This is a genomic window from Shewanella sp. GD03713 (assembly GCF_029843705.1).
GTDB lineage: Bacteria > Pseudomonadota > Gammaproteobacteria > Enterobacterales > Shewanellaceae > Shewanella.
In genome coordinates this window covers 1,958,157-2,188,842 of the sequence record NZ_JAOCIW010000001.1, presented here as the reverse complement: position 1 = coordinate 2,188,842, position 230,686 = coordinate 1,958,157, and the positions used below count along the sequence as shown (strand labels likewise).

At 48.0% G+C, this 230,686-nt stretch carries 189 protein-coding genes and 1 tRNA gene (2 of these 190 only partly in view); 91 read left to right on the top strand and 99 right to left on the bottom strand.

Annotated features, from left to right (window positions below; genetic code table 11):
• The 7 genes from N5E87_RS09735 to N5E87_RS09705 all read right to left on the bottom strand — a co-directional run.
• A protein-coding gene (locus tag N5E87_RS09735) for a glucan biosynthesis protein G (protein ID WP_220055417.1) crosses the window boundary here: on the bottom strand, nucleotides 1-727 show its start. The gene continues 911 nt to the left of window position 1, outside the view; 727 of the gene's 1,638 nt are visible here — the first part of the coding sequence; the start codon lies at nucleotides 725-727; the stop codon falls past the left edge of the window.
• Between the two features lie 444 nt (nucleotides 728-1,171).
• Nucleotides 1,172-2,566, bottom strand: coding sequence for an ATP-binding protein (locus tag N5E87_RS09730; RefSeq protein WP_279775289.1), 1,395 nt, complete (start codon nucleotides 2,564-2,566; stop codon nucleotides 1,172-1,174).
• 113 nt (nucleotides 2,567-2,679) lie between these two features.
• Entirely contained in the window at nucleotides 2,680-3,339 is a 660-nt protein-coding gene (locus N5E87_RS09725) for a response regulator transcription factor (protein WP_011716887.1), read from the bottom strand.
• 10 nt (nucleotides 3,340-3,349) lie between these two features.
• Entirely contained in the window at nucleotides 3,350-4,252 is a 903-nt protein-coding gene (locus tag N5E87_RS09720; protein ID WP_279775288.1) for an FAD:protein FMN transferase, read from the bottom strand.
• A 96-nt stretch (nucleotides 4,253-4,348) separates the two neighbouring features.
• Entirely contained in the window at nucleotides 4,349-5,707 is a 1,359-nt protein-coding gene (locus N5E87_RS09715; RefSeq protein WP_279775286.1) for a DUF3570 domain-containing protein, read from the bottom strand.
• Nucleotides 5,708-5,814: 107 nt separating this feature from the next.
• Entirely contained in the window at nucleotides 5,815-6,036 is a 222-nt protein-coding gene (locus N5E87_RS09710) for a DUF4266 domain-containing protein (protein ID WP_086903676.1), read from the bottom strand.
• Nucleotides 6,037-6,039: 3 nt separating this feature from the next.
• Nucleotides 6,040-6,507, bottom strand: a complete 468-nt coding sequence (locus N5E87_RS09705; RefSeq protein ID WP_086903675.1) for a TlpA disulfide reductase family protein — start codon at nucleotides 6,505-6,507, stop codon at nucleotides 6,040-6,042.
• Nucleotides 6,508-6,857: 350 nt separating this feature from the next.
• Between N5E87_RS09705 and hyaA the strand changes: the two genes are divergently transcribed.
• From hyaA to hypF, 6 genes are all read left to right on the top strand, one after another.
• The gene (hyaA, locus tag N5E87_RS09700; RefSeq protein WP_279775284.1) at nucleotides 6,858-7,994 is read left to right on the top strand and encodes a nickel-dependent hydrogenase small subunit; all 1,137 of its coding nucleotides are present in this window, start codon (nucleotides 6,858-6,860) and stop codon (nucleotides 7,992-7,994) included.
• Nucleotides 7,995-7,997: 3 nt separating this feature from the next.
• Nucleotides 7,998-9,701, top strand: a complete 1,704-nt coding sequence (hyaB, locus tag N5E87_RS09695; protein ID WP_279775283.1) for a nickel-dependent hydrogenase large subunit — start codon at nucleotides 7,998-8,000, stop codon at nucleotides 9,699-9,701.
• Nucleotides 9,702-9,722: 21 nt separating this feature from the next.
• On the top strand, nucleotides 9,723-10,397 hold the full coding sequence (cybH, locus tag N5E87_RS09690; RefSeq protein ID WP_011626297.1) for a Ni/Fe-hydrogenase, b-type cytochrome subunit: 675 nt from the start codon (nucleotides 9,723-9,725) through the stop codon (nucleotides 10,395-10,397).
• A gap of 7 nt (nucleotides 10,398-10,404) precedes the next feature.
• Complete coding sequence (locus tag N5E87_RS09685; protein WP_279775282.1) at nucleotides 10,405-10,983, top strand: HyaD/HybD family hydrogenase maturation endopeptidase; 579 nt, start codon at nucleotides 10,405-10,407, stop codon at nucleotides 10,981-10,983.
• Complete coding sequence (locus tag N5E87_RS09680; protein ID WP_279775281.1) at nucleotides 10,964-12,814, top strand: NiFe hydrogenase; 1,851 nt, start codon at nucleotides 10,964-10,966, stop codon at nucleotides 12,812-12,814. Before N5E87_RS09685 ends, N5E87_RS09680 begins: the two co-directional genes overlap by 20 nt.
• Nucleotides 12,815-12,885: 71 nt before the next feature.
• Nucleotides 12,886-15,393, top strand: coding sequence for a carbamoyltransferase HypF (gene hypF / locus N5E87_RS09675; protein WP_279775280.1), 2,508 nt, complete (start codon nucleotides 12,886-12,888; stop codon nucleotides 15,391-15,393).
• A gap of 4 nt (nucleotides 15,394-15,397) precedes the next feature.
• On the opposite strand, the gene N5E87_RS09670 is transcribed toward hypF, so the two are convergent.
• Nucleotides 15,398-16,276: a LysR family transcriptional regulator gene (locus N5E87_RS09670; protein WP_109285904.1), complete on the bottom strand. Its 879-nt coding sequence runs from the start codon at nucleotides 16,274-16,276 to the stop codon at nucleotides 15,398-15,400.
• A 171-nt stretch (nucleotides 16,277-16,447) separates the two neighbouring features.
• On the opposite strand from N5E87_RS09670, the gene fdhD reads away from it, so the two are divergent.
• The 7 genes from fdhD (at nucleotide 16,448) to hypA (ending at nucleotide 23,398) form a co-directional block, all read left to right on the top strand.
• Nucleotides 16,448-17,308 (top strand): formate dehydrogenase accessory sulfurtransferase FdhD, encoded by an 861-nt coding sequence (gene fdhD / locus N5E87_RS09665; protein ID WP_279775279.1) that lies wholly within the window; start codon nucleotides 16,448-16,450, stop codon nucleotides 17,306-17,308.
• A complete protein-coding gene (locus N5E87_RS09660; RefSeq protein ID WP_279775278.1) occupies nucleotides 17,292-19,613 on the top strand; it encodes an FdhF/YdeP family oxidoreductase in 2,322 nt (773 codons plus the stop codon). The genes fdhD and N5E87_RS09660 overlap by 17 nt, the downstream gene beginning before the upstream one ends.
• A gap of 212 nt (nucleotides 19,614-19,825) precedes the next feature.
• Nucleotides 19,826-20,587, top strand: coding sequence for a hydrogenase nickel incorporation protein HypB (gene hypB / locus N5E87_RS09655; RefSeq protein WP_248968569.1), 762 nt, complete (start codon nucleotides 19,826-19,828; stop codon nucleotides 20,585-20,587).
• Nucleotides 20,587-20,832, top strand: a complete 246-nt coding sequence (locus N5E87_RS09650) for a HypC/HybG/HupF family hydrogenase formation chaperone (RefSeq protein WP_126513047.1) — start codon at nucleotides 20,587-20,589, stop codon at nucleotides 20,830-20,832. Before hypB ends, N5E87_RS09650 begins: the two co-directional genes overlap by 1 nt.
• A 58-nt stretch (nucleotides 20,833-20,890) precedes the next feature.
• Complete coding sequence (gene hypD / locus N5E87_RS09645) at nucleotides 20,891-22,030, top strand: hydrogenase formation protein HypD (protein WP_126513046.1); 1,140 nt, start codon at nucleotides 20,891-20,893, stop codon at nucleotides 22,028-22,030.
• On the top strand, nucleotides 22,023-23,042 hold the full coding sequence (gene hypE, locus N5E87_RS09640) for a hydrogenase expression/formation protein HypE (RefSeq protein ID WP_089067915.1): 1,020 nt from the start codon (nucleotides 22,023-22,025) through the stop codon (nucleotides 23,040-23,042). Before hypD ends, hypE begins: the two co-directional genes overlap by 8 nt.
• Nucleotides 23,042-23,398, top strand: a complete 357-nt coding sequence (hypA, locus tag N5E87_RS09635) for a hydrogenase/urease nickel incorporation protein HypA (RefSeq protein ID WP_126513045.1) — start codon at nucleotides 23,042-23,044, stop codon at nucleotides 23,396-23,398. Before hypE ends, hypA begins: the two co-directional genes overlap by 1 nt.
• A gap of 117 nt (nucleotides 23,399-23,515) precedes the next feature.
• Here the strand turns inward: hypA and lpxM are convergent, their stop codons facing one another.
• From lpxM to pheS, 4 genes are all read right to left on the bottom strand, one after another.
• Nucleotides 23,516-24,454: a lauroyl-Kdo(2)-lipid IV(A) myristoyltransferase gene (gene lpxM, locus N5E87_RS09630; protein ID WP_126513044.1), complete on the bottom strand. Its 939-nt coding sequence runs from the start codon at nucleotides 24,452-24,454 to the stop codon at nucleotides 23,516-23,518.
• Nucleotides 24,455-24,550: 96 nt separating this feature from the next.
• Nucleotides 24,551-24,847 (bottom strand): integration host factor subunit alpha, encoded by a 297-nt coding sequence (gene ihfA / locus N5E87_RS09625; protein ID WP_011716870.1) that lies wholly within the window; start codon nucleotides 24,845-24,847, stop codon nucleotides 24,551-24,553.
• Between the two features lie 3 nt (nucleotides 24,848-24,850).
• Nucleotides 24,851-27,238 carry a phenylalanine--tRNA ligase subunit beta gene (pheT, locus tag N5E87_RS09620; protein WP_086903663.1) on the bottom strand — a complete coding sequence of 796 codons (2,388 nt, stop codon included), beginning with the start codon at nucleotides 27,236-27,238 and terminating at the stop codon, nucleotides 24,851-24,853.
• A gap of 14 nt (nucleotides 27,239-27,252) precedes the next feature.
• Nucleotides 27,253-28,236: a phenylalanine--tRNA ligase subunit alpha gene (pheS, locus tag N5E87_RS09615; protein ID WP_041413005.1), complete on the bottom strand. Its 984-nt coding sequence runs from the start codon at nucleotides 28,234-28,236 to the stop codon at nucleotides 27,253-27,255.
• A gap of 470 nt (nucleotides 28,237-28,706) precedes the next feature.
• Here pheS and N5E87_RS09610 point away from each other — a divergent pair, with 470 nt between their 5' ends.
• Together N5E87_RS09610 and N5E87_RS09605 are read left to right on the top strand one after the other, a co-directional pair.
• Nucleotides 28,707-30,224 carry a methyl-accepting chemotaxis protein gene (locus N5E87_RS09610; protein ID WP_086903662.1) on the top strand — a complete coding sequence of 506 codons (1,518 nt, stop codon included), beginning with the start codon at nucleotides 28,707-28,709 and terminating at the stop codon, nucleotides 30,222-30,224.
• 356 nt (nucleotides 30,225-30,580) lie between these two features.
• The gene (locus N5E87_RS09605; protein WP_086903660.1) at nucleotides 30,581-32,530 is read left to right on the top strand and encodes a TonB-dependent receptor; all 1,950 of its coding nucleotides are present in this window, start codon (nucleotides 30,581-30,583) and stop codon (nucleotides 32,528-32,530) included.
• Nucleotides 32,531-32,604: 74 nt separating this feature from the next.
• Here N5E87_RS09605 and N5E87_RS09600 read toward each other — a convergent pair whose 3' ends face one another.
• On the bottom strand, nucleotides 32,605-34,584 hold the full coding sequence (locus N5E87_RS09600) for an ATP-dependent DNA helicase (RefSeq protein ID WP_164718008.1): 1,980 nt from the start codon (nucleotides 34,582-34,584) through the stop codon (nucleotides 32,605-32,607).
• A 302-nt stretch (nucleotides 34,585-34,886) separates the two neighbouring features.
• Here N5E87_RS09600 and N5E87_RS09595 point away from each other — a divergent pair, with 302 nt between their 5' ends.
• The 17 genes from N5E87_RS09595 to N5E87_RS09515 all read left to right on the top strand — a co-directional run bounded on the left by N5E87_RS09595 (nucleotide 34,887) and on the right by N5E87_RS09515 (nucleotide 53,145).
• Nucleotides 34,887-35,228, top strand: a complete 342-nt coding sequence (locus N5E87_RS09595) for a hypothetical protein (protein WP_086903659.1) — start codon at nucleotides 34,887-34,889, stop codon at nucleotides 35,226-35,228.
• Between the two features lie 85 nt (nucleotides 35,229-35,313).
• Nucleotides 35,314-35,766: an acyltransferase gene (locus tag N5E87_RS09590; RefSeq protein WP_086903658.1), complete on the top strand. Its 453-nt coding sequence runs from the start codon at nucleotides 35,314-35,316 to the stop codon at nucleotides 35,764-35,766.
• Nucleotides 35,767-35,820: 54 nt separating this feature from the next.
• A complete protein-coding gene (locus tag N5E87_RS09585; protein WP_086903657.1) occupies nucleotides 35,821-36,147 on the top strand; it encodes a hypothetical protein in 327 nt (108 codons plus the stop codon).
• 66 nt (nucleotides 36,148-36,213) lie between these two features.
• Nucleotides 36,214-37,041, top strand: coding sequence for a hypothetical protein (locus N5E87_RS09580; RefSeq protein WP_086903656.1), 828 nt, complete (start codon nucleotides 36,214-36,216; stop codon nucleotides 37,039-37,041).
• 350 nt (nucleotides 37,042-37,391) lie between these two features.
• On the top strand, nucleotides 37,392-39,002 hold the full coding sequence (locus N5E87_RS09575; RefSeq protein WP_011787758.1) for an IS1634-like element ISSpu7 family transposase: 1,611 nt from the start codon (nucleotides 37,392-37,394) through the stop codon (nucleotides 39,000-39,002).
• 470 nt (nucleotides 39,003-39,472) lie between these two features.
• Nucleotides 39,473-40,372: an ATP phosphoribosyltransferase gene (gene hisG, locus N5E87_RS09570; RefSeq protein ID WP_144345455.1), complete on the top strand. Its 900-nt coding sequence runs from the start codon at nucleotides 39,473-39,475 to the stop codon at nucleotides 40,370-40,372.
• 3 nt (nucleotides 40,373-40,375) lie between these two features.
• On the top strand, nucleotides 40,376-41,677 hold the full coding sequence (gene hisD / locus N5E87_RS09565; protein WP_055648612.1) for a histidinol dehydrogenase: 1,302 nt from the start codon (nucleotides 40,376-40,378) through the stop codon (nucleotides 41,675-41,677).
• Nucleotides 41,678-41,743: 66 nt separating this feature from the next.
• A complete protein-coding gene (gene hisC, locus N5E87_RS09560; RefSeq protein WP_279775277.1) occupies nucleotides 41,744-42,934 on the top strand; it encodes a histidinol-phosphate transaminase in 1,191 nt (396 codons plus the stop codon).
• Between the two features lie 82 nt (nucleotides 42,935-43,016).
• Nucleotides 43,017-44,108 (top strand): bifunctional histidinol-phosphatase/imidazoleglycerol-phosphate dehydratase HisB, encoded by a 1,092-nt coding sequence (gene hisB / locus N5E87_RS09555; protein ID WP_086903653.1) that lies wholly within the window; start codon nucleotides 43,017-43,019, stop codon nucleotides 44,106-44,108.
• 145 nt (nucleotides 44,109-44,253) lie between these two features.
• Nucleotides 44,254-44,904, top strand: a complete 651-nt coding sequence (gene hisH, locus N5E87_RS09550) for an imidazole glycerol phosphate synthase subunit HisH (protein ID WP_086903652.1) — start codon at nucleotides 44,254-44,256, stop codon at nucleotides 44,902-44,904.
• Between the two features lie 147 nt (nucleotides 44,905-45,051).
• Entirely contained in the window at nucleotides 45,052-45,789 is a 738-nt protein-coding gene (gene hisA / locus N5E87_RS09545; protein ID WP_086903651.1) for a 1-(5-phosphoribosyl)-5-[(5-phosphoribosylamino)methylideneamino]imidazole-4-carboxamide isomerase, read from the top strand.
• On the top strand, nucleotides 45,771-46,544 hold the full coding sequence (hisF, locus tag N5E87_RS09540) for an imidazole glycerol phosphate synthase subunit HisF (protein ID WP_086903650.1): 774 nt from the start codon (nucleotides 45,771-45,773) through the stop codon (nucleotides 46,542-46,544). Before hisA ends, hisF begins: the two co-directional genes overlap by 19 nt.
• Nucleotides 46,545-46,588: 44 nt before the next feature.
• Nucleotides 46,589-47,248, top strand: a complete 660-nt coding sequence (gene hisIE / locus N5E87_RS09535) for a bifunctional phosphoribosyl-AMP cyclohydrolase/phosphoribosyl-ATP diphosphatase HisIE (RefSeq protein ID WP_256657300.1) — start codon at nucleotides 46,589-46,591, stop codon at nucleotides 47,246-47,248.
• Nucleotides 47,249-47,913: 665 nt separating this feature from the next.
• A complete protein-coding gene (locus N5E87_RS09530) occupies nucleotides 47,914-49,101 on the top strand; it encodes an aromatic amino acid transport family protein (RefSeq protein ID WP_086903649.1) in 1,188 nt (395 codons plus the stop codon).
• 257 nt (nucleotides 49,102-49,358) lie between these two features.
• Nucleotides 49,359-52,556 (top strand): YdbH domain-containing protein, encoded by a 3,198-nt coding sequence (locus tag N5E87_RS09525; RefSeq protein WP_086903648.1) that lies wholly within the window; start codon nucleotides 49,359-49,361, stop codon nucleotides 52,554-52,556.
• A 13-nt stretch (nucleotides 52,557-52,569) separates the two neighbouring features.
• Nucleotides 52,570-52,770, top strand: coding sequence for a YnbE family lipoprotein (locus tag N5E87_RS09520; protein ID WP_011622561.1), 201 nt, complete (start codon nucleotides 52,570-52,572; stop codon nucleotides 52,768-52,770).
• Nucleotides 52,771-52,794: 24 nt separating this feature from the next.
• A complete protein-coding gene (locus N5E87_RS09515; protein ID WP_011626323.1) occupies nucleotides 52,795-53,145 on the top strand; it encodes a YdbL family protein in 351 nt (116 codons plus the stop codon).
• 152 nt (nucleotides 53,146-53,297) lie between these two features.
• On the opposite strand, the gene N5E87_RS09510 is transcribed toward N5E87_RS09515, so the two are convergent.
• From N5E87_RS09510 to N5E87_RS09495, 4 genes are all read right to left on the bottom strand, one after another.
• Nucleotides 53,298-53,639 (bottom strand): hypothetical protein, encoded by a 342-nt coding sequence (locus tag N5E87_RS09510; protein ID WP_086903647.1) that lies wholly within the window; start codon nucleotides 53,637-53,639, stop codon nucleotides 53,298-53,300.
• A 55-nt stretch (nucleotides 53,640-53,694) separates the two neighbouring features.
• Nucleotides 53,695-54,480 carry a trypsin-like serine protease gene (locus N5E87_RS09505; protein WP_086903646.1) on the bottom strand — a complete coding sequence of 262 codons (786 nt, stop codon included), beginning with the start codon at nucleotides 54,478-54,480 and terminating at the stop codon, nucleotides 53,695-53,697.
• 289 nt (nucleotides 54,481-54,769) lie between these two features.
• A complete protein-coding gene (gene fghA, locus N5E87_RS09500; RefSeq protein ID WP_011622558.1) occupies nucleotides 54,770-55,609 on the bottom strand; it encodes an S-formylglutathione hydrolase in 840 nt (279 codons plus the stop codon).
• A gap of 127 nt (nucleotides 55,610-55,736) precedes the next feature.
• Nucleotides 55,737-56,876, bottom strand: coding sequence for an S-(hydroxymethyl)glutathione dehydrogenase/class III alcohol dehydrogenase (locus tag N5E87_RS09495; protein ID WP_011622557.1), 1,140 nt, complete (start codon nucleotides 56,874-56,876; stop codon nucleotides 55,737-55,739).
• Between the two features lie 197 nt (nucleotides 56,877-57,073).
• Between N5E87_RS09495 and N5E87_RS09490 the strand changes: the two genes are divergently transcribed.
• On the top strand, nucleotides 57,074-57,955 hold the full coding sequence (locus N5E87_RS09490) for a LysR substrate-binding domain-containing protein (RefSeq protein WP_279775276.1): 882 nt from the start codon (nucleotides 57,074-57,076) through the stop codon (nucleotides 57,953-57,955).
• 86 nt (nucleotides 57,956-58,041) lie between these two features.
• Here N5E87_RS09490 and N5E87_RS09485 read toward each other — a convergent pair whose 3' ends face one another.
• Nucleotides 58,042-59,331: an FAD-binding oxidoreductase gene (locus tag N5E87_RS09485; protein ID WP_279775275.1), complete on the bottom strand. Its 1,290-nt coding sequence runs from the start codon at nucleotides 59,329-59,331 to the stop codon at nucleotides 58,042-58,044.
• Nucleotides 59,332-59,611: 280 nt separating this feature from the next.
• Between N5E87_RS09485 and N5E87_RS09480 the strand changes: the two genes are divergently transcribed.
• A complete protein-coding gene (locus tag N5E87_RS09480; protein ID WP_279775274.1) occupies nucleotides 59,612-60,253 on the top strand; it encodes a DUF938 domain-containing protein in 642 nt (213 codons plus the stop codon).
• A gap of 183 nt (nucleotides 60,254-60,436) precedes the next feature.
• Here the strand turns inward: N5E87_RS09480 and N5E87_RS09475 are convergent, their stop codons facing one another.
• A complete protein-coding gene (locus tag N5E87_RS09475; RefSeq protein ID WP_256657299.1) occupies nucleotides 60,437-61,675 on the bottom strand; it encodes an HNH endonuclease domain-containing protein in 1,239 nt (412 codons plus the stop codon).
• Between the two features lie 179 nt (nucleotides 61,676-61,854).
• On the opposite strand from N5E87_RS09475, the gene N5E87_RS09470 reads away from it, so the two are divergent.
• A protein-coding gene (locus tag N5E87_RS09470; protein WP_126512564.1) for an IS3 family transposase occupies nucleotides 61,855-62,966 on the top strand; the annotation gives its coding sequence in 2 pieces (ribosomal slippage) (nucleotides 61,855-62,107 and nucleotides 62,107-62,966; 1,113 coding nt in all).
• On the opposite strand, the gene N5E87_RS09465 is transcribed toward N5E87_RS09470, so the two are convergent.
• From N5E87_RS09465 to N5E87_RS09450, 4 genes are all read right to left on the bottom strand, one after another.
• Nucleotides 62,947-64,356: a DUF6538 domain-containing protein gene (locus N5E87_RS09465; RefSeq protein ID WP_232015283.1), complete on the bottom strand. Its 1,410-nt coding sequence runs from the start codon at nucleotides 64,354-64,356 to the stop codon at nucleotides 62,947-62,949. The genes N5E87_RS09470 and N5E87_RS09465 overlap by 20 nt on opposite strands.
• Before the next feature lie 130 nt (nucleotides 64,357-64,486).
• Nucleotides 64,487-64,574: transfer RNA gene (locus N5E87_RS09460), tRNA-Ser, on the bottom strand.
• 202 nt (nucleotides 64,575-64,776) lie between these two features.
• Nucleotides 64,777-66,771 (bottom strand): methyl-accepting chemotaxis protein, encoded by a 1,995-nt coding sequence (locus tag N5E87_RS09455; RefSeq protein WP_086904676.1) that lies wholly within the window; start codon nucleotides 66,769-66,771, stop codon nucleotides 64,777-64,779.
• A 255-nt stretch (nucleotides 66,772-67,026) separates the two neighbouring features.
• Entirely contained in the window at nucleotides 67,027-67,659 is a 633-nt protein-coding gene (locus tag N5E87_RS09450) for a YchE family NAAT transporter (protein ID WP_011622460.1), read from the bottom strand.
• 317 nt (nucleotides 67,660-67,976) lie between these two features.
• Between N5E87_RS09450 and adhE the strand changes: the two genes are divergently transcribed.
• Nucleotides 67,977-70,577 (top strand): bifunctional acetaldehyde-CoA/alcohol dehydrogenase, encoded by a 2,601-nt coding sequence (adhE, locus tag N5E87_RS09445; protein WP_086904675.1) that lies wholly within the window; start codon nucleotides 67,977-67,979, stop codon nucleotides 70,575-70,577.
• Nucleotides 70,578-71,070: 493 nt separating this feature from the next.
• Here adhE and N5E87_RS09440 read toward each other — a convergent pair whose 3' ends face one another.
• The 13 genes from N5E87_RS09440 to N5E87_RS09380 all read right to left on the bottom strand — a co-directional run bounded on the left by N5E87_RS09440 (nucleotide 71,071) and on the right by N5E87_RS09380 (nucleotide 92,099).
• Entirely contained in the window at nucleotides 71,071-71,604 is a 534-nt protein-coding gene (locus tag N5E87_RS09440) for a cell division protein ZapC (protein ID WP_011622458.1), read from the bottom strand.
• 200 nt (nucleotides 71,605-71,804) lie between these two features.
• The gene (gene pyrD / locus N5E87_RS09435) at nucleotides 71,805-72,824 is read right to left on the bottom strand and encodes a quinone-dependent dihydroorotate dehydrogenase (RefSeq protein ID WP_011622457.1); all 1,020 of its coding nucleotides are present in this window, start codon (nucleotides 72,822-72,824) and stop codon (nucleotides 71,805-71,807) included.
• Between the two features lie 62 nt (nucleotides 72,825-72,886).
• On the bottom strand, nucleotides 72,887-77,731 hold the full coding sequence (locus N5E87_RS09430) for an NAD-glutamate dehydrogenase (RefSeq protein ID WP_089067964.1): 4,845 nt from the start codon (nucleotides 77,729-77,731) through the stop codon (nucleotides 72,887-72,889).
• Nucleotides 77,732-77,996: 265 nt separating this feature from the next.
• The gene (locus N5E87_RS09425; RefSeq protein WP_086904710.1) at nucleotides 77,997-80,312 is read right to left on the bottom strand and encodes an MMPL family transporter; all 2,316 of its coding nucleotides are present in this window, start codon (nucleotides 80,310-80,312) and stop codon (nucleotides 77,997-77,999) included.
• A 31-nt stretch (nucleotides 80,313-80,343) separates the two neighbouring features.
• Entirely contained in the window at nucleotides 80,344-81,354 is a 1,011-nt protein-coding gene (locus N5E87_RS09420) for a YCF48-related protein (protein ID WP_279775273.1), read from the bottom strand.
• Nucleotides 81,355-81,408: 54 nt separating this feature from the next.
• Nucleotides 81,409-82,773, bottom strand: a complete 1,365-nt coding sequence (locus N5E87_RS09415) for a DUF1329 domain-containing protein (protein ID WP_086904712.1) — start codon at nucleotides 82,771-82,773, stop codon at nucleotides 81,409-81,411.
• 12 nt (nucleotides 82,774-82,785) lie between these two features.
• Nucleotides 82,786-84,831, bottom strand: a complete 2,046-nt coding sequence (locus N5E87_RS09410; RefSeq protein ID WP_086904713.1) for a DUF1302 domain-containing protein — start codon at nucleotides 84,829-84,831, stop codon at nucleotides 82,786-82,788.
• A gap of 335 nt (nucleotides 84,832-85,166) precedes the next feature.
• A complete protein-coding gene (locus tag N5E87_RS09405) occupies nucleotides 85,167-85,385 on the bottom strand; it encodes a DUF2835 domain-containing protein (protein ID WP_011622451.1) in 219 nt (72 codons plus the stop codon).
• A 307-nt stretch (nucleotides 85,386-85,692) separates the two neighbouring features.
• On the bottom strand, nucleotides 85,693-88,242 hold the full coding sequence (pepN, locus tag N5E87_RS09400; protein ID WP_279775272.1) for an aminopeptidase N: 2,550 nt from the start codon (nucleotides 88,240-88,242) through the stop codon (nucleotides 85,693-85,695).
• Between the two features lie 83 nt (nucleotides 88,243-88,325).
• Nucleotides 88,326-90,377, bottom strand: a complete 2,052-nt coding sequence (gene prc / locus N5E87_RS09395) for a carboxy terminal-processing peptidase (protein ID WP_279775271.1) — start codon at nucleotides 90,375-90,377, stop codon at nucleotides 88,326-88,328.
• Nucleotides 90,378-90,405: 28 nt separating this feature from the next.
• The gene (gene proQ / locus N5E87_RS09390; RefSeq protein ID WP_086903598.1) at nucleotides 90,406-91,047 is read right to left on the bottom strand and encodes an RNA chaperone ProQ; all 642 of its coding nucleotides are present in this window, start codon (nucleotides 91,045-91,047) and stop codon (nucleotides 90,406-90,408) included.
• 278 nt (nucleotides 91,048-91,325) lie between these two features.
• Complete coding sequence (locus N5E87_RS09385) at nucleotides 91,326-91,784, bottom strand: GAF domain-containing protein (RefSeq protein WP_011625985.1); 459 nt, start codon at nucleotides 91,782-91,784, stop codon at nucleotides 91,326-91,328.
• A gap of 15 nt (nucleotides 91,785-91,799) precedes the next feature.
• Nucleotides 91,800-92,099 carry a YebG family protein gene (locus N5E87_RS09380; RefSeq protein WP_086903597.1) on the bottom strand — a complete coding sequence of 100 codons (300 nt, stop codon included), beginning with the start codon at nucleotides 92,097-92,099 and terminating at the stop codon, nucleotides 91,800-91,802.
• Between the two features lie 205 nt (nucleotides 92,100-92,304).
• Here N5E87_RS09380 and N5E87_RS09375 point away from each other — a divergent pair, with 205 nt between their 5' ends.
• The 3 genes from N5E87_RS09375 to N5E87_RS09365 are packed head-to-tail and all read left to right on the top strand — an operon-like array spanning nucleotide 92,305 to nucleotide 96,182.
• Complete coding sequence (locus N5E87_RS09375; RefSeq protein WP_086903596.1) at nucleotides 92,305-92,940, top strand: paraquat-inducible protein A; 636 nt, start codon at nucleotides 92,305-92,307, stop codon at nucleotides 92,938-92,940.
• A 1-nt stretch (nucleotide 92,941) separates the two neighbouring features.
• Nucleotides 92,942-93,559: a paraquat-inducible protein A gene (locus tag N5E87_RS09370; RefSeq protein WP_011622444.1), complete on the top strand. Its 618-nt coding sequence runs from the start codon at nucleotides 92,942-92,944 to the stop codon at nucleotides 93,557-93,559.
• Nucleotides 93,546-96,182: an MlaD family protein gene (locus N5E87_RS09365; RefSeq protein WP_086903595.1), complete on the top strand. Its 2,637-nt coding sequence runs from the start codon at nucleotides 93,546-93,548 to the stop codon at nucleotides 96,180-96,182. The genes N5E87_RS09370 and N5E87_RS09365 overlap by 14 nt, the downstream gene beginning before the upstream one ends.
• Nucleotides 96,183-96,360: 178 nt before the next feature.
• On the opposite strand, the gene N5E87_RS09360 is transcribed toward N5E87_RS09365, so the two are convergent.
• Nucleotides 96,361-97,587, bottom strand: coding sequence for a spore maturation protein (locus N5E87_RS09360; RefSeq protein ID WP_086903594.1), 1,227 nt, complete (start codon nucleotides 97,585-97,587; stop codon nucleotides 96,361-96,363).
• A gap of 146 nt (nucleotides 97,588-97,733) precedes the next feature.
• On the opposite strand from N5E87_RS09360, the gene rsmF reads away from it, so the two are divergent.
• A complete protein-coding gene (rsmF, locus tag N5E87_RS09355) occupies nucleotides 97,734-99,179 on the top strand; it encodes a 16S rRNA (cytosine(1407)-C(5))-methyltransferase RsmF (protein WP_279775846.1) in 1,446 nt (481 codons plus the stop codon).
• Nucleotides 99,180-99,495: 316 nt separating this feature from the next.
• Here the strand turns inward: rsmF and N5E87_RS09350 are convergent, their stop codons facing one another.
• The 9 genes from N5E87_RS09350 to apbC all read right to left on the bottom strand — a co-directional run bounded on the left by N5E87_RS09350 (nucleotide 99,496) and on the right by apbC (nucleotide 106,753).
• The gene (locus N5E87_RS09350; RefSeq protein WP_086903593.1) at nucleotides 99,496-100,284 is read right to left on the bottom strand and encodes a YchF/TatD family DNA exonuclease; all 789 of its coding nucleotides are present in this window, start codon (nucleotides 100,282-100,284) and stop codon (nucleotides 99,496-99,498) included.
• A 361-nt stretch (nucleotides 100,285-100,645) separates the two neighbouring features.
• Entirely contained in the window at nucleotides 100,646-100,972 is a 327-nt protein-coding gene (locus tag N5E87_RS09345; RefSeq protein WP_011622439.1) for a PilZ domain-containing protein, read from the bottom strand.
• Nucleotides 100,973-100,978: 6 nt separating this feature from the next.
• The gene (gene holB / locus N5E87_RS09340; protein WP_086903592.1) at nucleotides 100,979-101,935 is read right to left on the bottom strand and encodes a DNA polymerase III subunit delta'; all 957 of its coding nucleotides are present in this window, start codon (nucleotides 101,933-101,935) and stop codon (nucleotides 100,979-100,981) included.
• Entirely contained in the window at nucleotides 101,929-102,558 is a 630-nt protein-coding gene (gene tmk, locus N5E87_RS09335) for a dTMP kinase (protein WP_086903591.1), read from the bottom strand. Before tmk ends, holB begins: the two co-directional genes overlap by 7 nt.
• Entirely contained in the window at nucleotides 102,555-103,565 is a 1,011-nt protein-coding gene (mltG, locus tag N5E87_RS09330; RefSeq protein ID WP_011622436.1) for an endolytic transglycosylase MltG, read from the bottom strand. The genes tmk and mltG overlap by 4 nt, the downstream gene beginning before the upstream one ends.
• Nucleotides 103,562-104,371, bottom strand: a complete 810-nt coding sequence (gene pabC, locus N5E87_RS09325) for an aminodeoxychorismate lyase (RefSeq protein WP_055648413.1) — start codon at nucleotides 104,369-104,371, stop codon at nucleotides 103,562-103,564. Before pabC ends, mltG begins: the two co-directional genes overlap by 4 nt.
• 5 nt (nucleotides 104,372-104,376) lie before the next feature.
• Nucleotides 104,377-104,958, bottom strand: a complete 582-nt coding sequence (gene dcd, locus N5E87_RS09320; protein WP_055648412.1) for a dCTP deaminase — start codon at nucleotides 104,956-104,958, stop codon at nucleotides 104,377-104,379.
• Nucleotides 104,959-104,987: 29 nt separating this feature from the next.
• Complete coding sequence (gene udk, locus N5E87_RS09315) at nucleotides 104,988-105,626, bottom strand: uridine kinase (RefSeq protein ID WP_011072566.1); 639 nt, start codon at nucleotides 105,624-105,626, stop codon at nucleotides 104,988-104,990.
• A gap of 11 nt (nucleotides 105,627-105,637) precedes the next feature.
• Nucleotides 105,638-106,753 (bottom strand): iron-sulfur cluster carrier protein ApbC, encoded by a 1,116-nt coding sequence (gene apbC / locus N5E87_RS09310; protein ID WP_011625975.1) that lies wholly within the window; start codon nucleotides 106,751-106,753, stop codon nucleotides 105,638-105,640.
• A gap of 160 nt (nucleotides 106,754-106,913) precedes the next feature.
• On the opposite strand from apbC, the gene metG reads away from it, so the two are divergent.
• Both metG and N5E87_RS09300 read left to right on the top strand, forming a co-directional pair.
• On the top strand, nucleotides 106,914-108,944 hold the full coding sequence (gene metG / locus N5E87_RS09305; RefSeq protein ID WP_086903590.1) for a methionine--tRNA ligase: 2,031 nt from the start codon (nucleotides 106,914-106,916) through the stop codon (nucleotides 108,942-108,944).
• A 290-nt stretch (nucleotides 108,945-109,234) separates the two neighbouring features.
• Nucleotides 109,235-110,191, top strand: coding sequence for an AEC family transporter (locus N5E87_RS09300; protein ID WP_023267346.1), 957 nt, complete (start codon nucleotides 109,235-109,237; stop codon nucleotides 110,189-110,191).
• A 109-nt stretch (nucleotides 110,192-110,300) separates the two neighbouring features.
• Here N5E87_RS09300 and N5E87_RS09295 read toward each other — a convergent pair whose 3' ends face one another.
• Nucleotides 110,301-111,053 carry a Nif3-like dinuclear metal center hexameric protein gene (locus N5E87_RS09295; RefSeq protein ID WP_086903589.1) on the bottom strand — a complete coding sequence of 251 codons (753 nt, stop codon included), beginning with the start codon at nucleotides 111,051-111,053 and terminating at the stop codon, nucleotides 110,301-110,303.
• 60 nt (nucleotides 111,054-111,113) lie between these two features.
• Nucleotides 111,114-111,584, bottom strand: coding sequence for a glycine zipper 2TM domain-containing protein (locus N5E87_RS09290; protein ID WP_086903588.1), 471 nt, complete (start codon nucleotides 111,582-111,584; stop codon nucleotides 111,114-111,116).
• A gap of 54 nt (nucleotides 111,585-111,638) precedes the next feature.
• Between N5E87_RS09290 and aat the strand changes: the two genes are divergently transcribed.
• From aat to infA, 3 genes are all read left to right on the top strand, one after another.
• Nucleotides 111,639-112,349: a leucyl/phenylalanyl-tRNA--protein transferase gene (aat, locus tag N5E87_RS09285; protein ID WP_279775269.1), complete on the top strand. Its 711-nt coding sequence runs from the start codon at nucleotides 111,639-111,641 to the stop codon at nucleotides 112,347-112,349.
• A complete protein-coding gene (locus N5E87_RS09280; RefSeq protein ID WP_086903586.1) occupies nucleotides 112,339-113,055 on the top strand; it encodes an arginyltransferase in 717 nt (238 codons plus the stop codon). Before aat ends, N5E87_RS09280 begins: the two co-directional genes overlap by 11 nt.
• Before the next feature lie 82 nt (nucleotides 113,056-113,137).
• The gene (gene infA, locus N5E87_RS09275; protein ID WP_006081934.1) at nucleotides 113,138-113,356 is read left to right on the top strand and encodes a translation initiation factor IF-1; all 219 of its coding nucleotides are present in this window, start codon (nucleotides 113,138-113,140) and stop codon (nucleotides 113,354-113,356) included.
• Between the two features lie 104 nt (nucleotides 113,357-113,460).
• Here the strand turns inward: infA and clpA are convergent, their stop codons facing one another.
• Together clpA and clpS are read right to left on the bottom strand one after the other, a co-directional pair.
• The gene (gene clpA / locus N5E87_RS09270; RefSeq protein WP_086903585.1) at nucleotides 113,461-115,728 is read right to left on the bottom strand and encodes an ATP-dependent Clp protease ATP-binding subunit ClpA; all 2,268 of its coding nucleotides are present in this window, start codon (nucleotides 115,726-115,728) and stop codon (nucleotides 113,461-113,463) included.
• A 42-nt stretch (nucleotides 115,729-115,770) separates the two neighbouring features.
• A complete protein-coding gene (clpS, locus tag N5E87_RS09265; RefSeq protein ID WP_011622425.1) occupies nucleotides 115,771-116,079 on the bottom strand; it encodes an ATP-dependent Clp protease adapter ClpS in 309 nt (102 codons plus the stop codon).
• A 193-nt stretch (nucleotides 116,080-116,272) separates the two neighbouring features.
• Here clpS and cspD point away from each other — a divergent pair, with 193 nt between their 5' ends.
• A complete protein-coding gene (cspD, locus tag N5E87_RS09260) occupies nucleotides 116,273-116,479 on the top strand; it encodes a cold shock domain-containing protein CspD (RefSeq protein WP_011072576.1) in 207 nt (68 codons plus the stop codon).
• A gap of 147 nt (nucleotides 116,480-116,626) precedes the next feature.
• On the opposite strand, the gene N5E87_RS09255 is transcribed toward cspD, so the two are convergent.
• A complete protein-coding gene (locus N5E87_RS09255; RefSeq protein ID WP_037426509.1) occupies nucleotides 116,627-118,852 on the bottom strand; it encodes an NADP-dependent isocitrate dehydrogenase in 2,226 nt (741 codons plus the stop codon).
• Nucleotides 118,853-118,886: 34 nt separating this feature from the next.
• Nucleotides 118,887-119,024, bottom strand: a complete 138-nt coding sequence (locus N5E87_RS09250) for a hypothetical protein (RefSeq protein ID WP_164717942.1) — start codon at nucleotides 119,022-119,024, stop codon at nucleotides 118,887-118,889.
• Nucleotides 119,025-119,202: 178 nt separating this feature from the next.
• Here N5E87_RS09250 and N5E87_RS09245 point away from each other — a divergent pair, with 178 nt between their 5' ends.
• The 6 genes from N5E87_RS09245 to N5E87_RS09220 all read left to right on the top strand — a co-directional run bounded on the left by N5E87_RS09245 (nucleotide 119,203) and on the right by N5E87_RS09220 (nucleotide 125,185).
• Complete coding sequence (locus N5E87_RS09245) at nucleotides 119,203-120,000, top strand: rRNA large subunit pseudouridine synthase E (RefSeq protein ID WP_164717941.1); 798 nt, start codon at nucleotides 119,203-119,205, stop codon at nucleotides 119,998-120,000.
• A 70-nt stretch (nucleotides 120,001-120,070) separates the two neighbouring features.
• Nucleotides 120,071-120,562, top strand: coding sequence for an NUDIX hydrolase (locus N5E87_RS09240; protein WP_086903583.1), 492 nt, complete (start codon nucleotides 120,071-120,073; stop codon nucleotides 120,560-120,562).
• 221 nt (nucleotides 120,563-120,783) lie between these two features.
• Nucleotides 120,784-121,902, top strand: a complete 1,119-nt coding sequence (gene mnmA / locus N5E87_RS09235) for a tRNA 2-thiouridine(34) synthase MnmA (protein WP_055648406.1) — start codon at nucleotides 120,784-120,786, stop codon at nucleotides 121,900-121,902.
• 3 nt (nucleotides 121,903-121,905) lie between these two features.
• Complete coding sequence (gene hflD / locus N5E87_RS09230) at nucleotides 121,906-122,523, top strand: high frequency lysogenization protein HflD (protein ID WP_055648405.1); 618 nt, start codon at nucleotides 121,906-121,908, stop codon at nucleotides 122,521-122,523.
• A gap of 29 nt (nucleotides 122,524-122,552) precedes the next feature.
• Entirely contained in the window at nucleotides 122,553-123,923 is a 1,371-nt protein-coding gene (gene purB, locus N5E87_RS09225; RefSeq protein ID WP_055648404.1) for an adenylosuccinate lyase, read from the top strand.
• A gap of 122 nt (nucleotides 123,924-124,045) precedes the next feature.
• Nucleotides 124,046-125,185, top strand: coding sequence for a cupin domain-containing protein (locus tag N5E87_RS09220; RefSeq protein ID WP_086903582.1), 1,140 nt, complete (start codon nucleotides 124,046-124,048; stop codon nucleotides 125,183-125,185).
• 98 nt (nucleotides 125,186-125,283) lie between these two features.
• On the opposite strand, the gene N5E87_RS09215 is transcribed toward N5E87_RS09220, so the two are convergent.
• Nucleotides 125,284-125,742 carry a DUF4826 family protein gene (locus N5E87_RS09215; RefSeq protein ID WP_023265484.1) on the bottom strand — a complete coding sequence of 153 codons (459 nt, stop codon included), beginning with the start codon at nucleotides 125,740-125,742 and terminating at the stop codon, nucleotides 125,284-125,286.
• 279 nt (nucleotides 125,743-126,021) lie between these two features.
• Between N5E87_RS09215 and N5E87_RS09210 the strand changes: the two genes are divergently transcribed.
• A complete protein-coding gene (locus tag N5E87_RS09210; RefSeq protein ID WP_011716761.1) occupies nucleotides 126,022-127,056 on the top strand; it encodes a Glu/Leu/Phe/Val dehydrogenase dimerization domain-containing protein in 1,035 nt (344 codons plus the stop codon).
• A 194-nt stretch (nucleotides 127,057-127,250) separates the two neighbouring features.
• Nucleotides 127,251-127,598, top strand: coding sequence for a hypothetical protein (locus tag N5E87_RS09205; protein ID WP_011622377.1), 348 nt, complete (start codon nucleotides 127,251-127,253; stop codon nucleotides 127,596-127,598).
• Between the two features lie 62 nt (nucleotides 127,599-127,660).
• Here the strand turns inward: N5E87_RS09205 and N5E87_RS09200 are convergent, their stop codons facing one another.
• The 5 genes from N5E87_RS09200 to ppsA form a co-directional block, all read right to left on the bottom strand.
• Complete coding sequence (locus N5E87_RS09200; protein ID WP_279775268.1) at nucleotides 127,661-131,449, bottom strand: S8 family serine peptidase; 3,789 nt, start codon at nucleotides 131,447-131,449, stop codon at nucleotides 127,661-127,663.
• 271 nt (nucleotides 131,450-131,720) lie between these two features.
• Nucleotides 131,721-132,152, bottom strand: coding sequence for a MarR family transcriptional regulator (locus N5E87_RS09195; protein ID WP_086903580.1), 432 nt, complete (start codon nucleotides 132,150-132,152; stop codon nucleotides 131,721-131,723).
• Between the two features lie 138 nt (nucleotides 132,153-132,290).
• Nucleotides 132,291-132,779, bottom strand: a complete 489-nt coding sequence (locus N5E87_RS09190) for a DUF1285 domain-containing protein (RefSeq protein WP_011716757.1) — start codon at nucleotides 132,777-132,779, stop codon at nucleotides 132,291-132,293.
• An 88-nt stretch (nucleotides 132,780-132,867) separates the two neighbouring features.
• On the bottom strand, nucleotides 132,868-135,909 hold the full coding sequence (locus N5E87_RS09185; protein ID WP_086903579.1) for an FAD-binding and (Fe-S)-binding domain-containing protein: 3,042 nt from the start codon (nucleotides 135,907-135,909) through the stop codon (nucleotides 132,868-132,870).
• Between the two features lie 99 nt (nucleotides 135,910-136,008).
• Entirely contained in the window at nucleotides 136,009-138,378 is a 2,370-nt protein-coding gene (gene ppsA / locus N5E87_RS09180; RefSeq protein WP_011716755.1) for a phosphoenolpyruvate synthase, read from the bottom strand.
• Nucleotides 138,379-138,502: 124 nt separating this feature from the next.
• Between ppsA and N5E87_RS09175 the strand changes: the two genes are divergently transcribed.
• From N5E87_RS09175 to N5E87_RS09160, 4 genes are all read left to right on the top strand, one after another.
• On the top strand, nucleotides 138,503-139,315 hold the full coding sequence (locus tag N5E87_RS09175; RefSeq protein ID WP_011622371.1) for a pyruvate, water dikinase regulatory protein: 813 nt from the start codon (nucleotides 138,503-138,505) through the stop codon (nucleotides 139,313-139,315).
• A 181-nt stretch (nucleotides 139,316-139,496) separates the two neighbouring features.
• On the top strand, nucleotides 139,497-140,561 hold the full coding sequence (locus tag N5E87_RS09170) for a 3-deoxy-7-phosphoheptulonate synthase (RefSeq protein ID WP_086903578.1): 1,065 nt from the start codon (nucleotides 139,497-139,499) through the stop codon (nucleotides 140,559-140,561).
• A 150-nt stretch (nucleotides 140,562-140,711) separates the two neighbouring features.
• Nucleotides 140,712-141,143 carry an acyl-CoA thioesterase gene (locus N5E87_RS09165; RefSeq protein ID WP_011622369.1) on the top strand — a complete coding sequence of 144 codons (432 nt, stop codon included), beginning with the start codon at nucleotides 140,712-140,714 and terminating at the stop codon, nucleotides 141,141-141,143.
• Nucleotides 141,144-141,364: 221 nt separating this feature from the next.
• A complete protein-coding gene (locus N5E87_RS09160; protein WP_086903577.1) occupies nucleotides 141,365-142,027 on the top strand; it encodes a response regulator transcription factor in 663 nt (220 codons plus the stop codon).
• Between the two features lie 81 nt (nucleotides 142,028-142,108).
• Here N5E87_RS09160 and cysB read toward each other — a convergent pair whose 3' ends face one another.
• Nucleotides 142,109-143,083 (bottom strand): HTH-type transcriptional regulator CysB, encoded by a 975-nt coding sequence (gene cysB / locus N5E87_RS09155; protein WP_011622367.1) that lies wholly within the window; start codon nucleotides 143,081-143,083, stop codon nucleotides 142,109-142,111.
• A 227-nt stretch (nucleotides 143,084-143,310) separates the two neighbouring features.
• On the opposite strand from cysB, the gene zomB reads away from it, so the two are divergent.
• Nucleotides 143,311-144,090, top strand: a complete 780-nt coding sequence (gene zomB / locus N5E87_RS09150) for a flagellar motor control protein ZomB (RefSeq protein WP_011716752.1) — start codon at nucleotides 143,311-143,313, stop codon at nucleotides 144,088-144,090.
• A gap of 112 nt (nucleotides 144,091-144,202) precedes the next feature.
• A protein-coding gene (locus N5E87_RS09145) for an IS3-like element ISShes2 family transposase (RefSeq protein WP_086937298.1) occupies nucleotides 144,203-145,431 on the top strand; the annotation gives its coding sequence in 2 pieces (ribosomal slippage) (nucleotides 144,203-144,554 and nucleotides 144,554-145,431; 1,230 coding nt in all).
• Nucleotides 145,432-145,607: 176 nt separating this feature from the next.
• Here N5E87_RS09145 and topA read toward each other — a convergent pair.
• Nucleotides 145,608-148,244, bottom strand: a complete 2,637-nt coding sequence (gene topA / locus N5E87_RS09140) for a type I DNA topoisomerase (RefSeq protein WP_279775267.1) — start codon at nucleotides 148,242-148,244, stop codon at nucleotides 145,608-145,610.
• A gap of 331 nt (nucleotides 148,245-148,575) precedes the next feature.
• On the opposite strand from topA, the gene astB reads away from it, so the two are divergent.
• Nucleotides 148,576-149,910 carry an N-succinylarginine dihydrolase gene (gene astB / locus N5E87_RS09135; RefSeq protein ID WP_086903576.1) on the top strand — a complete coding sequence of 445 codons (1,335 nt, stop codon included), beginning with the start codon at nucleotides 148,576-148,578 and terminating at the stop codon, nucleotides 149,908-149,910.
• Nucleotides 149,911-149,955: 45 nt separating this feature from the next.
• Here the strand turns inward: astB and N5E87_RS09130 are convergent.
• Nucleotides 149,956-151,172, bottom strand: a protein-coding gene (locus tag N5E87_RS09130; RefSeq protein WP_279775266.1) for an IS3 family transposase whose coding sequence is annotated in 2 segments (ribosomal slippage) — nucleotides 149,956-150,824 and nucleotides 150,824-151,172 — 1,218 coding nt in all. Because the reading frame shifts where the segments join, the coding sequence is not laid out codon by codon here.
• Nucleotides 151,173-151,270: 98 nt separating this feature from the next.
• Nucleotides 151,271-155,725 carry an Ig-like domain-containing protein gene (locus tag N5E87_RS09125; protein ID WP_126512997.1) on the bottom strand — a complete coding sequence of 1,485 codons (4,455 nt, stop codon included), beginning with the start codon at nucleotides 155,723-155,725 and terminating at the stop codon, nucleotides 151,271-151,273.
• A 220-nt stretch (nucleotides 155,726-155,945) separates the two neighbouring features.
• On the opposite strand from N5E87_RS09125, the gene N5E87_RS09120 reads away from it, so the two are divergent.
• From N5E87_RS09120 to N5E87_RS09105, 4 genes are all read left to right on the top strand, one after another.
• Entirely contained in the window at nucleotides 155,946-157,259 is a 1,314-nt protein-coding gene (locus tag N5E87_RS09120) for a dicarboxylate/amino acid:cation symporter (protein ID WP_086904056.1), read from the top strand.
• Nucleotides 157,260-157,408: 149 nt separating this feature from the next.
• Nucleotides 157,409-157,741, top strand: coding sequence for a hypothetical protein (locus tag N5E87_RS09115; protein ID WP_086904055.1), 333 nt, complete (start codon nucleotides 157,409-157,411; stop codon nucleotides 157,739-157,741).
• A 208-nt stretch (nucleotides 157,742-157,949) separates the two neighbouring features.
• Nucleotides 157,950-158,624 carry a response regulator gene (locus N5E87_RS09110; protein ID WP_041408752.1) on the top strand — a complete coding sequence of 225 codons (675 nt, stop codon included), beginning with the start codon at nucleotides 157,950-157,952 and terminating at the stop codon, nucleotides 158,622-158,624.
• Nucleotides 158,615-159,964 carry a sensor histidine kinase gene (locus tag N5E87_RS09105; protein WP_086904054.1) on the top strand — a complete coding sequence of 450 codons (1,350 nt, stop codon included), beginning with the start codon at nucleotides 158,615-158,617 and terminating at the stop codon, nucleotides 159,962-159,964. Before N5E87_RS09110 ends, N5E87_RS09105 begins: the two co-directional genes overlap by 10 nt.
• Nucleotides 159,965-159,990: 26 nt before the next feature.
• Here the strand turns inward: N5E87_RS09105 and N5E87_RS09100 are convergent, their stop codons facing one another.
• Complete coding sequence (locus tag N5E87_RS09100) at nucleotides 159,991-160,686, bottom strand: 2OG-Fe(II) oxygenase (RefSeq protein WP_086904053.1); 696 nt, start codon at nucleotides 160,684-160,686, stop codon at nucleotides 159,991-159,993.
• Nucleotides 160,687-160,802: 116 nt separating this feature from the next.
• On the opposite strand from N5E87_RS09100, the gene N5E87_RS09095 reads away from it, so the two are divergent.
• Nucleotides 160,803-162,065 carry a DUF3391 domain-containing protein gene (locus N5E87_RS09095; protein WP_086904052.1) on the top strand — a complete coding sequence of 421 codons (1,263 nt, stop codon included), beginning with the start codon at nucleotides 160,803-160,805 and terminating at the stop codon, nucleotides 162,063-162,065.
• 73 nt (nucleotides 162,066-162,138) lie between these two features.
• On the opposite strand, the gene corA is transcribed toward N5E87_RS09095, so the two are convergent.
• From corA to cobB, 4 genes are all read right to left on the bottom strand, one after another.
• Nucleotides 162,139-163,086 carry a magnesium/cobalt transporter CorA gene (gene corA / locus N5E87_RS09090; protein ID WP_086904051.1) on the bottom strand — a complete coding sequence of 316 codons (948 nt, stop codon included), beginning with the start codon at nucleotides 163,084-163,086 and terminating at the stop codon, nucleotides 162,139-162,141.
• A gap of 125 nt (nucleotides 163,087-163,211) precedes the next feature.
• Nucleotides 163,212-163,574, bottom strand: a complete 363-nt coding sequence (locus N5E87_RS09085; protein WP_279775264.1) for a hypothetical protein — start codon at nucleotides 163,572-163,574, stop codon at nucleotides 163,212-163,214.
• A 237-nt stretch (nucleotides 163,575-163,811) separates the two neighbouring features.
• The gene (locus N5E87_RS09080; RefSeq protein ID WP_086904049.1) at nucleotides 163,812-164,261 is read right to left on the bottom strand and encodes an ATP-binding protein; all 450 of its coding nucleotides are present in this window, start codon (nucleotides 164,259-164,261) and stop codon (nucleotides 163,812-163,814) included.
• Between the two features lie 17 nt (nucleotides 164,262-164,278).
• Complete coding sequence (gene cobB / locus N5E87_RS09075; RefSeq protein WP_086904048.1) at nucleotides 164,279-165,019, bottom strand: Sir2 family NAD+-dependent deacetylase; 741 nt, start codon at nucleotides 165,017-165,019, stop codon at nucleotides 164,279-164,281.
• A 256-nt stretch (nucleotides 165,020-165,275) separates the two neighbouring features.
• Here cobB and fur point away from each other — a divergent pair, with 256 nt between their 5' ends.
• Nucleotides 165,276-165,707, top strand: coding sequence for a ferric iron uptake transcriptional regulator (gene fur, locus N5E87_RS09070; RefSeq protein WP_011716738.1), 432 nt, complete (start codon nucleotides 165,276-165,278; stop codon nucleotides 165,705-165,707).
• 91 nt (nucleotides 165,708-165,798) lie between these two features.
• Here the strand turns inward: fur and N5E87_RS09065 are convergent, their stop codons facing one another.
• The 10 genes from N5E87_RS09065 to sdhC form a co-directional block, all read right to left on the bottom strand.
• Entirely contained in the window at nucleotides 165,799-166,296 is a 498-nt protein-coding gene (locus tag N5E87_RS09065; protein WP_086904047.1) for a GNAT family N-acetyltransferase, read from the bottom strand.
• A 46-nt stretch (nucleotides 166,297-166,342) separates the two neighbouring features.
• Nucleotides 166,343-166,750, bottom strand: coding sequence for a nucleoside diphosphate kinase regulator (gene rnk / locus N5E87_RS09060; protein ID WP_279775263.1), 408 nt, complete (start codon nucleotides 166,748-166,750; stop codon nucleotides 166,343-166,345).
• Nucleotides 166,751-167,129: 379 nt separating this feature from the next.
• Nucleotides 167,130-168,002, bottom strand: coding sequence for a succinate--CoA ligase subunit alpha (gene sucD, locus N5E87_RS09055; protein ID WP_011622417.1), 873 nt, complete (start codon nucleotides 168,000-168,002; stop codon nucleotides 167,130-167,132).
• Nucleotides 168,002-169,168 (bottom strand): ADP-forming succinate--CoA ligase subunit beta, encoded by a 1,167-nt coding sequence (sucC, locus tag N5E87_RS09050; RefSeq protein WP_011622416.1) that lies wholly within the window; start codon nucleotides 169,166-169,168, stop codon nucleotides 168,002-168,004. Before sucC ends, sucD begins: the two co-directional genes overlap by 1 nt.
• Before the next feature lie 118 nt (nucleotides 169,169-169,286).
• On the bottom strand, nucleotides 169,287-170,480 hold the full coding sequence (odhB, locus tag N5E87_RS09045; RefSeq protein ID WP_086904045.1) for a 2-oxoglutarate dehydrogenase complex dihydrolipoyllysine-residue succinyltransferase: 1,194 nt from the start codon (nucleotides 170,478-170,480) through the stop codon (nucleotides 169,287-169,289).
• A gap of 48 nt (nucleotides 170,481-170,528) precedes the next feature.
• The gene (gene sucA / locus N5E87_RS09040; protein WP_279775262.1) at nucleotides 170,529-173,348 is read right to left on the bottom strand and encodes a 2-oxoglutarate dehydrogenase E1 component; all 2,820 of its coding nucleotides are present in this window, start codon (nucleotides 173,346-173,348) and stop codon (nucleotides 170,529-170,531) included.
• A 214-nt stretch (nucleotides 173,349-173,562) separates the two neighbouring features.
• Nucleotides 173,563-174,270 carry a succinate dehydrogenase iron-sulfur subunit gene (locus N5E87_RS09035; RefSeq protein ID WP_011622413.1) on the bottom strand — a complete coding sequence of 236 codons (708 nt, stop codon included), beginning with the start codon at nucleotides 174,268-174,270 and terminating at the stop codon, nucleotides 173,563-173,565.
• A gap of 11 nt (nucleotides 174,271-174,281) precedes the next feature.
• On the bottom strand, nucleotides 174,282-176,048 hold the full coding sequence (gene sdhA, locus N5E87_RS09030; protein ID WP_086904043.1) for a succinate dehydrogenase flavoprotein subunit: 1,767 nt from the start codon (nucleotides 176,046-176,048) through the stop codon (nucleotides 174,282-174,284).
• Entirely contained in the window at nucleotides 176,049-176,396 is a 348-nt protein-coding gene (gene sdhD, locus N5E87_RS09025) for a succinate dehydrogenase, hydrophobic membrane anchor protein (RefSeq protein ID WP_086904060.1), read from the bottom strand.
• Complete coding sequence (gene sdhC, locus N5E87_RS09020) at nucleotides 176,390-176,785, bottom strand: succinate dehydrogenase cytochrome b556 subunit (RefSeq protein ID WP_011622410.1); 396 nt, start codon at nucleotides 176,783-176,785, stop codon at nucleotides 176,390-176,392. The genes sdhD and sdhC overlap by 7 nt, the downstream gene beginning before the upstream one ends.
• Nucleotides 176,786-177,201: 416 nt before the next feature.
• On the opposite strand from sdhC, the gene N5E87_RS09015 reads away from it, so the two are divergent.
• From N5E87_RS09015 to N5E87_RS09000, 4 genes are all read left to right on the top strand, one after another.
• Complete coding sequence (locus tag N5E87_RS09015) at nucleotides 177,202-178,488, top strand: citrate synthase (RefSeq protein WP_011716732.1); 1,287 nt, start codon at nucleotides 177,202-177,204, stop codon at nucleotides 178,486-178,488.
• A 286-nt stretch (nucleotides 178,489-178,774) separates the two neighbouring features.
• Nucleotides 178,775-179,839, top strand: coding sequence for an efflux RND transporter periplasmic adaptor subunit (locus N5E87_RS09010; protein WP_011716731.1), 1,065 nt, complete (start codon nucleotides 178,775-178,777; stop codon nucleotides 179,837-179,839).
• A gap of 12 nt (nucleotides 179,840-179,851) precedes the next feature.
• The gene (locus tag N5E87_RS09005) at nucleotides 179,852-183,115 is read left to right on the top strand and encodes an efflux RND transporter permease subunit (protein WP_086904042.1); all 3,264 of its coding nucleotides are present in this window, start codon (nucleotides 179,852-179,854) and stop codon (nucleotides 183,113-183,115) included.
• A complete protein-coding gene (locus tag N5E87_RS09000; RefSeq protein WP_086904041.1) occupies nucleotides 183,112-186,168 on the top strand; it encodes an efflux RND transporter permease subunit in 3,057 nt (1,018 codons plus the stop codon). The genes N5E87_RS09005 and N5E87_RS09000 overlap by 4 nt, the downstream gene beginning before the upstream one ends.
• A 48-nt stretch (nucleotides 186,169-186,216) precedes the next feature.
• On the opposite strand, the gene N5E87_RS08995 is transcribed toward N5E87_RS09000, so the two are convergent.
• Both N5E87_RS08995 and yqfB read right to left on the bottom strand, forming a co-directional pair.
• Nucleotides 186,217-187,281 carry a hypothetical protein gene (locus tag N5E87_RS08995; RefSeq protein WP_279775260.1) on the bottom strand — a complete coding sequence of 355 codons (1,065 nt, stop codon included), beginning with the start codon at nucleotides 187,279-187,281 and terminating at the stop codon, nucleotides 186,217-186,219.
• Between the two features lie 58 nt (nucleotides 187,282-187,339).
• Nucleotides 187,340-187,651: a N(4)-acetylcytidine aminohydrolase gene (gene yqfB, locus N5E87_RS08990; RefSeq protein ID WP_086904039.1), complete on the bottom strand. Its 312-nt coding sequence runs from the start codon at nucleotides 187,649-187,651 to the stop codon at nucleotides 187,340-187,342.
• 307 nt (nucleotides 187,652-187,958) lie between these two features.
• On the opposite strand from yqfB, the gene N5E87_RS08985 reads away from it, so the two are divergent.
• On the top strand, nucleotides 187,959-188,177 hold the full coding sequence (locus tag N5E87_RS08985) for a DUF2986 domain-containing protein (protein WP_086904038.1): 219 nt from the start codon (nucleotides 187,959-187,961) through the stop codon (nucleotides 188,175-188,177).
• 156 nt (nucleotides 188,178-188,333) lie between these two features.
• Here N5E87_RS08985 and N5E87_RS08980 read toward each other — a convergent pair whose 3' ends face one another.
• Complete coding sequence (locus N5E87_RS08980; protein ID WP_086904037.1) at nucleotides 188,334-189,896, bottom strand: MATE family efflux transporter; 1,563 nt, start codon at nucleotides 189,894-189,896, stop codon at nucleotides 188,334-188,336.
• A 330-nt stretch (nucleotides 189,897-190,226) separates the two neighbouring features.
• Entirely contained in the window at nucleotides 190,227-191,138 is a 912-nt protein-coding gene (locus tag N5E87_RS08975; protein WP_256657202.1) for an AraC family transcriptional regulator, read from the bottom strand.
• A 199-nt stretch (nucleotides 191,139-191,337) separates the two neighbouring features.
• Between N5E87_RS08975 and N5E87_RS08970 the strand changes: the two genes are divergently transcribed.
• Complete coding sequence (locus N5E87_RS08970) at nucleotides 191,338-191,865, top strand: cupin domain-containing protein (protein ID WP_217895403.1); 528 nt, start codon at nucleotides 191,338-191,340, stop codon at nucleotides 191,863-191,865.
• Nucleotides 191,866-191,961: 96 nt separating this feature from the next.
• Complete coding sequence (locus tag N5E87_RS08965; RefSeq protein ID WP_176370347.1) at nucleotides 191,962-192,348, top strand: cyclophilin-like fold protein; 387 nt, start codon at nucleotides 191,962-191,964, stop codon at nucleotides 192,346-192,348.
• Nucleotides 192,349-192,438: 90 nt separating this feature from the next.
• Here N5E87_RS08965 and N5E87_RS08960 read toward each other — a convergent pair whose 3' ends face one another.
• The 4 genes from N5E87_RS08960 to N5E87_RS08945 all read right to left on the bottom strand — a co-directional run bounded on the left by N5E87_RS08960 (nucleotide 192,439) and on the right by N5E87_RS08945 (nucleotide 196,788).
• Entirely contained in the window at nucleotides 192,439-192,876 is a 438-nt protein-coding gene (locus N5E87_RS08960) for a cupin domain-containing protein (RefSeq protein ID WP_279775259.1), read from the bottom strand.
• A gap of 106 nt (nucleotides 192,877-192,982) precedes the next feature.
• Entirely contained in the window at nucleotides 192,983-194,029 is a 1,047-nt protein-coding gene (locus N5E87_RS08955) for an NAD(P)-dependent alcohol dehydrogenase (protein WP_086904035.1), read from the bottom strand.
• 93 nt (nucleotides 194,030-194,122) lie between these two features.
• Complete coding sequence (locus N5E87_RS08950; protein WP_140374509.1) at nucleotides 194,123-195,193, bottom strand: alpha/beta hydrolase; 1,071 nt, start codon at nucleotides 195,191-195,193, stop codon at nucleotides 194,123-194,125.
• Nucleotides 195,194-195,537: 344 nt separating this feature from the next.
• Entirely contained in the window at nucleotides 195,538-196,788 is a 1,251-nt protein-coding gene (locus N5E87_RS08945) for an MFS transporter (protein WP_041412602.1), read from the bottom strand.
• 274 nt (nucleotides 196,789-197,062) lie between these two features.
• Here N5E87_RS08945 and N5E87_RS08940 point away from each other — a divergent pair, with 274 nt between their 5' ends.
• Nucleotides 197,063-197,944 (top strand): LysR family transcriptional regulator, encoded by an 882-nt coding sequence (locus tag N5E87_RS08940; protein ID WP_011622400.1) that lies wholly within the window; start codon nucleotides 197,063-197,065, stop codon nucleotides 197,942-197,944.
• A 67-nt stretch (nucleotides 197,945-198,011) separates the two neighbouring features.
• Here N5E87_RS08940 and tnpA read toward each other — a convergent pair whose 3' ends face one another.
• From tnpA to N5E87_RS08920, 4 genes are all read right to left on the bottom strand, one after another.
• Nucleotides 198,012-198,446: an IS200/IS605-like element ISShes8 family transposase gene (gene tnpA, locus N5E87_RS08935; RefSeq protein ID WP_039978090.1), complete on the bottom strand. Its 435-nt coding sequence runs from the start codon at nucleotides 198,444-198,446 to the stop codon at nucleotides 198,012-198,014.
• A 193-nt stretch (nucleotides 198,447-198,639) separates the two neighbouring features.
• Nucleotides 198,640-199,044 carry a YbaY family lipoprotein gene (locus N5E87_RS08930; RefSeq protein WP_011716717.1) on the bottom strand — a complete coding sequence of 135 codons (405 nt, stop codon included), beginning with the start codon at nucleotides 199,042-199,044 and terminating at the stop codon, nucleotides 198,640-198,642.
• A gap of 1 nt (nucleotide 199,045) precedes the next feature.
• On the bottom strand, nucleotides 199,046-199,912 hold the full coding sequence (gene tesB, locus N5E87_RS08925; RefSeq protein ID WP_011622398.1) for an acyl-CoA thioesterase II: 867 nt from the start codon (nucleotides 199,910-199,912) through the stop codon (nucleotides 199,046-199,048).
• A 114-nt stretch (nucleotides 199,913-200,026) separates the two neighbouring features.
• A complete protein-coding gene (locus N5E87_RS08920; protein ID WP_086904433.1) occupies nucleotides 200,027-200,980 on the bottom strand; it encodes an SDR family NAD(P)-dependent oxidoreductase in 954 nt (317 codons plus the stop codon).
• A 324-nt stretch (nucleotides 200,981-201,304) separates the two neighbouring features.
• On the opposite strand from N5E87_RS08920, the gene N5E87_RS08915 reads away from it, so the two are divergent.
• A complete protein-coding gene (locus N5E87_RS08915) occupies nucleotides 201,305-202,180 on the top strand; it encodes a 1,4-dihydroxy-2-naphthoate polyprenyltransferase (protein ID WP_086904432.1) in 876 nt (291 codons plus the stop codon).
• A gap of 154 nt (nucleotides 202,181-202,334) precedes the next feature.
• Here the strand turns inward: N5E87_RS08915 and N5E87_RS08910 are convergent, their stop codons facing one another.
• Together N5E87_RS08910 and N5E87_RS08905 are read right to left on the bottom strand one after the other, a co-directional pair.
• Nucleotides 202,335-203,144, bottom strand: a complete 810-nt coding sequence (locus tag N5E87_RS08910) for a class III extradiol ring-cleavage dioxygenase (protein ID WP_086904431.1) — start codon at nucleotides 203,142-203,144, stop codon at nucleotides 202,335-202,337.
• Nucleotides 203,145-203,214: 70 nt separating this feature from the next.
• Nucleotides 203,215-203,694, bottom strand: coding sequence for a DoxX family protein (locus tag N5E87_RS08905; RefSeq protein ID WP_086904430.1), 480 nt, complete (start codon nucleotides 203,692-203,694; stop codon nucleotides 203,215-203,217).
• A gap of 198 nt (nucleotides 203,695-203,892) precedes the next feature.
• Between N5E87_RS08905 and N5E87_RS08900 the strand changes: the two genes are divergently transcribed.
• Nucleotides 203,893-204,792, top strand: coding sequence for a LysR family transcriptional regulator (locus tag N5E87_RS08900; RefSeq protein ID WP_086904429.1), 900 nt, complete (start codon nucleotides 203,893-203,895; stop codon nucleotides 204,790-204,792).
• A gap of 77 nt (nucleotides 204,793-204,869) precedes the next feature.
• Here N5E87_RS08900 and N5E87_RS08895 read toward each other — a convergent pair whose 3' ends face one another.
• The 7 genes from N5E87_RS08895 to N5E87_RS08865 all read right to left on the bottom strand — a co-directional run bounded on the left by N5E87_RS08895 (nucleotide 204,870) and on the right by N5E87_RS08865 (nucleotide 213,804).
• A complete protein-coding gene (locus N5E87_RS08895; RefSeq protein WP_167373632.1) occupies nucleotides 204,870-205,169 on the bottom strand; it encodes a hypothetical protein in 300 nt (99 codons plus the stop codon).
• A gap of 156 nt (nucleotides 205,170-205,325) precedes the next feature.
• On the bottom strand, nucleotides 205,326-206,036 hold the full coding sequence (locus N5E87_RS08890; protein ID WP_086904427.1) for a hypothetical protein: 711 nt from the start codon (nucleotides 206,034-206,036) through the stop codon (nucleotides 205,326-205,328).
• A gap of 305 nt (nucleotides 206,037-206,341) precedes the next feature.
• The gene (locus tag N5E87_RS08885; protein WP_086904426.1) at nucleotides 206,342-206,806 is read right to left on the bottom strand and encodes a hypothetical protein; all 465 of its coding nucleotides are present in this window, start codon (nucleotides 206,804-206,806) and stop codon (nucleotides 206,342-206,344) included.
• Nucleotides 206,807-206,816: 10 nt separating this feature from the next.
• The gene (locus tag N5E87_RS08880; RefSeq protein ID WP_086904425.1) at nucleotides 206,817-208,934 is read right to left on the bottom strand and encodes a S8 family serine peptidase; all 2,118 of its coding nucleotides are present in this window, start codon (nucleotides 208,932-208,934) and stop codon (nucleotides 206,817-206,819) included.
• Nucleotides 208,935-209,471: 537 nt separating this feature from the next.
• Entirely contained in the window at nucleotides 209,472-210,998 is a 1,527-nt protein-coding gene (gndA, locus tag N5E87_RS08875) for an NADP-dependent phosphogluconate dehydrogenase (protein WP_086904424.1), read from the bottom strand.
• Between the two features lie 228 nt (nucleotides 210,999-211,226).
• Nucleotides 211,227-211,541 carry a quaternary ammonium compound efflux SMR transporter SugE gene (sugE, locus tag N5E87_RS08870; protein ID WP_011625939.1) on the bottom strand — a complete coding sequence of 105 codons (315 nt, stop codon included), beginning with the start codon at nucleotides 211,539-211,541 and terminating at the stop codon, nucleotides 211,227-211,229.
• Between the two features lie 355 nt (nucleotides 211,542-211,896).
• Nucleotides 211,897-213,804 carry a propionyl-CoA synthetase gene (locus tag N5E87_RS08865; protein WP_086904423.1) on the bottom strand — a complete coding sequence of 636 codons (1,908 nt, stop codon included), beginning with the start codon at nucleotides 213,802-213,804 and terminating at the stop codon, nucleotides 211,897-211,899.
• Nucleotides 213,805-214,030: 226 nt separating this feature from the next.
• Here N5E87_RS08865 and N5E87_RS08860 point away from each other — a divergent pair, with 226 nt between their 5' ends.
• From N5E87_RS08860 to N5E87_RS08795, 14 genes are all read left to right on the top strand, one after another.
• On the top strand, nucleotides 214,031-214,828 hold the full coding sequence (locus N5E87_RS08860; protein WP_256657203.1) for a hypothetical protein: 798 nt from the start codon (nucleotides 214,031-214,033) through the stop codon (nucleotides 214,826-214,828).
• 51 nt (nucleotides 214,829-214,879) lie between these two features.
• Complete coding sequence (locus tag N5E87_RS08855) at nucleotides 214,880-215,713, top strand: L,D-transpeptidase family protein (protein ID WP_279775258.1); 834 nt, start codon at nucleotides 214,880-214,882, stop codon at nucleotides 215,711-215,713.
• A 273-nt stretch (nucleotides 215,714-215,986) separates the two neighbouring features.
• Nucleotides 215,987-216,391, top strand: a complete 405-nt coding sequence (locus N5E87_RS08850) for a MerR family DNA-binding transcriptional regulator (protein WP_011623082.1) — start codon at nucleotides 215,987-215,989, stop codon at nucleotides 216,389-216,391.
• 153 nt (nucleotides 216,392-216,544) lie between these two features.
• Entirely contained in the window at nucleotides 216,545-217,714 is a 1,170-nt protein-coding gene (locus tag N5E87_RS08845; RefSeq protein WP_011716702.1) for an isovaleryl-CoA dehydrogenase, read from the top strand.
• Nucleotides 217,715-217,814: 100 nt separating this feature from the next.
• Complete coding sequence (locus tag N5E87_RS08840; RefSeq protein ID WP_126512973.1) at nucleotides 217,815-219,422, top strand: carboxyl transferase domain-containing protein; 1,608 nt, start codon at nucleotides 217,815-217,817, stop codon at nucleotides 219,420-219,422.
• 59 nt (nucleotides 219,423-219,481) lie between these two features.
• On the top strand, nucleotides 219,482-220,327 hold the full coding sequence (locus N5E87_RS08835; protein ID WP_041416887.1) for an enoyl-CoA hydratase-related protein: 846 nt from the start codon (nucleotides 219,482-219,484) through the stop codon (nucleotides 220,325-220,327).
• The gene (locus tag N5E87_RS08830) at nucleotides 220,327-222,366 is read left to right on the top strand and encodes an acetyl/propionyl/methylcrotonyl-CoA carboxylase subunit alpha (RefSeq protein WP_086904420.1); all 2,040 of its coding nucleotides are present in this window, start codon (nucleotides 220,327-220,329) and stop codon (nucleotides 222,364-222,366) included. Before N5E87_RS08835 ends, N5E87_RS08830 begins: the two co-directional genes overlap by 1 nt.
• Nucleotides 222,367-223,314 (top strand): hydroxymethylglutaryl-CoA lyase, encoded by a 948-nt coding sequence (locus tag N5E87_RS08825; protein ID WP_086904419.1) that lies wholly within the window; start codon nucleotides 222,367-222,369, stop codon nucleotides 223,312-223,314.
• Nucleotides 223,315-223,382: 68 nt separating this feature from the next.
• A complete protein-coding gene (locus tag N5E87_RS08820) occupies nucleotides 223,383-224,087 on the top strand; it encodes a CoA transferase subunit A (protein ID WP_011623088.1) in 705 nt (234 codons plus the stop codon).
• A gap of 121 nt (nucleotides 224,088-224,208) precedes the next feature.
• Nucleotides 224,209-224,865, top strand: a complete 657-nt coding sequence (locus N5E87_RS08815) for a 3-oxoacid CoA-transferase subunit B (RefSeq protein WP_011623089.1) — start codon at nucleotides 224,209-224,211, stop codon at nucleotides 224,863-224,865.
• Between the two features lie 708 nt (nucleotides 224,866-225,573).
• Nucleotides 225,574-227,184 (top strand): IS1634-like element ISSpu7 family transposase, encoded by a 1,611-nt coding sequence (locus N5E87_RS08810; protein ID WP_011787758.1) that lies wholly within the window; start codon nucleotides 225,574-225,576, stop codon nucleotides 227,182-227,184.
• A gap of 340 nt (nucleotides 227,185-227,524) precedes the next feature.
• Nucleotides 227,525-227,779 (top strand): hypothetical protein, encoded by a 255-nt coding sequence (locus N5E87_RS08805; RefSeq protein ID WP_176370361.1) that lies wholly within the window; start codon nucleotides 227,525-227,527, stop codon nucleotides 227,777-227,779.
• Nucleotides 227,776-229,647 carry an Ig-like domain-containing protein gene (locus N5E87_RS08800; RefSeq protein ID WP_279775257.1) on the top strand — a complete coding sequence of 624 codons (1,872 nt, stop codon included), beginning with the start codon at nucleotides 227,776-227,778 and terminating at the stop codon, nucleotides 229,645-229,647. The genes N5E87_RS08805 and N5E87_RS08800 overlap by 4 nt, the downstream gene beginning before the upstream one ends.
• A complete protein-coding gene (locus N5E87_RS08795) occupies nucleotides 229,648-229,728 on the top strand; it encodes a hypothetical protein (protein ID WP_164718004.1) in 81 nt (26 codons plus the stop codon).
• 526 nt (nucleotides 229,729-230,254) lie between these two features.
• Here N5E87_RS08795 and N5E87_RS08790 read toward each other — a convergent pair.
• Nucleotides 230,255-230,686, bottom strand: a protein-coding gene (locus N5E87_RS08790) for an IS3 family transposase (RefSeq protein ID WP_088213182.1) (it continues 1,124 nt past the right edge of the window). Within the gene, nucleotides 230,255-230,686 belong to an annotated coding region that runs on past the window's edge; the region does not span the whole gene.

Below are 230,686 nucleotides of genomic sequence, written 5' to 3'. Positions count from 1 at the left end.
CAACCCAAAATGCGCGGAAAATCGGGAACTCTTCCCCTTCTGGATCGGCAGTTTTTAATGCCAAACCACGGGCAGATAAGCCATAGGAATTACCTTTACCTAAGGCACGGAAATAACTCGCGCCTTGGAACACCATCAACTCGTCATACACACCGTTGGTGTTTAACTGGTTATGAATGCGAAAGCCTGAGTAACCAATGTCATCATTTGGCAATGCTTGGCTGATAACTTCACCGGCAGTGAAATACTTAGGCTCGTAGGCTAAGTGAGTCGATTGGTTCGCTTCAACGATGGCAATTTCGATCAAATCTTGGAAATAGAAGCCACGGTGAAACATTTGCATTTGAAATGGTAAACCTTGATCGCGCCAAATGGACGAAATCGGGTTAAAGCGAATGTCGCGGTATTCATCGTAGGTTAACTTGGCGAGGCCTGCTGGCAGCGGATCCTTTAACGCCACATAGGGCTTAGAAGCCAGCTTACGTGCCAGTTTCATTACAGAATCGCCATCAAAGGTGCCCGTTTTTGTAAATCTCACTTGATTTTTGTTCGCCGGCTGAGCCGTCGCCTTAGGTGGACTCACCACAGGTGTGGCGGGTTTGTTTTCAGCAGGCTTTGTCTCTTCAGCAAATGCCGTGCTCGACAGCGCAAATGCTGCGCTAAGCGCCAGTGAGCAAATGAGTGAAGAAGAAGGTTTAAACGATTGGCAACGCAACAAGCTAACCATAGGATAGGTAACCTAAAAATAAACTAAGAAATCAACGTTTTTTGTGTGCACAGTGAAATTTTTTTACCGCTGTTTGAACGAAAAAAAACACAGGCTGTTACATATCGCGAAAGATATCAGAAGGAGTAAAAAACTCATAAATAAAGATGCAGTTAACTCCTTTTGCACGATACTATTTAGCAATATACTTATACCAATAAAGAATATCAAATTCGAATTAACATACCAATTTGATCTTTAAAAGTTACAAGTGCTAATAAAGTGCTGCCAAGTTCGCATAATAGAAACAAAATCAATCTGTTTTGCAAATTTGCGGTATCACTCATCTTAGCGATTTGCCCTAACTACAAATCTTAGATGATGCCTGCCAATACGCGAGCCAGCGGGCATAAAATAATTATGTTAAGGCTGCGAATCGCGTTGAAATACCATTTGAAATGTGGGTCACTGGGGGAGCGCAAGCGTGACCACTAAACCGCCATTTTCACGGGGCGTGATCGTCAATTCTCCTTGGTGTAAATCAATGATGTGGTGGCAGATGGACAGCCCCAATCCCGCGCCTATTCCTTCATTTTCATTGACGCGGTAAAAACGCTCCGTCGCACTGGCGATTTGCTCCAGAGTCATGCCCTGCCCGCGGTCGGCGATCTTTATCTCGACATGGGTGTGGGTGACTGCGGCACTGATACTAATCTCAGTTTCGACAGGACTGTATTTACAGGCATTTTCGATGATGTTTTTTAGCACGATCAGCAGGTAAAACCGATCGCAGTTGAGCGTTAATGCGGCGTCGACCTCGATTTGCCATTCATAGTCGGTGATCAGTGGCATTAGCTGATTCAGCGCATCTTCCACCATTGGCAGTAACAGATGAGGTTGCACATTGAGTTCGGCAATCGAATCGACCCGCGCAAGCAACAAAAGTTGCTCAACGGTGTGACTCATATGCTTCACACCGGCATCGATAGCGGCGAGGTGAATGCGCTCCGCATCACCCTCGCCCACTAAACCTTCTAAACCTTGTTGATGTAATTTAATCACGGATAAGGGGGTTTTTAACTCATGGGCCGCATCGGCACTAAAGCGGCGCTCCCTCGCAATAAAGTGCGCAATGCTGCTGATATATTGGTTTAGCGCGCGGCGCACGGGCACGAGTTCCTTAGGCAGTGACATAGTGAGCGGCGTGAGATCGTTAGGCGAGCGTGCCATTAACTCGCGCTCGAAGGACTTCAACGGCCGGAACAAGATGTAAAACAGCAAACTGACGATAAGTAAGGTTAAGGGCACAACGATCAGCGGCACGATTACGGCATTGTGCATAATTTGCGAGACCAGCTCTTGGCGCACTTCATCTTGCTGGGCTGTGATGATCCAGACTTTGTGTTTAACCGAAAAAAAGCTGAACACATGCCACAGCTCCCCTTCGAACACTTTTTTGCTATAGCCTTGAACAAACTTAGTTATGGGTTGTCGGCCGATATTGTCTGAAAACACCAGCGCTTGCCCCGCCTCGCTCCAGATCTGAAATGCGAGTTTGTGCTCATAGGCCAGCTTTAGCGCATCGGCCTTTTGTGCAAAGGTACTGATCTGGCTATCGGGGACATGGAGAATTTGCGGCAGCTCTTGTGGCGTTTTAAATTCCGCCTCATCGTGATAAAAAAGCTCAAGCATTTTCGCGCTTTGCAGCATTTGCGCATCAAATAACTCTTCGATTTGATGCTTAGAATCCCGGGTGCTGAACCAGCTTGAAATGCCCACGGAAACCGAAATCCCCGAGAGCATCAGCAAGGTTAATAACAAACGTAATGAGTACACATCCAGCACCTTGAGTCGATTCACCCCGTAGTCCCCGTCGTTTATGGTGAGAGTAAACATGCCTAAAAGGCTGTTACTAAATACCGATAAACGCCGAGTTTGTCACTTAAATCCTGACTCTCGCGTTAATTTTCAGGTTAATTGACTTCGGTTAGGGTATAGCCAATGCCGCGTACGGTCTTAATCAAGTCATTGGCTAACTTTTTACGTAAATGGTGGATATGGACCTCAATCGAGTTGCTGCCAACCTCATCCCAGCCATAGGTTAACTGCTCTAGCTGATTACGAGTTAACACTCGGCCAGCGGATTGCGCCAGTTCGAGTAGTAGCTGAAACTCCCGACGTGATAGCGGCACATTTTGATCGCGAAAACTCACCTCACGGGTGTTGAGGTCAATACTTAATGCACCGATATTCAAGCTGTTATTATCCAGACCATATTGCCGGCGAACGATCGCCCGAATGCGCGCGGCTAACTCACGCACATCGAAGGGTTTACCTAAATAATCGTCGGCGCCGATATCGAGGCACTCAAGTTTGGTATCAAAATCCGTGTTGGCCGTGAGCACAATGGTCGGAATCGACACGCCCTCTGCCCGCCACGCTTTAAGTAGCTCCTTACCATTGCCGTCGGGTAAGCCTAAATCGAGCACTATGGCGCTAAAGGTTTCATTCTTAATGCCCACTAATGCTTGCTGATAACTACTTAGGTGATCGACCTGCATCCCCATTTTGGCAAGGCTCAAGCAGATCCCTTGGGCTAATAACTCGTTGTCTTCCACTAACATGATACGCATTGATAATGCCCTATCGAAAAATACTAGATTGCACCGATTGCTCGGCTAAAAAGGCTTCGGCCTGCTCACCCTGTAACATGGCCATGGTGGCCAACATGCCTGCGGTGACGCAGTTTGGCCCAAGAACTGTCACCGAGCGCGGCGCCCCACTTACCGGATAGCCAGTGCGCGGATCGACAATATGCCCATAACGCTTGCCATCAACTTCAATAAATCGCCGTGTATCACCACTGGTAGCTAAAGCGCCTTGGGTTATTGCCAGCACTTTCGCGGCATGGTCGAGCTGATGCGGATTTTCAATCCCCACCTGCCAAGGCACGGCATTTGCCACTGGACAAGCGATATCGCCGCCAAAATTGACCAATACCGAAATCCCCGCATAGGACTCGGCAAGCTCATAGGCGACCCTATCGACCGCATATTCTTTGGCGATACCGCCAAAATCGAGCTGCATGCCTTGGGGCATCAACAACTCATGGGAATTAAATTCGATGCGCTCAAAGCCAACTAAGGCTCGTGCAGCCTCGATATCCGCTTTGTCGGGCATCTTGGCATCGGCCGTAAAACGCCACAGCTGCATCAATGGGCACGCCGAAATATCGAAGAGCCCATCGCTCAACTCAAAGCATTGTTTCGCAAAAGCCAACAGTTGCCAGGTTTCTTCATCAATAGCGCTGCGTTGCCCCTGAGCATGATTAAGCCGCCATAGCGGGTTACCCTCGATAAAGCGGCTGTATTTCTGCTCGATTCTTTGCGCCTCGCGCGCCGCCATATCGAGCATATCGTAGGCAATAGCCTCATCATGGCTTGCGATTAATGGCTCGCATGGGCTGGCCATGGCCCTAAATTCGCCTAAATACCCCCAATCTCGACGCACGAGTCGATATGGCGGATTAGGGGAAACTGCTGGCATCTTCGTATCCTTAGTCTGTGACTTCGCGTAACGCTCAATATGGGCAACACCCCATATTGATGCGCTTTGTTTGCGGCTCAGTAACAGAGTATACCTTTAAAAAGAATAACTAAACTGCGCCGTTATCGCCTTTTGGGTCGGGAATAAGTCGTAGTTTTGCAGCTCACCAGGGATCGTTGTGCCATTATTTTTCGGATCCTGTTGGTAATATTCCAAGCGATATGTCATTTCATGGCCGCCCGACAGACGGTGACCAAACTTAACGCCAATGGTATAGGCACTCATATCACCAATCCGGTAGTCTGCACTGGCAAACTCGGGTAACGGCGTATCGGCAAGCAGGAACGGTTGATAGAAATTCACCGCCGACTGTTGGTAATAGCGTAAGTGCAATTGCCCGTAGAAACTGCCGCTAAAGTAATAGCGATAGTGGGTTTCTAAGGTGTGCGAAGTTAAATCCCAATCATCCGTGTTATAGCGGTAGGAGAAGTCCACAACGCCGGAATCGAGTGCTCCTTTGGTCATCACATAAAAACTGTGTTTCAGGCGCGAATCGGGGCGATTCTCATAAACTATGTCCTCGGTCGTGCCGTTATTGTCCACCACGCTCAACACTTTATAGGGATCGGTTAAGTAGCCGCTGACACTGGATAATCCATAGTTTGCCTGTAATAACCAACGTTGATTCAGTACTTGGGTGATCCCTAGCATCAAATCGACGGTTTGTTTATCGTCGCTGCCCGTTTGGCGGGTAGCATCGAATGCAGTGCGGTAAGCTTCATCACTGGTAAAATTGTCGCGAATAGCCATAGAGGATAATGCCACGGGTCTGCCTCCGACGGGGTCAACCACATCGAAGCTGTAGGCCGTGCCCAAAAACAGCGTGGTATTGTCCTTGTTAAAACCACGTTCGACCCCGGCATTAATACCCATCGACATATAGTCGAATTCTTTAGAGCCATACACGCCGCCATTGACTTTCCAATCGGAATTGAGCGCCTGCGACCAGTTGGCACTGCCCTGCACTCGGGTATCGTGGAAGGTATCATCGAGCGGAGTCTCACCGGCTGCCACTTTATATTGGCCATTACCAGAAGGACGGGTGAAGGTTTGGCTGTCGCCTTGGGCGACTGCACCGGAGGCCGAGGCACCCGTTAAGCTGTCGACCACCAGCTTTAAATCCAGCACACTGTCGTCGCCAAAGTTTTTCTGCGCCGTACCTATGGCTTCAACCGCCTGTACCCTGTCTTGCTCGCCGTAGTACATCAGCGCGGCATCGACTTTCCAATCATCAGCATTTTTTGCAAGCTCAGTGGCATGGCCGCTTGAGACAAACAAGCCACAACTAGCTAAGGCTAAGGCGCTGGCAATATGTTTAGTCTGGGGTTTTACCTGTGCTGTGACTTGCAGCGATTGTGGGGCGATTGAGTCTAACTTATTGTTATTATTTGTCATGGCAGACAACACCTTTATGTCATTAACGCGTTTTTAGACTAAAAACCTATTTTATGTTAAACCTCAGTAGGCTAAACCTCAGGTACCACTTGTTGAATGTACAAGACTTAGTTACAACCGCAGCCGCCGCCCGCAAACGCGCGACCACCGCTACTGCCTTCCTTACTGAAGTAGATATGATCGTCTAACGCCTGATCTAACTTTTCACTGTCAAGGGCCATATCCGCCCGCGCGAGTTGTCCTTTCTCCCAAGGCTGCACCCCAAGGCTCGAACACCCACTCACCCCTAACATCACTAACGACATGGTAACTAACGCGATGTTACGCATAACTTACTCCTTCAACAGATTCACGAGTTCTTGTTCATAATCGGCGGCATTATCTTGGTAAAAGCCCACATGGCTTTTGACTAGCTCGCCTTGGCGATTGAACATAAAGCTGCTGGGCATGCCCAGTAAATCAAAGCTTCGTGCCACATCACCCTCAGGGTTAAAACGCACAGTAAAAGTAGCTGGCACCTGCTTTAAAAATTCATCGGCGAGCGCCTTATCGGTATCGAGGTTAATCGCCACCACGGCTAAACCTTGCTCGCGATACTTTTGCGCCATCGCATTCATCCAAGGGAAAGACTTACGGCACGGACCACACCAAGACGCCCAAAAATCGACGTAGACCACTTTGCCCTTAAACTCAGTCAAGGAAACACTTTGGTTATTTGCATCAAACACCTGATGCTCCAGCGACGGTGCAGCCTGGGCGCCAAGACTTAACAAACTGAGTAACAACAAGAGTTTTTTCATACTAGGTCCATCCATCACAATTGCGTTTGAATTTATTAACTGAATCTTAAGGTTTGCTTAAACTGTAGAAGAATAAATTTAAGCTCGCGTTGGCGGTTATTGTTTGCCGTATCAATTGATTACAAAGTGAGCTGCAACAGAAAAAAGGTTAAAAGTGCGACATTTTGTCCCATTAGCAAAATCGAAATTAGATCTGCATCATGTTAATTAAATGTCAAAATCAGTTTCATCACATCTCTTGAAAATTCTTGATATGCATCAAGAATTCTGTATCGCCTAAGGCCTAAACTGGCAGTGTCAATTATGTAAACCCTTACCAATTTACATTCAAATAACAAAAAGGTTGACCCATGGACACACATGCAGCCCTCTATGAACAGGGAAAGGCGCGCTTAGACGCACTGCGCCAACTCGCTCCCCGTCAACAGCAAACATTAATCGAAAAATTACAACAACACGGCATCACCCGTCGTGACTTTATGAAGTGGAGCGCCATGGTGACGGGCATGCTCGCCCTACCACTGCCCTTTAGTAACTTAGTTGCCGAAGCCGCCGAACTCGCCGACCGTGTACCCTTAATCTGGTTACACATGGCCGAATGTACTGGCTGCTCTGAATCCTTAGTGCGCGCCGATACGCCTAATTTAGATTCGCTGATCTTCGACCATATCTCGTTGGAATATCACGAAACCTTAATGGCCGCTGCCGGCTGGCAAGCAGAGGAAAACCTCGAGCACGCTCTTGAAACCTACAAGGGCCGTTATCTACTCGCCGTTGAAGGTGCCGTACCGACCGCTAATAACGGCAGCTTTTTAACCGTGGGCTGTAAAGGCCATACCGGCTTAGAAATTATCAAGCATGCCGCCGAAGGCGCCGCGGCGATTATTTCTGTCGGCACCTGCGCCTCCTTCGGTGGTGTGCAAGCCGCCTACCCTAACCCCACAGGGGCGAAAGGGGTACACGAAATCGTGAGCAAGCCTGTGATCAACTTAGGCGGCTGTCCACCGAGTGAGAAAAACATCGTCGGCACCCTGATGTATTTCATCATGTTCGGCAAATTACCTGCGCTGGATATGTTTAATCGTCCTAAATGGGCTTATGGCGCACGGGTGCACGATAACTGTGAACGCCGCGGCCGTTTCGATGCCGGTGAGTTCGTTGAAGAGTTTGGCGATCACGGTGCGAAGGAAGGTTACTGCCTCTACAAAGTGGGCTGTAAAGGACCTTATACCTATAACAACTGCCCTACAGAGCGCTTTAACCACCATACCAGCTGGCCAGTGTTAGCGGGCCACGGTTGTATGGGCTGTTCAGAACCTAACTTCTGGGATGATATGGCCGACTTTGAAAAACCCCTTGGCCGTCAACTACTCCATGGATTGGATGCTACCGCAGACACAGTCGGTGCGGTGATTTTAGGCGCGACCGTCGTCGGCATTGGAGCCCACGCCGTTGCCAGTATTTTTGCCAAGCCGCTGGAGGAATAACCCATGAGCAAGCGCGTTGTTATCGACCCTATCACCCGTATTGAGGGTCATTTACGTATCGAAGTCGAAGTTGATGAGAATAATGTCATCAACAAAGCATGGTCATCCTCTACCCTGTGGCGTGGTATTGAAGTTATCCTCAAGGGCCGCACGCCAATGGACGTGGGGCTGATCGTGCAACGGATCTGCGGTGTTTGTACTTATTCGCACTATCGCTGTGGTACCGAAGCGGTGGAAAATGCCTTAGGCATTCAAATCCCGTTAAACGCGAAATACCTGCGCTCTTTGATGCAAACCTCGCTCTATATGCATGACCATATAGTGCACTTCTATCATCTACACGGTTTAGACTGGGTGGATGTCGTGTCAGCTTTAAGCGCCGATCCCGCCAAGGCTGCACAGGTTGCCCTTAAATATACCGACAAGCCGATTGCTGCGGGCGAAGGCGAATTAAGAGCGGTGCAGGAGCGGGTTAAAGGCTTTGTCGAAACCGGCAAACTCGGCCCCTTCGCTAACGCTTACTGGGGCAATGGCACCTATAAATTTACCCCAGAGCAAAACCTGATTGCCCTATCACATTACCTAAAAGCCCTAGAGATTCAAAGGGTTGCCGCAGAAATGCTGGCGATTTTCGGGGGTAAACAGCCGCATCCACAATCATTGGTTGTGGGCGGTGTGACCTCAGTGCGTGATATGTTAAGCCCTGCACGCCTGCAGGAATGGAAACAAAAACACGCGATTGTGACCGACTTTATTCTGCGTGCCTATCAGGCGGATATCGTCATGGCAGCGGAAGCCTTTGGTGGTGAAGCCAGCGTACTTGGCGGCGTGAACGTTAAAAACTTCATGGCGACCAATGACTTTGTGCTTGCCAATGGCGAATACCTGTTCGACCAAGGCGTGATCATGAAGGGCGACTTAGCGGGCGTGAGCGACATCAACCCAGAGCTTATCGCCGAAGACGTCAGCCATGCTTGGTATAGCGCCGATGCGCCGCAGCATCCCTACGATGGCACGACTATCCCCAACTACACCGGCTTTGTTGAGCGCGATACGGTTTACGGCAAACTGCCCACCTTAGATGGCGATGGCAAATACTCTTGGGTGAAATCGCCCCGCTATCAAGGCGAACCCGTCGAAGTGGGTCCATTGTCCTGCCTGTTAGTGAGTTATGCCCGTGGCAACAAAGTGGTGGTCGATGCCGTCAATGCGCTGCTGGCTCGCACGGGTCTGCCGGTTGAAGCTCTGTTCACCACCTTAGGCCGCACCGCGGCGCGGATGCTGCAAACGGTTATCGTGGCGCAGGAAGGTCTGAAAACCTTCGATGCCCTGTTAACCAATATTCAATCCGATGAAACCACCTATGTGAAACCCCATATCGACCCAAGTCGTGAATATGTGGGTCACGCCATGATTGAAGCGCCACGCGGCATGTTAAGCCACTGGATCCGCATCAAAAACGGTGTCATTGAGAACTATCAAGCCGTGGTGCCCACCACTTGGAACGCAGGCCCTGTGGATGCCAATGGCAAGATTGGTCCCTACGAAGCCTCACTCATTGGTTTGAAACTGGAAGATCCCACTAAGCCCCTTGAGGTGATACGCATTATTCACTCATTCGACCCTTGCATGGCGTGTTCAGTACACGTGATGGATTTCAAAGGTCAAGCACTGAGCGAGTTCCGTGTCAGCCCCAATGGTCAATAACAACGAGGGAGGGAACGCAACATGAACCATTCTGAAACCCGCATTCGGACACTGGTTTTTAGTCCCGCGATACGGATTTTCCACTGGCTACGGGCACTGTCGATTTTAGTGCTAGTGATCACCGGATTCTATATCGCTTGGCCGTTTCTTGTGGCGCCCGACAGCACGGATGTATTGGTACAAGGTTGGGTGCGATTTGCCCATCTGATCTGCGGTTTTGTGTTGACCGCAGTCACCTTGGTCCGCTTCTACCTGTATTTTTTCAGTCGAAGCGATATCGAGCGACGCTCATTCCGTGACGTGATGAGCGTTAAGAGCTGGATCACCCAACTGAAATCCTACATTTGGATGGGACACTTGCATAAAGCCGGTGTTTATGGACCGCTGCAATTTGTGACCTACGTAGCAATCTCCTTCGTGGCACTTGTGATATGTATTACTGGACTCGTGCTGTATGCCAACGTCTATCATGAAGGTTTAGGTGGTATGCTTTGGAGCAGCGCAGCTTGGATCACGGCGCAAATGGGTGGACTGGCACAGGTGAGAATTTGGCACCATTACCTCACTTGGGCTTTCGTTATCTTTGTGGTTATCCACGTCTATATGGCGGTTTGGTCAGGGATACGCTTCAAACATAACTCTGTCGACTCAATTGTCTCTGGTTACGACTACCCGAAACCAGACTCACACCACTAGGAGTCCAATGAAGATATTGCTACTGGGTATTGGCAATGTCCTGTACGCCGATGAAGGCATCGGCGTACATTTTGTCAATTACATCGCTGAGAATTATCAGTTCACACACGAGTCCCACCAGCTGGAGATGCTCGATGGCGGCACCTTGGCCCAGGGACTCATTCCAATTATTTGCCAATACGATTATTTGATCGTAGTCGATACCGTCAATGCCAACGGCGTCGAGGCTGGCGAAGTGTATTTCTTCGATTTTGATAAAGCCCCGCAGGAAATCGACTGGCAAGGCAGCGCCCATGAAGTCGAAATGTTGCAAACCCTCAATATGATGGAAATGGTGGGCGACAGACCCAAAACCTTTGTGTTAGGTGTCACCCCTACCGTGTTAGAACCGATGACACTGGGACTGACCACTAAGGTAGCCGCCGCAGTCCCCTTGATGGAACAAACCCTGTTTACCCACTTAGCCTCCCTCGGGTTCACCGCGACACGCATTGCCGAGCATAGTATCGATTCGCTGATCCCCAATTCTTACAAACGTGGCGTCACTACTGGTGAAAATATAGAAGATGAAACACATCAGATTTGAGTTTACCTGCTCGCGTCAGGTGCCTTTGTATGCGCATTTATGTAATCAATACCTAAATTATGATGCGCTCAATATCAGCATTGGCTGCGACAGTCAGCAGGATTTTGGTTCGCACACTTATTTTATTGAGGCCCAAGGCGAACAAGCGCAGCTAGAACAGTTAGCCGAGGCGATCGCCGCCGACTTTTTAATTTCAGTCTGGCTGGTCGACTCAGGCATTCATGCGATTGAGGCGCCACAGGGCCAGCGGACATTATTGACCGTCCCATCCACTGAGGGTGCGCTTAACGTGCAATCGGTCGCGGCTTTTTGCCAGCAGTGTTATCCCAGATTTGGTGATAATCAGGCGGCGCAATTTGGTCAGATCGATTTAGCCTGCACTTGCTGCCACGGAGAAAAGCGCTTAACCAGCGCCCAAAAGGCGTTAACGCTGTCCGATCTCAAGGCGATGGCCGCGCAGCTTATCAGCCAAGGCTCACTAGATTTAGCCAGCGAAGGCGTACAATTAAGCCTAACACCCTTTGTCCATACAACAGCATCCAGACCGCAACTGCTTATTTGTAATCCCAATACCCTCAACGCGCATTTTTGCCTGAAGGATAATCAAGTCCTCGCCCTATCCAGTATCGAAAAACCGCTGATGTGTGTCAGACCAACCCAAGATAATCAAAAGCTGCCCGCACCGCTCTACGATATCTGCTTTGGTTACAGCCGAGTGCTGTTAGTGCTGAGTGAAATCCTGCGGCAAAAAGGTATCGATTGGGTGTATCTTGAGGGTGCGCACCAGAGGCCGGCGCTCGCCTGGGTCGATGGCGCTTGGGCTCAGTTAGGCAGCCACACAACCGAAAGCACAGCGCCGCAAACCATTAAGCAATTCAGTGCGCCGGAGCCTCTGCGGGAAGACATCCACTTTTTAGGCTTTAAGGCCAAATGGCAAGCCAATAAGAAAACCCGTTCACACCAAGGTTTATTGACTGTGCAGGCCATACCAAATAAGGCCGATACAGCTGAATATGCAGCAAATGAGGAAGACCATACCATAGCGGATGCAGCCCTGTTTGCAGCGCTGCTTAATGGTAAATTTACGACCCATAAGCAGGCTAAAAATGCGGCGGTGATTTACTTAAGCCATCACCACACTGGCCAAATCGTCACCTGCGACAATAAGGGAGACACCTCACTGTTTTTCGCCCTGCCTGAACTACCGGACAATGGTTACGAGATTTTCCATTGCCTCGACAGCAGTCCACAAAAAGCCGTCGCGCAAAAATTTAAGAGCTTGTTTCCAGAAGATTACTTAAAATTGCTGAGCTTAAAATTTAGCGGCAGACGCGATAATCTTCAGAGTCTGTGGGCGATTGCCGCAGTATTGATTGGCCTAAATCCGCAGGAAGAAACCCAATCTCAAACCTATTTGAGCGATGCACTGCTCGCCGCCGCCATGCGTTACCATGGTGCGAATGCGCCGCGCATCGATTTTCCCCTCACCAAAGGTGAGGCCCACCGCAGCCTGAATTGGTGTAAAACCCTAGGCACGCTGCTGAGTTTTCGCGTCGCCGGGCACAGCGATCCGAGTCAACTGGCCTTTGCAATGCAGGACTCCCTCGCAGACTACCTCGCGAATTGGCTTGAACACATTGACTTAAATATCGGTGTACACAACATTGCGTTAGCGGGCAATGAGTTAGCCAACGAAACCCTTTGCAAGCGTATTAGCCTACGACTCGGGAAAAACTTCCCGCTATTGGTCAATCGCAGTCTGGATTTAGAGGGCGACAACCTGGCCGTAGGCGCGCTCTATGTGAAGCAGCGGCAGTTAAATAACCTTTAACAACACCCGCTCACCGCTAACCTTACATTCAGATAGCGCTAACGCATGGAGGATAAAATGTTTTATCTTCCATGCAGATGCAGCCAGATAAGCGAAGAATACCGAGATTGAAAAAAGCCACCTCACCCACCAATCAAACCGAGCAACTCGAGCGCCGCCAGCTGCATATCACGGGCATTGTGCAAGGTGTGGGCTTTCGCCCCTTTGTTTACCGCTGGGCGAGTGAGCTTAAATTAACTGGCACTGTGCTAAATAATGCCAATGGCGTGATGATTGAGCTGCAAGGCCCCACCGCAAACTTAGATAACTTTGTGCGTGAGTTAACCACCAATCCGCCGCCACTGGCGCGCATCGATCAGATGACCCAGAGTCCGTTAGCGGTAAAGCTTGAAGAGACTAGCTTCAATATTATTCAAAGTGATAGCCAAAGTGATGAATCTGGTGAGCATAACTTTGCAGCGCTGGTTGCCGTATCGGCCGACAAGAGTACCTGTCAGGATTGCTTAAGCGATATGCATAACCCGCAGGACCGCCACTTTGGCTATGCCTTTACCAATTGCACTAACTGCGGCCCAAGATACACGATTATCAATGCCTTACCCTACGATCGCCATCATACGGCCATGGCGGATTTCGCCATGTGTCCCGACTGCGCTAAAGCCTATCAAGATCCGCTAAATCGCAGATACCACGCTCAGCCTGTGAGTTGCCCTAAGTGTGGTCCTCAATTGAGTTTAAAATCGCCTCAGGGCGAGTTACTTGCACCTAATTCCTTGTCCGCTTTGCAAGATAACAGCCTTGCAGTATTGTCGGCGGCGGCCGAGAAACTGGCTCAAGGGCAGATTCTTGCGATAAAGGGTTTAGGTGGCTTCCACTTAATGTGCGATGCAACCAACACTTTAGCCGTCAATCAATTAAGGCAACGCAAGCAACGAAAAGCCAAGCCGCTAGCGGTGATGATGCCGAGCATCGAAGTGGCAAAACGCTATGTAACGGGTACACAGGCAGAGTGGCAAACCTTAAGTTCGCAGGAGCGGCCCATCGTACTGATGCAGGCGCTGGATAAACACAATCTGAGCCATCAGATTGCTCCTAATATCCCAAAACTCGGGATATTTTTGCCCTACACACCGCTGCATCATTTACTGCTCGGGCAATTTAATGGCCCACTGGTTGCGACCAGTGCGAATGTCTCTGGCGAGCCGATTATCACCGATTGTGATGAGCTTATCAGTCAACTAGGCCATGTGGTGGATGCCATAGTCGATCACAACCGCCCCATCCTCAACGGCTGTGATGACAGCGTGGTGCAACTTATCCAACCGCCAAATGGCTGTGCACCACAGGTGCAAGTGCTGCGTTTAGCGCGGGGATATGCGCCATTAAGCTTCCCGTTACCCAAACCGCTGAGTCACTCCATTCTTGCCGTGGGCGCCCAACAAAAAAATGCCATTGCGTTAGGTTTTGGCTCGAATGTGTTTTTAAGCCCGCATATCGGCGATCTCTTTAGTGTCAGCGCCGAGCAGTACTTCGAGCGCACCTTGGCAACCTTCGCCCGTCTGTATCATTTCAGCCCCGAGCTAATTGTCCACGATAAGCACCCAGACTACGCACCATCGCGCTGGGCTGAGACGCAGCAACAGCAACGTCTTGATACGCAAAGCCAAGACACGCACCCAATCCGAACCTTAAGTGTGCAGCATCACCACGCCCATGTATTAAGCGTAATGGCCATCAATCAATATCAAGATCCAGTATTAGGCTTTAGTTTCGATGGCACAGGGCTTGGTGATGATGGCAGCCTCTGGGGCGGCGAAGTCTTACTGACCACCCTTAACGGCGCCGAGCGGCTTGCCCATTTCGAGGCAATTCCCTTGCTCGGTGGAGAACAGGCAATTAAGCAGCCTGTGCGTTTGCTGCTGGCATTACTGTTTCAGCAGATGAGTCTCGAGGAAGTGCAAGCCCTTAAGTTGCCGATTCTGACAACCTTAAGCCCCATCACCTTAAGCAATCTGCATCGGATCTGGCAAAACGGCCATGGGATTAATAGCTCCTCGGTGGGACGCTTGTTCGATGCCCTCGCCTGCGCCTTAGGCTTTATCGACACCACCCAATTTGAAGGCCAAGCGGGTATGTTAATTGAAGCAGCGGCAAGACGGGCCGACGCCAAACAACTGCCGACGCTGATGCTCGACTTGCCCTTGGAAATCTCAGATATGCCCAGTGATAGCTCGATGCACGAACCGCATATCTGGCGCAGTAGCCAACTCTTTAAACAGATAATCACGCTGATCATCGAAGCACCGCTCACTCGCGATCGGCAAGCGCAGATTGCCCGCGCCTTTTTGCATAGTGTGGGGGATGCCGTTTGTGGTTATGCCGCGCGCTACCCAACTCTGCCCGTAGTGCTGTGCGGCGGCGTGTTTCAAAACCAATATTTGCTCGAATATTGCCTCAGTAAACTGCACCAACAGGGTAATACCGTGCTGCCCAACAAACATATTCCCGTCAACGATGGCGGTATCGCCCTCGGGCAGCTTTGGTATGGTATCCATCAAAACGTGAGCAATAACCAGTGATGGTTTAAGACTCAAGCTGGTTCATAAAGGCTTTCATTGCGGGCGTAATGCTGTGCTTACGGGTCATAAAGACCGTTTGCCCTGAACTGACTCCGTCTAACAGCTGATACGGGATCCCAAAGAGTTGCGCCACCGATTCGGCAATACCGCGGCTGACGATAGCACTGCCTAAACCATGCTTTACCGCGCCGATTAAGTGGAATAATGAGTCGGTTTCTAGTACCAGATTAAAATCGATCCCCGCCTGCGCCATCGCATTATCTATGTATTTTCTAAACTGCATATTTTGGCTGAGCAGCACTAAGGGACGCGTACCTATGTCCGCTAAAGACAAGGATTTACTTGCACTGCCATCAACCGAATCACAGGACAACAGCGCCATTTGATTGGCCCGCTGCGGATAAAATACGAAGCTACGCCGATTAGCCTCGGTGAGTTGTTCGTCAAACCCAAGGCCGATATCGGTTTTATGCAGACTAAGGTTTTCAATCAATTGTCCATTGGTCATCACAGATAACTTGATGCTGATATTGGGATAAGCCTGATTAAACAGCTTAATCAACGGCATTATGTCGATACTCGATTGCGGCACTATGCCAATCCGTAACGAACCCGTGAGCTGGCCACGAAACAGACTCAACTCCTGCTTCAACGCTGCCTGTTCCTGCAACATTCTCTCGGCGTATTGCAGCATGATCTGTCCCGCATCAGTGAGCGCCACAAACTGGCTCCCCCGCACCACAAGCTCTGTGCCTACGCTTTTTTCAAGGGCGCTTATCCCCGCGGAGAGTGTCGGTTGCGTCACATGGCAGGCATTCGCCGCTTTGGCAAAATGCTGTAATTGTGCGAGTTGTTGGAAGTAATGCAGGTGGCGAATATTCATAGTGTTTTCGACATAGTTAGATACAGTGCTTTAGACAAATCTGAAAAATCAAACCCTATTGGTATCCATAGTTTAATAGAAATCTTCTATCAATCCATAAAATAGTTTGATTGGCCTAGCGCGTAAACCTTCCCTAGAATGTGATCAACATCCAATTTCAGGTTGAAATGCGTGCTAACTCACCCACTCGATTCGGCGAATGATCCAAGGCTCAGCCCTGAATCTCAACACAGCCCAAACGCGACTCAACAGCCTAACACCCGTTACTCGCATCTGGTTGAAGAGGTCGCAGCCGCCATCAACCTCAATGGCATCAGCTATGCGGTGATGATGATAACGCCCGATCACTTTGAGGATTTTGTGATTGGCTTCTTATTCGTCGAAGGCATTATCAGCCAAGACCAAGATGTGCATGAGATTGATATCACTCCCGTCCAAGACGGCGTAATGCTCGATGTCACTTTAGCCAATCGTTGTTTCATCGCCCTTAAACAACGCAAAAGACGGCTCGTTGGCGCAACTGGCTGTGGGATCTGCGGTGTGGAAGCCCTAGGTCATGCCCTACCAGATTTACCGCCATTACCCGCATGCGCTCCTTTAGTGCTTAAGCATGTCGACAGCCTCAAACAGCAAATACATACACATCAACTTAAGGCGCAGCGCAGTGGCGCTATCCATGCGGCTTTTGCCTTAGATGAGGCAGGCAATATCCTTGAGTGTCGTGAAGATATCGGTCGTCATAATGCGTTAGATAAGCTCATTGGCGCGCTGCTGCGGCAAAAGCGCAGCGTCAAGGCGCTGCTGATGACCAGTCGCTGCAGCAGCGAGTTAATCCAAAAGGCGGTGCGTTATGGTGCCAACCATCTGATTAGCCTCGCGTCACCGAGCCAGCTCGCAGTAAAACTGGCGCTGAAATACCAGCTTAATCTTGTCCATATTCCTAAGTTTGATCCGCCAATCCACTACTCCATATTTGATGAAAGCCTTGCATTCCAATGCAATCGCGGAGAATTTTATGCCTGTTCATATTGAAAAACCGACCAAAGCCGGCGGCTTCCCTTCACTGCAATCGACCTTAAAGCATGTGCTGCGGAGCCAAAAGACCCAGCAAAATATCAAAAATCTGCTCAGGGTAAACCAAACCGATGGCTTTGACTGCCCGGGTTGTGCCTGGGGCGATAACAAGGCCGGTGCCTTTCAGTTTTGCGAAAATGGCGCCAAAGCCGTGGCGTGGGAATCGACGGGCAAGATTGTTGACCGCGACTTTTTCGCCGAGTATTCGGTGCGCCAGTTAGCTCAGCAGACCGACTATTGGCTCGAATATCAGGGCCGCTTGGCCGAACCTATGCGCTATAACGCCACGACCGATCACTATGAACCCATCAGCTGGGATGATGCCTTTCAGCTGATTGCTGATACGCTCAATGGCCTTAGCGATCCCAATCAGGTGGAGTTTTACACCTCGGGCCGCGCCAGTAACGAGGCATCCTATCTCTATCAATTGTTTGGCCGACTGTATGGCACCAATAACTTCCCCGATTGCTCGAATATGTGCCACGAGGCCAGCGGTGTGGCACTCAACCAAGCCATTGGTGTCGGTAAAGGCACAGTCGTATTAAACGATTTCGATGCGGCCGAGGCGATTTTTGTCTTCGGACAAAATCCCGGCACCAACCATCCACGGATGATGAATGCCCTACGTAAAGCCGCCAGACAGGGTTGTAAAATTGTCACCTTCAATAACTTAAAAGAAGTGGCGCTGGAGCGATTCGCCAGCCCACAAAGTCCAACTGAGTTATTAACTCCCGCTGCGACCACCATTAGCCATCAATACCTGACGCCGCTGCTGGGCGGCGATATGGCGGCCATTCGCGGCATGGCAAAGCATATCCTTGAGTCGAACTCAAAGTGTATCGACCGGGAGTTTATCGCCACCCACACTGCGTTTTTCGCAGACTATGAACAGAGTGTCCGTCATACCGACTGGCAACAGATTGAAGTCCAATCGGGCTTATCCAAGGCCGATATTATTCAAGCCGCCACTGTCTTTAGCCAAAGCAAGACGGTGATCAGCTGCTGGGCCATGGGCATCACTCAGCATAAACATTCCGTCGATACCATCCGTGAAATCATCAACCTGCATCTGCTCTGCGGCCAAATTGGCAAAGCTGGCGCAGGCCTTTGCCCTGTGCGCGGTCACAGCAATGTGCAGGGTAACCGCACTATGGGAATTAACGAGAAACCCAAAGCCGAATTTATTGACCGTTTAGAGCAGTATTTGGGCTGCCAATTACCCCGCGCTGCAGGTCATAACGTGGTTGAAGCCTTAAAGGCCTTAGAGTGTGAGCAAAGCAAAGTACTTATCTGCCTCGGCGGAAACCTCGCCGCCGCAGCGCCCGACAGCGCTTTTACCTATAGCGCCATGGGAAAAGCGCGCTTAAATGTGCAAATCAGCACTAAGCTCAATCGCAGTCATTTACAGGTCGGCAAAGATGCGCTGATCTTACCTTGCCTTGGCCGCACCGAACTCGATAAGCAAAAACACGGCATTCAAAAAATCACCGTCGAAGATACCTTTAGCATGGTGCACGCCTCAACTGGGATGAACGATGCGGTATCGCCACTCTGCCTGTCGGAAATTGATATTGTGGCGCGCATGGCACATGCCACCTTGGCTGTGAAACCATCCTCAATGAATGCAACCAGTGCCAAGTCAATTGACTGGTTAGCCCTAAGGGATGATTACAACCTGATCCGCGATTTGATTGAGCAAACCATTGCAGGTTTTGAAGACTACAATCAAAAAATTAACGTCCCTGCGGGATTCCATTTAACCAATAATGCCGCGCAGCTCGACTGGCATACCCAAAGCCACAAGGCTGAATTTAACGCCTGTGCTTTACCCGACTCCATCATCGCCGATTGTTCGAGTCAGGCCTTGACCAGTACGCTGCCAGTGTTACTGCTGCAGAGTCTGCGCTCACACGATCAATACAACACCACCATCTACGGCATGGATGACAGATACCGCGGCATTAAGGGCAAGCGCAATGTGCTGTTTATGAACAGTGATGATGCCAAAGCGCAGGGGTTTAGCGACGGCCAGTTAGTCGATATCCAATCGCTCACTAACGATGGAAAATTACGCAAAGTATATGACTTTATGGTGATTTATTACGAGATCCCCAAGGGCAATATCGCCGCCTATTACCCCGAGACTAATCCCTTAGTCGCCATCGACAGTGTGGGCGTGGGCTCCTACACCCCGACCTCAAAATCGGTTCCTGTTATCTTAACCCCCGCGAGCAGCAACAAAATCAGCATCCTTCAACGCTAAGCCACGTAAGCGCATTATCCCCACTGGCCAAAGAAATTTTCTTTGGCCTTTGTTTATCCAAATAAACCTGACGAACATCAAAGAATCCACAACCGATTTGTATCACACTTAACATTAGCGTAATCAAATTAACCCTATTTAATAGCATCAGCATATTGTCAGGCTAATACCGCCCAAAGAGGCATTTTGCCTAGGACAAGGAGAAATATAAGATGTGTAAAGACTGCGGCTGCTCCTTACCCCGCCATTCCCATGATCACGGCCACCTGCATCACCATCAGGAATTGCACACAAATCCTCAGCTTAACGATAAAAAAACCTTGTCGGTGATCCATAAAATTCTCGATAAAAACGATGTTGAAGCCGCCCATAACCGCGCGCATTTTGAGGCGCACAATATCACCGCCTTCAATTTAATGAGTAGCCCAGGCAGTGGCAAAACCACCTTGCTCGAACACTTAAAAGAGTACACCGCCCTCAACTACGCCGTCATTGAAGGGGATTTAGAGACCTCCCGCGATGCCGACCGCTTAATCGCCAAAGGCATTCAGGCTCATCAAATTCAAACTGGCAGCGCCTGCCACCTCGACGCCTTTATGGTGCATGGTGCTTTACATCACTTGCCACTCGAAGGCTTAGATATTTGTTTTGTCGAAAACGTGGGAAACCTCGTCTGCCCCGCTAGTTACGATGTCGGCACCCATAAAAATATCGTGCTGCTTTCGGTTCCCGAAGGCGATGATAAGATTGAGAAATATCCCGTCATGTTCCGCCGCGCCGATCTGGTGCTCATCACCAAATGTGATCTCTTGCCCTACTTCGATTTCAGTGTTGACGAGGCCAAAGCCCAACTTAAGAAGCTCAACCCCGACACACAGATTTTGGAAGTCTCGATTAAGGATGGCGATTCCATGCGAGCCGTCGTTGCATGGCTGAACAACAACCTTCACCACGCTTCGGGAGAGCCACAATAATGTGCCTGTCTATTCCCTCCCAGGTCGTGGCCGTCGATAACGAGCGCCAATCAGTCACCGTCGATACGCTAGGTGTCAGGCGTGATGTGAGCAGTCATTTAATGACTGAGCCTTTAGTCATTGGTGACTATGTGCTTATCCATATTGGTTTTGTGATGAATAAAATTGATCGCAATGATGCACTACAAAGCCTTGAATTATATAAAGAGATAGTTTCAAAACTTGAAGCTGAGACCACGCATTAAGTAATCACCGCAGTAAAAGTGATAACAAATAACAGCCAAAACTGCGCAAGGACTGAAGATGCTTGACCTAAAACAACTTTATCAAGGCTTTCGCGACCCCGATACCATAGCCTCGTTTGCGGAGGATATCGCTAAATGCGCCCGCACACTCAAAGAGCCTATTAATATCATGGAGGTCTGTGGCGGCCATACCCACACCATCATGAAATACGGCTTACTGGATTTATTGCCGGAAAATATTGAATTTATCCACGGTCCCGGCTGCCCAGTGTGCGTCATGCCCAAGGAGCGAATTGACCAAGCCGCAGTGCTCGCCCAACAAGAGAATGTGATTTTAGTGACCCTAGGGGATATGATCCGCGTCCCCGGCTCCCAAGGGTCACTTGCCAGTTTCAGGGCCAAGGGCTGTGATATTCGCCCTATCTATGACCCTTTAGACACGCTCAAAATCGCCCGCGACAATCCCGATAAAACCGTGGTGTTTTTCGCCATTGGCTTTGAAACCTCGACCCCAATGACCGCGGTGCTGCTGCAACTGGCCGAGCAGGAAAAGCTGGCGAATTTGTTGTTTCATATCAATCACGTCTTAGTTCCACCCGCGATAGATGCCGTGATGCACGACCCTAAAGCCAGAGTAAACGCCTTCATTGGCCCAGCCCATGTCAGTGTGATCAGTGGTGCCAAAATCTATCGCCCCGCCGTCGAGCAATACGGTACGCCTGTGGTGGTATCGGGGTTCGAACCCGTCGATGTAATGGAATCCATTCTGCGCATCGTGCGGCAAAAGGTAGCAGGAACGGCGCTATTAGATATCCAATACAGCCGCGCCGTATCAGAGGAAGGCAATCTTGCCGCTCAGGCCAAGGTGGATCAATTTTTCCAGACTCGGCCGCAATTTCGTTGGCGCGGGCTTGGGCCCATTCCCAACTCGGCGCTTGAGTTAAAACCCGAATACGCCCACAGGGACGCCGAGAAGTACTTTAAGGACAGATTACCCGTCAAAGAGATAGACGATCATAAGGCTTGCCAATGCGGCGATATTCTTCGCGGGCTCGCCAAACCTAAGGACTGTAAAGTCTTTGGCCGCGGCTGCAATCCCGAAACCCCTCTCGGTAGCTGTATGGTTAGCTCCGAAGGCGCGTGTAATGCGTATTACCGCTATCAAGGCATAGATAGCAAGGAGCCACACCATGGCTGATTTCCAACCCAAAGATAAAGCGATTCAACTCAGCCACGGTGGTGGCGGCAAAGAGATGAATAAACTCATTCGTGAACTGTTTTTTGCCGAGTTCGATAACCCGATCCTGCGTAGCGAAGAAGACGCGGCCAAGCTTGAATTGCAGGGCGCGACCGCCTTTACCACAGATTCCTTTACCGTATCACCGCTGTTTTTTGCCGGCGGAGATATTGGCAAGTTGGCGATCGCCGGCACTGTGAATGATCTCGCCATGATGGGCGCCGAGCCACAGTATTTAAGTTGCAGCGTGATCATCGAAGAAGGCTTTTCGCTCAATCAGTTAACCACTATTGTGCGCAGCATGGCGAAGGAGCTTAAACAGAGCGGCGCCAGAATCGTCTGTGGCGATACTAAAGTCGTGCCTAAGGGCTGTGCCGATGGCTTGTTTATCAATACCTCAGGCGTTGGGCGCATTTTACGTCCGAATATTTCGGCGGCGAATGTCGCACCGGGGGATGCAATCATTGTCTCCCGCGATGTGGGCTGCCATGGCGCCGCGATTCTGATGGCGCGCGAAGGTCTGACCCTCGAATCAGCTTTGCAAAGCGATTGTGCCACTCTTTGGCCCGTGGTTGAGCAGCTTATTGCGGCGAATATTCCTATTCATGCGATGCGTGATGCGACCCGTGGCGGGCTTTCAGCCGTGTTAAACGAATGGGCAGTGGCCGCCAATGTCGGGATTACCGTCAATGAAGCCAGTATTCCGGTTTGCGATGAAGTCAAAGGCTTGTGCGAACTCTATGGCTTTGAGGCCATGGATTTAGCCAATGAAGGCACCTTTATCTTGGCGGTCCCTAACGATATCGCCCTAGGCGCCCTAGAAATCATGCAACGTTTTGGTCATTGCGAGCAGGCGGCCATCATCGGCACCGTCAGCGACGAACTTCCTGGAAAAGTGATCTTAAGAACGCCATGGAATACCAAACGTTACTTAGACCTGCCCCAGGGTGAACTGCTGCCAAGGATTTGTTAATGCACGAATATTCCATCGTTAGCGCCTTGATTGAGCAATGCGAGCAACACGCTAAGGCCAATCGTGCCAATAAAATCACCCGCGTCGATATCAAACTCGGGGTGATGAGCGGAGTCGAACCCGCCTTGCTTGAGACCGCTTTTGAGACCTTTAAACTCGATGGGATCTGCCGTGATGCTGAACTGCGGATGACACTGCAACCCTTAGTGATTGCCTGTTTGGATTGCCACCAAGAGTCTGAGATTGCTGAGCGCTCTATCGTCTGTCCTGCTTGTCACAGCTACCATACGCAGGTATTAGATGGCGAAGATATGCTGCTGATGCAGCTCGAAATGGAGCAAGAGGACGAGCGCTGAGTGGCTGTAAGCCTCTTACTTAAGCATCTGCACTTGATAAAAAAATGGGCTTTAAGTATTTCACTTAAAGCCCATTTTATTGGTCTGCGAACCGCGACTTTCACTATGGACAAGTCGCTATTGATAAATCGAAGCTTGCCCTGCGGGGCGGGTCTTAAGCAATCTTAAGAACCACATATATTGCTCAGGGTAAGCGAGGATCACTTGCTCAACCGCTTTATTCAGTGCCAACGCTTCGTTTTCTTTACCGACCATGTCTTCGGCGGCAATAGCGGGCATCACAGTTAAATCAAACTGGCGTGAAGCTTGGTTATAACCAATTTTTACCGGTAGCACTTGGGCATTTCCCGCCTGAGCTAAGCGGCCAACCACGGGTAATGTCGCTTTAACTGTGCCTAAAAACGGGGTAAACACGCTCTGATCTGGGCCTAAATCTTCATCGGGCAGGTAAAAAAAGCTATTGTTCTGCTTTAATTCGGCCAACAAGGCGCGGATCCCCGCCTCTCGCATATAAACATGGCCACCGCCACTGCTACGTACCCTATTGTTAAACCAGTTAAATAGCGCGTTTTTATGGGCCTTTGCCATAGTCACCATGGGTAAGTCGAGGTTTAACCTCAGTCCCGCATAATCGATAGGCCACACATGGGGCATGATAAATATCACAGGTTGCCCTTCCGCTTGTGCCGCTTGAACATGCTCAAAGCCCATGAGATTCACACGGCGGCGTAAATGCGCCTTTGAGCGTACCAACAGCTCACCTTGAGATAACAGCACTAAGACGAAGTTCTGCACGTTCTCATCGATTAAGGCTTCAATCTCTGCGGCGGATTTTTCAGGGAAACACGCCTTTAAGTTCGCTCTGGCAATACCTATCGGCTTTTTCGCAATAGGCGCCACCAGTTTGGCCAAGGTTCTGGCGATAGGATCACGCAGCCACGCGGGCATGATCCCAAAAATCACTAATAGGCCGATCGCCAACCAAGTGACCCAATATTTAGGGTGCAATAAGGCCAGTTGAAAACGTCGGTCAAAATGTTTGGGCTGTCTTGACAAAGAAATCACCTCAGACAGTAAAAGACTGAATTCACATAGGAAGAAAATAGGAAAGCCACTCGCGATGGAGTGGCTTTCCTATCAAACTTTAAGAAATTACTTGCCCGCGTTAGCAGCTTCTACGCGAGTTTTCAGTTTCTGGCCGGGACGGAAGGTCACGACACGGCGAGCGGAAATCGGGATATCCTCGCCTGTTTTTGGGTTCCTTCCCGGTCTTTGATTCTTATCCCTAAGGTCAAAGTTGCCAAAGCCAGATAACTTGACCTGCTCACCACTTTCAAGTGCGCCTCGAATTTCTTCAAAGAACGACTCAACCATCTCTTTGGCGACACGCTTGTTAATTCCTAGTGTTTCAAAAAGATGTTCTGCCATTTCGGCTTTGGTAAGTGCCATACTTTAATCCCTCAACGATGCGTTGAACTCGGTCTTCAGGGCAGAAACAACTGAATCTACTGTCTCAGCGATCTCTTTTTCCTCAAGTGTACGAGTAGTGTCTTGTAATGTAAGTGCTATCGCCAAGCTCTTCTTGCCGGGCTCAACACCTTTACCTAAGTATACATCGAACAAGTTTATGCCAACCAACTGATTTTCGCCAACTTTTCTTATCAATTTCATTACATCGCCTGCAGATACACTTTCATCTACGACTACTGCGATGTCACGACGATTAGCCGGGAACTTAGATACAGCTTGGGCTAGCGGTAAACTGGTATGCAATAAAGCATCCAATTCCAACTCAAAAACGATGGTTTTACCATTGAGTCCAAAAGGCTTCTCCAAACTAGGATGGATAGCACCTATATGACCGATCACTCGATCATTTCTCAATATTTCAGCACATTGCCCTGGATGAAGAGCAGAATGCGTCGCTACTCTAAAGCTAAATTCTGATGCGGAAACTGTCAAGCCGATAATTGCTTCTAAATCGCCTTTAAGGTCGAAAAAATCAACAGTTTTCGATTCCATAGCCCAATGTTCGTCATTTTGGAGGCCAGTTATGACGCAACCGAGCATAGCTTGCTGTCTTACACCTGATTCTGCATTAATATCAGGAACAAAGCGCAGGCCAGTTTCAAAAAGTCTCACACGACCCTGTTGACGACTTTGGTTGTAGCCAACCGCAGTCAATAATCCTGTGAACATCGACAAACGCATGGCCGACATTTCGCTAGAAATCGGGTTCGGTAATACCATGGCTTGCTCACCTGGGTGAACCAGATTTTGCAGCTTAGGATCGACGAAACTGTAAGTCACGGCTTCTTGGAAACCACGGGCCACTAACAGCGAACGTACGCGCTTAAGGCTTAAGTCGGTTTCTTTATGGTCAGACATCCGCAGTGACGCCACAGGCGCAACGTTTGGAATGTTGTTGTAACCGTAGATACGCGCGACTTCTTCGATTAAGTCTTCTTCAATCGCCATATCGAAGCGGTAAGTGGCGGTCGTGACCTGCCAGCTACCCTCACCTACAACGACGCCAAAACCTAAACGTTCGAGGATTTCAACCACGTCGCTATCGGGAACATGGTGGCCCAGAGTTTTATCTAACTTACTGCGACGCAATAAGATTTGCGCAGGCTTTGGTAAATCAGCGTCAGACTTGGCTTCAACCACAGGGCCCGCTTCACCGCCGCAAATATCCAACACTAAGCGAGTCGCACGGTCCATAACCTTATGCTGCATCTCAGGGTCAACACCACGCTCGAAACGGTGTGATGAATCAGTATGCAGACCTAAACGGCGTGATTTACCCATAATCGCTAACGGTGCGAAGAAGGCACATTCCAGCAGAATGTCTTGCGTGGTGTCACTCACACCCGAATATTCGCCACCAAATACGCCAGCAAGCGCTAATGGGCGAGCATCGTCGGCAATCACTAAAGTGTCGCTTGGAATGGTCACTTCGCTGCCATCGAGCAGGGTGATTTTCTCTTCGCCATTACCTAAACGCACTTGGATATCGCCAGTGAGTTTGGCAAGATCGAACGCATGCATAGGTTGACCGAATTCAACTAACACGAAGTTAGTGATATCGACGATAGGATCGATAGAACGGATACCGCTGCGACGCAGTTTTTCCTGCATCCATAATGGCGTAGCCGCTTTCACGTTCACATTCTTCACCACACGACCTAAGTAGCGTGGGCAAGCTGCGGTTTCCTTCACATTGATAGCCACTTTGGCATCAATCGTTGGCGTAACAGCTTGCCATTGTGGCTCAGTCACAGCAGCACGGTTTAACACGCCGACTTCACGGGCCAGACCCACCATGCCTAAACAGTCGGCACGGTTAGCGGTTAAATCCACTTCAATCACAGCGTCATCAAGCTGGAGATACTCACGTAAATCCGTGCCTAATGGCGCATCTAATGGCAGTTCGATAATGCCATCGCTGTCGATGTCGATGCCTAGCTCGCTGTATGAACACAGCATGCCTTCTGAAGGCATACCACGCAGCTTAGCCTTTTTAATTTTAAAATCGCCTGGCAATACAGCGCCAACCATGGCAACGGCAACGCGTAGACCTTGGCGGCAGTTTGGTGCGCCACAAACGATATCGATAAGTTCACCACTGCCGACACTGACTTTAGTCACACGCAGTTTGTCTGCATCTGGATGCTGGCCACATTCGACCACTTCACCAATCACAACGCCGTTGAACTCGGCAGCCACGGCATCAACGCCATCGACTTCAAGGCCTGCCATAGTGATCTGGTGGGATAATGCTTCACGGCTAACGGCAGGATTGACCCACTCACGAAGCCAAGATTCGCTAAATTTCATGCTATACAGCTCCGTTATTTAAATTGCTTCAGGAAACGCAGGTCGTTTTCGAAAAACGCACGTAGATCGTTTACGCCGTAACGCAGCATAGTTAAACGCTCAACGCCCATACCAAAAGCAAAACCAGAGTATTTTTCTGGATCGATGCCCACGCTACGTAGCACGTTCGGGTGCACCATACCGCAGCCTAACACTTCTAACCATTTGCCGTTTTTACCCATCACGTCCACTTCGGCTGAAGGTTCAGTGAATGGGAAATAAGAAGGACGGAAACGCACCTGCAAATCTTCCTCGAAGAAGTTACGCAGGAAGTCGTGTAACACGCCTTTTAATTCGGCGAAGTTAACGTTTTCATCCACCAGCAAACCTTCCACTTGGTGGAACATTGGCGTGTGAGTTTGGTCGTAGTCGTTACGATACACACGACCCGGTGAAATAATCCGCAATGGCGGCTTTTCAGTTTCCATAGTACGGATCTGCACGCCCGACGTTTGGGTACGCAGCATCAGCTTAGGATTAAAATAAAACGTATCGTGGTCGGCACGCGCTGGGTGATGCTCAGAGATATTCAAGGCGTCGAAGTTATGGAAGTCATCTTCGATTTCTGGCCCTTGTTTTACCGTAAACCCTAATTCCCCAAAAAAGGTTTCGATACGTTCAATGGTGCGCGTCACTGGGTGTAAGCCACCGATGTCGATAGTGCGGCCAGGTAGCGTCACATCAATCTTTTCGGCGATTAACTTGGCTTCCAGTTCGGCACTTTTCAGGCCGTCGATGCGCTCAGTTAATTTCTGTTGAATGGCCTGCTTCGCATCATTGACCGCCTGACCAAAAGCGGGTTTTTCTTCAGGACTTAAGCTGCCCATCATTTTCATCATGTCGGTGATCTTACCCTTCTTACCTAGGTAATCGACACGGATATCATCCAGTGCTTTTAGATCACTGGCCTGGTCAATAATGACTAAGGCTTGTTCTACGATCTCAGTTAACTGCTGCATTTTCTCTTCCACTGCATAGTCGCGCTTGATAAACAAGTGCTATGGGCGCCAAACTTTCAGGCTATTTGGGTGCTCAGGTTATCGGGCGTTAATGCCAGACGCTTTGCTAGCTATAACGAAATAAAAGGAGAGAAATTTTACGCGAGCGAGCGGCATATTACTAGGGTTTATTCGGGGTTTTTATCATGCAAATTCATGTGTTACCCCAACAAATCCGTCGAGTTTGACACCTTGGAAAAACATTTGCTGATTTTTACAGCAATCGCCTCATCGGACACTAACCACTAGCGACACATGTAACTAAACTGTAAACTTATGTTTGTACCTTGCCAAAATTGCTGCAAAACAAACAAAAATGCCGCAATTGGACAACAATAATACAAGCAACTGCTTACTAAACAGAAAATCATAAAGTCTATGGCAAACCGACCGATATCCATTTGGTCACAGCCCAATTTATCGAGGCGCTAATGAAAGAAGTTAAATTTCGCTGGATAGATCAATATCTTATCCACATGACCTTAAAAACCAAGTTTGCAATTCTCGCCCTAGTTCCCATGTTTATGATTGTGGGATTAGCGGTCTTTTTAAATACTCAGTTTAGGGACACCCTGCTCGAAAGCCATTTGAACGGCATTCAGGACTCGTCACAGAAAATCAATCAACTCGCGGCGCAGGTCTATAACAAACTGCCCGAACAAGAACAACAAAATCTCCCTAATCTGTTAAGCCAAGGGATGCAGAATGTTCGAATTATCACGGTTTCAGAGGCCGACAGCCGCGCGCAAACCATTGCGCGCAGCGGTGGCGGTATCGATACCAGCAGTTCACCTCAAAGGGCGATAAGCTCAGTGAACGAGCACAATATGCTAACCATTATTCCCGTGGACGAGCGTCAACTCGATGCCCTGTTATCTGCCGATAATCTCTTGGTTTATAGCGTGATGGCGGTGCTGTTATTCGTGCTCTTCCTCTTTAGCTATTACATTTCCACCTTTGTGGGTGGCGCACTCTATACCACTGTTATGGCGCTCAAACGTGCCGCTTCGGGGGATTTGACTGGCCGATTAAACTTCTTCGAAGTGAAAGATGAGTTCAGCATTCTTGCGATCAGCATCGACACTCTCGTTGAACGTCAACATACCCTAGTAAAGCAAATCGCTGAATCCACCAGCAAAATTCGGGAAGTGGTTTCATCTTTTAGAAGCACGGCGCAGCAAGGACAAGCCCTTGCGGTCAATCAACGTCAGCATCTCGATTCCTTAGCCACGGCAATGGAAGAAATGACCGCCGCGGTTAAAGAAGTGGCGCGTAACGCCGAGCAATCTTCAGCCGAAACCCAAGAGGCGAATCAGCAGGTGAATGCGGGCTCTAAGGATATTGAAACCACAGTTAGCGCGATTGATGTACTGTCTGATGAGATTTCTGCGGCCTCAGATGCGGTGAATATCCTCAACGAAAACGCCAGTAAAATTGATGAAGTAGTGTCGACCATTAATGCCATTTCGCAGCAGACGAACCTACTCGCCCTCAACGCCGCGATTGAAGCGGCGCGCGCAGGCGAACAGGGCCGAGGTTTTGCGGTGGTCGCCGATGAGGTGAGAACCCTTGCCGGTCGCACACAGGCAGCAACGGTTGAAATCAAGTCGATGATCGAGTCATTGCAACAAGGTAGCCGCAACCTGACGCAAGTCATGTCGCGCACCGTTAGCCAAGCGAGTGAAGGCAAGCAACATGTGCTGCAAACGGGTAAAGATCTCGAGTCAATTGCCCACCACAGCAGCCGTGTGTTCGAAATGAGTGTGCTAATCGCAACATCAGCCGAAGAACAATCGGCTGTGGCTAACGAAATCGCGACCAATCTGATGGAAATTCGCAATCAATCCCACGATGTCGAGCAATCGGCGAACCAGTCTGTGTCGGGTTGTGATGAATTGCAAGCCACTGCGGGACAACTTGACCAACTGATGGTTGGATTAAAAGTCTAATTCTTAAAAAGTCTGAGTTAAGCTGAGAAGGGATAGTTTTATCCCTTCTTTATTTCTTCTGTAACGTCCTTTCCCCTTTCTTCCCTCGCTTGCGTATTTGATTTTTAAGTTTCTCTAGCATCGTCTTATTGCGCCGGACACCAAACAAATTCATGGGTTGGAGCGCCAGTCGTTTGTAGCGGTAATTGGTTAGGCACTTTGTTATCACGTACCACAAGATAACCGCATCAGATACCATATCTTATTGTTATTCATGCAAATATTTACACTAGCTTTACACGTTTCTCGACGAGAGCAACTTGCTGGCACATTTAAGAATAATTATCATTCGCCAAAATTTTACAAGGAAGAATGAAATGCCTGCACAACCTGATATCCGCCTGCCGCGATTTTCCCGTAACGCCCTCACCTGCGCCATCGCCTTAACACTGAGCGCGGCCGCCACACTCGCTCAAGCACAAGATGCGCCCGAGATGGAACGCATGGTCATCACTGCCACTCAAACACAACACTCCGAGCTCTCGGCGCCAGCATCGGTTTCGGTGATCAATCGTAGTGAGCTTGAAGCTTTAGTGATCGACGATCTCGCCAGCGCCGTTCGCTATTTACAGGGAGTGAATATCAGTGAAGGTACGCCCTATGGCCGTAACGAAATCAGCCTTCGCGGCCTAGATTCCGACTACACCTTAATCTTAATCAATGGTCGCCGCGTCAATTCCCGTGAGGCGCTAACCTCCAACTACGGTAATGACTTTGACCTATCGTCTATCCCCATGTCAGCCATCGAGCGTATTGAACTTGTCCGTGGCCCCATGTCGTCCCTCTATGGCTCCGAAGCTTTGGGCGGTGTAGTCAACGTCATCCTACGTCAACCGACCGAAAGCTGGCAAACCAGTATTGGCGTGCAATACGACACGCCAACCAGTGGTGAAGGTGGAGATAGCACTAAATACAACTTCTACAGCAGCGGTGCGCTCATTAAAGACAAACTGCTGGCGAACTTGATTGTAGATAGCAATAAACGTGATGCATGGCGTTCTGACTTAAAACCGGCCATAGATGCGCTTGAAGATAGGGATGAAATCAGCGCCTTAGCCAATCTACAATGGTTAATCGACACGCAGCAGGATCTGCAATTTGATATCAGTTACGCCAACGATGAGCGTGAATCCGATTGGAATAACTACGGCACTATCCTGACCAACAACCAGCAGGCAGAACGCATCAGTTCAGGCCTTACCCATAATGGCCGCTGGGATTGGGGCGATACGCGCTTACGCTATTATTATGAAAATGTCGAAGTGACCGATAATTCGGCGCTGATCGCACAAATTGGCCATATTACTCAAACAAACCACAATCTTGATGGGCAAACCACAGTGTTACTCGGCGAACATATGCTCACTGGCGGCGCCGAATACCGTTGGACCAAACTTGAGAACAGCCGCAATATTTTAGGCGATGGCACGCTAGACGATAGCCAAGCGGCGCTGTATCTGCAGGACGAATTCAGTTTAGGGGAACTTAGCCTCACCCTCGGCGGACGAGTCGATCACCACGATGTGTATGGCACCGAATTTAGCCCTCGTCTGTATCTGGTTTATCCGCTCAGTTCCGAATGGGTGGTCAAAGGTGGTGGGGGTAAAGCCTTTAAAGCTCCGAATATGTCGCAGTCTCAAGCCGATTATATTATCCCAGCCTGTCGCGGCGCCTGCTCTGTGGCCGGGAATGGCGATTTACAACCCGAAACTTCGGTCAACTACGAGCTATCGACCCAATATCAAGCGGACGATTTTGGCGGTTCAGTCACCTATTTCCACAATGATGTGGAAAACAAAATCATCACCGAAACTTGGGACAGAACCCCTGGCGCGGTACTCACTTATCAAAACGTTAATGAAGCTAAGATTACCGGGTGGGAATTGCAGGCATGGTACGAGTTAACCGACAGCTTAAGCCTGAGTGGCAACTACAGTAAAACCGATGCCAAGGATAAGCAAAATGGCGCGCCTTTTACCCTAACACCCGAAGATAGCTACAACCTCAAACTGCAATGGCAAGCGCTGGAGGGATTATCCACCTTTATCGCCTACCACTACACGGGTGAACAATATCTGCGAACTAAGGTCAAGTCTGATGGTTATGGCTCATTAGATATCGGCGTTAATTATCAAATAAACCCAATGTTTAGGGTCAAACTAGGAGTAACTAACCTGACAGATGCCGAGCGCGATCAAATTGCCACCGATTTGGATTACATTCAAAAGAGCCGCAGTGTCTATGCTGGGGTAACGGCAAGCTTTTAATCTTTAACGGCCTGCTACGGCAGGCCTTTTTCATCCGTTGATCGGCAAGCATGACGTATTAGATCACAAGACGATTAAGGGATTTTCCTTAAAAATTGCAGGGCTTGGTCTAAATCTCGGGTGCGCGCCATCGGCGGCAATGAGTTTAAAAACGCCTGTCCGTAGGCGCGATTCACAATTCGATTATCACAAAGAATGAGTACCCCGCAGTCCTTTTCGTCACGGATCAAACGTCCAACCCCTTGTTTGAGCGCAATAATCGCTTGAGGTAACGACACTTGAGTAAAAGGATCGCCGCCCTGACGGCTGATATTGTCGGCGCGGGCACGGTAAAGCGGCTCATCGGGAGACACAAAGGGCAGCTTATCGATAATTACGCAGCTTAATAACTTGCCGCGCACGTCCACCCCTTCCCAAAAACTGCTCGTGCCCAGTAACACCGCATTCCCTAGTTGGCGAAACTTGGTCAGCAGACTCTGCTTGCCCGCCTGCCCTTGCACCAATAGCGGATATTGAGTTCGTGTGCGCAATGCCAGCGCGGTTTGCTCGAGCATTTTATGGCTGGTAAACAGAATAAAGGTTCGCCCCTGCGCCGCCTCAATCGCTTTGACACACACATCGACTAACTGCTTAAGCGCTTGCTGTTGATTCGCCACATTTCCCAGTTGCCTCGGCACACAAAATAACGCCTGACGCGGATAATCAAAGGGACTGTCTAAAATATGCGCCTTGGCATCGCTTATCCCAAGCTCCTGTGCAAAATGCCCTAGGCTGCGGTTCACTTGCAAGGTCGCCGAGGTAAAAATCCAGCTAGTATTGGCGACAAATAGCTGCTGGCACTCGCGAGCAATATTGATGGGTGACATACGTAGCATGACAAATCGGCTACCAAACTCAACGCTGTACGCCGCCTGCGGGTTATCACAATTAAAAAATTGAGTCAGTTTATGATTAAGCTCAGTCAGCTTTACCGCAATATCATCCAATAATTCACTGCGCCCCACGTGTACAAGTAACAGCTTTTGCAGTGCGGTTAATTCAGCCAATAAATCCCAAGAGGCTAAGGCGATGGATTTATTACCAAGCTGCATCCGCCAGTCCGACTCGCCGCTCGAAAATAACGCATTATGCCAATCACTTAACTTGGTTAAACAGCGCTGACAAAATTGAGCAATCTGCCCCGTATCGCTGAGCTCGGTTTGATAAATCTGCAATAACTTTTGCAGATAATCATCGATGGTGCGACTCGACGATTGCTGCCCAAAGTAACTGACGCAGATGTCTGGCAACAAATGCGCCTCATCGAAGATCACGACATCGGGATCGGGCAACAGCTCGGCAAAGCCCGTATCCTTTAACACGCTGTCGGCAAAGAATAAGTGATGATTCACCACGATGATTTTTGCGTCCATGGCGCGGCTGCGGGCCTTGCGGGTAAAACAGGCATCATAAAATTCGCAGCGCTGGCCAAGACAGGTCTCTTTGGTACTGACCACTAAGGGAAGCGCGGGTGAGTTTTCAGCAACAGAGGTTAAGCCACCGATATCACCATCTTTGCTCATACCCGCCCATTGATTGATTTTGAGCAAATCATCCAATAAGCGCGGCTCAATATGGCTGGCCTCCTGCATCTGCCTATCGAGTCGATATTGGCATAAATAGTTATTGCGGCCTTTTAATAACGCAAGCTTGGGCGCAATCCCAAGCATAGATGTCAATGCGGGTAAATCCTTTAAAAACAATTGCTCCTGCAGGTTTTTACTGCCCGTGCTCACGATTACTTGCTTGCCACTTAAGATCGCCGGAATTAAATACGCGAAGGTTTTACCGACCCCAGTGCCCGCTTCAATCAGTGCATTGCCCTTACTGGCAATCGCTTCACTGATGATTTGCGCCATTTCAATCTGACTCTGACGCGCACTAAACCCTTGAATATGCTTGGCAAGCACCCCATCGCTGGCAAAAGCGCGCAGCACTTCACTCGCCAATCGGCTCATTGGACGTTGAGCGTCGCTCGACTGCAGATTGGATTGCTGAAGTTTGGCTTGCCGCATCGCTGGGCGTCGGGAGTGATTCAAGGGCGTGCGAGGTCCTTTAATAGGGTTAACATAATACGGTTCTAAGATGGCGGACTGTGGCTTAAGTCGTAAACAATTATTAAGGAGCCTGACTCCGTAAGGCCGCAGTGTAATTAAGCCCGCCTAATAATACCAATAGTTTCAGTCCTGCACCGAATTCAACATGCACATAGTTCTATGCGAGAATATTACGAAGTTTGGTGGCCAGTCGAAAATACGCTTAAAAGATTGGTGCTCCTTGCCACGGATGAACGTTTATAACGCGACAGGATGATTCAATGAAATACCTTTCTGGTTTTTTACTATTGTTGGCTTTTAACCCCGCCTCATGGGCAGGTTGTGATGAGGTGACTTCACAATGCCTCGTTATTAATGGGCAGGAAGAACGCTCTGAATCCTGCGATATCGCAATTTGCGCCAATATGAGCGAATACCTAGTTGATGTCTTGCTCGAAAATGGAGGAACCATTTTTATGAAACAGGATAATCAATCGCAGCTTATTCGTGTTAATGGCAACCCAGGTCTCTTCATAAGGCCCTCACCCGAAAAGAATGACCAAACCTGTTATGCTATGGCAGATAAAAGCATAACTTACTGCTTGCCTGATGCAGTGCTGTAATCAATATTGATAAGCTTATATTAGACGGCAAAACAGACTGCATATAGCTCACTAAGAAGGTAAGCCTGGAACATAGGGATTAACCATGCAAACGACATTATCTTTGTCACAATATGTGAGAAAGCGAAATGGTGTGCCACTGGGTGCCAATCACTCGATGAGGAATATGCTATCCCGCGCCCTTGGCGCTAAGTCATTCCCCATTTTTTGGCATTATTGGAATCCGATTTGGGGTTATTATTTATCACGTAATGTCATGCGTCCTAGCAGTCAGTTTCTGCCCATGTGGCTCGCCGTACTCGTCACCTTTTTGGTCAGCGGTGCGCTACATGATCTCGCCATCGCTCTGGTTAAATGGCAAGCCATGTTCTTTTTTACCCCCTGGTTTGGCATCATGGGAATTATCGTGATTGCCTCAAATAAATATGGCCTTTTCTACGGCGCATTACCTTGGATTATGCGGGCCTTGATTAATTTACTGTTTATTTTCTCATCATTTACGTTAACCAAATTCATGCTGGGTCTATTGAATCCTTAACCCTAATTAACTCGTCCAAATGATGTAAATGATGCTCGCTCAAAAGGATATTTCATGCGATTAACATTAACCTTGGAAACCCTATTATCTCAACTTGGTTCTTTTTCGTGGCACTTGGATGTGTATAAAACCTTAGAGCAACCATTAAGTCCTACAATGTCGGTGTTAATCATTGACGATGAGCTTGAAGAAGAACGCGACCAACAGGATGAGCCTCTCTTTCCACAAACCCAAGGCTATCAATACGTTTTAAGCATTGCCGATTTACAAAGCATCAAGGCTAATTTAGTGCAACAGCGGCCTAATACCAGCTTGTATGACTTAATTCATGCTGTCAGTTATTACTATCAAAACGATGCTTATATAAATGTAGAGTGTTAACCGCTTTAATTAAGATTTTTTAAGATACATTAAACCCAATTGTTAAAAGATAAAAAAGAATCAGATATGGATAAAAAAGCAAAAAGGATTTTATTCTCCACCTATTGGAAGAATGGTTGGATTGACGCCAAAAATAGAAGTCTCTCCGAGTCCGACTTTAACTACGCCAAATCGAAGGGATTAATGTTTGATCCTTTAACTATCTCCCACGATGAATGCATCCTTGCCATCACAGCGCTAGTGAAAGGCATATCGCAAACACAAGTAACAAAAGGATTTTTAAGCAGTCTAACCTCTAGGCGATTGGATTGGCGCTCATCCCTTACATCCTATGCGATCGCCCAAAAAATCCCATCACACCAATATGCGCCCGTCATTTCAGGCACTTCTTATACGGATGGCAAACCAACGGCACACTCCTATACCTGTGGCATTTGCCGAGACAGTCAATATGGCATCCGAGGCAGTGAATCCTATAACGAGATGGATATTAACGTATTCAATTTCGAGCGCATTAAATGGGGCGGCGTGCGCCATGGGGATATTTTGTATACCTATTTTGATTTAAGCCAATTTATCAATGCCGATATTCCAGAGCCAACAACAGCCGATATTGCCTGTTTTAGGGAGATATTAACGATTATCGAAACATCTGAGCCGAGCGATTATCCCAGCGCATTGGAGAAAAGATTAGCGAGTGTAATAAAATCGAGTAAAGCTGAGCGACAAATATTAATCGAAATATTAGCCAGTCTGGGAATATTAAAACCCAATACTGTCGATAGACAACGCCAAGGCAAAAATGACTGGGTATTTGCCGAATATTGGCGTGGTGAAGATAAATATTGCCAACAGACAGTTGAACATCTGTTTGGAAAATATTTAGCACAATAAAAAGGATGTCACAGCACTAATCCTGCATTAGCGCTGTGACTGACACTCATCCGCACTCGCCAGTCTAGAGAATACTGCTAGATAAAATCTGCCATCCTTGCCGCTATTCTAGCTGCCGAACGTTTCTAAAAGCAGAGTTGGCTTTGCGCCCATCCTAGCAAACCTCAAGTATTCGTTCTTCTTGCAATCGGTTGATTAACCTCCAACGACCATCAAGATCCGTCATTCCGCAGCTAATTCCAGAATTTAAATAGTGTGATCTGGCGATCAGCTTTTCATAAAAACTACGACACCATCTTGACCGCGATCGACAGTTTTGATCTATTACTGCTATTTGACGGTCTCAAAATATGTCTACCCATCCTGTTATTAAACGCTTAGATCACCTTGGTCTCATTGCCGCCTTTTGTCACGAAATTGGCCTGCCACGGATGATAGATGCCGTTATCCCAAAATATTCTGACCACAATGTTTCTCATGGTGACGCGGTATTGGCCATGCTCCTAAATGGACTTGGCTTTCATAGCAGAACACTGCACATGTTCTCGGACTTTTTTAAGACCAAGCCTGTATCTAAGCTACTCGCCAAAGACATTGAAGCACACCACCTGACTGATGATGTACTAGGCCGCACATTAGATGCTCTATACGAAGCCGATGTCTCAGCGCTCTATCAGGTTATTGCTGAGCGTGTTGTTGATAAACTGGGCTTGACGACCGATTCTGTTCATCTTGATATCACTAGCTTCCACGTTGATGGTGAGTATGCACAAGATGAAAACACCAACGTGATTAAGCTTGTAAGAGGTTATAGTCGGGATCATAGGCCAGAGCTTAACCAAGTCGTGCTTGAACTCATCTGTGAAAACCAAGCAGGTATTCCTGTTTACATGCAAGCACTGAGTGGTAACACCAATGATGCCAAGGCATTCGCTGAAGTCACTAAAAGACACATACATTGCCTAAAAGCCGCGCAAAATAGTCGTTACTTTATCGCTGATGCCGCTTTGTACACCGAAGAAAGCATCTCCTCGCTAGATGAGCAAAATCAAAAATTCATTACCCGTGTCCCCATGACCATCAAGCTCGCAAAACAAGCACTACTTGCGCTAGAGCCAGAGCAATTAAGCACTATCGGTCATGGCTACTCAGGATGTTGGATAGACTCGGATTACGGAAAGGTCAATCAACGTTGGTTGCTCGTTCACAGTGAACAGGCCACCAAGCGGGAAGAAATCACTTTCTTCAAGAACTTAGAGAAAAACATAGCAAAAGAAATCAAAGCGTTGGAAAAGCTAAGTAAAAAACCATTCGCTTGTGAAGTTGACGCAGAATTAGCGTTTAACGATTTCAAGAAACAATGTGACTTACTTGGGTTTGAACAAGGCACTCTCATCAAACAGCCGACTTACTCTCATTCGGGCCGCCCAAAGACAGATGAAGCACCGACAGGATACCAATACTTTATCGAAGCCGCCCCCTTCACCGACCTAGAAAAAGTAAAACTGGCTAAGCTCAAAGTAGGCATGTTTATCCTCGCGACGAATGACACCGACAATGAAGCACTCACCATGGCGGCTCTTCTAGCACATTACAAATCGCAACAAAAAGTCGAGCGCGGCTTCCGTTTTCTAAAAAGCCCTGAGTTTTTAACCTCTTCCATCTTCTTGAAAAAGCCTGAGCGCATTGAAGCGTTGCTAATGATAATGACGTTGAGCTTGCTTGTTTACGCTAGTTTAGAACACAAAATCAGAGAACAACTCGCACAAACCGAAGCGTTCTTCCCAAGTATGGTAAAGAACAAGACGACCTCCAGACCGACGGCACGTTGGGTCTTCTTGCAATTCGAAGGCATAGATACGCTAGAGATTAACGGCCAAAGGTTCATCACTGGACTTCAAGATCACCAAACACAACTACTCAAATTACTCGGTAGATTCTATGAGGTAGTTTATTCCTAAATTAGCTGCGGAATGTCGGCAAGATGAAACATTTTCATAAAGCGCATAAATATTCTTATTTAGTTAAAATTAGCTGTTGCAAACGACACAGAAAGCGGTTAGCTTAAAAAAACGTTCGATGGATAAGTATCCATCAGCACCGAATTCAACAGAATACAGAGTATAGAGAGTCATATGAGCCCATTACTGAACGCTATCCACCATCATCACCACCATATGCGGTAGCCTTCGGACGCTCACTGCCGGAGGACTGTATCCTTCTGGCGGACTGATTCAAAGATGATCACTAACCCCTGGAAGGAATTCCGGGGGTTTTTGCTTTTAGGCTTTTTAACTTACAACTTAACCCGTGTTTAGTATGTAATTTCAATATGTTAGCTAGACAAATACCGGCCAAACATAGAAACCAGTTAAACCATGCGACAAAAGAATATCACTTTGAATTTGTTAACTTTGAGCGAGACAAGACTATGACTGAATCAAACCGTTTACGCATCGCCATCCAAAAATCTGGCCGTTTATCCACCGACTCACAGCAATTACTCAAGAGCTGCGGCGTTAAATTTTCCATTAACGAACAACGCCTTATCGCGCACGCAGACAACATGCCTATCGATTTACTCAGAGTGCGTGACGATGATATTCCAGGGCTGGTGATGGATGGCGTGGTCGATTTAGGCATTATTGGTGAGAACGTGCTCGAAGAAGAGCAGATTGAGCGTCAAACCTTAAATAAACCCGCCGAGTTTGTGAAATTACGCCAACTGGATTTCGGTGCCTGTCGCCTATCATTAGCCGTGCCAACCGAGTTTAGCTATGCCGATGCCTCATCCTTGGAAGGCTTGCGAATTGCCACCTCCTACCCCAACCTGCTGCGCCGTTTTATGCAACAAAAAGGCATAAATTATCGCGATTGTATGTTAAAAGGCTCGGTTGAAGTTGCGCCGCGTGCAGGGCTTGCCGATGGCATTTGTGACTTAGTCTCCACTGGCGCAACCCTTGAAGCCAATGGTTTATACGAGACTGAAGTTATCTACCGCTCCATGGCCTGCATTATTCAATCAACCCAAACCCAAACGCCGAGCAAACAAGCCTTAATCGATCGCATTTTATCCCGCGTAAACGGCGTGATCCGCGCCCGTGAAAGTAAATATATTTTGCTGCACGCGCCCACTGAAACTTTAGATCAAATTGTCGCCCTGCTGCCCGGTGCCGAAAATCCTACTGTATTGCCATTAAACGACGATACTAATCGAGTGGCCATTCACGCCGTCAGTACCGAAGATTTATTCTGGGACACCATGGAAGAACTCACCGCGCTCGGTGCCAGCTCAATCCTCGTCATGCCAATTGAAAAAATGATGGGGTGATCTATGGATATTTTGACTTGGGCAGCGTTATCCGTCGATGCACAACAAGCCGCGCTCCAACGCTCACCTTTAATTGGTGACAGCGGCTTAGAACAAAGTGTTCGGGCCATTGTTGATGCCGTAGCTAGCCGTGGCGATGCGGCGCTAAAAGAGTTTAATCAAAAGTTTGATGGCTTTAATAGTGCCAATATCGACAGTCTGCGTTTAAGTGAAAGCGAGATTAGCGCCGCCAGCGCACGAGTCTCGACCGAACTTAAAGCCGCCATTGCCCAAGCGATGGCCAATATTGATGTGTTCCACAGCGCGCAGCAATTTCGCCCCATCGACATTGAAACCCAAGCGGGGGTTCGCTGCGAGCTTCGTAGCGAACCGATTGAAAAAGTCGGTTTATATATTCCCGGTGGCAGCGCCCCATTAATCTCAACCGTACTGATGTTGGCCCTGCCTGCCAAAATTGCTGGCTGCGAAAAACGCGTATTGGTGAGTCCGCCGCCGATTAACGATGCAATTGTGTATGCGGCAAACGCCTGTGGGATCACCGAAATCTATCAAGTGGGCGGCGCGCAGGCCATTGCCGCACTGGCCTTTGGCACTGAAACGATTCCCAGCGTCGATAAGATTTTTGGCCCAGGCAATCGTTATGTCACCGAAGCCAAGCGCTTAGTCTCGCAGGACGGTCGCTGCACTGTGTCTATTGATATGCCCGCAGGCCCTTCTGAGGTATTAGTGATTGCCGATAGCGATGCCAATGCGCAGTTTATTGCCGCAGATTTACTTTCGCAAGCAGAGCACGGCCCAGATTCGCAGGTCATTTTAGTCACGGATTCTGAGCCATTAGCACAAGCTGTCAATCAAGCGCTCGAGTCGCAACTGGCCGCCCTGCCGCGCCAAGAGATTGCTGCGACGGCCCTAAAAGGCAGCCGCACCATTTTGGTAAAAGATATGCAAGAAGCGGCGCTCGTTTCGAATTGCTATGGACCCGAACACTTAATTATTCAAACCCGCTTCCCACGGGACGTACTAAATCATATTCGCGCCGCAGGCTCAGTGTTTTTAGGGGCCTATACACCTGAATCGGTTGGGGATTATGCCAGTGGGACTAACCATGTATTGCCAACTTACGGTTATAGCCGCGCGGTATCTAGCCTCTCCTTGGCAGACTTTAGCCGCCGCTTTACGGTGCAAGAACTCAGTGCCAAGGGCCTGCTCGGACTCGGGCAAGCGGTAATGACCCTTGCCAGCAATGAGTTACTCGATGCCCATAAAAATGCGGTCGCGATACGCTTAGCCAGTCTTAAGGACTGATGGAAATAAGTAACGCAATCAACAGTACGCTTAATTAAAGCCATAGCAAGACTTAGGATGAATAGGATGAGCCAAGTGCCAACTAGCCAAGCAACAACGAGTAATGTGCCAGTGACAAATATTCAGAGCGCCAATAGCGCTAGCAATACTCTCGATAACAATACTCTCGATAAAATGGCAATCGAGCCAACAACCCTTGCCGCACGTCTTGCGCGGCCCGAGCTGCTCGAGTTAACACCGTACCAAAGTGCTCGCAGGCTAGGTGGTCGTGGGGATATTTGGATCAACGCTAACGAATCGCCCTTTAATAATGTTGCCGTCGGCGAACTCGATTTAACTAAGTTAAATCGTTACCCCGAGTGCCAACCGCCCGCGTTAATCAATGCCTATAGCCAATATAGCGGTGTAGTGGAAAGCAAAATTGTCGCCAGCCGCGGCGCCGATGAGGCCATCGAACTGCTGATCCGGGCCTTTTGTGTCCCAGGCATCGATTCCATTGCGACCTTTGGGCCCACTTACGGCATGTACGCCATTAGCGCGCAAACCTTTAATGTGGGCGTTAAGGCGTTAAGCTTAACGGCTGAATACGGTCTCCCATCCGACTTTGCAACGGCCACGCGCGGCGCTAAGTTAGTGTTTATCTGCAATCCCAATAACCCAACTGGCACTGTGATTGATAAGGCGCGCATAGAGCAAGCCATCCAAGCCCTACCCGACTCCATTGTCGTGGTCGATGAGGCTTATATCGAATTTTGCCCAGAATATAGCGTCGCGGATTTACTCGAGTCTTACCCAAATCTCGTTGTACTGCGCACCCTCTCAAAAGCCTTTGCCTTAGCAGGCGCGCGCTGCGGCTTTTTGCTTGCCAATGAAGAGATTATCGAAATCATCATGCGGGTAATTGCGCCCTATCCCGTGCCATTGCCCGTAAGTGAAGTGGCCGTGCAAGCGCTATCAGCTGCTGGGATTGCGCGGATGAAAACCCAAGTGAATGAGCTCAATACTCAGGGCGAGCGACTCGCGGCGGCGCTGAATTTGTACTGTGAGCAATGGGGCGGCGCCGTGCTAAAACCCAATGGCAACTATGTCTTAGCCGAGTTTGACGACGTAGCAACAGTGGCACAACTGCTTATCGACAATGGCATTGTCGCGCGGGCCTATAAGGACCCAAGGCTAGCTAAAGCCATTCGTTTTAGCTTTAGCTCTCAGTCTGACACCGACCGCTTAGTGTCGCTATTTGAATCGCAAAAGCTGTGAGCATTTAGCGCAAGTATTAACGCAGCATTGGCCTAATAGACTGATTTTATAAAGATAACAAACTGAATTGAAAGGTAGCAGCATGAACCCAGTATTTACCCCAAATGTCGCCCAGAAAATACTTTTTATCGACCGCGATGGCACCTTGATTGAAGAGCCCATCACCGACAAACAGGTCGATAGCCTCGCCAAACTGGTATTCGAGCCCCAAGTGATCCCCGCCTTACTGCGCCTGCAAAAAGCTGGCTTTAGGTTGGTGATGGTCAGCAATCAAGATGGACTCGGTACCCCTTCCTTCCCGCAGGAAGATTTCGATGCGCCGCACAATATGATGATGCAAATCCTCTCCAGCCAAGGGGTTAAGTTTGAAGATGTACTCATCTGCCCGCACTTTAACGATGAAAATTGCAGTTGCCGCAAACCAAAACTAGGGCTGGTGAAAGACTTTTTGACCCAAGGCACCATCGATTTTACCCAGTCCGCTGTGATTGGTGACAGACACACAGATGTGGAACTGGGCAATGCCATGGGGATTAAAAGCTTTCAATATCAGCGTGGCAGCCTAGGCTGGGACGCGATTGCCGATGCCTTACTCAACAAGGGCCGCACCGCGACTGTGGTACGCACCACCAAGGAAACCGATATTCGCGTGACTGTCGATCTCGACAATGCCAGCAAAGGCGCCATCAACACAGGCATTGGTTTCTTCGACCATATGCTGGATCAAATCGCCACCCACGGAAACTTCAAAATGGAGGTGAATGTCGATGGCGATCTCGAGATAGACGATCACCACAGCGTTGAAGACACGGCATTGGCGATTGGGGACGCACTGCGCCAAGCACTTGGCGATAAACGCGGTATTGCCCGTTTTGGTTTTAGTTTGCCTATGGATGAGGCCAAGGGCGAATGCTTACTCGATCTCTCCGGCAGGCCTTTTATCAAATTCGCCGCCCAATTTGAACGGGAAAAAGTCGGTGAAATGGCCACCGAAATGGTGCCGCACTTTTTCCGATCTTTTGCCGATGGCCTACGCTGCACCCTGCACGTCGCAGCCGAAGGAGATAACGATCACCACAAGGTCGAAGCGCTATTTAAAGTACTGGGCCGCGCGCTGCGTCAGGCAGTCAAAGTTGAAGGCGATGTGTTGCCATCGAGTAAAGGCGTGCTCTAACACCTCACTCAACCTGAGTTAGGTGTGTAATGACCTAATGCAGATTGATTAACGAATAATACAAAGTCTGATGATTTTAACGAGGGGCAGTTTCGGGATGCGGCGACAAACCGCTTCCCCACTGACCCATCAATAGGAAAACCCAATGTCAGCAAACATAGATGAATTTGATGTTGTCATCATAGACACAGGTTGCGCCAACTTAAGCTCGGTCCGTTTCGCCTTTGAGCGCCTCGGCGCTAAGGTGTTAGTCACCGATGACAAAGCCAGCATTAAAGCCGCTAAACGTGTGGTACTGCCAGGTGTCGGCAGCGCTGGCGCCGCGATGGCTTCATTATCTGAAAAAGCCTTAATCGAATTAATTCGAGGGTTAACTCAACCCGTGCTAGGCGTCTGCTTAGGGATGCAAATGCTCACCCTGCTCTCTAAAGAACGTGGCGGCCAAGCGCTGGATTGCCAATGCTTAGGCATTATTCCAACTGAGATCGACGAGCTAGACCGTCAAATACTGAAGGCCGAAGGTTTACCTCTGCCTCACATGGGCTGGAACCAATTGACTTTTAGCAATCCGTCTCAGGTTCACCCGCTGTTTGCCGGTGTTCCAGCCGGCAGTTATGTGTATTTTGTGCACAGCTACCGCGCGCCATTAAGCGACTACACCTTGGCACAATGCCGTTATGGTGAGGACTTTAGCGCCGCCATCGGTAAAGACAACTTTATGGGCGTGCAATTTCACCCCGAGAAGAGCGCCGCCGTGGGCGCACAAATCCTAGGTAACTTTTTAAAAATGCAGTAAATGCAATCGCTTATTAGCTTTTGACTGAGCTAAGTGTGTGGAAGCTAAGTTTCTGGAACCTAAGTTTGGCTGAGCCAGCTTTTTTCAGCCACAACATGCAGCAATAAAGCGCGGCAGCAAATGCGCCAAAAGAATTAAGGACAACAGATGATCATTCCAGCAATTGATTTAATTGATGGCAAGGTAGTTAGGCTCTACCAAGGGGATTATGGGCAGCAGACCACCTTCGATTTAAGCCCGCTGGCCCAGTTGCAATCCTACCAAGACCAAGGGGCAAACTGGCTGCATATCGTGGATTTAACCGGCGCGAAAGATCCTACAAAACGCCAAACGGCTTTGATTGCTAAGCTGACTGCGGGGCTTAACGCCAATATTCAAGTGGGCGGCGGGATCCGCACTGAAGAACAAGTCGCCGAGTTATTATCCCTTGGGGTTAAACGCGTGGTGATTGGCTCGCTCGCCGTCAAAGAGCCCGAGTTAGTCAAGGGCTGGTTTAACAAGTTTGGCAGTGAGGCTATTTGCCTCGCACTGGATGTCAATATTAATCAAAGCGGCGAGAAAATCGTCGCGGTTTCTGGCTGGCAAAGCGGTGGCGGTAAGAGTCTAGAATCTATCGTCGAAGACTTTAGCCAAATTGGGCTTAAACATGCGCTGGTGACTGACATCAGCCGCGATGGCACCCTCACAGGCGCCAATACAGAGCTTTACCGCGAGCTATCCAGCCGCTATCCCCATATCGCGTGGCAAGCCTCGGGCGGCATTGCCACCCTTGAAGATGTTGCCGCCGTCAGAGACAGTGGCGCCGCGGGCATCATTATCGGTAAAGCTTTACTTATCAATCAGTTTAATGTGGCGGAGGCAATCCAATGCTGGCCAAACGAATAGTCCCCTGTTTAGATGTGAAAGATGGCTGCGTGGTCAAGGGCGTACAGTTTCGCAACCATGAAATTGTTGGCGACATAGTGCCACTCGCGGCGCGTTACGCCGCAGAGGGCGCCGACGAACTGGTGTTTTACGATATCACCGCCAGTGCCCATGACCGTGTGGTCGATAAGTCTTGGGTGAGCCGAGTGGCGGAGCAAATTGATATCCCCTTCTGCGTTGCCGGAGGCATTAAAACCATCGGCCAAGCCCGGGAGTTACTGGCCTTTGGCGCGGATAAGATTTCAGTAAACTCACCCGCTCTTAGCGATCCGAGTTTAATCTCACGCCTGCAGGATGAATTTGGCCGTCAATGCATAGTGATCGGCATAGACTCTTTTTATGATGCGGCAAGCGACAGTTATAAAGTGAAGCAATTTACCGGCGATGAAGCCGCCACCAAAGAAACCGCTTGGTACACTCAGGATTGGGTCGAAGAAGTACAAAAACGCGGCTGCGGCGAAATCGTGCTCAACGTGATGAACCAAGATGGCGTGCGCTGTGGCTATGATATCAAACAGTTAAGCCTAGTACGCCAGCTGTGCGATGTGCCCTTAATCGCCTCGGGCGGCGCTGGCACTATGGCGCATTTTCGCGATGTGTTTATCGAGGCGAAGGTGGATGCAGCGCTGGCGGCCAGCGTATTCCATAAAGCCATTATCAATATCGGCGAGTTAAAACAGTATTTAGCGGCCGAAGGCATCGCCATTCGCCAGTAACTCAACATCAGTAGCGATTGATAGAAATAATAAGGTATGCAGATATGACAACTGGAACCACTTCAAGCTGTTGCCAAGGCGCTGCAAGCGCAGAACTGGTCAATAGCCTCGACTGGGAAAAACAACAGGGGCTTATCCCAGCGGTTATCCAAAATCACCTATCGGGCAAAGTGTTAATGCTCGGATTTATGGATAAAGCCGCGCTGCAGCAAACGCTGGCGACCGGAGATGTGACGTTTTTTAGCCGCTCTAAGCAACGTTTATGGACCAAGGGCGAAACCTCGGGCCATACCCTAAAATTGGTTGCCATCGATAAAGACTGTGATAACGACAGCCTGCTGGTGCAGGTGTTGCCCAATGGCCCAACCTGCCATAAAGGCACCGAAAGCTGCTGGCTCGATGGCAATGCTCACCCGTTTTTAAACAATCTAGCCGAGCTTATCGCCTCTCGTAAGGGGCAAAACCCAGAGTCGAGCTACACCGCTTCCCTTTTTGCCCGTGGCACCAAACGCATCGCCCAAAAAGTCGGTGAAGAAGGATTAGAAACCGCCTTGGCCGCGGCAACTCACGATAAAGAAGAGCTGATTAACGAGGCATCGGATCTGGTGTATCACTTGTTAGTATTGCTTGAAGATCAATCACTAAGCTTAAGTGATATTAACGCCAACTTGCTTGCCCGCCATCAAAAAGCGCAGCAAAAGTAGTCCGCTTTCAAACCTCGCAGTACCTCTCTGCCGCATTCCTTTTGGTCTACGGCAGAGTACTCTTGATTTTGCATTCAGTTACGGCCTATTCACTTGCCGTAACCAACAAAAGTTCAGCCTCCATAATCCACCTTGCTACTCTTAACCTCTGCTAAAAACGGCACGACGTCACACAAATTGTACACTTGGCCCCTGACAAAAAATCAGCAAAATACTGTTGTAATGGTTGACAAGTACACCTTAACTGCCTATCGTAGCCTGCGTCCTCGAACCCGCACGAGGCATTGACGCAACTTATTAACATTTAAGACAAATTTAAAAACAGGCGAATTGTCTTCGTTATGTGATGTGATCAAGCAATTCGATGTGGTCAAGTCACTCGATGTTATTAAGTGCCGAATTAACCCCAAGCAAAGGCGAGTTTTATGCGTATTACCACAGCTTATTATCCCTATCTGTAGCCGCAATGGCATAGATAGGCACACTCGCCTGACCTTCCATTGTGGCCATATCCCCAACGATCCGCAGATTGCGCCACGATCACAATACAGGTACACCCACGTACCCTTTAGTTCTCAGTATCACGCGCCACTCTGCATTGCTCCTCAATAAAGCACTCATCTGAGACAGTTGAGCCATTAAAAACGACGTTTGAGCGTAAAGTTATGACACAAAATAAATTTTTCGGTAGTTTGCTACTGATTGCAGGCACCACCATTGGCGCGGGTATGCTCGCACTCCCTATCGCCTCTGCAGGACTCGGTTTTGGTGTATCGAGCCTGATTATGTTGCTTCTCTGGGCGCTGATGGCCTACACCGCCCTGCTTATGGTTGAAATCCATCAATTTGCCCCGATTGATGCGAGCCTGAACCAATTAGCCCGCACGCTTTTGGGCGCTAAGGGCCAAGTGATTGCCAGTGTTGCCCTCATGTTTTTACTCTACGCCCTGTGCGCCGCCTATATCGCGGGTGGCGGCGAGCAAGTCAATCAAAAGCTCAATGCATGGTTAGGGTTAGATCTGCCACCGCAGGCGGGCGCCATCTTCTTTACCCTGTTAATCGGCACCATTGTCGGTTTAGGCACCCATTGTGTCGATTTGATCAATCGCGTGCTCTTTAGCTTGAAAATCATTGCGTTAATCCTAATGCTGGCCCTATTACTGCCGCAGGTCGAAGGCACACATTTACTCGAGTTGCCACTAGAGCAAGGACTTATCGTGTCGGCCATTCCAGTGATTTTTACCTCCTTTGGTTTTCATGGCTCGATTCCGTCCGTGGTGCGCTACTTAGGCGTTGAGGTAAAAAGCCTGCGTAAAATCATGCTGCTCGGCTCGGCGTTACCGCTACTGATTTACCTGCTGTGGCAACTGGGCAGCCAAGGCGTACTCAGTCAAAGCCAACTGATGACGAATCAGAGTCTTTCAGGCTTTATCAATCAGTTAGCCAGTGTACTGCACAGCCAATACTTAAGTTCTGCCATCAGTGTGTTTGCCGATCTGGCGCTGGCCACCTCCTTTTTAGGGGTGAGCCTCGGTCTGTTTGACTTTATGGCGGCGAACTTAAGGCAGCAGGATAATGCCGCGGGTCGCAGTGTTACCGCCGCCATTACCTTCGTGCCTCCTCTGGGTTTTGCCCTCTTTTACCCGCAGGGATTTATTACCGCCCTCGGTTATGCGGCAATCGCCCTCGTGATCCTCGCGATTTTTTTACCCGTGGCCATGGTGTGGGTACAAAGACAAACGCGCGATAAAGCGAACTTGCCACAGGGTTACCGCGTCGCAGGGGGGAAGCTCGGTTTACTGTTAGCGATGCTCTGCGGAGTGGCCGTGATTGGCGCTCAGCTCTTGGGATAAGCTGTACGGATAAACAATCGGGATAAACGCTATTTTAGCTAAAGCCATATAAGTGCCTGTAAAATCAAGATGAATAATGACAGGCACTCAATCTTGCTACGCGCAAGATTGCCAAGTTCTTTATTAGTCAGCCAGCGGCTTGAGTGTTAAACTGCCGCTAATCCCGCTTGCCGCTCAGCATCGGCAGCCCCAAATCGCCTCACGCTCCCACGGGGAACAATAGAAGGCGCTGATGATAAGGATGACATTCGAACCCCATGGTTAACACGCCGACATCGCCAGAACAGGAGACTGCCGAGCACGCGTATCAGGCGATGCCTCAAGAAGCGACGGCGGCCGCAGCGCCAGATTCGGCGCACCGCCGCGGTTCTACACTCAAAAAGCGCTTAAAACAAAGCCTTATTGCCACCACTGTGGCGGGCCTGTTAGCTGGCGCGGCGCTAACCATTTGGATAGTCAACAGTCAAACCGAAGCCCTGATCCTTCGCGTCGCGAATTATGCCTTAAGCGGCATGGACGGTGAGCTTAGCGATATTCGTTTAGGCCCCATGGGTTTAGAACATTGGCACATTCACTCTGCGAGCCTGCGTGTACATGACTCGCATTTAGTGATCAATAACCTGGATATTCAGCTTGAACTCAACTGGCCCAAAAGCCTTGAAGAACTGAAGCAACTTGTCCAAGTTGAGAGTTTAACTCAAAAAATCAAGCGCATTAGCACGGGCGAGATAGACGTTGAACTCGGCGCATCGCTGCTGGAGCGAAGCCCCACCATCGCCGATGAACAAACGCCAGCGTTGGCGTTAAATATCAAATCCTTACCTTTAATTGATATAGGTAAAACCACACTCAGATTAGCGCCGCAGGCAGAGCTTCCGGCCTATCAGCTGGTGATGGATAAACTCAGCCTCAATCATCAAGCTGAATTAACCACAGCCTTTAGCAGCACTGAGGGTGAGCCATTAGCCCAGCTTGCCGCGACGCTTGGCAACGAACAATGGCGCTTGAAGAGCGAACTGAATATCGCGCCGCTACTGGAAAACCTGCATCAAATTGGTCTGCGCCAAACCCAAGGGAGCATCCTCAACCAATTAACCCAGTGGGATCAACAGTGGCAACAACTTGGGATAGGATTAAGTGGGCAACTCAGTTCTGAGAGCACGATGACACTCGCCAGCGGCGAAATCACAAGCCGACACCGCATTCAGCAGCCCAGCATCAGCTTAAGCCATTTTGCCGACTTAACGCTCGCGCCCCAGCCAGCTTTGGGGTTTGAGCTTAGTGGATCACTTGCTTCACTTAATCTCACCCTCGAGCCCTTTGGTCTTGCGCTCACACCCAATGCGGCACAACATACGCAGCTATTAGCGGCACTTAATCAGTCACTGCAATTGAGCGATGAAAACTCTCAAGCGCTCCTTACCCTGCTGTCGGGGCTTAAAAGCACCGAGGCGCCCGTGGGCCTTGCCTTTTCGATGACAGCGCCACTGCATTATGCTATGGCATCTCAAGCGAGCAGCCATGAACCCATAGCGCTGCCCGCATTCGAGTTAAGCACCTTAGGCAGTAAGCTTGACACACGTATTCACTTACAAGATATCCAGTTAACGCCCGCGCCAGATGCTTGGAAGGTCGCGAGCAGTTGGCAATTGGCACTTACGCAAACGACACCGCTGTCGCTGCGGGAACTCTGGCACGCAGCACCGCAGGATTTCAGTTGGGGCGCGGGAATGCTGCAAACGGCGGGACATGTCAGCGTTGCTCAGTCACCTCAAGGGCTGAATTGGCAAGTGAGCACAGCGCCTGTGACGAGTGACTCGAATGTCTCAAGCGATACCTTACAATTTGCACTTGAAGATCTACAGCTACAGCAAACTGCGCAAGCCGCCGAGCATCAAACTAAACAGACGCAGTTAAGCCTTGGTAATATTCAGCTCAACGCTAAGGCTCCCATGACCGCGAGTGCTACCCCGTTAGCGACTCAGGATACGACTGGCGCGCAATCAACCGAGTTTGCCTTCAATCTACCGCCGCTCTCTCTCGCCCTGTCGCAGCTGCGCGTGAGCCAAGCGGTAGACAATCTTGCAGGCACCGCCGCGAGCGCAATGCAGAGCAGTCGCAACGATATTAGCCTCAAGACGTTCTCCCTTGAGACATCAAAGGCGATGACCCTCGATTACTCCTCGCTGCAATCCATTGAAAATGCTATTCAATCGAGTCAGTTGAGTAATCAAGTGAACTGGCAAGCGCAGCAACTCTTGATTGAAAAGCAGCTCAGCGCCAAAGGCCGCACACGTAAACAGACTGTGCTTAAACTGGATAATTTGGCACTCGCGCAGACGTTAAACTGGCAAAACCAACGTCTTCACGGCCATGAACAGTGGCAAGTCGGCACAGTTGAGCTGCAAAGCGACCATCAATTACAGTTCGCCGCGCCTCACAAACCACTGCTGTTAACGGGCCAGTGGGTTGTCGATACCAGCATGACAGAAGCGCTATCTTTGCTTAATCAAACCCAGCCCTTGCCCACTGAGTTAAATGTGACAGGCCATAACCAATTACAGGCACAATTTAAGCTGACACATGAGCCAGAGCAGACTCAATTTGCCATGCAAATTACCCAGTCGATGACAGAGCTGGAAGGTTTTTATCAAGACACGACCTTTGAAGGCGGGAAATTACAGGCCCAATGCGAGTTCACTTGGGGGCAATCCTATAAGGCGCCGCAAGCACCAGGCTATTTCAGCAGTTTAAGCCGACTTAACTGCCCGCAGACCGTGATGACCTTTAACTTGTTCGATCCCGGCTTTCCCTTGACCGATATCGAAGTGGAGGCCGATATTGCCCTCGCCAAGGATGCCGAAAAGCTTCCCGACAATTGGCTGCAACAACTCACGGGCTTGAGTGATACCGACGTGTCGATGACTGCTAAGGGCAAAGTATTGAGCGGCCAGTTCTTACTGCCTGATTTTAATTTAAAATTACAGGACAAATCCCACGCCTATCTATTATTGCAGGGCATGAGCCTTGAGGAAGTGCTGCGCATTCAGCCGCAAATTGGTATCTATGCCGATGGTATTTTCGATGGTGTATTACCCGTGGATTTGGTCGATGGCAAAGTCTCGATCAGCGGTGGCCAGTTGGCGGCCCGTGCGCCCGGTGGCCTTATTGCGATTTCGGGCAATCCGGCGGTCGATCAAATGCGTCAATCACAACCTTATCTCGACTTTGTATTTTCGGCACTAGAACATTTAGAATACAGCCAGTTATCCAGTAGTTTCGATATGGATCAAACCGGTGATGCCAACCTCTTAGTGGAAGTCAAAGGCCGCAGCCAAGGGATTGAACGCCCCATCCACTTGAATTACTCTCATGAAGAGAACATGCTGCAATTATTCAGGAGTCTTCAGATTGGTAACGATCTGCAGGACAGAATCGAAAAATCCGTGAAGTAACAAGGAAACCTCAGTGAAGATCATTCAATTACAGCAAGTGAGTTTAGGTGCATTGCTGCTACTGGCGGCATTGCAAGGCTGTGCGCCAACGGTAAAGATTGAGCCGCCTGATAAACCGATTGTGATTAATCTCAATGTGAAAATTGAACACGAGATAAAAATCAAAGTGGATAAGGAGCTAGATCAGCTTCTATCAGATGATAAGTTGTTCTAATCACTAAGAATTGAGGAATATACAATGAAATCAATGCCACTCAAAACCCTGCTACAAAAGCCAACATTACTCCTGTTGCTCGGCCTGAGTTTATTCAGCTTAAATGCCTTTGCAATGTCACTACAGGAAGCCAAATCCCAAGGTTACTTAGGTGAGCAGCTCAATGGCTATTTGGGCCTAGTGCAAAATAATAGCGAGGCCAAAGCCGTGATGGACGATGTGAACAACAAACGCCGCGCCCATTACGAAACCATCGCTAAAAAGAACAATATCTCCGCCGCCGATGTGGCCAAACTTGCCGGTGAAAAAGCCATCGCCGCCACAGATAAAGGCAACTATGTGCAAAACGCCCAAGGAAAATGGGTTAAAAAGTAGAGAGTTAACACTGCTTAGTGACTAAGCACGGACAAACACGCCTGCAATTGCAGGCGTTTTTGTATCAAGCATATCTTGTAGATTGCCCCTCTCAATGCGATTGCACTTGCTAAAATCCTAAGAGATGGAGAGAAATTTGTGCGTGATTTGTACTACTGAGTGATATACAGTTCTTCAACCACGAAATACCAGCCTTGTTTCTGCATACATTGGACGAGTAAAACACTTCGAAGTGCGTGGCTTGGCAATATTTCAGCGGATGAGCGCAATTGTTCCAAGCACAAATTCAGAGCCTGAACTTGCTCAGCTTGTTGCTCAGCCGTCATCTGGTGAGCTCCTTCATTGCCCATTGGTGCCCATGATTTAAAGTAACCAAGGTGGGGCGCTATCAATTCAAGCCCCGTCAACTCTTGGCTTGTTTGTTCATAGGTCCCCTTCGTATTGCAACCAAACAACATGGCCAGTGAACAACACAAAATCGGTAGTTTACCCATAGTTTCCTAAAGCTGATAAGTTGAGGTTAAGCCAACATTGTACATAGGTTATCAATTAGCTATCAGAGCAGCCAGCGAGCACAATCTTTGATGCCTGAAATAAGGTTTGCTCAATCCAATCCCGAAAATATGAAATACGTGAGTAATGTTCAATCACGCCATACTTGCCCTCTTCCCAATTGGTTGACTCGGCATTTTGCCATGAGCTGACACCGATAAGACAAACTGAATCGGCCGATGTGAGATACGCGGGGCCGCCCGAATCTCCTGGGCCACTAATCCCCTCCAATGGTAAGGCATTCGCGTCGCGGTCAAAGATAAATTGCAGCCATTGCTCCTGCCCCCCGACCACGGCATTGTGTGCTGCGCGTAATTGTTTGTCGGCCCCCGCAACGCCCACCAGCCCATTACCATAATCGCCACGTCCGACGAAGGTAGCGATTTTGCCCGTTTCGGTTGTGGCATGATTCAATCTAGCGAGTGTTGCATCCTCAATGGGAGAAGCCAATTGAACCAAGGCAATATCGTAGGGAAAGTGCCTTTCTTTCCAAAGTGGATGTTTTATCACGTCTTTAATCGGGTAAAAATCCGTTTTAAATTGCACCTTATTGCCGACCGTTAGCTCATTAGCCACGTGCGCCGCCGTCACAATCCATTGCTTATCGATAAGGCTGCCAGTACCAAGCACGATTTCATCGCCTTTATAAAGTCCTAAAAAGCTGACCGTCGAATTATCGCTTTGCGCCGCCGCTTGATATTTCGCGTCATCCACATCATGCCTGATAATCATGGCATTGGCGGTACTGGTTATCGCCAGTAACAGTACGAACATCCATTTCATATTGAACTCCTATCCTTGCGTATATTTATTCGCCAATATTGTGTGATGAGAATATCGAGAATAAATCATCATTAATGTCGAGAACTTAACAGCTTTTTCTCATTTGAGATATAGCCGCGGCATCAAGATTATTCAGGCGTGATTGATCAACATGACATGTTGAATGACATCGCAATTTATCCGTAGAAAATAAAAGCGCAGCGAACTTGTGTTCACCGCGCTTTTTAATATTTACCCCTAGGCTTTAACTCTAAAGTTTAATCCTGAAAGGGGTTAACGATTGGCAGCCTTATTTAAAATACAAGCTATGGAATTTAAGGTGCTCTTCAATAAAGCTCGCAATAAAATAATAGCTATGGTCGTACCCCGCCTGCATACGTAAATCTAAGGGGTAGCCTTTTGCTTTGGCAATATCACTAAGCGTTTGTGGCATCAGTTGCGCCTCTAAAAAGCTGTCGGCATCACCTTGGTCGACTAATACAGGCACTTCATTAATCGCCAGTTTTAGCAACTCACAGGCATCGTATTGGCGCCAATGCTCACGATTTTCCCCTAAATACTCGGTAAAGGCTTTAATCCCCCAAGGCGCATTGCTTGGATTGCTGATCGGACTAAAGGCCGAGATTGAACTGTATCTGTGGGGATTAGTTAACCCTATTACTAACGCGCCGTGCCCGCCCATGGAGTGGCCAGAAATAGCGCGCTGCCCGGTTACGGGGAAATTCGCTTCAATCAGCGCAGGCAGCTCATGCACTATATAGTCGTACATTTTATAGTGGCGATTCCAAGGCGCTCTGGTCGCGTTTAAATAAAACCCCGCGCCAAGACCTAAGTCATAGGCTTTATCCGGCGCATCGGCAACATCATCGCCACGAGGACTCGTATCGGGGGCGACGATAGCCATTCCCAACTGAGCCGCAATACGCTGCGCGCCCGCCTTCTGCATAAAGTTTTCGTCGGTACAGGTGAGACCCGATAGCCAATACAACACAGGCACAGGTTTGTTGGCCGCCTCGGGTGGCAAGTAAATCGCAAAGCGCATCTCGCAATTCAGCGCCTGAGATTGATGGCGATACTGTTTGTGCCAACCACCAAAACTCTTGTTACAGCTGATATTTTCTATGGTCATTTCAATCCCTTTCCTGTTCACTTTCAGCATTTAGCTTGCCGTTCAAAACCCTATCACAAGCTTAAAACGCATAAGCAGCAGATAAGCCGTTAGCGGTTATCTGCTGCTGTGATGGCAAACCGAGCGTTTATTTATCGAAATGGATCACGCTGCGAATGCTCTTGCCCTCATGCATCAAGTCGAAGGCTTCGTTAACTTGCTCAAGTCCCATAGTGTGGGTGATAAAGTCATCGAGCTTAAACTCACCTGCGAGGTATTGTTCAACGATTTTAGGTAATTGCGAACGCCCTTTCACGCCACCGAAGGCAGAACCGCGCCATACGCGGCCCGTCACCAGTTGGAATGGACGGGTGGAGATCTCCTGCCCTGCACCCGCAACACCAATGATCACTGACTCGCCCCAGCCCTTGTGGCAACACTCGAGCGCGCTGCGCATCACATTGACATTACCGATACATTCGAAGGAGTAATCCACGCCGCCATCGGTCATCTCGACAATCACTTCTTGAATAGGTTTGTCGAAATGTTTCGGATTAATACAATCGGTAGCCCCTAATTTACGGGCAAGTTCGAATTTGGATTCGTTAATATCGATGGCAATGATCCGGCTGGCTTTGGCCATGGTCGCACCAATAATGGCCGAAAGACCGATACCACCAAGGCCAAAAATCGCCACGGTCGCGCCTTCTTCCACCTTAGCGGTGTTCATCACGGCGCCCATACCTGTCGTCACACCACAACCCAGCAGACAGATCTCTTCTAATGGCGCGGTTTTATTGACCTTAGCCAATGAAATCTCAGGTAATACAGTGTATTCAGAGAAGGTAGAACAGCCCATATAATGGAAAATTGGCTGGCCATCTTTATAGAAACGCGTGGTGCCATCTGGCATTAAACCTTTGCCTTGGGTCGCACGGATCTTCTGGCACAGGTTTGTTTTGCCCGATAAACAGAATTTACATTCGCCGCATTCTGGCGTGTAAAGTGGGATCACATGGTCGCCTACCTGCACGCTGGTCACGCCTTCGCCCACTTGCTCAACAATACCGCCGCCTTCATGGCCGAGGATCGCTGGGAACACGCCTTCCGGATCGTCACCACTTAAGGTAAACGCATCGGTATGGCATACCCCAGTCGCCACGATGCGAACTAACACTTCGCCAGCTTTAGGTAACATCACATCGACTTCTTCAATCTTGAGCGGCTGTCCCGGCCCCCAGGCCACGGCGGCCTTTGACTTGATAAACTGTGGTTTTTCGTTCGACATGCTTGCCTTTCCTTCTCTTAATCAATGGGCTTATCGATTTACGGCTTATCCTAGCCCGACTCGCTTGTAAGCATAGATTGGGGCGAACGGATAAGCTTAAAAAAATAATGTGCAGTAATGCAGTCACTAGATTGTATTTATTTCCTGAGGATTGATAATCTAGCATTTTGGCAATTCATTTTTACCAAGGAGTAATAATGTACCTTTGGGATGGCATATCAGAATTTGTGGCAGTAGCCGAAGCCGAGAATTTTACCTTGGCGGCGCAGCGCCTCAATGTGTCCACCGCCCACGTGAGTCGGCAAATCGGCGCGCTGGAAAATCGCCTCGGCACTAAGCTGTTTTACCGTACGACTCGCAAGGTATCCCTCACCGAAGAAGGCACGATTTATTATCGCCATTGCCGCCAGTTGCAGACAGGACTCGAGGAGGCCGAGCGAGCCATTACCGATCTAAAAGGCTCGCCCCAAGGACTGGTGAAACTCACCGCGCCCGTGGCCTACGGCGAAAAATTTATCATGCCATTACTCAATGATTTTATGGTGCAGTATCCCAGTGTGGAATTTAATGTCGACTTGACCAACCGAACCTTAGACTTGATTGAGGGCGGCTATGATTTGGCCATTCGCCTCGGCAAACTCGCCGACTCCAGCCTGATGGCCAAACCCTTGAGTAGCCGCACCCATTATGTGGCCGCCTCACCCAGTTACGTTGAAAAATACGGTGAACCCCATACGCTTTCGGAATTAAATCAACATAATTGCCTGATCGGGAATCACAATTACTGGCGCTTTATCGAAAATAGCCGCGAGCGCAATATCAAGGTACGTGGCAACCTTATCTGCAACAGCGGTTATGCCCTGCGGGATGCTGCGTTAAAGGGCATAGGGATAGTGCAACTCCCTGATTATTATATTGAGGAGGACATTCATGCAGGTAAACTCATCTCCTTCCTCGACGCCCACCGCGAAGCCAAGGAAGGGATTTGGGCGCTCTACCCCCAGAATCGTCACCTGAGCGCCAAAGTGCGGGTATTAGTGGATTATCTGGCGGAAAAACTAGCGACAGTGAATGAATAGCGACTAATCCATTGTAGCGAGACCGAGTCACAAATCACCATTTGGGTACTAATAACGCCGCTCGAGTTTGATGGGTTACTCGCTATTTAGCGCCAGTTCTCCCTCAGGGTGTAATACAACATCCCTAGGGCAAGGGCCTGATTACCAAACCATTCATTCAATGGGATCCGGATATGGCGCATCGCGGCGAAAAGATCGAATTCTCGCATTTGACCATCGATCGCCTGCCCCATGATCTCGGCCATAATATGGGATGTCGCGACGCCATGGCCCGAATATCCCTGGCAATAGAAGATATTCGGCGCTATCTTGCCCAATTGGGGAATACGATTAATCACGATCCCTGCCATGCCCGCCCAAGCAAATTCAATGTCGACGCCTTTTAATTGAGGGAAAGTGCGTTCAATCGCCGGACGCAGCTCGGCGGCAACGTTTTTAGGATCGCGGCCGCTGTAATTGGTACCACCACCAAACATCAAACGGTTATCGGCGGTTAAGCGGTAATAATCCAGCACGAAGCGGCAATCATACACAGCTAAATCCTGCGGATTGAGTTGCTTAGCCAGCTCTGGCGGCAATTTGGCCGTCGCGCAATTACCAAGGGAGGCGGGAAATAACATGCCCCGCAACTGAGGTCGGCCCAATTTGTGATAGGCATTACCGGCGATCAGCACACTGTTTGCCTTCACCCTACCCTTTGGCGTGACTACAGTTGCCAGCTCTCCTTGCTGAATATCCAGCACCTGCGAATGTTCAAAAATTTTAGCGCCTAAGGAGGCCGCAGCTCGCGCCTCACCAAGACATAAATTCACCGAATGCAGATGCATATTACGCCGATTGACCAACCCGCCGTGATACAAGGGCGAAGCTAAATAGGCGGGCATCTCCTGCGCAGGCACTAAGGTCATAAACTCACCCATGCCACGACGGTTGGCTTCATCGAACATTTGCTGTAACTCGCCCAGATGTGCGGGGCGATACGCCGTCTGGATATGGCCAAATTTTAAATCACAATCAATGCCGTACTTCGCCACTCTGTTTTTGATGATATCGTGGCCTCGCCAGCGCAGGTTCCACACATAATCCTCGGCCTCCAGACCAAGCTGACACCGCAATTGCTTGGTCATGGCGGCATCGCCGGATAGGCTTCCGGTCACTTGGCCACCATTGCGGCCTGTCGCGCCCCAGGCAATTTTATTGGCCTCAAGTAACGCCACTTGGTAACCCTTTTCGGCCAATTCCACCGCCGTCGCTACACCGGTAAACCCGCCACCGATAATGGCCACATCGACCCGAACATCGCCTTCAAGTTCTGGATAATCAGACTCTTGCTTGACGGTGGCATTGTAATAAGAGGCGCAGCGTGTGGTAGACATAGGGCTCCTTTGAACAGATTCAAGCTGTTTTTGTTTTATATTTTTTACATTTGTTCAGAATTTTTGAGTATATCGAAGCCAATATCTGGGTCAACAGAAGATTGTAGGAACGAAATGAAACTCAACCCGTGCGGCTATCCAGAAACGTGCTTATCAATAGAATTCACCGCCGTATTGGCTTAAGCTACAGACCATCATGACCGCGATGGCAGGCTGACACCGAGTTTGTGTAAGACAAACACTTTATCTGCCCCCCGCAAGGAAAAATTTAGGACATACCATGTTTCAGGACTCTCAAACGCCGCCTAGCTTGCTGCCCTTTTCTCAAGCCTGTGAAAATAACAAAGCGCCAATACTCGCCGTGTTACAAACCGCCTTTGCCAGCGCCAAACAGGTGCTGGAAATTGGCAGCGGCACAGGACAACATGCAGTTTATTTTGCAGAAAATCTGCCTCAGCTTTTCTGGCAAACCAGCGATCAAACCGATTATCTTGAGGGCATTAGCGCAAGATGTCGCCAACAAGGGCATCAAAAAGGTATCAACAACCTCGGCTTGCCCTTCGCACTCGATGTCAGCCAACCTTGGCCCATCAATGACACCCGCACCGACGCAGTGTTTAGCGCCAATACCTTGCATATTATGAGTCAAACCATGGTTGAAGCCTTCTTTGCTGGCTTGGGTCAATACTTGCCACAACTCAATACCATCTGCATTTACGGCCCTTTTAACTACCAAGGCGAGTTTACCAGCGACAGTAATAGTCAATTCGATCAGTATTTAAAACAAAGAGATAGTGAGAGTGGTATTCGGGACATAGAATGGATTATTCAGCTCGCCCAAGCGCAAGCCTTCACATTGGTTGCTGATACCGCCATGCCCGCCAATAATCGGCTACTGCATTTTTCAAAACAGGAAAAATAATACTGCCATGGTGATATGTAACGTAAAGCCAGAACCTTGAAAGACTTCATCGCCAGCATAACTCTGCAGATGCGAACCTATAATTCGCATCACTTAGAATGGAAAACTGATTTACATAAAGTTGAGTTTCGAGAATGTCAAACTTTGGTGTGTTATTAAACCTGAAAAGACTATTAGGCCGTATCACCATTCTTTTAATTGTTGAAGTGACTTTATTCGATCTCGCTGAAAAAGCATCGCTTCAAATACATCACTGAATTGATCTGTATTAACACCTAACCCTGGCAGCGCAAAACTTGCCTGCGTAAAAAATACATTTTTGTTTTCGCTCCAAGCAATCTCCCACCAATCAAGGATCCAATCCTTAGATTGCTGCATTCTCAATTTTGTCGGAAGACGATCACTTTTATTAGCATTAATGGAGTGCTTAGTCGGAAGTAGATTCCAAAGATCGTTATTAGGCCATCGCGCGAATGGAAAAGCATGGTCAATCGCAAATTCACTATGGTCCAACAGAGCACCACTCCAACAACAATTCAGATCCGCAACTTGTTGCAGTTCTTGTACTCTGTCTCTGATCTGCTGCGTATTACGCTGAGCATCTTCCCACTTCAGTGCAGCATAAAAATCGACCTGACTATAAGCATGCTGTTTATTAAGTTCGTATCCAGCCATAACTGAACACCACTCGTTGATTAGTGCTGGTTCAATCCAAATACTGTACTGGGTTAACGAATCCCAAATTCGTTTGGGTACTTTAAAAATACCAAATGACTTCAGATAATTGAAATCTATTGATAGATAGCTTTTCGGGGATCTATTCGGCAGTATTTCAACTTCAAATACAGCCTTATCAGTACCTGGCAAGGTAATATATTTTGCCGGCATATTTTTGATAGTGGAGCTAATATCTTTTAGTGTGTGATGCACCGCATCGATTAATGAAGTCTCGACAAACGCAGCACCTAAATAAAAATCGTTGTTAGCAAAGCTAGCCAAACTCCCCCAGCCATTCGGTTTTATAAATCCAAGCCCTTTATTGACATTGCTACTTTGCTGCATCGGTTTAGGGCCATCCACTAGCGGTTTATATAATTTGAGCCAGTATAACGCCACGAGTCCTAATGGTAGTAAAACAGAGTCTTCATGTTGTTCGATGACAGCTCCAGCATGCCCTTCAGCAATTCGTAATAATGCCCTCAGTAAAGCCAACTTATAGGTGGATGACTTACTATCATTTACCACGATATTTCTGATCAGTGGAAATGCGCCAGTGCCGTCATCAGGTAAGGTACATATAACTGTTTCCCAAACAACTTCGGATCTTCCAAGCTGATCAGCTTGAGATGCTCTACCTATCTCAAACTGTAAGCCGAATTGGCTTGCTAATTCAGCCACTTCTGACGAACTCACATCAAACATCAGCCTGTCATCAGGACTAGCGCCATGTCGTAACGAGATCACCATCTTCCCATTAGGTTTGAGCAATGAACTCAATTTACGAAAAGCGCGTTGGCGGAGAGATGGCGGGGTAATCATCCCGTAAATTAACTGGCGTCAAAAGTAGAATTTTCTCATAACATAAACGCAGGAGATTCTGCATGAAAACATCAAAATTTAGCGACAGCCAAATTCTGGCTATTTTAAAACAAGCCGAAGCGGGTGCGCCGGTTCCACAGCTGTGTCGTGAGCACGGCATCAGTTCGGCCACGTTCTACAAGTGGCGAGCAAAATTTGGCGGTATGGATGCCTCCATGATGGCACGGTTAAAAGAGCTGGAAACAGAAAATGCCCGGCTCAAAAAAATGTATGCCGAGGAGCGGCTCAAAGCCGAAATACTCAAAGAGGCTATCGAAAAAAAGTGGTAAAGCCGTCGTGCCGACGGGAGTTAGCGCAAAAGGCGGTGCGGGAGAAATCCATTTCGGTCAAATTGGCCTGTGCGGTGTTTCGTATCAGCGAAACCTGCTACCGCTATCAGACCAAACTGAATGACGAGAACGCAGAAATTGCGGACTGGCTGCTGCGCTTAACCACGACTTACCGGAATTGGGGCTTTGGCATGTGCTTCTACTACCTGCGCAATGTAAAACGTTGTGGCTGGAACCATAAGCGTGTGCTGCGCATTTACCGCGAGCTGGAGCTGAATTTAAGGATAAAACCCAAGAAACGGCTGACACGTGAAAAGCCTGAGCCTTTGGCGGTGCCACAGATGAAGAACCAGTGCTGGTCGATGGATTTTATGCATGACCAACTGGAAGATGGCCGCAGTTTCCGGCTGCTCAATATCATTGATGACTTTAACCGGGAAGGCTTGGCGATAGAGGTCGACTTCTCGCTGCCAGCTGAGCGTGTTGTCCGCACGCTTAATCACGTGATTGAATGGCGTGGCAAGCCCAAGGAAATCAGAAGCGACAATGGTCCTGAGTACATTGGCTCTGTCCTCAAAAGCTGGGCAGAAGCCAACGATGTGACACTGAAGTTTATTCAGCCAGGCAATCCACAGCAAAATGCCTATGTGGAGCGCTACAACCGTACAGTTCGCTACGAGTGGCTAAACCAATATTTATTCAGCAGTATTGCCGAGGTTCAGGAGTATGCGACAGAATGGCTGTGGTTTTACAACAATGAACGACCAAACAAAGCCTTGGGTGGGATACCACCCAAGTTTAAAGATAACTTAATAACTCAGACTTCTACTTCTGGCGTCCATTAAAAATGGGATGATTACCGAAATACCATTGCTCGCTATTATCGCTATCTTGTTTGATATCTTTCACGTAAAGCTGAGCAATCTCCTCTGCCCTTGCTCCTGTATAGGCCAGAATAACAGGCAACCAATAGGGAGCTTCACCGTACCTTGCCTTTTGAGCATTGGTACGTTGCCTAAACAGTGGTAGGGAGAAAATCTTTGTCAGTTCGGCATTTGAATAGCCCGGATCTCTAATCACCCTCACCGTTTCTTTGCCGGGCGATACTTGATGGCAAGGATTCTTCGGCAAGATGTCCAACTTGACTGCCTGTTGGAAATACCCCGAAATCAGCTTGAGTTCCTTGTCAGCAGTATTGATGCTCACACGAGCCAAGCCATGTTTATCTGCGATATCAATTTGCTTCTTGAAGGATAATGCTCGTATCTCTTGGCTCGGTTTACTCGGGCAGCGAATAATCCAATTGAAGAAATTACGCATGTCTAGCTTTTGGATTTGACCAATAGGCTTATCGGCAAAAAACTCTATCAGTCGCTCACAAGGGCGATTGCGGTCACCTTGCCATGATCTAAAGGCAACCTCTGAGCTCACAGTCTTCTTCTGATTATTCACCCAGTCAATCAGTTGTGAAACACTAGAAGATGCAGATAACTCACCTTCACTTTGTTTACTTGGAGTTGAACTGCTGGTGGATATAACGACAAAACCTAAATCCTTAAGCTGCTGTAATGCATCACCACTCGGTTCTGTAGGTTCGATCTTCGTATCAGGTAGATTTGGCTCAAAGCCTCGATTTATATCCCGCCGAGCGAGTTCTTCATGGTCGATTGCAGAATTACAGAGCCTGATACAAGCTTTTGCTAATTGGGTAGCTAGATACAGTCTTACAGAATGTTCATAGAGTTGACATTGTGAAAGTTCAAGAGCTTCATCAATAAATGCACTCATGTACCGCACAAAGAGTTGTTCTTCTGCCTGTTGACGGCTTGTGTCTCTTGCAGCATAGAGCACTACTAGCGGCTCACTAAACCACTCCGTCATCGCTTCGAGTCCATCGGGAGTCTCGAGCAGATATCTTGCTTGAATGTCAGCCAACCTCAGCCGCCCATGCTCACGAGCCATCCAGTAGCTGACAATAGTATCTAACTGAGCAGGCGTTATTTTCAGCTCGTTCTCTTGATTATCATAACGTGACTGAGCCAGAGCAATAATAGACTCGAACTCCGCGATCACTTCAGCAGCCTTTGTTTTGGCTTCATAGGCATCTTGAGTTTTTAGGCTTCGTTTTAGCTCTACTTTGCCATCAAGAAAGGGGCGTAAATGCTGAGGAATGCCCTTGCGGATTTTCCAGATTCGTGACTTTGGATCGCGGTATGGTTGAGTCATAAATGCCATCGTTTTGTACCACCCTTTTGTACCACCTTAAGGTGCCAAAGGTTGGTAAGCCATTGGATTTAGCAACTATAATTCATAGGTTTATGATAGAAAAGAAAAAACCCGACCATGTGATCGGGTTCTTAGAATGTGGCGGTGAGAGAGGGAGTCGAACCCTCGATACGTTTCCGTATACACACTTTCCAGGCGTGCTCCTTCGGCCACTCGGACATCTCACCAGATTGTTGTGATTCGTTTTACGTGTTAATCATCCACGCCGCATAACGCTATAAGCTCTATTCGTAAGCTTTCGTCGTTAACGGAGCGGTACTGTACGCAAAAGCCTGTGGGTGGTCAAGTAAAAAAGAGTTGATTTCAGGCGGTTGCGCAATTGCTAAACAAACCGCCTGATAAATTGAGATTTATGTCCGACTTTCGCCATTAATTGACGTTGAACTTGTTCACTTCCTTGGACATTAGCGCCGCATCGTAGGTCAGTGCCTTGGTCAATTCCCGTAATTCATCCGAAATCCTCTGGGTATTGAGATAAATTTCACTGATCTTCAATGCATTGCGATTCACATCCTCAGACACGGCAGACTGTTCATGGGTTGCCGTGGCAATTTGCTCATTCATGCGGTCGATAATATCCACTTGCTCGACGATACGTTTAAGCTCAATCCCCGCCTGCTCGGCTTCGTGCACGCTGTTATTGGCCTGCGCGAGTCCGCGCTCCATGGCTTTAACGGCGATGCTGGCGCCCGATTTCAGTCTATCCGTCATGTTCTTAATATCCGAGGTCGAGGTTTGTGAGCGCTGGGCGAGACTTCTCACTTCATCGGCCACTACGGCAAAGCCCCGTCCCATCTCGCCTGCCCTTGCAGCTTCAATCGCCGCATTAAGTGCAAGTAGATTCGTTTGTTCGGCAATGCCGCTTATCACATCGAGCACCACCACAATACCGTGGATTTCACGGTCGAGTTCATTAATGGCTTTAGAGGCGCCATTAATATCATCGGCTAACGCCTTAATGGCGGCGCTGGTACGACCCACTTCGATATTACCCGCTTTCGCCTCATGGTTCGCTGCGGTGGAGGCTTCCGATGCATTTACGGCGTTACTGGCGATTTCTGCCACTGTCGCACTCATCTCAGTCATTGCCGAGGCCACTTGTTCGGCCTCACTGTGCCCTGCCATCACATCTTGCTCCATTGCATGGGTGCACACATCCATTTGCTCTACCGCTTGCTGTAGCTTGCTGGCGCTTGCTCGTACTTGTAGGATCACGCTCTCGAAATCATTCATCATGTCGTTGAATGCAATAGCCAATTCCCCAAATTCATCCGAGCTGTTTTGGGTTAAACGCACGCTGAGATCATAATGTTTTCGAGCCTTTGTCACCGTCGAATACACATGGTGCACACTGTCATGTAGATAACGGATAACCGACAGACTCAACAGCAGCACTAACACTAACACCACGGTTAATGTCACGAGCACGAAGAACATATGCTCGTTGGCGGTATAGAGTCGGTCTGTGGTGGTCTTAACCAGATCGGTGGAAACTTCTTGCTCAAAATCCCGTAAACGGTCGATACGTGCCGTGGATTTCGCAAACCAATCCTCTGGGTTTTGTTGCTGAATTTTTTGATTGTCTTGGTCGATTGCTATTTGTCTTACTGCCTCAACTTCTCTGACTTCGTTACCATTTTGCAGCTGACGAATACCCTCTACGAGATTGGGCGTGGCAAGTGCCAAGAAGCGCTCCAGATAAGTATTTTGCTCTGAGACTAAGGTAATAAACTTGGCATACACCTTAGGTTTGAAGCCTGCTTGACCGAAGGTTGAACTCAGTACAGCACGCTCAATCCCCGCCCGTTCCTTCATTTGTAGATAGGCACTGAATGCCGCAGCCTTAATGGCAATTTCTTGGTTAGCGCCCGCCTTTGCCGTTTCATCGACTATGGCTAATAACTGTTTATTGAGATCGGTGTAATAGGCCACTTCATCGGCCACACTGATGGATAAACTGTCGATTTGCGAACGGATCCCCGAAAGGCGACCAAGCTGCGTGTTGATCTCCCGTAGTTTAGGCGCAAACACTTCGGGTAACGCATTGTTTGAAATGAAATCTTGGAATTGTTTTAACTGGGTATCAGTCAGTTGTCTTTGACTTGGGATTTTGCCTGCAAAGGCTTTACCCGCTGAGCCAATAAAGCCTGCGCTCATGCCACGCTCTTTTTGTAGCTCATGCACCAGATTACTGTTGGTGACCGCCAATTCACTCAATTGGACGATAAGCTTAAGCTCTTGGCGATACTCATATTTTTCAATGAGAAACAAAGCACCATATAAAAAACATGCAAATAAGGGCGGCAATACAACCATGAGTAATTTTTGTTTCAAGCTGAGGTTGCCAATCCATTGCCATTTCATAGTGATTTCCTTATTAAAGCGAGGTTAAGAGATAAGACAAAATAGGTATAGCATAGGATTTACGCGAGAACGACCATTTTTACCTAATTTAGCCATTACTAAACACCTAAAAAACAGATGCTTGCATAAGCTTTTTCGGCGGTACCCCATCTTCTACAGATAATAAACTGTGTGAGAAATAGAGATTGAAAAAGTATCAATTGCAGATACACAACCAAAACAAGGGAGGACATACTCCTCCCCCGATAAGGTCAATTAGCTAAAGAGTTGTGGGAACAGCCCTTTAATACCAGCGGCAATCACCTCAATCCCGATCGACAGCATTAATAGCCCCATCAAACGGGTAATAACGTTAATCCCTGTTTTACCAAGAATTTTGTAGATGATTGACGCCATTCTGAACAGGGCGAAACTCACCAAGCCAAAAATGATCACAGTGATAAACATCGCCACAAAATTGGAGAAGGAATTATGCTCTGCGGCAAACACGATGACCGAGCTAATCGCACCAGGGCCTGCCATTAACGGCAAGGCTAACGGCACCACCGCCACGGACTCCATCGCCGAAGATTCGCGGTCTTCCTCTTGGTTGCGTTTTACTTCGCCCAATTTCCCCTGCAGCATCGACATCGCAATAATCGCGATCAAGGTACCGCCAGCGATCCTAAAGGCCGAGAGTGAAATACTGAACATATTCAAAATATGTTGTCCCGCCACTATGGTCACCAGCAGGATCACCACCACCGCAAAGTTAGCCACTTTACCCGTATGGTTACGCTCGGCTTCGGTTTGATGGCTGGTTAGGCTCACAAACACTGGCAACAAACCAATGGGGTTGATAATGGCAACCAGACCAAGAAAAAATTTAACGTAAAGTGTTAACTCCAAGTTGCAGTCCTTATTGAGCGTGTCACGCCAATTTCATCAAACTAACCGTAAGGGCAAGTATAGTAGCTTAACCGCAGATGACTGAAAAATGAGATTTTTGAGGTTAAATCACAAGTTTGAGTAATAACTGCTGGCAATCCTCGGTGGATTTTAAGCCAAAGAGGGTAAAACAGATCATAGTTACTGTATTTTTATTACATAAGAGCGCCAAACTGATTGGACGATCACACTTTCACTGCGGCTTTAGGTGTAATTTTTCACCATAAAGAAGATTTAGCGAATCGCGCATTCCCTAAATCTTTTTAGGAGTCTTAATCATGACAGTAACTAATGCTCAAGAACTGGATCTCATGGTCGAGCGCGTCGCCAGAGCGCAAGCCGAATATGCCAGTTTTAGCCAAGCACAAGTCGATGCGATTTTCCGCGCCGCCGCACTGGCCGCCGCCGATGCGCGCATATCGCTTGCGAAAATGGCCGCCGCCGAAACCCGAATGGGAGTGATTGAAGACAAAGTGATTAAAAACCACTTTGCCTCCGAGTACATTTACAACAAATACAAAGATGAAAAGACCTGCGGAATTTTATCCGAGGACCCCACCTTCGGCACTATCACTATCGCCGAGCCCGTGGGCATTATCTGTGGGATTGTCCCCACCACAAATCCCACCTCTACCGCCATCTTCAAAGCATTAATCAGTCTTAAAACCCGTAATGCGATTATTTTCTCCCCTCACCCAAGGGCGAAAGTCTCGACCACCACAGCGGCGAAATTGGTACTAGATGCTGCTATTGCCGCCGGTGCGCCCAAGGACATTATCGGTTGGATTGATGAGCCCAGTGTGGCACTTTCCAATCAATTGATGACCCATGCTAAAGTGAACCTTATCCTCGCCACAGGTGGCCCAGGCATGGTGAAAGCCGCCTACTCCTCAGGCAAACCCGCAATTGGTGTCGGCGCAGGTAACACGCCGATTGTTATTGATGAAACCGCCGATATAAAACGTGCGGTCAGCTCGATTCTGATGTCTAAAACCTTCGATAACGGCGTTGTCTGTGCCTCAGAGCAAGCGGTGATTGTGGTCGATAGCATCTACGAGCAAGTTAAAGAGCGCTTCGCGACTCATGGTGGTTATCTCTTAAATGCCGCGCAAACCGCAGCAATGCAGCAAGTCATCCTTAAAAATGGCGGCTTAAATGCCGATATCGTCGGCCAAAGCGCCGCGACCATAGCGCAAATGGCGGGCATTGATGTCCCCCACACTACTAAGGTACTAATTGGTGAGGTCACCGATATCACTGAGGCCGAAGCCTTTGCCCACGAAAAACTATCCCCATTGCTTGGCATGTACCGCGCCGCCGATTTCAGTGATGCCGTCGATAAAGCAGAAGCCTTAGTTGCCTTAGGCGGGATTGGCCACACATCAGGCTTATATACTGACCAAGACACCCAAACCGAGCGGGTGAAAACCTTTGGTTTTAGAATGAAAACCGCGCGTATTTTAATCAACACCCCAGCCTCGCAAGGCGGCATTGGCGATCTGTACAACTTTAAACTCGCTCCCTCGCTCACCTTAGGTTGTGGTTCTTGGGGCGGAAACTCGATTTCCGAAAACGTCGGCCCAAGTCATTTAATCAATAAAAAAACCGTCGCTAAGAGGGCTGAAAACATGCTGTGGCACAAGCTTCCTTCGTCTATCTACTTTCGCCGCGGCAGTTTACCCATTGCGCTTGAAGAATTGAGCGATAAAAAACGCGCCCTCGTAGTGACCGACAGATTCCTCTTTAACCAAGGTTATTGCGACGAAACCTTAAAGATTTTAAAAGCACAGGGCCTTGAAACCGAAGTCTTTTACGAGGTGGAAGCCGACCCCACACTGGCCACCGTACGCCTAGGTGCCAAAGTCGCCAATAGCTTTAAGCCCGATGTGATTATTGCCTTAGGCGGTGGCTCACCCATGGATGCGGCCAAGATTATTTGGGTCATGTACGAGCATCCCGATGTCGACTTTGCCGATTTAGCATTGCGTTTTATGGATATCCGTAAACGTATCTATAAATTCCCTAAAATGGGCGTCAAAGCCACTATGGTGGCAATCCCCACCACATCTGGCACAGGCTCTGAGGTCACACCTTTTGCCGTAGTCACCGATGAACAAACCGGTAAAAAATACCCCATCGCCGACTATCAACTCACCCCTAACATGGCGATTGTTGACCCGAATCTGGTGATGGATATGCCTAAATCCTTAACCGCTTTCGGCGGGATCGATGCGATCACCCACGCGCTCGAAGCCTATGTCAGCGTGATGGCGAATGAGTACAGCGATGGTCAAGCCCTGCAGGCACTCGACCTACTGTGCAAATATCTGCCCGATGCTTATGAGCTTGGCGCTGCATCCCCCATCGCCCGTGAAAAAGTGCACAATGGCGCAACTATAGCCGGTATCGCCTTTGCCAACGCCTTCCTTGGGATCTGTCACTCAATGGCCCATAAACTGGGCGCCGAGTTTCACTTAGCCCATGGACTGGCCAATGCGCTACTCATCAGTAACGTGATCCGTTTTAATGCGACCGACTTACCCACTAAGCAAGCCGCATTCAGCCAATACGACAGACCCAAAGCCCTGTGTCGTTACGCCGCGATTGCCGATCATTTAGCCTTAGGTGGAAGTTCAGATGCGGAAAAAGTCGAGAAATTGCTGGAAAAAATCGAGCAACTCAAGAAGACGCTGGGCATTCCAGCATCTATCCAAGAAGCGGGAGTTAACGAAGCCGACTTCCTCGCCAAACTAGACGAGCTCGCCGAGGATGCCTTCGATGACCAATGTACTGGCGCCAACCCTCGCTATCCTCTGATTAGTGAGCTAAAACAGCTACTGCTCGACAGCTACTATGGCCGCCCTTTCACCGAGCAATAGTGCATTAAATAGTCACTGAAATTGACTGGGCTTTGTTTCCTTAGTGATATAGGTAAACAAAGCCCATTATTCACTAAAGTACCGACAAAGAAATTTGAAGATATATTCAACTGGCCGACTTATCTTAAGTTTACCAATCGAATGAATCACCAGTCCCCAAGCTTATTGTCTATCCTCAACCCTATAGTTTATTAAGACTATTTCTAAGATAAATAGAGAGTGAACCTAGAGCGCTTATGGCTATATTTACCCCTATTTCTTGCGTTCAAAAAGTCGGGACAAAGAGTATCACTAAAGTCTACGATTTGGATTAACGAGGAAGTATAACGCTGTAGATATTCTAAATTGACCTTTCAGTAAATCATGTCGATTTATAGGGTAAATGAATAGTGTCAGATAAGCGGAAAACCGTGCGGAAATAATCAAAATACCAAGCTATGTTGCCAATAGCTCGAAATAAATAATGACGGCCAAGATTTGGCTAGACCGTCATTTAGGCTGCGACAACATGGCGCTGTACCCTTAATGGATGCAAGCGATTATGCATCACCTTAATGGTTTCAAATTGCGTCATGGTTTTAGCGCCTGATAACACACATTCTGGCGATAATAACATCACCAACGCGGATTGTAGGGTGTTTTCGATGACTAAGACTAATGCGCGTTGTTTTTGGCATTTAAGCTCAAAGACTTTACCCACATCGCTAAATACGCACACATCGCTGCAATCAAAAAACCATGATTTTGGCATTTGTGGTGTCAGCATAAAATGCGCGGCTGTCGCATTTAGAGCAATTTGCACTATGGCGGCATCGGTAAGGGATAAGGTTTTCGGCAACTTGTCGAGCAAGCTCATATAGAATTTGGCGTGCGCAATATTAAATTCCATGCTTGATAAGGCATCAGGAATTAATGATTTTGCTTTATAAGCCGTCAGAAATTCTATCTCGGAACCTAACGAAACGCCTAATACACCATACGAATCGTTATATTTCCAGTGCCAATCCTTTTGTGGCAATAATAACATAACGTTTACCTACTATTTGAACACTGGCACATCATAGTAGATATTTTATTCAATATCAAAATAAAAATATAAAAATACAGATTAGTTAACAATTACTTAGTAGATCTATTTAAGGATCTTAACTGCGATCTATTGATCGTTTTAGATCGCAGTTAAGATAAATGATCGTAATTTAGATCCCTATTGAGATCTAAAGATCATTATTTTAAGCGGTAAGCTTCAACAATTTCTTTAATTAACTTTGGACCTTGGTAAATAAAACCTGAGTAAATCTGTACCATAGTCGCGCCCGCATCAAATTTAGCTAACGCATCTTCTGCGCTGTTAATTCCACCCACACCAATGATCGGGATCTGACCATTTAAACAGGTGGCTAATTGTTTGATCACTTTAGTTGAAAGCTCAGTCAATGGTTTACCACTTAACCCACCACTTTCATTGGCATTCGCAAGGCCGCTAACACCGTCACGGGTTAATGTTGTGTTAGTCGCAATCGCGCCATCAAACTTGTTTTTAATCAAGGATTGAGCAATATTTTCGATTTCTTCCGTGGTTAAATCAGGCGCAATTTTAAGGGCAATTGGCACATACTTTTTATGTTTCTCGGCCAACTCAAGTTGCTTAGTTTTTAATGCGCTTAATAATTCGTCTAATAGATCGCCATATTGTAGCGATCGTAATCCGGGTGTATTCGGTGATGAAATATTCACCGCAATATAGGCTGCATAGGGATACACTTTGTCCATGCAGATCAAATAATCGTCTTTACCCTGCTCTACTGGAGTGTCTTTATTTTTACCAATATTGACCCCAACCATGATATCGGTTTTCTTTGCGATCAAATTTTTGACCAGATTATCGACACCCTTGTTATTAAAGCCCATCCGATTGATGATCGCCTTTGCGGGTTTTAATCTAAATAAACGGGGTAAATCATTACCGGGTTGTGGTCTTGGGGTCACTGTACCCACTTCCACATGACCAAATCCCATCGCATGAAAGGCATCTATCGATTCGCCATCTTTATCCATACCTGCGGCAAGACCGACAGGATTAGGAAAAGTCAGTCCCATAAAGCTGACGGGCGCGGGCGCAATATTCTGGGCATAAAACGCATTCAATGGACTATTACCTGTCATTTTCAGGCTGCCAATGGCTAAATTATGCGCTCGCTCAGGATCCATCTGAAACATGACTTTCTGTGCGATTTTATAAAACATGTATTTTCCTCGACCTAAAAAAAGCCCCGGCGATCGCCAGGGCTTCTGATTGTTATAAAAGTTTACTTATGGCCTTCACAATGAAGGATCAGAAGGTTCAGTTCACGCAGGGCGACAGAGAACTTAGCAAACTCATGGCTTTGCGACGTTTTGAAGTCAGCGAGCATATGGAACCATCTTTCCAGTAGGGCTTGATTGGTATCAATCCACTGAGAAATAACGCTTTGAGCGTCACAGGTTGCACTGCATGTTCTTAAGACCACTGACGTCAACGCACGTTGTTGCCAATCCAACTCTTCCCTAAAGGCTGCACGAGCCAGTGCTTGCCAATGGTTTGCCACAGGCTGTGCACTGATCTGCTCTAGGAACCAATGCAGCTCAACGCGGGCACCGAGTTTGAAATATGTCTCGGCAACGAGCTCAACTGTTTTCTCTTCGGCTTGGGCAATTTGCGCAATATCCAGAGCCGAGAACAGTGTGCTCATGTTAGCCACGACGGTCGCCACATTCTGAGGCACATTCTCTTTGACAAGAGCGTTGATCTCAGCTTGGATACCCGCCGCTTCTTCTTCTACCAAGTAAGAATGAACATTCGCTTTGATTTGTTCAAATACGGGTTTGAAGAAGGCTACAGTTTGCTCGATGCTCCAAGTACGGTTGCGGTGACGCAGGAACCAGCGGCATGCACGGCGCATGTTGCGACGTAATTGATGCAGCATTTCGCCCTGAACCACAGCAGGAACAATACCGTTTAAGTCAGTGATCGCTTTAGTTAATTCAGCTAAACCAAACACTTCGCGAGCCATAGTGTAACAAATTGCCGCGTCGGCAACTGAGGCTCCAGTCTCATCTTGCATACGTTGAACAAAGTTCAGACCCATGTCGTTGACCAATTCGTTGGCCAGTGACGTGGCAATGATTTCACCGCGCAGTGGGTGCGTCACCATTCTGTGGCTGTACAGTTCCTGAAGTTGTTTCGGGAAGTAAGCAATCAACAGTTGGCTCAGCAGTGTATCTTCGGTGATTTCTTGAGTCAGTAACTGCTCTTTCAGTACCATCTTAGCGTACGCCACCAGTACCGATAGTTCAGGACGCGTTAAAGCGCGGCCATTGGCTAAACGTTCTGCCAGCTCTTCTTCCGATGGTAAGAATTCTAAGGCGCGGTCTAACTTGCCTTCTTTTTCCAAATACTGGATAAAGCGAATTTGCTCTTTTAACTGCTCAGCACCACGGACTTGGGTGACAGAAATCGTACGGGTTTGATCTTTACAATCCTGCAGCACGATTTGGCCGACTTCTTCGGTCATCTCTTCCAGTAAACGGTTACGTTGCTTGAGTGTCAGTTCACCCTCTGCCACTAATGCGTTTAATAGAATCTTGATGTTAACTTCGTTGTCAGAACAGTCCACACCACCCACGTTATCCACGAAGTCAGTGTTGATACGACCGCCGTTAGCTGCGTATTCGATACGACCTAACTGAGTACAACCTAAGTTACCACCCTCGCCCACGATCTTGGCGCGCAGTTCGCGACCATTGACACGCAGAGCATCGTTAGCGCGGTCGCCCACTTCTGCATGGGTTTCGCGTGATGACTTAACATAAGTACCAATACCACCGTTCCAAATCAGATCCACTGGCATTTTCAGCAGTTCTTTCATCAGCTCAGTCGGAGTCATCGACGTCTTTTCCGTTTCCAGCATTTGCTTCATTTCAGCAGACAATGGAATGGACTTAGATGAACGCAGGAAGATACCGCCGCCCTTAGAAATCAGCTTGCTGTTGTAGTCTTCCCAGGTTGAACGTGGCAGCGCGAATAAACGGGCACGTTCTTCATAGCTGGCAGCTGTATCTGGATTCGGGTCGATAAAGATATGCATGTGGTTGAATGCAGCCACAAGTTTTGTGTGCTTAGACAACAACATACCGTTACCGAATACGTCACCAGCCATGTCACCAATACCTAAACAGGTAAAGTCTGTAGTTTGACAATCGATACCCACTTCGCGGAAGTGACGTTTAACCGATTCCCAACCACCTCTGGCCGTGATACCCATTTTCTTATGGTCGTAACCGTTACTACCACCCGATGCGAACGCATCGCCTAACCAGAAGTTATATTCTTGCGAAATGGCGTTAGCGATGTCAGAGAAGGTGGCAGTCCCTTTGTCTGCCGCGACCACTAAATATGGATCATCTTCATCGTGACGGACCACATCTACCGGGTGAACGATTTCACCGTTAACGATGTTATCTGTGATATCGAGCAGCGCACGGATAAAGATGCGGTAACATTCTTGACCTTCGGTGAAGAAGGCTTCGCGGCCACCTTCAGTAGGCAGTTGTTTACAAACGAAACCACCTTTCGCGCCCACAGGCACAATTACGGTGTTCTTCACTTGTTGTGCTTTTACTAAGCCAAGCACTTCAGTACGGAAGTCTTCACGGCGGTCAGACCAACGCAGACCACCACGAGCCACTTTACCGTAGCGTAAATGCACACCTTCAACCCGTGGCGAATAAACGAAAATTTCGAATTTCGGCAACGGACGCGGCATTTCAGGAATTAACGAAGGCATGAATTTAAACGAGATATAACTCTTAGATTCGCCTTTGGCATCCAGTTGGTAGAAGTTAGTACGCAGCGTGGCGTTAATCAAATCGAGGTAACGACGGATAATACGGTCATCGTCTAGGCTCGATACTTCGTCTAAACGTAGGTTGATCTGCTCCATAAACTTGCCCAGAGTACGGGTCTTCAGTTTTGGATTGAACTTACGAATAAACATTTTCACCAACAAATCAGCGATTTGTGGGTAACGGCCGAAGGTTTCTTCGATGTAAGCTTGGCTGAATGTCGCATCGATTTGACGCATGTACTTAGCGTAAGCACGCAGTACTGACACTTCACGGCCTGTTAAACCTGACGCCAGAATGATGCGGTTAAAACCGTCATCTTCTAGTTTCTTTTGCCACACTTGAGAGAGTGCAGTTTGGAATCTGTCTTGGCTGTCGGCAATATTGTCGGTATTAGTGACTTTAACCGTCATTAAGAAGTCTAAGATCCAGAAGGTAGAACCGTCTGAGGTCGTCACTTCATAGGGACGCTCGTTGATCACGCGCAGACCAAAGTTTTCCAGCATCGGCAGCACGTCAGAAAGATGGATTGGCTCATCTTTATGGAATAGTTTTAAACGCACTTTGTTGTCGTTCAACGCTGCTTCCTGCGGTTGATAGAACAACATGCCTAACTTGTGTTCGTCATCCAGTGCTTCAAGCTGTTGCATATCCACAACGGCAGAGCTTGGTAATACGTCTTCTTTATAGCTTTGTTCGAAGGCGTTAGCGTAACGCTTCATCAGATGAGTACCGGCTTCTTCACCTAAGGCGGTGTTTAGCGCGGTATTTAACTTATCTTCCCACGAGCGTGCCGCTTCAATTAAATTGTTTTCAATGGCAGCCACATCTACATCCATATTATTGTTATCAACTTTGACAATGTAGTGAGTACGGGCCAGGGTTGACTCGGAGAAATACGTCGTAAACTCTACATCTTCTTTGCTGTTGAAATGCTGAGCCAGAATACGTTGAGTATCTTGGCGAAGTTTAGTGTTGTAACGATCTTTTGAAACGTACACTAAACAGGATAAGAAACGACCGAAACCATCTTTGCGAACAAAGAGTTTCAGTTTGTCCCTGTCTTGCATCTCGAGCACACCGTGCGCCGTGTGTGCTAAATCATCAACATTGGCTTGGATTAGCTCATCGCGCGGCAGGTTTTCGAGAATGTTCAGCAGGGCTTTATAGTCGTGAGAACGTGGCGTTAAACCTGAACGGTCTAATACGCGCTGGACTTTTTCGTTCAGCAGCGGGATCTCACGTGGGCTGCGGTTATACACATTTGAGGCGTACAAACCGATGAATCTATCTTCACCGACCACATTGCCTTTCTTGTCAAAGCGTTTGATACCGATATAGTCCACATAAGCAGGACGGTGCACGCGGCTCTTGGCGCTGCTCTTGGTCAGGATCAGTAAACTGTGGTCTAAGGCTTCTTTACGGGCACTGTCAGAGAAGCTTGATAATAATAAACCTTGCTCTGGCTGAGTCTTATGGTGCTTATTCATTAAGCCTAAACTAGAGGCCATATTTGGCACTAGTTCGACGTCGCCTTCAACGCGTTTTAAATCGTATTGACGGTAACCCAGTAAGGTAAAGTGATGATTATTAAGATAAGTTAAGAAGTTAATCGCTTCTTCTAACTCTTGCTTCTCACCGGGGAATGGACGCTTAGGTAAATCTTTAATGGTCTCACTCAGCTTAGCTGACATCGCGCTCCAGTCGTTGACTGATGCAGCCACATCACCCAGCACAGATTGGATTTCGCGCTCAAGGGCTTTGATATCCACACTGCTGCTTTGACGGTCGATTTCAATCAGGAAAACGGCAACGTGTTCAGTGCTGTCAGGGCTTTGATTCAGGTAAGTGACTTTAGTTACATCCTGGGCTGAACGCTCAATCGCCAGCGGAGTGTGTAACATCATGTGAGCCGTAATACCCATACGATTCAATGCCATACCAACTGAATCTACCAGGAATGGCATGTCAGGTTGGATAACTTCAATGATCGAATGAGTTGATTGCCAGCCGTGTTTTGACTGACTTGGATTGAATACTCTGAGGTGAGTCTCCCCTTTCGGGGTTTTGTTTAGTGCATTCCATAAACTGAGAACCGCACCATACAGGTCGCTGTCGTTACGCGCATTGAGGTCGTCTTTCGACATGTGGGCATAAAGGCAGGTCGCGAACTGTTCAACTTGCTTGGCTTGTGAATTAGGGACTTTAGCGTGAATTAAACTGACTACATTTTCAAGTAGTACTGAAGGCATTGCATCTTTCAAGGCCATGTTGCTGTTTCCTTAAGCGTCTATGGCAGCGCTTTTTTTCATTATTTGGATGCTTCGGCTTAACGATCTCAGAAAATTAGTGTGATCCAGATCGTCGCGCGAAGTTTATTACTAAATCCTCTGTATTTCGAGGAAAATTTTAGTGGTACATCCTCTGTAAATCCAGCCAGAGCGTAAAGATGTGATAACAGGTGAGCAAAAAATCAAAAAAACAGCGTTTATATTCAAAGACAATGGGGAGTCAAAAACTCCCCATTGTTTGTAACTACTTAGCCTGCCGCCAGAATACCGCTGCCAGTGCTGGCAGGATAATTATGGCGCCCAACATATTTACCACAAACATGAAGGTGAGCAGGATCCCCATGTCCATTTGGAACTTAAGCGCCGAGAAAAACCAAGTGCTCACCCCAATCGCCAACGTCAGTCCTGTGAAAATCACCGCACTGCCCCGCTCGACTAACGCTTCATAGTAGGCTTGTTGTACTGGCATCCCATTCGACAACTTAGATGACATGGTCGACAGGATATAAATACCGTAGTCAACACCGATACCCACACCGAGGGCGATAACGGGTAAAGTACTGACTGCTAAGCCAATATTGAGTTGAGTCATCAGCGCCTGTGCCAGCGTGGAGACCACGTAAAGCGGAATAATCACCGCGACTGTCGCTTTTAATGACTTAAAGCTGATAAGACAAAGCACAAATACCGCGCCATACACATAAATCATCATAGGTAATTGGGCTTCCGCCACCGCTTCGTTGGTCGCCGCCATCACCCCAACAGGACCAGATGCTAGCTTAAATTGCAGCTTGTCATTGTCCATTTTGGCCGCGACCGCTTTCACCTTAGCGACAACAGTTTCAATGGTTTCAGCCTTATGATCCTGCATAAATAGATACACAGGCATCACTGAGCAATCACCATTTAACAAGCCCGATGTCGTAGGGATCTGGCCAATCGCCTGTACTAAACTGGCGGTCGTACGGGGCAGTACTTCCCATCTTGGGTTGCCTTCGTTAAAGCCCGCATTCACTTTTTTCGCCACCGAGGCCAAGCTAACTGTCGATTCAACACCAGGGGTATTACGCACTAACCATTCAAACTCATCAATTTGCGTCAGCATATCGTGGTAAGTACAGGCCTCTGGGCTCGCTTCCACAATCACAGTCATCACATCGGTGGTGATAGAAAAGTGATCGGTAATAAAGAAGGTGTCCAAGTTGTAGCGAGAATCTTGGTGTAAAGCCGGCGCGCCGCCCTGCAGATCGCCAATTTTCATCTGATTCGCCTGTTGCAGACCTGCAAAATACAAGGCAATGGTCGCCGCAATCACTACCACTGCGTATTTCGGCGTAGCAAATTTGGCAAGGTAGCGCCAAATTGCCTCGGCCCGCACTTCATCCGAGGTCGGCACGCCCTGTGGTGCAACCTTGAGTTCAGTGAAAGAAATCACTAAAGGCAGAAGGATAAGGTTAGTGAAAATAATCACGCCCACACCGAGGGAGGCCGAAATGGCCAGCTCACGGATGATACCGATATCAATGGATAACAGTGTGATGAAACCAACCGTATCAGAAAGCAGCGCCACCCCACCAGGTACCAATAAACTGCGAAACGCAGAAGCCGAGGCCGCCTTAGTGGTTTGTCCGTCCATCACGCGGCGTCTGACCGCGTTGATCATCTGCACCCCGTGACTCACCCCGATGGCAAAGACGAGGAATGGCACCAGAATTGACATAGGATCTAAGCCAAAACCAATGACCGTCAGTAAACCCAGCTGCCAGATCACCGCCGTTAAGCTACAGACTAATGGCAATAAGGTCAGGATAAGTGACTTGGAAAACAGGTAAACCATTACTGCCGTAATCAAAATGGCAATCACGAAGAACAGCAATACGCCTTTGGCGCCATCGGCCACATCACCCGCCATCTTAGCAAAACCGATAATATGGATTTTCACCTTATCGGTTTCATACTTACCGCGAAGCTCCTTCTCCAGCTGAGCGGCAAAGGCGATGGTATCTAAGGGCTTACCCGTTTGTGGATCAAAGTCCATCAATTGAGCCGATACCATAGCGGCACTATAATCGTTGGCGATCAAGCGTCCCACAATGCCTGCTTTTTCAATGTTATCGCGCACCGTGTTTAAGCCCGCTTCGGTGGTCGTGAAATCGGCGGGGATCACAGGGCCCCCCGCAAAACCATCTTCCACGACTTCGGTAAAACGGGTCGAAGGTGAAAATAAAGATTTCACCTGTGAGCGGTCAACACCTGGAATAAAAAACAGCTGATCGTGAACGTTTTTCAGGGTGTCGAAAAAGTTAGGGTTAAAAATATTGCCGCTGGTATCTTCCACCGCCACCATAATGCTATTCGCGCCACCAAAATCTTTTTGATGTTTGAGGTAGGTTTGCATATAGCTATGATTAAGCGGAATATTTTTAATGAATGCCGCATCCATTTTTAATTGGCTAGCTTGGTATCCCAAAAAAACCGTCAGCAAAATAAAAATGCTCACCACCCAAGCACGGTTGCGGAATAAAAATGACTCAAATCCGTTGACCAGTTTTTCTAACATCTTATCGGCCCTGTTATTGTTGTTTTATAATTTATGGCTTAAGTGTAAGTAGCCCTTGGCTACCCGATAACCACACATTCCCTTGGTTATCTTTGGCAATCGAAACTAAGTTTTCCCCCTGGCGGCGAGTGACAATACTCGCACTATCATCCTGATTTAGCTGGATAACGACGCCGGCATTCCCCACAAGGTACAAGCTAGTATCTGAGCTCACCAAGGCGCCATTGATGGATGACTGCACAGGCATTTCAATCTCATCCCATTGGCCAAGGCTCAAATCTGCTTTAAACACGTGCCCCCTCAATCCCATTACGTAGACCACATCCTGCAATTGAATGGCATTGAACATAGATCCGTCGTAATCAAACCCCGTACGGGTAAAGGTTTGGCCCTTATCGGCCGACACCGCCACAAGCCCAAGCTCTCCGACTAATAACAAACGACCATCATTGAGCACGATCATCCGATTAAAATGCGGCAGTAACGAGGCGCGCTCGGTCAAATAAGCGGCTTGGTCGCTATGCTTTAACTCAGCCAAATAGGACACGTCTTCTTCGGCCAGCAACTCTTCGTGGAATTCTTCCGCCCAGGTCTTGCCGCCATCATGGGTTCGGTAAAACAGTCCGTAAGCGCCAATGGCCATGCCGTCCTGCTCATTGAGAAACAGCACATCGAGGAAGGGTTTTTCGATTTCGCTCGACTGCATTTGTAACGACCATGTCAGGCCGCCATCTTGGGTGTGCAAAATAGTGGCATCGTGCCCCACTGCCCAACCGAGTTTTTCATTTAAAAAGAACACTTTTGTCAGCTGCGCCGAGGTTGGTGTCGGCACTTGTTGCCAAGTGTCATTCAGCACGAGCACATGGCCACGCTCGCCCACGGCGACCAAACGCTGTCCCGCATGGGCAATATCTAACACTAAAGAAGATGCCGCTAAGGGCTGAATTTGCGGGAAAGTCTCAGACACCGCAGAAAATGAAGGGGAAGAAAATAAACAACCAACACTGATTGCAGCGGCGCATTGAAGGATGCGAAACGACATACAAACTTCCTTAACTAATGAGGGGCGCTTAGCGCCCCTTTATACCGTGGCTGATTAACGGATACCTTCGCGACGCAGCGCGTCTGGGGTGAAGTTCGCTTCACTCAACTTGGCATCGAAGTTATACATTCCACTCTGGTTGTCTAAGCCCATGGCCAAATAACGACGGGACTGCAGATCGTGGAACACTTCTAAGGTATCCCACTGTGTTGGGACTTCGTAGTAGTTCAAGCCGTGGGCAACCGCCACACGGTAGAGTTCATCACGGTTGTCATACAGATCGGCAATCGATACTTGCCATGAGTCTTCGTCAAGATACATCACACGCGTTTTGTAGATGTGGCGCATACCATCTTTCAAGGTCGCCTTCACTTCCCATACGCGGTGTTTTTCCCAACGGACAAACTCAGGATTGATATGACCGGGTTTTAAAATCTGGTCATATTTCAGCTTATCTGAGTGCAATTTGTAGTCGTTGTAAGGAATATAGATTTCCTTCTTGCCCACAAGCTCCCAGTTATAACGCACGGGTGAACCGTTAAACATGTCGAAATCATCTGTGGTGCGCAAACCATCGGATACGGTACCCGGTGTATCAAAGGCAACGTTTGGTGCTTTACGAACACGGCGCTGACCTGTGTTATAGGTCCATGCTTGGCGTGGCAGCGCCTCTTGGTCCATGGTTTCTTTCACTAACAGTGCAGTACCAGCCAAACGAGCAGGCTGAGTCACCACTTGTTTAAAGTAGAACAGCGTGTTGCTGGCCTTTAACTGATCAAGGGTGATTTCAGGGCGAGAATACTCGAAACGAATTTCCTCAGCGGTTTCCACTAAGGTGTAGCTGCCATCGGCCGTCGGTGCCGCTTGGCTACGTGAAGTTTCCACATCCACACCACGGAAGCGCAGGATATGGTTCCAAATCGCTTCTAAACCATTGGCTGGGATAGGGAATGGAATACCAATCGATGCGCCCGCAATACCATTACCCTGTGCAACTAATTCAGCGCGAGTGGCGTTGGCTTTTGTCGCATCATAGACAAATTGTGGCACTGATGCGCTGCGGCGCGTTTTGTACACATTCATCTTGTAAGTGTCTGGGTAAAGCTCGAACAGTTTCATTTGACCTGGGGTCAAGAAATCCTTGTATTGGGCTTTATTCGCATTGGTAATAGTGAATTCAATTTTATCCTCAGGGAAAGGATCGGGGTGATGCATTCCCTTGGTATATCCAGCAACTGGCTTAGTAATACCGCCATCCCAAGCGGGAATAGAGCCATCGGCATTGCCGGCTTTTTCTGCGCCTAATGGCGTTAATTCGTTACCTAATTTAGCGGCCTCGGCTTCAGATACCTTTGCCATCGCTACAGGTGCTACAAGGGCCATCATCACGGCACTTGCCAATATCGACAGTTTCTTCATTGTTATAGTCCTTTAGATCGAATACTTGATATTGAAAGAAATATAATCACGATCTGACATCGCGTTGGTTGTTCCTACACCGCCAAAGAAGTTGTTGTAGGATAAGTCTGCGCCCCAACGATTTTGGTATTCAAAATTCAGACCCAAGGCCACTGACTTACGTCCTTCGGTAAAGAGGAACATAGGATCAGGCGTAATACCGTCGACATCGTGTGAGAAAATCAACCGAGGAGACATGTTCACGCCCGCAAACAAGTTGTTAAAGTCCGCTTTAGCCACCAGACGGTATCCCCAAGCAAAATCCGTTGGGAATGGGTTGGTTTCTGGACCATTATGCAGCGCTTGGATGATGCCAGGCATATCGGGATTACCGCCAGAACGTGCAGTACCAGGGCCATTGAGACGCAGTTCATCAAAACCTGGCATATCGTGGATCCATACCCCACCGACTTCGGCCAACATCGTCAAGTTATCCAATCCCAAGGTAGGACCGAATAAGTGAGTGAAAGTGACTTGCGCTTGAGTGGTATCGAGGCGGATAAAACCGTCAACGGTTTCGCCAGGTTGTACGCCATCAATTTGAGAAATGCCGTCGAAGTCGGGGCGAATGCCCGCGTTGGCTAACTGTTGTGGCATACCCGCAAACAGCAGTTCTACGTCATCGATTTGCAGCGGTTCGTCTTGGCGGTGAGCGATTTCAGCACCGACTGAGGTATCGCCCAATGAGGTGTTAAAGCTGAAGCCATAGAGTTTAATGTCTTCAGGGTAAACAATTTGCGCCTTAGAGAAGCTCTTTAAGCTGAGCAGCAATTCGCGGTTAATATCTCCCGCGTTTTGACCCAGTACCGCAAGATCTGACAACAGAGCGCCAGTGCTAAAGTCGGCAGCAGTACCGCTGATCAGCGGACGACGGCTGTGGTAGTTCATAAAGTAGAAACCAAACTCGGTATCGCCTAACTCAGGGGCGTAATAACCTAGCTTGATACCATATTGGCCACTGTTGCTTGGCGCTTGCTCATCTTGCACTAACGTCACTTTCGTTGGATAAGCTAAGGCCATAGCAGCCAACTGATCCGTCGTAGGTTGACCACTGGCGATCATCCCTGCCAGTTTCTGATATTCCTGCGTTAAGAAGTCTAAATTGATGTCTGGGTTGGCGTTGAAGCCTAACTGTGCGTTCTGGTTATAACCACCGTAACCGGCGAAATCGTTAGTCGCAAAAATTGAACCAGGGGTTGGGATCCAAACGGGTTCCCAATCATATTGATAGAATCCTTCTACCGATAGGTTTTCGGTGATCCCCAATGAGGCCCACACCATACCCTGAGGACGGAAGGCTTCTTTGAGTTCCGCGCCTGGCGCGTTCAGGATGTTCAAATCGACTGGGTTGATTTCACCAATACCGTGGGCGATCAGCGTACTTTCCCCCCAAGAAACCACTTGGTTACCCACACGGATAGACAGCGGGTTGGCACCATCGTTTAAATCAAAATTCGCGTAGACGAAGGCATCCAGCAGACGGATGTCCTTACATTGCACTTCAGAAGCCTTACTGTCGCGGCAAGGATCGTATTCTTTCCCTGTTAACGGGTCATTGAAGTCGTAGTTACCATCGTTTAGCTTACGATCGTAAAAATACATACCACGAACGAATAGACCATAGTTCTCATACTTAAGGGATAACTCGTGTAATCCTTTAACGATTTCGGATGTAGTATCACCTTGAGAATAAAGTAAATTACTCAAATCGTTGTTGCTAGAATAAGAACCAGGTTGTGCCCAAATCTCAGCAGAAGTATATTTAGTTTTGGTACTGTCAAACGCTGTGTAGTTTGACCAATCAAACTGTGGCTGGTTTACCTTACCAATTTGTCCATCCCAATCGCGCTCCCCTACACGCCAACTGGCACCAGCAGTCCAAGTCGAGTCAAAAGTCCCTTGTATCTCCCCCCAATCGAACGCAACCGCATTAACATTCGACACCATCAATAAACTCAATGCCGACGCCACCCCCAAAGCAAGCGCCGACTTGTTAAAACTTTTTTTAACAATTTTCATTTTAGCTCTCCGTACCCTGCTGGATTCTTTGTTTTAGGAATTACAACCAACATCTTGTTAGCTCACAGGTAACATCATTGTTACAGCAATTAATCCCCATGAGCAAGGAACAGTTAGAGAAAATTTTCTAAAGAATTAAGCACGTAGACACATTTATGTCATCTACTACAGGGATGGGATTTAAATTAGAAAAGCAGAAGATTGAAAAGCGCGGGAGAAACCATGCAAAAAACTTTATATTTCATTAACATAATCACAAAGAAAATATCATATTTCCGTGATTGTAATTAGTCGACCGTTTAAAGTAATTACTCTAAGTGAAAATCAATAATTTATTAGGCTAACTGCTCTAGCGACACAAATTGCCCTTTATCATCGAGCACCAGTTTGAACTGTCCATGAATACCGTTATCGGTTAAAAAACGCCTAAAATGTCGGCCATTAATCCACAGGATCCGCCCCTGACGCTCACGCACTTCAACCTTATCGGCAATGCCTTGATAGTAAGGTAAAAACTCTCGATAACTTAGATTTAGCTTAAAATACAATTCCATATTAAAACTCAAATAATCGGCATAAAACTGGTAGTGGGAATTTACGACGGGCCAATTACAGCTGTTGGACCAACAAACAGCATGTCGTAGAAACAGAGCTATTGCCTTGAATTATCGGCCTCACAGGGACAAAGAACACTCTACTCCCCTCGTCAAAAGGCCATCATATTCAATAGTATAAAGCGTCATACCTTAGATTTAACTTAACTCGTTAAATAGTATAACTAGGGTACATGGCCTTCATGACTCTAACAGCTCAATTACTGCTTGGAAGAATGAGGGCAGCATAATGCTGCCCTCTTCATAGCTACTGTGCTAATGCCTTAGATACTTTCTCGAATAAATCTTTCGACAGTTCAGGCAGCGCCAACAATCGCGTTAAACAAGCCTTGATCTTGACTTGGCGCGCCTCATCAAACTTACTAAATTGGATGAGTGGCGTCACCATACGCGCCGCAACCTGCGGGTTGAGTTTATTTAAGCTGATAAGACATTCAGTTAAAAACTCGTAACCTTTGCCATCGGCGCGGTGGAATTGATAAATATTTCCGGCAGCAAAGCTGCCAATCAGTGAACGCACGCGGTTAGGATTGCTCATGCTAAAGCTCGCGTGTTGTTGTAATTGACGCAAACTATCAATCACCCCTTCCACATCATGGGTAGCCTGCAGCATGAACCATTTGTCCATCACCAGCGGCGTATCGCGCCAGCGGGCTTCAAACATTGCCATCAAATGTTCGCGGCAAGGTAGCGAACCGACATTCGCCGCACTTAATGCGCCAAGTGAGTCGGTCATATTGGTAGCCTTATCAAACTGCTCAACCACAAAGCTTTCGGCCTCGCTACTGACTCGGCTCAACCAGTTAAGACATTGGTTTTTCAGCGCTCGCGCTTTTGTGCAATCACGGTTTACCAATGAGCGATACAGCGCCGTTAACTCATCTTCACAATAGGCGGCAAGCTCTGTGAGCACAAATTCACGGGCTAGGGCTAAGGCATCTAAATCGACCGTGTCGGTTTGCTCAATCAACGCTGAGGCCGATGGTATAGCTAACATTTCCGCCATCAGCGCCTGATCTAACTGCTCATCGAGTAAGGCGCCTTTAAAGCTGTCCTTCACTCGCTCGTCTAATGTCATGGTGTGATGTTGCTGCAAATGCGCCACATTTTGCCAAATCGCTTGACTCACGAGCGCCACCGACGCCTCCCAACGCGCCACTTCACTCGAGGCAAAGCGCATCAAATGTACAAGCTGATCGATTTCAAAGGGATAATGCAATTTAACCGGTGCAGAGAAATCCTGTAGTAAGGATGCCACGGGTTTATGGCGCATACCTTCAAATGTAAATACTTGCTCTGCTTGAGTAAAATCAAGCACTTGATTTACCAGTGACAGCCCTTTCTCATCTAACAGCTCTAAGCTAAAGGGGATATGCAAAGGTGAAGCACAACCAGCTAAGGTTTGTTTGAGGGTTAACTGGTAAGTCCCAGCCTCAGCGTCAAAACTGTCGCTTGCGGTGACAAGTGGCGTGCCCGCTTGGCTATACCAGAGACGGTATTGCGTTAGATCGATTCCACTGGCATCTTCCATCGCCGCGACAAAATCATCGCAAGTCACGGCTTGGCCATCGTGGCGTTTGAAGTATAACTTCATCCCCGCTTGGAAATGGGCTTCACCCAACAGGGTGTGCATCATGCGAATAACTTCAGCGCCCTTGTTATACACAGTAACAGTATAAAAATTATTCATCTCAATCACAGACTCGGGGCGGATCGGATGCGCCATGGGGCCTGAGTCTTCAGCGAACTGCTGGTTTTTGATGACTTTAATCGCGTGAATTCGGTTCACAGCACGAGAGCCTAAATCCGAACTAAACTCTTGATCGCGAAACACTGTCAAGCCTTCCTTGAGGCTTAATTGGAACCAGTCACGGCAAGTCACGCGGTTACCCGTCCAGTTATGGAAGTACTCATGGCCGACCACAGATTCAATACCGTGGTAATCATCGTCGGTTGCGGTCAAGGTATCTGCCAACACATACTTGGTGTTGAAGATATTTAAGCCTTTGTTTTCCATCGCCCCCATATTGAAAAAGTCGACCGCGACTATCATGTAGATATCTAAGTCGTATTCTAGGTCAAAACGAGATTCATCCCAGGCCATAGACTTTTTCAGGGACGCCATTGTATGGTGCGCTTTTTGTAAATTACCTTTATCGACAAACACTTGCAGTACCACTTTGCGATGACTGCGGGTGATAAACTCATCCTGCAGCAGATCGAAATCACCAGCGACTAGGGCAAACAGATAGGCGGGTTTTGGGAAAGGATCTTGCCAGCGCACGTAATGGCGGCCACCATCGAGCTCGCCTTTCTCAATCAAGTTACCGTTGCTGAGCAGGAACGGAAACGCCAGTTTATCGGCTTCGATTCGCACTGTGTATTTGGCTAACACGTCGGGGCGGTCGAGAAAATACGTGATACGTCTAAAGCCTTCCGCTTCGCACTGAGTACAGTAGGCGCCGTCGGACATATAGAGACCTTCGAGGCTTGAGTTAGCCTCGGGATCGAGTTGGGTGATGATGGTCAACTCAAATTCATTCAGCGATGTCTCGATGGACAACTGCCCTTCACTCGCGTGATACGTCGCCGCTTGTCCATCAATGCCCACACTCACTAAGGTCAAACTTTCACCATCGAGCACTAAGGGATTGGTGTGGGAAGAAGTACGTTTGACTTTGCTAACGGCTTTAACCAGGGTGTTTTTACCATCGAGATTAACATCTAAATCAATGGTTTCGATCGTGAACTGGGGAGCTTGATAATCTTTAAGGTATTTTGCTTGTGCTTGTGTCATGTCGTTCCCTTTAACACTGTTCTAAATAAGAAAAACGCGCCATAAGCGCGTTTTAAGATACGGTAAACAGGCGCAATAACCGCCTATTTAGTGCCAGCGTTAGCCAGCTTTTTTGCATCCGCCATATCTAAGGTGATATAGGCCGTTTCGTCTAAGAAGGCATCCGGTGCTTCAATGTCGTCTTTGTCTTTAATGTCTTCCATCGATTTAACCGCGGCTAAACCATGGGCAACACGACGCTCGTTGGTTCTATCGAGTACTTTCTTCTCATCGGCTTCACGCGAGGCAATGCGCTCACTTTCAACTAAGGAGACAGTTTTCTCTTTATGATGCTTTTTAAAGTCGGCAATATCTTGATTGATATAGTTAAACTCAACATTGTTCTGAATACGGGCAAGGTGCTTTTTATCTAAACTCGCCACCAACTCAGGGGTGATGTCGTTTAGGGTGCCGTATTGCGCCATTGGCACTTTGTCCCAAGGTAAAGCATTCTTCTCTTCCGCTTCACCGTATTCACCCGGCTCTAACGCACTTGGGTAAGCAATGTTAGGGGTTACGCCTTTGAGCTGAGTGCTGCCACCGTTGATACGGTAGAACTTTTGAATCGTGTACTGCACGTGGCCAATCGGCTTCTCGTACATATCGTAGATTCGACCAAGGCTCTTATGCTGCTGCACAGTGCCTTTACCAAAGCTTGACTCACCAACAATCAGCGCACGGTCGTAATCTTGCAACGCAGCGGCAAAAATTTCCGAAGCTGATGCACTGTAACGGTCAACCATAATGGTTAACGGACCAGCGTAGGTCGTCTTGCCATCGTTATCACGGTGGGCAGACACTCGACCATCGGCGTCACGCACTTGCACCACTGGGCCCATATCGATAAAGAGTCCCGTCAGTAACACGGCTTCGGTCAACGCACCGCCGCCATTACCACGTAAGTCGATGACGACACCTTCAACCTTGGCTTCGTTTAACTTCACCAATTCTTTTTCGACGTCCTGGGATAAGTTCATATAGAAACCAGGGATTTGAATCACACCCACTTTACGGTTGGCGTATTCACCGTCTTTTGGCTCGATGATCTTTGAGGTCGCGGCACGGTCTTCTAAACGGATTTTGTCGCGCACTAAGGTTAGATTAAACGGTTTAGCGTTAGAGCCGCCCTTCTTAGGTAAAATCTGTAATACGACTTTACTGCCCTTAGGCCCTTTGATCAGATCGACCACATCGTCTAATCGCCAGCCGATCACATCAACAATCTCACCGCCTTCTTGGCCGACGCCGACGATCTTATCTTCAGGCGACAGTTTTTCACTGCTGGCCGCAGGACCGCCTGCAATCAAACTCTTGATGACAGTGTAATCGTCTTCAAGCTGTAACTGCGCACCAATCCCCTCGAGGCTTAAGTTCATTTCCATTTGGAAACGTTCAGCATTACGGGGCGATAAATAGCTAGTATGTGGCTCGATGCTACGGGAGAACGCATTCATCACCGCTTGGAACACATCTTCGCTATTGGTCTGAGTCAGACGCTTGATGGCGTTGTTATAACGTTTTTGCAGAATATCAACGATTTCAGGCCATTTCTTGCCAGTGAGTTTCAGATTCAGCGCATCGTATTTAACACGTTGACGCCATAATTCGTTGATCTCGGCTTGATCTTTTGGCCAAGCAACATCTTCTCTATCGTATTCGTAGGCATCACCCGGAACGGTGAAGTCCATCTCTTTGTCGAGCAGAGAGAGTGTGTACACAAAACCTTCGTAGCGACGTTTCTGAACCAAATCAAACATCTTATAAGCAGGCTCGAGTTCACCCGAGCTCAGCATATCGTCAAACTGATTAACGTAAGGTTTGAAGCTGTCGACATCGGCTTGCGTCAGCACATTACGACGGTAGTCGAGTTGTTGCAGGTAGCGGTCAAAAATCTGAGCAGAAAACGCATCATCTAATGCAAATCTATGATAGTGGGAACGAGTGTATAAATCCGTCACTCGCTTACTCGCCACTTTATGCTGCGCTTCCTGCTTGAGAGTGGGTAACTCGCTGATTTGAATCGTAGGGGGGACAGCCCAAGCCGAGAATCCGACAAAAACAGTGGCAATGGATGTAGCCAAAGTGAGTTTTCGCATCAACAAGTTACTCCGTTTGATTAAATGATTACAGCAGGATATGTTCCGCTTTCACTTTTACCGTTAAGCCGCTATCTAGCTGAACATGAATGTCCTCTTTGTTAATGTCGGTGATCACGCCGGCTACTGGCGTCATCCCTAACTTAACATTGACACGTTGCTTCTTCGCTAAATCGGTCAATTGCGCTTGAACTAAGTTTACAGCAGGCTCTGCCTTAGGTGCTGCTTTTGCTGGGCGCTCAGTCTTACGTGCTGGCACGGCAACTTTCTTAGGGGCTTTCTTCGCAGGGGCTTTACCCGCAGGCGCCGTTTTTGGCGCTTGAGCTGCACGCTTAGCTTTTGCTTTATCTTGGCTTTCTTTCAACATCGCTTGAGCATGATCGATATGCTCTTGCTCTAACTCACCGCATGGCTGACCATCAAGATCCACACGCTGTGCACCGGCTTTTACCGATTTCAGGTAGCGCCAGCTGCTGGTGTAGCGTCTTAAGGCAACTCGCAGTTGAGTTTTACTGACTTTAGAATCATCAGCCAACCTTTCAGCCAAATCTTGAAACAATCCGATTTTTAATGGCTTAGTTTCACCTTCAGCAATAAAGCACAAAGGAAATGTTTCATACAAATACGCCAAAATTGCGTTGGTGTCGGTCAACTTATCTGTTGATTCCATCATTACTTCCACAGTTAAAAAGGGACATCGAATCCGAGGTGATAAAAATCAGCTTCTTACGAGTCGTTTATCTTGGTTAAGCTCACATATGAGCCAAAGTACAAATTAGCATTCTCGCCGAGTTAACTAAAGTTAAAAAATATAAGTTAACAATTTTTCACGGCTGAACCTATCAGGCTTATTTCGGCTGTGCTCAAAATAAGCCTTATCAGTGCATGCGCTATTATAAGGCGCACGCCACCGATTGCGACTATGAATTATGCGTTATTGTACGCAAATTAAGCAAATAGGCAGTTTTCGAAGCTTTTTACCAATAATTCCAAGCCCTTTTGGTCTTCTTCATCGAAGCGGTCAAAAATAGGACTATCGATATCCAGCACGGCCACAACCTTACCATCGGCGCGCACTGGGATAACAATTTCAGAATTACTGGCTGAATCGCAGGCGATATGACCATCAAATTGATGCACATCGGCGACGCGCTGCGTCTGATTGGTTTGCGCGGCGGTACCGCACACGCCCTTACCCATTGGAATACGGGTACAGGCCACTTTACCTTGGAAAGGACCCAACACCAGCTGTTCGCCACGCATCACGTAAAACCCCACCCAGTTCAGTTCGGTTAGGTTATCGTTTAGCAAAGCAGAAAAGTTAGCCATGGCAGCCACTAAATCATCCTCGCCCTCGAGTAAGGCCAGCGCTTGACGATTCAGTGACTCATAAAATTGCGGTTTCATAGACTTCCTAAAAAATTATTCGGCAGCGTCGTCCTTCTTAGGCGCTTTTTTCGCTACATTTTGTTTTGATGGCGTACTATTAACTTGAACCACGCCTTTAAGCAAGTTTGTCAGCTCATCTTTATTGTTAGCAAAATAGAATGCGAGCTGTTCGCTCACGGTTTCATCAATTCCGAGCTGCGCTTTTTGAATAAATGGAATGAGGTTATCGGCGATGTCGAGCATCTTATCGTAGGCGTCAGCCTCCTTTTTCGATGTAAATGTCATCTTCTCCACCCCTTCTCTTACCACGACAAACTGTGTAATAACTGCCATGACTGCCCTCGCACTGTTTTTATATACAGTAATCAGGATGACATAAAGTGAACTAGTGATGCAAGTGTTCTGATTATTCTGGTACTATGAGTACGCTTTTCGTTGTCGAGATGGGTCAAGCAATGTGCTATCTCACCCTGTAATATGGTTTTATTGCGGATTATTTGCTCTCTCAATGGCTTTGGGGCTAATTTAATATTTTTATATGCATGAAAATACAGCAGAAAACTCTGTAATCCTCTGTCGTTCCTGCGACTTAGCCGTTCGAAAGCGCGCCTTACCTACGGGTGTTAGGGCGTTATGCCCGCGCTGCAGCACCGCACTTTATGACACACCATACTGCTCGGTAAACGGCATGTTAGCGCTGTGTATTACCGCGCTGGTGTTCTATTTCCCCGCCAATTTTTTCCCGGTGCTCGAAATCCACTTTTTGGGTAGCATTCGCACCACTACAGTGTTTCAGGGCGCCTTTGCGGTGTTCGACCAAGGTTATTGGGTCGTGGGATTAGCCGTGCTCGCCGCCGCCGTGATTGGCCCGGGGTTATTGATCCTGTCGATCCTTAGTCAGATTTTGATCGTCAAATGGGGACTGGGCAGTCCGTTTTGGCGCCGCAGCCTCAAACAGTTGTTAAAGCTGCAAGGGCTGCTATCCCAGCTCACCATGCTGGAGATTTATGTGATTAGCTTTTTGGTGTCATCATTTCAGTTATCTGATTTCTCGGATATTTACTTCGGTATGGGCACCTTCTGCTTCACCATGCTTTTTTTAGTCACCCTGTTTTTACAGCGTGAATACGATATTGAGCATATGTGGAGTCTTCTCATGCAGGAGCGACACTAAGATGCAGCAACAGGGAAAAGACTTAGGCCTGTGCCTGTGCAGGGTGTGCCGGCAGCTCAATAGCAGTGACAATAGCCACTGCAGTCGCTGCGAGGCCGAGCTCCATGTCCGTGATCACAGCAGCTTACAAAAAAGTTGGGCGCTGCTGATCACCGCCGCCATTTTGTTGGTTCCCGCCAACCTCTACCCTATTACAATGCTCACCAATCAGGGGCAAGTGCGCCACGATACGATTTTTTCGGGGATTATCCATTTAGTGCATTCGGATATGTTGCCCATCGCCATTATTGTGTTTATTGCCAGTATTTTAGTGCCTTGGGTGAAAATTATCGGTTTGGCCACTTACCTCTGTGCCATCAGTTTTAATCTGCCGATTTCGAAAAAGAAACTCATGGTGGGATTTCATGTGATTGAGTGGATTGGCCGTTGGTCAATGCTCGATTTGTTTGTGATCTCCTTGACGGTTGCCCTCGTCAATATGGGGCAATTACTCGATGCAAAGCCTGCACCTGCGGCCACGGCGTTTGCATTGGTGATTTTACTGACTCAACTTGCCGCAAAAGTTTTAGACACTCGTTTACTCTGGGATCGATTGGAACCTCAAGATGACACAAATTGAATCGCCAAAAGTTGTGAAGAAAAAACTCTTTTCGCCGATTTGGCTGCTCCCGATTGTGGCGCTCGCACTCGGCGCATGGCTGGGCATTAAGAGCATCAAAGAATCGGGCATTGAAATTCAGATCCACTTCCCCAGCGCCACGGGGATCGATGTGGGCAAAACCTTAGTCAAATACCAAGGTCTTACTGTCGGTAAGGTAAAGGACATTGGTATCGATGAAGATCTTAAAGGCGTAAACGTCAAAGTCATGATGGACTATCGCGCTAAGCCTTTCTTAAATAAAGAAACCCTCTTTTGGTTAGTCACCCCAAAAGCGAGCATCACGGGTGTTGAAGGCTTAGATGCGCTGTTTTCGGGTAACTATATCGCGATTCAACCCGGTAAAGGCAATGCCGCCACCTTCTTTGAGGCTGAGCGTCAACCACCACCGATGCAGGTGGGCTCAGAAGGGGTAATGATTGAACTGACGGCCGATAAACTCGGCTCGTTAGACGTGGGTTCACCAGTGTTCTTTCGTCAGATCCCTGTCGGCAGCGTGGTCAGCTATCGTTTAGACGGCAACGCCAGAGTCATTATCAGCGCCTTTATCCAAGAGCAATATGCGCGTTTAGTGAAGAAAAACTCTCACTTTTGGAACGTTTCCGGCGTGAAAGTCGACGCCAGTTTAGCGGGTATTAAAGTCAACACTGAGAGCTTGGCTTCCATTCTGGCGGGCGGCGTGAGTTTCAGCTCTGATGATAAAGCACCTGCGGCACAAAATGGTGACAGTTTTGCCCTCTATGATTCCGAAACCAGCGCCCTTGGTGGAATTGAAGTGAGCCTGACCATGAACGATGGCAACGCGATTGATAAAGGCACTCGCATTGTGTATCGCGGCATCACCATTGGTACTCTGCAGAGCAAACAACTCACCGCAACCGGCGTGACTGCGGTGGCAAAATTTGAGCCTGAATACGCCAACCTGTTAACCAGTGACGGACTGTTTTGGCTTGAAGGCGCGGATATTTCGCTCTCTGGGATCAAAAACCCCGAGCGTTTACTCACGGGAAGCGTGATTAATTTCTTACCCGGCACCAATGCCAATACGGCGCTGCCAAGCAGTTTTGCCCTGGAAGAATCGGCGCCCGATCTATTGAAGGCCAAAAAACGTCAGCTTACTATCACCTCAACTGAAAACATGGGCCTCACCGCAGGTGCGGAAGTGCGTTACAAGCAGCTGCCTATCGGTCAGGTGCTGGCGGTGAAATTAACCAAAGATCTGTCGGCCGTTGAATATCAACTCGAGCTGCAGCCTGAGTTTGCCAGCTTAGTTCGCAGTGACAGCTATTTTATCCCCGAGTCGGCGCTGAGTATCGATGCCTCACTCGATGGGGTGTCGGTGAAAACCCGCGATATGGCGACCCTCACCAAAGGGGCCGTGAGTCTTATCCCAGGAATCAGCGACACACCGCTTGCGGCAAATACTCGCCTGTCACTCTTTAGCTCAATGGATGAAGCAAAACAGTTTTTTGCTCGGCAGCAACGTCTGTACTTTACCCTTACCAGCGTAGATGGCGCCGATGTCAGCCAAGGCTCACCGATTTACTATAAAAAAATGCAAATCGGCAGTGTGGAGTCAGTCAACTGGCAGAGCAAAACCGAAGACTTTGCGATTAAAATCGCTATCGATAAGCAGTTCCAACCCTTAGTGCAAAAACCTAAAGTGTTTTGGCGTAATAGTGCCGTGGATGTCAGCGCCAGTCTTGCGGGTATTGATGTCGCCGTCGCGCCACTCCAGGGCGCGTTAAAAGGCAGCATCAGCTTAGGTTTGTTAGATAGTTCAACGACTGAGCCTAATGCGACACTTAAACTATACGAAAGCAAACAGCTCGCCTTAGCGCAGGCTCAAGCCATCAAACTCACCTTACCCGCCTCAGCGAAATTGGCAGCCAAAGCCGCCATTCGTTACCAAGGCCATCAGGTGGGTGAAGTGACACAAGTGAAGCTCAATGCCGACTTAGCCACTCTCACGGCCACCGCCTATCTTTACGGCGACTATGCCGAGCACTTCAGCCGCAGTGATACTGAGTATCATATGGTTGATGCGCAAATCTCCTTAGCGGGGATCAAATCGCCAGAAACCTTAATCACTGGGCCTTATATTGGTGTGTTACCGGGTAAGAGCAACCAAAAGGCGAGTCAATTCCAGGCTAAATTGGTTGAGAGCAGCTATGCCAACGTGGCCGAAGATGCGCTTAAGTTTACCTTAGAAGATAGCAACCTTGGCTCGATGAAAGTCGGCACGCCCATCTTCTTCCGTGGCATTAAAGTCGGCCAAATCGATGGTTATAGCCTGTCGTCTCAAGGCAACAGCGTGCTAATGCAAGCACATATTGAGCCGCAGTACAGTCACTTAGTGAATCAGAGCAGCCAGTTCTGGGACGCTTCGGGCATCAAAGTCGATGTGGGAATTTTCTCTGGTGCACAAATTGAAGCCGGTTCGCTCGAAACCCTATTAGCGGGCGGGATTAATGTCGCGACTAAGGAAACGACGCAAGCAGGTAATCGCTTAAACCAAGGCACTGTGATCCCGTTGCAACACAAAGCCCAGAGCGAATGGCAGGAATGGGCTCCAGCCCAGTAGCTAAAGCCCTGAAGCGAGGCACTGCTACGCCGATGCTCTTTACCAGCAAGATAACAAGGTAAAAGCACTCGGTATCATTTAATAATCAGGCGCATTAGAGCGGATCTAATGCGCCTGATTTTACCTGCTAAAAGCGACTGTTTGCATCGCTATCAATCACCCTTTCGCCATCTCATCCTTAGCCATAGAACCAATAACAGACCGCAATCGCGGCGCAGATCCCTGCAAAATCGGCCGTTAAACCACAGGCGAGCGCATGACGCCCGTGACGGATCCCAACAGAGCCAAAGTAAACTGCCAGCACATAGAAAGTTGTTTCAGTACTCCCTTGGAAAATCGCCGCCAAGCGCCCCGCAAAGGAGTCCACACCATGGTGCGCCATGGTTTCGAGCATCATAGCCCGCGCGCCCGAACCGCTAAAAGGCTTCATTAATGCGGTTGGCATTGCATCGACAAAACGAGTATCAAACCCGAAAAGACTCACGCCACTGGCAATCAGTTGCAGCAGGTAATCCAAGGCGCCCGACGCCCTGAGTAAGCCAATCGCCAGCAGCATGGCTAGAAGATACGGGATCAGTTGAATCGATTGGTTAAACCCCGCCTTGGCGCCTTCGATAAACTCATCATAAATCGCCACTTTTCGCACGCCAGCCACCAGCACAAAACTGAAGACTAACAGTAGCAATACCCCGTTGCCCAAGGCGGTCGACACTGTGCCAATGGCGTCTGCGGTTAAGGTCATCAAATAAAAACCACTGGCGACTAATGCTGACAGCAGCACTGCACCATATCCGAGCACCACGGCATTGAGCAGTGAAAGCCGCTGCACAACAGCGACGATCAGAAGCCCCGCTAAGGTTGAGGCAGACGTGGCGAGCAGAATGGGTAAAAAAATGTCCGCAGGTGCGGCGGCGCCCTGTTGGGCACGGTACAAAAACACAGTGACAGGAACTAAGGTCACCGAGGAGGTATTGAGCACTAAAAATAGAATTTGTGCATTGGTTGCGACGGTTTTGACCGGATTTAGACTCTGCAAATCCTGCATTGCCTTAAGCCCCAATGGCGTGGCGGCATTATCAAGTCCAAACACGTTGGCCGTTAAGTTCATCGTCATACTGCCAAATGCGGGGTGCCCCTTGGGCACTTCGGGCATTAAGCGGCGCAGCAGCGGCTCAAACACAAAGGCAATCGCCCCAACAACGCCTGCCTTTTCACCAATTCGCATTAATCCCATCCACAGGGACAAAACGCCCACTAAGCCTAAGGCGATTTCAGCGGCGAGTTTAGCGCTGGCAAACATGGCCTCTACCGCGTTGGCAAGCACCTCTATATGCCCATTGAAAAGCTGTACCGCCATCGCCAGCAGCGATGTGAGAAAAAACACTAACCACACCCGATTTAGCACTCTGCCGCTTCCTTATTTTTATCCATGCTTTTTCTTTATGTTGCTGTGATAACCGGTTATTGATGGCAAAAGCCAAGGGAGAAAATCCCAGCCCAGTAAGGGATTATGATATACTTGCCGCAGTTGATACACAGCCTAATCCCGTTATGGTTCAATTAAATCAAAATTTTATCAATACTATTGCCCAAGAACTGCCCGCCCATCTCTCAATGGATGACTTTATCGCGGCCTGTTCGAGACCACTACGCCGCTCGATTCGCGTCAACACCTTAAAGATCAGCAGTGAAGACTTTAAGCAATTAATGCAGCCTAAAGGATGGACCTTTGAGCCTATACCCTGGTGTGAGGATGGTTTCTGGATAAGCTACGATGAAGAAGAGCAGCTCGGCAACGCCCTAGAGCATATTCAGGGATTATTCTATATCCAAGAAGCCAGCTCCATGTTGCCCCCCACTGCGCTATTTACCCCAAATGCGGATTGGCAATCTGTATTAGATTTAGCTTCAGCGCCGGGCTCTAAAACCACGCAAATGGCAGCGTTAATGAATAATCAAGGCTTATTAGTCGCCAATGAATATTCCGCTAGCCGCGTCAAAGTGCTCCATGCCAATGTGCTGCGCATGGGCGCGAGTCACTGCGCCCTGACCCACTTCGATGGACGGGTATTTGGCGAGTATCTGTATGAAAGTTTTGATGCGGTGTTGATTGACGCCCCCTGCGGTGGTGAAGGCACAGTCCGTAAAGATGCGGACGCGTTAAAATCTTGGTCCCTCGATGAGGTGCTCGAAATTAGCGAAACCCAAAAAGCGTTAATCGAATCCGCATTTTTGGCGTTAAAACCGGGTGGCAGTTTGGTGTATTCCACTTGCACCCTTAATCGGCACGAAAACCAAGGCGTGTGCGAATATTTACAGCAAACCTATGGCGATGCGGTGCAATTTGAATCCTTAAGCCAACTGTTTGATGGCGCCGAAAAAGCCACTACGCCAGAAGGCTTTTTGCACGTTTGGCCGCAAATTTACGACAGTGAAGGCTTTTTTGTCGCTAAATCGACTAAAACCCGCTCGGTGCCGCGCCTGCAACCAGAGCCTAAATTGCAAAAGAATTTCCCCTTTACGGAGGCAAGTGCCAAACAAGCCAAAGCCATTCAAGCCTATTTTGCCGATGATTTGGGTATCGAACTGCCCGATGATCTCATTATGGTGCGCGACGATGAGTTTTGGCTCTTTCCCCATGAATTTAGAGATTTTATCGGCAAAATGCGCTTTCAGCGGATTGGGGTTAAGCTTGCCGACCACAGTAAACATGGCTTTAAAGTCCGTCATGAAGCCATTATTGCGCTTGCGGGAAAATCACTTACTGCGGCGACAAACGGCGCTAAAGTTGTCGACGTTAGCGATGAGCAAGCGAAAGAGTATTTGATGGGACGAGATATTCCCCTCGATATGGCTGGCAAGGCTCAAGGTGAAGTGATTGTCTGTTATGGCGGCGCGCCCTTAGGCATGGCTAAACATTTAGGCAATAAATTAAAAAACAGCCTGCCCAGAGACTTAGTAAAAGATAAAGTGTTATTGCTACCACCGCAGGCATAATGGTTATAAATCGACCATTTTTTAGCGAGAAATAACCTAAAAAAGGGGATAGAGAAAGTGTCACTCACACTAAACTCAACTACACTGAGTCTATTGTAAAGCGCACTGCATGGCGCTTTCATCTGTAGCGCACGGCTCTTCAACGAGCCATTCCCCTAGGCCCAAACAGTTGGAATCGTTTTGGGCCTTTTTTTATGGGCTTACGCCTAATCGAGTTTAGCTTTTATTTATGGAGCAAACTTTATCGACTAGCACTTTACTCACAACGCGTAAGTAAAAGCTTAGCCTTTGCGGACTCAACCAAGTGTTACACGTCTTATCGGCCGATTAAACGGGCCGCATCCTTAAACAAGTTAAAGAAGTTCTCACTGGTGTACTCGGCAAGCTCTTCGTAACGCTCTGCGCGCAGCTCTGCCACAAACTCGGCCACATCACGCACATAGGCAGGTTGATTCTCCTGCCCACGGTGTGGAATAGGTGCAAGATAAGGCGAATCGGTTTCCACCAATAAACGCTCTTTCGGCACTTTACGGATCACGGTTCTTAACTCACCGGCATTTTTAAAGGTCACAATGCCAGAAACGGAAATATAAAAACCTAAATCAATCGCCGCCTTGGCCATTTCCCAGTTTTCCGTAAAGCAATGCAACACGCCACCGACTTTGTCCGCCTGCCCCGCTTTGAGCATGTTGATGGTGTCTTCACGGGCGTCACGGGTATGCACAATCAGCGGCTTATTGACTTCAACCGCCAAGGCTATTTGTTGCTCAAAACACTGTTGTTGCAGGGCTTTGGTCTCATCGGCATAAAAATAATCTAAGCCGGTTTCACCAATAGCCACCACTTTTGGATCCATCGCGAAACGGCGAATTTGCTCAACATCGAGGCCGTCTTTCACATCCAGCGGATGCACGCCCGAAGACAAAAAAACTTGCTCGAAAGCAGCAACCTTGTCACGCATCGACTCGAATCCCTGCTGGCGCACATTGACACAGAGCATATAGTCGACACCGCGCGCCTTAGCGTTAGCGAGGATGAGTTCTAAGGTTTGTTGATCGGGCGCCGCTTTCAGGCGATCGAGATGGCAATGTGAATCGATAAGCACAGCAATTTCCACACAGTGAAACAAAAAAGGAGCACAAGGATACTCAGCGATGGGATCGAGGTCAAATTCCGCTAATGCTCACTCAGCACTAAATAACCTGAGCTCGGGATAAGTAGAGCCGCTGAATAGGCATCTTTTCGGGCCTCTCTGCGTTGCTCTGTCTAACCATAGCTCGCTATGGCGTACGACAGAGCGCCTTGATATGCGCAAAAATCTGCGCATTCAGTCAAAAAAAGATTGAAACCTTTAAAAACAATAAGTTACTTGGTTTGCGTGGATTGTTAAATTTAGATTTTCGACACTCGCTACCCCGAGTTCAGGTTAAATACTCAGTGTAGGCCCTAGCGAAGCACAATAGAAATTACATAGTGCAAGTTAAGTCGCCCGAAGCGAGCTCTCGGGATAACAATTTTTCGATATGGTGTTTATGGCTGTCGGGATCAGAAACGATTTTAATCCCAATCCCCACAGGACGGCCACCCGATGCGCCCAGCGGATTAATCCACACAACCACGCCACGGAACTCGTTGGAGGTGGTCGCGCCGGGTAAACGATAGGCGATGGTTAACGTCTCACCGAGGTAATGGGTTTCCCCGGTGGCGACAAACAGCCCTGCCGGTTTGATAAACGGCATATAGGCGCGGTAAAGCTGATGTAAGGTATCAAAATTTACGACAAGATCGACCATGGCATGTTACTTATTTGTTATTTCTCTATATTCTAAGACATAACTTTGACACAAGCCTAAATAATTGACACTCGGCATTGCACTTAAGCTATGACACATTCCCATGATTTTCGCCGCCAAGTTCCCTATTTGCGCTTGCACAAACGCATCTTGGTCGCCGTACTTCAATAAAATTTGTCTCAGGAGTAAGTATAAAACCTTAAGAGCATCAATGATCTGTTGTTCACTTATCGTTAACAAACTAGCACACAGATGGCCTGACGACAAACTTTGCGCCCAATCTTTGCGAAAACCTAACAAAGTTTGATAGCGACTCGGTTGTGTCCCATCTGTTTGCAAACTTTCGGCCAACTTTAATGGGCCGCCAACCACACTTAAACACCAAGTCACATCCTCTTGGATCTGGCTGTGCTGAATTAACCAGTTTTTGATCAACATCTTAGACGGCGCCACAAACGAAAGCCGTTGGCAGCGACTGCTGATCGTTGGCATTAAACGCGCGGGCGTATCGGAATGTAATAGCAGTAAAGTGTCTTTGCCCGGCTCTTCGAGCGTCTTGAGTAACGCATTGGCGGAAGCTGAGTTCAGGCGCTCGCTGTGGTGAATAATGGCGACACGCCGACCACTCTGCTGGGCGGTTGCACTCAGGCGAGTACACAGCTCACGGATTTGGTCGACTTTAATTTGATGACCATCGGCCTCAATTTGATAAAAATCAGGGTGGTTACCCGCATCAAATAACTGGCAAGACTTACAAAAACCGCATCCGCCAGTGGGAGTGGGTTGTGAGCACATGGCGGCGCGCGCCATAAACACACTCAAGAGTTCACCACCATAGGCGGAATCGATACCCACGAGTTGCGCGTGGGGGACTTTTTGGATTTGTAACTGGGTTAAAAACGCCTGTCTTGGCGCATCGAGCCAAGGCAGGGTTAATACATCAAATCCGCTTTGCGTTACCATGCCATCGCCTGTAACACGGCCAGAATATCTTTATGCACTTCGGCCATGGTTTGGCTGGCATCGATGACGACAATCTGCTCATCTTCGTTGGCAAGCTTGAGGTAAGTTGCGCGCGCCCGTTCAAAAAAGTCGATGGCTTGTTGCTCGATTCTATCAAGCTCGCCCCGCTTTGCTGCGCGCTGCAATCCAAGCTTAGGGTCAAGGTCAAGATAGAGGGTTAAATCGGGTTTAAAGCCTTTGAGCGTCGCGGTACTCACGGCTTCGACTAAGGGCATTAAGCCGCGTCCACCACCTTGGTAAGCTAAGGACGACAAATTATGCCTATCCCCTAACACCCACTTGCCTTCTGCCAGTGCAGGTTTGATCACATTGGCGACGAGCTGAGCTCTAGCGGCGTAGATCAATAAACATTCGGACTCATCACACAGAGGATCGCTTGGGTCGGCAATTTTCACTAAGTCACGAATACGCTCGGCCAGCGGCGTACCGCCTGGCTCGCGGGTGCAAACAGGTGCGAGGCCAGTATGCTTTTCAATAAAATCGCGAATAAGGGCAATCGCACTCGATTTGCCTGCGCCTTCCAGTCCTTCAACAACGATGAATTTGGCGGATGCTTGGGTCATTTTTTCTTTCTCTGATAAATATCGACGGCGCGGTTATGCTCTTCCAAGGTGGTCGAAAACACATGGGTGCCATCGTTGCGCGACACAAAATACAAATAACTGACCTTGGCAGGCTTAGACACCGCCTGCAATGATGCCTTACTCGGCGCTGCAATCGGCGTTGGCGGTAAACCGAAAATCCGGTAAGTGTTAAAAGGGGTCTCTTCGACGAGATCTTTACGGGTGATATTGCCTTTAAATCTGTCCCCCATGCCATAAATGACCGTGGGATCGGTTTGCAGCTTCATCCCCAGATTGAGTCGATTGATAAAGACACCGGCGATTTGATCGCGCTCGAAGGCTTGGCCAGTTTCTTTCTCAACAATCGATGCCAAGATCAGCATCTGGTAGGGCGATTTAAGTGGTAAACCGGGCACACGCTCCGCCCATGCTTTGGCAAGCTCCTGCTCCATCATCTTATAACTTTGGGTGAGCAGCGTCTTAGCATCGCTATCGGCGGTGTAATGGTAAGTATCGGGGAAGAATTTACCTTCGGGCAGCGCCGAATCGTCGCCCTGCTCCATCAATACCGCACTAAAGACTTCAGGAGACAACTGTAAGTGCGGCGCACTCGCGAGTTGTTGCTCCCACTCGGCAATGGTTTTGCCTTCGACTAAGGTCAGGCTGAAGGTTTTCACCTTACCATTCACTAAATCATTGAGTAAGTCGGCAATCGACTGCGAAGGAGACATCTCGTAAAGACCGGTACGGATCTTCGCCAGTTCTGGGCGCAATCTCAGTAACCATTTGAGTTTCCACTTGTCTTGGATAACACCATCGGTTTCTAACTGTTGGGCCAACTGGTGCACGCTGGTGCCACGGGCAATGGTTAATTCTTTGGCTTCGGTTAGGACTAAGGGGGTTTGGCTGTAATCAATAATCGTTCGATAGCCCCAATAACCAACCAAACAAGCTAAAGTCAGCAAGGTCAACAACGTAGAACTTGCGATCAGAATGATTTTTTTCATAGTGAGAGTGAAAGTGTTTGTCTAAGATCTGCTGTCAAAGGAGAAGGAGTAAAAGTGTGCGAGTCAATCGCCAGCACATCCACTACGCCTAAGACGCTGTTAGTGATAAATGCCGAGTCAAACTCCACTAAACGCTCGGCGCCAAACGGCAAACAATTGATATTCATCTGCTGTGCAAGTAAGGCTAACATAACTTGCTCGCGCATCACACCCGCGACGCCGCAGCGTTCCAACGACGGGGTAATCACTTGATTGCCTTTGACAAAAAAGATATTCGCCATCGAAGACTCTATCACCTGCCCAGTGCAATCCAGCACCAACCAATCATCAAAACCTTGGGCTAAGGGCTGGGATTTGATCAACACTTGCTCGAGGCGATTAAGGTGCTTTATGCCCGCCAATAAGGGTTGATGACCTAATTGGACCGCTGACGTCGCAAGGCGAATGCCCTGTTGCTGCCACAAGGCATATTGGGCAGGAATAGGATGAACTGAGACGACTTCAGTGACTTGAACCAGCTCTGGCGGCGCATAGCCACGGCCACCCACGCCCCGTGTGAGCATCAATTTAATACAGTGCTGTGGGTATTGCTTGGCGAGAGTATCGAGTTGTTGGCTTAGGGCTTGACTCATTTGCCAGTCAAACCCTAGCCGCGCAGCGCCTGCCGTAAGACGGGCTTGGTGCTGCTCAAAAAACAAAATGCCATGCGCATCGGTTCGCATCGTGGCAAATAGGCCATCACCATAGGCAAGCCCTCTGTCCATGGGAGCAATGCTTGCCTGTGATACCCCATTAACCCAAATCAAGGGTATTAGTCCTGACTGATACGGCTGGCGACCGCATCTTGCTGATCTTTATATTTCGCGTTTTTACGCTTGTTGTAAGGACGCGCCACTGGGCCACTTAAACGTTCAAAGTTTAACGCACCAATAGTCATCCGTGGACGCAGCGCCAAAGGCAACTTACCACTGTTATAAAACTCAAGCACGATTTTACCCTGCCAACCCGGATCAATTCGGTGTGCAGTGACGTGCACCATCAGGCCTAAACGCGCCAGTGAAGAGCGGCCATCGAGCCAACCGACGATATCGGCTGGCAGCGTCACGCTTTCATAGGTCACGGCGAGCGCCAATTCACCGGGATGGAGGAAGAAGGCTTCGCCGTCAGGGATTTCGATGATTTCGCTCATCACCCGATCAAGCGCCGCCTGCACTTCCGTACTCGGACCACTCAGGTCGATAAAAGGCGCGGTATGATCTTTAAAGACCCGAAATTGCCCCCCTAATCGCACATCGACACTCACACCAGAAATCGCATCGTTGCTTGGGCGAGGTTCAATCACAATCGTGCCGTTATCAAGGGCCTGTTCAATTTCGATATCGGTTAAGCGCATCTTGCCTTTTACTCCCTGAGTTTTAGTCGTTATTTTGCCAGTAGATGTTGAATACGAGTCTTCAAAATATCGGTCGCGATACGGTTTTTACCACCACGAGGCACGATAATATCAGCGTATTGTTTTGAAGGTTCAATAAATTGCAGGAACATAGGACGCACTGTCTTCTTGTACTGTGAAATCACCGATTCCATTGTACGGCCACGCTCGGCCACGTCGCGGGTTAAGCGGCGCAGGAAGCAAATGTCCAGCGGCGTATCCATAAACACGCTCGCATCCATCAATTCACGCAATTTAGGGTCTGTTAACAGCAGGATGCCTTCTAAAATGATCACTTTTTTCGGCGTCATTTTTACGGTTTCGGCCATACGCGTATGTTCGGTATAACTATAGCAAGGAATATCAACAGCTTCGCCAGACTTTAGCAACTGCAAGTGCGTGCATAGCAGCTGATGGTCTAACGCTTTGGGATGGTCGTAGTTTGTTAACACACGCTCATCCATGGATAAATGACTCTGATCGCGGTAGTACGCGTCTTCGTTAATTACCCCAATCTGATCTGTGCCTAAATCGCGGCGAAGTTCGTCAAAAATCGTCTTGGCAATTAAACTCTTGCCCGATGCTGACGCGCCAGCAATTGCAATAATGACACACTGCTGAGAATTCATACCCTTAAACCTTACTCGTCATCTGATACGCTAATAGAAACTGTTTTTTGGCTCTGTTTGAGAGCCAATTCGGCGCCCACTTTACGGGCAATTTCCCGATAAAGTGCTGCCACTTCACTGTCAGGTTCGGCTACAACCGTCGGCGCCCCCACATCCATGGCTTCACGGATATTGATGTGCAGCGGTAAGGCGCCTAACAGTGGAACTTGATAACGCTCGGCCATTTTACTGCCACCGTGCGTACCAAATGGGTGTTCTTTATGACCACACTCGGGGCATAAATGGAAACTCATATTCTCAACAATCCCGAGGACGGGAATATTCACCTTCTGGAACATGGTGATGCCTTTCTTGGCATCGGCCAGTGCGATGTCCTGCGGGGTAGTCACGATCACAGCGCCACTGACAGGCACTTTTTGCGACAGGGTCAATTGAATGTCGCCAGTCCCCGGCGGCATGTCGACCACCAGATAATCGAGTTCAGGCCACTGGGTTTCATTGAGCAGCTGCGCAAGCGCGCCCGCCGCCATAGGACCACGCCATACTGCGGCTTCATCACCACTTAACATAAAACCAATTGATTGAGCTGCAATACCGTGGGCACTGGCGGCGCTCATGTGTTTACCATCAAGGGAAACGGGTCTGAAGTTGGGGATCCCAAGCATTAATGGGACGGAAGGACCATAAATATCGGCATCTAAAATACCGACCTGGGCACCTTCGGCGGCCAGAGCTAAGGCAAGGTTAACCGCTGTGGTCGATTTACCCACACCGCCTTTGCCGGACGCGACGGCAATCACTTGCTTCACATTCGCAATGGGTGCAATAGAGGCAATCGCCGAATACACTTTTGGTTGGAAATCGATTTCACACTCAACTTCGTCGATGGCATCCAGCACCGCGAGTTTGTTGGTGATTGCCATGACAGTATCACGATATTGCGTCATGCAAGGGTATGGATAGACTAAGCCAAGCTGCAAACGCTTACCTTCAATCGCCAATTTATTCACGCATCCTGCGCTCACTAACCCCTTCGCTAAATACGGGTCGATATATGCATCGAGAATGGCCAGAACGGGCCCGAGAAGATCGTCACTTAAACGATAATCAGTTTGAGTTGAAGACAAAAGAATTACCCCCACCAATAAATTTGCCCAAGTGTACCAGATAATGACAAAAACATTAGCGCAGATTTAACCCAATCGACTCAGGTTTTGATGAAAATCATCCTGTAATCGGTTAGTATCTCTACCATTATTTTTGGCCCACCACGATATTTGAGACAAGATGGCAACTTCACAACGTAAAATTCTCGTGACCAGCGCACTTCCCTACGCGAACGGACCGATTCATTTAGGTCACATGCTGGAATACATCCAGACGGATATCTGGTCGCGTTATCAAAAGCTTCGTGGACATGAGTGCCACTATATTTGTGCCGATGACGCCCACGGCACACCGATTATGCTCAAGGCGCAACAATTAGGCATGGCGCCTGAAGAAATGATCGCGCAAGTCAACAAAGAGCATCAGCAAGATTTCGCCGATTTTAATATCGCCTTCGATAATTATCACAGCACCCACAGTGAAGAAAACCGCGTGCTGGCGAGCGATATTTACTTAAAACTGCGCGCTAATGGCTATATCAAGAGCAAGAGCATTTCGCAATTATTTGACCCTGAAAAGTCGATGTTCCTGCCAGACCGCTTCGTAAAAGGCACCTGCCCTAAGTGTAAATCACCGGATCAATACGGCGATAACTGTGATGCCTGCGGCGCAACTTACAGCCCAACTGAGCTGATTAATCCTAAGTCGGCCGTCTCTGGCGCGACACCTGTAATGAAGGACACTGAGCACTTCTTCTTCGATTTACCCGCCTTCGAAGACATGCTCAAAGAGTGGACTCGCTCGGGTGCGCTGCAAACCGAAATGGCCAACAAACTCGATGAATGGTTCGAACAGGGCCTGCAGCAATGGGACATCACCCGCGATGCACCTTACTTTGGTTTTGAGATCCCAGATGCACCGGGCAAATACTTCTACGTATGGTTAGATGCACCTATCGGCTACATGGGCTCATTCAAAAACCTCTGTGACAAACGCCCAGAGCTGAGCTTTGACGAATTTTGGGCAAAGGATTCTAAGGCCGAAGTTTACCACTTTATCGGTAAAGACATCGTTTACTTCCACAGCCTGTTCTGGCCAGCGATGCTCCATGGCTCGGGCTACCGTCAACCTAACAGCGTCTACGCCCACGGTTATGTTACAGTAAACGGCGCTAAGATGTCTAAATCTAAGGGCACCTTTATTAAGGCGCGCACCTATTTAGACCACTTAGATCCTGAATACTTACGCTACTACTACGCCGCCAAGCTGAGCAGCCGTATCGACGATCTCGACCTGAATTTAGAAGACTTCGTTCAGCGCGTAAACTCAGACTTAGTTGGCAAACTCGTTAACCTAGCGTCTCGTACTGCAGGCTTTATCACTAAGCGTTTCGATGGCAAGTTGGCCAAGATAGCCGACACCACGCTCACGGATGCGTTTTTAGCTAAGCAAGAGCAAATCGCCGAGTTTTATGAAACCCGCGAATACGGTAAAGCGATGCGCGAAATCATGGCACTAGCCGATATCGCCAACGGTTTTGTCGCCGATGCGGCGCCTTGGCAGTTAGTGAAGCAAGACGATCAACAGGAAGCCGCGCACCAAGTGTGCTCGAACGCCCTGAACCTGTTCCGTATTCTGGTCACTTACTTAAAACCTGTATTGCCACGTTTAGCGCTGGATGTTGAAGCCTTCTTCCAACAGACCTTAACTTGGGATAGCTTAGGCCAAGATATGGCGGGACACGAAATTGCACCATTCAAAGCCATGATGCAACGTGTTGAATTAGACAAGGTTAACGCTATGGTGGCCGACTCTAAAGAAAACCTGCAAGCCACGAGCGAGCCTGAAGCGCCTAAGGGCCCATTGGCGAGCGATCCGATTAGCGACACCATTAACTATGAAGATTTCGCTAAAATCGATCTGCGTATTGCCCGTATTGTCAAAGCCGAGCATGTGGCCGAAGCAGACAAACTGTTAAAACTGCAATTGGATATCGGCGGCGAAACCCGTCAGGTATTTGCGGGCATTAAATCGGCCTACTCACCTGAGGATCTCGAAGGTAAGTTGACTGTGATGGTCGCCAACCTTGCACCGCGTAAAATGCGTTTTGGCATGTCAGAAGGCATGGTACTGGCTGCAGGCCCTGGTGGCAGCGATTTATGGATTTTAGAACCCCATGAAGGCGCACAGCCTGGCATGCGTGTCAAGTAAAACACAGAGCACGACCCAAGCTACTGCTAAACCGACATAAGGCCGCATTAAATGCGGCCTTATTTGTTGGTAAAAACATCCCTTTACGCTTTTTCTGGGAGCCTAGCCGAATGCGCTCTCGACAAGCGGCTTACAGTGGGACACTATCGCGCCTGTGGCTAAGCGTTAATCGCGAGGCCGCAATCACTAAGCTGTCCTGGCTGAGCTGTAATCGTTGTTGTAATAGCTGTTGTAATAGCCAAGCCGCACTGTGTCGCGGCAACGCACTATGGAATTTTCGAGGAGAAGTTATGGGCAATATCATTGAGCAGTTGTTGTTTTCTGCTTCAATAACTGGTCCCATCTGTTTAATGTTAGCCTTAGGCGTGATGCTTAAACGCACCCAGGTGATTGATGAGCACTTTATTGATGTCGCCTCTAAGCTGGTTTTTAATGTCACCCTGCCCGCGCTGTTGTTTCTCAGCATCATTAGCTCGCACCACGATCTTGCCGCCAGTGCGCCGTTAATCGGTTATGGCTTATTAGCCAACTTACTGTTTTTTATTCTCTCGACCTACGCGACGAAACGATTTTTCCCCGAGCCGAAGGATCAAGGCGTCATCATTCAAGGGGGATTTAGAGCCAATACCGCCATTATCGGCTTAGCCTATGTCTCTAATGCCTATGGCGAATCAGGCGTTGCTTTAGCGGCCGTTTATGTGGCATCCATGACACTGCTCTACAATATCCAAGCCGTGATTTGTTTAAGCCCGCGGGGAGAAGAATCGAGCCGCCGCGCCTTTGCGGTGATCATTAAAACCATCACCAAAAACCCGCTGATCATTGCCATTATGCTCGGCATGCTGTTTTATCTGCTGGCGATCCCGGTTCCTAAAATGGTTCTCGATGCCGGACAATACTTTGCCAATATGACGCTCCCCTTAGCACTGCTGTGCACTGGCGGCTCACTGGATATTGGCTCGCTTAGACATGAAAAGTATTCCACTTGGTTCTCGACCGCCTTAAAACTGATCTTTGCGCCACTGTTCATCACCCTAGGAGCCTTGATACTTGGCTATCGCGGTGTTGAATTGGCCTTAGTGTTTTTGATGAGCGCCGCGCCCACGGCGGCCGCAAGTTATGTGATGGCGCGGGCCATGGGAGGAAATGCCACCCTAGCCGCCAATATTATCGCCCTCACCACAGTTTGCTCACTACTCACCTGCACCTTAGGCATTTTTATCCTATCGACCCTAGGGCTTATTTAAACTAAGGCTTATTCAAACTTAAGCTGACTGAAACTTAGGGGTAATTTACATAAGACAAAGGCGAGCATGGCTCGCCTTTTGTTTGCAAGATGTCGATAAGGCAACGCCATTAGACAGGGTTAGCGATATCCACAAAATGGTGCACTAAATTAAATTCGCGGGCGAGATGGCGCCCCAGCGCCTCAATACCAAAACGCTCAGTTGCATGGTGACCCGCTGCATAATAGTGAATACCCTGCTCCACCGCGCTGTGGAACGTCCGCTCGGACACTTCGCCACTGATAAACGCATCAACCCCAAGGCTTGCAGCAATATCGATATAATCCTGAGCGCCACCAGTACACCAAGCTAAGTGCTGGATTTCATCCGAACTTTCACCAATATGCAGTGGCGTTCTGCCAAGTACATCACCTAAGGTCGCGGCAAATTCACTGGCACTAACAGGTAAATCCAGTTTGCCACGCCACACGAGCCCCTGCGCCACATCTTCAACCGCTTCGGCATCGAGGATCCCAAGTTTGCGGCCGAGTGTGGCATTGTTGCCCAACATAGGGTGAGCATCTAAGGGCAAGTGATAGCCAAACAGGTTGATATCATGGGCGAGTAAGGCTTTGATCCGCCGCTGCTTCATGCCGGTGATCACCTCTGGTTCACTCTTCCAAAAAAAACCATGGTGAACCAAAATCGCATCGGCTTTGAGGCGAATCGCTTCATCGATTAACGCTTGGCACGCCGTCACACCTGTCACTATTGTGCGGATCTCTGCTTTCCCTTCAACCTGTAACCCATTCGGGGCGTAATCTTTAAAGGCCGATACGCGCAAAAAATCGGCTAAATATTGGGTTAGTTCTGTCCGTGTCATTCCATCACCGTTTACACTTTTTTATTGATTATAGGCAGTTACGCTTAAGTTCGTACTGTATCACATGGCTAAATCAACGCGAACCCCACCTTGCAGGTACACCACACGTACCTTATCTCCCGCATTGAATACCATGCCGGGATCATAATCTTGGATCACCATGACTTGCGTGCCATCTTCCTGAGTGATCATCAGCTCCACTAGCTTAAGTGATTGCACTGTCGTGCCACTACCATAACGATTACCCACACCAGCGCCAATCAAGGCCCCCAATACCGTTGCGATATCTTGTCCTGAGCCGCCACCAAATTGATGGCCAATCACCCCGCCCGCTAAGGCGCCACCAAAGGTTTTCCAACCTTGGTTTCTGTCTTCAATCAATTGGGTTTCGGTGATATTGCGTACCGAGTTGATATCGCCATAGAGGACTTTTTCGACCGGCACAGCCTGATTACGATCGTAGCCTGCTTGCACGGGAGAAATCACTAAAGCACAAATAAACATAAAGCTCGCTAGTGTAGGTTTCCACATATCCGAATTTCCGCTAACTTAATATAAGGGTCTATTACTGAATCATACGCAATTGTGAACTCACTGTCTTTTCTGAATCACGAATTTGAAGCTTTTCCTTCACCCGAACTCGCCCTAACCGATCCAAACGGCTTATTGGCGATAGGCGGTGATCTTCGACCTGAACGTTTATTAACCGCCTATTATCACGGCATTTTTCCTTGGTTTAACGCCGACGATCCCATCTTATGGTGGTCACCGGATCCCCGCGCCATTTTTATTCCTGGCCAAGTGAATATCAGTACCAGTTTACGCAAATATTTAAAAAAACAGCCCTGGCGATTCACCATCAACCATGCCTTTACCGATGTGATGGCGGGCTGCGCTCAACCTCGGCGTAAACAAGCCGGCACTTGGATAACCCATGAAATTCAAATGGCTTACCGCGAGTTACACCATAATGGCCATGCCCATTCCGTCGAAGTCTGGCACGGCGAGCGTTTAATTGGCGGCCTTTATGGCCTTGCTATCGGTCAAGTCTTTTGTGGGGAATCCATGTTCCACCGCGAAACCAACGCGTCAAAGGCGGCCATGGCAGTGCTACAACAGCATCTCATCACAATGAATTTTAAATTGATTGACGCACAGGTGATGAATCCCCACCTTGAGAGCTTGGGGGCCAAGCCAGTCAAACGCGCTGATTTTATTCAACTCTTGACTCAGTTTAGGGATAAGCCCGTCAACCCAGCGGCTTGGATACCGAGTGAGGTCACTCTTGAACTCTAACGCGAGTAACACGCCCATCGCCATTGGGATCAGCCAAATCTTCCCCTGCAGTTATCTTGATGGACAGCAGGAACAACTGTTGGTGATCCAAGAGGAAACCCTCGACCCCATTTTATTTGATCGCCTATTAGCCATAGGTTTTCGCCGCAGTGGCAGCGCCATTTATAAACCACGCTGTCCTCGTTGCAGTGCCTGTCAGCCGATTCGTCTGCCGATTAATGAATTCATGCCTTCTAAACGGCAAAAACGCACTTTAGCCCATAACCGCGATTTAACTTGGCGTATTACCTCAGAGCATACCGAGGCCCAATACGCCTTGTATGAAAAATACATTCGTGAGCGCCACTTCGATGGCCCCATGTTTCCTCCGAGTAAGTCGCAGTATGAGCAGTTCTTATTTTGCCATTGGCTACCTCCAACCTTTATCGAAGTCTATGATGGAAATCGACTTTTAGCAGTCGCAGTGACAGATACGCTCCCCAATAGTTTGTCGGCTATTTACAGTTATTTTGACCCCGATGAAGAACGTCGCTCCCTTGGCTCACTGCTCATTTTACTCCAGTGCCGCTTAGCAAAATTACAGGATAAAGAATTTCTTTATCTCGGGTATCAAATTGATGCAAATCGAAAAATGTCCTACAAGCGCTTATACCGCCCTTACCAGATTTTAACTCCCCAAGGCTGGGAGTATTCCCAAGTTTGCTAGGCACTTCCCCTTTACAGCAAGGTGAATTTGCGGCATGATACGCCCGTTTTTTATATTCGAAGGCTAATGGGATAACTAATTAATGGCGAAAGAAGACAACATTGAAATGCAAGGCACTATCCTTGAAACCTTGCCAAACACAATGTTCCGCGTAGAGCTTGAAAATGGTCATGTGGTGATAGCCCACATTTCTGGCAAAATGCGCAAAAACTACATCCGCATTCTGACTGGTGACAAAGTTACCGTTCAGTTGACTCCTTATGATCTGACCAAAGGTCGTATTGTCTTCCGCGCACGCTAATAGTACCCCTTAGTTGAAAAACCCGGCGAGGCCGGGTTTTTTTGTTGGCGAAAGATCAGAAAAATGGCTGCAATTGCAGCCATTTTTATTGGGTTTCACAGCATTTACGCTTTGCTGGTACTCTTCTCATGCCGCTCGGTGTGGATGACAATTTCCCCTTCCTTCGCATCGACATGGGCAATACCGCCATGTTCTAACGCACCGAAGAGGATCTCATCCGCTAACGGACGTTTAATCAGCTCAGTCACCACACGGGCCATTGGTCGTGCACCCATGCTCTTATCATAGCCTTTCTCGGCGAGTAAGGTTCTGGCTTCATCGCTAACTTCCAGCACCACATGTTTCGCATCCAGTTGTGCCTGCAATTCCACCAAGAATTTATCCACCACTTTGGCAATGATGGTCATGTCTAAATGGTTGAACCAAATGATGGAATCTAAGCGGTTACGAAACTCTGGTGAAAAGACCCGATTGATTTCCGACAGGGCATCTTGGGTATGATCCTGCTGCGTAAAGCCAATAGACTTACGGATCGTTTCCTGAACCCCTGCGTTTGTCGTCATCACTAAGGTGACATGCCTAAAGTCCGCCTTGCGACCGTTGTTATCGGTTAAGGTGCCGTGATCCATCACTTGCAGCAATAGGTTATACACATCGGGGTGAGCCTTCTCAATTTCATCGAGTAGCACCACGCAATGGGGATTCTTAATCACAGCATCGGTCAGTAAACCACCTTGGTCGTAGCCCACATAACCTGGAGGCGCACCAATTAAGCGAGAAACCGTATGGCTTTCCATGTACTCAGACATATCAAAGCGCACCAGTTTCATGCCAAGGCAACTGGCTAACTGATTGGTGACTTCTGTCTTACCAACCCCAGTTGGGCCCGCAAATAAGAAACTGCCCACAGGCTTTTTATCCGTACCTAACCCACTGCGAGATAAACGAATCGCCGAGCTTAAGGACTCAATTGCCTTGTCTTGACCAAAGACCACCATCTTGAGATTGCGCTCAAGATTACGCAGTAAGTCTTTGTCGGTGGCAGAGACAGACTTTTCTGGGATCCGAGCAATCTTAGCCACTATGGTTTCAATCTCGGCCTGACCGATGGTTTTCTTACGTTTGCTCTGTGGCAACATGGCCATTCGCGCACCCGCCTCATCGATCACATCGATGGCTTTATCGGGTAAATGCCGGTCATTAATGTGTTTTGCCGACAGCTCAGCCGCGCTATTAATCGCCGCTTGGGTATAACGCACTCCATGGTACTCTTCGTACTTAGCCTTAAGCCCCATGAGAATTTTTGTGGTTTCAGCTACTGAAGGCTCATTGATATCGACCTTCTGGAAACGACGCGCCAGTGCACGGTCCTTCTCAAAAATGCTTTGATATTCTTGGAAGGTGGTCGAGCCCATGCAACGCAAATTACCGCTCGATAATAATGGCTTAAGTAGGTTCGACGCATCCATCACCCCACCCGATGCGGCGCCCGCACCAATGATGGTGTGAATTTCATCGATAAATAAAATGGCGTGTTTATCGGCGCTGAGTTCCTTAAGCAGACTCTTGAAACGTTTTTCAAAATCGCCACGGTATTTAGTGCCAGCAAGCAAGGAGCCTAAGTCGAGGGAATAAACCGTCGCCTGTGACATCACCTCTGGCACTTGATTATTGACGATTCGATAGGCCAAGCCTTCGGCAATCGCAGTTTTACCCACGCCAGCCTCACCCACCAGTAGCGGATTATTTTTACGGCGACGACATAGGGTTTGAATTGCCCGTTCAATTTCTTGATCGCGGCCGATGAGTGGGTCGATAATCCCTTGCTTCGCAAGCTGGTTTAGATTGCTCGCAAACTGCGACAACATGCTACGCTCTTCACCCGCTTCGGTTTGATCTTCGATGCGTTCGTGATCTTGATGGGCGTCGCTGTCCTCATTTTTTGAAAAACCATGGGAAATATAGTTCACCACATCTAAACGACTGATGTCGCTGCGACGCAGCAAATACACAGCTTGGGATTCCTGCTCACTAAAAATCGCCACCAGCACATTGGCGCCAGTGACTTCATTGCGGCCCGAGGATTGCACATGGAAAACGGCGCGTTGCAGCACCCGCTGAAACCCAAGCGTTGGTTGGGTTTCTTTATCATCGTCCATATCCGCAATGATTGGGGTGGTTTGTTGGATAAAGCTTGCTACTTCATCTCTGAGTTTATCTAAATTCGCTCCACAGGCGATTAGCGCTTCTTGAGCCGCAGGGTTGTCTATCAGAGCCAATAACAGATGTTCAACTGTCATGTACTCGTGACGTGCCTCTCTGGCTTGCTGAAACGCCAGATTTAAGGTGACTTCCAGATCTTTGTTCAGCATAAGCACCCCCAAAATTAACAACTGACAACAGAGTAAGCGCTGTTAAGCCTTCTCTAACGAACACAGTAACGGATGTTGGTTTTGTCTTGCAAATTGATTTACTTGTATCACCTTAGTTTCTGCAATGCCGTAGGGGAAAATCCCGCAGATACCCTTTCCCTGGTGATGAATAGTCAACATGATATCTGTGGCTTCCTGCTCATTCTTGCGAAAGAAGATTTGCAGCACTTCGATCACAAAATCCATTGGAGTGTAATCGTCATTATTGAGGATCACCTTATACATCGAAGGTGGCATTAACTCAGATTCCACACGCTCTTCAACGTGTTCTATGTTTCCTGTCTTACCCATTTTTTAATACTAGCCTCTCGTGTTGGCCTCTTCCAATTGCTATCTTCAAATTAATTAGTTGTTACCTCTTTGTTAATTTTAGCTTGACTTCCGCTTTTACTCCTTACATTCTGTAGCTCAGACGGTGAAACAATCCCGTCTATACAGGTTTTACTATCTTACTGGTAAGTAGACAACAGAAGGAAGTGGAAGTATGGCAAGCGGAACTGTTAAATGGTTCAACAACGCCAAAGGATTCGGGTTTATTTGCCCTGATCAAGGTGGCGAGGACGTTTTTGCACACTATTCTACCATTGAAATGGAAGGCTATAGAACTCTAAAAGCAGGCCAACCAGTTCAATTCGAAGTAGAACAGGGTCCAAAAGGAATGCACGCTTCAGCCATTTCACCAACAAAATAACGTTTGGTGAGGCCAATGATCTAAAAGGCAGGGATTTATCCCTGCCTTTTTATTGGGCGATTGTTAGCATTCTCGAAGATTAAGTGTCATAAAAAAGGCCTGCAATGCAGGCCTTTTCAGTATGAATGCTAAGTTAACGATAAATCGTTAAGCAATTAATAGCTTGTTCAGTGTCTCACTTGGACGCATGGCTTTTTCAGCTTTTGCGGCGTCTAAACGATAGTAACCGCCTAAATCCACTGGTGCACCTTGCGCGTTGTTTAGCTCAGCAACAATCACTTGCTCATTTGCGCTTAAAGCGTGCGCTAATGGAATAAAATGAGCTTGTAACTGCTCGTCTTTGGTTTGAGCGGCTAACGCTTGTGCCCAGTACATCGCCAGATAGAAATGGCTACCACGGTTATCCAACTCACCAACGCGTCTTGATGGCGACTTGTTGCTATCTAAGAACTGACCGATGGCTTGATCTAAAGTATCCGCCAGTACTTGTGCCTTAGGATTACCCACAGTTTGGCTTAAGTGCTCTAAAGAAGCCGCTAAAGCCAGGAATTCACCCAGAGAGTCCCAACGTAAGTGACCTTCTTTTTCAACCTGTTGTACGTGTTTAGGCGCACTACCGCCCGCACCCGTTTCGAACAGGCCGCCACCATTCATTAATGGCACGATAGACAGCATCTTAGCACTTGTACCCAGTTCGAGAATTGGGAACAAGTCAGTCAGGTAGTCACGCAGTACGTTACCGGTAACAGAAATAGTATCTTTACCTTCTTTAATACGTACTAATGAGAAACGTGTTGCTTCTTCTGGTGACATGATGCTGATTTCTAAACCGTTAGTATCATGCTCAGGCAGATATTGCTTCACTTTAGCGATCAGCTGTGCATCGTGGGCACGATTCGCATCTAACCAGAATACTGCAGGAGTATTGCTTAAGCGTGCACGGCGTACGGCTAATTTCACCCAGTCGCGAATTGGCGCATCTTTAACTTGGCACATTCTCCAAATATCGCCCGCTTCAACGTTGTGGCTCATTAACACTTTGCCACTGGCATCGATCACGTTAACTACGCCATCCGCTGGGATTTCGAAGGTTTTATCGTGGCTACCGTATTCTTCGGCTTTTTGCGCCATCAGACCAACGTTTGGCACGCTACCCATAGTGCTTGGATCGAAGGCACCGTGTTCTTTACAGAAAGCGATAGTTTCTTGATACACACCCGCGTAGCAACGGTCTGGGATCAGCGCTTTAGTGTCGTGCAACTTGCCATCAGGGCCCCACATTTGGCCTGATGAACGAATAGCAGCAGGCATAGAAGCATCGATAATGATGTCGCTTGGTACGTGTAAGTTGGTGATACCTTTGTCAGAATCTACCATCGCCAGCGCTGGGCGCTCAGCATAAACGGCGGCGATATCCGCTTCAATCTGTGCGCGGACATCGGCAGGTAAGCCAGCGATTTTGGCGTATACATCGCCAAAGCCGTTGTTCACATCAACGCCTAACTCAGCAAATAATGACGCATGTTTATCAAACACAGGTTTGAAGAACACTTTTACTGCGTGACCAAACATAATGGGATCAGACACTTTCATCATGGTGGCTTTAAGGTGCAGTGATAACAACACGTTTTCAGCCTTGGCATTGGCGATTTCACGCTCAAAGAAGCTCACTAAGGCTTTTTTGCTCATCACTGACGCGTCGATGATCTCACCAGCTAGCAGTTTCAGGCCAGATTTCAATACCACTTCTTGACCGTCTTTTTGCGACAGTACGATGTTAACTGTGTCTGCGTTAGCCAGCGTCACTGACTGCTCGCTACCGTAGAAGTCACCTTCGCTCATGTGAGCAACATGTGATTGAGACTCTTTGGTCCACTTACCCATTGAGTGTGGGTTTTTCTTCGCGAAGTTTTTCACTGACAGCGGCGCGCGGCGATCAGAGTTACCTTCACGCAGCACTGGGTTTACCGCACTGCCTTTGATCTTGTCGTAACGGGCTTTGATAGACTTTTCTTCGTCAGTCTTTGGCTCGTCAGGATAATTTGGAATGTCGTAACCTTTCTGTTGCAGCTCTAAAATACAAGCTTTTAACTGCGGGATTGAGGCACTGATGTTCGGCAGTTTAATGATGTTAGCTTCAGGTTGGTTCGCTAATTCACCCAGCTCAGCTAAGTGATCGCCAATCTTTTGCGCGTCAGTCAGTTTTTCAGGGAAATTAGCAATCACACGGCCCGATAAAGAAATATCACGGGTTTCAACCGCAACACCCGCCGCATCGGTAAAGGTTTTGATGATAGGTAACAGAGAAAGCGTTGCTAGCGCTGGTGCTTCATCGGTTTCGGTATAAATAATTGTTGGTGAGTTATCTTTCATGTTACATCCTACATTATTGTAAAATTTAATATTTTTATAATAATTTTATATCATGACGAACAAACATTGGCACGGCGGAATTCTCTATCGAGGCAATCGTGAACGCCTCTGCTACCTCAAAACCCGCGGCAACATCCTCTTTGCGTTCGCCAACGTGGGTAAATTGACTCATTAATACCTAACAAACATTTAGGCGTAGATCACATTTTCAGGCCGACATCATAGAGCATTCGCAGTAATATTCAAATTCCACTAACGGCGAATGCCAAGTACACTGTGTACAGATTATTGATACACGTCCTCAAACTTTTAAGTTCGGTCGTCAGCTTACAGCGACTATTAGCCACAGCATGAACAAAAACAGCACGCCAGCAACCGCATCCAGCCCACGCGCCAGCGGCAAACGCCCCGCTACAGGGCGCGCCAATCCGGCGGATAACCGCAATAGCGCCAAGAAACCCCATACCTTCGCCAAAAATGCCAAGCCAAGTTTACAGCAAGGGGCAAACGCTAAACGAAACAATGCAGAGCGTAGCGGCGCCAAACCTCGCTCGCAGCAGCGCTCTTCGGCTACGCGCACAAAACCCCAAGGCGAGCCGATGATCGTCTTATTTAATAAGCCGTTCGATGTCCTATGCCAATTTACCGATGAACAAGGCCGCAAGACCTTAAAGGATTACATCCCTATTCCGGGTGTGTATGCCGCAGGGCGATTGGATCGCGACAGTGAAGGCTTGTTACTCCTCACCAACGACGGTCAACTTCAGGCCAAACTGACTGAGCCGAAAAAGAAAACCTTTAAAACCTATTGGGTGCAAGTCGAGGGAGAGCCCACGGAAGCAGATTTAGCGAAACTGCGCCAAGGGGTTGAATTAAAAGATGGTATGACACTCCCCGCTAAGGTCAGCATCATGCCAGCGCCGAATGTTTGGCTGCGTAATCCGCCGATCCGTGAGCGAAAAAACATCCCTACCACTTGGCTGGAAATTCAAATCCATGAAGGACGCAATCGCCAAGTTCGGCGGATGACGGCCCATATTGGTTTTCCGACCTTAAGACTCATTCGTTATAAAATAGGTCAATGGAGTCTAGATGATTTAGCCACGGGTGAGCATAAATGCATCCAAGTGACTCAAAAGGCAGAATGATTTAACAACACTGCGAATGCAATAAACAGGATGTCACAGTGCCCAAGCAACAGATAAAAAGGTGATTAGCGTGGCAGAAAAACTCAGATACAAACCCAATGTGACTGTGGCCTGTATTATCCACGCGCCTACCGAAGATAAGTATCTGTTAGTGGAAGAGTGGATCGATGGCGAGCAGCGCTTTAACCAGCCCGCCGGCCATTTAGAAGCGAATGAGAGTCTGATCCAAGCCTGTAAACGTGAAGTGCTCGAAGAAACTGGGCTGGATCTCGAACCCCAAGGCTTAGTGGGGATTTATCAGTTTAGTGCCAGTGAAACCCTTGCTTTTGTGCGCTTTACCTTTTTCGTACAAGTCGATGCACTGCTCCCCCCTCAGCCACAGGATGCGGATATCGATGCTGCCCATTGGCTGAGCTTTGAGCAAATCGAAGCCAAAATGGAGCAGCTTCGTAGCCCATTGGTGCTCGATTGCCTTAGGGATTACCGCCATCAGCAGCAACAGGGGCAAACCTACTCCCTCGAATTACTCAATAGTCAGCGTCTAACGGGATGTCAAAGATAGCCCCAAGCGACAAGGCGTGATAGAATACGCCCCCGCGTAAATTCGCGATTCAACACGGCATTTAAGCGCTGTTTTAGCAAACACCCGCTCGATGAATCGCTCGCTTGTCTGCCATCAAACACAGTCTAAGCGAAGACGCAGATTTTAACGTGAGAGTGGCCCACCAAAGTGAGTCATTCTCGCGGCTAACCGATACATATACTCAATGGTTTTTAGGATCTATGACATCAATCGAACCCACTCATACAGGAAAAAAAGTCATTGTCGGCATGTCCGGCGGTGTTGATTCATCTGTTTCAGCCTATTTGCTTATGCAGCAAGGCTATCAGGTTGAAGGCCTTTTCATGAAGAACTGGGAAGAAGATGACAACGACGAGTATTGCGCGGCCGCTGAAGATTTAAAAGATGCTCAAGCCGTTTGCGACAAGCTTGGGATCAAACTGCACACGGTCAACTTTGCCGCCGAATATTGGGACAATGTGTTCGAGTACTTCCTCGCCGAATATAAGGCGGGTCGTACCCCTAACCCCGATATCATGTGCAACAAAGAAATCAAATTTAAAGCCTTTTTAGACTTTGCCGACGATATCCTCGATGCTGACTACATCGCCATGGGCCATTATGTGCGCCGCCGCGATAATGCCGATGGCACCACGCAAATGCTGCGCGGAGTTGATAACAACAAGGATCAGAGCTACTTCCTGTATACCTTAAGCCATGAACAAGTGGCGCGTAGCCTGTTTCCCGTTGGTGAACTCGAAAAGCACGAAGTGCGTGAAATCGCTAAAAAAATGGGCTTAATTACCCATGATAAGAAGGACAGTACCGGCATTTGCTTTATCGGTGAACGTAAATTCACTGAATTCTTAGGCAATTACTTACCGGCGCAACCTGGCAATATCGAAACCGCCGAAGGCGAAGTCATTGGTAAGCACCAAGGCTTGATGTACCACACCTTAGGCCAACGTAAGGGTCTGGGTATTGGCGGCATGAAAAACAGCAATGACGATCCTTGGTACGTGGTGGATAAAGATTTAAAACGTAATGTGTTAGTGGTTGGCCAAGGTGGGCATCACCCACGTTTGATGTCAAACGGCATGTTCGTCAATCAATTGCATTGGGTCGACCGCAAAGGTCCCGCCGAAGGCAGCCAGATTGTGGTGAAAACCCGTTACCGCCAGCAGGATATCCCCTGCACCCTCACCTATCTTGATGACAATACCCTCAAGGTGGTGTTTGACGAGCCTGTTGCCGCCGTGACGCCTGGCCAATCAGCGGTATTCTACGATGGCGAAGTGTGCCTAGGTGGCGGGATTATCGATCAACTGATCCGAGGATAAGCCGTGAACGAGCAGCTCCATAATCGCACGATGGCCTTTGCAGGAATACTGCAGGCCATTGCGCAAGTTCAGCATTTAGCCCGTCATGGTGAGAGTGACACTGATGAGCTGGCGACCAGTTTAAACACCATTTTAGTGACCAACCCTGAAAGCGTCGCCGATGTCTATCAAGACAAGGCCGCGCTGCACAAAGGTTATAAGTTGGTGTTAAACCAACTGGGCGACAGCAGTCAAAAAGATGTGGAAATCACCCGCTATCTGGTCGGTATTTTGGCGCTTGAACGTAAATTAACCCGTTCTAACAGCGGCTTAGCCATGCTTGCCGAACGTATTAATCAAGTGAATCGCCAGCTACATCATTTTGCGATCACCGACGAGCAAGTCATTGCCAATCTGGCCAGTATTTATAGCGACATTATCAGTAATCTTGGACCTAAGATTCAGATCTCAGGTAATCCGCTGTGCCTGCAACGTCCAATAGTACAACACAAAATTCGCGCCCTGCTGCTCGCAGCCATGCGCAGCGCAGTGTTATGGCGACAACTGGGCGGTAAACGTCGACACTTAGTCTTCGCCCGTAAAGCCATCATAGACACAGCCAAGAAAAGTCTTACCCTATAATAAAATAAGTTTTCATCAAGGAGCTTCACATGGATCTTTCCGCACTAACTGCTATCTCTCCGGTAGACGGCCGTTACGGTAGTAAAACAGCGTCATTGCGAGGGATTTTCAGCGAGTTCGGTCTTACTAAGTACCGTGTTCAAGTTGAAATCAACTGGTTAAAATTACTCGCCGATTGCCCAGAAATCACCGAAGTGCCGCCACTGAGCGAGTCTGCTATCGCGGTGTTAGATGCAATTAAAGACAATTTCAGCGAGCAAGATGCGCTACGCGTGAAAGCCATTGAAAGCACCACCAACCACGACGTAAAAGCGGTTGAATACTTCATCAAAGAAAAAATCGCAGACAACGCCGAACTCGCCGCTGTGGGTGAATTTGTTCACTTCGCCTGTACCTCTGAAGACATCAACAACCTAAGCCACGGCTTAATGTTGACCGAAGCCCGTGAGCAAGTGGTTCTGCCATACTGCAATGAACTGCTCAGCGCCATCAAAAAACTGGCCGTTGAATACCGCTCAGTGCCATTGATGTCACGCACCCACGGTCAACCCGCTTCGCCTTCAACTTTAGGTAAAGAAATGGCCAACGTTGCGGTACGTTTAGAGCGCCAAATCAAGCAAATCGCAGCTGTTGAAGTCATGGGTAAAATTAACGGCGCCGTAGGTAACTACAACGCTCACTTATCTGCTTACCCAGAAGTGAACTGGCATGCATTGTCAGAGCGTTTTGTTACCAGCTTAGGCCTGCACTGGAACGCTTACACCACACAAATCGAGCCACACGATTACATCGCCGAACTGTTTGATGCTATCGCGCGTTTCAACACTATCTTGATTGACTTCGACCGTGACGTTTGGGGTTACATTGCCCTTGGTCACTTCAAGCAACGTACCGTTGCGGGTGAAATTGGTTCATCAACCATGCCACACAAAGTCAACCCAATCGACTTTGAAAACTCTGAAGGTAACCTTGGAATTGCTAACGCACTGATGCAACATTTAGCGTCTAAGCTGCCAGTATCAAGATGGCAACGTGACCTGACCGACTCAACCGTACTGCGTAACTTGGGCGTGGGTATTGCCCACTCGCTGATCGCCTACCAAGCCACCTTAAAAGGCATCAGCAAGTTACAAGTGAACGAAGAGCATTTACGTGCCGAACTCGACCAAAACTGGGAAGTCCTAGCCGAGCCAGTACAAACCGTTATGCGTCGCTATGGTATTGAAAAGCCTTACGAGAAGTTAAAAGAACTGACTCGAGGCAAGCGTATCGATGCCCAGCAATTAGCAGCATTCATCGACGGTTTAGCCCTGCCTGAAGAAGTGAAAGCAGAGCTGAAGAAGATGACGCCAGCCAACTACATTGGCCGTGCTGAAGCCTTCGTCGACGAGCTTAACTAATATTTTTAGCTCAGCGGAGTTTGCTAAGTCGCAATAGCAAACATGCGCGAGCTGATATTGTTTATCAGCCATAAATAAGGATTAAGGCGGTTACATTCGATGTAGTCGCCTTTTTTGACACTATGTATACACTCAATCTCGATATCGCCCAGTTCCTCAAGGAACACTGGCAACAAAAACCTGTAGTTATCAAGGGTGCCTTCCCTAACTTTGAAGATCCGATCAGCGCCGATGAGCTTGCCGGCCTTGCCTGTGAAGAAGAAATCACCTCGCGCATCGTGGTCACTCAAAAAGATAACTGGGAAGTGATCCAAGGCCCGTTCGAGGATTACGACAATTACGGTGAAACCCACTGGCAATTACTGGTGCAAGCCGTAAACCATTGGTATCCGGACTCTCAGCCATTAGTGGAAGCGTTTCGTTTTCTGCCCGACTGGCGATTCGATGATTTGATGGTGTCATTCGCAACGCCAAGTGGCGGTGTCGGTCCACACGTTGATAACTACGATGTGTTTATCATCCAAGGTGAAGGCGAGCGCCGTTGGACTGTGGGTGCTAATACGCCGCAACAACGCCGTGGCGGTAACCCGAACTCGCCACTGGTGGAAGACTTCGAGCCTATCATCGACGTGGTATTAGAGAAAGGCGACGTGCTATATATTCCGCCTGGCTACCCACACTGCGGTGAAACCTTAACCTTAGCCTTAAGCTATTCAATTGGTTACCGCGCGCCGAGCCAACAAGAACTCGCCAGTGAAGTTGCCGATTACCTGCTCGACAATAACTTAGGTCAGCAGCGTTTTACCTCTGCAACTGAGCCTGCGAATCCTGGCGTGATCAGTCAAGATCATCAACTCGGGATCATGTCGCTGTTAAGCCAGCTCGCCCAAGATCCAACCAGCTACCAAGTGGTGCTGGGTAAACTGTTGAGCCAAAACCGTTTTGAACTGGATATTTGTGAGGGTGAAGAAGCCTATAACGCCGACGATCTGCAGGATGCGTTCGAGCAAGGCGCTGGCGTTAATCGTATCGGCGGCTTAAAAGTGCTGCGTTTAGAAAACGACACTCAATCCCGCTTATTCATCAATGGCGAAATTTATGAGCTACCCAATACACCAGAAGCCGTGTTAACTCAATTAAGCGACCATGTTAGCTTTGATCGCGACAGCGCCATGGCACTGTGTGAATATGCCGAAGTGCAAGCGCTACTGCTCCAGCTTATCAATCAAGGCTTATATTATTTAAGTGATGATGAAGCTTAAGCCTTAGCGCACTACTGCGTTAGGTCGACAGATTAGCGTCACCTAAAACAATAAAGGCACTCTACTGAGTGCCTTTAATTTTTTACCATTACACAAGATTAAGCATTGGTATTCCAAAGCTTTTCGTCATTGTGCATCCGATACAGGCTCTCAGCACGTGAGACTAATAATTGCGCAAATTTTGCCTGCGTCGCATCGCGTTGAACCGCGCCTGAACGGATTAAATTTTCGGCCTGCATCTGCCACATCATAGAGAAATGACGAATCGCATCACGCGCCGTTTTCGCGACTTTGACATCGACGAAATCCGACGGTAAATCGCCAGACATCACCCAATAGGTTTTGGCCGAAGGACGCTTAGATTCCATTTTCCAAATCGCTAAATAAGGCGCCAGATAACGGCTCTCGTCGGCTAACACTTTACTTGGGATCACCCCTTTTTCCGCTAAAAAACGGTTCGCCTTTTGGAATTGAGTTCTGACCCACTCTTGGCGCATTTTCTCCATTTCTTCTGGAGAGATTGTTGGTTGAGCCTGGTCGACAGCTTGTTCAGTCATACTTCCGTCCTATCTTATTGTTATTACGCGGCTTTCATTCTTGGGACAGCACGCGAATCGTTCTAATGTCTGAGATTATCCCAGTAAAAACTGGTTTCACACTAAAAACCTTACGTTTACGTAAAGTGGAAAGCTAGATTGCCACAAATAATCTATTTATTCGGTCATTATGCATGGTTGAGAGTATCGCTAAATGCTATGGTTCTGCAATAAATATAACGAGCTGTCGATGGGAAGTGATTCCATCGACGTTTTATTGTGTATAGCGGAGAACTTCACGTGGCTGTATTTAATCATGTATCCTTTGATGAGCATGAACAGGTCGTATTCTGTCATGATAAAGAGAGTGGCTTAAAAGCCATCGTTGCCATCCATAACACCAATTTAGGTCCTGCTGTGGGTGGTTGCCGGATGTGGAACTACCAATCCGACGATGAAGCCCTGACAGACGTATTACGCCTCTCCCGCGGTATGACGTACAAAAACGCCCTTGCTGGTTTAACCATGGGCGGTGGTAAGTCAGTGATTATTGCCGATCCTAAGCGCCCTGATCGCGAAGCCCTCTTCCGTGCGTTTGGCCGTTTTATCAATAGCCTAGGTGGACGTTACTATTCAGCCGAAGACGTAGGTACCACAACAGCGGATATCATGATCGCTCATCAAGAAACCCCATACATGGCGGGTCTTGAAGGCAAGAGCGGCGATCCATCGCCCTTTACAGCATTAGGCACCTATTTAGGCATCAAAGCTGCCGTTAAACACAAACTGGGTTTAGACAGCTTAAAAGGCCTTAAGATTGCCGTTCAAGGTGTGGGCCATGTAGGTTACTACCTGTGTAAACACCTGCATGAAGAAGGTGCTGAGCTTATCGTCACCGATATTCACCAAGCTTCACTCGACAAAGTGGCTACCGACTTTGGTGCTATCGTCGTTGCCCCACAGGATATCTATGCCCAAGACGTTGATGTCTATGCGCCATGTGCATTAGGTGCCACCCTAAACGATGTCACTCTGCCACAGCTTAAAGCTAAGATTGTTGCCGGTTGTGCCAACAACCAATTAGCCGAAGTCCGCCATGGCGAGCAGCTAAAAGAAATGGGCATTCTGTATGCTCCAGACTATGTGATTAACGCTGGCGGTATCATCAACGTCTCATTTGAAAAAGACTATGACGCGGCAAAATCAGAAGCTAAGGTCAGAGAAATCTACAACACTCTGCTGAAGATTTTCACTAAAGCCGATGCTGAAAACCGTACTACTGCTGCGGTTGCTGACGAAATGGCCCGTGCCATTTATCAAGCAGCAAAAGCATAATCATGCTGTAGGCGGACAACAGCGCGTTGTCCGCCTCTACCACTTCCCTCACTTCGCTTATCCAGCTAAAAAATAAATTCCTCTCAATACCAATCAGATACCAAAACGCCACGTAAAATTCACTTTTCTGTAGTGGAAAAGCCTATGTGCCTCTGCTTGAATTAATCACTCGTCTGTCAGTGAAGGGATTGCATATGGTCAGTTTTAAGTACGAGTTAAATCAGGACTCGGTTGAGCTACAGGCCAGTGATTGGTTTGGAATTGAACGGGTGTTCGTGAATGGGCAAATGGTGTCGCGCAAGTTTAACTTTGGCCCTAACAGTATACATAAAGTGCAGCTCAATGATGGCCATCAATGCAGTTTCAAGTTGTTTATCGACCCTCAAACCGATGAGTTGACTTGCCGAATTTATAAACACAATCAACTTATTACCAGTTTAAAACAAGGCAAAAATAATTTGCTGCAATGCCAGCGACTGTTGCAACAGGGATTATTGCTCGGCTCAAGTCTAGTGCTACTCATGCTCCTCCTGCCATTGTAATTGCCAAATAAAAACCGCCACTAGCGTGGCTAGTCGCGGTTTTACTGGCTCACAAAAGCGTGTTACTTCAACATATACACCCGCATCATGGTTTGTTTCGCTTCGCTACTACCATCACTCATCTGCACACGTAAGTGAACAAAATTACCAGCTGTGGAATCGTTCGGGATTGTGGCAACCCACTCACCGTTAACCCATTTCACTTCTGCGGTTTTCCAAGCGCTTTCGGCAAACTTTGCCGATACAGGGCAATAAATCGAGACAGAAATCGCCGCAAGCGAACATTCCTGACCATAACCGTATTGCAGCGTGACATCGGATAAATCCACCTGCGACGCACCATCCATCACAGCTGAGAGTTTCACTTCGACAGGTACACCTGCAGCCAAGGTATTATCTATCGCCACTGGAATGTCGAGCTTAGGAGTCAGCACCGCTTGGCGGCCCTGTTTACTCGAGTCTGTGCTGAATTGATAAATCCCTTGATAGAAGGAACCAAGATTGTCCTTCACCGGTGAGCTACTGCCCACACCACGGGCGTAAGATCGCACTTCTAACTCCACTTGCGCATTGGTATCGGGAAGCGTAAACACTCCACTGTCTAAGTAAGTGCTCTGGCCATTCACTTTGAGTCCGTAGAGCGACTGTGAATTATACCCGCCCGTACCATCATGCCCTGCCGCATCGCCAAACCGCACAATGCTTAAGTCGATAGTGTTAGTATCACGATTGGCAATGGCGCCACCATTGGTGAGCAAACTCCCCGCCTTGGGGCCTTTTAGCCAAGAAGTGGTCTCAACCGTGCCTTCGGTCATCATTCTTGGACCATCAAAATAGCCGCCGTCCGTCGATAACTGAATACCGGGCATCACAATGTTAGTCCACATGTTTTTGCTGGTTGCCGTGTAGTACTCGTCGCGTACCACGGGCGTCATGACCATTTGTGAGCTACCGGTTGAGTAAAACTCTCCGGTGCTGTTGGTCATCGCCATCATATCGGTCCAAATGGGGCGCTGATCATTTTGCGAATGATAGCTGGCACGAATGCGCTGCATTTTTTGCTCTTGCAACACCACTTGCCCACCATTGATACGCCCGTCGGTGATATGGTTAATGGAGTAGGCATAAGGCGTTCGCTCCGCAGCCGTACCTGACCAACTGACGATATTGTTACCCGCTTCAATCTGAGCTAACAGGGCTTCACCCTGCTCCGAACTGATCCCAACAGCGGGGATACGTGGCGTGCCAGAAATCGTCCCCTTATAACGACCATGTTGACCCGGACGATAGAAGATAACCCCAATCGCCCCGTTTTTAAGGGCATTCGCCACCATGTAAGATGTCAGATAATTAGGGTTGCCAATCAACGCAATACGGCCCGTTAAGTCAAACTGGGTCCAATCGGTGCTGTAACCCGCGTCGCCAACGGGCACGACTTCAGCACTGCCTTTACCATCAAAGGATAAGGCTAAGCCCTGCTTGTTATAATCGAGCACTTCGCCATTTTGCATGGTAAGTACAGTTTCGGGTGCAAAGGCGCGAGTGGTGACAAACGAGCGGAACCTATCATCATGTCCCTGCGACCAAGTGTAGATGTCTTTCACATAATCAGGCGCTAACTCCATCGCGGCTAATTTCGCCACTTTGTTATCATCCAGCGCATAGGTAAAGCCAAACGCATAGCCTTGAGGTGCCAAAGGTTTGCTCGCCTTGAACTCGAGTTTTTCGGCATTGCGGGCGTCGAACTCAATCTGGGTATCTTGGCTCACTTTACGATCCAGCACCGCCATTTGGGTCGCAGACTCAACTAACCCAGAGGTTGTTGAGTCATTATCGTAGGTCATGATGTTCGCAACGATAGTGTAATTGCCCTCAGGAACAGAGAGGCTTGCCTGACCATTTCTGAGCGTAACGGCTTGTCCCCAATCATCTTCTTCGTTCATTAAGTAGACTTTCGACGGAGAAGAAGCGGCTTTGCCACGCATATCGGTGACACTGAAGCTCAGATTGACTTGCGGCGGTTGGATCCAAAATGAAATCGGCACTGTGACGCGCTCATTCGATTTGCCTGTGCTGGTGCCTTCAATACGCCCAGTGATAGTGCCATAGGCGCCACTGCGCAGTGCCACACTCGAGTCAATCCACACTGGGATTTCAGCACTTCCATTGGCTGGCACGTTAATGCTGTTGACGCTAAGCCCCGCTAGGGTTGCTGGCATGCGCGTCTTACCGTCCTCACCTATCAAGCTCATTTTCAGCTTAAGGCTGATATCCTTGTCGGATAAATTGCGTAGACTAATGGTTTTTTCTGTCACGCCAATATCCTGATCATAGGCAAAAGAGCCGAGTTCCATATTCGGCGGCGCGATAATGCTTTGTCCTACAGCGCGATTAACATCCATAGGCCCAGCGCCTTGTTCTAGCACATGGGCATCGGTCGGAACCACAGAGGAAGTCAGCACTTCTTTCACTTGGCGGGGTGTCAGTTCGGGTCTAGCTTGCATCACAATGGCCGCGCCGCCAGACACATGGGGCGCCGACATGGATGTTCCGGACAGGGCGCGATAGGCCGTTACCCCGAATCCTCCCGAGGCCGCAGAGACAACATCCACACCTTGGGATGCGATATCGGGTTTCGCAGAATGGCCATCAGGTGAAGGGCCACGGGATGAGAAAGATGCGGTGTGATTATCGCGGTCAACGGCACCTACGGTTAACGCACTCGGGGCGCATCCTGGGATCCCCACCGTCTCGCGGGTAAAACTATTGCCCGCAGAAACCACGAACAACGCCTTATCACTCAAAGCTTCAACCATGTCGACAAGTGGTCCTGTACAACTGGTGCCACTGCCGCCTAATGACATACTAACCACATCGGCGCCTTGAGCCACGGCCCATTGCATGCCACTCAAGATCCCACTCGTCGAGCCTGAACCTGAATTTGTCAGTACCTTGCCCACCAGCAATTTGGCACCAGGCGCCATGCCCGCCCAGCGACCGTTAGATTCCACACCCGTCCCTGCGATAGTGGCCGCAGTGTGTGTTCCATGGCCGTTAAGATCATCGACGCCATTGCTGGAATAAGTAAAGTCTTTGCTCTGCACAACTAGGCCCGACAAGTCGCCATGCTGCACATCGTAGCCAGTATCAAGCACGGCCACGGTGACACCTTGGCCATTAAATGCCTTGGCTAAATTGCCATACGCACCGGTTAACGGCACGGTTGGGGTTAGGTTAGCCAGCGCATTTATCCCGCTAGTCGTATCCTTATGGGCATGCACAACCGCATCTAACCATACCGACTTCACCGCATCATCGGTACTTAAGGTTTCCCATACTTTGGCGGCTTGTTGTTTGCTGATCCCAAAAGCAGCGCTGTCGATAAGTTCAATCTCCTCGGTTAAGGTAGCCCCTTCAATGGGATTAGGCACAGCAGAACCCGCTAGGGTGCCATCACGGTATTCGATAATAACCGGCAATTTATCGGTGGAGGCATCATCATAACCCGCTGCATGGAGCTTAGAGATGTTAAACAGCTCGATGTCGACAGTATGGGACTCTACCCATTTTTGCGCCTTTGGAGTGATAAGATATTGACCATTCTGATTTTGGAAGAGGCTGGTAATCACCTCAGCACCGTTTTCGCCGAGAAGGCGGATACCGCCGAGTGAGCCATCGGCCCGCACAACGGCCGTGACCACCTCGCCAGTAATCAAGGTAAATTGTACGGCGCCAGATTGCGCTTCCATCAGCGCAACATTATCTTCAGCCAAGGTTGAATAACTGAGGGTAAAACCCATTGCCATCAGGCAAGTCGCCGCAATACGACTGCGCTTAAAAAGTTGTTTCATTTCATATTCCCTGAAAAATCACCTTATGATTGCTCAAATCAAATTTAAGCAACGTTTGTTATCTTGGAATGCTTGCTTCCAACACAACAAGATGACGTTTCACGAAACATTCTTGCAACAATCCTCGGGTAGCAATTTGTACTGCCAAACTAAAATAGCAATGCCCAGAGTATGGCTTGTTGCCATTACGCTGGGGAAAGACAGGAGTGTGAAAACTGAAGCAAAGACGAAATATAGCTCAAACGCAATGTCGAATGCTTGAAGCTTGAAATCACAAGGCTGTGATTGAAGGTAAACGATTTATCTTATTGAGTAAGCGCATAAACTGCTGGCGCTCTTCTTCAGTCAAATTGGACAGGTATTTTTCATTGACCCGCTCAGCCTCACGGATCAAATCCTGCTCCAGCGCTTTAGCCTCATCGGTGAGGAAAATCTGGAATGCACGGCGGTTATCGAGCTCTTGGTGACGGGTGATCAATCCCTGAACCTGCAACTGATCGAGCAAACGGGTCATGGTATAGTTGGCCACATCGCAACGCTTAGACAGCTCGGTCTGAGAGATCCCCTCCTCCTGCCAAAGCGCGAACAACACTGGCCACAACTTAATGTCGAGCTGATAGCGTTTCAGCTGTATATCGAGCTCATTTTGCAGCTCAATATTCAAGTGGGAAACAAGATAGCCTAAGCTTTCATAGCGGTTCAAACAGCACCTCCGAAAACACCATTTAGCCCCAACAACACTGACCCAAACCCGAGAAGGATTGGCCGAGGTCAGTTTTAATACTATCACTTAACCTGTAATAAACTAGTCAGCTTGCCCAAGTAATTGCAATCAAAATCTTTACGCATCCGCCTCTTCGTCGTCGGGTAAATTGAATTCATTCACAAAATTATAGTAACAAGCACGGCTCAATTTTCCCCATAGGCCGCGCTCTAGCGGCAGATAAATCCCAAAGTCGGTGAGCTTTAGATGATTGAGTGTCGCCAGATAATGCTCAGTGCCAATACTACTGCGCAGCGTTAAACCCGATGCTGTTTCATCTTTCACATAATCGACAATCAACAGTGGCGCATCATCCACCTCGACTCGCACCTTCTCGACTGGCGTGATCAGAAAATGTTCGCCATCGATACCATGTAAAATACTGGCAAATAACTTGGCAAACTTGGTCGGTAATGGGCTGTCCTGATATATCCAGTCACTGGAGAGTTGGATACGAAATAACGCGACTTCACTACACAGCGCCGTTGGCTGTGTGACAACATCCGGCGCTGGCTTGCTGGTGAATTCCTGTAGCGTGTCGATAACATTGTCCGTGTGTTTTTCCATAGCGTCCCCTCAATAAAAAAACCAGCCTGACGACTGGTTTAGTGTGGCATTGCTGTAGGGATTATCCAATCCCTAATACAAAATTGCGTTAAGCCTTAACGAGCTCCAATAAAGCCTCTAATGGATGTTTTGGCTTGTAACCGGCGAAACGTTTCACTTGGCTGCGACAAGAGTAGCCAGAGACTAGCACCTGCGACGCGTCTATCTTGCTTAAAGTGTCTTTCCACGACATATCAAACAAGATCTTAGAACGCTCAAGATTCTCAGCCTCATGGCCGTAAGTACCCGCCATGCCGCAACAACCCAGATTCACCGCGGTTAATTTAGCGCCAAAGTGAGTGAAGATTTTGCTCCACTCATTGGCGGTATTGGGTTTAGCCGTAGACTCAGTACAATGGCTAAACCAAGTAAATTGCTTATCTTGCATGGCCTTAGTCGGAATATCCTGCAGAATGCTAAGCAGCCACTCGTTAGCCAGTTTCACCTCAAACGCGCCGCGATTCGCCCCTAAGATTTCTTTATATTCATCGCGATAACAGAGCACTAAGGCGGGATCGATGCCCACCATAGGCATGCCTAACTTATGCACTTGGTTTAAGAAATCCGCGCTCGACTGCGCCGTTTTGGCAAATTTATCCAAGAAACCCTTAATATGGGTCGGTTTACCATTGGGTTTAAAGGGCAGAAGAACAGGGTTTAATCCCAACGTTTCAATCAATTGGATAAAGCGATATACCAAGCCAGCATCGTAGAAACTGTTAAACGGATCTTGCACCACTAACACAAATTTTGCGCGCTCATCGGCGGGGATGGCCTGCAATGCCGCTAGATCATAACCACGGCTCGCATGACCATCGAGTCGTTGTTTTAATGTCGGCACCGACAGCGCCGGCGCATCCACATAGCCGATGGCTTTTTTGATCACCCATTGGCTGAGCGGGTTCTGCGAGGCGAAATTGGTTAGCCTTGGCGCCGCCGCCATAATGGGCAGACTGTCTTCGATGCCCGCCACCAGATAATCTTTAGCCGGACGCAGATAACGTTGATAGTAAATATTAAAGAACTGCGCCCTAAATTTAGGCACATCCACTTTCACCGGACATTGGCTCGAGCAAGCCTTACAGGCTAAACATCCCTTCAGCGATTCCATCACTTCGTGGGAATAATCGTAATCGCGCTTCGCATTGATGGTATTTTGCATGCGCTGCAAAATACCTAAGGGTTTAGCTCTGGCCAGCGCATTGACATCGACGCCTTCGGATTCGAGTAAACGCAGCCACTCACGCATCAAGCCCGCGCGACCTTTAGGCGACTGAACTCTGTCTCCCGTCACTTTAAATGACGGACACATAGGTGAGAAACTGCTGTAGTTAAAGCACAGGCCATTACCGTTACAGTTCATCACATCGGGATAGGCATCGCGCACTTCGACCGGAATTTGCCGGTCAAACTTGCCGCGCTTGGTACTGTCCACATCAAAACACAGGCCACCCGCTTGCTTGGGCGCCACTAATTTGCCTGGGTTGAGTCGATTATCAGGGTCAAATAGGCCTTTAATGTCTTGCAGCACACCATAAAGCTCGTCACCAAATACCGATGGACCATATTCGCCGCGCACGCCCTTTCCGTGCTCGCCCCACATCAGACCGCCATATTTGAGTGTCAGTGCCGCGACTTGATCGGAAATCACCCTCAGCAGTTTTTCATCTTCCACATCGCACATATCCAGCGCGGGCCTAACGTGTAACACGCCCGCATCCACATGACCAAACATGCCGTATTGCAAATTGTGACTATCGAGTAGTGCGCGAAACTCCATAATATAATCGGCAAGCATTTCGGGCGGCACTGCCGTATCTTCGGCAAACGCAATGGGTTTACGACGTCCCTTGGTAGCACCGAGCAGGCCCACGGCTTTTTTACGCATGCCGTAGATTTTCTCAATGCTGGCCTTATCTTGAGTGACTTGATAACCAACCACACCACACTCACCACGGCTGATTTGCTCGGTCAGCACGGCTTCGAGTGCTGCAAGCTTTTCGCTCACCTCAGCGGCATCACCAGCAAACTCAACCATATTGAGGCCATCGATCACTTTGGCCGGCACTTCTTGAATAAGGTCTGAAACCGAATGCCAAACAATGTCCTCACGGGCAAGGTTAAGCACTTTTGAGTCCACGGTTTCGACCACAGTGGCCCGCGCCGCCACTAAGGATGGCGCATGGCGCAGTGCGGACTGGAAGGAATCGTACTTAATGTTCACCATCGCCCGTTCACTCGGCAGTGGTGTAATGTTGAGTTTCGCTTCGGTGATCACCGCCAGCGTGCCTTCAGAGCCAGTTAAAATACGCGAGAGATCGAACTGGGTTAAGCCGTTGTTCCAGACATTCTTTAAGTCATATCCGGTTAAAAAACGATTGAGCTTAGGGAATTGTTGTTCGATCAGCGCACGCTTCTCGCGGCACACCTCGGCAATTGCCGAAATCAGTTTTTGCCCGAGCGGATTATCGCTCACGTTATCGGGGTTACATAACAGTCCCGCATCCAGGGGACGAGTGTCGAACACGCTGCCATCAATCAATACGCTGCGTAGCGCCAGCACATGATCAGAGGTTTTACCGTAAACTAAAGATCCCGCGCCCGAGGCATCGGTATTAATCATACCGCCGATGGTGGCACGGTTTGAGGTTGAGAGATCTGGACTGAAGAAATAACCGTGGGGACGCAGCGCATCGTTTAGCGCATCTTTGACGACACCCGCCTCGACGCGTACCCAGCCCTGCTCGGGGTTCACTTCCAATACGCGATTCATGTAGCGAGACACATCGAGGATCAAGCCGTGGGTCAGCGATTGGCCATTGGTACCCGTACCGCCGCCTCTGGCACTAAAAGTCACACCCACAAATTCAGCTTTTGCCGCCAGCGACAAGGCGATTTGAATATCTTTCTGATGCTTAGGGTAAAGCACCGCCTGCGGCAAAAATTGGTATACGGAGTTATCCGTGGCCTGCACGAGGCGCGCGCTATAGCGCTTATCGATATCACCGGCGTAGCCACTTTGCGCTAAGGCATCAAGATAGGCCAGATAGACAGGTTCTAAGGTTTGTTGGTGTGATAACAGAGGTAACATGAGCGGCTTCAGTCAATTATTGTTATGCGGCCCATTATAAACAAAAAAAAGCCGCTAAAAAGCGGCTTTTTTAACACCTTTATAAAATTACAACCGAGATCAACCGTGCGCTTCGGCTAAATATAACCAAGTATCAATCACTGTATCAGGGTTTAACGATACGGTATCGATACCTTGTTCAACTAACCAGGCGGCGAAATCAGCGTGATCTGAAGGTCCTTGACCACAGATACCGATGTAAGCGCCCTTAGCCTTAGCCGCTTTAATGGCCATAGACAGTAGGATCTTAACGGCTTCGTTGCGCTCATCGAACAGGTGGCTGATGATGCCTGAGTCACGGTCAAGACCGAGTGATAGCTGAGTTAAGTCGTTTGAGCCGATAGAGAAACCATCGAAGTGCTCAAGGAATTGGTCCGCTAACAGCGCGTTTGACGGTACTTCACACATCATGATGACGCGCAGACCATCTTTACCACGCTCTAAGCCCTGCTCTTTCAGCAGTTCAATCACTTGCTCGGCTTCTTTCACGGTACGGACGAATGGGATCATCACTTCAACGTTTTTCAGACCCATTTCATTACGCACACGCTTAATCGCTTCACATTCTAACGCGAAACAATCGCGGAATGATTCAGAGATATAACGGCTCGCACCACGGAAGCCCAACATTGGGTTTTCTTCCTCTGGCTCGTAACGGTCACCACCGACTAAGTTCGCGTATTCGTTAGACTTAAAGTCTGACATACGCACGATCACTTTCTTCGGATAGAAAGCAGAACCGATTGAGGCGATACCTTCGACTAAGCGGGCAATGTAGAACTCAACTGGAGAGTCGTAACCTGCGATCATCTCGTTGATTTCTTCCTGCAGCGCAGCGTCTTGTTGGTTGAATTCAAGCAGCGCTTTCGGGTGAATACCGATCATGCGGTTGATGATGAATTCTAAACGCGCTAGACCCACACCTTCGTTTGGTAAACGAGCAAAATCAAATGCGCGATCTGGGTTACCCACGTTCATCATGATTTTCATCGGTAATGCAGGCAGAGCGTCAACGCGGTTAGACACCACTTCGAACTCTTGCTTACCTTCGTAGATGTAACCAGTGTCACCTTCGGCGCAAGAAACAGTCACTAACTGACCATTCTTGATACGGTCGGTCACGTCGCCACAACCTACTACTGCTGGTACACCTAATTCACGGGCAATAATCGCCGCGTGACAGGTGCGACCGCCACGGTTAGTCACGATGGCGCTGGCGCGCTTCATGATAGGTTCCCAATCTGGGTCAGTCATGTCGGTCACTAACACATCGCCAGGTTGGATTTGATCCATGTCAGCGATTGAAGTTAATACCTTAGCCACACCTGAACCCACTTTATGACCGATAGCACGACCTTCAGAGATCACCGCGCCACGGCTCTTTAAGTGGTAACGTTCAATTAATTGTACGTCTTCACGGCTACGAACCGTTTCTGGACGCGCTTGAACGATATAGAGTTTGCCATCGTTACCGTCTTTTGCCCACTCGATGTCCATTGGACGACCGTAGTGTTTTTCGATAACCATAGCTTGTTTAGCCAATTCCATCACTTCGGCGTCGTTGATAGAGAATTGACGACGTTTTTCAGCAGCAACGTCTTCAATTTTCACTTGTTTGCCGTGAGAAGCATCATCGGAATACACCATCTGGATGAGCTTGCTACCGATATTACGGCGAACAACGGCTTTATGGCCTTGAGTGAGGATGGGTTTGTGAACATAGAATTCGTCAGGGTTTACCGCACCTTGAACAACCATTTCACCCAGACCGAAAGATGAAGTGATAAACACCACATCGTTGTTGCCTGATTCAGTGTCCATGGTGAACATCACACCTGATGCCGCTTTGTCTGAACGAACCATGCGTTGAACGCCAGCAGACAGGGCAACACCGTGGTGCTCATAACCTTGGTGTACACGGTATGAAATTGCACGGTCGTTAAAGAGTGACGCGAACACGTGCTTAATCGCCACGAGTACTGAGTCAAATCCTTTCACGTTTAAGAAGGTTTCTTGCTGACCAGCAAAAGAAGCATCTGGCATGTCTTCTGCGGTAGCAGAAGAACGCACCGCGAATGATGCATCGCTCGTTTCAGCGGCAAGTTTATCGTAAGCTTCACGAATCGCTTGCTCTAGAGCTGGTTGGAACGGGGTATCGATAACCCATTGTCTGATCTGTGCACCTACTTGTGCCAGTGCATTGACATCATCTACATCCAATGTTGCTAGGATGTCATAAATCTTCTGGTTTACTCCACTTTGTTCAAGGAACTCATTGAACGCATAAGAAGTAGTCGCAAATCCGCCAGGTACTTGAACACCGGCATTAGCTAGATTGCTGATCATCTCGCCAAGAGAAGCATTTTTACCGCCAACCAAGTTGACGTCACCCATGCCTAATTCCTGATACCAGAGTACGTATTGCTGCACAGTTCTATCTCCGCAAGTTTATTTCAGTGGCCCCTTCACACGAGGGCAGCGGCATTTTACACTCCCGCCGAAGCAGCGTAAATCTATAATTTTATTTGTAATTTTATTACTACAAGAGGTCAGTATGGCACCAAAGGTATTTTACATCTCCGACGGGACAGCGATCACAGCTGAGGTTTTTGGGCATGCAGTACTCTCGCAATTTCCATTAGAATTTGAGTCACTTACAATTCCATTTGTTGAAACATTGGCAAAAGCTGAGAACGTTAAACGACAAATTAATGATTGTTTTATTACAACAGGTGAAAGGCCGTTAGTGTTCCATTCGATCGTAAAACCTGAAATTCGGGACATTATTTATTCGAGTGAAGGACTCGATTACGATTTTTTAAATACCTTCGTTGCACCACTTGAACAACATTTAGGCGTTAGCGCCTCTCCGGTGTTACATCGCACCCACGGAAAAGCCAATCACGGCTATGAAGCTCGTATCGATGCCATCAATTTTGCGATGGACAATGACGATGGCCAAACCATGAAACATATGGATCAGGCCGATTTAATCCTGCTTGGCGTGTCTCGCTGCGGTAAAACCCCGTCCAGCCTCTATTTATCGATGCAGTTTGGTATTAAAGCAGCCAACTATCCGTTCACCGAAGACGATATGGATAACCTGAAACTGCCCGAAGCGTTAAAACGCAATAAGAAGAAGTTGTTCGGCTTAACCATCGATCCAGTGCGTTTACATGAAATCCGCCAAAGCCGCATGGAAAACAGCCGCTACTCGTCCTTAAAGCAGTGTCGTTTAGAGGTCAAAGAAGTCGAGATGATGTTCAAACGTGAACGTATTCCTTATATCGACACCACCAACCACTCGGTCGAAGAAATCGCCACTAAGATTTTGGACGTGACAGGCTTAGAACGTCATATGTTCTAATCTTGATGATTTCGAACGAGACAATCGAGTCCCTCGATTTAGGCTAAATAGGTCTAACTTAAATCAAATTCATTGCACAGTTGCCGACAATTAACACAATTGGCACTGTGCAATGCTGTTCGATTCGTTATAATCCGAGGCAATCTGGCGAAAAGCGCCGCACGCAAGCTCGGTATTTTGAATGACCATTAAAACAGACGAATTACGCACTTCCTTATTAGCTAAAGTCATCTCACCTGCACAACTGGCATCTGAGTACCCGTTAACCCAAGATGCAGCCGATTATCTCGTACAACAACGTCGTGAAGTCGAAGCCATTATTATGGGCGAAGATCAACGCCTATTAGTGATCATTGGCCCCTGCTCTATCCATGATACTCAAGCCGCCCTCGACTACGCTCGCCGTTTAGCGGTATTGCATCAAGAGTTAAAGGACGATCTCTGCATTTTAATGCGTGTGTATTTTGAAAAACCACGCACTATCGTCGGTTGGAAGGGGTTAATCTCCGATCCTGATTTAGATGGCAGCTTCGAGCCAAATAAGGGATTACGTATTGCCCGCGAATTATTGCAGCAAATTACTGAGCTGAAGTTACCGATTGCCACCGAATTTTTAGACATGGTGAATGGTCAATATATTGCCGACTTAATCACCTGGGGCGCTATCGGTGCTCGCACCACCGAAAGCCAAGTCCACCGTGAAATGGCCTCGGCACTCTCCTGCCCCGTTGGCTTTAAAAACGGTACTGATGGCAACATTAATATCGCCGTCGATGCAGTGCGCGCAGCAAAAGTGCCACATATCTTCTATTCACCGGATAAAGATGGCGCCATGTCAGTGTATCGCACCCATGGTAACCCTTACGGCCACATTATTTTACGTGGCGGTAAAAAGCCGAATTACTTTGAACAAGACATTGAAGAAGCAAGATTAAAACTTGAGTCTGTCAATGTGACTCCGCGCGTGGTGGTCGATTTTAGCCACGGCAACAGCGAAAAGAATCACCTGAAGCAACTAGTGGTTGCTGACAATATCATGGCGCAAATGCGCACGGGCAGCACGGCCATTGCAGGGGTGATGGCCGAAAGTTTCTTACAGGAAGGCAATCAAAAAGTGGTTGAGGGTCAACCTCTGTGTTACGGCCAAAGCATCACAGATGCTTGCCTGCATTGGGATGACTCGGAGAAATTACTGCGCGATCTGGCTAAGGCCTCTCGCGATAGACGTGAGTTTCTCGGTAAATAAGTCGATTACCCACGGCAAAAGGCTTCCACTGGAAGCCTTTTTTCTTTTCGTTTTACCTTAACACCTAACGATATAGGTGTTTTCTACCATTCAAATTGAAAACTCACTATAATTGCGCCTCTTTAAAAATGCATAACCTCAGGTTGCCGTATGCCAAACTCGCTCGACTCTAGCCGCCCAGCCTTTTCTGACGCCATCGAACAGCGGATCAATCAATCCGAAGCGCGGGTGATCAAGGCTGTATTTCCGTCTATTACCAATCACCACAACACCTTATTCGGTGGCGAAGCATTAGCTTGGATGGATGAAACCGCCTTTATTGCGGCGACTCGCTTTTGCCGTAAAACCTTAGTAACCGTCAGCTCCGACAGAATCGACTTTAAAAAACCTATTCCAGCGGGCACCTTAGCCGAACTCATCGCCCGCGTGATCCATGTGGGTAATACCTCGTTAAAGGTGGAAGTGAATATTTTCGTCGAGGACATGTATCAAGACCACCGCGAACATGCGATCCGCGGTGTATTCACCTTTGTTGCGGTTGACGAACAACGCCATCCGACTCAGGTGTGGACCGCTGAATAAGATTTAGCCAGTCAAAATAAGGTACTCTCGCCCTTAAACACGCCCGTTTGAGGGCGTGTTTTTGTTTGAATAATCCGCCCACCTTTGATAGACAAAAGTATAACAACCAGAAACATATAAAAATTTTGTCAATCTTACTGCATAAAGCAATAGGATCCTCGATTACTTTTCTGTTACATTGGGTTTAATCTTCACGTGCCACGAACATAACCAACAAAGCCATGAAGCTAGAAAACTTAAATATTATTATTGCCGATGACCATCCATTGTTTCGAAATGCACTACGTCAAGCCCTCAGTAGCGCCTTTGAGCACACCCAATGGTATGAGGCCGACAGTGCCGATGCCTTGCAGTCAGTACTAGATTCACAGAATGTGAGTTACGATTTGGTTTTGCTGGATCTGCAAATGCCTGGCTCCCACGGCTATTCGACGCTTATTCACCTGCGCTCCCATTACCCTGAACTGCCTGTGGTGGTGATTTCGGCCCATGAGGATATCAATACCATTAGCCGTGCTATCCATTATGGCGGCAGTGGGTTCATCCCGAAGTCAGCGTCGATGGAAACCTTAAAAGAAGCGCTCACCGCCGTATTATTTGGGGATATCTGGTTGCCCGCTGGTGCTGAAATCATCCCGATTGAAGATGATGATACGGATAAGATGGCCAACAAACTCTCCGACTTGACGCCGCAGCAATACAAAGTGTTGCAGATGTTCGCCGAGGGCTTACTCAATAAGCAAATCGCCTATGACTTAGGTGTGTCTGAAGCCACCATCAAAGCCCACGCTACCGCGATTTTTAGAAAGCTGGGAGTCCGTAATCGTACTCAAGCCGTTATTGCCTTAGGCCAGCTTGAAATGGATAAAGTGGATTTGACCTAATTCGGCTATGACTGCTGTCAATTTCGCATAAAAAATGCCGCATTCATTGCGGCATTTTTTATTGTCTCTAACAACCGCGAATCAACGCATTGGCAGGTTTTTATCGGCAAACATTTCATCAATCAATTGCTGATCGCGTAATGCCACCGCCTTTTCAACGACATCGCGAGTCAAATGCGGTGCAAAGTGTTGAATAAAATCATACATATAACTACGTAAGAAACTGCCTTTTCTAAAACCAATCTTAGTCGTGCTGTGGGCAAATAAATGGCCCGCATCGATAGCCACTAAGTCTTTATCGATATTAGGGTCAATCGCCATCGAGGCTATCACCCCGACTCCTAAGCCTAAACGTACATAGGTTTTCAGTACATCGGCGCTGGTCGCACTAAAGACCACCCGCGGCTCGAGATTAGCGCGGTTAAAAGCTTTTTCAATCTCCGATGCGCGGTCAAAACCAAACACATAAGTGACTAATGGGAAACGGGCTAAATCTTCGATACTGATATGGGTACGGGTCGCCAAGGGATGATCTTTGGGAACCACAACCGAGCGATTCCAATGGTAACAAGGCAACATGATTAAGTCGGAATACAAGTGCATCGCTTCGGTGGCAATAGCAAAGTCAGCATCGCCACGCGCCGCTTGTTCGCTGATCTGCGATGGCGTGCCTTGGTGCATATGCAGGTTGACTTTAGGATAGCGGTCAATGAATTGGCGAATAATATGGGGTAACGCATACCGCGCCTGCGTATCCGTGGTCGCGATATTCAATTCACCCTGATCAGGTTTAGTGTATTCCTCGGAGACTTTTTTAATGCTTTCGACTTTGCCTAAGATGTCATTGGCAATATTTATCACCTGTTGTCCGGCGGGTGTTACGTGGGTCAAATGTTTACCACTGCGACCGAAGATTTGAATGCCTAATTCATCTTCCAACATGCGAACTTGCTTACTGATCCCAGGTTGCGATGTATATAAATTTTCCGCGGTGGCCGATACGTTAAGGTTGTGTTTGACGACCTCAGCAATATACCTGAGCTGTTGCAGTTTCATCTTATGTCCTTGTCTCAAACAGGCTGAATTGGATTGGCGAACATGGCGCAACTCAGTATCAGCTATAATCAATCGTTATAGTATATAGTAAAAATTAAAGCAAATAGGAATATAGAGCACAAGTCTTAAGTTTCATACGACAGAAATGATAACCTAGGCTAAGATAACTATGCTAGTTTATTGATTTATTGTAGCATTAGCCCAATTAGATAAATAATGGAACAGCTATGACATTCACCTTGGTTCTGATCCTCATCGGTGCACTTTTACTGCTTGTTATCGGAATTAACGTTATACAACAACAAAAAGAACGTGCTGAGGCTGAACGTCGCATAGAATTTGCCCGTCAACGCGCAATTATTGATGAAACTGAAACCGTATTGTCCAACACAGGGATGATCCCTTGCAGTACACACATCATTTTAGTGCTCTATCGTCGTGTACAAGAAGCGTTAGAAATCGCCACTACTTTAAGTGCGAGTCAACAGCAATCGGATTTTCAACGTCGTCTTACCGATCTCAAGTCACAAATCGAGACATTGCAATCTAACACGCCACAGATGCCCCCTATCGAGAATTTTAGATTGCCGGATAATGACAAGCAGATCTTAGTGTTAGTACAAACACTCAAGAAACTGAAAGCCATTTTACGTGCAGAGCACAACAAGGGCCGAGTTGACCCCAATGTTTTTGCTCAGGAAGAGAATCGTATCGATAGTTTACAGCTACGGATTAATGTTGATTCCATGCTGTCCCGTGCCCGTGCCGCGAGCTTTATGAAGCAATATGGTTCGTCTAAGCAAATGGTCACAAAAGCTTTAGCAACCCTACATGCCATTAAAGCACAAACGCCGAATGACCCTTTTATTGCCCGCAAGGTCGATGAAGCCAAGATGTTGTTAGATGAGATTATGGGCGCACAAAAATTGTCAGCACCAAGTGCGCCTAGACCTAAAAATGAAGAAGATGACATCGATATGCTGTTTCAACCCAAGAAGAAATGGTGATATCGCATTGCTCAATTAAGAACGTTTTCCATAAAAAAGCCAAGTCTGTGACTTGGCTTTTTTATACGTGTTGTCCCGTCCTGAAATACGTTGACATAAAGAGGATTTCTTTATGACAACATTAATTAACTCAAGCCGTAAGCGCACACAACGAGATTACACCTTAGCCTTTAAATTAGGCGTTGTAGAGCGTGTTGAAAAAGGCGAAATGACGTACAAACAAGCCCAAGCCCATTTTGGTATTCAAGGCCGTTCAACGGTACTCGTCTGGCTTAGAAAACATGGTAGACTCGATTGGTCGAAACCTTTTCAGCATCCCCTTATGACTAAGTCAAAAGAAACACCTGCCGAAACGATCAAGCGCCTTGAACGTGAGTTAGCAGAAGAGAAACTGCGTAACCAAATCCTCAATGGCATGGTTGATATCATGGACAATGAATATGGAGCAGGCCTCAGAAAAAAGTACTTATCCGGTACGTCTGGCAAGCAAAAGGCAACGGAGAAATAAACCTCGCTGCCGCATGTCGTGCTGCGGGTATGTCGAGGCAAGGTATTTATCAGGCAGTTGCTCGAATGGAAAGTCGTAGAGCTGAGCTATCGGTTATCAAAGACTGGGTCCAGTACTGGCGTAAATATATGCCAAGGTTAGGGGCCCGTAAGCTCTACACGTTGATAAAATCCAAGCTGGTTGAGCACGATATTAAGCTCGGGCGAGATGGGTTCTTTACCTATTTGAGAAGTGAAGGTTTACTGGTTAAACCGAAGAAAAGCTACACAAAAACCACGTTCAGCAAACACTGGATGAAGAAGCATCCTAATCTGCTGAAAGAGGAGGGACTGCACGATGCAGGGCATGTACTGGTCAGCGATATCACCTATCTTGAGTCAGACCAAGGTGTGCACTACCTGTCACTGATCACCGATGCCAGTTCTCGTAAAATAGTCGGTCATCACGTGAGTAAAGACATGAAAGCCGAGAGTGTGGTGAAAGCGTTAAAAATGGCCATCAAAGATAAGCGCTATATCGGCAACGCGGTGCATCACTCAGACAGAGGCTTACAGTACTGCTCAGCCGTTTATCAGAATGCGCTTCAGGCGAGCCAAATCCAGCCGTCAATGACGGATGGTTATGATTGCTACCAAAATGCATTAGCAGAAAGAGTGAATGGCATACTGAAGCAGGAGTTTTTACTGCACCGATGTAGGACATTTGCGGAGCTGAAGATACTTGTTAGAGAATCGATAGCAATATACAACGATATGAGACCGCATCTGAGTTTGAATATGGACTCCCCTAATCAGGTGCACAATAGAAAAGGCCAGCTACTGGAGCTGGCCTAAAACTGTCAACCTATCTTAGGACGAGACATGTTTATGCGCAATATCTCGGTTATCGATACGCCAACATCATTACTGCAATCGGCGATTGTAAGAACCCTAGATAACAAAATGGGCTCACCTAAGTGAACCCATTTATAACCACGAAGAAAAGGATCCTAAACCCTATTCAGATCAGGTTACTTCTTAGCTTTCTTCGCCGTCGATTCAGTCACCCATTTACCATTCACATAATGGGCCGACCATCCGGTTGCTTTACCGTCAACTTCGGTCGCCACATATTGCTCTTTGGTCTTACGGCTAAACTTAACCGCCGCTTTATTCCCCTCATCATCGGCGATAGGAGCATCGGCAAGGTACTGATATTTTGGCCACAATAGCTCGCGATATTTCACTAACTCTTCAACCAGTGGCGCACGGGTTTCCCGAGATTTAGGGAAAGTGCTGGCGGCTAAGAAAATCCCCGCCGCACCATCACGCAGCACAAAATGCGCATCAGACTTGCTGCATTTCAGCTCTGGCAGATAAATAGGATCTTCTTTTGGAGGCGCAGCTTCGCCGTTTTTCAGTAACTTACGAGTATTCTTACATTCCTCGTTAGTACAACCAAAATACTTACCAAAACGGCCGTTTTTCAGCTCCATATCATGGCCACAGCGGTCACATTCAATTAATGGACCTTCATAACCTTTGATCTTAAATTGTCCTTCTTCGACTTCATAACCCTCACAGATGGGGTTATTACCGCAAACGTGCAGCTTACGCTTTTCGTCGATAAGGTAGCTGTCCATCGCCGTACCACAAATGCCGCAGCGATGCTTGGCGCGTAGTGCATCGGTTTCGGCATCTTCACTGTCGCTAATCGCTTCAATGCCTGGCGTTAAATTCATGGTGGTTTTGCAGCGCTCTTTCGGTGGCAACTCGTAACCCGAACAACCGAGGAACACCCCTGTTGTGCCGGTACGGATCCCCATAGGGCGACCGCAAGTCGGACACTTAATATTGGTCATCACCATTTGATTGAGGCGCATACCGCCTTCTTCTGGTGATAATTCCGCCTTCTCTAATTGTTTAGTGAAGTCGGCATAGAAACCATCGAGAACCTTTTTCCAATCCAGCTCACCACTGGCAACATCGTCGAGTGTCTGTTCCATGCTGGCGGTAAAATCGTAGCTCATCAGCTCAGCAAAACTACCGACTAAACGCTCACTGACAATCTCGCCCATTTTCTCTGCGTAGAAACGGCGGTTTTCAACTTTGACATAACCCCGCTCTTGAATCGTCGAAATAATAGTGGCATAGGTTGAAGGACGACCGATACCACGCTTCTCTAATTCTTTTACCAATGACGCTTCGCTGTATCTGGCGGGCGGCTTAGTAAAGTGTTGCTTAGGCTCTAGTTCGACCAGAGACAACAGATCACCTTCGTTCACCGAGGGCAAGGTATTGTCTTCTTCATTTTTCTTTTTCAATGCGGTTTGAACACGAGTCCAACCGTCAAAGCGCAGGATACGTCCCGTCGCTTTCAGTTCATAGTCACCCGCCTTGACCGTGAGTTTAGTCGCATCGTATTGGGCTGGTGTCATCTGACATGAGACAAACTGACGCCAAATAAGCTCGTAAAGACGCTGTGCATCACGTTCCATATCGGTTAAGGCAGCCGCTTCGACATTCACGTTTGATGGACGAATCGCTTCGTGCGCCTCTTGTGCGCCTTCCTTAGAGCCGTAGCGGATCGGTTCGGCAGGTAAATACTTGGCGCCGTATTCCTTGCCGATCATCTCACGCACACTGTCTAACGCTTCTTGGCTTAAGTTTGTCGAATCGGTACGCATATAAGTGATGTGACCCGCTTCGTACAAGCGCTGTGCCATCATCATGGTTTTCTTCACCCCAAAGCCTAAGCGAGTACTGGCCGCTTGTTGCAGAGTAGAAGTAATAAAAGGAGCCGAAGGTTTACTTTGAGTCGCTTTATCTTCACGAGCGATCACTTTAAAGCTAGCTGAAGATAAGGCTTGAACGGCGGCTAACGCTTGCTGCTCGTTTGTTGGCTCGAAGGCTGAGTCTAAGTACTTAACCACTTCCATGCGCAGCGCTTCGCTCGCAGGCGTATTCAGCTGTGCGTGCACATCCCAAAACTCTTCAGGTACGAAAGCTTTGATTTCACTTTCACGTTCCACCACGAGACGCACAGCCACGGATTGCACCCGTCCAGCGGATAAGCCGCGGGCAACCTTTTTCCACAACAGTGGAGACACCATAAAGCCGACGACACGGTCTAAAAAGCGTCGTGCCTGCTGGGCATTCACCATATTGGTGTCGAGGGAAGAAGGTTTACTAAAGGCTTCTTGAATCGCTGATTTGGTGATCTCGTTAAACACAACGCGTTGATACCGTGAAGGATCGCCACCAATCACCTCTTGTAAATGCCAGGCGATGGCTTCCCCTTCACGGTCTAAGTCCGTTGCGAGATAGATTTGGTCAGCAGAATCGGCTAAGGCTTGCAGCTCTTTAACGACTTTCTCTTTACCCGGTAGGATTTGATATTTAGCCGCCCAGCCCTTTTCAGGGTTAACGCCCATACGCGACACCAGCGCCTGGTGGTCTTTCACCTTTTTATATCGCGCCTTTTCTTCTGGCGACATCTTCTTCACTTCGGCGGCGGATTTCACCTTTTCATTGCCGTCAGACGAAGAAGAAGTTGGTAGGTCACGGATATGCCCCACGCTCGATTTAACGATGAATTCTTTGCCAAGATATTTATTAATAGTCTTAGCTTTGGCCGGTGATTCGACAATAACTAGCGATTTACCCATAGTTTGATTTGCGCCAAAAAATCTCAAGAAGGTGGAAATTGGCTCCATATATAGAGGGTTGCATTGAGAGTTTCAAGCTAATCCCTCTTTTATATGTACCAGCGAGTCACTTTTTAATCAAAGTTGAAAAAATGTAAAAAAATAATATTGCGTAATTAAAAACTAATATTTCATTATTTGCCATCAAGCAAGAAATAGTTATGCATTTATCGCGAAAAAGTCGCTTTGAGCACAAAACCGTGCGCTTGTGCCCACAAAAACCTTCAGTATACTGGGTCGCTTCAGGGACCATTTGAATAAATAATAACCTTCCCTATCACAAGGATAAGCAATGAAGCACTTTGAAGCGAATTTCGACGGACTCGTTGGGCCAACCCACAATTATGCCGGTTTGTCTTTTGGCAATGTGGCCTCACTCAACAACGCCGCTTTAGTCTCAAATCCTAAAGCCGCCGCTAAACAAGGTTTGCAAAAAGCCAAAGCACTCGCTGATTTAGGGATGATCCAAGGCATGTTAGCGCCACAAGAGCGCCCAGATCTTAATACACTGCGCCGAATTGGTTTTTCTGGCAGTGATGCCCAAGTTTTACAACAAGCCGCTAAAACCGCGCCTGCGCTGCTTAATGCCTGTTGCAGTGCTTCGAGTATGTGGACGGCAAATGCTGCAACCGTGTCTCCCAGTGCCGACACCCGTGATGGTAAACTGCATTTTACACCTGCCAACTTAGTGGATAAGTTACATCGCAGCATCGAGCCCATCACAACGGGGCGCATCTTAACAGCAACTTTCAACGATCCCCACTATTTTCATCATCATAACCATTTACCTGAACATAATAGCTTCGGTGATGAGGGCGCGGCGAACCATACTCGCCTGTGCCAAGAATATGGTCATGCTGGAGTCGAGCTGTTTGTTTACGGTCAAGAAGCCACCAATCCTAATGCACCAAGACCACAAAAATATCCTGCAAGGCAAACCCTCGAAGCGTCGATGGCGATAGCAAGGTTGCACCAACTCGAGGAGGATAACTGCGTCTTTATTCAACAAAATCCCGATGTCATTGACCAAGGGGTATTCCACAATGACGTGATCGCCGTGGGTAACCAAAATGTGCTGTTTTACCATGAGCAGGCATTCTTAAATACACAGGCTAAATTGGATGAAATAAGACGAAAACTCGATACCGAATTATTCTTTATCGAGGTTCCAACGGCCAAAGTAGCGATTAACGATGCGGTAAAGAGCTATCTATTCAATACCCAGATAATCACCCTTCCCTCAGGCGAAATGGCCATCATTGCCCCAACGGACTGCCAAGAAAACCCGGCTGTTTATGCGTATTTAAATGAGCTACTCACGTTAAATACACCAATCAAACAAGTGCTGTATTTCGATGTGAAACAAAGTATGCAAAATGGTGGCGGCCCCGCGTGTTTACGTTTACGGGTTGCCATGAATGAGCGAGAAGTCGCTGCAGTGAATCAGCACACTTTACTTAACGATGCTTTATTCACACGTTTAAACACTTGGGTGGATAAACACTATCGCGACCGCTTATCGACTCAAGATTTAGCCGATCCGCAATTAGTGGTTGAATCACGCACCGCATTAGATGAGCTCACCCAAATCATGAAATTGGGAAGTGTGTATCCATTCCAACGCTAATGTGATTTGTGTCTCGTCCTGAAATAAGTTGACACTTATTTCCACCTAAAACGCTCGATGAACCTCATCGGGCGTTTTGTATTTTAAGGTCAAATGTGGCCGCCGTTGATTATAGATGGCAACCGCTTCTGCCACCATTTGTCGTGCCTCCTCCAGCGTTGCAGGCTTATGTGTTAAAAACTCCTGCTTCAAGATGCCATTCACTCGCTCTGCTAAGGCATTTTGATAGCAGTCATATCCGTCTGTCATTGAGCATGTCACGCCATGATGTGCGTGAACCGCTTGATACGCGTTTGAGCAGTACTGTATCCCTCGGTCTGAGTGGTGTATCAGCGGTTTATCTTTGTCTTGTCGCTGCTTCAGCGCCCGTTTGTAGGCCGTTAGCACCCCGTCTGTTTTAAGATTATCATCAACATGATAGCCCACAATTTTTCGTGACCAGGCATCGGTCACCAAGCTTAAATAGGCTTCATTATCTTGCAGTGGCAGATAGGTAATATCCGCCACCCAGACTTGCTCTGAGCGGCTGATGTCCACTTGCTGCTCACTGGGCTTAAGCAAGTTGGGATGACACCTGAATCGATGATGGCTATGGGTCGTTTTATGGTACGCCCGCTTAGGCGTGACCAACAAACGATGCGCCCTAAGACAGCGAAATAACCGGTCTCGTCCTATCACTATTTGATGCATTTTGTTGAGTAAATACTGCAGTTTACGCGTACCGACTCGCGGTTGAAATAACCGTTCATATTGTACCATTTGCAACATCTGTTGCTCCCTTAGCTCTGAGACGATTTGCCGCTGGCATTGCTGATAATACGCCTGACGACTGATGCCAAGGTAACGACAGCATTGGGTGACGCGATAACCTACGTCCGTTTTTTCCTGGAGCGTTTCGCGGGTGGCTTTTTTACGACGGATATCCCGTAGTCAGTTCTGAGTTTTTCGACAATGGCTTCGAAGAACGCCGCTTTCATGCGGGTATCTTCAAGTTCGGCTTCGAGGGCTTTTATCTTTTGCTCGGGGGTGAGCGTGGTGGGTTCAGTCATCAACTGTCCTCGCATTGATGTTGGCGGCGTCCCTAGGGACCAATCCAGTTTGCCATGCTTGCGTAACCACACTAACACGGTGGAGCAACCTTGAATACCGTACTTGTCTTGCGCCTGCTTATAGGTCAGCTCGCCTTTTTCCACTTGGTTGACAACCGCCAATTTAAAAGCGAGGGAATAATCGCGTTGAGTTCGTTTAATTGTTGAAGTCATTACACTCTCCAAAATGAGTTTGAAAAGTGTCAACGCTATTTAGGACGGGTCACAGGTAAAAAATAAGGTGCCATTGGCACCTTATTTATGTTTAGCTTTTATTTAACCTCGATAGGTATATTAAGCACTTCAGTTGTGGTTGCTGCAATATTAAATTTATTGGGTGTGGTCACTGTCACAACTAAATTCCCAGAATCAGGATCTTCGCCTGCTTTTAAGCTAACAACAAACTCACGTCCGCCATTATAACTACTGCTCGGCCAAGTAAACTTAGTAGAACTCGTCACAGTGGCTCCAGTTGGCTTAAACTCAACCACAGTACCTTCTGGCATTGGCTGGTTATTAATATCAGCAATAGTAAACCTTACCGATGCAGTCCCCTTGGGGGCCATATCAATCTGATTATTACCTGCAACACTATCCGTAATAATTACATTCTCAAGTCGTGTCGCATACGCCTCACTACTGGACATAACTAGCACAAGCGAACGACGTACTGAAATTGATGCTTGCGGGCTACATTTGACTGACGAAGCGGTTGAATCATCACATAAAACACCACTGTATTCGCCATCATTTAAATTAAAGACTCCTTGTCCAGTTGGAGTTTCCGGATCAATGAAATCGATGAAAGTTTCTCGATCACCTGATGTATCTGTTGAACCATTCTTTGGATAAGCAGGCGTGTATAAACCGTCCTCATTATGGTCAACAAATGCCTCAGTAAGATCATAACAATCTCCACTATTATCACGACCACAATCCGGTGGTACACCAACGAATAAACTAAACTCAGTATCGGTATCAAGAATGCTATTACTGTTTAAGTCCGCAAATGACTCTTCCCCAATCGCAGTTGCAGTAATCGTCACTCGACCACCATAGGGCTGGCCAAAATGGTTGCCGAAATATTTACCACCATCAAAATTAGTTTCTTCCTTCAACGCTGCATTAGGATCATTAATTTGTGCACCACTTACGTCAAAGAAGGGTCCATTACCATCGACTCCTGCAGGGCGAGGATTCTGACTTGTCCAAACCACTGAGCACACACCTTTTGAAGTTTGGCAAGAACTGTCAATTGCACCACCTTCAGCAGTAAACACTACAGCAGTACCATCTGGCACAGGGTTGTTAAAGGCATCGGCTAAACGTGCGGTAATCGTGACTTGAGCTCCATCATGATCCCAACCTTCGATGTTTTGCACAGAGGCCGACAACGAAAAACTGTCCTGATCTGGCTTACCAGTAGAAACCACAAGCACATTGGATTGGCTAGAAATCAATGGGGTCGTGCCATCAATACTCGCAGTAACCCTTACTGTAGCGGCAACTGTGCCAGAGTTAACCACTGTTTGCACATACCCCTCGTTATTTGACTTTGCGGTGGTTGGAATCAATCCCAAACCTGCTGACAGATTATTCAATTTAAAACTGACATCGCGATTAGCAACAGGATTACCATTGGTATCTAACACTCTAAAGCGTAACGTTGAGGACTCACTACCACCAGTACCTTTTATACCAATGTTTTCTGGCGTTGCATCAACAAATACTATACTACCCGCACTAGCTGGTAACACATTGATAGATGCAGTTGCAGTAAGTGTTAAACCGCCAGTATTGGCTGACACATTTATTGTGTCATCCCCCTCACATCCTTTTGCTAAATAACGAGATTCAGCAACACCATTAATAGTAGTTACAGGTGAGCTTAGGTCAGCTTTTGCTGGCGTTTGACTTGAGCAGGTTGACTTAAAAGTAACTGCAACAGGCTGAGTATATAGATTCCCAAAACTATCCCTGATAGCAACACTGACAGATGCGGTACCGCCAGCAGATATTTGCGTCGTGGTAACATTAGCTACTCCTGCTACAAACGGATCACCACTGCCCATATTAAGATCGGTAGCACCAACAACCACAATTGCTTCACCCACATCACCATCAGCAAGTGATGCTGTGGCCATACCCGCACCCAGCTTATCAGTTGCAAAAATATCAACAACAGCAATCCACTCACCATTAATGAGTTTTGTTACTGCAGTGACTACAGGTAAATCACCAATGGGTGATGCAAAAGTCACAATGGCAGGTTTAGTTAAGCCGATAACTGTTGCTTTGAGTTTCCCGGATGAAGCTGTAGAGATCGTCTCTGTTGGAGAACCATTTTTATCTGTTAACTCTAATGTTACTTTAGAAGTTCCACCATCACCCGCCATGGTGACCCCAAGCGATGCCTGCGCAACGTCCACCCCGACTACATCTGCATACACAAAACCAGCACCTGGAATATTCAAGGTTTTCAGCTTAATACTTGCCTGACCATTAACATCAGTCAGCACTGAGCCAATTTCTGGGTCAAATAATCCTAACGCAACATTACTTAAACTAAATTGTACCAACTTGTTTGCTAAAGCACTGCCATCTGCTGCCAGTAACGTTGCCGTCACGGTTGCTGGCGTTACTGCGTTAATATTAGTGGTAGTTGAACTGAGTATCAGTTTAGGGGGAGGCACTTGTCCCACTGCATTGCCATCACCTTTCATGTAAAGCGACACATCTGCAGTAGTGTCATAACCAAACACATTCACTTTAACATTCACTGCACCTTCAATATTGGCTGTCGCCAATTGAATTGTCGCAATACCATTCGCTCCGGTTAACGCCGTTGCCGATTCGGGCGTAAAACTGCCCGTTAGTGGATTGCTTAAACTAAAGCTGACAATTTTGTTCGCTAAGGCTGTTCCATCAACGCTCTTCACCATCGCAGTGAGTGTCGCTGGCATTGCCTTAGTAACAGTACCTAAATTTGAAGATAAGCTAACAACGATGCCAGAGCCATCACCTGTATTACCATCACCAGCCATATTCACCCCAATAGAAGCTGGCTCCGCATCCACACCTTGCACCAATGCGGTGACTAGCGCTGCACCTTTAACATCAGCAGTCGCTAAAGTGATTTTCGCTACGCCACTGCTATTGGTCAGCACTGTACCCGTCGCTGGGTCAAAAATACCCAAGGTATTATCATTTAATGAGAAACTCACCAGCTTATTTACGAGAGGAAGGCCGTCTTTATCTTTCACTAATGCAGTCAACTCTGCAGGCGTTGCGGCATTAATGTCAATCGCACTAGCGGTCAAACTTATTGTGGATTTATTACCAGCTATAACACCATCACCCGCCATGGTGACCCCAAGCGATGCCTGCGCAACGTCCACCCCGACTACATCTGCATACACAAAACCAGCACCTGGAATATTCAAGGTTTTCAGCTTAATACTTGCCTGACCATTAACATCAGTCAGCACTGAGCCAATTTCTGGGTCAAATAATCCTAACGCAACATTACTTAAACTAAATTGTACCAACTTGTTTGCTAAAGCACTGCCATCTGCTGCCAGTAACGTTGCCGTCACGGTTGCTGGCGTTACTGCGTTAATATTAGTGGTAGTTGAACTGAGTATCAGTTTAGGGGGAGGCACTTGTCCCACTGCATTGCCATCACCTTTCATGTAAAGCGACACATCTGCAGTAGTGTCATAACCAAACACATTCACTTTAACATTCACTGCACCTTCAATATTGGCTGTCGCCAATTGAATTGTCGCAATACCATTCGCTCCGGTTAACGCCGTTGCCGATTCGGGCGTAAAACTGCCCGTTAGTGGATTGCTTAAACTAAAGCTGACAATTTTGTTCGCTAAGGCTGTTCCATCAACGCTCTTCACCATCGCAGTGAGTGTCGCTGGCATTGCCTTAGTAACAGTACCTAAATTTGAAGATAAGCTAACAACGATGCCAGAGCCATCACCTGTATTACCATCACCAGCCATATTCACCCCAATAGAAGCTGGCTCCGCATCCACACCTTGCACCAATGCGGTGACTAGCGCTGCACCTTTAACATCAGCAGTCGCTAAAGTGATTTTCGCTACGCCACTGCTATTGGTCAGCACTGTACCCGTCGCTGGGTCAAAAATACCCAAGGTATTATCATTTAATGAGAAACTCACCAGCTTATTTACGAGAGGAAGGCCGTCTTTATCTTTCACTAATGCAGTCAACTCTGCAGGCGTTGCGGCATTAATATTGACATTACTGATACTCAAACTGACTGCTGGCTTATCACCTGATACAACACCATCGCCGGCCATAGTCACATTTACGTCTGCAAACTCACCCGAGCTAATCTTTGCAGTAACTGTTGCCCCGGTATTAATCGCACCTGTATAAAGTTTGATAGTTGCTACACCATCTGAATTTGTTGAGACTTGCCCCGTGGAGGGGTTAAAGGTCCCATAAGCATTATTGTTGATAGAAAACGACACCAATGTGCTTATATTTTTACCTTTCGAATCTGTTACTTTTGCTGTAATTGTTGCTGGTTCCGCATATGTAACTAAAGAGTTACTTACCGATAGATTTACCGATATGGTTACGGGTTGTGGAGTACCACTATTATCCTCCCCTATACTGCCTCCACCACCACACGCGACTAAGAAAAGTGAACATAATCCTAAAAGAAAAACCTTATACGCTGACTTCATTGTCAGGCTCCCTGTTACTCTGATGATAATACTAAGATTGACGCTTTTAACTTATAGGCTAACATTACACAATTTTCACGTAACTTTTCCAATACTCTCTTATTTTATTTCTCATATTTTGCGCTTAGTTTAACATCGGAACTCATTTAAACTTCTGCATTTTCTTGCTAGGCTTGTCGTCGCCAATATTAGAATGTATAAAAAACACACAGGAATCCCCATGGCAACCTCATCACAAAAGAAATTCGGCCTTACAAGTAAAATTCTGTTCGGTATGGCAACAGGTATTGCTTTAGGTCTCATACTCCGCAATGCCTTTCCAGAAAGCGATATCGTAAAAGACTACATTACAGAAGGTTTCTTACATGTTATCGGCACTATCTTTATCTCAAGTTTGAAAATGCTAGTGGTTCCACTGGTATTTATTTCGTTAGTTTGTGGCACTTGCTCACTGAGTGAACCTTCAAAATTAGGTCGTTTAGGCGGCAAAACATTAGCCTTTTATTTATTCACAACGGCGATTGCTTTAATTCTGGCCATTGTCAGCGCGGTATTAGTTCATCCAGGTAATGCTTCGCTCGCTTCCGAAAAAATGGAGTACACAGCCAAAGAAGCGCCTAGTCTTTCAAGTGTCCTAATCAATATAGTGCCAACGAATCCGATGCAGGCCATGAGTGAAGGCAATATGCTGCAGATTATTATCTTTGCGGTGATTTTTGGCTTTGCGATTGCGCATATTGGCGAGCGTGGAAAACGTGTTGCCGCGTTATTTGAAGATTTAAATGAAGTGATCATGCGAGTCGTTACGTTGATCATGCAGCTTGCGCCTTACGGGGTGTTTGCACTGATGGCAAAGCTGGCTTTAACGCTAGGTTTGGGAACATTCGAGAGTGTGGTCAAATATTTCTTTGTCGTGTTGGTGGTGTTATTGATCCACGCCTTTATCGTCTACCCGACCCTGCTTAAGTTATTCTCAGGCTTAAATCCGCTGATCTTTATTCGTAAGATGCGCGATGTGCAATTGTTTGCCTTTTCAACCGCAAGCTCTAACGCCACCTTGCCGATTACGATTGAGGCGTCTGAGCACAGACTCGGTGTTGATAACAAAATTGCCTCTTTCACCCTGCCATTAGGCGCCACCATTAACATGGATGGCACGGCCATTATGCAAGGTGTCGCCACGGTATTTATCGCCCAAGTCTTTGGTATTGAATTAACCATTACCGATTATGCTGCCGTTGTTGTGACCGCGACCTTAGCTTCAATCGGTACTGCTGGGGTTCCAGGTGTAGGGTTAATCATGCTAGCGATGGTGCTTAACCAAGTCGGCCTGCCCGTAGAAGGGATTGCTCTTATTATCGGGGTTGACCGACTCCTAGATATGGTGCGTACCGCAGTTAACGTGACGGGTGATTGCGTCGCGACAGTGGTCATTGCCAAGTCTGAAGGTGAATTTAACGAAACCGTATTCAACAATACTCAAGCCGGTAAAGTCGCCAGTAACTTCGATGAGCAAGTGCATAAGGTCGAGTAATACTGACGTTAGAATGCCTTTGTCTCTGCTAAAAGCCCAACTTAGTTGGGCTTTTTATTGTCTTATCCTGATTTTGTGAACAAGCAAATAGAATAGTCCTTTAAATGCCGTTACATTAGACCTCGTCAATATAAAACGAGGAGAAAGCTATGTGGTGGAGAGTGAGTTGGATTATTGTCGCCTTTTGGCTGTTAAGTGCGCATTTCCTACGCTATGACCAGCTGCTATTAACTGGCCTATTTGCAGTCGCGCCTCTTGGTTTACTCATCAAACATCCAGTCGTCATTCGACTACTGCAAGCGATACTGTGCATCAGTGTGGTTATCGTTTGGGGTACAACCGCAATCGATGCGGTGCAAATGCGTCTAGCCCACGGCGCGCCTTGGATAAGACTCGCTGTAATCATGAGCGGTGTGATGCTCTTTAGCTTAGGGGCCGCATGGAGTGCTAATGGGATTTGGCGCAAAACCACGCAATCATAGGCCAAGATGCAATAAAATTATCTTCAACCTCAAGGCGGAGGGATAAATCAGACAATCTCTTTAAAGACAATTAATTAGTACTTATTTTCGCCACTCTATCGGCTCGGTCAGCCAAGGTTAAGTTGTTATTCGTTATGATAAGACAATATTTGGCTCCCGCGTATATTTTGCGTACACTGAGCCCAGTCGACTTTAAGGCATGAGTATTATGAGAATTTTGGTTGTTGAAGATGATCTTATTTTATCCCACCATCTAAAAGTGCAATTAAGCGATTTGGGCAACCAAGTCCAAGTCGCTCTCACCGCCAAGGAAGGATTCTTCCAAGCGACTAACTACCCAATCGATGTGGCCATTGTCGATTTAGGTTTACCCGATCAAGACGGCATTAGCCTTATCCAACAATTACGTGAAGAAGGCGTTAAAGCGCCTATCTTAATCCTAACCGCCCGAGTTAACTGGCAAGATAAAGTCGAAGGCCTTAACGCCGGTGCCGATGACTATTTAGTCAAACCCTTCCAGAAAGAAGAGTTAGTCGCAAGACTCGACGCCTTAGTTAGACGCAGCGCAGGCTTTGTTAAACCCGTCATCACCAGTGGTGAGCTAAAGCTGGATCTTGCCGCCAAGCAAGTGACCCTCGGCAACGAGATTATGGAAGTTACCGCCTTTGAATACCTCATTCTGGAATATTTGATGCGCCATTGCCATGAGGTCGTCGCCAAACAGCGACTCTTAGATGTGATTTATGGTGACAAGGAAGGCGACCCTAACACCATTGAAGTGATGGTGAGCCGTCTACGCAAAAAACTCACCCGTGATGGCATAGACAACCCGATAGCGACCATTCGTGGCCAAGGTTACAAATTCAATCTGCCATGCAATTAAGACTTAAAATGAAGAAACGTCTGCTGACGCGGATGTTTCTCACCTCATTATCAATCATCACCTTAGTTGGATTTGGCCTCGCTTGGATGGTCAATATTCTGCATGCGCAAAATAGTTACAACGAAGAAACCGCGCAGCTTATCGCCGAAATACCCCAAGTCGCCGCTGAGCTGAGGGAGCACGATTTAATTCCCGACACCAGCGCTTGGTTGGAGGAAAACAACAAGCAAGAACGCTACGTGATGGCGAGCTGCGATGAAAAATTTAAACAGGTGTGGACATCTTCCCTCGCCGTCGACCGGGGCCTGTTTGATACCTGCGAACGTTTCAATGAAATCCGTAATGACTCCCCGCCCTACTACCTGACCATGGCCGATGATAGAGGTTATTTCGTGTATTTGCTCGCGGTCGAAATCGCGGGAGTACACTATAACCTCTTGGTCATGAAGGATGCGGCGAAGCTTGAGCAGGAATACAGTAAATTTAGTAAACGCACTTATATCCGTTTAGCCATGGTGCTCGCCCTCGCACTGATTCTGCTGGTCAGTGCGGCATATTGGGGGATGCGTCCACTGGTGCGGATGCAAAACGAATTGCAATCAATTAACCAAGGTAAGACAAAATCACTATCAGAGGGTTATCCCGTTGAGCTTGAAGGCGTAACTCAAGCCCTTAACCAACTATTGCAACAATCGAGCGCCCAACAGCAACGTTATCAAAACGCGATGAACGATCTGGCCCACAGCCTAAAAACCCGTCTTGCGGCCGTTCACGCCATTACCGATGACACGACGCTGACGAAGCAATCCGCCAATGAAAAAATCATGGAGCAGATTAGCCAAATGGATCAACTCGTTAAATATCAACTTAAGCGTGCCATGTTAGGCCGCCAAGGCTTAAAGCAGGAGCACACCGCCATCGCCCCGCTGGTCGATCAACTGGCGCAAATGTTATTTAAGATTTATCGCGAAAAGCAGGTGCAATTTAAGGCCAACATCCCCACAAACTTGCAGTTCCCAGGCAATAAGGGCGACTTAATGGAGCTATGCGGCAACTTAATGGAAAATGCCTTCCGATTATGCATCAGCCAAGTTCAGGTCAGCGCCCGCTTTACGGACCAAGGTGATTTTGAATTAATTGTCGAAGACGATGGACCCGGGGTTGAAGAAAAGCTGCGCCAAAAAATTATTCAACGGGGCGTGAGAGCCGACACCCAATCCCCAGGACAAGGTATTGGGCTGGCTGTATGTGATGAGATTGTCAGCAGCTACGGCGGCTATTTGAGTATTGAGGAAAGCCATTTAGAAGGCGCCAAGTTTAGAATTACTATCCCAGCTTAACCGCCTTATTCACGCACCATTATTCGTTAGCCATATACCGCGTATAACTGTTCGGCGCGGTTAAACATCACCCACGACGTGGCAATATATTTATCATTACTGATAGGCATATTGCCGCGATGGGAATGGGTAAAGCCTGCCGGCGCAATCACCATAGTGCCTTTCTTAGGCGAAATCTTACGTTGCTGGTAATAAAACTCCGTTTCCCCGCCCTCTTCCACATCATTGAGATAGAACATATACAACACGACGCGATGCAGCGCCTCATTATGGCTTAGCTGGGGAAATTGCTCCGAATGCCAGTGGAGATATCCACCTTTATTCTTTTGATATTTTTGAATATTAATACTGCCACTGCGGTACAAATATTTTACTAAGGCTTCGGCTCTTGGCTGACCTAAGCGCTCAAAATTATTCGGCGTTAAGGTTACCGCTTGACCTTGCTCGTCACTCACTGACACAGATACCGCGCCCATTAACGCCATGGAATATTGAGTAAAATAGTCGGCGGCGCCCTTTAGGGTATAGGATAACAGCTCATTTTTGAGGGGCTGTAAATCGGCAAAATTATCTAAGGTAAGATCTCGGCTGATCTTCTTTTCGAGGTCGACCCCATTACCCGTTTGGCCATCAACCACACCTGAATGTTGCTCAAATGCAAGAATGAGACGATCACATAGGTCATCGGGGATAGCATTAGGGTATACTTCGATAAAATCCATATTGGCTCAGTGTTTCGGCTATTTTGTACTCTTACTATGCTGACACGTTAGTTAAGTAATTGTAAAGCTGCATCATTGATATAAAATAACTCCATTGGCTTCACGATAACAAGAATATGAAAAAAAGCTGTAAAGTCTCAGTTCATCAATTACAGGTGGGTAATTTTGTGCGTTTACCCGTGGCCTGGAAAGATCATCCTTTTTTATTCAGTAGCTTTCATATCAAGCAAGCTGCGCAGATTGAGTTAATTAAAAACCTTGGTATTGAATACGTAATTGTCGATTTAGAACGTAGCGAAACCACGCCCTTGGCCGTTGAAGCCGTCAATCCCATTAAAATTCCCCCTAGCGCAGATATCCATAGTTTAAAAAACGATATGGATATTTATAAAGCCGAACAAATCGAAGTACAAAAAAAGCTGCGCCGCGATATTCACAAAACCGAGCAAAACTTTACCCGCTCGGTTGCTATGATGCGCAGCCTTATCGCCAAACTTCGTAATCGTCCGCTCAACGCCGTGGATGATGCCAAGGATTTAGTGCATACCATAGTCGAGCAGCTACTGAACTCCGATAACCTCGTCCTGCACTTAATGAGCGATGCTAAGCAAGATGAGAGCATTTACTACCACTCGCTAAACGTGGCGATACTCTCGATGCTTATCGCCAAAGAAATGGAGTGGGACCGCAGCGAAATCGAATTGGTGGGCTTAAGTGCGCTGTTTCACGATGTCGGTAAACTCAAAGTGCCGCCGCAGATTTTGAAAAAGACCACACCTTGGTCCGCGCCAGAGCTAAATTTTATCAAACAACATCCGCTGCTCGGGATTGAACTGCTCAAGCTCGCCGATAACTTCCCCGAGGCGGCGCTCGCCCCTATCACCAATCACCATGAGTATCTCGATGGCTCGGGTTACCCCAAGGGATTGAAGGAAGCTGAACTGGATAAAATCTCCCAGCTGCTCGCTGTCGTGAACGAGTACGACTCGCTTTGTTATCCGAGTAATCAGGGCAAGGCGCGCATGCCCTACGCTGCCTTAGGCTATTTATATAAACAATATAAAACCAAATTAAATCAGGAATATATTGGCAAGATGATCAAAATGCTGGGCATTTATCCACCGGGAAGTGTGGTGGAGTTGTCGAGCGGTCAATATGCCATGGTGATGTCGGTCAATCTGCAAAAGCTACTGTGCCCGAAAATCCTTGTTTATGATGCGCTGGTGCCTAAAGATCAGGCGCCGATTGTCGATCTGGAAGTCGAAGGGATCAGCATCGTGCGGTGCCTGCCACCCGCAGCACTCCCCGAAAAAGTGCATGAATACCTCAATCCACGTGAACGCGTGAGTTACTACTTTGGTGGCGATAGCCGTAAATAAACCAACGAGATTCATTCGCCCAATAAAAAGCCGGAGTACTCCGGCTTTTTTGCATCCACGTTAATACTCGCGATTAGAGCCAGTGTTTGCGTTTAAAGAAGAAATAGGTCCCCGCAGCACTTGCGAGCATCATCAATATCGCCATCGGATACCCATATTGCCAACCTAACTCAGGCATTCCATGGAAGTTCATTCCGTAGCTGCTGGCAATCAGCGTAGGCGGTAGAAACACCACAGCCGCAACCGAGAAGATTTTAATGATCTTATTCTGCTGTAATCCACTGAAACCCATGGCGGCGTCGAGCAAAAAGTTTAACTTATCGAAGATAAACTGACTGTGGGGCATTAACGACTCGATATCCGAGAGCATTTCGCGCAAGTCTTTTAAATGTTCATCGGACAATTGCCCGCGGTAGTATCGCTGCATATAACGAAGCGAGCGCTGGGTATCGAGCAAACTTAAACGAATTTTACCGTTCGAGTCTTCCTGCAAGGTGATGAGTTTGAACACATCATCCAGCTCATCATTATCAAACACTTGCTCACCGACATTTTCAAGGACCGTATACACGTCCTCAATCAAGTCGGAGAGGTAATCCACTTTCAGATTAAAGAGTTCGAGGAACAATTCCTGCGGGGTTGAGACTTCCAACCGACCCAGGCGTAAGTAGTTACGCAACAAACGGATCAGGCCGACATCCTCTTCACGTATGGTCAACAGGAAATTCGTCCGCAGGTTAAAGGAAACGTTCACCCCGCGTACGTCTTGCCCCACTCGCTGGGGGAATAACGAATTGATATGTAAGCCGTCGCTGTTTTGATAAAAACGCGCCGAGGCCTCAATCTCGTTGATATCTTCTTCGTCGGGCACTTCTTCAACGGAAAAACGACTTAACCATTCTCGCTCTGCATCATCAGGTTTATAGAGATCCAACCATATGGTCGACGCCGGAATACTGTCTTGTGTGTTAATCTCAGTGACCGTCAGTTGACGGTTTTCGTAGACATAGGCAGTAATCATGTGTCCTCCTGAAAAAAACTTAAGCAAAAAGTCCACTTAAGTGCAGGCTAAAAAATTGTCGCTAGTTTAACGCATAACTTAGTAATGAAAAGGCGGGAGCGAAAAATTCATAAAATAAATCTGTGTTAGTCTTCGAGAATTTCTAACCGCTCCGCATAAGAAAAGCGAATGTGTACGCCCTCAACCGTCACCATTTTTGCCTCCGAGATATCCCCTTTACGCGCCTTGTACACGCCGGATAACACACCAGCTGGAGACACTATCGTCACAGTCACGACTTTATGTTGATCGTACCAATACCACACACTGTAGCTTAAAAGGCTCAGCCCCAGCAGTAAAAATGCTGCCCGCATGCCGTAACGACGCCACAGACTCGGCATCGGCAGAAGATTTACCGAAGTGGCAGACCCCTGCTTAGGACGCCGATTGGCCAGCAGTAAAATCGCCATAATGATAACGGCTAAGGTGAGCAGCAGTTTTGTTAACAAAGGACACTCCAGAGGGCGGGACTTAACCGATTATAATCGACATTGAAATGCGAAACTGTCATTAAGATCAAGCTTATGCAACACAGTTTCGCAGCGATATAGCCGCATATTTCGATATCAGACTAACAAGAAAAGATGACAAGTTAACATCTAACCGAGAAAATCGAGTCGATTGAAAGTCTAGTCATTCAAAGCGGTGGCACGCTAGACGCCAGCTACAGACGACTTAGAGGCGCCCTAGAATGCCTCAAACTGCGCTGCCATACGCCGTATTTGATCTAGCAGCACACCATGACGATTACGCTCGGCGCACAGTTGTTGATGCGTGCGCGCTGAAGGCTCCCCTACCAGTACGATACGCACTTGATAATCTAAGGCTTTCGCAGCCGCCTCATAGGCCATGTACTCCCAGCGGCAAAGATTAGTGTTATCACAAATCACGATAGGCTGAACGCTACTGAGCGCGTGAATAAACGCGGTTAAATTACGTTGATGGTATTCGGAGAGTTTTTTCGCATCGAATCGATACTCCTCTCCCTCGTAGAAAAAACTATCGGTCGAAAAAATGCCACCTTGGCGAACGCGAATCGCCTCTTCTAACGGTAGATTAGCCACAAACTGCTCGACCCAATGGGATTTACCGCTGCCCGGTAATCCCCGCATAATAATCGCCAGTTTTTGCGTCATGGACTCGTTGCTCATTCTTAAACATCGGACTCGGCTAAATCGGAGCCAATCACTTTGCCTGCAAGTATGGTATCGACCAATTTAGGTACCAACTCCCCCGCCTTACCGGTTAAATGATATTGGAACTGACTGTGTCTATCGGGGGTGACTAAATTAACTTCCACCGTTTGGGCGCCATGATGATTGGCCGTATCGACAAACCCTGCCGCCGGATACACAGTGCCCGACGTACCAATGGCAATGAATAAATCGCAGTTATCGAGCGCATCGTGAATTCTATCCATCCCCAGCGGCATTTCGCCAAACCACACCACATGGGGGCGTAATCGTTGCGACGGAATACAACAGGTACAACAGTTATTGGGGCCGAAGGGTTCCCTTAATAAGAAAGTTTGGCGAGAGCGAGGGCAGCGACCTTTGGATAATTCGCCGTGCATGTGCAACAAGCGCCGAGAACCCGCTCGTTCGTGTAGATCATCAATATTTTGGGTCACAATCAATAATTGCCCGGCAAATTCCGCCTCTAGCTTAGCCAACGCCAAATGCGCCGCATTAGGCATCACTGTGCCACTGTGTAATTGCTCCCAACGGCTGTTATAAAATCGCTCAACCAGTTCGGTATCGCGGGCATAACCTTCGGGAGTGGCCACGTCTTCAATATGATGCTCTTCCCATAGACCATCTTGATCGCGAAAGGTACGTAATCCCGATTCGGCAGAAATGCCCGCGCCAGTTAACACCACAATATGCTGGTACATACCGCTTCCTTTTATTGTAATTATTCTGTCCATTGTCCCGACATTTGCGCGTCGTGAACATTATTCCTTGGTATAACCTTACAAAAACTATGCTTGAATTGCCGCAATTTATTGCAATTTCGCGCTAAGTGACACAATTTATCTGCATATAGACCCATAAAGCTAGAACAAAGGTTTAAGTTTTTAATTTGACCCCCTATAATGGCATTCACTATCCACGGATGAACCTATTGGTTCTGCAATCAAGAGATTAGCAATGACAGATGGAAATCAAGCGCTAAAAAAAGCCGGTTTGAAAATCACCCTGCCACGAGTCAAGATCCTAGAACTGATGCAAGGACCTGAAAACCAACATATCAGTGCAGAAGACTTATATAAGAAACTGCTCGATTTAGGTGAAGAAATTGGTCTAGCAACAGTTTACCGTGTATTAAACCAGTTTGATGATGCCGGTATCGTATCTCGCCACCACTTCGAAAGTGGCAAGGCGGTATTCGAGTTATCGACTCAACACCACCACGATCACTTAGTGTGCCTTTCCTGTGGCAAAGTGATTGAGTTTTCAGATGAAGTAATTGAACGTCGTCAAGACGAAATCGCCAGCAAGTACAACATTAAACTGACTAACCACAGCTTATATTTGTACGGTCATTGCACCAATGATAAGTGCGATCATAACGACGAGTAAGCAGATTTAGCTCAATCTGGATATTAACCAGACACACCTAATAAAAAACCAGCCATCTAGGCTGGTTTTTTATTAGAACGCTCAGGCACAGTTAAAGCACCTTCGCGTACACATTCACTTTATGTCCCATAAACTCACTTGGTTCACGCCAATGCATGCCTATGCGTTTAGCAACGCCCTCAGAGCCAATGTTACCCTCTAGGATCAATGCAATAATTTGCGTAATGCCAAACTGCGGGAACACGCTAATTGCCGCTTGAGCAGCTTCGGTACCAATCCCCTTGCCCCAATACTCGGGGAAATAGCGATAGCCAATTTCGACTTCGTTATATTCAGGAATAAACTTTGGTCCGCAAAAGCCAATCACTTTATTATCGGCTTTATGTTCGACGGCCCAGCGACCAAATCCACGCTGCTGATAATCCTGTGAAATCACCTTATGGAACAGTTCATGTGCCTGCTCACGCTCAGTAAAAGGCACGGTTGGAATGTATTTCAACATCGCAGGGTTACTCTTCATCAAATAGAGGGCATCGATATCCTGCTCGGTAAATGGTCTGAGTATTAAACGCTCTGTTTGTATAATCATTTTGGCTTCCTTCATATTGCCCTCTACACACTAATATCCAGCGCGATTAACGGTGGAAGTCACCGCTACGCTCTGGCTGATAAACGATTTCTTCGATACGCACTTTGACCATTGAGCCACCGGGGCCTGGCCATTCGATTTCATCCCCTTGGGATAAACCCAATAAGGCACTGCCCACGGGAGCGAGGATAGAAATGGTGCCCTCACCTGCCGCATCCTTGGGATAAACTAACCGTAAGCAGAAGGTATCCTGACTGGATGACACGCTAAATTTCACTTCAGAATTCATCGTCACCACATTACCGGGCATCTGCGCTGCGGGCACAATGTCGGCTCGGTCGAGTTCCGCCTCCAATGCCGCACGCCCTAGGAAGGCGTTCGCCGGTAATGACTCCAACAGACGCTCGAGTCTTTCTAAATCGATTTCTGAAATAATGATCTTTGGTGTTTTCACAGTCTTTCCCTCGTGTAAATAGATGTCCCTTAGGGTTAAACATCTGTGCTGGCCTATCCTCCCCCAATGGGATAAACCGATATAAAAATACGCTCGCAGCTTAATGCCGCAATCGCGTGGTAATTAAGTACAAGATTTATTGCTGAACAGCCGTGGTGCCATAAGCGCAGGGCTTAGGGTTGTGGCTCTACTAATGTATTCACACGTCAATCAGGTGATGACGCTCGGTAGAGAAGCCCAATCTAACCCTTTGTAAATAAAAATGCTAGCCTGCGCGGTGTGAGCTTTGCCCACTCTCACACTTTAGTGCTCGGCACTCGCTAACAGACGCGCAATAAAAAAGGCGCCTTAGGCGCCTTTTCGTGTGTTAACGGTTAGATTACCAACCCGTTTTAGCACGCAGCGCTTTGCCGATATCCGCTAACGAGCGGACAGTTGTCACGCCCGCTGCTTCTAATGCAGCAAATTTGTCAGCAGCAGTACCTTTACCGCCAGCAATGATCGCACCCGCGTGACCCATACGCTTACCAGCAGGAGCAGTTACACCCGCGATGTAAGACACAACTGGTTTAGTCACGTTAGCTTTGATGTAAGCAGCCGCTTCTTCTTCAGCAGTACCACCGATTTCACCGATCATCACGATGGCTTCAGTCTGTGGATCGTTTTGGAACATTTCCAATACGTCGATGAAGTTAGTACCTGGGATTGGGTCACCACCAATACCTACGCAAGTAGATTGGCCGAAACCTTCGTCAGTAGTTTGCTTAACCGCTTCATAGGTCAGCGTACCTGAACGAGAAACGATACCCACTTTACCTTTTAAGTGGATGTGGCCTGGCATAATACCAATCTTACATTCACCTGGAGTGATAACACCTGGGCAGTTAGGGCCGATCATGCGAACGCCTGTTTCTTCTAGCTTCACTTTCACTTCCAGCATATCCAGTGTTGGGATACCTTCAGTGATACATACGATCAGCTCGATACCACCGTCGATTGCTTCAAGAATTGCATCTTTACAGAAAGGAGCAGGAACGTAGATTACAGAAGCGGTTGCACCAGTCGCAGCCACAGCGTCTTTCACAGTGTTGAACACTGGTAGACCTAAGTGCTCAGTACCGCCTTTACCTGGAGATACACCACCAACCATTTGCGTACCGTAATCGATAGCTTGTTGAGAGTGGAAAGTACCTTGACCACCGGTAAAGCCTTGGCAGATTACCTTGGTATCTTTGTTAATTAATACAGACATTATTTGCCCTCCGCAGCTTTAACTACTTGCTCAGCCGCATCAGTCAGACTGTTAGCTGCAATGATATCAAGACCTGATTTAGCTAATACTTCACGGCCTAATTCAGCGTTAGTACCTTCTAAACGCACTACAACTGGAACTTTAACGCCAACTTCTTTAACAGCGCCAATGATACCTTCTGCGATCATGTCACAACGTACGATACCACCGAAGATGTTAACCAGAACGGCTTTCACATTGCTGTCAGACAGAATGATCTTGAATGCTTCAGCAACACGTTCTTTAGTCGCGCCACCACCTACGTCGAGGAAGTTAGCTGGCTTGCCGCCGTGCAGGTTAACGATGTCCATAGTACCCATTGCTAGGCCAGCACCGTTCACCATACAACCCACGTTTCCGTCCAGCGCAACATAGTTCAGTTCGAACATTGCAGCGTGAGCTTCACGGGCGTCATCCTGTGATGGATCGTGCATTGCTTTGATTTTTGGTTGACGGAACAGTGCGTTACCATCGATACCAATTTTACCGTCTAAGCAGTGCAGGTTACCTTCAGTGGTGATAACCAGTGGGTTGATTTCCAGCAGTGCGAAATCATGATCAACGAACATAGTCGCCAGACCCATGAAGATCTTGGTGAATTGCTTCATTTGAGTTGGGTTTAAGCCCAGTTTGAAGCCAAGATCACGTGCTTGGTATGGTTGAGGACCCGTCAGTGGATCGATGATCGCTTTATGAATGAGTTCTGGCGTTTCTTCGGCCACTTTCTCAATCTCAACACCACCTTCGGTAGAAGCCATGAACACCACGCGACGGGTAGCACGGTCAACTACTGCACCTAAGTACAGTTCGTTAGCGATGTCGGTGCAGCTTTCTACTAAAATTTTAGCAACCGGCTGACCTTTCTCATCTGTTTGATAAGTCACCAGATTTTTGCCTAACCAGTGTTCGGCAAAGGCTCTGATTTCTTCTTTATCGCCAGTGACTTTAACGCCACCCGCTTTACCGCGGCCGCCTGCGTGTACTTGACACTTAACAACCCATAAATTTCCGCCAATACGGCCTGCCGCTTCTACAGCTTCTTGGGCTGTATCACATGCAAAACCTTCTGACACTGGTAAACCATATTCGGCAAATAGGGATTTTGCCTGATACTCATGCAAATTCATGATGATCTATCCGTATACTTCTAATCAAATCCAACTGGCCCCACGGGGCCAGTCACGAGGGTATGTCTGACTCTTGTCTTTAACTAACAGGTTAAACGTTATCGTTTAGCGCGTTAGATTATAGGTCAAGTAGCAGACGAGTTGGGTCTTCCAAGAAGTCTTTAATGGCAACTAAGAAGCCAACTGACTCACGGCCATCGACAATACGATGGTCATATGAGAGAGCTAGGTACATCATGGGCAGGATTTCAACCTGACCATTCACTGCCATTGGGCGGTCTTTAATAGCATGCATGCCTAAAATCGCGCTTTGTGGCAGGTTTAAAATTGGGGTAGACATTAACGAGCCGAATACACCACCGTTAGTCACAGTGAAGTTACCGCCAGTCATATCAGCCACAGTCAGCTTGCCATCACGGCCTTTGATCGCCAGATCGCGTACTGCTTTTTCGATATCAGCCAGGCTCATGGTATCGGTATCACGCAATACTGGGGTGACCAGACCACGTGGAGTCGATACAGCGATGCTGACGTCGAAGTAGTTGTGGTAAACGATATCGTCACCGTCGATTGACGCGTTCACTTCTGGGAAGCGTTTCAGCGCTTCAGTCACCGCTTTCACGTAGAAAGACATGAAACCTAAACGGATACCGTGGCGCTTTTCAAAGATATCTTGGTACTGCTTACGGATATCCATGATTGGCTTCATGTTCACTTCGTTAAACGTCGTGAGCATCGCGGTAGAGTTTTTCGCTTCTAATAAACGGTTAGCGATAGTCTTACGTAAACGAGTCATTGGAACACGCTTCTCGCTACGACCTGCCGCTAAAGGTTGTACCGCTGGAGCCGCAGGGGCAGCAGCCGCTTTAGGCGCAGACTTGATAAAGGCTTCAACGTCTTCTTTAGTGATACGGCCACCGACACCAGTGCCCTTCACTTTGCTCGCATCAACATTGTGCTCAGCCAGTAAACGACGTACTGATGGGCTTAATGCATCGTTAGACTCTTCAGTCGCAGCAGCAACAGGTGCAGCAGCTTCGGCCTCGGCTTTAGTCACTTCTTGACCAGAAACCGCACCCGCGATGAACTTAGCAATCACTTGCTCGCCCAGAACGGTATCGCCTTCTTGGAACAGGAACTCACCGATGTGACCATCTTCTGGTGCAACCACTTCCAGTACGACTTTGTCAGTTTCAATATCAACCAGATTTTGATCACGAGAAACTTGCTCACCCACTTTTACGTGCCAAGTGGCGATAGTTGCATCGGCAACAGATTCTGGCAGTACGGGTACCTTGATTTCGATACTCATGAAAAACGATCCTTTTTTATAAAATGTCTATTACTACAGTCTTAGCTATTACAGCTTTAGGGCACTGTTCACTAAAGATTCTTGTTGGTGAGCATGCAGCTCAGGGTAACCACAGGCTGGTGCAGCAGATGCTTCACGGCCAGCGTAGGTCAGTTTTGCACCCGCAGGGATAGCAGCCCAGAAGTGATGTTGGCTAGAGTACCAAGCACCCTGGTTTTGCGGCTCTTCCTGACACCATACAAAATCGGTCACATGTTGGTAGTCAGCTAAGGCTGCAACCATTTCTTCATGTGGGAACGGATATAACTGTTCGACACGGATTATTGCGATGTTGTTGATGTTTTCTTTACGGCGTTTTTCCAGTAGCTCGAAGTACACCTTACCGCTACAGAACACGACGCGATCGACTTTGCTCGCTTCTAACGTATCGATTTCACCGATCACGTTTTGGAAGGTGCCATTAGCCAATTCTTCCATGCTAGAAACCGCTAATGGGTGACGTAGCAATGACTTAGGTGACATCACCACCAGTGGACGACGCATTGGGCGCACCACTTGGCGACGCAGCATATGGTAAACCTGTGCTGGCGTTGATGGCACACACACTTGCATGTTGTGGTTAGCACACAGCTGCAAGAAACGCTCTAAACGGGCGCTTGAGTGTTCTGGACCTTGACCTTCGTAACCGTGAGGTAACAGCATGGTCAGACCGCATAGACGGCCCCACTTCTGCTCACCAGACGACAGGAACTGGTCGATAACCACTTGGGCACAGTTAGCGAAGTCACCGAATTGGGCTTCCCAAATCGCCAGACCACCAGGCTCTGCTGTGGTGTAGCCGTATTCGAAGGCCAGTACTGACGCTTCAGACAATACTGAGTCAGTGATGTCGATTGGACCTTGGTCTTCAGACAGGTTGCGCAGTGGCATATAGGTGGTTGCATCATTTTGGTTGTGCAGAACCGCATGACGGTGGAAGAAAGTACCACGGCCAGAGTCTTGACCAGTAATGCGAACGCGCTTGTTGTCTTCAAGAATCGTGGCGTACGCTAAGGTTTCAGCAAAGCCCCAGTCGAGTAATTTCTCACCCTTCGCCATAGCAACGCGATCGCCGTAAATCTTAGCAACGCGTGAATGCAGTGGGTGGCTCTCTGGCACGTAGCTCAGCTTATCAGCCAGATTTTGCAGACGCTCAAGAGGTAGAGATGCTTGATACGCTTCGTCCCACTCGCGACCAATATAAGGTGACCAATCCACTGTGTGCAGTGTCATTGGACGCCATTCTTTCACCACACAGTCACCTTGATCTAAGGCGTCACGGTAGGTGTTGATCATGCTGGTCACTTCATCCGCGCCGATGCTGTTTTCGGCGATCAGTTTGTCAGCGTAGATCTTACGTGGCGTTGGGTGTTTCTTGATCTTGGCATACATCAATGGCTGAGTTGCACTTGGCTCGTCAGCTTCGTTGTGGCCATGACGGCGGTAACACACTAAGTCAATCACCACGTCACGTTTAAACTCATTACGGTAATCAACAGCAAGCTGTGCAACGAAGGCAACGGCTTCTGGATCGTCAGAGTTTACGTGGAAAATCGGTGCCTGAACCATCTTAGCGATGTCAGTACAGTATTCTGTTGAACGCACATCGAAGTGGTTTGAGGTGGTAAAACCAACTTGGTTGTTTACCACGATGCGGATGCTGCCGCCCACTTTAAAGCCACGGGTTTGAGACATGTTGAATGTCTCTTGCACGATACCTTGACCCGCAATTGCAGAGTCACCGTGGATCGTGATTGGCATCACCTGTAAACCGTCTTTACAACCACGGCGGTCTTGACGAGCACGTACAGAGCCCATGACCACAGGGTTAACAATTTCAAGGTGTGATGGGTTGAAGGCCAGTGCTAAGTGCACATTGCCACCCGGCGTTTCAAAATCTGAAGAGAAACCTTGGTGGTATTTTACGTCGCCTGAACCGTGGGTATCGGCATGCTTACCGGCGAACTCGTCAAACAGTTCGGCTGGACGCTTACCTAACACGTTCACCAGTACGTTTAAACGACCACGGTGAGCCATACCAACGACGATTTCTTTCGTGCCCGCTTCACCTGCGCGGTAAATGATTTCGCGCATCATAGGGACTAACGCATCGCCGCCTTCTAACGAGAAGCGTTTTGCACCAGGGAATTTAGCGCCTAAATATTTTTCAATGCCTTCAGCAGCATTTAGGCCTTCGAGAATGCGGGTCTTAACGCTTTTATCGTAGTTGGCTTTACCTAAGGATGGTTCGAGACGTTGTTGGATCCAACGCTTCTCATCGGTATCGGTAATGTGCATGTATTCGGCGCCAATCGAACCACAGTAAGTGGCTTTTAGCGCTTTGACTAAGTCAGCCAGCTTCATGGTTTCGCCGCCGTGGGCGAACGAGCCAGTGTTGAACTCACGTTCCATGTCTTCTTTGGTCAGACCGTGGAATGCGGGATCTAAATCGGCAACAGGTTCACGTTTCCACAATTCTAACGGGTCGAGGTTAGCCCCTTGGTGACCACGGAAACGGTGGGCGTTGATCAGCTGTAGCACTTTAACTTGCTTAGCATCCAACTCAGGATCGGTCACACGAGCTGCGCTCTTATGACGTCCGTCCATCGCTAAACTGCGAAAATAATCACGTACTTTGGAGTGAGCCGCTTCAGGCGCGTCTTTAGAAGCACCGTTCACCGGAGGGAGATTATCAAATACCGCACGCCAATCGTCAGAGACTGACTGTGGGTCTTCTTGATAGGCTTCATACATCTCTTCTACGTAGGTCGAATTTGCACCACTTAAGTGAGATGATTCGAGCCAGGCTTTCATGATGCCTTGGTGCATTGCTATTCCTTTCAAACTTTATACACGTGCTTAGCCATAGTTTTTATATGCAATCTCAAGCAATTACCTTCGATGCATAAATTTTGCCGCCCCTAGATATCCAGATTTCACGGCGCGTTGTCTTCCATTACATACACAAAAGAGCCACCTTCTATACCCAGAAAGTGACTCTTCGAGAGCTATATTATTATTGATTTAAGCTCGGGTTCTCGCATTACACAGCTCGCTTAAGCAGCATTGACTTAATGTGACCAATTGCTTTAGTCGGATTAAGTCCTTTTGGACAGACGTCAACGCAGTTCATAATGCCGTGGCAACGGAACACGCTGTAGGCGTCGTCCAGCTCAGAAAGACGTTCTTCTGTCGCTGTATCGCGGCTGTCGATCAAGAAACGGTAAGCGTGTAGCAGACCGCTAGGACCGATAAACTTATCAGGATTCCACCAGAACGATGGGCAAGCCGTAGAACAACATGCACACATGATACATTCGTACAGACCATCTAAATGCGCACGCTGTTCAGGTGACTGTAAATGTTCACGGGCTGGCATCTTCTCATCGTTGATGAGGAACGGCTTGATCTTCTCGTACTGCTTGTAGAACTGAGTTAAATCAACCACTAAGTCACGTACGACTGGCATACCTGGCAGTGGACGAATTTCCAACTTCTTACCTTTGAAGGTAGAGATTGGTGTAATACAAGCCAGACCGTTTTTACCGTTCATGTTCACACCGTCACTACCACAAACACCTTCACGGCATGAGCGACGGAACGCTAACGTTGGGTCCTGTTCTTTTAACTTGATCAGTGCATCAAGCACCATCATGTCAGAGCCTTCAGCCACTTCAAGGCTGTAATCCTGCATGTAAGGTTTTGTATCTACATCAGGATTGTAACGATAAACTGCAAATTCCAATTTCATCTTTGCAACTCCTAGTAGGTACGTTTCTTCGGCGGGAATGCTTCACGTAACTTAGGCGCCATATTCACAGCACGACGGTCCATGGTTTCAGTCACAGGGTCAAACAGGGTGTGACATAACCAGTTATCATCATCACGCTCTAAATAGTCTTCACGTGAGTGAGCGCCACGGCTCTCTGTACGGAAGTTAGCAGCATAAGCGGTGGCAATTGCCGTCGCCATCAGGTTGTCTAACTCTAAACATTCAATACGTTGAGTGTTGAATTCACGAGAGTTATCAGACAACTTGGCATTTTCTAAACGCTTACGGATAGCTTTTAACTGCTCTAAACCTTCTGCCATTGCATCGCCACGGCGGAATACAGAGAAGTTTAATTGCATGCAAAGTTGTAAATCTTTACGGATTTGCGCTGGGTCTTCGCCAGACTTGTTGCTTTCCCAGCGGTTTAAGCGTGCTAAAGTCGCTTGAATTTCCGCATCGGTCGCATCTTTTGGATCCGCAGTCTCATCGAGTGCTTTACCTAAGTGTTGACCCGCAGCGCGGCCAAAGACCACTAAGTCGAGCAGAGAGTTACCGCCTAAGCGGTTAGCACCGTGTACAGACACACAGGCAATCTCACCTACTGCGAATAAACCAACCACATCTTGCTCGCTGCCGTCGTCATTCTTGCGAACAACTTGACCGCTCACCTTCGTTGGCAGACCACCCATCATATAGTGACAGGTTGGCAGCACAGGGATTGGACCATCGGCCGGATCGATATGCGCGAAGGTACGAGAGAGTTCACACACGCCTGGTAGACGGGCTTCTAAGGTCTCTTTACCTAAGTGATCGAGTTTCAGTAAGCAGTGTGGGCCTAACGGACCATCTAAACCACGGCCTTCACGGATTTCAGTCATCATAGAACGTGCTACCACGTCACGAGATGCTAAGTCCTTGGCGTTTGGTGCATAACGCTCCATGAAACGCTCGCCGTCTTTGTTCAGCAGGTAACCGCCTTCACCACGACAACCTTCAGTCACAAGTACACCCGCGCCAGCAATACCGGTTGGGTGGAATTGCCACATTTCCATATCTTGCATTTGAACGCCAGCACGCATCGCCATACCAACACCGTCACCGGTATTAATGTGTGCGTTTGTGGTAGATGCGTAGATACGACCTGCACCGCCAGTGGCGAGTACAGTGGCTTTGGCTTTGAAGTAAACGATTTCACCGGTTTCGATTTCAATCGCAGTACAACCTACGATGGCACCGTCTTGGTTTTTCACTAAATCGAGGGCATACCACTCAGAAAACACTTGGGTTTTGTGTTTAACGTTCTGTTGGTATAAGCAGTGAAGCAGTGCGTGACCAGTACGGTCTGCCGCCGCAGCGGTACGCGCCGCTTGTTCACCACCGAAGTTTTTAGATTGACCACCGAAAGGACGTTGGTAAATCTTACCGTTATCGAAGCGAGAGAAAGGTAAACCCATGTGCTCGAGTTCAATAATGGCTTCTGGACCGGTTTGACACATAAATTCGATAGCGTCTTGGTCACCGATAAAGTCGGAACCTTTTACGGTATCGTACATGTGTTGTTCCCAATGGTCTTCATGGGCGTTACCTAACGCAACGGTGATACCACCCTGCGCAGATACAGTATGAGAACGGGTTGGGAATACTTTAGATAAAAGCGCACAGCTCTTACCTTCTTTAGAAATCTGTAATGCTGCGCGCATACCGGCACCGCCAGCACCAATCACTACAGCATCAAACTCACGTACTGGAATACTCACTTAGACACCCCACACAATAACAATGCCGGCCGCCAGATAACAAAAGACGGTGACGACGAAGGTGAACTGTAAAACACCGCGTAACGCAGTGCACTTGACGTAATCCGTCAATACTTGCCATACACCAATCCAGGCGTGAACAAGCAGTGCAACCAGCGCAAGCAGGGTAAACACTTTCATTGGCAGAGCGCTAAACAGGCCGTGCCAAACGTCATAGGTGAGAGGGGAACTACATGCAATAAAGCCAACCATGAAAATGGTGTAACAGGCGAGGATTACTGCACTAGCGCGTAGTAGAATAAAGTCATGAACACCACTGCGTCCAAAACTTGCTGCATTGGTTACCATACCCATAACCCCGCTAAAATTGAAAAGGCTACCGTCAGTACAAATACAGCTTTCGCTGAGGCGGTGCCCGAAGCCAACTCTTCCCAACGACCGGTATCCATTACTAAGTGGCGTAGGCCACCGAATAAGTGATAAGCCAGTGCAGTCAAAATGCCCCACATGATGAACTTCACGACGAAGTTATCAAACAGAGATTGTACGCCTGCGAAACTTTCAGCGGAGGCTAAAGATGAATTTAGCAACCAAATAAGAATGCCAACAGCGAACAGCATGATGACACCGGATACACGGTGAAGAATTGACACAATCGCTGTTGCAGGAAAGCGAATGGTCTGCAGATCTAAATGGACAGGTCTTTGCTTTTTCACGTTCTGCTCACTCAGCTCCATTGAGCATTTTTTTTGTTATGTGAACCGCTTTTGTACAAACTTTAAACCGAGGGGTAAATCAGGGCAAAAGTAAACACAAAAGCAAAGTTTAAACAAACAGATAACTATTTGAACACTCACTTATTTAACATGTAAACAAAGGGTGTTTTAACATCATCGTTTGCAGCCCTTATTAGGCGGAGGCAAGTATACTCGCGCGAAATGTCAAATACAAACATCACAGAATGCAAATTTTGTTTTTTTAAGGATATTTTCACCTAAGTGCCAGCTGCACCAAGGAAAGTAAAGAGATTTATACCATGGTCTAACAAATTTAAACGCTTATTTAAATTGAAATGTGATCTAGAATGGCTGTAAAGTAATGGCGGTTTGACATGCCGCACTCACAGATAAGAACGAAGTAAGGAGAACGGGGTATGGCTGATTTAAAAGCCAAATTAGAATTACCAGGGAACGACTCGATAGAATTGCCAGTAAAGCAAGGATCCGCTGGTTTTGACGTAATCGATATCAGTAAACTTGGCAGCAAGGGTTACTTCACTTTTGATCCAGGTTTTCTCGCGACAGCCTCCTGTGAATCTGCAATTACCTATATCGATGGCGATCAAGGTATATTGTTACACCGCGGCTATCCAATCGAGCAACTCGCCGTTGACTCAGATTACTTAGACCTGTGTTACCTGCTGCTTTACGGTGAACTGCCGACGAAAGAGCAATATGCTGAATTTGTACACACAGTAAAAACCCACACTATGGTTCATGAGCAACTCGCCTTCTTCTTTAGAGGTTTCCGTCGTGATGCTCATCCTATGGCGATGTTATGTGGTGTTACTGGTGCATTGTCTGCATTTTATCAAGACTCACTCGATGTCAACGATCCTCGCCACCGCGAAATCGCCGCTTATCGCCTAGTCTCCAAAATGCCAACGATTGCCGCTATGTGCTACAAGTACTCTTCTGGCCAACCATTCGTTTACCCACGCAATGACTTAAGCTACGCAGGCAACTTCTTAAGCATGATGTTTGCCGTGCCTTGTGAAGAGTACAAGGTAAACCCAATCGTTGAACGTGCTATGGACCGTATCTTCATTCTACATGCGGATCACGAACAAAACGCGTCAACGTCAACCGTACGTTTAGCCGGTTCTTCAGGCGCGAATCCATTCGCGTGTATCGCTGCGGGTATTGCTTCTCTATGGGGCCCTGCACACGGCGGCGCGAACGAAGCTTGTCTACAAATGTTAGAAGAAATCGGTTCAGTAGACCGTATTCCTGAATTCATCGCCCGTGCGAAAGACAAGAACGACCCATTCCGTCTAATGGGCTTCGGACACCGTGTTTACAAAAACTTTGACCCACGTGCCAAAGTGATGCGTGAAACCTGTCACGAAGTGTTAAAAGAGCTGAAAGTACAAGATCCATTATTAGATGTGGCTATGGAACTTGAGCGTATCGCACTGGAAGACGAGTACTTCATTTCGAAGAAACTCTATCCAAACGTCGACTTCTACTCTGGCATCATCATGAAAGCCATTGGTATTCCAACTAGCATGTTCACCGTACTGTTCGCATTAGCACGTACTGTGGGTTGGATTGCTCACTGGAAAGAAATGTTGGATCAACCAGGTCACAAGATCAGCCGTCCACGTCAGCTATATACTGGCGAGACTTCGCGTGATTTCGTAAGCCAAGATAAACGCTAATCGGCATTTATCGATTAAAAGCGCCCACTGGGCGCTTTTTTATTGGGATTTTCATACCCGCCCTTCGATCTTCTTATCACTCCCAGCCACACAATCCCGGATGACCTCGCTTTAGCTTATTTAGCATTTCTCATCACTTTTTAAACTTTTTAGCTACATTTAGTAAGTTTGCCTAATCTACAATCTGACAAATTTACGTTAATCTACTGAAATTAATGTATTTTTAACTTTGGCATGTTTTCTGCTCTCAGATGGCATCACAAAAATGACAACAGGTAATACTCTTATGGAAAAGTCAACAATTGCTAAGTTCGCCCTACCCGTGCTGTTAGTGTCAATGTTAGCGGCATGCGGCGAAGAGGAAGTGGCTAAAAAAGAAGAACAATATGCCATTCCCGTCGAAACCACTACCGTGATGCAGGGTAATGTGTCTTCGTTTTATAGCACCACCGCCACCCTCGAAGCCCCGCAAGAAGCTAACGTCGTGAGCCGTATTGCCGGCCTTATCGAAGCGATTAATGTCGAAGAAGGCGACCGGGTGCAAAAAGGACAAATCCTCGCGGTTATCGATGCCAAACGTCAGCAATACGATCTCGACCGCTCCGAAGCCGAAGTGAAAATCATCGAGCAAGAGTTAAACCGCTTGAAGAAAATGACCAATAAAGAGTTTATCAGTGCCGACTCCATGGCAAAGCTCGAATACAACCTGCAAGCCGCCATTGCAAGACGGGATCTTGCTGAATTACAAGTCAAAGAAAGCCATGTGGTTTCGCCCATCGATGGTATTGTTGCTAAGCGTTATGTCAAAGCGGGTAACATGGCGCAGGAATTTGGTGACCTCTTCTACATTGTCAATCAAGACGAGCTGCACGGGATTGTCCATTTACCTGAGCAGCAATTAACCAGCCTACGTTTAGGCCAAGAAGCGCAAGTCTTTAGCAATCAACAGAGCAAAAACGCTATCCACGCGAAAGTATTGCGGATAAGCCCTGTGGTCGACCCACAGAGTGGCACCTTTAAAGTCACCTTGGCCGTGCCCAATCAAAATGCGCATTTAAAAGCCGGGATGTTTACACGGGTCGAATTGAAGTATGACACCCATGAGAATGTGATCACTGTGCCCTACAGTGCCCTGATCAACCAAGACAATAAGCAAGCCCTGTATGTGATTGACGGCAGCAATGCCAACCGCCGCGAAGTCGAAATCGGCTACCGCGAAGGTGACTCGGTAGAAGTCGTCTCCGGTATCAAACCCGGCGAGCAAGTCGTGACCCGTGGTCAGCAGAATTTGAAAGACCAATCCTTAGTTGAAGTCATTACCCCACTCGATTTGGCCTCAGCGAAGAACTGATAGGAGTCTTTCATGTCAATCATCAGCACCTCAGTTAAACGGCCAGTCACGGTATGGATGTTCATGCTGGCCATTATGTTATTCGGCATGGTGGGGTTTTCGCGCTTAGCGGTAAAACTCCTGCCCGATTTAAGCTACCCCACCTTAACCATTCGGACCATGTACGATGGTGCGGCGCCCGTTGAAGTAGAACAACTGGTCTCAAAACCCATTGAGGAAGCCGTCGGCGTAGTGAAAGGCTTGCGTAAGATAAGCTCTATCTCCCGCTCTGGCATGTCCGATGTGGTGCTCGAGTTTGAATGGGGCACCACTATGGATATGGCGAGCCTCGATGTGCGTGAAAAACTCGACACTATCGCCCTGCCTCTGGATGTTAAAAAGCCATTATTGCTGCGCTTTAACCCCAACCTTGACCCTATCATGCGCTTAGCGCTGTCGGTGCCTAATGCGTCTGAAGCTGAACTCAAGCAGATGCGTACCTACGCCGAGGAAGAACTTAAACGCCGTTTAGAAGCCCTCTCAGGTGTGGCAGCAGTGCGTTTATCCGGTGGTTTAGAGCAAGAAGTGCATATTCAGCTCAATCAGGAAAAGTTATCTCAACTCAATTTGAATGCTGACGACATTAAACGCCGCATCAACGAGGAAAACATCAACTTATCTGCGGGTAAAGTGATCCAAGGTGACCGCGAATATCTGGTTCGAACCCTTAACCAATTCAATTCATTGGAAGAACTGGGGCAAGTCATCGTCTATCGCGACGCGCAGACCTTAGTACGTCTATTTGAAGTCGCCACCATTACCGATGCCTTTAAAGAGCGTAGCGACATCACCCGTATCGGCAGCCAAGAGTCGATTGAGCTGGCTATCTATAAGGAAGGCGATGCCAACACGGTCGCGGTGGCTAAAAAACTGCGCGATGAGCTAGTCAAAATCAACCAAGATCCTAAGCAAAACAAATTGGAAGTGATTTACGATCAGTCTGAGTTTATTGAGAGTGCCGTAAGTGAAGTCACCTCATCTGCGTTGATGGGCAGTGTTTTGTCTATGTTGGTGATTTACCTGTTCCTGCGCAATATTATCCCGACGCTGATTATCTCAATCTCCATCCCCTTCTCGGTGATTGCCACCTTTAACATGATGTATTTTGCCGATATCAGCTTAAACATCATGTCATTAGGCGGTATTGCGCTCGCTATCGGTCTATTGGTCGACAACGCCATTGTGGTGCTGGAGAACATCGACCGCTGCCGCAGCGAAGGCATGAGTAAGTTAGATGCGGCTGTCACAGGGACTAAAGAAGTAGCGGGCGCGATTTTCGCCTCGACCATGACCACGCTTGCAGTGTTTGTCCCCTTGGTATTTGTCGATGGTATTGCGGGCGCCCTATTCTCTGATCAAGCCCTCACAGTGACCTTTGCCTTGCTCGCATCACTCTTGGTGGCACTAACCTCAATTCCAATGTTGGCCTCCCGCGAAGGCTTTACAGCACTGCCCGAACTCATCAAGAAGACCCCGAAGGAGAAACCCACTACTAAGCTCGGTAAGTTAAAACACTATAGTGCGACGGTATTTTCCTTCCCGATTGTGTTGCTCTTTAGCTACATACCGAGTGCATTGCTGACTTTAGCGTTAGTTATTGGCCGTTTCTTCTCTTGGCTGCTTGGGTTAGTGATGCGCCCGCTAAGCAGTGGTTTTAACTTTATTTACCACGCTATCGAGTCGGTTTATCACAAACTGCTCGCGATAGCACTGCGGAAACAAGTCGCCACTTTGTTGCTAACCATAGGGATCACTGGCGCCTGTATTAGCTTGCTCCCCCGCCTTGGCATGGAGCTCATCCCACCGATGAACCAAGGGGAGTTTTATGTGGAGATCCTGCTGCCTCCTGGCACTGCGGTCGGTGAAACAGACAAAGTACTGCAGCAACTCGCGATGTCGATTAAAGACAGACCCGAAGTCAAACATGCCTACAGCCAAGCGGGTAGCGGCGGCCTAATGACCTCTGATACCGCCAGAGGTGGTGAAAACTGGGGGCGTTTACAAGTCGTACTGAGCGATCACACGGCTTACCATCAGGTAACACAAGTGCTGCGTGATACCGCGCGCCGCATCCCTGAGCTGGAAGCTAAAATCGAGCAACCTGAACTCTTTAGCTTTAAAACCCCATTGGAGATTGAGCTTTCGGGTTACGATTTACACTTACTTAAGCGCAGTGCAGATAATCTGGTTAAGGCACTTTCCGCCTCCGATCGCTTTGCCGATGTGAATACTAGCCTGCGTGATGGTCAGCCAGAACTCAGCATTCGCTTCGACCATGCTCGCTTAGCCGCCTTAGGCATGGATGCGCCCACAGTCGCCAATCGTATTGCCCAGCGCGTTGGCGGTACAGTTGCCAGCCAATACACAGTCCGCGACCGCAAAATTGATATTTTAGTGCGTAGCGAACTGGATGAGCGGGATCAAATCAGTGATATCGATGCGCTAATCATCAACCCGAACAGCCAGCAACCGATTGCCCTAAGCGCCGTGGCCGAAGTGTCATTGCAATTAGGCCCATCGGCGATTAACCGCATCAGCCAACAACGAGTGGCCTTAGTATCGGCCAACCTTGCCTATGGCGACTTAAGTGATGCGGTGGCCGAAGCGCAGCAAATTTTGTCTGCACAGGTGTTGCCCGCCTCGGTTCAAGCACGCTTTGGTGGACAAAATGAGGAAATGGAGCATTCATTCCAATCACTGAAGATTGCGCTGATCCTGGCGGTTTTCCTGGTGTACTTAGTGATGGCGAGTCAATTTGAATCACTGCTGCATCCGCTGCTGATTTTATTCGCCGTGCCGATGGCGCTGGCAGGTAGCGTGCTTGGTCTTTATATCACCCAAACCCATTTGAGTGTGGTGGTGTTTATCGGCCTTATCATGCTCGCGGGGATTGTGGTCAACAACGCTATCGTACTGGTGGATAGAATTAATCAGCTGCGCACCGAAGGCGTGGACAAGCTTGAGGCCATTAAGGTCGCGGCCAAATCCCGTCTGCGCCCGATTATGATGACCACCTTAACCACCACCTTAGGTCTGCTGCCGATGGCGTTAGGTTTAGGCGATGGCTCAGAAGTCCGCGCACCGATGGCGATTACCGTGATCTTTGGTCTGAGTCTCTCGACCCTGTTAACCCTGATTGTTATCCCTGTGCTCTATGCCCTATTTGACCGTAAAAAGTTTGAACATACCGCCACAGCGCAAGACAACACGGCAGAAACCGCGGAGGCTCGCCTATGAACCTCACCCGTTTAGCGATAAAACGCCCAGTCACCACCAGCATGTTTTTCTTTGCTATCTTGCTGTTTGGTCTGGCTTCTAGCCGCTTACTGCCGCTCGAAATGTTCCCTGGCATCGATATTCCGCAAATCGTAGTACAAGTGCCTTACAAAGGCTCAACTCCAGCGGAAGTCGAGCGCGATATAACTAAGGTGCTCGAAGAGTCCCTCGCCACTATGGGCGGGATTGATGAGCTCGAATCAGAGTCTTCCCAAGAAGGCGCTGAAATCGAAATCAATATGAAATGGGGCGAAAACGTTGCGACTAAGAGCTTAGAAGCGCGGGAAAAAATCGATGCTGTGCGACACTTATTGCCCAAGGATGTTGAGCGGGTGTTTATCCGCCAATTCTCCACCGCTGATATGCCGGTATTGACCATACGGATTTCGAGCGACCGCGAGCTTTCTGGCGCATTCGACTTGCTTGATAAACAACTCAAGCGCCCGCTGGAGCGGGTCGAGGGGGTGTCTAAGGTCAATCTCTATGGGGTTGAGCAAAAGCAGATTGAGGTCAGGATCAATGCCAACCGCCTCGCCGCCAGTGGTTATTCGGCAACCGAGTTGCAGACACGTCTCGGCCGCGAAAACTTTGTACTCAGCGCTGGCACCTTAAGGGAAAGTAATCTGGTTTATCAGGTGTCTCCTAAGGGCGAGTTTCGCAATCTAGAGGACATTAAAGCCCTTGTATTATTACCAGGGCTGACCTTAGGTGACGTTGCCGATGTGCAATTTGCGCTACCTGAACGGGTCGAAGGTCGTCACTTAGATAAGCATTACGCCGTGGGTCTGGATGTGTTTAAAGAATCCGGCGCCAACTTAGTGGAAGTGTCTGATCGGGTATTAAAGGTGATTGAGCTTGCCAAGCAAGATCAACAATTCCAAGGTATCCGCTTGTTTATCATGGAAGATCAAGCCTCTGGCGTAAAATCATCCCTCTCTGATCTGCTGCTGTCGGGATTAATCGGCGCCTTGCTGTCTTTTATTGTGCTGTATTTATTCCTGAGAAACTTCAAGATGACCTTGATTGTGGTGTCATCAGTTCCTATTTCGATTGGAATGACACTGGCCGCCATGTACCTGCTGGGTTACAGCTTAAACATTCTGTCGATGATGGGGCTGTTATTGGCGGTCGGTATGCTGATCGATAACGCTGTAGTGGTCACCGAGAGTGTGCTGCAGGAGAAGCAAGGCAAAGCCACCAATAGCGCAGAGGATAATGAAAACGCGGTCATGGCAGGGGTCGATAAGGTCAGTCTTGCCGTACTTGCGGGCACTATGACCACGGCTATCGTGTTTTTACCCAATATCTTCGGGGTAAAAGTCGAGCTCACCATCTTCCTTGAGCATGTGGCGATTGCGATTTGTATTTCGCTGGCGGCCTCATTGTTAGTGGCTAAAACATTAATTCCATTGATGTTGACTAAGTTTCACTTCGATATCGCGCCAGAGAAAGCACCGGGTAAGTTGCAAAACTTCTACAACCGTAGTCTCAATTGGGTGCTGCTGCGCCCTTGGCGTTCAGGCCTAATTTCGGTGGCCATTTTGGTATCCACCGCCCTACCACTGTCGATGGTCAAGCAGGATCAGGAGGACAGCCAAAGCAAGGAGCGTATTTACATAAACTACCAAGTAGAAGGTCGCCATAATCTCAATGTGACCGAAGCAATGGTGAGCCAAATGGAAGAGTATCTTTATAATAATAAAGAGGAATTCCATATCGACTCAGTGTATAGCTACTATGCACCTGACGATGCTTCCTCGGTGATTTTGCTGAAAAAAGACCTACCTATGCCACTGGATGAATTAAAGAAGAAAATCCGCAGCGGTTTTCCTAAATTCTCCATCGCGAAACCTCAATTTGGCTGGGGTAATGATAACTCGGGCGTACGTGTCACGCTCACAGGTCGCTCCACCTCAGAGCTTATCCATTTGAGTGAGCAAGTATTGCCCCTGCTCTCCAATATCAAAGGTTTAGTGGATGTGCGCTCCGAAGTGAACGGCGCGCAGCAGGAAGTGGTGATCCGCATTAATCGGCAGATGGCAGCACGACTGGATTTAAAACTCAACGAAGTGGCCTCTAGCATATCAATGGCCCTGCGCGGCTCACCGCTGCGCTCATTTAGGCACGATCCCAATGGGGAGCTGCGTATCGAAATGGCCTATGAGAAGGAATGGCAAAAATCCCTCGAGAAGCTCAAGCAACTGCCTATCGTGCGTATCGACCAACGCCTGTATACCCTTGATAACCTTGCCAGTATCGAGATTTTACCTAGGTTCGATACTATCAAGCACTACAATCGCCAAACCTCGCTTTCAATCGGCGCGAACTTAGACAAGCTCACCACAGAGGAAGCCCAAACGAAGATCAAACAGGTGATGGAAAACGTGCGCTTCCCGAATGGTTATAACTATTCACTGCGCGGTGGGTTTGAGCGTCAGGATGAAGATCAGAGCGTCATGGCTATCAATATGCTGCTTGCTATTGCCATGATTTACATCGTCATGGCGGCGCTGTTTGAGTCTTTATTATTACCGACGGCGATTATCACCTCGATTCTGTTCTCGATCACAGGCGTCTTTTGGGCTTTGCTGCTCACAGGCACGCCTATGTCAGTCATGGCCATGATAGGGATCTTGATTCTCATGGGAATTGTGGTGAATAACGGCATCGTATTGGTCGACCAAATCAACCAAATGACGCCTGAACTCGATAAGCTGTCAGATACCATACGTGAAGTCTGTATTACCCGTCTGCGCCCTGTGCTAATGACGGTCGGAACGACGGTGCTGGGCCTTGTGCCACTGGCGATGGGCGAAACCCAAATCGGTGGAGGCGGACCACCCTACTCACCGATGGCCATTGCCATTATCGGCGGTTTGTCGTTCTCAACGGTGACGAGTCTGTATTTGGTTCCCTTGTGCTACCAACTGCTCTACAGAATGCGTTATCGCGCCGCGGTGCGCCTAGGTGAATCAAACCGCATAGCCCAAAAACTCTTACCTTGGACGGTATAGTTTTTTAAAAAGAAAGGCTGCAATTGCAGCCTTTCTTTTTAGATAAATCTACTGCCTTAAGGGAGCGACAATCACCTTCCCTTGCGCAGTTTGTGCTCCTCTGAAAAAATCAGTTCCATTGAGAGATAACAAAATACCTTTTGTATAATCATCCCCTAAACGATACCAACGACGCTCGCCTGCGGTATTCGAGAAAGAACGGAAAGCAATGGGAAACATTTTTCCCTTTGAAAAATCTGTTTGCTCCGCAACATCATAAGCAAACATATTAAATACTTCCTGAACCCCTTCTTCTAGATATTTACGCAATTGCAGACCATCGTCCGCGAGCCAAATCTTAGCCTGTTTTGCCGCTAGCGCTTGTTCGTCCAAAGGCTCATTTACTGCAGCCAAGGCTTTATCACGTTTTTTTATTTCCCTTAAACGTTCACGCGTACCATCGGGCAATTTGGCGTACTTAGCATTCACTTGAGCAAGATATTCCTGCTTTTCTTCCTCTGTGCGGAACCTATCAACATAGCGATTGGATTTTGACTGATATAGGAACCGATTTTGGTAAAGCAGCTGTGGCTTTGCCCCTTTCGCTGCACCTTGATACATTTGCACCTGTAACATGACATGCAACATAGTGTTATCAGGTGTTAAGCTATATTCTGGCGTGAGGATCAATGCAATATCCTCAGGACCTAATCCTAATCCTTTCACGCCCTTTGAAGGCCATTCATCGTAAACCTTCACAGGATTATCGGCGAGTTGAGGTAGGGTCGTTATTAGCATTTGATACTGTTTTTCATACGCTTTTTTTAAAGTATCTCCTGCCAGCAGCTCTCTAATTTTGACAATTGCCTCTTCAGCATCGGACTCTCGGGACTCGTTAATTGCCACCTCTGTCAAACCTACAATTAATCCACCAAGTGCACCTGCTGTGACACCCGCAGCGCTCAATGTACCACCGGACGCACCATAGAGATGATATTGTGCACCTAATTGTTTACTTGATAAATCAACCACTAACTTCGCATCGTCAAGTTTTTCTTGATGATTGGTATCAAGGTTTACCTTATAGGGGGCGATGCTACAAGCCGATAAGGTACTCACGGCTAACATCAACATTAAGGGCATTCAACGTTAAGACTTTCATTCCAACTCCTTGTAAATAATATTTTTATTTTTATCGAACAACACAAAAGCGAATTTGAAATAACTGCTCAAGGCCGGGATAAATCTCTTGGATCACTCGGCGCAGCTCTGGCAGCGTCATATTCTCCTGCGCTGCATGTTGCTCTGTCAGCGCAGAAAACAACACAGGCACAACCTCAATGACCTTGATATCACAAAACCAACGGTCAGCTTCAAAGGTCGATACTGGCAAAATTTGTCCGGCGAACACATGGGACTCGGCTTCATCCCTTAAGGTAATGGTCTTAGCTCCCGATAAAATGTCCGGCTCGAAACGCTCAAAGAAAGTGATTTTGGTTAACAAAGCGCCTCCATAACAAACACTCACGTAGTATGCGGAACTTAACGACTGTTAAATCTGCATTTATTTACTTAAACCGTTTAAAGGTCAATACTTTACTGGTCGTCAATATAGCGGTTATGGCCATGGGTGAACAGTACGGTAAACAAAATAACTCATACTTTAGCGCGATAATATCCAGCTAAAACTTAGCCACCATCCTCTTAGGCAACAGCAAAACATGGAGAGATTGGCAATATTCAGTTAGAATCCAGCTTTAATTGAGCCACTGGACTCAGCCTGTATAGGCAAAAACCGAATTAGAGATGTTATGAACAAGAAGCAAAAGATCGTTAAGAAGATGGCTAAGCGCGAAAAAGCCAAACAAAACAAAATCGAGAAACCCAAAGTGGGTGCAAAACCGCGTTATATTTCTAAAGCGGAGCGCGCGCGTCTCGAAGCCGAAACGCCAGAAGCTGTGGCTTTAGAAGTAGCGCAAGAGATCGCAGGTGCCGACGCTTCAAGTGCGGAAGATAAGGCTGCGAGCTAAGCCGCTTTGTGTCGTGACGCTCAGAATGTTCTTACTCGCATAAAACGCTTTCCCGTGAATGCGGATATGCCAAACATAAAGGCCACTTTTCAGTGGCCTTTATGTTTTATCAGTTTTTATGACTCTTTATGATTACCAAGATGGTTATCTAAGGCGTTACGGCGTATTGGGTTTTGCTTTATCAAAATCCACCGCAGCCGTTGCCGCCTCGCATTCCTGCTCTTCGGTCAATTGGCCCATTTGCACATGGGAGGATGAAAACGGACTCGTAGATGAGGGCAGATTTTGACCAACACAATTAGCAATTTCTTCCTCATCCCCCGCCAGCAATTGCTGGCACTTGGCCTGCGCCTCTTCGGTATCGCTCCCCAAGGGCTGTGCTGCGTTTGCGCGGCTTGCCAGTGCGACTTTATCGACTAATCGATAAGCCACCCATACACCCATGATCCCAAACAGAATCGAGCCCAATACTTGGCCGATTAACACACCGTATACCCCGCCCCACTGCGCACCAAAATACACGAATGGCACTGTGCCTAATGTGGCTTTACCGACGTTGAACAGGGTGGAATATTTGGCTTTGCCCAGATTATTAAACGAAGCATTGGCCACAAATAAAATGCCAGAGAAGGTAAAAAACACCGCGATGTAGCTACAGAAAAACTCGATAAGCGCCGCGCTATCGCCTTTCATATCGAACAGGCTCACCACCTGCGATTTGAGCAAGAACAGTAGCAGCGACATCACCACCACATACAAGGTACAAAATTGAATCGCCTTAGTTAAACTCTCGCGCACCCGGTCGAATCGGCCCGCCCCAAAGTTTTGCCCAACAATCGGCCCGATAGCGCCGGATAACGCAAAAATCATCCCAAAGGTGACCGGGACTAACCTACCAAGCACCGCCCAACCGGCCACATAGGCATCACCAAAATCCGCAATCGCGCGGGTCACAAAGGCGTTACCAATGGGCGTAGCGATATTCGTCAGCATGGCAGGCCCGGCAATAGCGAAAATCGGTTTGAGATCGGCAACAAAATAGCTGAAGTTAAATTTGCCTAGCAGTTGATGTTTTACCACCACACCGCGCCCGGCAATGATAAAGACCGCGATACGGGCAAGGACCGACGCCAGTGCCGCACCTTCAATCCCCATGGCAAACAGAAAAATAAAAATCGGATCCAGCACCGCATTAACGCCGCCGCCCGCTAAGGTCGACATCATCGACAGCTTCGCATCCCCAACGGCACGCAGTGCGCCGCCAAGGGCCATCGCAAGGCAAATAAAGGGTAAAGAAGGCACCAAAATGTACAGATAACTCTCGGCAAGTTCCGCAGTATGGCCGCTCGCCCCTACCAAAGTTACTAATTCGGGGATAAAGCAGGTCACCACCACACTCACAAAAAGGCTGATTAAGGTGGTCACCGCCGCACTATTGAGCAAGAGGCGTTTAGCTAACTCGACATCCTTTGCACCAATCGAGCGGGAAACTAACGCGCCAAGCGCAATCGACAGGCCGATACCAATAGAGGTCGTAAAAAAAGAAATACTGCCCGCATAGCCCACCGCCGCGGCCAGTTCATGTTCGCCGAGTAAACTTAAGAAGAAAATATCGAGTAAATCGACCACAAATAAGGCAGAAATCCCCACGGCGGCGGTCGAACTCATCACGAGGATATGACGAAGAATCGAACCTTCAACGAATTTGGCTTGGGTCATGGGGTTGTTTTACCTTGATCTATTGGATGGACTGACATCAAATCCAGTCTGCGGCTCTCGCCACTTAAGCAGTCTCTTGAGTAAGTAAGCCTACCATGAGGCAGCGCACATAATAAATCATTTAAACGATTTCGTTTGTTACGAATAACTTACACACTCAGGCCTTTGCTCTCACAATCAGCCTGTTCGGTACACTGACTCCAAGCCTTGTCACTCAGTCGTGCTTAAGTCAAATCACTCACTCCAAACCACTTAAGCCCTGTCACTTATCCCACATCCGTGACTCTAGGTTATCGTGTCTTGCTTACTTGCTTAGCTTACTTGCTTAGCTTAGGTCGATGATAACCAGTGGATATCGACATCTCGTTTGGGGGAATTACCAAATAGGCGCGAGTATTCACGGGAAAATTGCGATGGACTCTCATAGCCGACACGATAGGCGGCTGCGGCGGCATCTATGCTCTCGCTTAACATCAGTCGGCGAGCCTCCATTAAGCGTAACCGTTTTTGATATTGCAGCGGACTCATCGAAGTCAATTGGCGAAAATGATGGTGAAAGGTCGATTTACTCATTCGGGTCATATCGGCTAAATCATCAATGCTAAAATGCTGGGCAAAATTCACCTTAAGCCACTCGATAGAATGGGCGATGCGTAAACCGTGGCTGCCCGCCGACACGATTTGCCTTAAGCGCGCGCCCTGCTCACTGATAAGCACACGCCAGTAAATCTCTCTTTTAATCATAGGCGCAAGCACAGGAATCGACTCTGGCTCATCGAGTAAGGCAACTAACCGGCTGAAAGCATTCAACAGGCTTGGGGTGGAATGACCTAAAATCATGCCTTGATCGGTAACCGTATCCTTTTGCCTCGCCAAGGGTGTTTGCAACATTAAGTCACTCATCACCGCCAAATCGAGTTTTAGCACAACACCGAGGTAAGGTTTTTCAGCACTGGCCTCTAACACTTGCATGGTGGCGGGTAACTCTAAAGAAGTGATTAAGAATCGACTCGGATCGTAGACCAATACCTGCTCCCCCAAGGTCATGCTCTTCGTCCCTTGCACCACAACCGCAATACTTGGCTCGACAATACAGACCGAATTGGAGGTGGGCGCATTCTGCCGATAAAACTCGAGCCCTTCGACCTCAGATGATGCCCATTCGACGCCAAGGGTTCTTTTGGCCACATTGTCGGCAAGCCCTTGGGATAAACAGGCCATCATTTCTTCATCTTGCATCATTCGTTTTCCTCCAGTATCGCAAGGTATTAGTCCTTCTAATTTATCTTACTCGCAACTTATCGCGTTAGCATACGAAATGCCTAACTCTTGGAGAATTAGGCAAGCATTACCGACGAATGAACTACCCAGCAAGCCTGCAAGCGGCAAGAATAAAGGATCCGAATAAGTGATTTTTTAGCCATTGAATAAGGATGAATCGATGAAACCTATGCATTTGGGATTAGGCTCCCTGCTATTGTTAACGCTTGGCGTTCAGGCAGCTGAGTCACTGCCAGCATCAGTGCCTGTGTCAGAGGCAAGGCCTAAAACCGTGATTGCTGCTGAGCAAATCAGTATTGCCCGCAATGGCACTCAACTCCCTGTGACGGGACTCGAAGACTATTTTACCGGACCAGTGCGCGTTGAGCCTTTGTTTCAGGCCAAGGGCGAAGGTCGCGCATCTGGCGCCTTAGTCACCTTTGAGCCGGGCAGTCGCACCCATTGGCATACTCATCCCGTGGGGCAAACCTTAATCGTCACCTCTGGAATGGGTTGGGTGCAGCAAGAAGGTCAGACACGCCTTGAAATTCACCCTGGGGATGTGGTGCAGATCCCTGCGAATGTCAAACATTGGCATGGCGCAACGAGCAATACGCCCATGACGCATATCGCCATACAAGAAGCCAACGCGGGTAAGGTGGTCACATGGCTAGAAAGTGTCTCCCCAGCACAATACGACAAGCCCTGAATCAAGCTTAGCGACTCTTCGCCAAAGCAAGCTAAACCAAAGCAAGTTAAACCAAATCAAGTTAAAAACGCCATGACGCAATCTCAGGAGACTTCGATGAACATTAGTCTGACCGCAAACGGCAAAGCCTATCGATTTACCCTCCTCGATAATCCAACGGCACAGGATTTCTACGCCAGCTTACCCCTAAAGCTAACGCTTAAGGACTATGCCAATACGGAAAAAATCGCCATGCTCGAGCAAAAGCTCACCAAAGCGCAGGCCCCAAAAGGCACCAGCGCTAAGCGTGGCGATATCACCTATTATGCTCCTTGGGGGAACTTAGCTCTGTTTTATAGGGACTATGGGTATGCCGATGGCTTAATTCCGCTCGGCACTCTTAGTAACGAGACGAGTCAAGAGATGAGCAAAGTAATGAGTGAAGAATTTGTCGAACTGCTTAGCGGCGACGATCTCGATGTGGTGTTCGATAAACAGCCCTAACCATCATAAGCAAAACATCAAAAGCAAAAAAGGCGACACTGAGTTCGCCTTTTATTTTTTAAATTACAAGCGCTTTCGCCAGTGATTGAGTTACTCGCTGACACTGCCGCCATTTAAGTACACTGTATCAGTAACAGGTTCAAACCAATCAACCGGTTTACCATCAAGCGCCTCTTGAACGGCCACATGCTGCATGGAAGATGATGCAGTTGCACCATGCCAATGACGCTTACCACAATTACACCAAATCAAATCCCCTGGGCGAATCGTGGTGCGCTCCCCCCCTTCACACTGGGTCCAGCCTTCACCTTGGGTGACCAATAGCATTTGCCCGAGTGGATGGCTATGCCAATGGGTTCGCGCGCCCGCTGAAAAGTTCACTACAGCCATACCCACCCGCGCTGGTGGCGGCGCATTAAATAAGCTGCTGATCACCACCTCACCGGTAAACCATTCACTCGGTGCTTTAATCGGCTGTTGCGATCCTGCGGGGATCAGTGTCATGGATGCTGTTTCTAAGGTATTCATCAAAAACTCCTTTGCTGACGTTGTCTTAAGCTGATTTAAAAGTGATGGCGGCATGGGGAATGGTCCGCAAACCGCCCTTTTAACAAATGAAATAACCTTCCTAAGCCTAGAAGGAAGAGGCCTGCATATCGATCACAAATCGGTAATGCACGTCGGATTTTTCCAGCCGCTCGAAGGCTTCATTAATCTGCTCCATTTTGATCATCTCGACCTCAGGCAAAATGTTCATCCGGCCGCAGAAATCGAGCATCTCCTGAGTCTCGGCAATGCCACCAATAAGTGAGGCGGCAATACGACGACGTCCCATCACCATAGGCACAGTATTCACCTCGGCAATCGGCCCCACTTGACCGACTAAGGTGAGCGTGCCATCCACATTCAATAATGGCAGGTATGGGGTAATGTCATGCTTTGTTGGCACGGTATCGATGATAAGCTCGAAGCGATTGGCGGCTTGCTGCATGCGCTCAAGATCTGAAGAGATCAAAAAGTCACTCGCACCGAGTTCGAGCGCATCGCTGCGCTTACTTTCCGAGCGGCTGAGCACAGTCACATGGGCGCCCATCGCGGCCGCAAGTTTGATCGCCATATGGCCTAAACCGCCCATACCAATAACAGCGACTTGACTGCCGGGCCCAACGTTCCAAGTTCTTAAGGGCGAATAGGTGGTGATCCCCGCACAGAGTAAGGGCGCGACTTTAGCAAGGTCGAGCGATGCCGGAATACTCAGCACAAACTCTTGGCGCACTACGATATGCTTGGCATAGCCGCCCTTGGTAAGCTCTTGGGTGTGCCTATCGGCACTGTTGTAGGTTTGGGTAAAACCCTGCTCACAAAACTGCTCTTCACCGTGGTGACAGTGAGTACATTCCTGACAACTGTCGACCATACAGCCCACAGCGACATGATCGCCCACCTTGTATTTGTTCACTTGGCTGCCCACTTGCACCACGCGGCCAACGATTTCATGGCCTGGTACAGTAGGATAAACCGTCCAGCCCCAATCGTTTTTCACTGTATGTAAATCGCTATGACAGACGCCGCTATAGAGAATTTCGATAGCGACATCGTTGTCCCGTAATTCACGGCACTCATAGTGATAAGGTTCTAGCGGGCTTTGCGCCGATGCTGCGGCATATCCAATGGTTTGCATATTTCATCCCCTGTGGATTGAGGCAGAAACGTAAAATGACACGCTTCTGCGAGAAATAATCAAGGCCAGCAAAGCGCTGGCCCATGAGCTAAATTACAGATATTGAGTGAAAAATTGCGTCAACTTATCGAAGGGGATCAGGTTCACTCTGTCATACAAGTCAACATGACCAGCACCTTTTACCAGATAGAGCTCTTTAGGCTCTGCTGCTAGGCTGTAGGCTTCTTGGCTAAACTCCAGTGAATGCGCTTCATCGCCAGCAACAAATAACAATGGGCGCGGAGAAATAGACTCAATATCGTTAAATGGATAGAAATTCATAAACTTAGTGTTACTGCTCAGGGTCGGATGCGTCGTCAGCTCAGGCGATGAACCCGCTGGCGTAAACTCTCCCCTTGGGGTGCGATAGAAGTCATAAAATTCCTTAGCAATGGGGTGAGAGTTTTCATCGATTTCATGGGGTGTGCCACCTGTGTATTGGGTTTGACCGCCGCTAAACTCCACATAACGCTGCGCGGCCGCCTCGGCGATCATTTGTTGGCGCTGCGCTAAGGTCAACGACTTGCCATAGAGATGACGGCTAAATCCGCCCATGTCATACATGCTGACGGTAGCAATGGCTTTCATGCGAGGGTCAATTTTCGCGGCGCTAATGGCAAAACTACCGCTACCACAGATCCCGAGCACGCCAATGCGCTCTCTGTCGGCAAACTCGCTAGTGCCCAGAAAGTCTACCGCAGCGCTAAAGTCTTCAGCGTACATGTCCGGCAGCACGGCATTGCGGGGATTGCCCTCACTCTCACCCCAGAAGGATAAGTCGATGGCGAGGGTTACAAAACCACGCTCGGCCAGTTGCTGGGCATAGAGCACCGCGCTTTGTTCTTTTACCGCACCCATAGGGTGGCCTACGATAATGGCAGCGCGTTTTTCGCTGACCTTCATATCCTTAGGCAAATAAAGATTGCCCGTGACATTCATCTTGTATTGATTTGGAAAAGTTACTTTTTGCATAGTCAGGGTTTCACTCCGATAAAAATTGTTAGCACCATGGGATAAATCACCTTGATGGCCCGGTGTTGCCGCAAAGGTCGGCAAGCTGGTATTTATCAACAATGCCGTTATCAGCCATGCCGCCAAAGACAGCGCGCCGTTTGATGCCTTCATATTCAGCCCTTAATAGGGAACAGACATGTCGCTTAAGCGAGATGAGTTAAGTGTCGCGGCAACTCATGCTGAAATTGTCGACAAAACGACCACGATATTGAAGCCATGAAACTCGTGGTTACTTGCCTAAAACTCCAAAAATGCGGAAATCGCGCAATGAGACATGAAGAAATGAATACCCGATAAGGCGGTAGAAATGTCGCGCTCGACTGTATGTATCGGTTTAACGCGAATACCCGCGAGGGCAAATTAGGTGTACAAAAAGGCCAACGGGGAGTCGTTGGCCTAAGCGTTTATCAAACATTGGATCTGTGGCGAAGAGCTGCGCCAACGGGCCTAGCAAACTAGAGCGTCACGCGGCTCATCTGGGTTTGGTGATAACGCAACCGACCGATAGCTAAGGCGATTAATGCAAGAAGAGTTAATGAGCCCATCACCACCCCCTGCCACTCGGCTTTATGCCAAAATAGCATCAGGTAAGGCCCGCCCAGCGCGGCGCCTAAGTAATAGCAACACAGATACAGCGATGTGGCTTTAGCGCGGTCACGGCTTGCGCGCATCGCCACAAAGGAGTTACAGCAGCTGTGGGTTAAGAAGAAGCCACAGGCCGTCATCAAAAAGCCTAGGCTAATCGTGACTGGGGTATCGAACAGGGTCAATAAACTGCCCAGTAACATCAAGCACCAAGACCATTGGTATAACTTGTGCTGACCAAATTTTGCCAGCCACTTGGCGGTAAAATAAGAAGCCACGGTACCGCTGGAATAACACAGGAAGATCAACGTCGCTTGGAAACGGCTCCACTCATAAGGCGCGGCCATCAAATGCAGCTGAATAAAGCTAAATTGATTCACCATCATCATAAAAGTGATCCCTCCGATAGCATAGGCTAAACGCATTTGCGGATCGGTTAGGTGATGGCTAAAGCCATAAATATCCTGTAATAAACGTGCCCGTTTTGACAGTGTTGGCGAGGTGGTTTGTCCGCCCGATACCGCCTGCGCATCGGCGCCAGAAGGCAATAAATAACTGGTTAAGGCAACGCCCGCAAGCGTAACTAAAAACAGCAGCCACATGGACTCTTGCCAAGATAAAAACTGCGACATCACCCCGCCCAGTAACCGACCGACAATCCCGCCGATACTGTTGGCCATGATGTAAATGCCCGCGGCTTTGAGCATAGTGCTTGGCGAGAGTTGCTCCTTAAAATAGGCCATGGCAATGGCGGGCACAGCCGCTAACAGCACGCCCTGTAAAAAGCGGACGTAGACAAGAGCATTAAAATCCCCAGCCCAAATCAACAGCAGATTCGACAGCGCCAGTAGCCAGAGACTCACGACAATCGGCGTGTGGCGGCCAATTCTGTCGGACACAACCGCATAAATTAACAGCGAAAACGCCAGCGAAAAGCTGGTGACCGAAAGGATAAGCGTTGCCTTAGAGCCAGATACCGCAAAATGCTCGGCGATCAGCGGTAACATACCCTGCATCAAATACAGATTGATATACACCACCACGGAAGCCACACACAGGGCCCACATCAGTCGGGTATCACGTTGTTTACTGTCGATAATAGTGTCTAACACGGCTTGCACTTTTGGCCTCGATAACGCATCACTCTCAGGATAGACAAAGATTAGCACTGGGCATAACATAACAATAATAGATAATTTATATTGAAATTATTGATTTTTGTTATAGCTAACAATTGCGATACGCCCTGTTATCGGTCAAACCATGCGAGATACGACAGGACTGGGTTGTGGCACATTGTTAATGCCCTTAAAGCACTGTGCCCTCAAGCATAAGTAGAATCGTGCATAAGTGCCCTTGAGCATAAGTACCATCCAGCATAAAAGACGAATCATCATGGACATACGCCAACTTAAACATTTAGATGCACTGGCCAATACCGGCAGTTTTACCGCCGCGGCCAAGAAGCTCAATATGGCGCAACCTGCCCTAAGCCAAAGCATTAAACGGCTCGAGCAGTCGCTTGGGGTGACACTGATTAATCGCACCAGCAATAAGAATGACAAGCACCTCGCGCTCACCGCCGAAGGCTTAGTACTGCATCAACATGCCACTTTGATCCTAAAACAAATCAAACAGGCCGAAGCGCAAATCCGCGCCATGGCGAATCTCACCTCAGGGGAAGTGCGGATAGCGGTGCCAGGCATGCTGGGCTCCTTCTATCTGCCCTCTCGACTTATGGCCTTTCGCCATCAATATCCCGAGCTAAAGCTGTCACTGTTTGAAGGCGGTACCCGTGACGCGCTACGGATGTTACAGCAGGAAGAAGTGGATATCGCCATCATTACCGCCCAAGATTTACAGAGTGACTTCGATAGCCAATTGTTGATCCGTGAGCAGATGGTGATCGCCATGGGCGCCGAGCACCCGCTCGCCGATCATCCTGCCGTCAGCCTCAACGACTTCTTTGACCATGAATTAGTGATGTTTAAAACTGGCTATTTCCACCGGGAATGGATCCTCTCCCAGGCCAAAGAATTGGGTAAAAAGCCCAATATTGCCTTTGAGACTAACCTGATTAACTTAATTAAACAGATTGTCTCCCAGGGATTTGGGATCACTAGCGTGCTCGAAATGGCCATCAGTCCAAAAGATGACATTCTCGCCAAACCCTTTGACCCACCGGTGTTTTTAAATCTGCATATCGCGTGGAAAAAACAGCGCCCCGTCAGCCAAGCCGACCGCGCCTTTGTGGAGTTTTTAATGAAAAACCGCTAACGCAAAGCAGTAAAGAATCCACCTTCTGAAGAAGGTGGCTTTGTTTTAACCCCCTAAAAGGGGGCCTTTATTCAAGAGCAAGTTGACCCTGTTCTTGCCGCTCTACTTTCTCTTGATGCCTAACGTATCTACGGATTATTTCCTCGTTAATTCCAATCGAATCGACGAAGTATCCTCTCTGCCAAAAATGATTTCCCCAAAGTTTATTCTTACGTAGGTAAGGAAATTTACTGAATATTTTCAACGCTATCTTACCTTTTAACGCCCCCATTAAATTCGATATAGATATCTTCGGAGGTACCTTCACCACTAAATGGACATGGTCAACTTGAACATTTAGCTCCATGACTATGCATCCCATTTGATGGCAATAAACCTGAATGCATCGATAAACCTCTTTTCCGACATTACCTTTCAATATCCGAAAGCGGTACTTTGGTGTCCAGACTATATGATATTGACATCGCCAGAACACATGCGATGCTTGCTCGTATCTACTCATGTTATTTGCCTCTTTTGACTTCGCTAAAAATCAAAGATGCATTTAACATGGGTAGGTATACAGGCAAAGCCTCAAATGATGATAACCACCTACTGAAGTAGGTGGTTTTGAGCTAAAAATAAAAAGGGGATTAACTCCCCTTTTCGATAAAATGCAATCGCGCATCCTGCCAATAGGCTTTAAAACATTCAGCCTACTGTTCAGTGCGAACCGCTTTCATCAATACTTCAGTGGTGTATTTATCATTGTTAATCACAGGGAAGCGGTCATAGGTTTGAAAAATCACCTTATCCTGATACTTGATCATGGCCACCACGCCGTAATTAATGCGTTTATCGATAGATTTCGCCGGTAATAAGAACTTAAACGGCACAGGCGCCCTAGCGATATTAAAGCTCTTTTGGGCAATGATGACGCCGGGTGTGTTCAAATCGATAATCGCAATGGTAATTTCACTGCCTTGGGGCAGGAGAATTTTTTCCAAATAGCCCGCCGCCCCATTAACCACCACCGGAGGATCGGGTTGAACCGTCACGCAGCCACTTAAGGCAAATGTCACCAGTAAAAATGACATAAATAACTTTATTTTCATCAACATATTAACTTCCTTTTACCATACGGATCAGCCCCTCTTGAGTCGTCGAGGCTACAAGCTCACCCTGCTGATTAAAAAATTGGCCTCGTACATAACCTCGTCCACCGCTGGCGGTTGGACTGTCGATACTGTAGAGCAACCATTCTCCCATATTAATTGGGCGATGGAACCACATCGCATGATCGATTGTTGCCATGCGGATCCCCGGCGTTAAAAAGGACACACCATGGGGCTGAGCCGCCGTGACTAAAAAGTTAAAGTCAGAGGCGTAGGCCAGCAAATACTCGTGAATATGCGCATCCGTTGGCATTGGCCCATTCGCCCTTAGCCACACATAGCGATAGGGTTCGGTTTCTTTAGGCGCGAAGGGATGCAAAGGATTGACTAACCGCATCTCAATCGGCGCGTCTTCCATAAATTTTTCCAGAATGCGCGCGGGCACTTTATCCCTTAAGGTCATCGCCAGCTCATTTTGATTCAATAACCCTTCAGGACCCGGCACCTCAGGCATTTGGGCCTGATGGTCAAAGCCCGCCTCGGGTTCTTGGAAGGAGCAGGTCATATGAAAAATCGGCCGCCCCTTTTGTATTGCACTCACGCGTCTGGCACTGAAACTGCCGCCATCGCGCATATTTTCCACTTCATAGACTATGGGGAGTTTCTCATCCCCTGCGCGTAAAAAATAAGAGTGTAGCGAATGCACTTTACGCTCGGCTGGCACGGTTTGCTTGGCGGCGCTCAGGGCCTGCCCCATCACTTGGCCACCAAACACATGCCCAAATCCTAAGTCTTGGCTTTGACCACGAAACAGCCCGATTTCAATTTGCTCGAGGGATAATAATGATAAGAGATCGTCTAATACCTGACTCATGGGATCCTACTGAAAATTAGCAACTAATGCACAAGGGTAACTCAGTTAGACTAGGGCTGACCAGTAGGGAGTCGATAGCTTATTGCATCTTGTGGCTTCTGCACGCCCAAAGCACTACTCAATCTTAATATGATGTTCAAGGGCACTCTGTTTTGACCAAGCCAACACTTTATCTTCGCCGCAGGTATGCAAATTAATCGGAAAGGCATAATGCAACTCGGGCCAGTATTTGATCAGTTTATCGGGTGTACACAGCCCCTCACTGAAATAGATGGACTGAAATTCGGCAAACATCCCATGGCTCACGCTGCCCGCCCCCGCGAGCAGATGCTGGCCATTCGGTGCGGCACGACTGACTAAAAATGCCATAGTCGCCGTGACTGTATCAAAGGAAAATAGCGGTTGGATCGCTGGGGCTAAGTGTTTATCTGTCATGGCCGTGAGCGCCTGCGGGCACAGGCTATTGATATGGATGTTAAACTGCTCGCCCTCTAAGGAAAGGCTATTCACCATACCGACGAGGGCCATCTTGGCGGCGCTGAACGGAACCTGATGTAAGTCGCCAAACAACGCCGACACCCCAGTGGTCATCAAAATTCGGCCATAGCCATGGGCCTTCATCAGCGGCCACAGGGCTTGGGTAAGATAAAAACTGCCGTTCACATCCACATCAAACTGTCGCTGCCAGTCGGCTTGTTGGATATGCTCGAAGGAGCACGCGCCGTAAACCCCGGCGTTATTGATCAAAATATCCACGCGTTGCCAATCTTGCTGTAGGCGATTCACCATCGACTTGACGTCATCCTGCTGGCTAACATCCACTTCAAAATACAGGCATTCTCCCCCGAGCTTTAAAATGGCCTGATGGGTTTGCTGCAGCTCTGCGTTAGTTGCATGAGTTAAGTTAGAAGAGCTAGTTGCCCTCAATGCCTCGCCTTGGGATGGACTTCCCTTAGGTTGGTCAACTAATACCAATTTGGCGCCCCGCTCAGCCAACATAATGGCATAGGCTCTCCCTAGCCCAGAGCCTGCTCCCGTTACCAACGCCACTTGATTATCGAAACGCATCCTATCGTATCCTTATCATTGACATTAACGCTAAACGCCACACTAAACCTTTCACCTCACAGCTCTGGTTATTGCAAAAATAGGGGTGAAGTTCATCGGCTTAACCGATGTTTGGCAGTGGATCACAGGGGATATAAAAACACAGGCATAGTGGATTTTCTTTGAACTTGGCGACAAATCTTTCCCCTGAAAGCGAAACATCTGTGCGCCAATTCAAACTCTATTACATGCGTGTATTAGATAGTACTCACTTTAACGCAAATTCTTGTTATGCTATGACGCTGTTCACTACCCAATTCTTTTCTTAGATAACGACTGGACATCATGAATCCTTGGATTTTAGCCATCAGGCCCCGCACCTTACCCGCGGCAATCGGTCCCCTATTAATCGGTAATATTCTGGCACTGCACCTTGAGCGTTTTAGCTGGTTAATTGCCGCCACCTCGATGTTGTGCGCCATCCTATTGCAGATCGCCGTCAACCTCGCTAATGACTACTTTGACTTTAAAAACGGCATCGATACCGCCGAACGGCTCGGCCCGGTTCGCGTCACCCAGAGTGGCATGATCCCCCCCCATAAAGTACGTAATGCGATGATCCTATGCTTAGTGCTGGCATTAACCGTAGGCTCGTATTTGATTTGGCACGGCGGCTGGCCGATTGCGATTTTAGCGGCGGCGGCCATTTTAGGCGCCCTCGGCTACAGCGGCGGCCCGTATCCTTTGGCATCACACGGGCTAGGTGAAGTCGCCGCCTTCGTGTTTTTTGGTTTAGTGGCCGTGGTCGGCAGTTATTATCTGCAGGCGGGTGATACCAATATGAATGCCTGGCTACTTGGCTGTGCCATTGGCTTATTTAACGCCGCCATTATGTTGGTGAACAACACCCGCGATATTCGAACCGACACCCAAGCGGGCAAACATACGCTCGCGGTGAGGATTGGTGAGGCGCAGGCCAAAGTTTTGTATCAAGCCTTAATTTACTTGCCCTTTGGTTTAGTGATCGCAGGATTCTTACTGGGCATTCTGCCGGGCTTACCGGTACTGCTGGCGGGCTTATCCCTGCTTATCGCCCGCAAACTCAGCAGCGATTTCTATGCCGTATCGGGTGAAGCACTCAATCCACTATTGGGACGCACGGCAAAACTCACCATGATATTCAGTACCCTATTCAGTGTGGGACTGGTGTTTACCGCATAAACGGGAATATCAAGGTCTCGGGATTACCCAGAGTTGAGTGAAAGACCAGCCCACAGGGCAGCTAGGTTAAAATAGACCAAGCTTAAAATACAAAAAGGTTCGTCACGATGCGTTTAATACGCAACATGACGAACCTTTTGCTTTTAGAGGCCGATTAGGACCAGAGATAACCCGATATTGCCGTGTTAAATAACACACCACTAAATTGATGTGTGGCTTTTGGCGTCTGCAAATGCGCCGCGCCAAAACACACATGTAAAGGGATTAAGTGCTCTTCCCTTGGGTGGCTAAAACGTGCCTCCGGCGCCGATTGCCAATCGATTAATTGTGCCTTGGCCTGGCTATCGCCAGATGTCACGACATCGGTTAACCAAGTATCAAACCCTTGGCTGCGAGGCAACACCTTAGGATCGCTGGAGAAAAACGCGCGCATATTGTGAAACGACATGCCAGACCCCACAATCAACACCCCTTGCGCGCGCAATGTCGCAAGAGCCTCGCCGATAGCGATATGGGCGCTCGGGTCGAGGTGCTGCACTAAAGACATTTGCACCACAGGAATATTCGCCTCCGGATACATCAACTTAAGTGGCACAAAGGTGCCGTGATCGAATGCGCGCTGATTGTCGAGCCGCACCTCAATTCCACTTGCATTGAGCAAACCAGCAATAGTGTCGGCAAGCTGTGGCTCACCGGGCGCAGGATAAGAAAGCGTATAGGCCTCAGGGGGAAAGCCATAGTAATCGAACAACATGCCAGGATGGGGATGGCTCGACAGTGTCACCTGTGCCTCTTCCCAGTGTGCCGTCACCAATACAATGGCCTTGGGCGTGGGAATAGTCTCTGCCACCTTGGATAAATATGCGCTTAACTCCCGATGATTTGCATCATTGAGTAGCGGTAATGGCCCGCCACCATGGGGAACAAATAACACTGGCATTAAAGCGGAATTCGCGTGCGTCATAATAAACTTCTCTTGATGAAACCGTTAGTTGTCACTTGTAAATCAGACCTTGCCAGCCTTGTGGCTAAGATTAAAAAGCTGCTTTCATGTCCACCAGCTGACGTTGAAAACGCACTAATCTATCAACGGTTTCATCGAGCTTGATGATTAAAAACAGCAGCGCAGATAAAGACAGTGCGGGTAACGCGCTCAGGGTGGTTTCGTAATTAAAGTGGTAGTAAATGGCCCCCATCATCACCGACAGCAATGCCGTCGCCGACAGGACTCGGTATTCATGCCAGCCAATGCCAATGGCGCCCAGCACTTCAATCACACCGATAAAATAGCCAAAACCCGTGGGCAAATTCATCACGCTAAAGGGCACATGGAAAAACGGCACGCTGAGTAACTTGCCCATGCCCGAGAATAAAAACACTATGCTCATCGCAAGTGTCACTACAACCGCCGCACGATTTAAGGTCTTGGCACAGATAAAGAGTTTTTGAGGGTCAGTCTCGGCAGCGGTTTTATCTGCATTGCCTTTGGCTAAACATAATTGATTTATCGACATAACTACCTCATTACTCATCTCTTTTAGACTCAGTTCAGCGTAACTCTCGCTAAACGGCACCCTAAACGCAAAGTAGTGGACTCGCATTGAGCCCACTACTGTCATATGGCGGAATTATGCGCCCACAAAAAATAAATAAATATGGAATAATATCTAACATCTCCTAAAATAATTCTTTATTTGTTTAAGAGTCTTGCCATGACCTTAGAACAACTGCTGATGTTTAATACCGTCGCCCTCTCTGGCTCGCTAAAGGCCGCCAGTGACAAACTCCATAAGACCCAACCGGCGATCAGTCAGAGCATTAAACAGCTGGAATCCCAGTTAGATTTAGTGCTGTTCGACCGCCAAGGGTATCGCTTGACGCTCACCCAAGAGGGGCGAAAGCTGCTGCAATACGCCCAACGCGTACTGAATGAAGCGCAAGAGATGCGCCAAGTCGCTAAGCATTTGGCTAAAGGTAACGAGGCCAGTATCACCTTGGCCTTCGAAGCCTCCTTTAACCTTACCCGCATCTTGCCGATGCTGGAGCGAACACAAAATGAATTTCCGCACACTCAAATCATTCTTAAACAAGAATATTTAACCGGCGCACTCGAAGCCTTAAATCAAGGCGAAGCCGATATTGCGATTTCAGCGGGCGGCATTGATCCTGTCCGTTCCAGCCATTTTGAGCTGGCCTACTTATTTTCAGGCAGTCTGTTAGATGTGGCCTCGCCGCGTTTACTGAGTCGGCACCCCACCCTGAGCCATGTGCGCGAATTGGTGAACGAGTACCAAATTGTGATCCAAGATACTGGCACCGGCACCGCCAATATCGAATTTGGAGTGCAAGCAGGGCAACGCCGTTGGTACGTTAATGATTTTTATACAAAGAGAATGCTCATTCAGAGCGGCATGGGTTGGGGAAAATTACCACATTATTTGGTGGAACAAGCCCTTGCGGATGGAAGTTTACTGCCACTGGAGCTACGGGAAAGGCAAAATCTTATCCAACTCGATTACTATGTAATGCGCCCGCCCCACTCGCCCTTAGGCCCTGTGGCGCAGGCACTGTGGGAAAACTTAGTCCAATTAGCCGCAAAGCAAAGCGTCTAAGCAATCTATCTAGGTAACACACGCTCAAGATATGTCGACAGAATAAGCCTTTATGGAGCAGCCGCGCAATTGTTGAGTTAATGACGGAGCAAATTCAACCATTCTTGGGAATTGGCCAAAATAAATTGATACACGCTGCCATCATCCAAGGTGATTTTTATCGCATCAGAAGTCACTGGTAAAATGCCGCCGCCCTTACCCCAACAGGATTCAACCTTGGCGATAGCCTTTCTTTGCAGTTGATATGGCCCAAGTCCTAAGGTTTTATTGTAGGGGGAAAAACAAACCATCTGATCGGTGACAGTTAACTGGCCATCGGCTCGTGCCACACCATCTTGCGCCGTCGCGATAGCAGATCTGATTAGGTTTTCTTGCATAGCTTCACTCCATTGAATAGTGCTAACAGCATAATTTCCAATCTACCAAACACTGCGGCTATGTCAAGTTTAACGACAAACCTGTCATCTGCGGCCACTGTGACCTAACTTGTCCGACAGACCGCTTAATCATTCTTATCCCGCGAATAAATTCACTCAGCGTTGATAATAAACAATTGACCAAAAATCAAACTGTTCACCTTTGGCGGCGCACCAATCCGGAAACGGCTCATCCCCAGCAAGCGTGGAATACTCCTCCCAGCAATTAACCATAGACAGGTAATAATCATGCCTGTTTTGCAGCCTTGATTTACGCTCAATCGTCGGTAATCGCGCAATTAATGCTTGTGCTGACGCTAGCGAGTCTTTTGCCCGTGATATATCACCCAGCAACACAGATTCCGATAGATGGTGGGTCTGAAAATCGACACTGTTTAAGTGAGACAACGCGACTTGAGTGAGGCAAATTTCATCGGTAGGCTCGAGCGCTAACGCTCTTTCATAGGAATCGGTATCCCCAGCAATATAGCCTAACCATTTGTAGGGGATGGGATTGTTGGGCTCATCTAACGTCCATTGGATGAGCACGCCTTTTAGTAGAACGATGAGGGGATAAGCGAGTAATTGGTGTGTTTCACGATGCCAAAAGCCTAAGGAGGATAGCTCCTCTGCGATGTGCCTCTGCTCAGCCAAGGACAGGCTCTTACAGTGCGACACGAATTGGTTTACCGTCGCAATCGCTTGCTTCTTTAGCCCTTGCTCTTTTTGCAGGCAATATTGACCAAAAAGTTCATAGCCCTTCAAGGCTGAATACTGAGTCCCTATCGCCTTTAATCCTTCAAAGTTATCACTATTCCAGTAGTTCATATAGGTGTTTAAGTTAAGCGCTTGAGTTAAGAGTTTAAGTTAAGCGCTTGAGTTAGGAGTTTAAGTTAGGTGCTTGAGCTGCGTTGTCTTCAGCCGCAAGGTATTGGCTGCAGTCAGTAAAAACATAAGTCTTAAGAGCAGATTGTAATCGCCAAGCCCACCTGGAACCACATGATTTACCATTAAGCTGTTAACTATCCAAGGTTTTATCTCAACTTGCTCAACTTTATCACTTCTATTGAGCAGGGCATCAGAATAATAAAGGGCCTTGCGGCCCTTTATTCGATGTTAACCTAACAAGATGATTATTGGATTTCTTGCTTGGCGAGTGCGCGGTCAAGTTTGGCGCGCTCAACCTCAGGAGAGGTTTTAACCGCTTGGATTAAACCGAGCAGATCTGTGCCCTCTTCGGCAGCAAGCAACAATAAATTGTTGTTATTTTGCCAATCTACTTTTAGACCATGGGCCTTAGCAAAATCGGCAGCCGACACACCAGGTTTTAACTTAACCACTAATTTACCGGTCATTTCGGCAAAGGCCTTACCCGATTGGGTCACCACTTTTTGCCCTTTGACCAACTGCTTAGCCTGCTTAACCCCTGACTCAGTTTTTACAAAGTAAGGAGTATCCAAACCTAAAAACTCGGCACGGCTAACCTGAACACCTTTAGACTCGGTTTGGGGCTCAGTAAATTCGACTTTGTCATGCGCCATCGCCTGCACCGACAGTGAAAGGGCCACAGCCACTAACGATAAATTTAACGCTTTCATTGATTACTCCTTAAGATGCAGACTTGGCAGCATGGCCATGGAAACGAATTGACCAACCTTTCAGCTTGCCATCGGCTTCGTTAGGGATAGAGATATAGCCTTGATCGTATTTAACAAATCGGTAGCTACCGCTATTCACATCAATCAGCTTGATTGTCCATTCACCCTTTGATGATTCGCCATAGAAGGCATTCGATAACATAGGTGTTGCATCGTAGCCAGTAACGAGATCTTCAGGGTTATTTTTGTCCATTACACCTTGGTAAACTAAACCGTTATAAGGTGTCATCAACACACTCTTAGTGCCCGAAGGTGAAATCAGCTCGACCGCTAAATCAGGTAGACGCAGGTGGTCGGCCGTCAGCTCAATTTGCACGGCTTCAATCACTAAATCGTCTGCAACCACTTGGGTATCAGTCACACCATTAATATCCGCATCAGGAATCGCCTTAGTGAGCTCGGGGCTTGCTTGCCACTCAGTGACCACATAGTCACCTAAATCTTCGGCATAGGATTTAGCCAGTTTAACGGCTTCGGTAAGATCCACACGACCAAAACCATAGAGGTTATGGAAAGAGAACCCGGCCGCGTTTTGCAACCAGCCTGGGATAGCCGTATACACTGGAGCGGCTTCGCCCTCACCTATGGTCACCGTTTTCGGCGCAATATCCGCATCCACTTTGGTTGCTGTCTTGGCGAGAATATAGCGAACATCACGCCAAGAGAGATCTGGATTCGCACTCATGATCACCGCCACTGCACCCGAGGTATTTGGCGCCGCAGACGAGGTACCGTTCATGGTCGATGTGTAATCACAGTTAGGATTTAATGGGTTTAAACCACCGTGGAATGGTGTGCTTGGTCTATCTTCTGCAATCGCGGAACCATTCTCACAACCCATACGGTCGGTGGTCACAATCGCTGGATCGTCATCACCATATTCACCACCCGGTGCGGTGACGAAAATGTTCGAACCCACGGATGAGTAGCTAGAAAGCTCGCCCTTAGCGTTAATTGCGCTGACCACTAAGTTATAAACGTTAGCATTGTCAGAGGACATGTTGGAGTTATGGAAAGGTAAGCCATGGTTAGCTGGATTTTCCGCCGTTGCAGTGAAGTAATCCCCTGGCAACCAGAAGGTACGGTAACGGTAGTAGTTATAGCCGTTGCCAGCAGATTTCACGAAAATACTGCCTTTACCATCGAAACTTTGCGTTGCAATATCTTGATAAACTTCGGTTTCATCCTCATCAAAACCATGGGGGAATGGCACACTGTAGCCATAGCTTTGGTTAAAGACTCGCGCGCTATCACTATAGGCACTGGCACCATGTGATTTAGCAAAGTTTTCAAATGTTTGAACGTTCTCGACTTTACCCGTTGGATCTTGATCTAAAAAGTTAAAGCCGATCAACTTAGCCTTAGGTGCAACACCCCGACCGCCGATACCATTCCAGCCCTCGGCCGCAATAATCCCACCAACGGCAGTACCGTGGCCCGATTCACCCGAGAAAGGCGTTGGGTCCACTGTGCCGGTAATCAAATTGTAAGAACCGCCATTAACCGTGTTGTTCATCAAATCTGGGTGCGCAATCTCTAAGCCATCGTCCACCACTGCAACGGTAATGCCCTGTCCCATGGCTTGAGCAGACATAGCCCCGCTTACATTCATATCTTCACCGGCAACACCGCGATGAGCCGCAAAGGCATTCTGTCCAGTGTTTTTTAAATGCCATTGGTAGGTAAAGAGTGGATCGCCATGCTTGATATTGATTGTCAGATTGGCTTCAGCCTGTAATTGGCCGTCGGATACTTTAAACCGAACCACTTCGGTGCCTTCACTGGCATCGGATGCATAGGTAAATTCGCCAGTGTTTTTATTCACTAGCGTAAAGGTGCCCAATTTAAGATCGGCCGGGTCAACCAATGAATAAGTCAAACCACCTTCGGCATCACTCGCTTCCAGTTTTCCAGTAAACAGAATTGACTGTGACACATCAACAGTCATATCCGCCGTGGTCGGGGCTGTATTCACTTTAGGCACAGGTGCCGGAGCCTTCTTATCATCGCTCCCACAGCCAGCCAATAAGGCCGCCGTGATGCTCAATGCAACAATGGACATACGCATAGTAGACATTCCTTCTTGTCATTACTTATCGCAACTTAATTTGGTGTGATAATTGTGATTAATCTTATTCCGCATTAAGTTCTGTTATTTTAGTTATTCCCTATGATTCCCGATAAAACACAAGCACCAAATAGGAAGCAAAGATTTAACACAGAAGAAATAATTGTGAAAAGAAATATAAATAGAATGGCAGACCGATTAAATATGGATGGTTATTTTATCGACAAAACATGAAAGAAATCAGGATAAACAAAAAAATAAACGAAGAAACATAAAGATTAAACAAAACAACAAATTATATGGGATTTAATTATCTACTTTTTACAGTACGATAAATCATTAAATACACATACTTTTTTACATTTTTAAATTTTCAAACTCTTTGCCGGTGTTACATTTAAAGAATTAACCATTCTATAAATGCAGTAAATATTACAAATTAGCATCACAGAATTAACATTAATACAACATTATTATTTGTGAAAATAATTCTAGGCAATAAAAAAGCCCCTATTTAGGGGCCTTTGTACAATTTATTTAGAGTTTGATTAATACCCTGTTTGGGGCACTCCAATCTAAATGATATTTCTCGCCAGCGGGCTTATCTAAGCGCTCAAAGGTATGGGCACCGAAAAAGTCCCTTTGACCTTGAAGCAAGTTTGCTGGCAGGGTCTCGCAGCGGTAACTGTCGTAATAGGCCAATGCCGAGCTAATACAAGGCACGGGGATCCCTTGCATCACAGCCGCCGCCACCGCACTGCGCCACTCGGTTTGTTTTTCCGACAAGGCAGTTGCAAAGGTGTCGGCCATCAATAAACAGCTTAAGTCCGCATCCGCTTGATAAGCTTGAGTGATAGATTGCAAGAAGGTGGCACGAATAATACAACCCGCACGCCAAATCTTCGCGATTTCAGCAAAATCGAGCTGCCATTTTTGCTCCTGCGCCGTCATCGCCATCAATTGGAAGCCCTGGGCGTAGCAACACACTTTAGCGCAATAGAGCGCACTCTCTAAGGCATCGATTAAGACGGCTTTTTGAGCATCATCCATCGCCACAGAGGCAGGACCTGCAAGCTTTTTACTGAGCTCAACACGGAGGGATTTTTGGGTGCTCACCGCGCGCGCATAAACCGCTTCGGCAATGGTGGGAGCCGGACAACCCATTTGCAAACTGCTCACCGCAGTCCAAAGGCCTGTGCCCTTTTGCCCTGCTTTATCGAGGATCATCTCAACTAATGGCTGACCGGTTAGCGGATCCGCCTGTTTGAGCACCTCGGCGCTGATCCCCATCAGATAGCTGTTTAAACTGCCCTTATTCCAGCGTTCAAACACCTCACCCACTTGTGCTGCACTCATGCCTAAGCCGTCGTGCATTAACTGATAGGCTTCGCAAATCAGCTGCATATCGGCGTATTCAATCCCGTTATGCACCATTTTCACATAATGTCCGGCGCCAGCAGGACCAATATAGGTCGTGCAAGGCTCACCTTCGGTCACGGGATTACCCGGCTCAAAACGCTCAATTGGCAGCCCTGTTTGAGGATCAACCTTAGCGGCAATGGCCTTCCAAATCGGCGCAACATGCTGCCAAGCCCCAAGATCGCCACTTGGCATTAATGAAGGGCCAAAACGAGCACCCACTTCTCCGCCCGAAACCGCCGAGCTGAAGAAGATAAATTTCCCTTGGTAACGCTTTTCGCGCTCAACGGTATCCGTCCAAAGACTGTTGCCCGTATCGATAACGATGTCGTCCGCTTCGATACCGGCAGAAATCAAGGCATGACATACCCCATCCACAGGCGCCCCCGCAGGGACAGACAGCACGAGAATACGGGGTTGAGCGAGGCTTGCTAACATTTCTGAAAGATTAGCACAGCCTGTAATACGCAGATCCTGTCCTACACGTTCTTGTTTTTCTTGCTGTAAAACACCGTTGACTTTAACAGGATCGAGGTCGAAGGCACTGACGCGATATTGATTGTCGGCAATGTTTAGCGCGAGGTTTTTGCCCATCACGCCAAGGCCAATCACGCCAATGTCATTAAGATTGCTGTGGTTTTGCATTATATAATTCCCACGGGTCACAGAGGTTAGAAATAACCAATTTGGAGGTGTAATTATATCGGGCTTTGTAACTTAATTACCAGAGACAATAGACGATGCATACGATTGGCAATCTCGATTACCGTCTAAGATGCGTTGTTTTTTCAGGAGAATATTCCTAGATTTCATCAAACATCTTTACCAATCGTATACATCTGAGGCAAGCGCTTCCTTGGGGAAGTGAATTGATTAATGAGCGAGTTTTAAACCGAGTACGCCAAGCAAAATGAGGATTAAACTGACGATTTTCAGCAGGCTCACCCCTTCACCTAAGAGAATAATGCCCGCAATCGCGGTGCCCATGGCACCGATGCCGACCCAAACCCCATAGGCCGTACCTATCGGCAGCTGTTTAACCGCCAGCCCCAATAGCAGCACACTCACCGTCATGGAGAACACAGTAAAGACGCTCGGCCAGAGGCGGCTAAATCCGTCGGTGTACTTAAGCCCGATGGCCCAACCAATTTCAAATAGCCCAGCAAGAATTAATAGAAACCAGCTCATAGAGAACTCCCATACGGGGTCGTCCCCAAATTGATATCGGCGTATTTAGGGTCGTCCCTAAGCCGTTGTGAAGTATGTTTACATCAAATGTTTATTTAGATCGAAAGTTTGCTCGGTTCTAAAGCATAGAGGCAGACAAAGGTGCCTAATTAGAAAGCTAAGATCCTATGTCCTAAACGCCCGATGCCAAAGCAGAACCTTTAGGATGCGGGCTAGACTAACAAATAGTGACATCTAAGAGCAAGCCTTGGACTTCAGCCCTTTTCGCAAAATAAAAGCGATAGCCTGATGAGACTGTACTCATCAGACTATCGCTCTAGCACTTATTTTTGACCGCTCACTACTGCCTTGTCACTTAGCCCACAAGAGCATCGGCATAGCCCATGCGGGTTAAGGTCGTGCGGACTAAGTCGAGGGTTTGTGGATCTTCAATCGTCGCTGGCGCCGTATATTGCTGATTGTCGGCAATTTTACGCATAGTGCCGCGCAGGATTTTGCCCGAGCGGGTTTTCGGCAGCTTTTGAATCGCGCTCACTAACCTAAAGGACGCGACGGGACCAATTTCTTGCCGAACGAGAGCAATTAACTGTTTATGCAGCTCCTCGTCCGTAATGGTCACGCCCTTTTTCAGCACTACTAAGCCCAGGGGCACTTGGCCTTTGAGTTTATCATCGACACCAATCACGGCCGCTTCGGCCACATCGGGATGCTGGCACAACACCTCTTCAAACCGCCCAGTAGAGAGTCGATGGCCGGCTACGTTAATAATGTCATCGATACGGCTCATGATATACAGATAGCCATCTTCATCCATATAACCCGCATCCCCTGTGAGGTAATAACCTGGGTACATAGATAAGTAACTGTCTTGATAGCGTTTATTATTTTGCCAGAGAGTAGTGAGCGTGCCCGGTGGCAAGGGCAATTTGATCACCACATTGCCTGAGACATTCGCCGCCACTTTGGCGCCCAGCTCATCGACCACATCGACTTCATATCCGGGCACCGGTCGACCGGGCGACCCTGCTTTAACCGCAATCGGTGCTACGCCCATCAGGTTTGCCGCCACTGGCCAGCCGGTTTCAGTTTGCCACCAATGGTCAATAACCGGTTTTTTCAGTTTGGCTTCGGCCCAATGTAAAGTATCGGGATCGCAACGCTCCCCTGCCAAAAAGACATTCTTCAAGCAGCTTAAATCAACACCTTGGATAAATTCGCCGTCGGGATCTTCACGCTTAATGGCGCGGATCGCCGTGGGCGCGGTAAAAAAGCTTTTAACTTGATACTTAGCAATCGTGCGCCAAAAGGCGCCGGGATCCGGCGTGCCTACGGGTTTTCCTTCGTATAACAAGGTCGTCGCCCCGACAAGCAGCGGACCATAGACAATATAGGAGTGTCCCACAACCCAGCCCACATCCGATGCCGCCCAAAACACATCCCCTTGGGCAATATCATAAATATTGGCCATGGACCAAGCCAATGCCACCGCATGGCCGCCATTGTCCCGCACCACACCTTTGGGTTGACCCGTGGTCCCTGAGGTATAAAGCACATACAGGGGATCGGTGGCTTTCACCGTCACACAATCGGCACTGTCGCTAGTGCATAAAGCAGTTTGCCAATCCTTATCGCGCCCCGCTTGCATCTGCGCCTCATATTGGGGGCGATTTAAAATCAAGCAGTGCTCAACTTTATGCACGGCTTCATTTAATGCTTTGTCGAGTAAGGGTTTATAGGGCACCACGCCCGAAGGTTCAATCCCGCAGGAGGCGGACATCACCAACTTTGGCTTAGCATCATTGATACGGGTCGCCAGCTCATTAGCCGCAAAGCCGCCGAAGACCACCGAATGGATGGCGCCAATGCGCGCGCAGGCAAGCATGGCATAGGCAGTCTCGGGCACCATGGGCATGTAGATGACGACACGGTCTCCCTTAGCCACACCCACACTTTGTAAATAGCCCGCAAGCCTTGCCACTTGAGCCTGCAACTCACGATAAGTAATGCTGTATTCGGTTTCCGTCACAGGGCTCACGTAATGGATGGCAATTTGCTCACCACGCCCCGCCAACACGTGTCTGTCCACCGCGTTGTAGCAAGTGTTTAACTCGCCATCGCTAAACCAGTGATAAAACGGTGCCTCGCTTTCATCTAATATTTGTTTGCTCGGCGTAACCCAATCTAAGGCCTTGGCGGCTTGTTGCCAAAATGCCTGTTTATTCGCAATAGATGTCTGATGTAATTGTTGTCCAGCATCTGTCATAAGGCCTCCCATCATGACACTCACCCGTGTCACCACAGATGAAACTCTCCCCTTCCTTCCCAAATTGATTATGACCTGCCCCGCACTATTCCCCCATTAGACTAAGGGATATAGCCGCTAAAATTGTTAAACATGTTGGATAATTGTACAGCACACTTGCTGTGCGAAATGATTCAACATAGTCTTATGTCTTTAATGGATTTTTTCATGGAAAGAAATACTCATTATGATGCGCTTCAAACAATTCAAACCTACCTTACTCCTGCTCCTCAGTCTCGTTAGCGCGAGCGGCATTGCTTCAACCCAGCAGCTAGAAACTTTACTCGAACCCTTATCTATTGGTGAACGAGCCAAGGTCGACAATACTCAGGTCATTAGTGCCAAGTTGCTGTCGCGGGTCTACCAAGTGCGTCAATATCAGCCGCTCTGGCAAGACAGAGACTACGCGGGCACTATGCTAGATGTGATTAAAAGTGCCGATGATGAAGGGTTGTCGAAGGAAGATTATCACTACTCCAAGCTAGTCGAACTTTACCAACAGCTCAGTGCCTCGAATTGGCAGGATGAATACCGCAGCAGTGTATTTGAAGTGCTACTAAGCGATGGGATCATCACCTACGCCATTCACTTGCTAAACGGCAAAGTGAACCCCAGTATGCTCGGCAAAACTTGGAATTATGATGAAACCCATCTGGATTTCGATACCACGTTAAAGCAGCTCGAAGAACACATAAAAGCACACACTGTGGCTGATGCTATTGCAGGCTTAGCGCCTAAGATTGAGCCCTATCACCAGCTAAAACAGTATCTTGCCCAGTACAAAGACTTAGCGGCACGCTATCCCTTTAGCCCCATTCCCTATACGGAAGTCATCAAGCCCGGCAGCACTTCCCCTTCGGTACAAGGCATTGCTACACGGCTAACAGAGTTAGGTTACTTAGCGGCAAGCGCGCCAGCGGACAATAGCGCCGCCGTGAACCAGCCCTTAACGTACGACAGCACGCTTGAAGCTGCGGTGCGTTAATTCCAAACCGACCATAGTCTCAAAGCCGATGGCGTGATTGGTGCGGGCACTATGGCGGCGCTGAATGTGCCCTACTCGCAACTGGTCGATCAGATCCGTATTAACCTCGAGCGAGCGCGCTGGTTATCGGCAAACTTGCCCACCAATTATCTTATCGTCAACTTGGCAGGTTACGAGCTGTTACTCTTTAAAGACAACAGCTTAAGCTGGCGAACCGACATTATCATCGGCAAAATTAACGCTAAAACACCACTGTTTAAATCCAAGTTAAAATACGTGGTCGTTAACCCTACTTGGACTGTGCCCCGCAGCATCTCGACTGAAATCATCAATCACTTGCGTAAAGAGCCCGATTATTTACAGAAGAAACACTTTAAAGTGGTCGAAGGCTCGGGCACACCCGTGGATGCAAGCGGCATCGACTGGCATAGCATGACGCGCAAAAACTTCCCCTACTGGTTTGTGCAAGACCCGGGTGAAGATAACTCACTGGGATTAGTGAAGTTTATCTTCCCTAACCAATACTCGATTTATCTACATGATACGCCAGCAAAAAGTCTGTTTGAACAAACGGATAGAGCCTTCAGTCATGGCTGTATTCGAGTCAAAGATCCGCTCGTGCTGGCGGATAAATTGCTGAGTGCCAATGCCAATTGGTCAAGTAGCACGCTCAGTAGCAAATTAAGTGAGGGAAAAACGGAAAACCTGTTCTTAGATGAACCCTTAGACATTTTGATCATGTATTGGACCGTCACCTTAAAGGACGGGAAAATCAAGTTTTACAATGACGTATATAAACGCGATCCGGTCCTTATCGAGGCGTTAAACCGCCCAACCTATGAGGGTGTGTTAGCCGATGATGGCTTGCTCAACACCATGGAGTAAACGCCGATAATCGCGGCTTTTGATACAAGTTGCTTGCTCAATCCACTGCGCTGCGTTGCCCAATTTCAAGACGAGGGCAACGCGGCACTTCCCCGCATCAAAAGTGCCTTTCCTACTCAGTGTTTAGCTCATTAATATCAATAGGTTGATTTGAGGTCATTCGAGCGAGTGGCAACAAGAATTGACAAAAAATTCAGACTAACCACGAAGCAATCTTTACCTTTACGTAAACTTCATATATCTTGCTAAAAAATGATTAACTAAGGTGCCTGAATGAGCGCAACTAACACGCCACAAACGACTTATTCGATCAGTGATCTCTCTAAAGAGTTTGATATCACGACCCGAAGCATTCGTTTTTACGAAGACCAAGGCTTACTTAAGCCAAAACGTCGCGGTCAAACCCGTATTTACAGTCTCAAAGACAGGGTTCGACTCAAACTTATCCTGCGCGGCAAGCGCCTTGGGTTCTCTCTCGCGGAAACCCGTCGCCTGTTCGAACTTTACGATGCCGACAAGAGCAGCACCACCCAGCTCAATACCATGCTTGCCCTAGTGGAAGAGAAAAAATCCGCACTGCAGCAGCAAATGGATGACATTAAAGTGGTACTGATGGAGCTGAATTCGGCCGAGCAGCAATGCCGCCTCGCTTTAGAAGAAAGCAAGGCCAAGGCCTAATTCCTTCGAGGCTTGCGAGCATAGCATTAATCAACACCTCAGTTGGTACGACCGCGTGACAGGGATATATCACGCACTGTAAGACGGTTTTAAAGACTCAAGCACCTAATAATCATAAAAATATAAATTAGAACCTAAGATAGGACACAAGCAATGAACTCACTCTACACCAGTCTCAATTTTGGCCTAGGCGAAGAAGTCGATATGCTGCGCGATGCGGTGCAAGATTTCGCTAAACACGAAATCGCCCCTATTGCCGCTAAAGTCGACCACGACAACGCCTTTCCTAACGAAATTTGGCCCGTACTCGGTGGAATGGGACTCTTAGGTGTTACTGTGCCTGAGGAATACGGCGGTGCAAATATGGGCTATCTTGCCCACGTGGTCGCCATGGAAGAGATCTCCCGCGCCTCGGCCTCAATCGGATTAAGTTACGGCGCCCACTCTAACCTGTGCGTAAACCAAATTAACCGCAACGGTAATGCAGAGCAAAAAGCCAAGTATTTACCAAAGCTGGTCAGCGGTGAACATATCGGCGCACTGGCGATGAGTGAGCCCAATGCAGGCTCAGATGTGGTTTCGATGAAGCTGCATGCCCGTAAAGAAGGCGACCGTTACATCCTTAATGGCAACAAGATGTGGATCACCAACGGTCCCGATGCCAATACCTATGTGATTTATGCCAAAACCGACTTAACCAAAGGCGCACACGGTATCACCGCCTTTATCGTTGAGCGTGGTTTTAAAGGTTTCAGCCAAGCGCAAAAACTCGACAAACTGGGGATGCGCGGTTCAAACACCTGTGAACTGGTGTTTGAAGATGTCGAAGTACCAGAGGAAAACATTCTCGGCGGCCTCAACAATGGCGTTAAAGTGCTGATGAGTGGCTTAGATTACGAGCGCGTCGTGCTCTCAGGCGGCCCGCTTGGGATCATGAACGCCTGTATGGACATCGTCGTGCCTTATATCCACGAGCGTGAGCAATTTGGTAAATCCATCGGTGAATTCCAATTAGTCCAAGGCAAATTAGCCGATATGTACACAGGTATGAACGCCGCTAAAGCCTATGTGTATAGCGTAGCGAAATCCTGCGATCGCGGTGAAACCACCCGTAAAGACGCCGCAGGCGCCATCCTTTACAGCGCGGAGCTGGCGACCAAAATGGCACTGGATGCCATTCAATTGCTCGGCGGTAACGGTTACGTCAACGAGTATGCCACTGGCCGATTACTGCGCGATGCCAAACTCTATGAGATTGGCGCCGGCACCTCAGAAATTCGCCGTATGCTGATTGGCCGCGAGCTCTTTAACGAATCGAAATAAGCAGCCTAGGGCGAGCGGCGCATGACGAGCTTTAGCCTTTCATGCCCCTCGCCCACCGAGCCAACTGATACTGAGTTACCGCTTTATAAGGACAATCAAAGTGACGCAATTAAGCAGTCGTATCAACGCCCGTAGCGATGAATTTAAAGCCAAATCCGACGATATGGCCGCCCTCGTGGCCGATCTCAAAACCAAGCTCGCCAAAATTGAACTCGGCGGCGGCCCCGTTGCCCTAGAGCGCCATTTGGCCCGCGGTAAACTCCTTCCTCGTCAACGGGTTGAGAAACTCCTCGACGCAGGTTCGCCCTTTTTAGAGCTATCACAGTTCGCGGCCTTTGACGTTTACGATGAAGAAGTGCCCGCCGCAGGGATTATCGCCGGTATCGGCCGAGTGAGCGGCGTAGAGTGCATGATTATCGCCAACGATGCCACAGTCAAAGGTGGCACTTACTACCCTATCACGGTCAAAAAACACTTAAGGGCACAGGAGATTGCCAGCCGCTGTCATCTGCCTTGTATCTATTTAGTCGACTCGGGCGGCGCTAACTTGCCCCGTCAGGATGAAGTCTTCCCCGATCGCGACCATTTCGGCCGAATTTTCTACAATCAAGCGCAAATGTCCGCCAAGGGCATTCCACAAATTGCGGTGGTGATGGGTCTGTGTACCGCGGGCGGCGCCTATGTGCCTGCCATGGCCGATGAATCGATTATCGTTAAAGAACAAGGCACTATCTTCTTAGCTGGGCCGCCGTTAGTTAAAGCCGCGACCGGTGAAGAAGTCAGCGCCGAAGAACTCGGCGGCGCCGACGTACACACTAAAATTTCAGGTGTGGCGGATCACTTAGCCCAAAACGATGAGCATGCCTTAGAGCTTGCCCGCCGCGCAGTGCTGCGTCTGAATCATCAAAAACAAATCAACAGTCTGCTAAGCCCGGTTAAGCCACCTAAGTTTGATATCAACGAACTCTACGGCATCGTCGGCACCGATCTGAAAAAGCCCTTCGATGTGAAAGAAGTGATCGCTCGCATCGTCGACGACTCCGATTTCGATGAGTTTAAGGCCAACTATGGCGCGACTTTGGTTTGTGGTTTTGCCCGCATTCACGGCTATCCCGTGGGGATTGTGGCCAACAACGGCATTTTATTCTCAGAATCAGCCCAAAAAGGCGCGCACTTTATCGAACTGTGCTGCCAGCGCAAGATCCCGCTGCTGTTCCTGCAAAACATCACCGGCTTTATGGTGGGTAAAAAGTACGAACACGAAGGTATCGCTAAGCACGGTGCCAAGATGGTGACCGCAGTCTCCTGCGCCAATGTGCCTAAATTCACTGTGATTATCGGTGGCAGCTACGGCGCGGGTAACTACGGCATGTGCGGCCGCGCCTTCGAACCGACCATGATGTGGATGTGGCCCAATGCGCGCATCTCTGTGATGGGTGGCGAGCAAGCCGCTGGCGTATTAGCGACAGTGCGCCGCGACGGTTTAGCCCGTAAAGGCGAAGAATGGTCTGCAGAGGATGAAAAAGCCTTTAAAGCACCGATTATTGCCCAATACGATAAAGAGGGTCATCCCTACCATGCCAGTGCCCGCCTTTGGGATGACGGCATTATCGACCCGGCGCAAACCCGTGATGTGGTGGGCCTTGCTCTGTCAGCCGCATTAAATGCCCCTATCGAAGACACCCGCTTCGGCGTCTTCCGTATGTAACGCATCTTGCGATGCCTTACGTATCACTCATAGAGGGAATTACTATGACGGGAATAATAATGACTGACACACAACACCAGAACACTAGCACTCAATCCTTAGCTCATTTGCAGCACGTCAGCTATGCGCTGAATAACGGCGTAGGCGAGTTAATCCTTAACCGAGCAGAAGTGCACAACGCCTTCGATGAGGTGATGATCAGCGAAATGATCGCTGTCCTCGGTTATTTTGCCGAGCACAAAGACTGCAAACTCTTGGTATTGAAAGCCAATGGCAAAAACTTCAGCGCAGGCGCCGACTTAAACTGGATGCGCAAACAAGCCAAGATGGATTTTGATCAAAACCTGAATGACGCCAAGGCGCTGGCTAAGCTGATGCAGGATTTAGATACCTTTCCAAAACCCACTATCGCCTTAGTCCAAGGGGCAGCTTTTGGCGGCGCGCTTGGGTTAATTTGCGCCAGTGATATTGCCATCGCTACTGAGCGCGCAAGCTTCTGCTTAAGCGAAGTCAAACTAGGGCTGATCCCTGCGGTGATTAGCCCCTACGTTGCCCGCGCCATGGGCAATCGCGCCTCACGCCGCTATATGCTGACCGCGGAGCGTTTTGATGCGCAAACGGCGCTCAAACTCAATGTTATCCATGAGATAAACGATGATTTAGCGGCCGCAGCAAAGCCCATTATCACCGCGCTGCTCGCCAACAGTCCGCAGGGAATGGCATGGGTAAAGACCCTACTCGCCCGCCTCGAAGATGGCGTGATAGACCAAGATACGATTGATTACACCAGCGAGCGCATCGCCCGCATTCGGGTATCTGATGAAGGCCAAGAAGGTTTAAACGCCTTTTTTGAGAAACGTCAGCCGAACTGGCACACGCCAACAGATACTCAAGGAGTTCTTTGATGTTGACTAACAGCATGTTCACTAAGCTTTTAATTGCTAACCGTGGTGAAATTGCCTGCCGCATTATCAAAACCGCGCAGGCCATGGGCGTTCGCACCGTTGCTTTATATTCCGATGCCGATAAAAACGCCCGCCATGTTGCCATGGCTGACGAATCGTTTTACTTAGGTGGCAGCGCCCCTGCGGATTCTTACCTCAAGGGCGACTTGATTATTGAAATCGCCAAAAAAGCTCAGGCGCAAGCCATTCACCCAGGTTATGGCTTCTTATCGGAAAACGCCGACTTTGCCCGCAAGTGTGAGGCGGCCGGAATCGTGTTTGTTGGCCCTGGCAGCGATGCTATCGATGCTATGGGTAGCAAGAGCGCCGCCAAAGCTATTATGACGGCGGCGCAAGTGCCTTTAGTGCCGGGTTACCATGGCGACGATCAAACCGACGCCACCCTCAAGGCCGAAGCCTTAAAAATCGGCTTCCCGATGCTGATTAAAGCCGCCTACGGTGGCGGTGGCAAAGGCATGCGTATCGTTGAGCATGAAGGCGAAATCATGGACGCCATCAACTCGGCGCGCCGTGAAGCGGCCTCCTCCTTCGGTAACGATAAGTTATTGATGGAGCGTTATTTACGCCAGCCTCGCCATGTCGAAGTCCAAGTGTTTGCCGATACCTTTGGCAATGCGATTTACTTATCGGATCGCGACTGTTCGATTCAGCGCCGCCATCAAAAAGTGGTCGAAGAAGCACCAGCACCCGGTTTAAGTGATGAACTGCGCGCCCAAATGGGTGAAGCCGCCGTAGCGGCCGCCAAGGCCATCGATTATGTCGGCGCGGGAACCGTTGAATTCCTGTTAGATACCGACAATAGCTTCTACTTTATGGAGATGAATACCCGTCTGCAGGTAGAGCATCCTGTGACCGAAATGGTGACGGGTCAAGACTTAGTCAAATGGCAGTTAATGGTCGCCAGTGGTCAACCTTTACCGCTCAAACAGGACGAAGTGCGTATCCATGGACACGCCTTTGAGGTGCGTATTTACGCCGAAGATCCGCAAAATGAGTTTTTACCCGCCAGCGGTAAGCTCAATTTCCTGCGCGAGCCCGAGCAAAGCAAATACGTGCGTATCGATTCCGGCATCCGTGAAAACGATGTGATCAGTAATTTCTACGATCCTATGATAGCCAAGCTCATCGTGTGGGATGAGTCGCGTCCACGTGCGCTACAGCGTCTAGTGCATGCCCTCGAGTCCTACCAAATCAGCGGGCTTAAGCACAATATTGAATTTTTGGCGAATATTGCCGAGCATCCTGCCTTTGCCAAGGCGGATTTTAGCACCGACTTTATCAACCGTTACGGCGACGCGCTGATTGGCAGTGCTTCGAGCGAAACCGATACAGCTATCGCTTTTGCCGCGCTGTATCAAGTACTTGCCCGTAAAGAAGCCGCCAAGGCACAGGCCATTAACAGCGCCGATCCTTACTCGCCTTGGGGCCAAGTCAGTGGCTTTAGACTCAACAGTGTCAGCCAGCATACTATTGCCCTGCTCGACGATGCCCACGAGTTACAACAATTAGTGCTATTAGACTTTGGCGATCACTACCAATTATCCCAAGCCGCAGCAGAGGGCCAAGTGAGCAAGTCCCTGAGTGGTGAGCTTAAGCAGGATTTACTGTTAGCCGAAATCAACGGCCATAAGAGTAAAGTGCCTGTCAGCGCTCAGGGCGATGATTTTACGCTGTTTTTACCCTCAGGCAGTTATCACTTCAGGGCGGTAAAAACCCAAGTGGTTGAGGCCGAATCCAGCAATGAAGATAAACTCAAGGCCCCGATGAACGGCACAGTTGTGACCCACTTAGTGGAAGTCGGTGCTGAGGTGAAGGCGGGACAAGGACTACTGGTGATGGAAGCGATGAAGATGGAATACACCATCGAAGCGCCCTTCGACGGTATTGTTACCGAGTTCTACTTCAAGGCGGGCGAGTTAGTGAGCGATGGCGCCGTGCTGCTCCATGTTGAGCCCAAAGCCCAGAGCGAGGAAGCCTAAATGTCTGCGCTGGATCTTACGAACTTAAGCTCGACCTCGGTAAGCGCCAGCTCGGATAGGGTTAGCTTATTCGAGATGGGGCCACGTGATGGCTTGCAGAATGAAGCCGCCGTCCCAACACAGGCCAAAGTCGCCTTGATTGAATCCCTCGCCGATGCGGGCGTGAAGCGAATTGAAGCAGGCAGCTTTGTGTCACCCAAATGGGTGCCACAAATGGCCGATAGTGGCGAAGTATTGCGCCAAATTCGCCGTCAAGCGGGCGTGGTTTACAGCGCCCTCACCCCCAATGTCAAAGGTTTAGAGCTGGCGCTGGATGCAAAAGCTTCCGAAGTCGCTATCTTTGGTGCGGCGTCACAAAGCTTTAGCCAACGCAATATCAACTGTTCGATTGAAGAGTCGATTGAACGCTTTATCCCGTTGATGGACATAGCAAAAGCCGCCAATATCCCAGTGCGTGGCTATGTGTCCTGCGTTTTAGGTTGCCCCTATGAAGGGGAAATCGCGGCGAGCGAAGTGGCAAGAGTGTCTGAAATCCTTTACAAAATGGGCTGTTACGAAATTTCGCTCGGCGACACTATCGGTGTAGGCACGCCGTTAAAAGCCCGTAAAATGCTGCAAGCCGTGATGGAGCGAGTCCCGGTTGAACAGCTCGCCCTGCACTTCCACGACACCTATGGCCAAGCATTAGCCAATATTACCGCCTGCCTCGACTTAGGTGTGCGCAGCTTTGATGCCTCAGTGGCGGGCCTAGGTGGTTGCCCGTATGCAAAAGGCGCATCGGGCAATCTAGCGAGTGAAGACTTGGTCTATATGCTCCACGGGCTCGGTTTGAAGACAGGTATCGATTTAGAAAAACTGGCATTAGCGGGTTTTGGGATCAGCAAACAATTAAATCGTCTTAATGGCTCTAAAGTCGCCAATGCAATCTTGCAGGGCGCTAAAGCCTAGACTCAAGCGTCGAGGCGCTAAACATACCTAGCGCCTTGGGGACTGAATAACAGTAAAAGGACATCAAAATGGCAGGACTCAATAAAGTCGTCAGCAGCTATGAAGAAGCGTTAGCAGGTTTATCCGATGATATGACCATTATGGTTGGCGGTTTTGGCCTGTGTGGTATTCCTGAAGGCTTAATCAATCAAATGGTTAAGATGGGCGTTAAGGGCTTAACCGCCATTTCAAACAACGCTGGTGTGGATGATTTCGGTCTGGGCTTATTGTTAAAACATCGCCAGATTTCGACCATGATCGCCTCCTACGTAGGTGAGAACGCCACCTTCGAACAGCAAATGCTCTCGGGCGAACTGAATGTGATTTTAACGCCACAGGGCACGCTGGCGGAAAAAATCCGCGCGGGCGGCGCAGGTATTCCGGCATTTTTTACCGCCACAGGCTACGGTACCCCCGTGGCGGAAGGCAAAGAAACCCGTGAAATCAAAGGCCGTCACTATGTGTTAGAAGAATCACTGACCGCCGATTTTGCCCTCGTTCGCGCCTGGAAGGCCGATACTATGGGTAACTTAGTGTTCCGCAAAACCGCCGCTAACTTTAACCCTATGATGGCGACTGCGGGCAAAATCACGGTAGTAGAAGCCGAGTTTATTGTGGAGCCGGGCGAGCTCGATCCTGATCATATCCATACTCCCGGCATTTATGTTGATCGCGTCATCCAAGGCAAGTTCGAGAAACGTATCGAGCAGCGCACGGTAAAAGCGGCGAAATAAGCAACGCTGAACGATTAACAACGCAAGCTAAAGCGACAGAGTCTTGGCTCAAACTAGAGCCCAAAGTAAAAGCCTAAAAATTGTGGCCTATGCGACTCTAGGTAAAGGAAGGATAAAGATCATGGCATTATCAAGAGAACAACTGGCACAGCGCGTTGCCAAAGAATTACAAGACGGCTACTACGTCAACCTCGGTATTGGCATTCCCACGCTCGTGGCCAACTACATTCCCGCAGGCATGGAAGTGATGCTGCAATCGGAAAATGGCCTGCTCGGCATGGGTGAGTTTCCGACGGAAGAAACTATCGATCCGGATTTAATCAACGCCGGCAAACAAACCGTTACCGCGGTAAAAGGTGCCTCGTTTTTCTCCTCCGCCGAAAGCTTTGCCATGATCCGTGGCGGCCATGTGGACTTAACCGTACTCGGCGCCTTTGAGGTCGATGTGAATGGTTCTATCGCTTCATGGATGATCCCAGGTAAGCTTATCAAGGGCATGGGCGGCGCAATGGATTTAGTCGCGGGTGCGGAAAATATTATCGTCACTATGATGCACGCCGATAAGTACGGTAACTCTAAGCTGTTACCCGTGTGCGAATTGCCCCTCACAGGCTACGGCTGCATCAAACGTGTTGTTACCGATTTAGCCTTTATCGAGATTAAAGATGGCGCCTTCCATCTGTTAGAGCGCGCCCCCGGTGTCAGCGTTGAAGAAATTGTCAGCAAAACCGCTGGCAAATTAATCGTGCCAGACCATGTACCAGAGATGGTGTTTTAAGCGTTTTTAAGCCTAAGTATTAATGACGTCTTAGCTCCTAGCGTTCGATGCATTAACTTATTTGATTCAAGTAAGCCCAGAATATAAATCTGGGCTTTTTATTGCTTTGCTTAATCCATTGAACCTGACGAGTGCAACAGCACTTATGCTCTGGCGACACGCCGTAAACCCATCCTTGGGGGCTCAACGAAAAAGTCCCTTTTTTCGATGGTCGCCAATGCATCAGCGCTGTTTGCTGCAATGTTCTGCGTATTCAACCCTCCTTTACACATCATGTGCATGGGTGACTTGTATAGCCGTTTTACTTCACAGTTAGCCACCCTGTATGCAGTTGCGGTAAACTTGCCGCAGCCTAAATAGTAAGGATGCTTAAGTTGTTAGCTAAATATCTTAATGTTGGTGAGAAATAAGTCTTCTACTAAACTGTCAATTAACCCTGCTCGAACCGTTTAAGACTAAACGTGGCCAAAAATACAGATTCATATTAGTTGCTACTACCAACTCCAAACCAAGCTACAACTGAGTATTAAAGTATCATACTCGTTGTAACTCACTTCGGGACAAAAGCGTGATAAACCCGTCATTCCGCAGCTAATTCCAGAATTTAAATAGTGTGATCTGGCGATCAGCTTTTCATAAAAACTACGACACCATCTTGACCGCGATCGACAGTTTTGATCTATTACTGCTATTTGACGGTCTCAAAATATGTCTACCCATCCTGTTATTAAACGCTTAGATCACCTTGGTCTCATTGCCGCCTTTTGTCACGAAATTGGCCTGCCACGGATGATAGATGCCGTTATCCCAAAATATTCTGACCACAATGTTTCTCATGGTGACGCGGTATTGGCCATGCTCCTAAATGGACTTGGCTTTCATAGCAGAACACTGCACATGTTCTCGGACTTTTTTAAGACCAAGCCTGTATCTAAGCTACTCGCCAAAGACATTGAAGCACACCACCTGACTGATGATGTACTAGGCCGCACATTAGATGCTCTATACGAAGCCGATGTCTCAGCGCTCTATCAGGTTATTGCTGAGCGTGTTGTTGATAAACTGGGCTTGACGACCGATTCTGTTCATCTTGATATCACTAGCTTCCACGTTGATGGTGAGTATGCACAAGATGAAAACACCAACGTGATTAAGCTTGTAAGAGGTTATAGTCGGGATCATAGGCCAGAGCTTAACCAAGTCGTGCTTGAACTCATCTGTGAAAACCAAGCAGGTATTCCTGTTTACATGCAAGCACTGAGTGGTAACACCAATGATGCCAAGGCATTCGCTGAAGTCACTAAAAGACACATACATTGCCTAAAAGCCGCGCAAAATAGTCGTTACTTTATCGCTGATGCCGCTTTGTACACCGAAGAAAGCATCTCCTCGCTAGATGAGCAAAATCAAAAATTCATTACCCGTGTCCCCATGACCATCAAGCTCGCAAAACAAGCACTACTTGCGCTAGAGCCAGAGCAATTAAGCACTATCGGTCATGGCTACTCAGGATGTTGGATAGACTCGGATTACGGAAAGGTCAATCAACGTTGGTTGCTCGTTCACAGTGAACAGGCCACCAAGCGGGAAGAAATCACTTTCTTCAAGAACTTAGAGAAAAACATAGCAAAAGAAATCAAAGCGTTGGAAAAGCTAAGTAAAAAACCATTCGCTTGTGAAGTTGACGCAGAATTAGCGTTTAACGATTTCAAGAAACAATGTGACTTACTTGGGTTTGAACAAGGCACTCTCATCAAACAGCCGACTTACTCTCATTCGGGCCGCCCAAAGACAGATGAAGCACCGACAGGATACCAATACTTTATCGAAGCCGCCCCCTTCACCGACCTAGAAAAAGTAAAACTGGCTAAGCTCAAAGTAGGCATGTTTATCCTCGCGACGAATGACACCGACAATGAAGCACTCACCATGGCGGCTCTTCTAGCACATTACAAATCGCAACAAAAAGTCGAGCGCGGCTTCCGTTTTCTAAAAAGCCCTGAGTTTTTAACCTCTTCCATCTTCTTGAAAAAGCCTGAGCGCATTGAAGCGTTGCTAATGATAATGACGTTGAGCTTGCTTGTTTACGCTAGTTTAGAACACAAAATCAGAGAACAACTCGCACAAACCGAAGCGTTCTTCCCAAGTATGGTAAAGAACAAGACGACCTCCAGACCGACGGCACGTTGGGTCTTCTTGCAATTCGAAGGCATAGATACGCTAGAGATTAACGGCCAAAGGTTCATCACTGGACTTCAAGATCACCAAACACAACTACTCAAATTACTCGGTAGATTCTATGAGGTAGTTTATTCCTAAATTAGCTGCGGAATGTCGGATAAACCCTTTGCTCTAACTTTTCTGTTTCAGATTAAAATTTCTCTGGGTTTAACGTTTACGACACTCCTCGTTCTGAAACTTCACCAACATCGATAGCAAAAGCGCTTAACTATCTATGACTCATAAAGAAAGTTGGCAAACTTGACCCCAAAATATTGGAGTTTTACTCAGTAATTAAATGTTGCTGTCAATTAAGTCAAACCCCAATTTTGGCCCCAACATCTGCCGCGATCGATTTGTCGCGTTGACAAAAGTTGGTGAGCTTTCTAGCTTAATAATCGAGACTATTATCTCATTAACAATGTACAAGGATGTATTTATGTTTAAATTAATTGCTCTAGTTGCTGTGTTACTCTTTTCTGCATACATAAAATCTGCTGAATATCCTTCGCATGTAGGCAAATCGCCATTTAGTTTCGATACAATTAACACCCCATCAAATACGTTTGTTGTTTCGGATAAAGGTCAAGATAATGATGTATATATCTTGAGCGATGATGCAAAAACCTTTGACTTACAATTCAGTCTGAAAATTGATCGTTATGTCATGTTGGGTTGGAGTAATTTGAAATGAACAAGCTAATTTTAAATATATTATTAGGTATCTTAGCTGCGCTCTATACTTTTAGTGCTAGTTCAATACCACAAAGCATACAGATTCATAAGTCAGGCGAGATTATAAATGGTGAGTTTTCAACATCATTTCTGTCACCTGCTCTTGACAAGTTTGTCATTTCGATCTCTATGGTTTCTGATACAAATGTTAGCGATATTCGGTTAATTACCCCGAGTGGAGTTGTCATTAACTCCGAGAATGCTTCAAGTTACAATTGTAACTTTTTATTCTTTACCCCATTGACTCCGGAAGAACACTTAATTTCGTTAGAAAATAGCATTATCATAGAGCTCAATAATGTTGCCTCAGGTAAATATGTCATTACAGGAAAGGCGAGTGGCACTCAAAATCTAATTCCAATCAGAATAAAATTCCCTACATCAAAAATAAATTTTGCATTGACACTTGGTGAAGTTGGTCCAAATAAAAAACCAATTAGCGTAGGAAATATCTTTCCTGTTTATGTGCAACTGTATGATGATAGCGTTCCACTGGCTACAGCCGAAGCCTCTTTTGAATTTGTGAAAGATGGTGCTGTAGTCAGCAAGATTATAGCTGTAGATGATGGCTCTGGAATGGACTTCAAAGCTAGAGATGGGAGTTATCATGCTTTTTTCACCCCTGAGGTTGAGGGGGAGTACGCTGTGCTTGTCAGAATACAAGGCACTAATCTAAGCGGTGAGTTGTTTGAGATGAGTGTAACTCAAAATTTTATTTCTATACTCCCGCAAGTATATGTGACTGGTAAGGTTGAAGAAGTCTTGGTCGACTTGGATAAAGACGGTTATATTGATGAACTCAGATTGGAGTTTGAGACTGCTGGCCCATTTCAATCTACAGGATTTTATTATAACAGGGTTACGCTAGAGACCGAAGATGGCACTAAATTTTTTGCTGGTCGCAAAATGGATGCTACAGAAAATAAAATTTCTGTAACGTTTAAAGGGGAGGAACTCAGGAGGTTAGGATATTCAGGTAAATTTACAGTTGCACATTTCTGGCTTGATTATGGTTATGTGAGGATTCAAGATAAAGATAATTTTTACATAACTTCATATTTTAAAAATGATTCCTGGGAGCGTGACGATTTACTTTATTTAGGCAATGTGATATTCGAGCCTATTAACAGTGAAGATAGCCGTGTCATCGAGAAGATAGACGTTTCTTTTGAGGTTGATACACTTCCCGCAACAGCAAAGTTTGGCTATTCGGCGACAATAACCACTGTCGGTGACGAGCATGTCGGAGTCTATGGCAATCCTGACATTGAACTGAAGAAGGGGGTTAACAGAATTACATTCTCCATTCCTGAAGCTGATTTTGCAAAACTACAATCAAATACAGCATTGAAAATAAAACAATTAACCATGTATCCCTTAATAAAAGGTGGCAAGGTTATATCTAAAAGAAATGTGGCTACCAGTTTAGTATATTCGTGTTGGGACTTTCGAGGTTGTTCTACGGCCGACAATGCGATTCCTGTAGCAGTAGATGATGTTGTAACTTCTCTTGGAAAAGCAATGTATATACATGTTGCTCAAAATGATCTCGATGATCACGGCGACTTACTTAAGGTTAACTCAGTAACACCCGCTCAGCATGGGATAGCAGAAATAGTCGGTAATTCTATTCAATATACGCCAACTTCAGGCTTTGAAGGTGATGACGTTTTTCAATACGAAATAGTTGATATTCATCCAAGAAATAATATTTTGAAGGGAGGGTCTGCAATTGGCACTGTGCGCGTATCAGTAAAACCTAACCATGCACCTATTGCTAATGTTGATTCCTATCACATCCCCGAAAACATGACCTCGTATTTCTAGGTGCTAGTTAATGATACTGATCCGGATGGCGACGGACTCTATATTTCTTCGTTCACTCAACCTAGTCACGGTACTCTTTGAATCGCCACTAACATCGTAGACACTTTCTAACATTACAAAAATTAGATCAACAAGCTAGTACCAAGCAGAGCCAGTTCAGTCATGCGAAACACGGAATGGGTCAATTAGCTTTTTTGCCAAATGAACAGTGCAATGGCCGTCAAAATTGCCATTGTTGCAACAGTGACCGTTGGCGACATGGATGTCGCCGTTGAGCCTATAGGGACATATTCACGGCGTGTCACTGGGGAAACAATGACAATTAATCCTACACACCTGACGACGAACTTAACTCGTTTTGGGGCATAATGGGTTTAGAAATAGCAGCGTACCTATGAGCTCGCTGCCATTTTAGTATGTGACTTTATTACTCCCCCACACTTAATAAACACAGTCACAAACATATGGGTGATTATGTTGCAACGACAGGGAGCGACGGATTGATGATGCGGCCGATGACGTGTTAACCCACACATTAACAAGAATACAAACAAGAGGACAAAGGATGCGGTGTTTTTCAAGGTAGTTGTCACTCTTTGCTTAAATATTAAGCTGCATTTATTACCCCTTCTATTGGTGCTTTATCTGGGTTTAGGGTCACGGGCCCAACTGCCTCACAATTTCTCACGTCTTTAGACCAGCGCGTCGGTCTTCTTGCCTTTGCCGCTTCAAGCACTTCCTTACGCTTGGCTAAAATAGCGTTATCTAGCTGAGCATGACGTTGTCCTGGTGAGACAAAATTGAGCTGGCTGTGTTTATGTTCATCGTTGTACCAGGTTACAAACTTTTCCACCCATTCTCTTGCTGTTGCTAAGCTGCTAAAACCTGATGCAGGCCACTGTGGTCGGTATTTTAAGGTTTTAAATAACGACTCTGAAAAGGGGTTGTCGTTACTCACCCGCGGCCGACTTAATGATGCCGTAATACCGAGTTCTTCTAGCTTGGCTTTCATGGTCAATGACTTCATCGGCGCCCCATT

Bases quoted from the DNA above. Each gene is read 5' to 3' on its own strand.
- N5E87_RS09725 (WP_011716887.1), bottom strand. From the start codon at position 3,339: ATGCGTATCATGTTAGTGGAAGACAACGAGTTATTAGCCCAAGGGATC.
- N5E87_RS09720 (WP_279775288.1), bottom strand. From the start codon at position 4,252: ATGCCAGCAGTTTCCCCTAATCCGCCATATCGACTCGTGCGTCGAGAT.
- N5E87_RS09715 (WP_279775286.1), bottom strand. From the start codon at position 5,707: ATGACAAATAATAACAATAAGTTAGACTCAATCGCCCCACAATCGCTG.
- N5E87_RS09710 (WP_086903676.1), bottom strand. From the start codon at position 6,036: ATGCGTAACATCGCGTTAGTTACCATGTCGTTAGTGATGTTAGGGGTG.
- N5E87_RS09705 (WP_086903675.1), bottom strand. From the start codon at position 6,507: ATGAAAAAACTCTTGTTGTTACTCAGTTTGTTAAGTCTTGGCGCCCAG.
- hyaA (WP_279775284.1), top strand. From the start codon at position 6,858: ATGGACACACATGCAGCCCTCTATGAACAGGGAAAGGCGCGCTTAGAC.
- hyaB (WP_279775283.1), top strand. From the start codon at position 7,998: ATGAGCAAGCGCGTTGTTATCGACCCTATCACCCGTATTGAGGGTCAT.
- cybH (WP_011626297.1), top strand. From the start codon at position 9,723: ATGAACCATTCTGAAACCCGCATTCGGACACTGGTTTTTAGTCCCGCG.
- N5E87_RS09685 (WP_279775282.1), top strand. From the start codon at position 10,405: ATGAAGATATTGCTACTGGGTATTGGCAATGTCCTGTACGCCGATGAA.
- N5E87_RS09680 (WP_279775281.1), top strand. From the start codon at position 10,964: ATGAAACACATCAGATTTGAGTTTACCTGCTCGCGTCAGGTGCCTTTG.
- hypF (WP_279775280.1), top strand. From the start codon at position 12,886: ATGCAGATGCAGCCAGATAAGCGAAGAATACCGAGATTGAAAAAAGCC.
- N5E87_RS09670 (WP_109285904.1), bottom strand. From the start codon at position 16,276: ATGAATATTCGCCACCTGCATTACTTCCAACAACTCGCACAATTACAG.
- N5E87_RS09660 (WP_279775278.1), top strand. From the start codon at position 17,292: ATGCCTGTTCATATTGAAAAACCGACCAAAGCCGGCGGCTTCCCTTCA.
- hypB (WP_248968569.1), top strand. From the start codon at position 19,826: ATGTGTAAAGACTGCGGCTGCTCCTTACCCCGCCATTCCCATGATCAC.
- N5E87_RS09650 (WP_126513047.1), top strand. From the start codon at position 20,587: ATGTGCCTGTCTATTCCCTCCCAGGTCGTGGCCGTCGATAACGAGCGC.
- hypD (WP_126513046.1), top strand. From the start codon at position 20,891: ATGCTTGACCTAAAACAACTTTATCAAGGCTTTCGCGACCCCGATACC.
- hypE (WP_089067915.1), top strand. From the start codon at position 22,023: ATGGCTGATTTCCAACCCAAAGATAAAGCGATTCAACTCAGCCACGGT.
- hypA (WP_126513045.1), top strand. From the start codon at position 23,042: ATGCACGAATATTCCATCGTTAGCGCCTTGATTGAGCAATGCGAGCAA.
- ihfA (WP_011716870.1), bottom strand. From the start codon at position 24,847: ATGGCACTTACCAAAGCCGAAATGGCAGAACATCTTTTTGAAACACTA.
- pheT (WP_086903663.1), bottom strand. From the start codon at position 27,238: ATGAAATTTAGCGAATCTTGGCTTCGTGAGTGGGTCAATCCTGCCGTT.
- pheS (WP_041413005.1), bottom strand. From the start codon at position 28,236: ATGCAGCAGTTAACTGAGATCGTAGAACAAGCCTTAGTCATTATTGAC.
- N5E87_RS09610 (WP_086903662.1), top strand. From the start codon at position 28,707: ATGAAAGAAGTTAAATTTCGCTGGATAGATCAATATCTTATCCACATG.
- N5E87_RS09605 (WP_086903660.1), top strand. From the start codon at position 30,581: ATGCCTGCACAACCTGATATCCGCCTGCCGCGATTTTCCCGTAACGCC.
- N5E87_RS09600 (WP_164718008.1), bottom strand. From the start codon at position 34,584: ATGCGGCAAGCCAAACTTCAGCAATCCAATCTGCAGTCGAGCGACGCT.
- N5E87_RS09595 (WP_086903659.1), top strand. From the start codon at position 34,887: ATGAAATACCTTTCTGGTTTTTTACTATTGTTGGCTTTTAACCCCGCC.
- N5E87_RS09590 (WP_086903658.1), top strand. From the start codon at position 35,314: ATGCAAACGACATTATCTTTGTCACAATATGTGAGAAAGCGAAATGGT.
- N5E87_RS09585 (WP_086903657.1), top strand. From the start codon at position 35,821: ATGCGATTAACATTAACCTTGGAAACCCTATTATCTCAACTTGGTTCT.
- N5E87_RS09580 (WP_086903656.1), top strand. From the start codon at position 36,214: ATGGATAAAAAAGCAAAAAGGATTTTATTCTCCACCTATTGGAAGAAT.
- N5E87_RS09575 (WP_011787758.1), top strand. From the start codon at position 37,392: ATGTCTACCCATCCTGTTATTAAACGCTTAGATCACCTTGGTCTCATT.
- hisG (WP_144345455.1), top strand. From the start codon at position 39,473: ATGACTGAATCAAACCGTTTACGCATCGCCATCCAAAAATCTGGCCGT.
- hisD (WP_055648612.1), top strand. From the start codon at position 40,376: ATGGATATTTTGACTTGGGCAGCGTTATCCGTCGATGCACAACAAGCC.
- hisC (WP_279775277.1), top strand. From the start codon at position 41,744: ATGAGCCAAGTGCCAACTAGCCAAGCAACAACGAGTAATGTGCCAGTG.
- hisB (WP_086903653.1), top strand. From the start codon at position 43,017: ATGAACCCAGTATTTACCCCAAATGTCGCCCAGAAAATACTTTTTATC.
- hisH (WP_086903652.1), top strand. From the start codon at position 44,254: ATGTCAGCAAACATAGATGAATTTGATGTTGTCATCATAGACACAGGT.
- hisA (WP_086903651.1), top strand. From the start codon at position 45,052: ATGATCATTCCAGCAATTGATTTAATTGATGGCAAGGTAGTTAGGCTC.
- hisF (WP_086903650.1), top strand. From the start codon at position 45,771: ATGCTGGCCAAACGAATAGTCCCCTGTTTAGATGTGAAAGATGGCTGC.
- hisIE (WP_256657300.1), top strand. From the start codon at position 46,589: ATGACAACTGGAACCACTTCAAGCTGTTGCCAAGGCGCTGCAAGCGCA.
- N5E87_RS09530 (WP_086903649.1), top strand. From the start codon at position 47,914: ATGACACAAAATAAATTTTTCGGTAGTTTGCTACTGATTGCAGGCACC.
- N5E87_RS09525 (WP_086903648.1), top strand. From the start codon at position 49,359: ATGGTTAACACGCCGACATCGCCAGAACAGGAGACTGCCGAGCACGCG.
- N5E87_RS09515 (WP_011626323.1), top strand. From the start codon at position 52,795: ATGAAATCAATGCCACTCAAAACCCTGCTACAAAAGCCAACATTACTC.
- N5E87_RS09510 (WP_086903647.1), bottom strand. From the start codon at position 53,639: ATGGGTAAACTACCGATTTTGTGTTGTTCACTGGCCATGTTGTTTGGT.
- N5E87_RS09505 (WP_086903646.1), bottom strand. From the start codon at position 54,480: ATGAAATGGATGTTCGTACTGTTACTGGCGATAACCAGTACCGCCAAT.
- fghA (WP_011622558.1), bottom strand. From the start codon at position 55,609: ATGACCATAGAAAATATCAGCTGTAACAAGAGTTTTGGTGGTTGGCAC.
- N5E87_RS09495 (WP_011622557.1), bottom strand. From the start codon at position 56,876: ATGTCGAACGAAAAACCACAGTTTATCAAGTCAAAGGCCGCCGTGGCC.
- N5E87_RS09490 (WP_279775276.1), top strand. From the start codon at position 57,074: ATGTACCTTTGGGATGGCATATCAGAATTTGTGGCAGTAGCCGAAGCC.
- N5E87_RS09485 (WP_279775275.1), bottom strand. From the start codon at position 59,331: ATGTCTACCACACGCTGCGCCTCTTATTACAATGCCACCGTCAAGCAA.
- N5E87_RS09480 (WP_279775274.1), top strand. From the start codon at position 59,612: ATGTTTCAGGACTCTCAAACGCCGCCTAGCTTGCTGCCCTTTTCTCAA.
- N5E87_RS09475 (WP_256657299.1), bottom strand. From the start codon at position 61,675: ATGTTTGATGTGAGTTCGTCAGAAGTGGCTGAATTAGCAAGCCAATTC.
- N5E87_RS09465 (WP_232015283.1), bottom strand. From the start codon at position 64,356: ATGGCATTTATGACTCAACCATACCGCGATCCAAAGTCACGAATCTGG.
- N5E87_RS09455 (WP_086904676.1), bottom strand. From the start codon at position 66,771: ATGAAATGGCAATGGATTGGCAACCTCAGCTTGAAACAAAAATTACTC.
- adhE (WP_086904675.1), top strand. From the start codon at position 67,977: ATGACAGTAACTAATGCTCAAGAACTGGATCTCATGGTCGAGCGCGTC.
- N5E87_RS09440 (WP_011622458.1), bottom strand. From the start codon at position 71,604: ATGTTATTATTGCCACAAAAGGATTGGCACTGGAAATATAACGATTCG.
- pyrD (WP_011622457.1), bottom strand. From the start codon at position 72,824: ATGTTTTATAAAATCGCACAGAAAGTCATGTTTCAGATGGATCCTGAG.
- N5E87_RS09430 (WP_089067964.1), bottom strand. From the start codon at position 77,731: ATGGCCTTGAAAGATGCAATGCCTTCAGTACTACTTGAAAATGTAGTC.
- N5E87_RS09425 (WP_086904710.1), bottom strand. From the start codon at position 80,312: ATGTTAGAAAAACTGGTCAACGGATTTGAGTCATTTTTATTCCGCAAC.
- N5E87_RS09420 (WP_279775273.1), bottom strand. From the start codon at position 81,354: ATGTCGTTTCGCATCCTTCAATGCGCCGCTGCAATCAGTGTTGGTTGT.
- N5E87_RS09415 (WP_086904712.1), bottom strand. From the start codon at position 82,773: ATGAAGAAACTGTCGATATTGGCAAGTGCCGTGATGATGGCCCTTGTA.
- N5E87_RS09410 (WP_086904713.1), bottom strand. From the start codon at position 84,831: ATGAAAATTGTTAAAAAAAGTTTTAACAAGTCGGCGCTTGCTTTGGGG.
- N5E87_RS09405 (WP_011622451.1), bottom strand. From the start codon at position 85,385: ATGGAATTGTATTTTAAGCTAAATCTAAGTTATCGAGAGTTTTTACCT.
- pepN (WP_279775272.1), bottom strand. From the start codon at position 88,242: ATGACACAAGCACAAGCAAAATACCTTAAAGATTATCAAGCTCCCCAG.
- prc (WP_279775271.1), bottom strand. From the start codon at position 90,377: ATGCGAAAACTCACTTTGGCTACATCCATTGCCACTGTTTTTGTCGGA.
- proQ (WP_086903598.1), bottom strand. From the start codon at position 91,047: ATGGAATCAACAGATAAGTTGACCGACACCAACGCAATTTTGGCGTAT.
- N5E87_RS09385 (WP_011625985.1), bottom strand. From the start codon at position 91,784: ATGAAACCGCAATTTTATGAGTCACTGAATCGTCAAGCGCTGGCCTTA.
- N5E87_RS09380 (WP_086903597.1), bottom strand. From the start codon at position 92,099: ATGGCAGTTATTACACAGTTTGTCGTGGTAAGAGAAGGGGTGGAGAAG.
- N5E87_RS09375 (WP_086903596.1), top strand. From the start codon at position 92,305: ATGCATGAAAATACAGCAGAAAACTCTGTAATCCTCTGTCGTTCCTGC.
- N5E87_RS09370 (WP_011622444.1), top strand. From the start codon at position 92,942: ATGCAGCAACAGGGAAAAGACTTAGGCCTGTGCCTGTGCAGGGTGTGC.
- N5E87_RS09365 (WP_086903595.1), top strand. From the start codon at position 93,546: ATGACACAAATTGAATCGCCAAAAGTTGTGAAGAAAAAACTCTTTTCG.
- rsmF (WP_279775846.1), top strand. From the start codon at position 97,734: ATGGTTCAATTAAATCAAAATTTTATCAATACTATTGCCCAAGAACTG.
- N5E87_RS09345 (WP_011622439.1), bottom strand. From the start codon at position 100,972: ATGGTCGATCTTGTCGTAAATTTTGATACCTTACATCAGCTTTACCGC.
- holB (WP_086903592.1), bottom strand. From the start codon at position 101,935: ATGGTAACGCAAAGCGGATTTGATGTATTAACCCTGCCTTGGCTCGAT.
- tmk (WP_086903591.1), bottom strand. From the start codon at position 102,558: ATGACCCAAGCATCCGCCAAATTCATCGTTGTTGAAGGACTGGAAGGC.
- mltG (WP_011622436.1), bottom strand. From the start codon at position 103,565: ATGAAAAAAATCATTCTGATCGCAAGTTCTACGTTGTTGACCTTGCTG.
- dcd (WP_055648412.1), bottom strand. From the start codon at position 104,958: ATGCGCTTAACCGATATCGAAATTGAACAGGCCCTTGATAACGGCACG.
- udk (WP_011072566.1), bottom strand. From the start codon at position 105,626: ATGAATTCTCAGCAGTGTGTCATTATTGCAATTGCTGGCGCGTCAGCA.
- metG (WP_086903590.1), top strand. From the start codon at position 106,914: ATGGCAACTTCACAACGTAAAATTCTCGTGACCAGCGCACTTCCCTAC.
- N5E87_RS09300 (WP_023267346.1), top strand. From the start codon at position 109,235: ATGGGCAATATCATTGAGCAGTTGTTGTTTTCTGCTTCAATAACTGGT.
- N5E87_RS09295 (WP_086903589.1), bottom strand. From the start codon at position 111,053: ATGACACGGACAGAACTAACCCAATATTTAGCCGATTTTTTGCGCGTA.
- N5E87_RS09290 (WP_086903588.1), bottom strand. From the start codon at position 111,584: ATGTGGAAACCTACACTAGCGAGCTTTATGTTTATTTGTGCTTTAGTG.
- infA (WP_006081934.1), top strand. From the start codon at position 113,138: ATGGCGAAAGAAGACAACATTGAAATGCAAGGCACTATCCTTGAAACC.
- clpA (WP_086903585.1), bottom strand. From the start codon at position 115,728: ATGCTGAACAAAGATCTGGAAGTCACCTTAAATCTGGCGTTTCAGCAA.
- clpS (WP_011622425.1), bottom strand. From the start codon at position 116,079: ATGGGTAAGACAGGAAACATAGAACACGTTGAAGAGCGTGTGGAATCT.
- cspD (WP_011072576.1), top strand. From the start codon at position 116,273: ATGGCAAGCGGAACTGTTAAATGGTTCAACAACGCCAAAGGATTCGGG.
- N5E87_RS09255 (WP_037426509.1), bottom strand. From the start codon at position 118,852: ATGAAAGATAACTCACCAACAATTATTTATACCGAAACCGATGAAGCA.
- N5E87_RS09250 (WP_164717942.1), bottom strand. From the start codon at position 119,024: ATGAGTCAATTTACCCACGTTGGCGAACGCAAAGAGGATGTTGCCGCG.
- N5E87_RS09245 (WP_164717941.1), top strand. From the start codon at position 119,203: ATGAACAAAAACAGCACGCCAGCAACCGCATCCAGCCCACGCGCCAGC.
- mnmA (WP_055648406.1), top strand. From the start codon at position 120,784: ATGACATCAATCGAACCCACTCATACAGGAAAAAAAGTCATTGTCGGC.
- purB (WP_055648404.1), top strand. From the start codon at position 122,553: ATGGATCTTTCCGCACTAACTGCTATCTCTCCGGTAGACGGCCGTTAC.
- N5E87_RS09220 (WP_086903582.1), top strand. From the start codon at position 124,046: ATGTATACACTCAATCTCGATATCGCCCAGTTCCTCAAGGAACACTGG.
- N5E87_RS09215 (WP_023265484.1), bottom strand. From the start codon at position 125,742: ATGACTGAACAAGCTGTCGACCAGGCTCAACCAACAATCTCTCCAGAA.
- N5E87_RS09205 (WP_011622377.1), top strand. From the start codon at position 127,251: ATGGTCAGTTTTAAGTACGAGTTAAATCAGGACTCGGTTGAGCTACAG.
- N5E87_RS09200 (WP_279775268.1), bottom strand. From the start codon at position 131,449: ATGAAACAACTTTTTAAGCGCAGTCGTATTGCGGCGACTTGCCTGATG.
- N5E87_RS09190 (WP_011716757.1), bottom strand. From the start codon at position 132,779: ATGGAAAAACACACGGACAATGTTATCGACACGCTACAGGAATTCACC.
- N5E87_RS09185 (WP_086903579.1), bottom strand. From the start codon at position 135,909: ATGTTACCTCTGTTATCACACCAACAAACCTTAGAACCTGTCTATCTG.
- N5E87_RS09175 (WP_011622371.1), top strand. From the start codon at position 138,503: ATGGCACCAAAGGTATTTTACATCTCCGACGGGACAGCGATCACAGCT.
- N5E87_RS09170 (WP_086903578.1), top strand. From the start codon at position 139,497: ATGACCATTAAAACAGACGAATTACGCACTTCCTTATTAGCTAAAGTC.
- N5E87_RS09165 (WP_011622369.1), top strand. From the start codon at position 140,712: ATGCCAAACTCGCTCGACTCTAGCCGCCCAGCCTTTTCTGACGCCATC.
- N5E87_RS09160 (WP_086903577.1), top strand. From the start codon at position 141,365: ATGAAGCTAGAAAACTTAAATATTATTATTGCCGATGACCATCCATTG.
- cysB (WP_011622367.1), bottom strand. From the start codon at position 143,083: ATGAAACTGCAACAGCTCAGGTATATTGCTGAGGTCGTCAAACACAAC.
- zomB (WP_011716752.1), top strand. From the start codon at position 143,311: ATGACATTCACCTTGGTTCTGATCCTCATCGGTGCACTTTTACTGCTT.
- topA (WP_279775267.1), bottom strand. From the start codon at position 148,244: ATGGGTAAATCGCTAGTTATTGTCGAATCACCGGCCAAAGCTAAGACT.
- astB (WP_086903576.1), top strand. From the start codon at position 148,576: ATGAAGCACTTTGAAGCGAATTTCGACGGACTCGTTGGGCCAACCCAC.
- N5E87_RS09125 (WP_126512997.1), bottom strand. From the start codon at position 155,725: ATGAAGTCAGCGTATAAGGTTTTTCTTTTAGGATTATGTTCACTTTTC.
- N5E87_RS09120 (WP_086904056.1), top strand. From the start codon at position 155,946: ATGGCAACCTCATCACAAAAGAAATTCGGCCTTACAAGTAAAATTCTG.
- N5E87_RS09115 (WP_086904055.1), top strand. From the start codon at position 157,409: ATGTGGTGGAGAGTGAGTTGGATTATTGTCGCCTTTTGGCTGTTAAGT.
- N5E87_RS09110 (WP_041408752.1), top strand. From the start codon at position 157,950: ATGAGAATTTTGGTTGTTGAAGATGATCTTATTTTATCCCACCATCTA.
- N5E87_RS09105 (WP_086904054.1), top strand. From the start codon at position 158,615: ATGCAATTAAGACTTAAAATGAAGAAACGTCTGCTGACGCGGATGTTT.
- N5E87_RS09100 (WP_086904053.1), bottom strand. From the start codon at position 160,686: ATGGATTTTATCGAAGTATACCCTAATGCTATCCCCGATGACCTATGT.
- N5E87_RS09095 (WP_086904052.1), top strand. From the start codon at position 160,803: ATGAAAAAAAGCTGTAAAGTCTCAGTTCATCAATTACAGGTGGGTAAT.
- corA (WP_086904051.1), bottom strand. From the start codon at position 163,086: ATGATTACTGCCTATGTCTACGAAAACCGTCAACTGACGGTCACTGAG.
- N5E87_RS09080 (WP_086904049.1), bottom strand. From the start codon at position 164,261: ATGACGCAAAAACTGGCGATTATTATGCGGGGATTACCGGGCAGCGGT.
- cobB (WP_086904048.1), bottom strand. From the start codon at position 165,019: ATGTACCAGCATATTGTGGTGTTAACTGGCGCGGGCATTTCTGCCGAA.
- fur (WP_011716738.1), top strand. From the start codon at position 165,276: ATGACAGATGGAAATCAAGCGCTAAAAAAAGCCGGTTTGAAAATCACC.
- N5E87_RS09065 (WP_086904047.1), bottom strand. From the start codon at position 166,296: ATGATTATACAAACAGAGCGTTTAATACTCAGACCATTTACCGAGCAG.
- sucD (WP_011622417.1), bottom strand. From the start codon at position 168,002: ATGTCTGTATTAATTAACAAAGATACCAAGGTAATCTGCCAAGGCTTT.
- sucC (WP_011622416.1), bottom strand. From the start codon at position 169,168: ATGAATTTGCATGAGTATCAGGCAAAATCCCTATTTGCCGAATATGGT.
- odhB (WP_086904045.1), bottom strand. From the start codon at position 170,480: ATGAGTATCGAAATCAAGGTACCCGTACTGCCAGAATCTGTTGCCGAT.
- sucA (WP_279775262.1), bottom strand. From the start codon at position 173,348: ATGCACCAAGGCATCATGAAAGCCTGGCTCGAATCATCTCACTTAAGT.
- N5E87_RS09035 (WP_011622413.1), bottom strand. From the start codon at position 174,270: ATGAAATTGGAATTTGCAGTTTATCGTTACAATCCTGATGTAGATACA.
- sdhD (WP_086904060.1), bottom strand. From the start codon at position 176,396: ATGGTAACCAATGCAGCAAGTTTTGGACGCAGTGGTGTTCATGACTTT.
- sdhC (WP_011622410.1), bottom strand. From the start codon at position 176,785: ATGGAGCTGAGTGAGCAGAACGTGAAAAAGCAAAGACCTGTCCATTTA.
- N5E87_RS09015 (WP_011716732.1), top strand. From the start codon at position 177,202: ATGGCTGATTTAAAAGCCAAATTAGAATTACCAGGGAACGACTCGATA.
- N5E87_RS09010 (WP_011716731.1), top strand. From the start codon at position 178,775: ATGGAAAAGTCAACAATTGCTAAGTTCGCCCTACCCGTGCTGTTAGTG.
- N5E87_RS09005 (WP_086904042.1), top strand. From the start codon at position 179,852: ATGTCAATCATCAGCACCTCAGTTAAACGGCCAGTCACGGTATGGATG.
- N5E87_RS09000 (WP_086904041.1), top strand. From the start codon at position 183,112: ATGAACCTCACCCGTTTAGCGATAAAACGCCCAGTCACCACCAGCATG.
- N5E87_RS08995 (WP_279775260.1), bottom strand. From the start codon at position 187,281: ATGTTGATGTTAGCCGTGAGTACCTTATCGGCTTGTAGCATCGCCCCC.
- N5E87_RS08985 (WP_086904038.1), top strand. From the start codon at position 187,959: ATGAACAAGAAGCAAAAGATCGTTAAGAAGATGGCTAAGCGCGAAAAA.
- N5E87_RS08980 (WP_086904037.1), bottom strand. From the start codon at position 189,896: ATGACCCAAGCCAAATTCGTTGAAGGTTCGATTCTTCGTCATATCCTC.
- N5E87_RS08975 (WP_256657202.1), bottom strand. From the start codon at position 191,138: ATGATGCAAGATGAAGAAATGATGGCCTGTTTATCCCAAGGGCTTGCC.
- N5E87_RS08970 (WP_217895403.1), top strand. From the start codon at position 191,338: ATGAAACCTATGCATTTGGGATTAGGCTCCCTGCTATTGTTAACGCTT.
- N5E87_RS08965 (WP_176370347.1), top strand. From the start codon at position 191,962: ATGAACATTAGTCTGACCGCAAACGGCAAAGCCTATCGATTTACCCTC.
- N5E87_RS08960 (WP_279775259.1), bottom strand. From the start codon at position 192,876: ATGAATACCTTAGAAACAGCATCCATGACACTGATCCCCGCAGGATCG.
- N5E87_RS08955 (WP_086904035.1), bottom strand. From the start codon at position 194,029: ATGCAAACCATTGGATATGCCGCAGCATCGGCGCAAAGCCCGCTAGAA.
- N5E87_RS08950 (WP_140374509.1), bottom strand. From the start codon at position 195,193: ATGAAGGCATCAAACGGCGCGCTGTCTTTGGCGGCATGGCTGATAACG.
- N5E87_RS08940 (WP_011622400.1), top strand. From the start codon at position 197,063: ATGGACATACGCCAACTTAAACATTTAGATGCACTGGCCAATACCGGC.
- tnpA (WP_039978090.1), bottom strand. From the start codon at position 198,446: ATGAGTAGATACGAGCAAGCATCGCATGTGTTCTGGCGATGTCAATAT.
- N5E87_RS08930 (WP_011716717.1), bottom strand. From the start codon at position 199,044: ATGTTGATGAAAATAAAGTTATTTATGTCATTTTTACTGGTGACATTT.
- tesB (WP_011622398.1), bottom strand. From the start codon at position 199,912: ATGAGTCAGGTATTAGACGATCTCTTATCATTATTATCCCTCGAGCAA.
- N5E87_RS08920 (WP_086904433.1), bottom strand. From the start codon at position 200,980: ATGCGTTTCGATAATCAAGTGGCGTTGGTAACGGGAGCAGGCTCTGGG.
- N5E87_RS08915 (WP_086904432.1), top strand. From the start codon at position 201,305: ATGAATCCTTGGATTTTAGCCATCAGGCCCCGCACCTTACCCGCGGCA.
- N5E87_RS08910 (WP_086904431.1), bottom strand. From the start codon at position 203,144: ATGACGCACGCGAATTCCGCTTTAATGCCAGTGTTATTTGTTCCCCAT.
- N5E87_RS08905 (WP_086904430.1), bottom strand. From the start codon at position 203,694: ATGTCGATAAATCAATTATGTTTAGCCAAAGGCAATGCAGATAAAACC.
- N5E87_RS08900 (WP_086904429.1), top strand. From the start codon at position 203,893: ATGACCTTAGAACAACTGCTGATGTTTAATACCGTCGCCCTCTCTGGC.
- N5E87_RS08895 (WP_167373632.1), bottom strand. From the start codon at position 205,169: ATGCAAGAAAACCTAATCAGATCTGCTATCGCGACGGCGCAAGATGGT.
- N5E87_RS08890 (WP_086904427.1), bottom strand. From the start codon at position 206,036: ATGAACTACTGGAATAGTGATAACTTTGAAGGATTAAAGGCGATAGGG.
- N5E87_RS08885 (WP_086904426.1), bottom strand. From the start codon at position 206,806: ATGAAAGCGTTAAATTTATCGTTAGTGGCTGTGGCCCTTTCACTGTCG.
- N5E87_RS08880 (WP_086904425.1), bottom strand. From the start codon at position 208,934: ATGCGTATGTCCATTGTTGCATTGAGCATCACGGCGGCCTTATTGGCT.
- gndA (WP_086904424.1), bottom strand. From the start codon at position 210,998: ATGCAAAACCACAGCAATCTTAATGACATTGGCGTGATTGGCCTTGGC.
- sugE (WP_011625939.1), bottom strand. From the start codon at position 211,541: ATGAGCTGGTTTCTATTAATTCTTGCTGGGCTATTTGAAATTGGTTGG.
- N5E87_RS08865 (WP_086904423.1), bottom strand. From the start codon at position 213,804: ATGACAGATGCTGGACAACAATTACATCAGACATCTATTGCGAATAAA.
- N5E87_RS08860 (WP_256657203.1), top strand. From the start codon at position 214,031: ATGATGCGCTTCAAACAATTCAAACCTACCTTACTCCTGCTCCTCAGT.
- N5E87_RS08855 (WP_279775258.1), top strand. From the start codon at position 214,880: ATGGCGGCGCTGAATGTGCCCTACTCGCAACTGGTCGATCAGATCCGT.
- N5E87_RS08850 (WP_011623082.1), top strand. From the start codon at position 215,987: ATGAGCGCAACTAACACGCCACAAACGACTTATTCGATCAGTGATCTC.
- N5E87_RS08845 (WP_011716702.1), top strand. From the start codon at position 216,545: ATGAACTCACTCTACACCAGTCTCAATTTTGGCCTAGGCGAAGAAGTC.
- N5E87_RS08835 (WP_041416887.1), top strand. From the start codon at position 219,482: ATGACTGACACACAACACCAGAACACTAGCACTCAATCCTTAGCTCAT.
- N5E87_RS08830 (WP_086904420.1), top strand. From the start codon at position 220,327: ATGTTGACTAACAGCATGTTCACTAAGCTTTTAATTGCTAACCGTGGT.
- N5E87_RS08825 (WP_086904419.1), top strand. From the start codon at position 222,367: ATGTCTGCGCTGGATCTTACGAACTTAAGCTCGACCTCGGTAAGCGCC.
- N5E87_RS08820 (WP_011623088.1), top strand. From the start codon at position 223,383: ATGGCAGGACTCAATAAAGTCGTCAGCAGCTATGAAGAAGCGTTAGCA.
- N5E87_RS08815 (WP_011623089.1), top strand. From the start codon at position 224,209: ATGGCATTATCAAGAGAACAACTGGCACAGCGCGTTGCCAAAGAATTA.
- N5E87_RS08810 (WP_011787758.1), top strand. From the start codon at position 225,574: ATGTCTACCCATCCTGTTATTAAACGCTTAGATCACCTTGGTCTCATT.
- N5E87_RS08805 (WP_176370361.1), top strand. From the start codon at position 227,525: ATGTTTAAATTAATTGCTCTAGTTGCTGTGTTACTCTTTTCTGCATAC.
- N5E87_RS08800 (WP_279775257.1), top strand. From the start codon at position 227,776: ATGAACAAGCTAATTTTAAATATATTATTAGGTATCTTAGCTGCGCTC.